Genomic DNA, 230686 nt, shown 5'->3' with positions numbered 1-230686 from the left:
AGCTCCGGTGCTGGTGATGCCGTGGGGCCGGCGTCGGGGTCGGAGTCAACCGGCGTCGGGGAGACCGCCGCGGGCGTTTCGGCTGGTGCGGTCGACACGCGGCGACCGCATTCCCCACAAAAGATCGCGCCACGCGGCAGGGACGTGCCGCAGTGCTTGCAGATCATGTGAGGCGTCTCTCTCGCGAAAACAACTCCCTGAGACTATAGCCAGCGAGTGAGCGCAGAGACACCGTGGCCTTGACGCGCTCCCACCGCGTGCGCGACGACGCGATGTTCTCTTCGAGTTCCCGCACTGCTGCCCACACCTGCCGCGCCTCGTCGTCGTCGACCTGCTCTGGCGCGAACACCGCGCGGTCGGCGACGGAGGCGAGCACGAGCGGGCGGATGCCGCCAACCACCTCTGCGACCTCGCTCCGGGTCGCAGACGGCGGTGTGGCGTAGCCGTAGTCGGTCACGATGTCTTCGAATTCACGCCACCCACCGCTCACCCGCGCCGACGCTGAGACGGCGCGATGCCGCAGATGTCGGCGGCGGAGCTTCGCAATAAGAATTGCCAGGAAGGGCGAGAGCACCACGAGGGCGACCAGGGCGATGACGGCGATGACCATGAGCGCGGCGAGAATGACGGCGAGGAAGGGGTCCTCGGGCACCTCGTCTTCTTGACTGCTGTCGAGCGGAATCTGGTCGCGCCGGGTGTCTGGCTCGACGGCTGGCGGGGGCACGGGGCTCTGTGGCCGTGCCACCTGCGCAGGGTCTTCTGGTTGCTCTTCTGGGATGTCTCGATCCGGGGGCGTCGGGTCGATCGTCACCCAGCCGAACTGGGCCGTGTGCACCTCGATCCACGCTGACACATCGGAGCCGCGCACGCTGACCGAGGCATCGGATGTCGCAGCCGACGTGTCAGCATCCGCGCCCTCCGCCTCTTCTGCTTCCTCTGGCGCGAATCCGAACACGACGCGCGAGGGAAAGCCGATCGCGCGAGCCATGAGCGCGGCCGTCACGGCGTATTGCTCCTCATCGCCGATCATGAGCGGATCGGTGAGCAGCTGCTGGATGCGATCAACGCCATGACCGGATCGACTGAGCGGCTCATCGTCGCTCACGCCGTGACTCACATATCCTTCGGCGGCAAGGCTCGAGAGCATCGCGTCAAGACGCTCGCCCGGCGTATCCGCATCACGGATCCAGTCGTCGAGCACAACCGTCAGCTCCTCTGGCACAACCTCGGCCTGCGGCACGGTTGCGGCACCGGGAGTGAGACTCGAAAACGAGTCGAGATCAGAACCCGACGGCAGCACCGCATCGATCGTGTAGCGATCGCCGGCGTCGAGACCATCGAGAACGACGCCGGAGACACCGACATTATTGAAGTAGAACGAATCTTGCAGCTGCGCCGCATCAGCGCCCGCGAAGGTGATGGAGCTCAACAGGCCGACGGTCGGAACCCACTCACCCTCATAGCCTGCTATCTCGACCGACACCGCAAACTGCTCGCCCTCGACATCATCGCGCTCGATCGATGTCGGCACCCGCGTGAACGACCCCGACTCGCTCGTCACAAGGTCACTGCCGACCGTGAAGACGACACCGTCGTACGTGTCGAGGGTCGCGAGCCGGATGCGCGAGCCTTCTGGAAGCCCTGAGACCGTGAACATCACCGTGTCGGCGAGTGCCGGCTGGTGGTAGCGCCGGAAGCTGCTGAGTGGGCTGGAGTACTCCTGCGGGTCGAACGGCTGCTCGACAACATCGCGCAGCACGCCACGGTCGCGCTCTGGCGGGCTCGCCGTCGCCGAGAGGCCGCCGAGGGACACGGCAACGAGCAGGATGCCGACCGCCGCCGCCGCGGTGCGCAGTCCACCCACCCGCTCGAGGGTGACGGCCGATGCACTCGATGGCGCCGACAACGCCCGAATGGATTCCCGGCGGCGATGCCAGCGACGCCAGCTGAGCCACCCTAAGACGACGGCGACGAAGCACAGCGCGATGGGCACGGCGGCCGGAGCATCCCTCGGCCCGAAGGCGAACCCCAACACGATGACGAGGGTGGGGGCGAGCGCGGCGAACTCCCCCACCTCAAATCGCAGTGCGATCGAGAGGCCGAGAATGACGGTGACGAGGAGGAGGAGGTACGCCGGCACGAGAAGGTTCTGGTAGCTGCCGACGGGGAGGGCGATGGTGAGCAGCTGCCGCCACCCCAGCGCGGCACCCTGCACGAGATCAAGCAGCCCTTCGCCGCTCGGCAGCACGCCGGCCACGGCAGTGCCTGGGCTCGCGAGCGGCACCCCGAACGCGAAATAGGCGGCGAGGGTGACCGCGACCATGACCGGCCCTGGCCAGCGGAAGCGCGCGCCCAGGATCGCGAGGATGCTCGCGACCACAATCGTGACGGCCGCCATGAAAATGAACTCGACGGTCTGATAGACCGGCCAGAATGCCGCTGCCGCGATCGCCGTCGCCGTCGCGAAGAACGCCGTCGAGATGGCGACGAACGCTGGGGATCTCGGTGCCGGTGCCCTCATGCCGCCGCCGATCGCGCCAGGCTTTTCTTGAGGTCGTCGAGAAACCCGATCGTGAGCACGCGAAGCCCAGGGACACGACGCAACCCCGGCACCGCGTCGGGGTCGCACACGATCGCAACAACTTCGACGCCGGGAGGAAAGCGGGTTGAGGCGGCGCGGAGCGCACCCGGCGTCGGGGTCGAGCCGCAGATGAGGAACGCGACAGAGACTCCCGCCACCTGGTCAGCCGCGACGCGTGCCATGTCGGAGAGGGTGAGGGATGCCGCATCCCGTTCGACGATCGCTAGGTCATCGAGCAGCCGGCCGGGGTTGAGGGTGCTGAGTGCGCGCACGGCGTACACGGTGTGTTTTGCAAACTCCGGCGTGACGGCGCCGACGATGACAGAGATGTTGCGCACGTCGCGGATGGCGCGAATTCCGAGCGACCCGGCGACGCTCACCGCCATTTCGAACTCATCGTCGGTTGCGTAGTCAGATTCTGCGAGGCTCAGGGCGATGATGAGGTGGCTTCGGCGGGTTTCTTCAAACTGGCGCACCATGTAGGTGCCGGTCTTGGCGGTGCTCTTCCAGTGGATGTAGCGTCGCTCATCGCCGGGGGCGTATTCGCGGAGGGCGTGGAACGAGACGTCGCTGCTCGTGATGTCCTTGGTCGGGTTGCCCTCGAGGTCGCGGACGAGTCCTGTGCTTGTGCTCGGGATGGCCGTCGTGCGGGGGTGCACGAAGAGCTCGTGCACGTCGGTCCAGGCGATCTCTCGACGAACGAGCCCGATCGGGTCGGCGCGCACCGTGCGAACCGGGCCGACCGAGAGCATCCCGCGCCGTTCGGTCGGGATCGAGAAGGTGTGCTCGAAGGTGCCACCGGCGGCGAGCCCGGGCAGCGCAAATTCCGCGAGCCCGACACCGATCGGCACTTCGGCTTTGACTCCGAACACGCGGTGCCGGCTCGGGTTTTCGATGACGATGCGTGCCGTCGCGGGGTCGCCGACGACGACGCGACTGTGTGCGATGTTGAGGCCAATCGTGAACGCATTGCGGCCGACGAGGTAGAGCACGGCGACGAGCACGATCACGAAGCCCGTGTAGGCGACAGCAAGGAGTTCTGGCCAGCCGACGAGGTGGGCGAAGGCGAGCGAGAGGAGCACGACGGCGCCGATGCTCCAGCCGAGTGGGGTGACGACAGAACTGACGCGCGCCGCGAGCAAGGCCGCCCAGGTGGCGATGCCCCGGAGCATCCGCACAGCAGTGACGATGAGGTCGGCAAGCACACCGTCGCGGTTGCCGACGATGCGGGTGCGCGCATTCGTGATGCTGCGTGTCGTGGTGCCGAAGCCGTCGCTGTTGCGTGAGGCGGTTCCACCAGGGGTGCGCGTCCGCGATGCTCGCGCCGACGTCGATGTGCGCGTCGCGCCTGGCCGGAGAGCGCTCGGCCGTGTCGCCGGCTTCGGCTGCTCGTCGGCGGCGCGAGCGCGGTCCGGCGTCACACGGCCTGCCTGTCGCTCGGCGGCGCGGTCTCCATGAGGATCTGGCTCACAACGCTCGATGCGGTAACGCCGTCGAATTCGGCCTCAGGGTCGAGCACGAGGCGATGCGCGAGCACCGGCTCGGTGAGCGCCTTGATGTCGTCGGGGATGACATAGTGCCGTGCGGCCGCAGCCGCCAGCGTCTTGGCACCGCGAATGAGGGCGAGCGCGCCTCGCACGCTCGCCCCAAGGCGAATCTCGTCGGCCGAGCGGGTGGCATCGACAAGCCTCGCCACATAATCGTTGATCGATGGGTCGACGTGCACTGTGCGGGCGAGCGCCGCCATCTCGACGATGGTCTCTGCCGGCACGATCGAGGGAACGATCGTGTCGTGGGCGCGGACACCGGCGCCCTCGAGGATGCGCAGCGTCGATGCGTGGTCGGGGTATCCGATTGAGGTCTTCATGAGAAAGCGGTCGAGCTGTGCTTCTGGCAGCCGGTAGGTGCCGGCCTGCTCGATGGGGTTCTGCGTGGCGATCACCATGAATGGCACACCGACGGGGTGGGTGACACCGTCGACGGTCACTCGACCCTCTTCCATGACCTCGAGCAGGGCGGCCTGGGTCTTGGGGCTGGCCCGGTTGATTTCATCCGCCAGCACGATGTTGGCGAAGATCGGGCCGCGGTGAAACTCGAAGTCGCCGGAGCGCTGGTCGTAGATGCTCACACCCGTGATGTCACCCGGCAGGAGGTCTGGCGTGAACTGCACGCGATTGCTCGAACCCTGCACACTCTGCGCCATCGCCCGCGCGAGGGAGGTCTTGCCGGTGCCGGGAAAGTCTTCTAGCAGCAGGTGGCCTTCGCTCAGCAGGGCTGTGAACGACAGCTTGATGACGAAGGTCTTGCCGAGCAGCACCTGCTCGACGTTCGCAACGAGCCGGTTGAAGATGTCAGAGAACCAGGCGGCCTGCTCTGGGGTCATCGTCATGGTGTTGCCTCTCGTCGTGCCGCAGGGGGCATGGGGTTCTCCGTCAGCACGGGGGTGGTCAATCGCATGCGGTCTCCCCATATTCTGGGTCCTCGTAGCCCGCGACGGTCGCCTTGACGCGCACAGCGCTCCCCAGGAGCGGCGCGGTGTCGCCTTCCTCCCACTGGTTGAACCCGGTCCACAGGCCAGCGACCTGGTACGCGACCTGGTAGGTGACGACGTGCCCGCCGGCGTTGACGGGTGGCTGCGGCGAGAATGGCTGACCGGGAGTGCAGCTCGGGATGCTCGCGCGGGTGGCGATCGGCGTTGCCTGTTGGGCGACAGATGCCGCACCGCAGAGATCTTGCCTATCATCGCGACACGCGCGCACCTGCACCGTGACCGGTGCCCCGTAGGTGGTGCCACCGGCGGAGGTCACGAATTGGCCGTTCACGACGGGAGACCAGGTCCCGCCTCCGAGCGACACCTCGTAGCGCGCGGCGATCCCGTTGGCGACGGAGAGGCCGCTCACCCGGACATCGTAGTTTCCGTTGCTGGAGTGTTCGACGGTCACTGTCGCGGAGGCTTGGCCGGGTGCGCGTTTGCTCTCGACGGGGCTTGCAACGCTGACGGTGCAGAACATGCCGTTGTCGGAATACACGGCGTAGACGTAGGCGACACCGTCTGTGGCTGTGGTGTCGATCCAGCCGCTCGTCGCAGATGCTGCGACCCGGTTTGGGTACGGGCCGCCGCTTGCGCACGAGCTCGGCGGTGCCGTGCCCTCGAATCGGGCGACATGATACGTGCCGCCGGAGGCGCCGTTCCATCCCCCGCCAGACCAGGTCACTCGGATGTCCCCAGCAGTGCCCGTGACACCAGCAGTCACCGCGACCGGCTGTGGTGCTCCGACCGCCGTGACGCTGACGGCGGACGAGCGGTTCCATTCCTCCGAGGTTGCCTGCGCCGAGTTTCGTGCGAACACGACAACCTGATATGTCTGTCCCGGTTGCACGCTGCCACCCACCGTCGTCGTGAGCGTTCTCGCGGACGTCGCGAGGTCGACCTGCCCGACCCCTGGCCCGGTGATGCGCACGGTATACCCCGTGACCGGAGTTCCGGGCGATGGGTCTGGCACCGCAGGCCACGAGATCGTGAGTTCGCCTTCAGCGCCGGACGTGGCCGTCGCGCTCACCGAGGTCGGCGCTGCCGGGAGGTAATCGACGCGAAGCGAAACGCTCGACGGGCTTGGATCTGATTCACCGAGCGCATTCGTGGCAATGACCTGGAACTCGTACGACGCTCCGACCTGCAAGTCGTCGAGCGTGCACAGCTGCTGCAGCCCGCAGTCTTTGCGGTACCCGCCATTGTTGCTGCTCACGACCGTGTACGACGTGATGGGTGAATTGTTGAACGCCGGTGGCGTGATGCGCAGCGTCAGCGCCCCGTTCGTGTGACCGCCAGCGCGCGAGGGTGCGACAGGCGTGTCTGGAACATCCTGCACCGAAATGGTCACCGTGCCCCACACCCGGCGATCGGGGTCTCGCGTCGCGTCTTCGACCTGATACTGCAACTGCGTGTCGATCGGCGCGGCGTTGTCGGCGACGGTGACCGTCAAACGACTGCGGTCGGCGCTCGGCACAACCGAGAGTCCAGAGGGTAGCGCTCCACCGTCGAGGCCCCGGATGTCAACGACCGAGAGCGCTTGACCAGGGAACGGGTTCGCGGCCGCGTCATTCGCGAGCACATCGATTGTCGTGGTCTCTCCGCGCGGAGTGATGGCGGTGTCTGGTGCCGGGCGCGCGAGAGGCCGGGATGATGCGACAACACCAAGGGTGATGGTGCCGGCCCGACCGTCGCTCAGGTCATCGCGCACACCGAGCGTGATGGTGGTCTTCGACCCCTTCACCGCATCTGGGTTTGCTCGCACCGTCAGCGTGCTGCCGGTGAGGGTGTAGCTGAAGTCGGTGGGCAGCGGTTCGAGCACCCGATACGTGAGTTCATCGAGATCATCGGGATAGGGATAGTTGGTGAGCTTGAGAAGGTCGAGCACTTTCTCCTCGCCCGGTTCGAACTCGATGGAACCGCCAGCAAACTCGGGCGGTTGGTTCTCGCGCGGGGTCACCCTGATGGGCAACACGAGCGTTGCGGTGCGGGCACCGGCAGCCGACGCTGTCGCGCCGTCGGTCACCTCAAACGAGATCGAGGCTGGCCCGAAATACGTGTCGGCTGAGGTGAAGGCGAGCGTGTCATTGTCGACGACGAGCGGGTCGCCGTTCGAGTTCGTCGCACGCACGGTTGCACGGTCGGTGAGCCGCACCTGCGCACCGCCGACCGCGATCACATAGTCGTTGAGGTCGATCACCACTCGCGACTCGCTCGCGACCGTGATCGTCCCCGCCCGGCGATCGAGTTGTGGGAGCGCGTCGTCGAAGCCGGGAACCCGAATGAAGGCGTATGACACAACGCTCGGATCATCCGGATGCTCGACGGCAAACGGAATAATCTGGCTGCGCTCCGTGATTGTCACCTCCACACGTCCGTCTGATGCAACTTCTGCGTTCTCCCTATAGCGATCGAGCAATCGCACCGTCAGGGTGTCGACGGGGCCATCGGCGAAGAAGACATTCTGGAGCACGTCGACCGTGACGGTCTCGCGGTCGAGGATGTCCGACAGCGTGAGTACAGCGTCGGCGACGTCGGGATAGGCAAGTGGGGCGTCGTCATCGACGGTCACGGTCACGAAGTTGGAGCTTGAGCCCCCGAAGTCGTTCTCGATTGTGTAAACGAGCCCGTACTGCCCCGGCTCATCTGGGGGCGTGACGACCACGACGTCGCCCACGATCTCCGCCTCAATATCTGGTGAGTTCGGTTCGATCTCGACAATCGTGAGCGCACCACCGTCGGGATCGCTGTCGTTTGCGAGCACCTGCACCGAGACCGAGCCTCCCGGTCTCGTGGTGACCTCGTCGGCTGTCGCCACCGGGTTGCGTGCTTCCTGCTGCGGAGGGCTGATGCCGACGCGCACCCGACCGGTTGCCTGCGAGCCGAGATTGTCCATGACCGTGTAGGTGAACGTGTCGGTGCCGGCCGAGTATTCGCCGGCCTCGTACTCGATGAAATCGGTGCCCACCTCGGTGACGGCGCCCTTCTCTGGGGCGCTCTCCTGGCCGAGCAACTGCACGGAGTCGCCATCCGCGTCGATGCCGGTGAGTGGCACTCGGATGCTGACGGTGCCACCAGCGGTAACCCTCGCCGTGACGGTGGTGGGCGTCGGCGCGGAGTTCGTATCCTCGTTGACCTCACGCACGGCGATGCGCACCTGCGCCTGTGCGGTCTGCCCGTCGGGACCGGCAATTTCGTAGACCGCGGTGAAGTCACCTGGTTGATCCGGCGCGAGGTAGCGCAGCCGATCGCCGGAGGCGAAGAGCAGCCCCGAGTCGGCTTCACGCTCGACGAGCTCCGGGTTCAGTTCGAGTACCTCGCCATCCGGATGCAGGTCGTTGGCGAGCACCGCGATATCGATCGTGTCGCCGACGCGCACTGTCGCCGTGTCATCGCCCGCAACTGGTGCTTGCAGCTGTGACGGCGGTGGAATCTCAATCACTGTGATCGTGCCGACCGCCTCGGCGAGCCCATTCGTGATGCGATACGTCACCGTGACCGGCCCATTGTCGAGCGGTGCGATGAGCGTGAGGCGGATCGATCGACGCTCGAGGATCTCGGCACTCACCCCGGGCGCTTGCTCGGTCGAGACCGAGGTCACCATGAGCACGCCGCCGGCCGGATCGGTGTCAAGCGAGGCGACATCGATCGTCTCGTCACTCAGCGTCTTGATGAATACCGTCTTGGGGATCGTGATGGGGGGTGAGTTGACATCCGGTGGCGCCTCGACGTCGATGCGCACGAGCCCTGTCACCGTCTGGCTCCCGTCGGTGACGACGTATTCGACGTAGAAGGTGCGGACCTCGTCGCTCGAGAATCGGAATGTCCCGTTCTCAAAGTTCGGGGTGATGGTTGCCCCGGTGCGCGCGGGGACAGCGCTCAACCGCACCGTGCCGGTGCCACCCCGGACGTGTTCGAGCGGCGTGACACGCACTTCGCTGCCGGCATAGCTCCGCACGGCGAACGGGTCCGCGATGATGGGGACCTCGCCAGGAGGGCTCACCGTCACTGAGAGCGAACCGGAGCCCTGCGCTGTCCCGTCAGTCATGGTCAGGGAGACCGAGCGGAGCGTTGCCGCCCCGCCACCCTCCTGAAATACGACCGTGCCCTCCGGCTTATAGCTCGCGGCATCCGGTTCGGCGGCTGTTGCTGCGACCAAATAGAACGCGTCACCGTCGGGGTCCACCCAGTCGCCGAGCACATTCGTGGTCACACGCTCGCCCTGCGCGACACTGCTGCGGGACTGGCGGACCTGGGCCGGCGCCCCGTTCTCTTCTGGTGATCTCACGGTGACCGTAACGGTCGCGGTGGCGGCGCCACCTCGGCCATCGGTGATCGTGTAGGGGAACGTCACGGAACCCTGTGCCGTTGGCTCCAGCGTGAGCTGCACCTGCTGGCTGTCGCGGACGAGGTCGAGGCGACCCATCGATTCATCGATCGCACCGACCTCTGACACCACGAGCACATCGCCATTCGCGTCATAGTCGTTGAGCAGCACCGGCAGCACGGTGGCGCGACCTGGACGCGCGCCAAACGCATCGTCGACCGCGACGGGTGGCACCTGGGTCGTCTCATACTCTGGCGGCGAATCGGTGTTGTTTTGCTCTACCTCTTCTTCGTTCTGCTCCACCGTGATGAGTTCATCCCAGTTGTCAATCAGCTCGCCCCCCTGCTGAACCGCCCAGGTGCGGCCGGAACGCGGGTCGTTCAGCACGACACGATCCCCGTTGACCACGAAGTCGAGCACCGACGCGGCCGCGCTCGAAGCCTCGAGGTCGAGCTCGATGACCTCGCCCTGACAGTCGCGCAAGGCAAGCCCGTCGGCCCACGCCGCGAAGGAGCATGTCTCAGTCACGATCGGTGCTGCCGCGGTTGCCGCCCGTCCCTCGACGAGCTGCTCGATCTCCCCATCGAAGCCGATCGAGAGCAGGCCGTTGTCCCACGCGAGCAGCACAGCGTCAGCGTCGCCCCCCGGCTGCTGCAGGAGCGGCCGCTCGCCCGCCGAGATGAACGCATCGAGCTCGACGATCGTGGCATCGAGCCAGAGCGTGCGCGACGAATAGTCGAGAATGGCGACACGATCACCGACGGCCGTGAGCGCGACATCCTGGCCCTCATTCGCGAACTCGACGACGCGGCTCTCGGCGCCAGAGGTGAGGGCCGCAGCGCCCCTCGCGGGGTCGACCAGATAGAGCTGGGCAGTGTCGGCCGAGTAGGCGTGCAGCATTCCGCTTGGCGAGACGATCACCGCCGAGTTGGGGCCGAGGCTCAGCGTTGGTGCCGTCGCCGCGTCAAACGACCCGAGTTCGGACTGCGCAAGCAGCCACACCTCGCCCGTATCTTGCGCGTGCACGATCGCCGAATCGCCAGCAAGGTAGACCTCGGGGCCCTCGCTCGGCAGGGCGACACTCTCAACCACCTCGGAGGTCGCGGGGTCGACGATGTCCAGCCGGGTATTCGCGCGGTCGACGAGCAGCACAGTGCGCCCCTGCTGCACGACATCGAGGTCGCTTCCCGCACTTTCGACGACCGTATTGAGCTGGAGGATCTCAGTGTTTGCACGGCCGATCACCTGCTGCTCGCCGTTGGCGACCCACACAGAACCGTCGCTCAGGTCCAGCCGCTGCGCCGTGTAGCCCTGAGAGACGAACGCGACGATCGCCACGAGCACTGCAATGAGTGCCACGCTCGTTCCGGTGACGACCGAGGAGGCGTGCCGTCGCACCCAGGCCACGATCATGTCGTGACCAGCTCCGCGGACTGCTTGCGCTCAATCATTGCTGAATGGTCGTGCATTTCTCGTTGCTCGCAGCGCCCGTTACGCCGGAGCGATTCACCGTCACGGTGATACAGACTTCTGTTCCCGGAGTGCCCGCGACGACGAACGCCGCGGCGCTCTGCACGCTGGTGGCACCGTCAGACGTCTCAATCTGATAGCTGTCCCCATCGCGGATGCCGGGGTCAGTCCAGGTAAAGACGACGTCACCGGCTCGCTCACGCGCCTCAATATCTGAGACGACCGGAATCGCGGCGTTCGATCGCACGATTACCAGGATTGCCGTCGCCGCGAGAGCGATCACGAGTGCGGCGGTCACCACGATCGTCCAGGTCAGGGCCTTCGCGCTTCTGCTTGCCGGTGCCGAGACCGAGCCGCTGCGGCTCGGCTGGGCATGCTCGAGCGGGCTGCTTTCGGCGGCCACGACCGCTTTGCGGCGGCGGCGATGCGTCCCCTTCGACGAACTCGAGGATCCGAGGGCCCGAACGCGAGTTTGGTCGTCGAGGTCAGAGACCGCGCCGAGTGCCCAGTCGTCGACCGCGACCTCGATCGCCGTCTGCGGCAGACCAAGTTCGGATTCCATCGCCTGCAGGCGGTGCACGAGCTCAAGCACGCTCTGCGGTCGCTGTGCCGGGTTTCGTGCCATTGCCCTGGCGAGGGCGTGTTCGAGGGCCGGTGGAACGTCAGGTCGACCAATGGGTTGGGGCCGGCCGCGACCGATTCTCGCGATGAGGTCTGCACTCTTGTTGGATTTCGCCGGGTCTTCGAACGGCGATCTGCCCGCGAGCAGCGAATAGACCGTTGCTGCGAACGACCACACTTCGGCGGCGATAGAGCCGGAGTTCTCGCCGAGAAGCACCTCGGGCGCAGACCACGGAATCGACATGCCGACGGCCTCTTCGGCATCAGCACCGACGAGCGTCGCGGCGATACCGAAATCGGAGAGCACAGGATGTCCATAGGCCGTCAAAAGGATGTTTGACGGCTTGATGTCGCGGTGGAGCACGCCCGCGCGATGTGCCGTCTCGATGGCGCTGCCGATCTTCACGGCGATGCGCAAGACCTCGGCAACCGGGATCGCCTCGCGCCGATAGCGCTCGCTCAGCGCTGAGGAGCACATCTCCATCACGAGATACGGCCTGCCATCGGCCGAGACGCTCGCCTGATAGACCGTGAGAATCGAAGGGTGCGAACTCAGTTGGGCCATGAGGTTCGCCTCGGCCTGGAACATCTGTCGCACATGGTCGTTGACGACCTCGCTCAGGAGCACCTTAATTGCGACCTGTCGGCGCGGCATGTTCTGTTCGTAGAGAAACACGTCGGCGAAGCCGCCAGAACCGAGGATGTGGAGATAGCTGAACCCGGGCAGCACGGGAGGTTGAGACGGCAGGCGTCGAGCCACTGTGCCACCCCCTCGGCGGTAGAGATGTACGAGATCTGATCGTCGTGCTGGCACGCCGAGGCGCAGGCGGCCAGGGCGAGATCTCAGTCTAGGTCAGCGCTTCGAGTGAGCCGATGGGCAAAACCGCAGTTGAGGAGAACATTTCTCCCCCCGTTCGGGGGTCAGTTGTCGTCGTCCCGCGTCGCCGTCGGAGTGGTGTCATCGTCGACTGCGGCACCCTCTGCAACGGCATCGTTGACGGGCGCCGGGGCGCTCAGCACATCGATAACGACAGCGGTCACGTTGTCTCGTCCACCCGCCTCGAGCGCAAGCGTGACGAGTCTCGACACAGCTTCATCTGCCTGCGACACGGTCGCGAGAACGTGGGCGATGCCGTCGGCCGCGACCTCTTTTGTGAGCCCGTCGGAGCAAAGCAACACGCGCATGCCGGTGCGCACAGGAAGCTGCCAAAAGTCAGGGATCGGGTCGGCATTGAAGCCGACGGCCCTCGTGATGATGTTGGCATCGGGGTGCGATTCGGCGTCCCCCGCCGCAATCATCCCCGCGTCGACGAGCTCTTGCACGACGGAGTGATCAACCGTGACCTGCACGAGCCTGTCGTTGTCAAAAATGTAGACGCGCGAATCGCCGACGTTGAAGATGATCCAGCTGGGCTCATCGTCGTCGAGGGCGAGCAATGCGCCCGTCACGGTCGTGCCGACACCGAGGCTCGCCTCGTCGGCGACCTCCGCAATGTCGAGTGTCGCGAGGTGGAGCGCCTCGCCGATCACGGGTGCTGTGCCGAACGTGCCGAGATCCGCCGCCGAGAGCCGCGTGACGACGGCGGCGCTCGCGAGATCGCCGGCCGAGTGGCCGCCCATCCCGTCGGCGACGGCGAAGAGTGGCGGCTGGGCGACGAAGCTGTCCTCGTTGTGTTGACGACGGTGCCCTGTGTCGGACGCCACGCCCCAGGCGAGCTCGACGGTGCCGCCATTGGGGAGCTCGATTCGGTGCCGGGCCGTATTCGTGCCGATCTCAGTCATTGTTGTGCTCCTGCACGTCGTGTGGGGTGTGGATCGCAGCGGGAAGAATCTCGATGCGATTGCCATCGCCGAGATCGATGATCGTGCCAGGGGTCACCACGAGCGATTCCCCCGGTCGAAGTGTGCGCGCGCCCGCGGCTGGCAACGTCACGATGGTCCCGTTGGTCGATCGAAGATCTGTCGCAACGACGGATGCTCCCTGCTGGCGGAGTTCGAGATGTGTCGATGAGACCTCGTGGAGCGGCGACGGCACACGCACGAGCCGGGGTCTCACCAGCTGCGGTACCCGCGGATGGCGCGGGCGGCGGCCGATGTGCGCCGGGCGGTCGAGCGCGATCGGCTCATGGCTATTGATCTGGAAGCGATAGTGACGCGCCGGGGCCGGCGACGCAGTCGAACCGGCGAGTGAGAGTGCCCGAATCGGGGTGACAAGCAGCGTGTCGGCATCATCGAGCGCGACGGGAGGGTGACCGCGGCGCGGCGGCCGGATCACGGTGTCCTCGTCGTCGTGTTCCACGCGCTCAGCCTATTCGGCGAAGAGCTTCGAAATCTGTGCGGTCTGTTCCCGTGTCGGCGACCACGCCGTCGCGGCGGCTGCGTTCTGCCGAACCTGCTCCGGCGTCGTGGCTCCGGCAATCACGCTCGTGAGCGACGGTTGGGCGAGCAGCCAGCCGAATGTGCCCTCGAGCATGCTGACGCCCCAGCTCTCGAGCATCCGTTCGTACTGCTCGATGACATCCCAGGGTGCATTCTCGAGGAGGTGCGGCCGCTGACGCATGATCCGGCTGTCGGCTGGGCCGCCGTCGCGGCTGAACTTTCCGGTGAAGAGACCGTTGTAGAGGGGAAAGTACGGCAAGAATCCGAGCCCGAACGCACGGACAGCCGGCAGCACTTCACGCTCCGCCTCGCGCGCGAGCAAGCTGTATTCGTTCTGCGCGGAGATGAAGTGCGGATGCCCTGCAAGCGTCGCGGTGAACTCCGCCTCCGCGATCTGCCATCCAGCAAGATTCGAGTGCCCGATGTAGCGCACCTTGCCCTCCCGGATGAGATCGTCGAGCACACTCAGCGTCTCTTCGATCGGCGTGTGGGGGTCGGGCGTGTGGAGCTGGTAGAGGTCGATCCAGTCGGTGCCGAGCCGGGTGAGCGAGCCCTCGACCGCAAGCCGCACCGCTCGACGAGACGCCTTCGCCCCCCAGCTTTGGATGGGCGACTCGTAGTCGGCGTGGCCGAACTTTGTTGCGAGCACCACGCCGTCGCGCCGGCCCTTCAGCGCGTGCCCCATCATGGTCTCGCTCCGGCCGTAGGAGTAGCCGTAGATGTCGGCGGTGTCGAACAGCGTGATGCCGGCATCGATCGCCGCATGGATGAGCGCTGTCGTGCCGTCTTGCCCTTCTGTCGCCGTGCCCGGACGGCCGAAATTGTTGCATCCAAGCCCGATAGTGCTCACGCGGAGCCCGGAACTGCCAAGGGTGCGGTATTCGATGCTCATGCCTCCCATCCTCCCCCGACTCGCCTCGCTCGCGCGCGGCATCTCACGGGTTTTGCCCGTATGACGCTGATACTCTTCACCCGAGGCACAGCAGGGAGTCAGTGGGTGGAGATCGTCGACGATGGTGCTGCCGCCGCGCCGAAACGACCGCGCCGGCGCTCGCGCAAGAATGTCGCGCCGGCGGTCATCGGAATCCTCATCATCGGCAGCATCACAGCCGGTGGCATCTGGGTTGCGAACAACCCCCAGCCCATCGTCGATCAGATCACCGTGTGGCAGTTCGAACCCGATGCGGTGATCGAGGGGCATGTCGAACGCCTTCAGCTCACCGATCACGGGCGGTTCTTGTATTACGCCAGCCGGCCAGAGGTGAGCGATGGCGAGCAGTTTGCCAGTGACTGCCCCATCGATACCAACGAGCAGAACTTCGGCGTGCTCGGGTGCTACGTGTACGCCGACAAGTCAATCTTCGTGTTCGATGTCACCGATTCGAGACTCGACGGCGCAGAAGAGGTTGTTGCGGCCCACGAGATGCTGCACGCCGCGTGGGATCGCATGGGCTCTGGCGAGCGCGATCGACTCACCGATCTGCTTGAGGCCGAGTTTGCTCGCCTCGTCGACGACCCAGACTTCGCGGAGCGCATGGAGTTTTATGCGCGCAACGAACCGGGTCAGCGCGCCAATGAGTTGCACTCCATCATCGGCACCGAGGTTGCCACGGTGTCGGAGGAGCTTGAGGAGTACTACGCCCAGTATTTTGTTGATCGCGAAGTTGTGACGAGTCTCCACTCCTCGTCGTATGCCGTCTTTGTCGACTTGCAGGCCCAGGCCGATGCCCTCGTTTCGCAGATGGAGAGCATCCGAATCGCTGTTGAAACCGACTACGCGTCGTACACGAGCGGCTACGACGAACTCAACGGCGACATCGAGACCTTCAACGCACGCGCGCAGAGTGGGTTCTACACCTCGCAGTCGGCGTTCGACCTCGCGCGCAACCGCCTCGTCACCCGAGGTGAGGAGCTCGACGCCCTCTACGCCTCGATCACGGCGCGCCAGGCCGAGTATGAGGCACTCGCGGCCGAGCTCGAAACGGTCAACGAAACCTCGGTCGAACTGCAGCGCGGCCTCAATATTGGCGGCGAAGTGGAATCGGATCTGTAGCCTGCGCCGCTAGCCAGACACCACGAATCGCGACACCGGCGCCGTGCGCTCCAACTCCGCGTGAATTGCGGCGACCGCTCCACCGAGCGGCGCCTCCGCCAGCGAGCGAAAGCACTCGAGATCGCCGCTGCTCACGTGTGACGAGACATTCACTGCGGCGATGGTTCTGCCTCGCGCGTCGGTGAGCGGCATCGCCATTGAGCGCAGGCCGCGTTCGAGCTCCTGATCGGTGAGTGACCACCCCTGCGCCCTCGTCCGCTCAAGCTCAGACAGCAACCCTGCCACGGTCGTGATGGTCCGATCGGTGAGCTTCGGCATTGGCGCATCCGCGTAGCGCCGCTCCACCTCACCTGGCGGCAGGGCGGCGAGGAGCACACGTCCCATCGAGGTCGCATAGGCGGGGAGCCGCGTTCCGATGTTGATTCCGATGCTCATGATGCGCCGCGTTGGCACCCGGGCGATGTAGACGATGTCGGTGCCGTCGAGCACCGAGGCCGAGGTCGACTCGTCGACTTCAGCCGCGAGTCGCTCAAGGTGCGGCAGCAGGAGCTCTGGCAGCCCGAGCCCAGAAAGGTAGCTGTAGCCGAGCTCCAGCACGCGCACCGTGAGCCCAAACGCTCGTCCGTCGGTGCGAACATAGCCAAGCTCGCGAAGCGTGAGGAGAAAGCGCCGCGCCGTTGCCCTCGTGAGGCCCGTCACCTTTGCGACCTCGGTGAGCGTCATTTCGGGGTGCTCGGCGTCAAACGCGCGGATGACCGCGAGGCCTCGCACGAGCGACTGCACAGCAACGGATGCGGCGGGGCCGTCGAGCGGCGAGGCCACCGCGTCGTGCGTCACCTCGCTTCGCATCCCCGTGGTTCCGCTCGATCGCTCCGCGCTTAGCGTTTCGCCGACGCCGCGTCGGCCTTTGCTTTCTGGATCTGCTCGTAGACGTGGCCGCGGAGCTCAGTGAAGCGGGCCATCGACCGCGTCGTGAGCTGGTCGCGGTCGGCCGGCAGGTCGATCGTGAGGTCCTCCTGCACGACGGTCGGCGAACTCGAGAGCACGACGACACGCTCCCCCAGGTACACCGATTCGTCGATGTCGTGGGTCACGAACAGCACCGTGATGCCGAGCTTCTTCCAGACGCTTCGCACGAGATCCTCAAGGTCGGCACGCGTCTGCGCATCGACGGCGGCGAATGGCTCGTCCATGAGCAGCACCTTGGGCTGGTATGCGACGGCGCGCGCGATCGCGACCCGCTGCTGCATGCCGCCGGAGAGCTGCCACGGGTAGCTCTTGGGGACGTCGCCGAGCCCGACGGCCTCGAGGGCGTCGTCGACGAGGCGATCGCGCTCCTCCTTGGGCATGCCCTGATTCTTCAGCGGCAGCTCGACGTTGTCGCGGATGTTCATCCACGGAAAGAGGCTGCGGCCGTATTCCTGGAACACGACGGCGAGGCCCTTCGGCGGCCCGGTGACGATCTTGCCATCGAGGGCGACGAGACCGGATGTCGGGCCGAGAAGTCCAGCGATGCACTTCAGCAGCGTGGTCTTGCCCGCGCCGGAGGGCCCGACGAGACACACGAATTCGCCAGCCTTGATGTCGAAGTGCAGGTCGCGGACCGCCTCGATCTCACCCCCATCGGTCTGGTACACCTTCTTGAGGTGCTGCACCGACAGGGCGACATCATCCGGCACCTCGATGGTGCCCGTCTTGCCGCTTCGGCCGCCCTTGGTCACGCTGGTGTCATTGCTCATCGATCTACCTCTCTCAAGCCGTAGTACCACCGGAGCACTCGCTTCTCGGTGAACTGGAAAATCAGTGACAGGACCACGCCCAGCAGGCCCAACAACACGATGCCCGTCCACATCTCGGGCACCGAGAACGTGCGCTGGAACTGCACGATCGCGTAGCCGAGGCCGGAGGACGAGCCGAACATCTCGGAGATCACCATGAGGATGAGGCCGATCGAGAGCGACTGGCGCACCCCCGTCATGATCTGCGGGCTCGCGGAGCGGAGCACGAGATACCGCAGTCTCGCACCGCCGGAGATGCCGTAGACGGCACACGTGTCACTGAGCACGTCGTCGACCGCGCGGACACCCTCGATCGTGTTGAGCAGCACGGGCCAGATGCAGCCGAACACGATGACGGCGATCTTCATCTGGTCGTTGATGCCGATGACGAGCATGAGCACCGGCACGAGCACGGGCGGCGGGATTGCGCGCAGAAACTCGAGCGCTGGCTCGGTGAGCTGCCGCAGGAGGCGGATCGAACCGATCAATATTCCGAACACGATGCCAAGCACAATCGAGATCCCGACGCCGGCCAGAAGCCGGCCGATGCTCGGCAACACATCGCGCGTGAGCCGCTCACCGAACCACACGTCACCGAAGATCTCGACGAGTTCGAGCGGTTTCGGCACAAAGAAGTTCGTGTTGCCGAGCGTGAGTGCCCACCAGAGCACCACGAGGATGATCGGCAGGCCAACGAAGTAGGCGAATCGCTTGGCGATGGTCATACGATCACGTCCCCTCTGACTGATGAGTGCCAGCGCAGGGCGCGGCGCTCGACGAGGCGCATGCCGATGTTGATGATGACGCCGATGAGGCCAGTCGCGACGACGAGCGAATACATCGGCACGATGCTGCCGCCCGACTGGTTGAGGGCGATCTGCTTGCCGAGGCCGGGCGTGCCGATCACGAGCTCCGCCGTGATGGCGAGCACGAGGGCGACCGCGGCGGCAAGCCGGAGGCCGGTGATGAGATACGGGAGGGTTGTTGGCCACACCACGTGACGCACTCGAGCCCACCACCCGAGCCCGTAGCTCTTGGCCGTGTCCATGGCGACGCTGTCAACATCCGCGGTGCCGTAGAGCACCTGAATGAGGATCTGCCAGAACGACGCGTACACGATGAGGAGCAGCGCCGACTCAATGCGGATGCCGAAGAGCAGCACGGCGAGCGGGATCAGGGCGACCGAGGGGATTGGCCGGAGAAACTCGATCGTCGTGTGCGTTGCCCGTCGGAGGACCGTGCTTCCACCGATGATGAAGCCGATGACTGTCGCAGCGACGGCGGCAATCGCGAGGCCGATCGCCCAGCTCGTCATGGTCTGGCCGACGGCCGACCAGAACTCGGTTGACGCGAGATCACGAAGCAACTGCGCGAGCACGTCACTCGCCGCAGGAAAGAAGCGCGGGTTGACAAGCCCGGTGCGCGACGACAACTCCCAGAACGCGAGGAACAGGATGATGCCGCCAACGCCGAGCGCTGGGCCTGCGAGCGGATGCTGGTTCCAAGGAACCTTTCGCTTCTCGCCGGTGGACGGCTGGACAGCTGTGGTCACGTCACATCTCTCTCATCATTGAGGTGCCGCTCGCGCGGCTGGACCAGGGTACGACACCCGCCGGCGGCCATGCGGCCCCCGGCGGGCATCCGCTATTCGAGTACGAAAAGGCTGTCGAGGTCTGGCGCGGTCGAGAGTCCACTGAACTCGACTGAGGCATCGGCGAGACGCTGTGCGGCATCACGATCCACCTCGACGCGGAACCTCGGCAGGGCAATCGTTTCGATCAGCTCAGCGTCGATGGTCGTGTAGCTCGGGAGGATGCCACGCACCTCGTCGGGGTTCGCCTCCGCATACTCAAGGGAGGCGTTCATTGCCGTGCGAAACGCGTCAACAGTCTCGGGGTTCTCGGCGATCATCTGCTCGCTCGTGAAATACCCGGCAACATCGAGCTCCGGGTCGAAGCCGTTGAAGTTGTAGGTGACGACGCGTGCGCCCGCCTCGACCGCCTGTGTGAGGAACGGCTCGACAATCCATGCGGCGTCGACCTGTCCGCCCTCAAGCGCGGCCGGAGCGTCAGGGAACCCGACCTCGACGAACTCGATCGTCGAGGCGTCGCCGCCATCGTCGTTCACAATCTGGCTCACGGTCGCATCACCGATGTTCGCGAGCGTGTTGACCGAGACCGTCTTGCCCTCGAGATCGGCCGGCGTTTCGATATCGGAGTCGGCGTTGACGACGACACCCCCGAAGTCCCGATCGAGGTCGGCACCCGCCGTGACGGCGTTCGCAATAACGGAGAGCCCGAGGCCCTGATCCATCGCGAAGTAGAGCGAAACATAGTTGCTGAAGCCGAACTCGAAGTCGCCGCTCACGACCCCTGGCACGATCGCGGCGCCGCCAGCGGCCGTATCGATTTGCACGTCGAGGCCCTCGTCCTCGAAGAAGCCCTGCTCGACGCCGAGCCACAGCGCCGCGGTATCGACGATCGGCACGACGGCGACGTTCACGGTCGTGAGGCCGTCTTCGTTTGTTTCGGTGCCACCGCCGCCGCTGCACGAGGCGAGCACGAGGATTGCTGCTGCAGAAAGGCCAATGGTGCTGAGCATTCTGGATTTCATTCGTCACTCCGTTGTGTCGGCCGGATGTTCGCTCTGCGAACAATCGTTCACCTAGCAAACTTCCGTAGTGCGGTGAACGTATCCCCAGTCGCGTGCTTCCACAACCCCATACCGCTCGGTGAATCAGTCGCGCGGGGGCTCCTCCTCGAACACTCGCTTGACTACGCCGAAGGCCGAATTAGCCGATGGCACACCGCAGTAGATTGCCGACTGCAGCACGATCTCGACAATCTCCTCCCGCGAAAGGCCGTTTCGTTGGGCGGCCCGCAAATGCATCGCGAGCTCATCGAGGTGGCCGTGCGCGATGAGCGCCGTGAGCGTGACCGCGCTGCGCATACGGCGGTCGATGCCGGGGCGCGTCCAGATCTCACCCCAGGCGTAGCGCGTGATCAGATCTTGGAACTCCGAGGTCGCCGGAGTGATGCCGGCCGTGGCGCGGTCGACATGCTCGGCGCCGAGCACCTCGCGGCGCACCACCATTCCCTCGTCGTATTGCTGCTGCGCCGAGCGCGCCCGATCGCGGTGATCATCCGTCATGCTGAGCCTCCAAGGAACGTGCTGATGAGGGCCGTTGCAACGGCCTGCGGGTCTTCTACCGGCGCGAGGTGCGCAACGCCGGCGATCTCAACACCGGTGCCGTGCGGCGCGGCCGCAGCGACCGAGCGAGCCTCGTCCGGGGTGATCACGGGGTCGAGGTCGCCCCACAGCGCGAGCACGGGCACCGTGATCTCGGCAAGCCGTGGACGGATGTCGCTCGTGGCAAGTGCCTCGCAGCACAGCGCGTAGCTTTCGCCGTCGGCGAAGGCGAGCGCGCGAAGCAGGGCACCCGCCGCCTCGGGTTGCGCGTCGATGAATCCGGGCGCGAACCAGCGTTCGGCAGACGCCGCCACGAGCACGGCTGGCCCCTGCGCACGGACCTTCGCGGCACGCTCCCGCCAGGCCTCCTCGGTTCCGATCTTCGCGGCAGAGCAGATGATTGACACGGCCTCCACGCGGTCCGGATGCCGCAGCGCAAGCTCCAACGCGACCTGGCCGCCGAGCGACACCCCCGCATACGAGAAGCGCTCGATGCCGGCATCCGTCGCCGTCGCGACGATCGCGTCAGCGAGTTCTGCCATCGTGAACGGCTCGGTAGCCGCCGGGGATTCGCCGTGACCAGGCAGGTCAACGCTCAACACGGTGAAGTGCGGGGTGAGGAGCGGGGTCGCTCGATCCCACAGGATGGTCGAGGTGCCGAGCGACTGCCCGAGCACGAGGGCCGGGCCGGAACCGCCGACGGCGACACCGGTGAGGCGGGGAACCGTCATCGGGCACCCCCAAAGGCTACGGCCAAGATCGTTGCCGCGTCGGCGATCGCGCGGTCGATGATGCGGTCGTTGTCACCGAGATAGGCAGCGGGGTCGAGTGAGAGCGCGAGGGTGCCGTCATCGACCTCGGCGAGCGCTGGTTCGGCTCGGAGCAGTGCAGCGAGGTCGACGCCGGGCTCCATGGCGCGGGTCACCAGCCCCTGCAGGCGGTCACGGCCGAGCAGTCGACCGTAGTCGAGCATGAGCCGCTCGCTCACGACGAGCGCACCGCTGAGGGCGAGATTCGCGCGCATCGCCTCGGGAAAGACGCGAAGCCCGCTCGTGAGCTCGGCGGCGAGACCTGTCGCCCCGCCAACGAGCCGAAGGAGCTCACGCAGCGCCTGCCATTCGGCATGCCAGGCACCGTCTGGCCGCTCGTCGACCGCGAGTGCGCTGCGGTGTAGCTCCCCCGCGAGCGAGCCGCACTGCCGCGCAGCCGAGTGGATGAGCACAGCGAGCACGGGGTTCTGCTTCTGCGGCATGGCCGAGGAACCGCCGCGGCCGGTCGCCGTCGGTTCACCGAGCTCGCCGAACTCTGGGCGTGCGAGCAGAAGCACATCGACCGCGATCTTGCCGAGGGCGCCTCCGAGCTGCGCGAGCGCGGATCCGAGTTCGACCACAACGGAGCGCTGTGTCTGCCACGGAACAGCGGGGCTGAGTCCGAGCCGTTCGGCGACAATCTCGCCGATTGCCGAGCCCGTGCCGACCTCACCGATGACCGAATACGAGGCGAGCGTGCCACCGGCACCACCCCACTGCACCGGCAGTGCCCCGGCGACAGCTGCGAAGCGTCCGGCCGCGCCGGCGACTCCCCCGAGCCATCCGGCAGCCTTGAGTCCGAAGGTGCTCGGCACACCGTGCTGGGTGAGCGTGCGCGACACCGTGAGCGTCGCGCGATGCTCGTCGGCAAGGCGGGAGAGGGAGTCGACGGTCACGCGCAACTCGTCCCGCATGATCGCGGCGGCCCTCGACGCCACGAGCATGAGCGCCGTGTCGAGAATGTCTTGGCTGGTCGCGCCACGATGCACCCATTCGGATGCCGCGGCATCCGTCTCGGCAACGGCGGCACGCAGATCCTTCACGAGTGGAATGACCGGGTTGCCCCCAGACCGGGATCGCACGGCGAGCGCCGCCACATCAAGCTCAAGCGCGGCGGCGACCGCCTGCACGGCCTCGCCGGTGCCGTCGGGGGCGAAGCCGAGCTGCTCCCAGGCGTGCGCGAGGGCAACCTCGACCTCGACCATGGCGCGGACGATCGCGGCGTCAGACGTCGCTGCGGCGACCTCGGTGCCGGCCCATTGGGGTGAGAGGAGGCCGTGGTCCGCGTCATCCGTCACGCGGTCAGTCCTTTGTCGCGTAGTCGAGGAAGACGGTCTCGTGCTCACCCTGCATGGCAATGTCGAAGCGCAGGTCGCCGCGCTCGTCACGCCGGGCGAAGAGGGTCGAGGCCCGGTCGCCGAGGGTCGAAAGGAACCGGTCTTCGGCGGCACGCGCCGCGTGCTCCGGCAGGTACACCCGCGTGTACACGCGGTCGGGAAGCCCGCGGGCAAAGATCGTGAGCACGAAGAACGGCAGCGCGCCCTCCTCGGTTGCACCTGGTTCCACCGTCGTGAACGAGAACACGCCGTTGTCGTCGACTGCTGCGCGACCGAAACCCGTGAAGGTGTAGCCGTCGCGCTTCAGTGAGCCCTCGGCCGACGACACGGTGCCGTGTTCGTCGGCCTGCCACACCTCGATGAGGGCGTCGGGAATGGGGGTGCCGTCGCCATCGACGAGGGCACCATAGAGGCGCACGGCCGCGGGGTGCGTGCGATCGACGAGGCGATCACCGCCCTCATAGGGCAGCGCGTAGCCGAAGAACGGGCCGACCGTCTGGCCGGGGGTCGCAGCGAGTTTCGCCATCAGTGGTCACCCTCCTCGGGCTCAGTCCAGGTCTTGTTTGGCCCATTGAGCACGATGTCCCAACGGTAGCCCAAGGCCCACTCCGGCGAGGTCTGCGAGTGGTCATAGGTGGCAACAAGGCGGTCCCTCGCATCCTGGTCGACGATCGACTGGTAGATGGGGTCGAGGGCGAAGAGCGGGTCGTTCGGAAAGTACATCTGCGTGACGATCCGCTGCGTAATCGCGGTGCCGAACACCGAGAAGTGGATGTGGGCTGGGCGCCACGCGTTGGTGTGGTTGCGCCACGGGTACGGCCCCGGCTTGATCGTCAAGAACCGGTACCAGCCGTTCTCATCCGTGAGCATGCGGCCGGTCCCCGTGAAGTTCGGGTCGAGCGGTGCCGGATGCTGGTCGCGCTTGTGCACATAGCGACCGGCCGAATTCGCCTGCCACACCTCGATGAGCTGACCCGCGACGGGGCGCCCGTCGGAGTCGAGCAACCGGCCGGTGACGACCGTGCGCTCCCCGATGGGGTCGCCGTTGTGCTGGATCGTGAGGTCGGATTCGACCCACGATACGTCGCGATGCCCGAACGCGGGCGAGTGCAGCTCGATCGTCTCGGGGTCGGCGAGCGCCAGGCTCTTGGTCGGATGACGCAGGAGGCTGCTGCGGTAGGGCGCGTAGTCGAGCCGAGTGCGCTCCTCGATCGGTGCACCACCGGCGACGCCGTTGCGGTACTCCTGCTCGATGGCCTGCATTTCGCTGTCGATTTGCGCCTGCGTTGCGGTCGTCGCGAGCGGATCCGTCGCGCTGATCGGGCCCGGGGCGTCGTCGTTGATGTCGTCGTCGTTGGTCACGGGCCAAGACTCGCAGCCGCGGCATCCGGCAACAAGGCATTCTTCTCACTCAGTGGAAAAATATTTTGGCGACTACCGGCGCACCGCCGTGTTGAACACGTCGCGCCACCGACGGCGCCCACCATCGAGACTCACCCCGAGGGCCTCAGAGATTCCGGATGCCGCCTCCTTGAGCAGCGGCACCACTCGCCGTGTATCGGCCCGGTTGAGGTGTGACACAAGCCCCAGGGCGGCGTACGGCGGGCCGTCAGCGACAAAGATCGGCACGGCAATCGACGCGGCACCGATCGTCTGCTCCTGGTGCGCCATGCTGAAGCCGTGCTCGCGCACCGATGCGAGTTCCGAGCGCAGCGCGGTTTCGTCGGCGCGGGAATGCACGGTCGCGCGCCGAAGCGGGCGCGAAAAAAAGTCCTCAAGGTAGGCCTCGTCCTGGAACGCGAGCAAGGCCTTGCCGACACCTGTCGTGTGCAGCGGGAGCCGGCCCCCCATGCGGCTTACGGTCGGCACCGATCGGTGACCGACGAGCCGCATCACATAGAGCGCCTCCCCCTCATCGAGGATCGCGAGATGCACGTTCTCGCCCGAGGCCTCATAGAGCGTCAACAAGAACGGCAGCGCGATCTCACGAAAGCGCAGGCTCACCGCGGCGAGCTCACCCTGCTCCCAGAGGCCGGTGCCGATCGAATAGCTCGTGCCATCACGGTCGAGCAAACGTTCCCGCACCATGTCGGCGGCGATGCGGTGCGCCGTGCCGACCGGCAGGCCGGCGCGACCAGCGAGCTCCGAAATCGTGAGGCTGTCGTGATCCTCGTCGAAGGCCCGCAGCATGCGCGCCACCCGTGCCACCATCGACACACCCGCGGCTTCGACCATGCCGCAATGCTACCGAGGCGCCACTGCTACCGAGGCCGCAATGCTACCGAGCGGTGGCCGACGCGATCACTCGAGCACCGGCACCGGGACGGCCCCATCCCACTCGAGCGGGAGCGTGTACATGGCGCGATAGCTATAGGCCGCGTCCCAGCTGTGAAAGACGAGCACATCGCCGTCCGGCCCGGCTACGACATCCTGCCCACCGGGACCGAGGAGTGCCGAATCGGTGCCCTCGGTGCTGAGGATAGGCTCCTCGAGCTTTGTCCACGGCCCCTCCAGGCCTGGCGCCGTCGCCGCCCCGATCGCGTAGCTGTCGTCGCCATAGTTGTTTGCCGAATACAGCATCACGAGTTGGCCATCGCGCTCAAGCACCGTCGGCGCCTCGACCAGATGACCCTCCCAGTCGAGGTCCTGCATAAAGAGCCGCAGCGGTTCGCCCGCAAGCGCCAGCCCGTCCGACGTCAACGGCGCGGCATACAACCAGGTGTCAACACCACGGGCGTTACCGTCGTTCTTCCAGGCAAGGTGCGGAACGCCATCGAGCACGAAGGTCGAAGCATCAATCGCCCCACCCTCCTCCTCTGGACACACCAGCATGGCGTCGCCGACGACCTCGAACGGCCCGGCCGGGTCATCCGACGTCGCGATGCCGATGCACTGCGCGGCCGGAGAGAAGTTGCTCGCGGTGAAATACATGACGAACCCATCCCCGAACGCCGATACCTCCGGCGCCCACGTCTTGCCAGGGATGATCCACGACGGCAGCTCCGGCAGCGCATCGTCCGGCTGCACCTCCCACTCGACAAGGTCTGTCGAGGTCGCGAACTGCACATTCTTCGCGTTCTCGTTCGTCGCGTACGCGTAGTACGTGCCGTCCGACTCAAGCACGTCAGGGTCAGGAAAGTTCGCTCGAATCACCGGTTGCAGCCCCTCTGGCTGCGCCGGCCCCTCGGGCGACTCGCCTGCCGACGCGCACCCGCTCACGAGCAGGCCCAACACTGCGAGAGCTACCCCACCCCGCAGCATCCGTCCGCCCGTCATCCCTTGACTCCGGAGCGGGCAACACCCTCGATGATGAAGCGCTGCATGAAGACGAAGACGATGAGCACTGGCACACTCGCGATCACCGCGCCGGCCATGAGCAGGTCGTAGCGCACAGCGTTCGCCGACTGCAGGGTCGAAAGCCCTGCTGGCAGCGTCTGCATCTCGGGGCTGAAGAGCACGTAGACGGGCCAGAGGAAGTCGTTCCAGTTGGTCAAGAACGCCAGGAGCGCGAGCGTCGCAAGGGCAGGGCGAGCGAGCGGCAACACCACGCGGGTGAAGATCACGAAGCGATTGGCACCGTCGAGCAGGGCCGCCTCCTCGAGCTCGATCGGCAGGCTCAAAAAGAACTGCCGCATGAAGAAGACCCCGAAAGCGGATGCAGCGGTCGGCACGATCACGGCAATGAGCGAGTTGAGCCAGCCCAGCTCGCTCACGATGAGGTAGTTGGGAATGATGAGGATGACGGGCGGCACGAGGAGTGTGCCGATCACGAGCGCGAGCACGACGCTCTTGCCCCTGAACTGCATCCGGGCGAGCGGATACGCCGCGAGCGAGGCCGTGACAACGACGATCGCCGCGTTCGAGGCGGCCGCGACCATGCTGTTGCCGAACCACACGAGCACGGGGGTCGCGTTTGCGGCGAAGATCGTCTCGTACGCCTGCAGCGAGAAGGGGTTCGGTATCCACGTCGGTGGGATGCCCGTGGCATCCGCTCGGGTTTTGAACGAGGTGACGATCATGAAGACGAGTGGGCTCGCAAAGATCAGCGCGATCACGGAGAGCACAGCGAGGCGCACAAGGCTCCGGATGCGCTGCGCCCGGGTCTGCGGCCGACTCGACGGCACGGGGTTGGCCCCAGTCACCGGGGTCTCGACGGCGGTCATCGCTGCGCCTCCCCTGCGCGAATGGACTTCGGGTCGATTGACTTCTCTTTTCGTTCCCTGAACAGCCAGAACACGATGACGCTGAGCACGATGAGGAAGAGGGTGAGCACGTAGCTCATGGCGGCGGCCGATCCCATCTGGAAGTTGCGGAGTCCCGTCTCAGCGATCTGGTAGATCGCGGTGCGCGTCTCGCGGCCCGGGCCACCCTCTGTCATGAGGTACGACTGGCCGAACATATTTGCTGAGGCGATGAGGGTGATGATCGTCACGAACGACAGGATGGGTCGGAGCCCCGGCAGCGTGACGTGCACGAGTTGCTGCCAGGGAGTCGCGCCGTCGACCTTTGCCGCTTCATACAGCTCAGCGGGGATGTCTTGCAGGGCGGCGAGGTAGATGACGGAGTTATAGCCGAGCGTCCACCACACCGTGACGCCGACGAGCGCGACCCACGCGGCCGGCACGGAGGTCGTCCAGGCCGTGTCATCGGGCAGGCCCACGGCGCCGAGCATGTAGTTGACGAGCCCGATGTTGTTGTCGAGGAGGTAGCGCCACATAACGCCGATGACGGCGACGCCCAGCACGTACGGGGCGAAATACACGGCCCTGAAGAAGTTGCGGCCGGGGAACTTGCGGTTCATGAGCAGCGCCACCGCGAGTGGGATGACGAGGAGGAGCGGCACGCTGAAGAGTGTGAAGATGCCGGTCGCGCGCATGGAGTTCCAAAAGAGACTCGACACTCGCGACGCCGGGTCGAAGAGCGCGATGTAGTTCTCCAGGCCGACGAAGGGCTGCAGAGGGAGCGTGTAATCCCACCGGTGGAGGCTGATCCAGATGCCGAGAACGGCGGGGAACACCACGAAGCCCACGAAGAGCACGAGGTACGGCAGCAAGAACAGCCACGGTGTGAACCTGGACTGCGCGCGCCCGCCGCGGCGAGACCGGGGCGCCCGGGCTGATGCCCGGACACCCCTTCCGATCGTCATGGCCATGATCGACTACTCGCCGAACGCAGCTTCGTTTTCTTCCATGAGCTGGGCCGCTTCATCCGCGGCGCCGCTGAGGGCCTCCTCGGGTGTCTGCTGCCCGAGAATGGCCGAGCTCACGGCGATTTCCAGCGTCTCGGTCTGCACGCTGCCGATACCCGGGATGGCCGGGATGAATCGCATGGTGTCGATCTGCTCGGCGATCGGCTGCTGCACCGTGCCCTCGAGCACGCCGCTGTCGCGCACCGAAACTCGCGCCGGGATGAGGCCGGAACCAGCCCAGTCGGCGGAGTGCTCACTCATCCAGGCGATGAACACCTGGGCGGCCGCGAGCTTGTCAGCGTCGTCTTGCCGCGGCAAGAAGAACTGGTGAGAGTTTGCCCAGACGGCCTCCTCATCCCCAATCGTGGGGACCGGCGCCGCAGCGTATGGGAGCCCAGATTCGGTGAGGTCGTTGATCTGCCAGATCCCGTCCCAGGTGATGGATGTCTCGCCGTTCTTGAATGCGACGTACTGCGAGTCGGCGGCGACATCGCTCGGGCTATAGCCATCGTCGACCACTGAGCGCATCCAGGTGAGCGCCTCGACGCCTGCCTCGGAGTCGAAGGTCGCCTCGGGCGAGTCGAGCGAGTAGGGCTCGCCACCAAACTGCCAGAGCAGCGAGAGGTCCATGAGGTGCGCCGGCCAGACGCTGGGCATCCAGAACGGCTGATCATAGCCAGCGGCTTCGAGCTTGGTGAGTGCGTCGGCGAATGACGCAGCGTCGGTGAGCGCCTCGGTGATGCCCGCCGCCGCGAAGTGGTCGGTGTTGTAGTACATCGCGAGCGAGTGCACGTCGAGCGGGATACCGTAGCGCTGTTCCGCATAGATGCCCGCGTCCCACACCTCTTCGGTGAAGTCGTCGGCGGTGAGTTCGAGCCCGTCGGCGAGGTCATCGAGCGGCAGGATCACGTTGCGGGCGGCGTTCGTCGCGAGCTGGTCGACGTGCATGACCCCGACGTCGGGGCCTTCACCCGCTGTGACGGCCGCAGGAAGGCGCTGGTAGAAGTCTGCCCACTGCATGGTGTTCGACTCGACCGTGATGTTGTCGTGCTCGGCGTTGAACTGGTCCACCATCTGCTGCATGAACGGGCCGTCACCGCCGGTGAAGCCGTTCCAGTACGACAGGGTGACGTCTGGGCCGGTGTACTCGCCGCTGAATTCGGGCGCATCGCTTTGCCCGCCACCGCTGCCCGAGCATCCGGTGATCACGAGCATTGCGGCGGCACCGACCGCGACAGCGAGCCTGCACGGTGTGGCCTGGGGATTCGACATCGTTGTCCTCCTCGATGAGACGGTGCCCTCGTGAGCGCTTGACACTCAGTGGACGCAACCGTGGTGTGCCGCCAACGTACAGCGCTGTAAACTGCTTGTCCAGCATTCACGGCGAATCGTGATGTCCCCGATCTGGGAGGGCGTCACCCCTAGGATCGTGATGACCTCATGGAGAGAATCGAATGACGCGAGTACGACTGACCGACGTGGCGAAGGCGGCCGGCGTGTCAATGAAGACCGTCTCCAACGTCGTGCACGACTATCCCCACGTGAGCCCGGAGATGCGCCGGCGGGTGCAGGCGGCGATCGAAGACCTCGGCTACCGCCCGAACCTTGCTGCTCGCCGCCTCGTCACCGGCCGCACGGGCATGATCGCCCTCGCCATCCCAGAGATCGACCACCCGTACTTCTCCGAGCTGTCGCGTCGCATCGCCGAAGAAGCCGACCGACTCGGCTACCGCGTCATCATTGAGCAGACCCTGAGCGACACGACGGCCGAGCATGCCGTGCTGCGCGACCGCGAGGAGGGCCTGGTCGACGGCGTCATCTTTCACCCCGTGAGCATGGGAGCCATCGAGATCGGGAGACTCCACCGCGACACGCCGCTCGTGCTGCTCGGCGAGGCCGCGATCCCGCTCACGACCGACCACGTCATGATCGACAACGTCGTCGCCGCGCGCGAAAGTGTCGAACACCTCATCGCGCTGGGCCGGCGACGCATTGCCTTCCTTGGCACGGTCGAAGGCGACATCACGGTGTCGACCCGTCGCCGACTTCTCGGCTACCAGGAGGCGCTCGTCGCGGCCGGAATCGACGCCGACCCACGGCTCGTGCTCCCCGTCTCGGGATTCTCCCCCGAAGCGAGCGCAGCGGCGGTGTGCACCGCGATCGCCGACGGCATCGACTTCGACGCGATCCTCTGTCGCGACGACAAATTCGCGGTCGGCGCGATGCGCGAGTTGCACGACGCCGGGCTCAGCGTGCCCGGCGATGTCGCCCTGATCGGCTGGGACGACACCGCCCTCGCCGCCTACACTCTGCCGTCGCTCACCTCGGTTGCTCCAGACAAACTCGGCCTCGCTCGCGTCGCACTCGAGCTGCTCATCGAGCGCATGCACGGCCACGTCGGCGTGGGTCGACACCAGATCGTGCCCCATTCAATCGCCTTCAGGGCGAGCGCCCCAGCACTCCCCTGACGCACCGCGCGGTCGAACGCTCTTTACAGCGCTGCAAACATGAGTCAGGATGTGCTCATGCCTGCCAGCCCCGCCACGACCGCACCCTCGCCCTCGCCCTCGCACCTCGAAGCCATCCACCCACGACCGCAACTCACCCGCCCGCAGTGGGCCAGCCTCGACGGCGAATGGGAGTTTGCCCATGACGACAGCGACATCGGCGCTCGCGAAGGCTGGTATGAGCGCGGCGCCGAATTCCCGCAGCGCATCCGAGTGCCCTACCCTCCCGAATCCGAGCTCTCGGGCATCGGCGCGACCGGGTTCCACCCCGTCGTGTGGTACCGCCGCAGCCTCACGGTCGAGCTCCTCCACGAGGCAGGACACACCACCGCAAGCGATCGGGTGCTCCTGCATTTCGGCGCAATCGACTACCACGCGACCGTCTGGCTGAACGGGCGGATGCTCGGCACTCACGAGGGCGGCCAGACGCCGTTCAGCTTCGAGCTGCCGCACGCCGAGGTGACAAGCATCTTCGAGGGACGCGCCGCAAGCCTCGTCGTGCGAGCGGAGGACGACCCCCACGACGTCGGCCAGCCACGGGGCAAGCAGGACTGGCTGCTCGAACCACACGTGATCTGGTACCACCGCACCACCGGCATCTGGCAGCCCGTCTGGCTCGAGGCCGTTCCTGCCAGCAGCGTGCGGGCGCTGCACTGGCGCACCGACGTGGCGGCCGCCACCGTGCGCCTTGAGCTCGAACTCGATGCACGCCCTCGCGAACAGCACCGCGTGCGCGTTGAGCTCAGCCACGAGGGCGAGCACCTCACCTCGCTCGAGTACGACACGGCCGAGCCTCGCAGCACCGCCACCTGCACGATCCCCCGCCAGGTGAATGGACAGGCCCATGAGCACCTGCTGTGGTCGCCGGAGCATCCGCGTCTCATTGACGCCCGCGTCACACTGCTCACCGCCGACGGCTCGATCGTCGACACGGTCGATTCGTATCTCGGCATCCGCAGTCTCGCCGAGGCAGACGGACGCTTTATGCTCAACGACCGGCCGTACTACGTTCGTTCAGTGCTCGCGCAGGGCTACTGGCGCGAATCGCACCTCGCCGCGCCGAGCGCGGATGCCCTCCGCGCCGAGGTGCAGCTCATCAAGGATCTCGGCTTCAATGCCACCCGGTTACACGAGAAGGCGGAGGACCCCCGCATGCTGTACTGGGCCGATCGGCTTGGGCTGCTCGTCTGGGGCGAGCTCGGCAGCCCATTCGAGTTCTCGGCGCGCAGCGTGGAGCGCACCACCAAGGAGTGGATGGAGGTCGTTCAGCGGGATCGTTCGCACCCCTGCATCGTCACCTGGGTGCCAACGAATGAGAGCTGGGGCGTGCAGCACATCGCCACCGATCCGGCGCAGCGGCACTTCGCCGAGGCCCTCTACCACCTCAGCAAAGCCCTCGATCCCGAGCGACTCGTCGTGAGCAATGACGGCTGGGAACACGTTGGTTCAGACATCCTCACGGTGCATGACTACTCGGTCACTGGTGAAGAACTTCGACGGCGCTACCTCGACGACGTCGCCGTCGCCGGGCTGGCGCAGCGGGTTGGTCCGGCCGGGCGCCGCATGTCTGTCGCACCGCAGCGCACGGACGTGCCGATCATGGTGACAGAGTTTGGCGGCGTCTCGTTCGCTCCCGGCAGTGAGATCGAGACTTGGGGCTACAGCACCGCGAGCGACGAACCCGATTTCGAGCGTCGCCTGCGCGACCTCTTCTCGGGGCTGCACGCCAGCCGTGTGTTGGCGGGCTTCTGCTACACGCAGCTCACCGACACGCTGCAGGAGGCGAACGGACTGACGGATGCCGACAGGAACCCCAAACTCTCGGTCGAAACGATCGCCGCCATCGTGCGGGGTGACGCGAAGAAGTGACGGCGTCGCCGTTGGCGGCGCTTACGCAGCTGCGAGCGTGTTCCGCACGACGAGTTCGAGCTCGCCGTCGCGCCCTGGGGCAAGAGGGAAGCCCACCGACTGCGACCAGGCCATGAGCGCTGCGAGTTCGCTGAACTCGCGCCCCGATGACAGGAGCGCCCGCACGAACTCGCCCTTGCCCTTCTTGTTGAAGTGGTTGAGCGCCCGCCGGCGACCATCACCGTCGTCGGCGACGACGCGCACAAACCACGAGTCGGGCCTGCGCGGCGCTGGGCCGAGGGCCGAGTAGGCCTCAGAGCGCAGGTCGAGAATGATGCCCTCCCGAGCGGAGAGCGACCCCGCGATGGGGTTCGACCATGTCTTCTTCAGGCTGAGCCCCGGCAGCCGCGAGTCATGCGAGAGCCGGTACGCGGGGATGGGGTCCAGGGCGCCGAGCAGCCCGAACAGGGCCGAGTGCACGACAACGCTGCGCCGCGCCAGTTCGCGCGCCTCCTCGCTCAGCGTCGGGGCATCGAGTGCGTCGTAGAGCACGCCCGTAAAACGGTCGAGTGCGGGCATGACGGCGGATGTCGCGAGCTCCCGATTGCGCTCAAGCTCATGTCGCAGTCCAGCCCCGACCTTGAGGGCCGCAGCACTCGCATCGAGATCGCGTGCGAGTTCGGAGGTCGCCGCCAGCACGGACTCCCGCATCGGCGTCAGTTCTGGAAACTGCAAACGCCCCAGGTCGAGTGCTGTGCCCTGCACCCCTCCGGTCTGTTTCGACTCGGAGGGGGGCAGGATCAGCAGCATCGACGCCGGGGCGTTGGTACAGCGTGGGTCAGGCGTTGGTGAGCGCCGCGTGGCGCGCAACAATTGTGACGGTGTCGTGCTCGACCGAAAGGAAGCCCTCGGCAGCGTCGGCCGTAATCGAGCCGCCATCGGTGAGCGTGATGCGCACGGCACCCGCCCCGAGGATCGCGAGCATCGGCTCGTGACCCGGCAGCAGACCGATCTCGCCCTCGGTGGTGCGGGCGATGACCATCTTCGCCTCGCCCGACCACACCTCGCTGTCGGCGGAGACGAGACTGACCTTGAGTGCGGCCATGACTAGCCGTTCTCCTTCTGGATCTTCGCCCACTGCTCCTCGACGTCGCTGATCGCGCCGACGTTGAAGAACGCCTGCTCGGCGACGTGGTCGAACTCGCCCTTGGCGATGGCATCGAACGACTCGATCGTGTCCTTGAGCGGCACGGTTGAGCCCTCAACACCGGTGAACTTCTTCGCCATGTAGGTGTTCTGCGAGAGGAACTGCTGGATGCGCCGTGCACGCGACACGGTGATCTTGTCTTCTTCGGAGAGCTCGTCGACACCGAGGATCGCGATGATCTCCTGGAGCTCCTTGTTCTTCTGAAGGATCTGCTTCACCGTCGTCGCAACGCGGTAGTGGTCCTCGCCCAAGTAACGGGGGTCGAGGATGCGCGAGGTCGAGGTCAGCGGGTCGACGGCCGGGTAGAGGCCCTTCGACGCGATCTCACGGCTGAGTTCGGTCGTGGCGTCGAGGTGGGCGAACGTGGTGGCCGGCGCGGGGTCGGTGTAGTCGTCGGCGGGCACGTAGATCGCCTGAAGCGAGGTAATGGAGTGACCACGCGTCGAGGTGATGCGCTCCTGCAGGATGCCCATCTCGTCGGCGAGGTTCGGCTGGTACCCAACCGCAGACGGCATGCGGCCGAGCAGCGTCGAGACCTCAGAACCCGCCTGCGTGAAGCGGAAGATGTTGTCGATGAAGAGCAGCACATCCTGCTTCTGCACGTCACGGAAGTACTCCGCCATCGTGAGCGCGGAGAGCGCAACACGAAGACGTGTTCCCGGTGGCTCGTCCATCTGGCCGAAGACTAGGGCGGTCTTGTCGAAGACGCCAGCTTCTTCCATCTCGTGGATCAGGTCGTTGCCCTCACGGGTACGCTCGCCGACACCGGCGAACACCGACACACCACCGTGGTCGGATGCGACGCGCTGAATCATCTCCTGGATGAGCACGGTCTTGCCGACACCGGCACCGCCGAAGAGGCCGATCTTTCCGCCGAGCACGTAGGGAGTGAGGAGGTCGATGACCTTGATGCCGGTCTCGAAAAGCTCCGTCTTCGACTCGAGCTGGTCGAAGGGCGGGGGCGTGCGGTGGATGGGCCAGCGCTCTGTGATCTCGATCGTCTCGCCCGGCTCACCGTTGAGGATGTCACCGATGACGTTGAAGACCTTGCCCTTGGTGACGTCGCCGACGGGAACCGTGATCTGCTCGCCGGTGTCCCGAACTTCCTGGCCGCGGACGACGCCGTCGGTGGGGTTCAGGGCGATGGCACGGATGAGGTCGTCACCGAGGTGCTGCGCGACCTCAAGCGTGATCACGCTCGTCTCGCCGCCGATCGTGATGGTCGTCTTCAGCGCGTTGTACACGGCCGGGATGGCATCGTGCGGAAACTCGATGTCGACGACGGGGCCGGTAACGCGGGCAACGCGTCCGATGCCGGCGGAGGCGACGGGGGGTGGTGTCGCCGGTGCGGCCTTCGTGGCGGCAGGCTTGCGCGATGCAGGCTTCTTTGACGCGGGGGCTGTTGTAGTCATGGCTTCCCTGTTCTCCTATTACTTCGAGCCTGAGAGGGCGTCGGCGCCGCCGACAATCTCAGAAATCTGCTGGGTGATCTCGGACTGGCGCGCGTTGTTCGCCAACCGGGTGTAGTCAGTGATGAGGGTGTCGGCATTGTCACTGGCCGACTTCATCGCCTTTTGCGTGGCCGCGTGCTTCGACGTGGCCGACTGCAGCATTGCGTTGAAAATACGGCTCTCGATGTAGACCGGCAGCAGGCCATCGAGAACGTCGCCGACCTCCGGCTCGAATTCGTAGAGCGGGAACACCTCGTTGCTGTCCGGCTCTTCGACGCCCTCCACGACCTCGAGCGGCAAGAGTCGCACCACCTCGGGCGTCTGCGTGAGCATGCTCACGAAACGGTTGTAAACGATGTGGATCTCATCGACACCACCCTCGGCCGCCGGGGTGACGAACGCCTCGACGAGCTTGGATCCGATCGACTGGGCCGTGTCAAAGACGGGGTTGTCGGTCTCGCCGACCCAGCTCTCGATGAAGTCGCGCTTGCGGAACGCGAAGTACCCGACGGACTTGCGGCCGACCAGGTAGTACACGACCTCTTTGCCTTGACTGCGGAGCAGCGAGGAGAGCTCCTCAGCTTCACGGAGCACGTTCGAGTTGAACGCGCCAGCGAGTCCACGGTCCGACGAGAAGATAACGACCGCAGCGCGCTCGACCTTCTCCGGTTCCGTGGTCAGGATGTGGTCGACATTCGAGAACGTGGCCACGGCCGACACCGCACGGGTGATGGCGCGTGAGTACGGGGTCGATGCCGCCATGCGGGCCTGGGCCTTGGCGATGCGTGACGCCGCGATCAGCTCCATGGCACGAGTGATCTTCTTGGTCGTCTGGGCAGAACGAATCTTCTGCCGGTAGACCCGAAGTTGCGCTCCCATGTTTCTCTCAGTCCTCAGTCAGTGGTTCGATGCGTGTCAGTCGGATGATCGTCAGCGCTTCTGCCGAACGATCTTCTCCTGGTTCACGTCTTCGGCCTCGAGCTCCTCGAACTGCTCGTTGCCAGCGGAGATGAGGGGCTTGCCCTCGCCGGTCTGGAACTCGAGCTTGAACTTGTCGACGGCCGCCTCAAGCTGCGAGACGGTGTCGTCGTCGAGCACGTTGGTGTCGCGCAGGGTGTCGAGCACCTTGGTGTTGCGACCCAGGTAGTCGAGCAGCTCGCGCTCGAAGCGCAGGATGTCTTCGACCGGGACCTCGTCGAGCTTGCCATTCGTGCCGGTCCAGATCGAGACGACCTGATCTTCGACGGGGTATGGCGAGTACTGCGGCTGGCGCAGCAGCTCCGTGAGGCGCTCGCCACGGGCGAGCTGGCGACGGCTCGCCGAGTCGAGGTCCGACGCGAAGAGCGCGAAGGCCTGCAGCGAACGGTACTGAGCAAGCTCAAGCTTCAGGGTTCCCGAAACCTTCTTGATCGACTTCACCTGAGCGTCGCCACCGACTCGCGACACCGAGATTCCGACGTCCACGGCGGGGCGCTGGTTCGAGTTGAAGAGGTCGGACTGGAGGAAGATCTGACCGTCGGTGATCGAGATCACGTTGGTCGGGATGTACGCCGAGACGTCGTTCGCCTTCGTTTCGATGAGCGGGAGGCCCGTCATCGACCCGGCACCGAGCTCGTCGGAGAGCTTCGCACAACGCTCCAGCAGACGGGAGTGTAGGTAGAAGACGTCGCCGGGGTAGGCCTCGCGTCCCGGCGGACGACGGAGGAGCAGCGACACGGCACGGTAGGCCTCGGCCTGCTTCGACAGGTCATCGAACACGATGAGCACGTGCTTGCCGCCATACATCCAGTGCTGGCCGATGGCCGAGCCCGTGTACGGCGCGAGGTACTTGAAGCCGGCAGGGTCGGAGGCGGGGGACGCGACGATGGTCGTGTACTCCATGGCGCCGGCCTCTTCGAGCGCGCCCTTGACGGCGGCGATCGTGGAGCCCTTCTGGCCGATGGCAACGTAGATGCAGCGAACCTGCTTGTTGACGTCGCCCGACTCCCAGTTCGCCTTCTGGTTGATGATCGTGTCGATCGCAATCGCGGTCTTGCCGGTCTGGCGGTCACCGATGATGAGCTGGCGCTGGCCACGACCGATCGGGATCATCGCGTCAATTGCCTTGATGCCGGTCTGCATCGGCTCGTGGACCGACTTGCGGGCCATAACGCCGGGAGCCTGGAGCTCGAGCGCACGACGACCTTCGGAAGCGATCTCGCCGAGCCCGTCGATGGGGGTGCCGAGCGGGTCAACGACGCGACCGAGGTACGCGTCACCAACAGGAACGGAAAGCACCTCGCCGGTGCGGGTCACCTCCTGCCCCGCTTCGATGCCGCTGAACTCACCGAGCACGACGACACCGATCTCGCTCTCGTCGAGGTTGAGCGCAAGGCCCAGAGTGCCATCAGCGAACTTGATGAGCTCGTTCGCCATCACGCCAGGGAGACCCTCAACGTGCGCGATGCCGTCGGCCGCGTCGACAACGTGGCCGACCTCGGTGGTCGTGGCCTGCGACGGGTCGTAGGACTTCACAAAGTCCTTGAGCGCGTCGCGAATCTGATCGGGGCTGATCGTTACGTCTGCCATGTGCGTTTCCTTGTCTTCGCGGCACCTCTCGGCGCCGAGGCGTTGGTGCCGGGGTCAGCCGGCGAGTTGCAGTCGGAGGTCGGCGATGCGGGTTGCCACGCTGCCGTCGATGATGTCGTCGCCGATGGCGATGCGAACGCCGCCGATCAGCGCTGGGTCGACCAGCAGGTTGAGCTTCACAGTGCGCTCGTACTTGGCGGCGAGGGCGGTCTGCAGATTGCGCTGCTGAGCTTCGTCGAGTGGCGCTGCCGTGCTGACCGTCGCGATGACGGCGCCCGACTGGTCTGCGATCGTGGTGGTCGCATCCTTCACAAGGCCGCCAATCCGGCGACCGCGAGGCTGCTGCACGAGGTGCCGGAGCACGACGAGCGTCGCGGCAGAGAATGACGCGCCGAAGAGCGAGTCGATGAGCGTGGCCTTGGCCGCTGGCTGGCCGAGCTTGCTGCCGATCGCGAGCTCAAGCTCGGGGTTCGACGTCACGGTGGCCTCGAAGGCGAATAGCTCGCCGACGAGATCTGCCGACGGTGCCGAGATGGCAGTGGCACGAAGACCGAGCTCCTCGATTCCGCCGAGGAGGTCATCCATGGACGACCAGCGACTCGACACCACGGTCTGCAGCAGCGCGAGGGCCGTCGGGCTCAGTCGCGAGCCAAGGACAGCTTCGAGCGCCGCCCGCTTCGTCGCGACATCGCCGGCCGGCTCGCCCAGCAGCGTGCGCAGCTGGAGCGACGAACCAATCGTGCGTCCCGCGAAGAAGAGTTGCTCCGCGGCTGCGCCATCGACCGATGCGCCCGCCGTGGCGAGTGCCGATCGTGCGGCCGCGGTGGCCCCTCGTGTCGCTGATCCCATGGTCTACTTGCTCGCGTTCTTCTCGGATGCCTCGAGCTCGGCGAGGAAGGAGTCAACGATCGACGTTGCTTTGGCATCGTCGCTCAGACTCTGCTTGATAACGCCGGAGGCGAGGTCAAGCGCGAGCGTGCCCACCTCGGTGCGAAGTGAGACGAGAGCCGACTGGCGCTCCGCCTCAATCTGCGCCGAAGCGTTCGCCGTGATGCGCGCGGCCTCTGCGGAGGCCTGCTCCTTGAGCTCGCTCAGGATCTTCGTGCCATCGAGACGTGCCTGTTCGCGGATCTTGCCGGCCTCGGCACGTGCCTCTGCGAGCAACTCGTTGTACTTCTCGAGCTGCGCACTGGCTTCAGCCTGTGCAGCCTCTGCCTTGGCGATGCCGCCCTCGATCACCGCGGCGCGCTCGTCGAGCATCGTGGTCACCTTCGGAATAACAAGCTTCCAGAAGACGAACAGAATGACGGCGAAGCAGACGAGCGACCAGATGATGTCGTAGTCGGCCGGGATCAGCGGGTTCGGGGTTTCCCCCTCCTCAGCTGCGAGAACCAGTGCGTCAAGCATTGAGAAATTCCTTACTGGAAGATGAAGTACGTGGCGATGCCGATGAAGGCGAGGGCCTCGGTGAAGGCGATACCGATGTACATGAGCACCTGGAGCTTGCCCTGGAGCTCAGGCTGGCGAGCAACGGACTCGATCGTCTTGCCGACGACGATGCCCACGCCGATGGCCGGGCCGATGGCCGCGAGGCCATATCCGACGGTCGCGATGTTGCCACTGAGTTCAGCAACGGTTGTAACGTCCACGTTGTGTTTCCTTCCGTAGGTGAGGCGAGCGGTTGCTCGTCCCCTTGGGTGCGTAGCTAAGGGTGGATCTAGTGTTCCTCTGCCAGCGCGAGCTGGAGATAGACCGCAGTCAGGATCGTGAAGACATACGCCTGCAGCACTGCGACCAGGATCTCGAAGAACGAGAATGCGAGACCGAAGAACAGCGTTCCGACTCCGAAGAGCGGGAAGAGGCCGTCGGTCGAGAAGAAGAAGAAGTGCGTCGCACCGAAGAAGAGCACGAGGAGCAGGTGGCCGACCACCATGTTCATCATGAGTCGCAGCGTGTGTGTGACCGGGCGGACGATGAACGTCGAGACGAGCTCGATCGGCGTCACGATGATGTAGAGGATGGGGGGAACACCGGGAGGAAACAGCGAGTTCTTGAGGAACGTGCCCGGGTGCTTCTTGAGCCCCGCGTAGATCCAGGTGACGTACGCGATGAGCGCCAGCACCAGCGGCAGGCCAATAACGCTCGTACTTGCGATGTTGAAGCCGGGGATGATGCCAGTGATATTGCTCGCGAGCACCAGGAAGAAGAAGGTCATGAGGATCGGCAGGAACCGCCGCCCATCCTTCTTGCCCAGCAGGTCTTCGGCGATGCCCACTCGGACGAAGTCGTAGCCGTATTCGATGAGACCCTGACCGCGTCCTGGGACGAGCCGGAGGTTGCGGGTACCGAGCCAGAACACCAGGACGATCACAAGCGTCACGAAGACGCGGATCATCATGATGCGGTTCATGGCGAACGGCGTGCCCTCGAAGAGGACGATGTCGGGGAAGAACTCCATGATCGACGGACCGTGGAATCCCCCATCATCACCGGTGGCGAGGGGGACAAACCGTGTCAGAGCGTTGAGTAGCAGCTCTATCTCCAGAATTCGGGCGTCAGCAAACGCGGCGTCGAAAAGGGGGGGGGGTTGTTCGGAATTCACTCTATCAATAGATAGAGGCCGAGGAGTACACTCAGCGCGCTTCGGGCTCGATCTGCTCGTCTCCTGGAAGCTTCACGTCGCTGACATATGGCATGCGCGACTTTGCGATCACAACAACGTCGACCACGAGCGTGCCGAGGACAGCGACGACAAGGCTCAAGAACAGCACCTGGGTCTGCACCCACGGCTGATCCTTGAGCAGGAACACGATCACGAGAAAAATCACAAACTTCAGCAGCCAGGCACCCATCACGATCGCGAAAAACACTCCGAGGTCGTAGCGGGACGCGATGATGATGCTGAGCGAGGTCACCCCGAGGAACACCATTGCGATCGCAGTGCCGACGAGCGCGCTCGCAACGCCGTTCATGCCATCAACTGCGAAACCGATGAGCGACCCGACAACGGCGATCACCAGCGCGAGCAGCGAGCCGAACAGCAGGACTCGTTTCAGGACGGGGACAGCACTCATGTCACTTCTCTCTCGGTGTGGTCGGGCTCGAGGCAGGACTCGTGCCAGTCTCAAGCGGGTCAAAGTCGATGTCGGCGGCGTTGGATGCCTCATCGAGTGGGTCGAGCCTCGCGTCAACCTCGGCGCCAGCTCGGGACCGTTGCGCGTCGGCCTCGATGATCTTGCGGCGCGTCAGCGGGGCGAGCGTGAACCAGGCGCTCGCGATGAACCCGACGGCGACGAATGCCGTCGCCCACCAGGCCGGGAGGAGCATGAAGAGCAGCGTGCCAACCGCGACGACGGCGGTCCATGCATAGAAGATGAGCACGGCGTGGAAGTGCGAGTGCCCCATGTCAAGGAGACGGTGGTGGAGGTGCTGGCGGTCTGCCGAGAACGGTGACTTGCCGGCACGAAGCCGTCGGAACACCGCGAGCGCAAAATCGAGCAAGGGCACGATGAGGATCGCGAACGGCAGCAGGATCGGGATAAACGCCGGGAGCAGTTGCCGCCCAGACACGAGCGATCCTGGGTCGACCTGGCCCGTCACCGAGATGGCGGAGGCCGCCATGAGCAACCCGACGAGGAGGGCGCCAGCATCACCCATGAAGAGCTTCGCCGGATGCCAGTTCAGCGGCAGAAAGCCGATGCAGGCCCCCGCGAGCACCACCGTGATGAGCGACGCGAAATTGAAGTACTCGGACTCGCCGATCCCATTCGAAAGGATGTAGGTGTAGATGAAGAACACGCCGTTGGCGATGATGGCAACACCGGCGACGAGCCCATCGAGACCGTCGATGAAGTTCACAGCGTTCATGACGAGCACGACCGCGATGACCGTGACGACAAGTCCCGTGACCGGGGGCACGATCGTGACGCCGCCAATCGGCACGGTCACGAGCTGCACCCCCTGCCACACAAGGAGGCCAGCCGCCAGGATCTGCCCCGTGAGCTTCGTCATCCAGTCGAGGTCCCAGATGTCGTCGGCGACACCGATGAGCACGATCATGAGGGCGGCGCCGAGCAGCGCAAGCACCGGCGCTGGATCGGCAAAAATAAGGCTGAAGCGATCGAGCTGCGACGCGACAGCAAACGAGACAAGCACACCGATGAACATCGCCACCCCGCCGAGTCGCGGAGTCGGACGCGTATGCACGTCGCGCTCCCGGATCTTTGGATAGAGGCGATAGCGAAGACTGAGCTTCAGGATGACCCATGCAAATGCAAACGTGACGACGGCGGAGAGCCCGCCGACGAGCACGTAGAAGACAATTCTCATGTGGTGTCGTCGCCGCTCGCGACACGCTCCAGGACCGACCTGATCGCTGCCTCCGGGATCGTGCCGTGCCTGACGATGCGGATGCCGTCGGTGTCGATACGGGTCGCGTCGATAATCGTCGATCCCTCGACCCCACCCACGCCTCCGTCGAGATAGACGGCGACCGAATCACCCAAGAGCACCCGAGCCGTCGCCGCCGTCTTGGCGGGCGGCTGACCCGTGATGTTGGCCGAAGAGACGGCGAGCGGGCCCGTCTCTGCGAGGAGCGCGAGCGCGACAGGATTCGCCGGCATGCGCAAGGCAACAGTGCCAGCAGTGTCACCGAGATCCCAGTCGAGCGACTCGCGCGCTGGGAGGATTACGGTGAGCCCGCCCGGCCAAAACTCGTCAACGAGCGCGCGAACCTCGGCGGGCACTTCGGCAGCGAGGGCGTCGAGCGCCGCGAGACTCGGAATGAGGACCGGTGGCGGCGATGCGCGCCCGCGAACCTTCGCATCGAGCAGGCGCTGCACGGCCGCGGGGTTGAAGGCATCGGCCGCAAGCCCGTACACGGTGTCAGTGGGCAAGACAACGAGTTCGCCGCGCGCGAGAGCGGCACGCGCGAGACGCATGCCGGTGAGCAATGCGCCCTGGTCTGCGCAGTCATAAACAGTTGCCATGTCGCCGCCAATCCTAGCGCGGGGCACCATGGCGCTTACCGCAGCGCCGTGGTGGCGCGGTCGCGGCCAAGCAGATCGCGGTGACTCGAGAGTGCCGACCAACCATCGGCCCGGAGCAGAGCCGCAATCGAGGCCGCCTGTTCTTCACCGTGCTCAATGACGAGAAGCCCGCCAGGGTGCAGCAGACGCAGTGCCGTCTGCGACACCTGTCGCACAACGACGAGGCCATCCTCACCCCCGTAGAGCGCGTGCGCGGGATCAAAGAGGCGCACCTCGGGATCGCGCGGGATTGCCGCCGCCGGGACATACGGCGGATTCGAGACGACGACATCGACGAGGCCATCGAGCTCTGGGAAGGCGAACGCGAGATCGGCAAACTCGAGGACCGCATTGGTGGCACCCGACTCGGCGAAGTTGCGCTGCGTCCACGGAAACGCCTCGGGCGAGTTCTCGACCGCAAACACGCGAGCGCGCGGCACCTCGGTCGCCATTGCGAGGGCGATCGCCCCTGAGCCGGAGCCGAGGTCGATCCCGATGGGAGACTCAACCGGGCTCGCGTCAAGCGCATCAATCGCGAACTGCACGACCTGCTCCGTCTCGGGGCGAGGCACGAACACTCCGGGGCCCACCGCGAGCTCGAGCGAGCGGAACGGCGCGCGGCCCGTGATGTGCTGCAGCGGCTCGCGAGCCGAGCGACGACGCACGAGCTCGGCGATCGCCGCAGCATCCGTTTCGGACACTGCCGAACCGACCACGGCACTCGCCTGTACCTGCCCCCGGCTCAGGCCGAGAACGTGGCCGATGAGCAGTTCTGCATCAGCGCCAGGCGAGTCGATGCCCGCTGCGGTGAGTGCGGTAGTCGCCGCTGCACGCAGCGCCGCGACAGTGGCCGAGCTCATGTCACGACTGGTCGCCGAGATCGGCGAGCCGCGCCTCCTCGTCAAACTGGATGCAGGAATCGATGACGGGGCCGAGGGCGCCATTCATCACGGTGTCGAGGTTGTACGCCTTGTAGCCAGTGCGGTGATCCGCGATGCGGTTCTCGGGGAAGTTGTAGGTGCGGATGCGCTCTGAGCGGTCCATCGTGCGAATCTGCGTCTTGCGAGCGGCACTGTCGAGGGCAGCCTGTTCCTCCTGCTGGCGCGCGAGGATGCGGGCACGGAGCACACGCATTCCCGCCTCGCGGTTCTGCAGCTGGCTCTTCTCGTTCTGCATCGCCACCGTGATCCCGGTCGGGAGGTGCGTGATGCGCACGGCGGAGTCGGTCGTGTTCACCGACTGACCGCCTGGGCCGCTCGAACGGTAGACGTCGATCTTGAGGTCGTTCTGGCTGATCTGCACCTCTTCAGGCTCATCAACCTCTGGAAACACAAGCACCCCGGTCGTCGAGGTATGGATGCGCCCCTGCGTCTCGGTCTGAGGCACCCGCTGCACGCGATGCACCCCGCCCTCGTACTTGAGGTGCGCCCACACGCCCTGCGAAGGGTCGGTCGCGTTGGACTTGATCGCGACCTGCACGTTCTTGTAGCCGCCGAGATCGCTCTCGTCGCTCTCGAGCATCTCCGTCTTCCAACCCATCTGGTTGGAGTACTGGAGATACATGCGGAGCAGGTCGGCCGCGAAGAGGGCGCTCTCAGCGCCACCCTCACCACCCTTGATCTCCATGATCACGTCGCGCCCGTCATCCGGGTCGCGCGGGATGAGCAGGCGACGGAGCTTCTCCTGCATCGTCGCAAGCGACGCCTCAAGGCTTGGGACCTCTTCGGCGAACGCGTCGTCCTCTTTGGCAAGCTCCCGAGCGGCAGCAAGGTCGTCTTGCGCCTCGATCCAGTGCTCGTGCGCAGCCTTGATCTGGCTGAGCTGCGCATAGCGCCGGTTGATCTTCTTGGCTCTGGCCGCATCCGCGTGCACGGCGGGATCAGACAGCTCCTTCTGCAGATCCTCGTGCTCGGCCAGCAGCACGGCTACTGACTCGAACACGCCTAGTCCTCCTTGGTCGCCGCGGCGCCCGGGAGTGACTTCTGGATCTGCATGAGGAACTCGACGTTGGACTGCGTCTCGCGCAGCTTGCCGAGCACGATCTCGAGCGCCTGCTGCGTGTCGAGACCCGCGAGGGCACGACGCAGCTTCCACGTCACCTTGACCTCATCGGTGCCCATGAGCATCTCTTCGCGGCGGGTGCCCGATGCATTCACATCGACGGCCGGGAAGATGCGCTTGTCGGCGAGCTGACGCGAGAGGCGAAGCTCCATGTTGCCGGTGCCCTTGAACTCCTCGAAGATGACCTCGTCCATCTTGGACCCGGTCTCGACGAGCGCGGTCGCGAGGATGGTGAGCGAGCCGCCGTCCTCGATGTTGCGCGCGGCCCCGAAGAAGCGCTTCGGCGGGTAGAGCGCCGACGAGTCGACACCACCGGAAAGAATGCGACCGGATGCTGGCGCCGCAAGGTTGTAAGCGCGGCCGAGTCGGGTAATCGAGTCGAGGAGCACGACGACATCGTGACCGAGCTCGACGAGGCGCTTTGCACGCTCGATCGCGAGCTCCGCGACGGTCGTGTGGTCTTCGGCAGGGCGGTCGAAGGTCGAGGCGATGACCTCACCCTTGACCGTGCGCTGCATGTCGGTAACCTCTTCGGGCCGCTCGTCGACAAGCACAACCATGAGGTGCACCTCTGGGTTGTTCTTTGCGATCGCGTTGGCGATGGCCTGCAGCACGAGAGTCTTGCCCGCCTTGGGTGGCGAGACGATGAGGCCGCGCTGGCCCTTGCCGATCGGCGACACGAGGTCGATGATGCGCGTCGTGAGCTTCTGCGGCTCGGTCTCGAGGCGCAAGCGCTCCGAGGGGTAGAGCGGCGTGAGCTTGCCGAACTCGACGCGCTCCCCCGCCTGCTCGATGGGGAGGCCGTTGATCGAGTCGATCTTGACGATCGCGTTGTACTTCTGGCGGCCGCCCTGGTTGTCACCATCGCGCGGCTGGCGGATAGCGCCAACGACCGCGTCGCCCTTGCGGAGGTGGTACTTCTTTACCTGACCGAGCGAAACATACACATCGTTGTTGCCCGGCAGGTAGCCCGTCGTGCGCACGAACGCGTAGTTGTCGAGGACGTCGAGGATGCCGGCAACCGGGATGAGCACGTCATCCTCAGTGATTTCGGGCTCGAAGTCTTCGCCGCCCCCGCGACGCTTGCGGTCACGGTAGCGCCCACGACCGCTGCGCTCATCATCCGCCTGCTGTTGCTGCTGCTGGCGGTTGCGGTTGCTGCCGTTGTTGTTGCGGTTGTCGTCATCGCGGTCGTCGCGCTGGCCGTCAGCCTTCTGGCTGTCGCCACCCTTCTGGGCGTCACGCTGGCCATCACGCTGACCATCGCGCTGGCCATCGCGCTGACCCTCGCCGCCCTTCTGGCGGTTGCGGCGGTTGCGGCTGCGCTGCGGGCGGTCGCCCGAATCGTCATCGGAGTCGGCGCTATCGTCTGCCGCTCCCGAGTCGTTCGAAGACGTGCGAGCCTCTGATTCAGTGGCGCCGTCGGCGTCGGCAGCATCGGGCTGAGTGCGGCCGCGCTGATTGCGCGCGCGCTTCGGTGCCGACGTCGTGCCCTCGGCCGAGGCATCCGTCGCGTCGCTGCTGTCTGCAGGAGCGTCGGTCTTCTCGACGGTCTCGGTGCTGGCCGAATTCTCAGAGGGCTTCTCGGCACTCGCGTCGACTCCGGACTCGCCGCCATTGGCGTGCTCGGTTGCCGACTTCGGGGCCGCACGCTTGCGGGCCGGCGCCTTGCGGGCCGGCTTGTCGCCCTCGCTCGGAGCATCCGCAGCAGTGGATTCTGCCGTGGGGGCGTCTGCTGGTGCGACGCCGGTTGTCGTGATGACACCGTCGGCGGCGGCGGTTGCGCGACGTGAGGCGCGCTTTTTCGGTGCCGCCGGAGCGTCGCTCACGGTGGCATCCGTCGCACTGTTCTCAGCGGCGGTGGTGGATTCGGTGTTCTGGGTCTCGTTGATTGCGTCCACGAGGGCTCCTTTGCGAAGTTTGGTCACGCCGATGACACCGAGGGACGCCGCGAGAGCTTGGAGCTCAGCAAGACGCATCGAGGTCAGATCGACGCTGGAGTCCGGCCGTTCGGCACGGACTGTCGGATCAGTCACTAAGAGGGTTCCTTTCCCCTGCCGGGAGCCACATCAGGGATGACGTGGTGATGACCTGGCGGAGAGCTTGTCGCACGCCACGATCCGAGCCCCGAACGGTGCGCAGGGAGGAACGGTTGAGCGATGCTAGTGATAGTGCAACCCGCGACACTGAAGAAAAATGTGTCTCGCTAGGCCGAAGACCTGGCCGGGTGCAGGTTCACTGTAGCACCTTTGAAGTCGACGGCGAGCATGAGGGCGTGCCACGGCGCGCCCTCATGCGCGGCCACAAGATCGGCCGCGACAAGACGCTCGGCAGGGTCGCTGCAGAGCACGAGGACTGATGGACCGGCGCCCGAGACGACCGCCGCATGCCCGTGCGCGCGCAGGGCCTCGACGAGGCCAACAGTCTCGGGCATGGCGCTCGCGCGGTAGTTCTGGTGCAGCCGATCCTCGGTTGCATCGTGCAGCAGCTCAGGGCTCTGAATGAGTGCCGCGATCAGCAGCGCTGACCGCGAGACATTGAAGATGGCGTCTTCGTGGGGCACCGAGACGGGGCGCAAACTCCGTGCGAGCTCGGTTGAAAGCGTGTGCTCTGGAACGCACACGAGCGGCGAAACTCCCCGGTGCACCATGAGCTTCTTATGTTGCGGGCCGTGCTCCGCCGTCCACGCAATCGTGAGCCCTCCGAAGAGTGCCGGCGCCACATTGTCGGGGTGCCCTTCGAGCTCGGAGGCGAGCGACAGCAGCGCATTCGAATCGAGGTCGACGATGCCGTCGAGAAGACCCTTCGCCGCCATGATGCCGGCCACAATCGCCGCGCCAGACGAACCGAGACCGCGACCGTGAGGAATGTGGTTGTCGGCGACAAGGTCGAGCCCCGGCATCGCAACGCCGTAGCGATCGAACGTGAACCGGATGGAGCGCACCACGAGGTTGGACTCGTCTGTTGGCACCTCTCCCTCGCCGACGCCCCGCACGACGACCGTCGCGCCGGGCTCTGAGCGGACCGTCACCTCGAGGTCGTCATACAGCGAAAGCGCAAGACCAAGCGTGTCGAATCCCGGTCCGAGGTTCGCCGAGGTGGCGGGAACCTTGACCGTCACCGATCTGCCGATCGGCGGAACGGGCATGGCGATCATGCCGTCGCTTTCTCCAAACCGAGGACGCTCGCGACCTCGGCCGTATCGACGGGCACAATGGTGGGCTGCACATCGGCGCCATCGGCACCGCGAAGCGCCCACTGGGGATCTTTGAGGCCATGACCAGTGACGGTGAGCACGACGGTAGCGCCAGCCGGCACCACCCCTGCAGCCGAACGCTCAAGGAGACCCGCGACGCTGATGGCCGACGCAGGCTCGACAAAAATGCCGACCTCGGCCGAGAGGATGCGGTGAGCTTCGAGGATCTTCTCGTCGCTGATCGCACCGAAGTAGCCATCGCTCGTCTCGCGTGCACCGATGGCGAGCTCCCACGAGGCCGGGTTGCCGATGCGAATAGCGCTCGCGATCGTGTCGGGGTTTTTCACGATGTGACCCTCGACGATCGGGGCACTGCCGGCCGCCTGGAAGCCGAACATCCGCGGCAGCCTGGTGGTGATGCCGCGCTCAAGCTCTTCGCTGTAGCCACGGAAGTACGCCGTGTAGTTGCCAGCGTTGCCGACGGGGATGAAGTGAAAGTCCGGGGCATCCTCAAGCACCTCGACGACCTCGAAGGCGGCCGTCTTCTGCCCCTCGATGCGGTCGTTGTTGACCGAGTTCACGAGGTGCACTGGGTAGTTCGCGGCGAGGTCACGGGCAATGTCGAGGCAGTCATCGAAGTTGCCCTGCACCTGGAGCAGCTGCGCATTGTGGGCGATCGCCTGCGCGAGCTTGCCCATCGCGATCTTGCCCTCAGGCACGAGCACGGCGGCCGTGATGCCCGCGTGGGTGGCATACGCCGCCGCAGACGCGGAGGTGTTGCCCGTGGAGGCACAGATGACAGCCTTCGCCCCGTGCTCGACCGCCTTCGAGACGGCCATCGTCATGCCGCGATCTTTGAACGATCCGGTCGGGTTCATGCCCTCGAACTTCACCCACACGTTCGCGCCGGTCCTGGCGGAGAGGGCGGGGGCGGGGATGAGCGGGGTGCCACCCTCGCCGAGCGTGACGACGGGGGTCGCATCCGAAACGTCGAGGCGGTCTGCGTATTCGCGGATGACTCCGCGCCATTGGTGATGGGCCATGATGAACCTTCTACTCTGAGCCCTCTACTCGCAGGACTGACGTGACGGACCGCACGGTGTCGTTGGCCGCGAGGGCCTCGACCGTATCGGCAAGGGATGCTTCGGATGCCTCGTGCGTGCCAATGACAAGGGTAGCGGTGGCGGCGGTGCCGTCAGCGCCGGGCGAGCTCACCGACTGGTGCACCGTCTCGACAGAGACGCCGTGCTCGTTGAATACGGCGGCGACCGCCGCGAGCACACCAGGACGGTCGTTGACGAGCAGGCTGATCTGGTAGCGCGTCGTGACGCTCTCGATTGGCAGAAGCGGCAGGTCGGCGTGAGTCGACTCGGCGAGACCTGGGCCGCCAATGACATGGCGTCGCGCGGCAGAGACAAGGTCGCCGAGCACCGCCGAAGCGGTTTCACGACCGCCAGCACCGGCACCGTAGAACATCAGATCACCCGCCGCCTCGGCCTCAACGAAGACGGCGTTCTTGGCGCCGTGCACCGCGGCAAGGGGGTGCGTTCTTGGCACGAGTGCCGGGTAGACCCTGGCGCTGACGCCCTCGTCGCCATCGACATCGACGAGTCGTTCGCAGATCGCGAGCAGCTTGATGACATAGCCAGCGCGGCGTGCCGCGTCGACCTGCTCCGCGGTGATCGCCGTGATGCCTTCGCGGTAGACGGCCTCGATGGGCACCGAGGTGTGGAACGCGAGGCTCGCGAGAATCGCCGCCTTCTGCGCGGCGTCGTAACCCTCAATGTCGGCCGTGGGGTCGGCCTCTGCATAGCCGAGCTCCGTGGCATCCGCCAACGCATCTTCGAGACTCTGGCCATCGACGTCCATGCGGTCGAGGATGTAGTTGGTCGTGCCGTTGACGATGCCGAGGATGCGGTGAACCTGGTCGCCAGCAAGGCTGTCGCGCAGCGGTCGGATGATGGGGATCGCCCCAGCGACGGCCGCCTCATAGTAGAGCTGCGCACCGACCTGCTCGGCGGCGGCGAAGAGTTCTGGGCCGTGGGTTGCGATGAGCGCCTTGTTGGCGGTCACAACATCCGAACCCGAGTTGAGCGCCTGAAGAATATAGGTGCGCGCCGGCTCGATGCCGCCGATGAGCTCAACAACAATGTCGGCCCCGACAATGAGCGACTCGGCATCGGTCGTGAGGAGCTCCCGAGGCACCTCGGCGGTGCGCGGCGCATCGAGATCCCGCACCGCAATACCGACGAGCTCGATGCCGGCGCCGGCACGGTTCGCGAGCTCGTCGCCGTGCTGCTGCAGCTGCGCCACCACCTGGGCGCCGACAGAGCCGGCGCCCAGGAGGGCGACGCGGAGGTTGCGGTAGTCGATCATCAGGTTCCGTTCTTCGCTGGTGTCTGTGCGAGCCCTGCGTCTCGCGACAGGAGGTCGTCTTCGGTCTCGCCGCGCACAATGATGCGCGACTGTCCGTCGCGCACTGCGACGACTGCCGGGCGGGCGAGATAGTTGTAGTTGCTCGAGAGCGACCAGCAGTAGGCGCCGGTCGCCGGCACCGCCACGAGGTCGCCAGGCTCCACGTCGCCGGGGAGGTAATCGGAGCGCACAACGATGTCACCACTCTCGCAGTGCTTGCCTGCGACCCGCACGAGGGCTGGGTCAGCGGCAGAGGTGCGCGCGGCGAGCCGCACGGCATAATCGGCGCCATAGAGGGCTGGGCGAGCGTTGTCGCTCATGCCGCCATCGACGCTCACGTACTTGCGCACAGCGGTTGATGCCGCAGCGCTTGAGTCGGTGTGCGCTTCGTCGGGCGCCTCGACCGCAACGAGCACGTCTTTGACCGTGCCGACCTCGTAGAGCGTGAAGGTCGAAGGGCCGACAATCGCCCGGCCTGGCTCCACCGCGACGAGCGGAACCGGGATGCCGAGCCTCGACGCCTCGGCCGCAACGATGGTGGCGAGCGACGAGGCGATCTCTGCGACGGGCATTGCCCGATCGGCGCTCGTGTAGGCGATGCCGAACCCGCCGCCGAGGTTGAGCTCAGGCACCGGCCCGCCCACGAGGAGCTGCGCCTGCAGCGTCATGAGCCGCCGTGCAGACTCGCCGAAGCCGTCGGCTTCAAAAATCTGCGAGCCAATGTGGGCGTGCAAGCCGAGGAACTCGAGCGAGGCGTGCGCACGGATCTCGGCGACAAACGCGGGAGCATCCGCAAGCGTGATGCCGAACTTCTGATCCTCCCGGGCCGTCGCGAGGTATTCGTGCGTGCTCGCGTGCACACCGCTATTGACTCGGAGCCGCACCTTCTGGCGCACACCGTGCTTCGCGGCGATCTCTGCGATCCGCCCGATCTCGACGAGGCTGTCGATCACGATGACCCCGATGCCGGATGCGACGGCCCGCTCGATCTCGCGAAGTGACTTGTTGTTGCCGTGCAGCCCCAAGCGTGCGGGGTCGATGCCGGCGGCAAGCGCGACCGCGAGCTCTCCCCCGCTGGCGACGTCGATGTAGAGGCCCTCTTCGGTGACCCAGCGGGCGATCTCGCTCGAGAGGAACGCTTTGCCCGCGTAATACACTTTTGCCGCACTGCCGATCGCCCCGAACTCACGGTCGAACGACGCTCGCGCGTCGCGAGCACGAGCCCTGACATCCGCCTCGTCCATGACATAAAGGGGGGTGCCGTACTCAGCGGCGAGGGTTGTGACGGGCACGCCGGCGACCTCGATCACACCGTCTGCGCGGCGCCGTGTGCTGTGCGACCAGACCGCGGCATCCAGTGCATTGGCGTCGCCGGGGAGGGCGAGCCAGCCTGGGGCGAGCGGATTGACAGTCACAGAAACCTCACGACGACGGCGGGCATGGCACCGCACGGGGCGCGCCGGGCCTCAAGAAGTCTACCGGCACCGCGCAGCGGTCACCCCTCGGCCGGTGCGGGCTCGACCGCTTCGTCGTCGGCGACCGCGTCTGGGTCGACACATTCGCCGCGGGCGGACAGGGCATCGAAGTTCGTCGGCACTGCGCTGCCGTGGGCAGTGAAGGTGAGGTGGTCGTCGTCGATCTCGACACTCGTGAGCTCGATGGATTCGGGGAGCAGCGACGCCGAGCAGACGCGGATACCGAGCGTCGCGAGGTCGACGAACGGCGTGAGATCGATTGTGACCCCTTCGCCGGCCTGGAACGCTGTCGCGGTGAGGATGAGGTAGCCAGCATCGTCGAGACTCGGCTCGAGGGCGACCGAGAACGGCACGACGACGCCGAGCGCATCGACCTCCGTGGCGAGCTCGATCGCACCGCCGACGACATCCACCGAACCCGTATACCCGGCGTTGTCTGCGAGCCGGTCAAGGCCCTCGCCCCCGAGCGTGAATGTCGCATCGACATCAACGAGTTCACCCTGCACCACCTGCTGCAGCATCGAGAACCCGCCGATATCGACCTGCGCCGACACTGAGGAGCCGGGCACCCTGCTCTTGATCTCGCTCTCAGCACGCGACTCGGCGAAATCCCGCAAGCCCATGTCGACAAGCACGAGCGCACCACCGAGCATCAGCGCAGTGATGACAAGACCGATCACGATCTTCGCGACCCGCCGCCCGACACTCGGCTTCGAACCTGGATAGACGGGCGTGCGAGCCATGGCTACATCCTCTCGGGGGCGGTCACGCCGAGCAGGCCGAGCGCATTGCGCAACACCTGCCCGGTCGCGTCATTGAGCCACAGTCGCGACGAGTGTACGGCGGTGACCGGGTCATCGCCGAGCGGCGTCACGCGGCAATTGTCGTACCAGCGGTGGTAGGCGCCGGCAAGCTGTTCCGCATAGCGGGCGACACGGTGCGGTTCGCGCAACTCGGCCGACTGCTGCACGATGCGCGGAAACTCCGCGAGCACACCGAGCAACACGCTCTCGGTCTCGTGCGCGAGCGTCGACGCGTCGAATCCGTCGTGACCGATGCCAGCGGCATCTGCGTTCCTCGCCACCTGATTGGTGCGGGCGTGCGCGTACTGCACGTAGAAAACGGGATTGTCGTTGGTGCGCCGCTGCAGCACCTCGGGGTCGAGGGTGAGGGGCGAATCGGCCGGGTACCGTGCGAGCGAGTAGCGGAGGGCATCCGTGCCGAGCCAGGCCTGCAGGTCGTTGAGCTCGATGATGTTGCCTGCCCGCTTCGAAAGCTTGGCGCCGTTGATCGAGACGAGCTGGCCGATGAGCACCTCAACATCGCGCGCGGGGTCGTCACCGGATGCCCCGGCGATCGCCTTGATGCGGTGCACATAGCCGTGGTGGTCGGCGCCGAGGAGATAAATCTTGTGACCGAAGCCGCGGTCGGTCTTGGAGAGGTAGTAGGCGGCGTCGGCGGCGAAGTAGGTGTACACGCCATTGCCGCGCTTGATGACCCGGTCTTTATCGTCGCCGAAGTCGGTGGTTCGCACCCAGATCGCATCGTCTTCGTCGTAGACGTGACCCTGCGCCCGAAGCCGGTCAACGGCCGAGTCGATCGCGCTCGGCACACCCGCGTGCAGCTGACGCTCCGAGAACCACACGTCGAAGTGCACATTGAAGCGTTCAAGCGACTCGCGAAGCTCGGTGAGCTGCAGCTCGTAGCCGGTCTCGCGCGCGACCGCGAGCGCCTCGTCTGCCGGCAACTCAAGCAGTCCAGGCTCCCGCTGCAGCACCGCCTGTGCGAGATCGCTCACGTACTGGCCCGGATAGCCGTTCTCGGGGGTCGGCTCACCCTTTGCGGCGGCGAGCACGCTCGCGCCGAAGTTGTCCATCTGGTTGCCCGCGTCGTTGATATAGAACTCGTTCGCGACCGTCGCCCCCGCCGCGCGGAGCACACGGCCGAGCGCATCGCCGAGCGCCGCCCAGCGGGTGTGCCCGATGTGCAGCGGACCGGTCGGGTTCGCCGAGACGAACTCCAGGTTGATGTTCTGGCCGGCGAGGCTGTCGCTGTGGCCGTAGCGATCCCCCTGCTCCACGATCGACTTGGCGAGCGCACCGGCCGCCGCCGCGTCGAGCGTGACATTGATAAAACCCGGGCCGGCGATGTCGACGGATGCCACACCCTCAACCTTGGCGAGCGCCGCCGCCAACTCGGCGGCAACCTCACGGGGGCTCACGCCGAGCGGCTTCGCCAGCTTCATTGCGACACTCGATGCCCAGTCGCCGTGGTCGCGATTCTTGGGCCGGTCGAGGCGGACATCGTCGATCGTGACCGGGACGGTTGCCCCGCGAGCCGCGACGGTGGCGTTGACGATGTCGAGCAGAGCGGCGGAGAGTTCGGCGGGGGTCACAATTCGAATTCTATCGGGTGAGGCATCCTGAGCCCGGGCGGGCGAGCCTGCATGATGGGAACGTGAGCCTCAACGAACTGCACCCCGTGTTTCCCCGCCGCACCCCGAGCATCCGCCGCCTCGGCGTCGTCGCGCTCGCCGTCGCGGCCGCCCTCACCTTCGCTGGATGCGCGAGCGAAGACCCCCAGCCCTCCCCCGGCGCCTCCGACGGGTCGGAGCGGCCGAGCAGCGCGAGCCCCTCCCCGAGTGCGGAACCAGATGCGACGCCCACGGCAGAAGCACCCGAAGAGGCGACACCGATCGGCGTGACCTGTGAGCAGCTCCTCACCGCCGACGATATCTACGCCTACAACCCAAATCTCGCCCTCGTCGCGGGCACGGCGCACGGCACTGCCGGCAACCGAGCGGTCGCCGCCGAAGGCATCGCGTGCCACTACCAAAACCTCACGAGTGGCGAAACGATCATCGTGTCGGCCGCCAACCCCGGCCCCACCATGCTCGCCCAGGTGCGCTCGGAGCTCAGCGGCAGCGCGACCTCCGCCGACGGTCTCGGCGGCGAAGGCTGGTTTGGTGAAGGCACCGCGACCGTCATCGCGGGCGAGTACCTCGTGACCGCGGCATCCGACTTCTTCACAGCCGCCGCCGACGCACAACAGCTCACGACGACGGCGCTCTCGAGACTGCCGTAGCGCACACACGCCTGCACGAAGGCCGTGCGGCAGGCTGCTAACCTTAGATCCGCGCTCCGGGCCTCCACGCCCGGAGCGTTCCGCCCTCGTAGCTCAGGGGATAGAGCGCCGGTTTCCGGTACCGAAGGTCGGGGGTTCGAATCCCTCCGAGGGCACCGATTGCGACATGAGGCAGGCCATCTGCCGGTCATTCAGGGCGCAGACTGCCGCCGCACAATCTCGGTGATCCAGATGGGGGCGAATGGCGACGTGCATCCCGGTGGGGTCGGATAGTCCTTCAGCACCTCGAGTCGCTCGCCGATGTCGAGCGCACGGGCGCGGAACCCCTCGTGGTGGATGCCGATCGCGGCGAGGCAGTCGTTCATGGCCCACTGCAGGCGAGCCGGTGCCGACTTCATTGCTGCCTCGATGAGGTCGAGCAGCCCGGGCAGGTCGAGCCCCGCTGGTGCCGTGTTGACGCGGTCGCTCGTGAGCGCCCATCCGGCACTCGCCACGACGGGATCGGCATCATCGAACCACAGCACGCGAAGCTGCTCCACATGCGGGTTCGTCTTCACGATGTAGTTGACGAGCCAGTCGTGCACCTTTGGCACCCGCGCCTCGCGGAGCATCACATCAAGCTCCGAGGCGCTGTACTCCTTGGGGCGGCAGATGAGCAGGGCGACAAGCCTGGCGGCCGTGTTGCCCGTCTTCCAGAGTTCGCCGGCGAGTTCGTGCTGCGTTTTGAGCCGCTTGGCTACCGCCCGCAATTTGGTGAGATTGACCGCATGGTCGTCGCCGTGGCGTTCATTCACCGCCAAAATCCTGGGGTCCTCAAGCGCCTTGAGCTCCGCAAGGACCCCACTCACCGAATCCTCCGCCGCTCTCTGCGTCACCATTTCTCTCCTTCACTTTGTGCTACGGCTGCAGGATGAGCTTGCCAGTCGTGCCGCGGCTCTCGAGCGCCGCGTGGGCGTCAGCCGCATCCTCGAGCGCGAAACGGCCGCCAATGCGCACCGAAAGCGAACCGTCGTCGAGCGCGGCGAACAGCTCGCTCCAGCGCCAGTGGCGCTCCTCCTCGTCGCGCAGGTAGTGCCACAGGCTGGGGCGGATGACCGACAGTGAACCGCCCGAATTGAGCCGTTGCAGATCGAACGGAGGCACCTGCCCGCTCGATCCTCCGAAGAGGGCGAGCGTGCCTCGCATGCGAAGCGACGCAAGCGAATCGTCGAAGGTCGTGCGGCCAACACCGTCGTACACCACCGCGACGCCCTCACCGCCCGTCGCCGCCACGGCGCGGTCTCTAAAGTCGTCATAGCCGAAGACTTCGGACGCCCCGGCCGCGCGACTCAGCTCCGCCTTCTCCGGCGTCGACACCGTCGTGAAGACCCGCACTCCGCGAGCGACAAGCAGCTGCGTCAGCAACAGGCCAACACCGCCGGCCCCAGCGTGCACGATCGCGGTCTCGCCTGCCGAAGGCGGTGCCACCGATGTCGCGAGGTAGTGCGCCGTGAGCCCCTGGAGCGGCAGGGCTGCCGCGACATCCAGATCGACCGACGGCGGCACCGCCGTGACGGCAGATGCCTTCACGGCAAAAAACTCCGCGTAGGCCCCGGGAGCCTCCGCCGACGCGACGCGATCACCGGGCTCGAAACCGGCCACACCCTCCCCCACCCGCTCGACAACGCCCGAAGCCTCACGGCCGGGCACGAACGGCAGCTCCACCGAATAGACGCCGGAGCGCTGATAGATGTCGAAAAAGTTCACGCCCGCCGCATGCGTGCGCACCAGGAGTTCCCCGGCGGCCGGTTCGGGCACGGGCCGCTCCCGCAGCTCAAGACGCTCTGGGCCGCCCTGTTCGGTGACAACAATGCAGCGCATCCATTCACTCCTTCGACTCGAACCCAGCAATCCCAGCGTAGGCCTCCATGCGCCGGCGAATCGGGACTACCGTGTCGAATCATGTCCCCTTCATCGAACGCACGGTCGCTCGCTTCGTCGGTGCAGAACAACACCGCCTTCCGCGTCGCCGCCCGCAGCGGCTACGTCGTCAACGGCCTGCTCCACATGCTGATTGGGGCGATCGCGGTGACGATCGCGTTCGGGGGCAGCGGCAGCGCCGACGCGGGAGGGGCACTGGAACAGGTGGCCTCGGCCCCAGCGGGCGAAGCCATCCTCTGGTTCATCGCTGCTGGGCTCTGGGCTCTTGCCCTCTTCCAGCTTCTCGAGGCCGCCCTTGTGCGCGGCTCCGACCGTGATGCGTGGATGCAGCGCCTGAAAGAACTCGGCAAGGCCATCGCCTACGCTGCCGTCGGCTTCACGGCCTTCGGCGCCGCGACAAGGTCATCGTCCGGGTCGGGAGACGGCGACGCCAAGGCGCTCAGCGCGACCCTCCTCGGCTCCCCCTTCGGCATCGCTTTGCTGCTCGTCGTCGCGAGCGGCGTCATTGCGATCGGCGCCTACTTCGCGGTAAAGGGCGCGCGCCAGAAGTTCGTTGAAGATCTTCGGGTGCCAGCAGGCATGCTCGGGCGTGCCACCGTCGCGAGCGGCACCATCGGGTACATCGCCAAGGGTGTCGCGATCGCCGTTGTCGGCGTGCTCTTCGCGGTCGCCGCGCTGACCGTCGATGCCGAAGCATCCGCCGGTCTCGATGGTGCGCTCAAGTCGCTCGTCGAGCTGCCCTTCGGCCCTCTCGTGCTCGGGGCCGTCGCCCTCGGCCTCATTCTCTATGGTGCCTACTGCTTCGTGCGGGCGCGCTACGCGCGACTCTGACACCCGGAGCGCAGACCCACGGAGCGCGCCGACTCAGTCGGTGTCGCCAGAGTGCGCCTCGAGGAAGTCATAGAGTTCGCTGTCGTCAACCCCAGGGAACGTGCCAGACGGCAACGGCGACAGGATGTGGGCGTGCAGTTTGGCACTCGCCCAGGCCCGCCCCGACCACCGCTGTGCCTTGTCGCCCGACGGCCGGCGGCAGCAGTTCACGTCGGGGCACCGCGACGCCTCCCGGTTGCGGGTATCGCGACCGCGGAACCACTTCGCGTCGTTGAACGGCACCCCGAACGTGATGGAAAACTCCTCCTGCGTGCCGGTGCCGGTCTGCGTCGAGTTCCAAAACGTTCCGCTCGGGGTGTCGATGTATTGGTAGAACTCGGTCGTGCGATTCGTGCGGGTAAACGCGACGCGCGCGCTCCAGTGGCGACACACGAGCTGCCCCTCAGTCGAACCCGTGACATCCGTCGGCAGCAGCAATCCGTCGTTTTCGTAGCCCTTGTACAGCGCGCCGTCGTCGCCCACGCGAAGAAAGTGCACGGTCATGTCGAGGTGCGACGTTGCAAGGTTCGTGAAGCGCAGAGCCGCGGCCTCATGCGTCACGCCGAACGCGTCGCGGAAGTCCTCGATCGCAAGGTTTCGCTCGTCTTTCGCGGCACTGAGAAAGTCGACCGAGGGCTTCAACGGCATAAGGCAGGCGGCCGCGAAGTAGTTGATCTCGAGCCGCTGACGCAAAAACTCGACATAGCTATCAGGCTCGTGGTGGTCAAGCAGGCGGTGCGCCATTGCCTGCAAAGCCATCGACCGAAGGCCGTGGCCACCAGGGATTGACGCCGGCGGAAGGTAAATTCGCCCGTTCTCAAGATCAGTGACAGAGCGCGTCGAGTGGGGCAGATCATCCACGTGAATGAGGTCGAACCCGAGCTTCTTTGCCATGAGGGCCACCGAGCGGTGCGTGAGCGCGCCGGAGGTGTGCCCGACGCTGCGAAGCGTCTCTTCGGCAAGGGTCTCGAGCTCGGGCAAATAGTTGTTCTTTCGCCGCATCTGATGCCGCAGCTCAGTATTGCCTCGACGCGCCTCTTCGGGCGTCGCAATCGCCTCGCGAGCCCGCCTCGCGAGTTCGCGGTGCAACCCAACGAGCGCTTCCAGCGTCTCATCGGACATCGAGCGCGACGCACGGATAGGCGGAAGGCCGAGCCCTGCATACAGCGCGCCCTGTTGCATCCGTTCGAGGTCGATTTCGAGGGCCGCCCGATGCGTCGGCGGCTCAGCGCTGAGCAGCTCTGCGACCTGGATGCCGAGCGCTTCGGCGATCGACTGAAGGAGAGAGAGCCGTGGCTCGCGACGGCCGTTCTCCATGAGGGAGAGCTGACTGCCGGCGATGCCGACGGCGATGCCGAGTTGGTCGAGCGTGAGTCCTGCCCCGTTGCGGAAGTGGCGGATGCGCTGTCCCAGCGTCGCAAGATCGGTCACGTCTTGAGCATATCGAAAGATCGGCCCTTCTTGCACCAAAAATCTGACACGAGTCCCAGAAACGTAGCGTCACAATGGAATCACTTGAGATTTTTGCACGCAGCGCGTGCCGAGCGGACGGATACCCCATGACCCTGACGACACAGAGCATCACCGCCCCGGCATCGTCGAGCCCGACGGGAGCGCCGTCTGGCGCCAACGCCAAGGTCATCGAATGGGTTGAATCCATCGCCGAGCTGACGAAGCCCGAGAACATCGTGTGGTGCGACGGCTCTCCCCAGGAATGGGATCGCCTGACGCGGGCGATGGTGGCCGCGGGCACCCTCACCAAGCTCAACCCTGAGCACCGCCCCTACAGCTTTCTCGCGCGGAGCAACCCGTCCGACGTCGCTCGCGTCGAATCGCGCACCTACATCTGCTCAGAGCGCGAAGAGGATGCAGGCCCCACCAACAACTGGATCGCGCCCGACGCTATGCGCGCCACGTTCGCCGAACTCTTCGACGGCGCGATGCGCGGCCGCACGATGTACGTCATGCCGTTCTCGATGGGCCCCATCGGCAGCCCCCTCGCCAAGCTCGGCGTGCAGGTGACCGACTCCCCATACGTCGTCGCGAGCATGGCGGTCATGACTCGCATGGGTACGGCGGCACTGAACCTCATCGACGATGACACCGAGTGGGTTCCAGCGGTGCACAGCGTCGGCGCGCCCCTCGCCCCAGGTGAGGCGGATGTTGCCTGGCCGTGCAACGAGACCAAATACATCAGCCACTTTCCCGAGACCCGCGAAATCTGGTCGTTCGGCTCCGCCTACGGCGGCAATGCGATCCTGGCGAAGAAGTCGTTCGCGCTCCGCATCGCCTCCGTGCTCGCCCGCGATGAGGGATGGCTTGCCGAGCACATGCTCCTGCTCAAGGTGACGAACCCGAGGGGCCGCGTGTTCCACGTCGCCGCCGCGTTCCCGTCCGCGTGTGGCAAGACCAACCTCGCGATGCTCAAGCCGAGCATCCCTGGATGGAAGGTCGAGACCATCGGCGATGACATCGCCTGGCTGCGCCCTGGCCCCGACGGGCGCCTGCGCGCCATCAATCCAGAGGCCGGCTTCTTCGGGGTTGCCCCCGGCACAAGCCGCAAGACCAATGCCACCGCAATCGACACGCTGTGGGGCAACACGATCTTCACCAACGTTGCGCTCCGCGAAGACGGTGACGTGTGGTGGGAAGGTCTCACCGACAAGGCACCCGCGAATCTCACCGACTGGCAGGGCAAGCCGTGGACTCCGGATTCTCCGACCCCGGCCGCCCACCCGAACTCGCGTTTCACGGTCGCAGCTCACCAGGCGCCTTCGATCGCTGAGTCGTGGGATGACCCGCAGGGCGTTGTGATCGACGCGATCATCTTTGGTGGCCGCCGCGCGACCAATGTGCCACTCGTCGTTGAGGCACGCGACTGGGAGCACGGCGTGTACATCGGTGCCACCATCTCCTCCGAGCGCACCGCTGCAGCCGAGGGCACTGTTGGCGAGCTCCGTCGTGACCCGTTCGCGATGATGCCGTTCTGTGGCTACAACATGGCCGACCACTGGTCGCACTGGCTCAAGGTGGGCAACAGTCTCCGTGCCGCGGGCAACATGCCGCGAATCTTCCAGGTCAACTGGTTCCGCAAAGACGACGAGGGCAACTTCATCTGGCCCGGGTTCGCCGAAAACTCGCGCGTGCTTGAGTGGATCCTCGACCGTGTTGACGGGCAGGCGACGGCGAGCGACACTCCGCTCGGCTACACGCCGTCGCCCGGCGCGCTCAACGTCGATGGGCTCGAGCTCAGCGACGCGCAGCTCGAACAGCTGTTTGCTGCCGACCCGGCATCGTGGCTCGCCGAACTCGACGACACCGAGCAGTTCTTCTCGCAGTTCGGCGAAAAGCTCCCAGCGGCGCTCACGGCACAACTCACCGAGCTCCGCGAGCGCTTCTCGGCCAGTTAGGCACGCTCCCCAACGTTTTCGCTCCCCCGCGCGTCTCATAATGTGAAGGCGTGCACGCCGTGCACCGGGGAGGGACAACGTGGCGACCGCAGCCTGGGAGGGCGTAATCAGCGACCTCGTCGCTGAGCGCGGTGACGCCCTCCTTCGCTATGCGACCCTCATTTCGGGCCGACCGGATGACGCGGCCGACCTTGTGCAGGATGCGCTCGTCAAGACGTTCGGCCGGCTGAAGAACGGGCTGAGCCTGCAGAGCGCCGAAGCCTACGTGCGCCGCGCCATCCTCAACGCGCACCTCGACGGTGGCCGGCGCGTGACCCGTTGGCGACGCATCTCCCACCTCGCGGCAGTGCCGGAGGCGCAAGAGTCGCCGACGCCGGCGAGCGATGAACGCCTCGATGTGTTTGGCGAGCTTCGCAAGCTTGCGCCGCGCGAACGCGCCTGCATTGTGCTGCGGTTTTATGACGATCTCAAGGTCGACGACATCGCCTCCGCCCTCGGCATCAGTTCCGGCGCCGTCAAGCGATACCTCAGCGACGGTCTCGGGCGCATGTCCGTCGCGCTGCGGAGCGATGCTCGCGACGAAGAAGCGCTCACCACACCCTCACGCACTGCAGGAGGACCCAATGTCCGCTGACTCTCGCCCCAGGGCATCCGAAGACGAACTCCGCCGTGCCATTGCCGAGGCCCCCGTCTCGGGCGCGCTTGACACCGGGGCGGTGATTCGTCGCAGTCGGCGGCGACGGCGAATTTCCGCGGTGGCAACGACCGGCGTTGCCACCCTCGCAGTGTTCGTTGTCGTCGGGATCGGCGCGACCGCGAGCACCATGCTGCTGCCGGTCAGCACTTCGACAAGTGAGCGATCCGACCCAGCCAGTGGCGGAGTCGACCAGTTCAGCACCGAATCGGATGACAGCGCGGCAGACAGCAGCGCGCCCGTCGACTCCGGAACCCTCGACCAGTGCGGGCAGGCACCCGTCGAGGTCGGGACAACAGCGAGCGGTCTTGCGGTGACCTCGCGATTCGCCGAGAGCGCTGCCGCGGACGGCGACGAGTACAGGGGCATCATCACCGTGACCAACACGAGCGCCGCTGCGCTCAGCGTGACCCTTTCGGCGCCCACGATCACGCTCTCGCGCGATGGGGTCGCTGTTGCGCTCAGCGCCGAGGCGTCGACCGCCGAGACGATCGACGTCGTGCTGTTGCCGGGCGAATCGGTCGAGCTCGACGCCGCTGTCGCGCTTGTCAGCTGCGAGACGGGTGCAGCGCTCTCCCCCGGCACGTATGACCTCAGCGCGGTCGTTCAGGTGCGCACCCAGGGCAGTGCTGTGGCTCACGCCGTCGGTGCGGCTGGGTCGTCGGTCACGCTGGAGTAGTTCCACGCCACCCGGCGAGCCGCGCTCTCTGTCTCCTCTGAGATGGTTCCGATACAGTCGCTCCTGAGGGCGCAGGTGCCCGTGACGAAAGGACGCCGCATGGCCAAGCAATCGATCTTCGGACGCATCGCGCAACTGGCAAAAGCCAACATCAATGCGCTGCTCGACGCCGCAGAAGACCCCGCGAAAATGCTCGACCAGATGGTGCGTGACTACTCCAACAGCATCGCCGAGGCCGAAGCCGCCATCGCTGAGACGATCGGCAATCTTCGGATGCTTGAGCAAGATCATGCAGAGGATGTCGCGAACGCCGAAGACTGGGGCCGCAAGGCGATTGCGGCGAGCCGCAAGGCCGATGAGCTCCGCGCCGGCGGCAACGGCGTCGATGCAGACAAGTTCGACAACCTCGCCAAGGTCGCCCTCGGACGCCAGATGGCCGCGGAGAAGGAGGCTCGCGACGCCGAGCCGATCATCGCAAACCAGACGTCGGTCGTCGACCAGCTCAAGCGCGGACTCGACGCCATGCGCGGCAAGCTTGGCGAACTCTCGTCGAAGCGTGACCAGCTCATTGCCCGCGCGAAGACCGCGCAGGCGCAGACGCAGGTCATGGATGCCATGAAGAGCATCGACCTTCTCGACCCCACGAGCGAGATCAGCCGCTTCGAAGAGAAGGTGCGCCGCGAAGAATCCCGCGTGCTCGGCTCTCAGGAGCTCGCCGCGTCGAGCCTCGATGCCCAGTTCGAACAGCTTGAGACTTCGGACCAGGCGATCGAACTTGATGCACGGCTGGCCGCGCTCAAAGCCGGCAGCAGCCCTAAGGCCGTCACCTCCGGCGAGTGACAGTGTCGGCAGGCGGCTACGGCGTGGCAGACTGACGCCGTGGCCGCCTCCTTCTTCGTCGTTCCCCAGTGGCAGGGTTCCGCGTCGTCACGTGCGCTGCGGCTCGCCGACGGTGCGCTCGCGCTGAGCCGTGACCTGCCGTCGTCATCGACGACGGTGATCGACATCCCGGCCGAGGCTGGCGATGATCAGGGCTGCGGGGTGGCACGTTGCACCTCGGTCGCGACCGTCCGCGACCGACTCGCAGACGCCCTCACGACACGGCCGGCTCCAGCGATCACGATCGGCGGAGACTGCGGCGTCGAGCTCGCCGCAGTGGGCCACGTGCTCGACGATGACATCGCCCTCGTCTGGTTCGACGCGCATCCCGACCTCAATACTCCGGAGTCGTCGCCATCGGGAGCCTTCACCGGCATGGTGCTGCGCACGCTGCTCGGCGACGGTGCCGAGGTGCTCGTGCCGCAGCATCCGCTCGACCCCGCCCGCGTGGTCATCGTGGGGGCTCGCGACATCGATCCGGGCGAGAGCGACTACGTGCGTGAGTCCGGCATCCGGATGCTCGGGGCTGAAGCAACCGCACAGGCGGTGGTCGACGCGGTCACCGCGACGGGCGCAAGCTCGGTCTACGTGCATGTGGATCTTGACGTGCTCGACCCCGGCGAGATCACGGGTCTCAGCAATCCGGTGCCCTTCGGCTTTGGCGCTGCGACGCTGGTCTCGATCATCCGTGCACTCGTCACGGCCGTGCCGCTCGCGGGTGCCGGCATCACCGCGTTCGCTCCCGCGTCGCTCGCAGACGCCGACGACGACCTGCCGACCGTGCTTCGCATCATCGCGGCCCTAACCGCGCGGCCCTAACCTCGCGGCCCTAACCTCGCGGCCCTAACCTCGCGGCCCTGACACCGCAACCCTGGCGTCGCCGACCGTAGCGTCGGCCTAGCGTCGCGCCTCGACGAGGCTCGCATAGAGGCCGAGGAGCGCGGCACCGGTCGAGCCCCAGGTGTAGCCGAGCGCGTGCTCCCTGGCGCTCTGTGAGAGCCGCTCGCGCTCGATCGGGTCGTCGAGCATGCGGTTGATGGTCGCGGCCCAGGCGCGCGGGTCTCGCGTTTCGAGCAGCACGCCCGAGGCGCCGTCGACGACAGACTCGGTGAGCCCTGTGCTGCGATAGCCGACGACCGGGGTGCCGCTCGCGGCCGACTCGAGGGCGACGAGCCCGAACGTTTCAGAGTGCGAGGGCACGAGCGTGATCGTTGCCACCGTGAGCAGATCGGCGAGCGCGTCGCGATCGAGCGCCCCGACGAAGCGGATGTCCTCACCAACACCAAGCCGTTCGGCCAGCATGTGCAGCGAGATGAGGTAGCGCTCATCACCGGGTGTCGGTTCGCCGGCGACGACGAGCACGGGGGTCCATCCGCGAAGCCCCTGGAGTGCGGCGAGCGTGCGCACGGCGAGTTCCTGGTCTTTCAGTGGTTGCACGCGACCGACAACCGCGAGCACGGGGCGGCCTTCCTCAATCTCGTACGCTTCGCGCACCCGGGCGGCGGCGCCGGCGCGGTCGGGCCGAAACTGGGTGACGTCGACGCCGGGTGGGATGACCCACAGTCGCTCGGCCGGTGCCTTGAGGTCGTCGATAAGACTCTCGACTTCGGCGGCGGAGCCAGCAACCACCGCATTTGCCTGCGCGGCAAGAAAGCCCTCCGAGCGCACGCGACGCTCCGGCTCAAGCGCATCGCCGTCACCGCGATGCCGATTCTTCATTGCCGCGAGGGTGTGGAAGCTCTGCACGAACGGCACGTGCAGTTCGAGCGCGACTGGAAGCGTCGCGATGCCACTCAACCAGTAGTGGGCATGGATGATGTCGTACCGGGGCTCCATGCGACCGGCAAGCTGCGCGACCGCCTCACCGAATTCATCCGTGAGCTCTGGCAGGCGGGCCTTGTCGACGGGAGCCGCAGGGCCGGCGGGGAGCGTGTGCATGCTGACGCCCGGCTCGACGATGGTGACACTGGGCTGACCTTCGGCTCGGGTGAGCAACTCGACCTCGACGCCGTGCGAGGCCAGCTCGTGCGCGGTCGCGAGCAGCGAGACATTGAGCCCGCCGGCATCGCCCGTGCCGGCCTGCTGCGCTGGCGGCGTGTGCATCGACACGAGTGCGACCCGCTTCACCGTGCCCGTCATCTTCACACTGTATCCCCGACGCACGGTCTCTGAGTGCTGCTACAAAGGGCTCATGTCCCCTCCCGCCCCCCGCACGAGACTTGAGCGCGCGTGCGCACGGATTGTGCGGTTCGGATCGGAGCGAGCGTGGCTGCGGCGCTGTGCCACGAGCCCACTGGTGGCGCGGCCAGGGTATTGGTTCGCCACCGCGGTGGGGCTGCTCTGGGGCGGCGTGCTGAGCCTCGGCCGCCTCCGTCGTCGCGGCGGAGTTATTGTCGCGCGCCGCTGCCCCCGATGGGCGTTCGGTCGGGGCGGCACCACGATCGGGGCCGTCTATCTCACGCACGACAGCGACAGCGCCGACGTCCTTGCACACGAGGCAGTGCACCGCGCGCAGTGGCGCCGCTACGGTCTCGCCTTCATCCCGCTGTACTTCGCCGCCGGCCTCAATGCCGCCGAGAATCGCTTCGAAATCGAGGCCGGTCTTGAGCGGGGCGGGTATCGCTGAGGCGCAGATCGGGCGAGACCATTGATCGGATGTCGGGAGACTGCAGTATTCTCAGCAGTGACCGCGGGATCGCCCGATCGCCGTTTCGAGTGCATCCTGGAGGATCATGAAGCTTCGCGTCGCTCTCGCCAGCGCGGCCATCGCGGCCCTCACCCTTGTCGGCTGCGCCGGCGCCGAAGAGCCGAACGAGCCGACCGCCTCCCCCAGCGCGAGCACCCCGCAGGCCGAACCGAGCGCAACGCCAGAACCTTCCGGCCCGCCGCCGCTGTCGTGCAACACGATCATCACCCAGGAGACAATCGACGGCTTCGACTCCGCCGGCTACGTGCATGAGGTTGACTACGAGTCCGACATCCGCTCCGATGGCAGCGTCCAGGCGCTCTTCTTCGACTACGGGGGGCTCGTCTGCATGTGGTACCTGCCCAACAGCGACGGATGGTTCACGGCCGGCTATTCACCCATCACCGAGGCCGACGCCGTCAATGCGCAGGCGCGCCTCGAAGCCGAAGGCTTCATCCGCACTGAAGAGGGCACCGACGTGACGTACACGATCGACCCGGCCGCCGACCTCCTCGGCCACAACGACACCTATCTCTTCGAGGCCGGCGCTTGGTTCCACTCGAGCGACCCCAACGGCATCGCGGAGATCCGCGCCGTCATCGCCGAACAGGGCTGACGCTCAGCGCTGCGTCACCACTGCACCGCCCTCTGCCACTGCACCGCCACTACCGCTGCACCGCCACTACCAGCACTTCGGGTGTCGGCGCTGCCACTGAATGCGGCGCTCGAGCTGCGCGCCGATTGCGAGCAGGGTCGCCTCTCCACCGGGCCGTCCGATGAGCTGCAGGCCCATTGGCAGGCCGTCGCTCGTTTCGTATACCGGGAGCGTGATGGCTGGCAAGCCGCACACGTTCACGAATGAGGTGAACGGCGTGTACTGCACCTGCTGAGCGAAATTGCGTTCGGCATCCTCGTGGTCATACCAGCCGACCGGCCGCGGGGTCAGGGCGAGCGTCGGCGTTACGACGGCGTCGACGTGCGAGAACTGCCGGATGACGGAGCGCTCGTAGCCCGAAAGCCACGCGAGCGCCTCGGCCAGCTGCCGCGCCCCGAGTGCCCTGCCGCGCTCGACAAGCCAACGGGTGAGGGGTTCGAGGAGGTCGAGCTGTGCGCCCTCCGCGGGGATAGTGGCCGCGCCGGCCTGCCAGATCGTCCTGAAGTGTGTCGCATAGTCGGGCGCCGCCTCGAGCTCAAGCGTCTCGATGCCATGCCCGATCGCGGCAAGGTGCTCGATGCCGGCGTCGAGCCCGGCACGCGCCTCCGGGGCGATCGTGATCTCGTACGCGTCGTCCCACGGGGACGTCGTCATGACAGCGAGCTGGAATCGCCCCTCCCCCCTGACGGCGCTCCCGAGCAGCGCGCCCTCAGCAGATCTTGGTGCCCGCAGCGTGTACGGGAACTCCCCGTCGCCGATCATGGCGTCGAGCAGCATCGCCGCATCGGCGACCGTGCGGGCGATCGGGCCTGCGACGGGCAGTCCTGCGAGCGACGCGACCCCGGATGCCGCTGGCACGAGTCCTCTCGTTGGCTTGAGCCCGACGAGGCCCGTCGCGGCGGCGGGAATCCTGATCGACCCGCCCCCATCCGAGCCGGGCGCGAAGGGGAGCAGCCCTGCGGCGACGGCGACGGCCGCGCCCCCGCTCGACCCGCCGGCGCCGAGGCTCGTGTTCCATGGCGTGCGCGCCGGCGGCGCGACGAGTGATTCGGTGTAGGAGGGCATGCCAAACTCTGGTGTGTTCGTCTTGCCGAGGCTGATGCCGCCGGCGGCATCGAGCACCTGCGGGAGTTCATCGCTCTCATCCGGGATGTGGCCCGCCATGAGGCGCGAGCCGAATCCGGTCGCGACACCGGCGCGTCTGCTGAGGTCTTTGTCGGCGAATGGCAGCCCCCAGAGCGCGCCCGTCGGGGCATCCGTGTCGCCGAGGTGGTCTGCCCGGTGCTGCGCGGCCTCGGCCGTCACGGTGACAAAGGCGCCGAGCTCCCCATCGAGCCGTGCGATGCGGTCCAGGTAGTGGTCGACAAGTTCACGGGGGGTGATCTCGCGTCGGTGCAGCCAGTCCCACTGCTCCTGGGCGGTCAGATGGTGGAGTTCGAACATTGTTGAAGCCTAGGTGTTGACACGAGCTACGGTTACATGGTTACTTAGTCAAGTAACTAACCCATGAAGCGGAGGCGAAATGGATGACGGCAGACCGATCTTTGTGCAACTCGCAGAACAGATCGAAAACGACATCCTCAGCGGCGCGCTGCCCGAGGAGTCGCAGGTGCCGTCCACCAACGAGTTCGCCGCGTTCCACCGCATCAACCCCGCCACCGCCGGCAAGGGCGTCAACCTGCTCGTCGACACCGGCATCCTCTACAAGAAGCGAGGCATCGGAATGTTTGTCGCCACCGGATCCCGCGACCGCATCGTCGAACAGCGCCGCGAACGCTTCGAGACCGACTTTGTGCAGCCCCTCCTCGTCGAGGCATCAAAGCTCGGCATGACGCGTGACGACGTCGCCGCCATCATCAGTACGACCATCACGGAAGGTACCCCAACATGAGCACTGTTGTGCAGGTCTCTGGCCTGAGCAAGACGTTCGGCAGCGTCCGTGCTGTCGACGACGTGACCTTCAGCCTCGAAGAGCACCAGATCACCGGGCTTCTCGGCCGCAACGGGGCAGGCAAAAGCACCCTGATGAGTCTGCTCACCGGTCAGGAATTCGCGAGCCGCGGCGACATCCGCGTCTTCGGCGCCTCCCCCGTCGAGAATGCGAGCGTGCTGCAGAACGTCTGCTTCATCAAAGAGAGCCAGCGTTACCCCGAAGACTTTCTCGTCAAGCACGTCTTCAAGAGCGCTCCCTGGTTCTTCACGAACTGGGATGCGGACTTCGCGGCCCAACTCGTCGAGGAGTTTCGTCTGCCCGCCGATCGACGCATCAAGAAACTCTCACGGGGCCAGCTCTCCGCCGTCGGCATCATCGTTGGCCTCGCCTCCAGGGCGCCGCTCACCTTCTTCGACGAGCCCTACCTGGGCCTCGACGCCGTCGCGAGGCAACTCTTCTACGACCGGCTCCTCGAGGATTACGCGGCGCATCCGCGCACCGTCGTGCTCTCGACACACCTCATCGACGAGGTCAGCATGCTGCTCGAGCATGTGCTCCTCATCGACGACGGCCGCATCATCATCGACGAGGGCGCCGAAGCGCTCCGCAATTCGGCGACGACCGTCGTCGGCACCCGAAGTGCGGTTGACGCGTTCGTCGCCGACCGCGAGGTGCTCCACCGCGACGGGCTGGGCGGGCTCGCCTCCGTCACCGTCGGCCGTCTCAATCACGAGGATCGCGCGGCCGCTACTGCCGCAGGGCTCGAGCTTTCGCCGGTGTCGCTGCAGCAGCTCATCATCAGAAAGACCGGAACCACGACACGAGAGTTCGAGCAGAGCGCATGACCACGACAACCGCACTCCAAAACCGTGACGCCGGCAGCGACGAGCTGCGGCGCATCCTCAACGTCACGAAACTTCACCTGACGAACACGTTCCCCATCCTCGTGCTGCCGTGGATCATTCTTGGCATCATCTTCGTCGCGAACGTCGCCATCTGGCTCCTCATCCGCACCGCAGCCGGCGACGCCGCCATGAACGACGCCGGTGAAGGCATGCAGTTCTCCGGGGCGTCATCGTTCATCTTCGTGTACATGATGGTCGTCGCCGTGCAGGCCGTGAACGCGACCTTCCCCTTCGCCCTCGGCTACGGCGTGACGCGCCGCGACTTCTACCTCGGCTCAGGGCTCGTGTTCATCGCGCTCAGCGTGTATTACGCCGCGGGGCTCACGATCCTCAATGTTGTCGAGCGGGCGACCAGCGGATGGGGTCTCGGTGGCCGCATGTTCGACGTCGTGTACTTCTCGACCGACAACGTGCCGACCCAGTTCCTCCAGTACTTCCTCGTCCTTGTCTTCTTCTTCTTTGTGGGGGCGGCGACCGCATCGGTGTATGTGCGGTGGAAGAGCTTCGGGATGATCGTGTTCTTCGCCATCCTCGGATTCGTCATCCTCGGGGCCGCCGCCGTCATCACCCTCAGCGAACGCTGGGGTGCCGTCGGAGCATGGTTCGTCGACAACGGCCCGCTCGGCGTTGCGCTGTGGTTGCTCGTGCCGACAGTCGCCTGCGCGCTCGCTGGCTTCGTGCTTCTCAGACGGGCGACACCCCGCACGTAGCTGCCGAACTATTCGAGTTCGAGACGCAACTGCCGCAGCATCCGCTCGAACTCCGCCGGCGCCCGCTCAATCACGGCTCTCCCCGAGAACCGGCCGAGTGGGCGCTGGCTCCGTGAGATGTCGAGAATGGTGTGGATGATGTGCGAGCCGTGATCGTCTGCCACCACTCGATACTCTCCGCGATACCAGCGACCCCCCTGCGTCACAATGAGCTGCGCCCTCGGGTCGGCAAAGAAGTCGCTGCGCGCGTGCGGGCCGGGATCGCTCCGCCGCGCGATGGCCTCATAGACAGCCGGGGGCCTGGCCCGCAGGTGCCCGTGCAGGGTCTCGAGCACGCGATGTGGCTCGGGGCGCCTGCGGATGTCATCGGTCATCGCTCGTCGGTGCCGCGCTACTTGAGAGACTTCTGCATGAGGATTGTGCCGAGCCAACGCTCGAACTTGAAGCCGACCCGGCCCATGCGACCGATCTCCTTGAAGCCGAACTGCTCGTGAAGGCGGATGGAGCCTTCCGCGCCTCTATCGGCGATCACCGCAACGATCTCTTTGATGCCCGCCGCCTTGGACTGGTCGACGAGCTCGCCCATCAGAGCCTTGCCGAGCCCCTTGCCGGTGGCGGCCGGGCCGAGGTAGATCGAGTTCTCGACCGTGTACCGATAGGCCGCCTTCTCCTTCCAGGGATACACATACGCGAAGCCGAGGATGTCGCCGGAGGGGCTCTCGGCGACGATGAAGGGAAAGCCGAGCTTCTGCATGTGCCCGAACTTCGAGCGCAGAGACCGCAGCGTCATGGGTTTTTCGTCGAACGTCACCGTCGTGTTTGCGACGTAGTGGTTGTAGATTGCGCGAACAGAGGGCAGGTCTTCAAGCGTCGCCGCTCGCAGCTCGTAGGCGAACTTTGGCGGCTCCGGCGCTGGCGTCCGAAGGTGTGCCGGCAGTGTTCGCCGCTCAAGATATTCCTCTTCAAGCATCAGGTCACGTCCTTGCGCCAGGTGGTGATCGAGCCGAGAAGTGCCACGAGGGCCGCGAGCGCCAACAGCACCAGGCCCCCCTGCCACCACTCGAGAAGGTCTCCAGAGCCCCCGCTCATCGCGGTGAATACGCTTGACCCGACGAGCGCATCACCGGCTGCCCCTGGGAGGAACCGGCCGGCGTTCGCGAGGCCCTCCACGAGCATCCCGGCCGTGCGCAAGATCGGTTCGATGAACTGCGTGAAGGCGAGCAACACGACAATCGCCGCAATCTGATTGGGGATTATGGTGCCGATGCCGACACCGATGACGGCCCACAGCCCCATCGCAACGACGGCGCGGGCAAACATGAGCCAGGTGTCGGCGCTGTCGAGGCCGGTTGCGACATCGCCCGCAGCGAGGAGCGGCGCGCCAGCCGCGACCGACGCGGCGAGCGCCACAACGCCGTAGATGAGGCCGACGAGAAACAGCACGACAAGTTTTGCCGCGAGCACGACGCCGCGCCGCGGGGTGGCGAGAAACGTCGGCGTGAGCGTTTGGTGTCGCACCTCGCCCGTCACCGAGAGTGTGCCAAGGATGACAGGAAAGACGTAGCCCACCGTGACGGCGACGCTGTAGACGAGCGCGTCGAGACCCTCGATGGCACCGGTCGTGCCGGTCGCATCAGAGAGCAGGCCTCCGAAGGCCGCAGCGAGGATGCCGGCGGTGAAGGCGACGTAGACGGCGAGGATGAGGGCGAGCACCCACCACATGCGGGTGGTGAACAGTTTCATGAACTCTGAGCGGAGCGCTCCGGCGAATCTCACTGCGCGCCTCCTTCGCCAACGATGTCGAGGAACGACTGCTCGAGCCCGCCGTGTCGCGGAGTGAGCAGCGTCAACGGGATCCCCGCTGCATGCGCCACCGACCCGACAGCAGCCGCGTCGAGGCCTGTGACGACAAGCCCGTCATCACCCTGCTCGGCTGTGCCGCCGGCTGCTGAGATCGCCCGCACGAGCGCCGCGTGGTCAAGCGCATCAACCACGACGGCAGCCGACGATTCGAGCCCCTCGAGCGAGCCCTCGTAGACGAGCTTGCCGCCCGCGATGATGACCAACCGGTCGACACTCTGCTGCACCTCACTGAGGAGGTGCGAAGAAACCAGCACGGTGCGACCCTCTGCCGCGAGTTCACGCAAGAAGGTTCGGATCCAGCGGATGCCCTCCGGGTCAAGCCCATTGACCGGCTCGTCGAGCACGAGCACACCCGGATCGCCGAGCAGCGCGCCGGCGAGACCGAGACGCTGCCGCATGCCGAGCGAGTACCCCCCGACCCTGCGATTCGCATAGTCGGCGAGGCCGACGAGGGAGAGCACGGTATCGACCCGAGAAATCGGCACCATGCCAGCGGCCGCCATCACCCGGAGGTGGTTGCGGGCCGTGCGCCCTGGGTGAAAGCTCGCCGCCTCAAGTGCGGTCCCGACTGTCGCGAGCGGGCGAGCCAGGTCTCGGTAGCGCTCGCCGCCGATCGTCGCGCTGCCCGAGGTTGGTTCAACAAGCCCGAGGAGCATGCGGAGCGTCGTCGTTTTGCCGGCACCATTCGGCCCCAAAAACCCCGTCACCGTGCCGGGGGCAACGGCGAAACTCAGGTCGGAGACGGCCGCGACCGGCCCGAACCGTTTCGTGATGCCGCGGACCTCGATCGTTCGCGCACCATCGCGTTCCGTCACCACTCCGGCACCCCTCGTCGTTGACTCACGGAAGACGCCAGTCGATCGCCGCGGCGCCCTGCTCCCCAAGAAGCCTATTCGTCTCACTGAACGGCTTCGACCCGAAGAAGCCGCGCGAGGCAGACAGCGGGCTCGGATGCGCCGACTCGATGACCGGCACCCCGCCGAGCAGCGGTCGCACCGACGCCGCCTGCCTGCCCCACAGCACGGCCACGAGGGGGCCGCCCCGCGCTGCCAGCGCGCGGATCGCGGCATCCGTCACTCGTTCCCAGCCGAGCCCACGGTGCGACCCCGCCTCGCCCGGGCGCACCGTGAGCACCCGGTTGAGCAGCATGACCCCCCGCTCGCTCCACGCCGTGAGGTCACCGTGTTCTGCTGGCGGGATGCCGAGGTCGTCGGCGAGTTCGCGATAGATGTTCGAGAGGCTCCGCGGCAGCGGGCGCACATGTCGTTCAACCGCGAACGAGAGCCCAATCGGATGCCCGGGCGTCGGGTACGGGTCTTGCCCCACGATGATCACCCGCACGTCGTCGAAGGGGGTCGTGAACGCCCGCAGCACGTGCTCACCCGCGGGGAGGTATCCCCGCCCCGAGGCGACCTCGGCCCGAAGCCGGTCACCGAGCGCCGCAATGTCATCAGCGACGGGGGCGAGTGCCCGGGCCCAGCCCGCATCGACGAGCTCCGTGAGCGGCCTCGCTGCGGAGTTCATCGGCGCCTCACTCGAAAAGGGGGAATACGGTCCTCCCATTCTGACCGCTACGCTCCCTCCATGCGCACTCTCATGGCGGGACGCTCGGGCGCCATCACAGCGAGCCTTATCGGCTTTCTTTTCTTCGTCGAGTTCGTCAGCGGCATCCTGCAGGGCTTCTACGTGCCGCTCATTCCCGATCTCGTCGACTACCTCGACATTCTCGACGCAGACTTCAACATCTTCGAGGGCGCGCAGCTTTTGCTCTCAGCGCTCGTTGTGCCCATCCTCGCCAAACTCGGCGACATGTACGGGCACAAGCGCATTCTGCTCGTGTCGACCGTGCTCACCGCAGGCGCGACCTGGTGGCTTGCCTTCGCGGGGGACTTCACCAGCTTTCTCATCGCCTGGACGCTCCAGGGCTTCTATGTCGTGTGGTTGCCGCTCGAGGTCGCACTCATCTTTGACAAGGGGCGCAGAAGCGGGCATGCCGCATCGGTCACGCGGCGGGCCGCTGCGATGCTCATCGTCGGCCTCGAGGCCGGTGCCATCGCGGGTGCCCTCGGCGGCAGTGCTGTGTTCGGTGCCTTCGGTGGCGAAGCGCTGCTCCACTCGGCCATGCCGCCAACCCTCATGGTGCCGGCCATCGCGGTCACGCTCGTCTTCTTCGTCATCCTGTTGTGGGTGCCAGAATCCGAGCCCCTCCCCGGTCGCACGCTCGACTGGGCAGGATTCTCGATCCTCACAATCGGCCTGCTGCTCATCACCTCGGGGCTCACCTTCCTCAAGTTCAACGGGCCGGTGTGGTGGGTGTGGGTCATCATCCTGCTCGGCGTGCTCACGTTTGTGCCCTTCACGAAGTTCGAGCTCAAGCAGAAGGATCCGGCGATCGACATCCGCGTGCTCGCCCAGCCGAACATGTGGCCCGTGCAGCTCACGGCCTTCCTCGTCGGCATTAGCCTGCTCGGCGCACAGGCGCCCCTCTCAACGTATGCGGGCACTGAGCCGAGCGAGGTCGGCTACGGTCTGGGGCTCGCCTCTGGCAGCATCTCGATCCTCATCGGCGTGTACCTGCTCTCGATGATCGCTGGAGCCCTCCTCTTCCCGGTCCTGTCGCGCGTGTTCACGCCGCGCATCGCCCTGATCATCGCTGCGTTCCTCGTCGCCGCTGGCTACCTCCTGTTTCTGCCGTTCCACCTCGAAACCTGGCAGGTCTTCACGAACATGTCGATCGCGGGCATCGGCAGCGGCATCCTCATGGGTGCCATGCCTGCCGCGGCGGCGGCCGCTGCACCACGAGGGCAGACCGGCATTGCCTCGGCACTCACCAACACGACGAAGACGATCGGTGGCTCGTTTGCCTCATCGGTCTTTGCCATCGTGCTCACGATCGGCGCCGTGCAGGTGGCTGGCTCGACGGCGAGCAGCCTCTTCGGCTACATGGTGGTGTGGGCGATCTGCGGGCTCGGTGCCCTCATCGCGGCCGGGCTGCTCTTTTTCGTGCCGAAGCTCGCATTCGCCGATGCTGACGACGACGAGGTTGCCGAGGCGGTTGCAGCGTCGGTCTAGCCTTGAGCCCGCGGCTCGAGCGAGCCTCGCACGAGTTTGTGCTGCGCGGCCTGGGCGACGGGTCGCACGACCGTGAGATCAACATTGACGTGGCCTGGCAAGGCGATGACGCCGGCAATGACATCGGCCACATCGCTGGCAAGAAGCGGATGCTCGACCCCCGCATAGAGCTGTTCGGCACGATCCTGATCACCGTTCAAACGCTTGAGCGTGAACTCTTCCGTGCGCACCATGCCCGGCGCAACCTCGAGCACGCGGATGGGTTCACCCGCCAGCTCAAGCCGGAGTGCGCCCATGAGGGCGTGCGCACCGAATTTGGCAGCGTTGTACCCGCCGCCGCCCTCGTACGCGATGAGGCCGGCCGTCGAGGTGACGGTGAGGATGTCGGCGTGGGGCACATCGCCGTCGACAGGGTCGAGCGACCCGCGGCGAAGCAGGGGAAGGAGTGCCTCGGTGATGCGCTTTACGGCGATGACGTTGACGTCGAACATGCGAGACCAGTCGTCGGCCGAGCTCTCCTCGACCGTGTCCGCTCCGAATGCGCCGCCGGCAACGTTGATGAGGGCATGGATCGCACCTTCGCCCTCGAGTCGCGCACGCAGCGCATCGACATCCGACTGCACGGTGAGATCGGCAACGATGGTGTCGATGCCGGTCTCGGCGGCGAGCGCCTCGAGACGATCGGCGCGACGCGCGACACCGGTGACCTGCCACCCACGGGCGCTGAATGCCCTCGCGGTCGCCGCCCCGATGCCCGAACTCGCTCCACTGATAATTACACGTCTCGCGCTCACTGGACTACCGTATCGCCGGGCGAGAAAAGTTTATGTGCGAGGAGGCACCGTGACGAATGCTGATAGCGGCGCAGCGACGCGCCAGCGCGTTCGGGTTCCACTGTGGGACAACGCTCGCTTCATCGCGGTGGCACTCGTCGTCATCGGCCACGGCATCCAGCGCCTGGCGATCGAGAACGATGTCGCGCTCACCGTCTACCTCTTTATCTACGCCTTCCACATGCCGGCGTTCGCCATCATCAGCGGCTATTTCTCGAAGCCGGGGGCGCCAAATACGCGTCAGATGCAGAAGGTCATCACCGATATCGTCGTGCCGTATCTCATCATGGAGACCATCTGGACGGTGGTGAAGGCGCTCGTTGAAGGCCCAAGGGGGTTTAATCCGTCGCAGCCGTCCTGGACCCTGTGGTTCTTGCTCGCCCTCGGCTTCTTCCGGCTCGTCCTCCCCTATCTCGCCATTCTTCGATGGCCGCTCGTGTGGGCGGTGGTGCTCTCGGTCGGCGTCGGCTACCTCCCCAATGTCGACAGCACCTTCTCGCTCTCTCGGGCGATCGGCATCCTGCCGTTCTTCGTGCTCGGCTGGAAGATTCATGAGTGGAATCTGATCGAACGCTGGCGCGTCGCCGGCCGAAGCCTGTGGTGGGCACGCGGTGGCGCCCTCGCGATTTTCGCTGTGTCGGCCGTCGTACTGTGGAACTCCATCGACGGATGGCGGGAGATGAACCTGCGACTGTGGTTCTTTTACGACGACTCGTATGTGCAGCTCGGAGGGCACATGTGGTGGGCAGGGTTGCTGCGCCTCAACCTCATCGTGATCGCGGTGGTGCTGTCGGCCGCGTTCTTCGTGCTCATCCCCCGCAGGGCCACCTGGTTCACCAAGTACGGTCAGGCGACCATGTACATCTACCTGCTCCACAGTTTTGTGCTCTACCCGTTCAGGCAAACGACGTTCCTCCGCGAGAACGCGACAACCCCGTGGCTCATTGCCATGATCGTGTTCTGCGTTCTCCTCTGTGTCGTGCTCGCATCGCAGCCGGTGCGCCGAGTGTTCCGCGTGTTTATCGAACCGAAGCCGGCGTGGCTCTTCCTCAGTGGTGACGACCGTGCACCTGGCCCATCGAAGGTTGATCCGACAGGGTCGCTCCGCGCTTCGGGGCCCCCGCAGGCCCCACCGCAAACACCACCGGTCAAGGGCGAGGATCGGCCCCCAAACTAGCCCGGCCCGGACATTACCGAGTGTGTCAGGCCCTTTGACCCAGGCCTCCCGCATTCCTAAGCTCGACACTGTCCCCGCTCGATCCTGTACCGAGGCTCGAACCTCTACCGAGTTATGAGCGACCTACCTCCGCGAAGGCGGAACCGCACAAAAGGAGCACCGCTGTGAGCGACGACTGGAACTTCGAGACCAAGCAAATCCACGCGGGATCTGCACCAGACCCGGTCACGAACGCGCGCGCCACCCCCATCTATCGCACGACGGCCTACGTTTTCAATGATGCTGACCACGCGCAGAACCTCTTCGCGCTCGCCGAGTTCGGCAACATCTACACGCGCATCCAGAACCCGACGCAGGATGTCGCGGAGAAGCGCGTCGCGGCCCTCGAGGGTGGCACCGCCGCCCTCGCCGTAGCCTCAGGTCAGTCGGCTACCTCGCTCGCGATTCTCAACCTCGCGCAGGCTGGCGACCACATCGTCTCGTCGTCGTCGATCTACGGCGGCACGTACAACCTGTTCAAGTACACGCTCGCGAAGCTCGGCATCGAGACGACCTTCGTCGAGAACCAGGATGACCCGAACGAGTGGGCTGCCGCCGTGCGTCCCAACACCAAGCTCTTCTTTGGCGAGACGATCGGCAACCCCAAGATCAACATTCTCGACATTGCGTCGGTCGCTGGTGTCGCCCACGAGCACGGCCTTCCGCTCATTGTCGACAACACGATCGCGACCCCATACCTCATCCGCCCCTTCGAGCACGGTGCCGACATCGTCGTGCACTCGGCGACGAAGTTCCTCGGCGGGCACGGCACGGTGCTCGGCGGCATCATCGTCGACGGCGGTCGCTTCGAGTGGTCGAAGAATGTCGAGAAGTTTCCGGGGCTCACCGAGCCAGACCCGAGCTACCACGGCGCGAGCTACACGGCCGCCGTTGGCGACGCGATCGCCTACATCATCAAGGCCCGCGTGCAGCTCCTGCGCGACCTCGGCCCTGCGATCTCCCCCGACAACGCGTGGGCGCTCATCCAGGGCATCGAGACCCTGAGCCTGCGCATCGAGCGCCACGTGAAGAACGCCCAGGAGGTGGCCGAGTGGCTCGACAACCACCCCGATGTCGACACCGTCTACTACGCGGGATTGCCGACGAGCCCATGGTATGCCCAGGCAAACAAGTACGCTCCGAAGGGTGTCGGCGCAGTGCTCTCGTTCGAGCTCAAGGGCGGCGTCGATGCCGGTCGCGCCTTCGTCAACGGCCTGTCGCTGTTCAGCCACGTCGCCAATATCGGTGATGTGCGCAGCCTCGTCATCCACCCCGCTTCGACGACGCACTCGCAGCTCACGCCTGAGCAGCAGCTCACGGCCGGTGTGACTCCTGGCCTTGTGCGGCTCTCGGTAGGGCTCGAGAGCATCGAGGACATCACCTCAGATCTGTCAGCGGGCCTCGAAGCTGCCCGCGTCGTCGTCGACGCGGCACGCCAGAGCTGAACCACTGAGAGAGGGCCGGCGTAACACGACGCCGGCCCTCTCTCATTTTCGGGGATACTGGGCGGTGACATGGACTGGCAGACACCCGAAGACAGCGTTCCGTCGAGCTTCGTCACGGAGGCCAACAGCCGTGCACTCCTCGGCAAGCCACCCGCAAGCGGCGCCTGGCGGGAGGGCGACCCCGCTGGTCGTCGCCGCTTCGTGAACCTCGGCCCGATGCGGCTTGAGCGCGGTGGACACATCCCGCACGTGCGAATGGCCTTCGAAACGTGGGGCGAGCTCGATGCCGACGGTGGCAACGCGATCCTCGTGCTCCATGCCCTCACCGGCGACAGCCACCTTGTCGGCCCTCCCGGTGTTGGGCATCCGACGGCCGGCTGGTGGTCTGGCATTGTCGGCCCGGGCAAGTACCTCGACACCGACCGCTGGTTCATCGTGGCACCCAATATGCTCGGCGGCTGCCAGGGCACGACGGGGCCGTCCTCGAACACGACCGAGGGCGTCGAATGGGGCGCTCGGTTCCCATATCTCACCATCCGCGATCAGGTCGCAGCGCAGGTGCTCTTCAGTGATTCCCTCGACATCAGCACATGGGCGGCCGTGCTGGGTGGCTCGATGGGCGGGATGCACGCGGTCGAGTGGGCTGTCGGGCACCCCGATCGAATCGAGCGGGTCGCCGTGCTCGCCGCCCCCGCGCTGAGCTCCGCCGACCAAATTGCCTTGAACTCGGTGCAGATCGAGGCGATCAGGATGGACCCGCTGTTCCGGGGTGGTGATTACTACGATGCCGCCGATGGTGGTGGTCCTTCTCGGGGGCTTGCGCTCGCGCGACGGATGGCCCTGCTCAACTACCGCTCGCCGGATGAGCTCAATGCGCGATTCCAACGCAGCTGGCAGAGCGATATCAGCCCCCTCGGCGACGAGGGTCGATTCGCCGTCGAGAGCTACCTCGACTTCCATGGCAACAAGTTCACGCGACGCTTCGATGCGAACTCGTACATCACGCTCGTCGAGGCGATGAACTCCCACGACATCGGTCGCGACCGGGGCGGTGTCGAGGCTGCCCTCGCGCGCGCAACTGCGACCGCCCTTGTCATCGGGATCGACAGCGATCGACTGTTCCCTGTCGCCGACCAGCAGATCATCGCGCAGGGGCTCGCCGGCAATATCGATGGCGATGACGCGGTCATCATCTCCTCGAGCTTCGGGCACGACGGATTCCTCATCGAAGACGACTTGGTCGGCCCCCACCTGCAGCGGCTTCTGGCGTCGTGATCTCAACCTCGACAGCACCAGGGCACGGCACCCCCGCACCCGTCATCCGGGTTGGAATTGTCGATGACCATCGACTCGTGCTCGATGGCATCGCGGCGCACCTGCGGTTCAAGCATCCCGACCTGCGGGTGGTCGCGACCGAAACCACCTGGGTCGGTCTGCTCTCGCACCGCGAGTTTCCCGTCGATGTTGCCGTGCTTGATCTTGGTCTCGGTGATGACATCCCTGTCGAAGTGAAAGTGCGCACCCTCGCAACCGCGGCCACCCGCACGGTCGTCATGAGTCGCCACGCCGACGCGATTTCGGTGCAGTCGGCCCTCCAGGCCGGTGCGCTCGCCTTTGTGCCCAAGACGGATGATGCCTCAGAACTCGTCCAGGCAATCCGGGCGGCGGCGGCCGGGCAGCGCTACCGACCCGGTTCGACGGCCGCCTCAGAACTCGACGCCGTCGGCAGCTCGACGCCCGGCCTCGGCCAGAGGGAGCTCCGCGCGCTCATGCTCTTCTCGAGCGGGCGCACGGTCAAAGAGGTCGCAGCCCACATGGACACGACGCAAGAGACCGTCAAGTCATATCTCAAACGAGCGCGCCGCAAATATCGCGCCGCAGGGGTCGATCTCGGCACCCGCGTGCTGCTGCGCCGCCATGCCGTGCGGCAGGGCTGGGTCGGCCCGGAATAGCGCGAATCGCGGCGCAACGCCGACGAATGCTCCCCCGTTCGGGTGACGATGTGTGACTATGACTCTCGTGGACCCTCTAGCGCGAGAACGCGACCGGCTGCTGCAGCGGTCCGCCCGCATGATCGGGGGCATCGCCACTGTCATCTCGCTTGTCTGCTTTCTCGTGCCCGGCGTCCTTGACGGCGACATCCTCATCGCGGTCATCCCGCTCTTCATCATGCTTCTCACCGTGCTTATCCTCGTCGGCACGTCGAAATCGATCCTGCTCGTCATCGCCGGCCTCGTCGCGGGGCTCGCAATCCTCGCCGTCGTGCAGGTTCCGACCTCGACAGAGATGAGCGCGAGCGTGCTCAGCGCGATGGCGCCACTCGCCGCGGGCGGGCTCTCGTCATTCGCAATGGTGCTCGTGACGAAGCGCTCGCGCGCTATCGTGATCGTTCTCGGGTTCGCCGCGACCCTCGCGCTCATGCTGCTGGCCGCGCCGACCGCCGACTCTGCGGCGAGAGCGGCCATCCTCGTCACGTTCGGCTGGGGCATCCTCACGGTGTTCGCATACTGGCTCAATGCGAGTGTGCCGCGCGCTGCGCGCCGCATCAACAGCATCGGACGCGCGCATCGCGCCGAACGGCGGGCGAGCGAAACAGAAGCCCAGCGACGGCAGGGTGCACGCCTGCTCCACGACACCGTGCTCGCAACACTCACGCTCCTCGCCCACGCCGGGGTCGGCGTCGCCGCCGACTCCATGCGCGAGCAGGCCGCCGACGATGCCAGGCTGCTGCGACAGCTGCGCCTTGGCGTCGGCAGTGGTCAGGCAACACCCGTTGTGCACACCATGGAACCGGTGTCAGAAACCCCGCTCGGCACGACGCTCGAATCGGTCAAGCAGCGCTTCAGCCGGATGGGACTCGAGGTTGCCTGGCACGGAACCGGTCACGTGCTGTTGCCAAGCGAAGTGCTCGACGCCTTTCTCCTCGCCCTCTCCGAGTGCCTCGAAAACGTGCGCCGGCACTCGGGTGTCGCCAATGCGCACGTCACAATCACAGAGGACGAGACCACCATCCGCGCCATGGTCACCGATCAGGGTGTTGGATTCGCCCTCGACGATGTCGATGAAAGCAGCCTCGGATTCAAAGAGTCGATCGTGGGACGGCTCCGCGAAGTCGGTGGCAACGCCCGGCTGTTCTCTGCCCCCGGCTCTGGCACCACCGTCGTGCTGGAGGTGCCACGGGCATGAGTTACAGCGATCTGGGCGAGAACACCCTCGGCGTTATCTTCGCCAAACGACGGAGCCCTGACGGATCCCCCACCCGAGCGGTGCGGCAGGCGCGAGCGCTCGGGGCAAGCCTCGGCACGGGGTATCTCGGTGTCGGCGCGGGAGTCATCGCCGGGCTCATGGTCATCTACGGCCTCACCCTGCTGGTGTGGAACTGGGACCTCTACCCCGACCGGATGCCCGTGAGCATCGCATGGCTGACACTGATTGTGATGCTCGGGGGTGTCGCACTCTCCATCGCCACGCGGGGCGAGAACATGCCCGACTGGCTGTTCGCACTCGTGCTCATTGCAACATTCGGCATCATCGCGCTCGACTTCATTGCAGTCTGGCCCCTCGCCAACACCGCGTCACTCGGCACCGCCTCCCTCTGTGCCTCGACGGGACTCCTCGTCTCGGTCACGCTCCGACGCGCGTGGGAGGTGGTCGCTGCCACACTCCTCGTCGCGGTGGTCCTCACGTGGGGCATCATTGCGAGTTCGCCCGTGACGCCGACGACGCTCCCGGCGCAACTCACCTTTGTCGCGCTTGCGACACTCCCTCCGCTCTTCGGTGTCTACATCGTGCGGAGGTTCCGCCGCCTCGTGCAGATGGAACTCGACCGCGTTCTCGTGCAGAGCACCGTCTCCGCTCCACGATTCGCGGTCGGCATGCTCGCATCCGAAGAGCTCGCGCGTCTCGACCTCGCGGCCGAAGAACTGCTCGACTCCGTCGCGACCGGCAAGCTCGCGCTGCCGCTCGACAAACGCATGGCCTCACGCGCGGCCTCGCTCGCGACCGAGCTCCGCCTGCACCTCATCGAAGGGCGCCGCGAGACCTGGCTCTATCACGCGATCACCGAATCCGAGACGCTCGGGCGATCGGTCACGCTGAGTGACCGCAGCAGCCTCGCCGGGCTGCTCGATCGACGACAGCGCGACGGCCTGCTCTCGGCCGCATGGCTCCTCGTGAGTGATCGCGAGACCCGACCGGTGACTGTGACCATCACGATCGGCCCTGCCGGCGGAGCCTCCGTGGCACGAGACGACGGCAAGGTCGCCGTGCCGATCTCGCTCGCGACGACAGGAATCCCCCGCAATCGGGTCGATCCGGCGACGTGGGAGGCCATCGGCAAAGTTGGCAGCTACACCGACTCGACGCGGGACTCCAGTCTGCGTGTCGAAATCGAATGCCTCGTAGATAATCCAGCAGACCACTAGCATTCAAGGGCGAAGAGAAACTAAGGGGACACAGTGTCTATAGCTCCAGAGCCACTCCGTCTGGCGATCGTCGATGATCACAAGATGCTCCTCGGGGCCCTGACCGAGTGGGTCAGATCGGCAGCTCCCGACATCAACCTCGTCGCTGCCGTCTCGAGCTGGCCCGAATTGTTGACGCATCCGCAGTTTCCTGTCGATGTCGTGCTGCTCGACCTCGACCTCAAAGACAACCTCCCGATCTCTCTCAAGATCTCAACCCTCAAGACCACCGGCGTCAAGACCGTGCTCATGAGCACCTACTCCGAACCGAATGTCGTGCGCGAGGCGCTCGCGGCCGGCGCCCTCGGCTACCTCGTCAAGACCGAAGATGCGTCGATGATCGTCGAAGCGATCCGCGCTGCGGCAAACAATGAGTCGTTCATCTCGGCAGAGCTCGACCTCGCCCTGAACCAGCCGGAGGTCGGCGGCGCTCCCAAGCTCAGCGCGCAGGAGCGCCGTGTCATGGCCCTCTACGGAGGCGGCGAGCCCGTCAAGGCTGTCGCCTACCAGCTCGGCATTTCTGAAGAAACAGCGAAGTCATATCTCAAGCGCATTCGCGAGAAGTACCGCATCGCGGGCATCGATGTCGGCACCAAGGTGGCGCTCCGCAAGCGGGCCATCAGCGACGGCATCCTGCTGCGGGGCGACGGGCCGCGCGAGTTCTGACGTCGGGTCGCTAGTGTCGGGTCGCCGACTTCGAGTCAGCGCCTGCTGCGACTCCGTGGTGTCTTCGCCATCATGCGCACCGCGACGACGAGCAGTGCGATGAGCAGGATGTTGCGTGCCGCGAGCACACTCACCATGGCGGGTTCAAGCGCCAGCAGGTAGCCGTAGAGCACCGGGTAGACGATCTGGGTGAGCAGGGCGATCGCGAGCACCAGAATCGCGGGCAGACGGAATGACGGGCCGCCCGCCCGTGACGCGATGAGCCCGAACACGACGACGGGCGCGAGCCAGGTGATGAACTGCGGCGAGCCAACCTTGTTCACCACGATGAGTGCGGTGACGAGCGCGAGTGCGAGCGGCGGCAACAGCGCCGCCTGCCGCACGCCACGACCGAGCAGCCACACGGCGAAGACTGCAATCGCCACGACAACGACGACGAGCAGCGGCGTCATCACCCGCGCGACAACGTCGGCTCCAGGGCCGTACACCTGATAGGTGAGGATGTCATCGTCGTAGTAGATCCCGGAATGCTCGTCGCCGAACACGGCGAGCCAGCGCCAGGGTGCGCTCGCCGGCGCCTCGATCTGCAGGCCTCGATCACTCTGCGTTGTGATGAAGCTCAGGATCGAGCCACCGCCACCGAGGAGGACGGCCGTGCCGACGACGACCGCTGTCGTCGCAACCCCGCCGAGCACGACACTCCAGCGGCCTTTTGATGCCAACACAATGGCGGCGATGATTGCGGCCGGCCACACCTTCATCCAGGTCGCCGCGGCGAGCAGCACCCCGGCGAGAATGGGGCGGCGTGCAAGAACGCCCAGTGCGATGATGACGAGCGGCACCGTGATGGAGTCGATGCGTCCGACCGCGATGGGGCCGAGGGCGATCAAAAAGCAGGTCCACCACCAGCCCGCCACGAGTGAGCGACTCGGTCCACGGACCCCGACTGTGGCGATCAGGGCGAGCACATTGAGCACCACGACGAGCACGAGCCAGCTGACGACATACCCGTCCGACCCGCCGAGCGCCGCAAGGAGCATCGGCACGAGGGCGAGCACCGGGTACACCCACGAGGTGTCGATGCCGACCCACGGCCCGCCGTCGAGGCCGAGCTCGACCCACCACTGATAGAGCGTGACATCCCCGAGGGCAAACCCTGGCCCTGCGAAGGCAAGCCAGCAGATCCAGACGTTGGCCGCCAAAAACGCGCACCACAACCAGAGCCTGCGCACCCCAGGGTGCGTCGCCCGCATCACGCGAGCAGTCCGGCGATGGTCGCTGGGATGGCCGTGACGAGCGCCCGCACCGTGAACGGCCCGCCGGCAGAGGCCTGTGCCGCTGCGCTCGCGTGGATGGTCGATGCCGACGCCGCGAGACGGGCGAGCACACGGTGCTCGTCATCGAGGTCGTGCGCGTGGGTCGCGACGAGAGCGCCGAGAATGCCGGCGAGCACGTCGCCGGTGCCGGCCGTTGCAAGCCACGGCGTCGCCGGCTCGCAGAGGATGAGTGCGCCGTCAGGGCTCGCGATGACGGTGGCGCTCCCCTTGAGCAGCACCACGACGCCGAGGGATGCCGCAGCCTCCGCCGCGGCGCGCTGCGGCTCAGCCGCCACCTCGCCCGGGTCGAGGTTCACGAGGCGCGCGAGCTCGCGCGCGTGGGGCGTGATGACGGTCGGCCCCGTCGTGCGGCGCGCAAGCGACAGCGCCCCCGCGTCGAGCACGGTCGGCAGCGCATCGTCTACGAGGTGCTGGAGCTTCGTGGTGGCCGGCGCCGTGGTGGCCGGCGCCGTGGTGGCCGGCGCCGCGGCATCCATACCGGATCCTGCGAGCCAGGCCTGTACCCGACCGGGCTCGACGACCGCCTCAGGGCAGGCGGCGAGCACGAGCGACGTCGGACGGTCTGGGCCCAGATAGCGCACCATGCCGACGCCGGTCGCGAGGGCCGCGCCAACACCGAGCACAGCGGCGCCCGGGTATCGCTCCGACCCGGTCACAACGCCGAGCACGCCCCGCGAATATTTGTCGTCTGCGGCAGACGGGATCGCGATCATTCCGGCGGCGTCGCGCGCTGACCAGAGGACGGGCTCTTGCATGCCTCCACGATAGTTTGGAGCGATGCGCACCACCGACACTCCAACGCTGTTCACACCACTGCGGGTCCGCTCCATCGAGATTCGCAACCGCCTGTGGGTCGCCCCCATGTGCCAGTACTCGGTCGACACAGAAGACGGCGTGCCGAGCGATTGGCATCTTGTGCACCTCGGCGCGCTCGCACGGGGTGGCGCTGGCCTCGTCATGACGGAGGCAACCGCGGTGAGCCCCGAAGGGCGCATCTCCGCAGAAGACACCGGCCTGTACTCCGACGAGCAGCAGGCCGCATGGTCGCGCATCGTCGACTTCATCCATTCGCAGGGCGCGACCGCGGGCATCCAGCTCGCCCACTCCGGCCGCAAAGGCTCGATGTTTCGGGAGTGGGGTCCCCGCGGCGGCATTACCAGGCCGCAGGATGCCGGCGGGTGGCAGACCGTCGCACCCTCCACCATCCCGTTCGAGGGCTATGCACCCCCGGTCGCGCTCGATGAGGCTGGCATCCAGCGTGTTATCGACGACTTTGCGGCATCCGCGGCCCGAGCGGTCGAAGCGGGCTTCGACGTCGTCGAGGTCCATGCCGCTCACGGGCATCTGCTGCACGAGTTTCTCTCGCCGCTTTCGAACACAAGAACGGATGCCTGGGGCGGCAGTCTCGAGGGTCGTGCCGCGATCGTCGTGCGCATTGTCGAGGCGGTGCGTCGTGTCATAGGCGGGGAACGCGCACTCTTCGTCCGCTTCTCGGCGACCGACTGGGCACCCGCCGACGCCGGCCCGTCCTGGTAGCCGACGCAGATGGCGACGGTCGCGCGGTGGCTCGTCGAGGCGGGGGCCGACCTGTTCGATGTGTCGAGCGGGGGAACGCTCGCCCACGCGGAGATTCCGGCGGAGCCCGGCTACCAGGTGCGCTTCGCGGAGGAACTGCGCACTGCGACCGGCATGCCGGTGAGCGCGGTCGGGCTCATCACGACGGCGCAGCAGGCGACGGCCGTCATCGAGGAGGGTCGCGCCGACGCGGTCATGATGGGCCGCAAACTCATGCGCGACCCGCACTACCCCCGGCTCGCCGCGCTCGAGCTCGGGGTTGACACGACGGCGTGGCCGCCAGCGTACGAACGCTCACTCGCCCCACTCGCGCGCTGGTAGCGCCGAGAAGGGGCTAGCTCAGAGGCGCCGTGTCGCGTCTTGCACTTCGCCGACGAGCTCTTCGATGATGTCTTCAAGAAACAGCACACCCTTGGTGGCACCCTCGGTGTCGAAGACGCGGGCGATGTGCACGCCGGAGCGACGCATCGTCGCAAGGGCGTCTTCGAGATCGGTGTCTTCGAAGATCGAGATGAGATGCCGGATGCGCTTCGGTGGCACCGGCTCCAAGAACTCGCCTTCGTCTTCGAGGTCGATGACGTCTTTGAGATGCAGGTAACCCGTCGGCTCCCCATAGTCGTCGACGAGCACATACCGCGAGAAGCCGTGTTGCGCGACCGCGCGTTCAACCTCGGCCGGGGTTGCCGCCTCAGAGACAGCGACGAGTTTATCGAGGCCGACCCCGATGTTGCGCACCTTCTTCTCGGTGAACTCGAAGGCATTCGAGAGGGCGCCCGTCGTGTCCATCAGCACGCCCTCACGGGTCGAGTGCGCCACGATATTCGCCACCTCGTCGAAGGTGAACGAACTCGTCGCCTCATTCTTCGGCTCGACACCGAAGAGCCGAAGCACACCGTTTGCCACCGCGTTGAGCGACCAGATGAGGTGCCTGAAGATGCGGGACACGACCACGAGCGGCGGGGCAAGGATGAGGGCCATGCGATCGGGCAGCGAGAACGAGAGGTTCTTTGGCACCATCTCGCCGAGCACGACGTGGAGGAACGAGACGATGAGCAGCGCGATCACGAAGGCGATCGTGCTGATGACCTCCGGTGGGAGCCCCGTCAGCGCGAGCGGGATCTCGAGCAGATGATGGATCGCCGGCTCGGACACGTTGAGGATGAGCAGCGAGCACACGGTGATGCCGAGCTGACTCGTCGCGAGCATGAGCGTCGCATGTTCCATCGCGTAGAGCGTGGTCTTCGCCGCGCGCGACCCCGCCTCGGCTTTCGGCTCGATCTGCGAGCGGCGGGCCGAGATGACGGCGAACTCTGCGCCGACGAAGAACGCGTTGGCACCAAGCAACACCACGAGCCAGACAATGCCCCAGACGTCGTTCATCGTTCGACCTCCGAGAGGGCGTCATGGCTGGGGGTGAAGCGCACGCGGTCGATGCGGCGACCATCCATGCGCTCGACCCTGAACTCGCCGGCATCGATCGTGACAGTGTCGCCCGTCTTGGCGAGACGACCCAGCTCGCTCATGATGAACCCCGCGACTGTTTCGTATGGGCCATCGTCTAGCACCGTGACATCCGCCCGTTCGCGCAGTTCGTCTGGCCGCAGCATGCCGGGAAAGGTGAGCCAGTTGCGTGACCGGACAACGCCGGCCCGCGTGCGGTCGTGCTCGTCGGCGACCTCACCGATGAGCTCTTCGACCAGGTCTTCGAGGGTCGCGACGCCCGCCGTGCCGCCGTACTCGTCGAGCACGATCGCCATCTGGTAGCCGCGTTGCCGCAGCTCACCGAGGAGCGAGTCGAGTCGCATCGTCTCAGGCACACGGAGTGCGTCGCTTTGCAGGGCAGAAACCGGCACGTCGGCGCGTTTCTCTCGCGGCACCGCGACGGCCTGCTTGACGTGCACGATGCCGACAACGTCGTCGATGCCGTCATCAACGACAGGAAAGCGTGAAAACCCGGTCTGCTTCGCGAGGTCGATGACGACCTGGGCGGAGTCGGTGCGCTCGACACTGGAGACCCGCGGGCGCGGCGTCATGACATCGGCGGCGACGTGCTCGTTGAAGGCGAGCGTGCGCGCGAGCAGCGTCGCGGTGTCGAGCTCGAGCGTGCCGGCAAGCGCAGAGCGCCGCAGCAGCGAGGTGAGCTCTTCGGCCGTGCGCGCCGACGAGAGCTCCTCCTTGGGCTCGATTCCCATCCTGCGGAGGATGACGTTGGCCGAGTTATTGAGCAGCGTCACGGCGGGCTTGAACACCCAGGTGAATGCGAGCTGAAATGGCACGACCACCTTGGCTGTCGCGAGCGGTGCCGCGAGCGCGAAGTTCTTGGGCACGAGCTCGCCGATGATCATCGACAGGAGCGTCGCGATCGTCACGGCGATGATCGAGGCGACGATGCGCTGCACGCCCTCCGGCATTCCGAGCGTCGAAAGCGGGCCCGCGAGGAAGGAGCTGAACGCCGGTTCAAGTGTGTACCCGGTGAGCAGCGTCGTGAGGGTAATGCCGAGCTGCGCACTCGAGAGATGTGTCGAGGTGCGGCGGAGCGCGGCGATCGTCATGGTGAGACGGGTTTCGCCGCGTGCCTGCCGCGCTTCGAGCTCTTGCCGGTCGAGATTGACGAGCGCGAACTCCGACGCCACGAAGAGGCCAGTGCCGATCGTGAGGAGGATGCCGATGGCGAGGAGTATCAACTCGTACACGGGCCACCGGCGGAAGATCTAGAGGGAGGGTCGTCCATTTGCGCCAACTATAGCCGAAGGAATCGGCGGCATCGCCGCGAGAAATGTGATGGAAACCTACCAGCTCACGGGCAGCGCCTTGCCCTCCTCGTAGCCGGCGGCCGACTGGATGCCGACGAGCGCGCGGTCGTGAAATTCCGCGAGCGAGCGAGCGCCCGCATAGGTGAACGAGCTCCGCACGCCCGAGGTGATCATGTCGAGCAGATCCTCGACCGATGGGCGAAGCGGGTCGAGGTAGATGCGGGAGCTCGAGATGCCTTCGGCGAAGAGTTCGCGCCGCGCGAGCTCATAGGGGTCGAGCCGCCCGAAGCGCTCATGCACGGCCTTCGTGGACGCCATGCCCCAGCTCTCTTTGTAGAGACGGCCCTCAGCATCCGTCTGCAGGCGACCCGGTGCCTCGATCGTGCCGGCAAACCAGGAGCCGATCATGACGGATGCCGCACCGGCAGCGAGCGCGAGGGCGACATCGCGGGGGTACCGCACGCCGCCATCGGCCCATACGTGGGCGCCGAGTTCGCGAGCAACCTCTGCCGTTTCGAGCACCGCCGAGAACTGAGGCCGACCGACGGCGGTCATCATGCGCGTCGTGCACATGGCGCCGGGGCCGACGCCGACCTTGATGATGCTCGCGCCGGCAGCGGCGAGGTCGCGGACGGCCGGAGCCGTGACGACATTGCCGGCCGCGATAGGGATGCCGAGGTCGAGTGCAGCGACCCGCTCGACCGCCGCGATCATGCCCTCCTGGTGACCGTGTGCCGTGTCGATCACGAGCACATCGACGCCGACCTCCGCGAGAGCGCGCGCCTTCGAGACGATGTCGCCGTTGATGCCAAGCGCCGCCGCGACCCGCAGCCTGCCGTCATCGTCGCGTGCGGGTTGGTAGAGCGTTCCGCGAAGCGCGCTTCGACGGCTGAGCGTGCCGATGACCTTGCCGTGGTGCATGACGGGCGCAAAATCGAGGCCTGCCGCAACCATGAGGTCGAATGCCGCGCGTGGCTCATCGACATCGTCGACATCGATTGATGCAAGGTCACCGTGGAGCAGGTCACCGAGGCGCGCGTCAGGGAGGGCCGTGGCGAGCCGAACGGCAGGGAGGCAGCCGGCATAGTCGCCGTGATCGTCGCGCACGATGATGCCGTGTCCGGCAACCGGCGGCACAAGGGCGAGTGCCTGCTCGACAGAGTCGCCCACCCCGAGTTCGATTGGGGTGTCGTAGCCGGGGGCCTGCTCCTTCACCCATCGGATCGCCGCATCGAGCTCCTGCAGGGGCAGGTCTTGCGGCAGCACGCCGAGACCGCCGCGCCGCGCGAGCGTCGCCGCGAGCCGTGGCCCTGTGACCGAGTTCATGTTGGCGGAGACGATGGGGATGGTCGCGCCGGTGCCATCGCTTGGCGCGAGTGACACGTCGAGACGGCTGGAGACCCCCGACCGGCTCGGCACCAGGAACACATCCGAGTAGGTGAGGTCGTGCGTCGGCGCAGTCTCATAAAACTTCATGTTCTTAAAGGTAATCCCCGCCCGTGCTCGACGGCAGGGTTCAGCCAGAGCGATTACGCTTGACCCTTGTATGTTGGCCGTCGGCGGCCAGATCTGCGCCGGATCGACCATCACCATCGACAATTAGTGACAACGGAGAGTGGGCGGCTGTGTCTAGCCAAGTAACCGGCATCGCACCGGAAGAGGGATCTTCAGGCGAATTCGGAGCCAACGAGTGGCTCGTTGACGAGATGTACGAACAGTTCAAGGTTGACAAGAATTCGGTGGACCAGTCGTGGTGGCCGATCCTTGAGCACTACCAGCAGACCAAGGGTGCCGTGGCAAATCCGACACCCTCCGGGGACGCCCCCGCGCAGGAGCCGCAGATTCCGGTCGAGGTGACCAATGAGGCACCCGCGCCGAGCAGCCAGGCTCCAGCACCGAGCAGCCAGGCCCCCGCGTCGTCCCTGCCGGAGGCGAAGGCTTCCCCCGCCGCCCTCACGCACGCCAAAGAGCCAGCCACGGCCACCGGCAGCCAGCCCGTCGCCCGCACGACGTCGGTGCAAGCAAAGCCGCAGCCGATCCCCGCTGAGGCGCCAGCACCCGCCACCTCCTCCGATGAGCCAAGCGAACCCCACGATGTCGTGACGCCGCTCAAAGGAATGGCGAAGTCGCTCGCGACCAACATGGATCAGAGCCTTACGGTGCCGACCGCGACAAGCGTGCGCACGATCCCGGCCAAGCTCATGATCGACAACCGGATCGTCATCAACAACCACCTCAAGCGCGCCCGTGGCGGCAAGGTGTCGTTCACCCACCTCATCGCCTGGGCGATGGTGAAGTCGCTGCGCGATTTCCCCAGCCAGAACGTCTTCTACGACGAGATTGACGGCAAGCCAGCGGTTGTCGCACCAGCACACATCAACCTCGGCATCGCGATCGACGTGCCCAAGCCCGATGGCACGCGAAGCCTCGTCGTTCCCGGCATCAAGCGCACCGAGTCGATGGGCTTCAACCAGTTCCTCACCGCATACGAAGATGTCGTCAAGCGCGGTCGTGACAACAAGCTCACGATGACCGACTACCAGAACAACACCATCTCGCTCACAAACCCGGGTGGCATCGGCACGGTGCATTCTGTGCCGCGTCTCATGAAGGGTGCTGGCTGCATCATCGGTGCCGGAGCGCTGGAGTTCCCGGCCGAGTTTCAGGGGATGTCGTCCGAGACGGTCTCGGACCTCGGCATCGGCAAGACAGTCACCCTCACGTCGACCTATGATCACCGCGTCATCCAGGGCGCCGGTTCTGGCGAGTTCCTCAAGCTCATCCACGAGCGGCTCATCGGCAAGCATGAGTTCTACGAAGAGATCTTCTCCGATCTGCGCATCCCCTACGAGCCCATCCGCTGGGGCTCCGATGTGCACGTCGACACCGCGAGCGCGATCGACAAGACCGCCCGCGTGCAAGAGCTCATCAACTCGTTCCGCGTGCGCGGACACCTCATGGCCGATGTCGACCCGCTCGAATATGTGCAGCGCTCGCATCCTGACCTCGACATCGCGAGCCACGGCCTCAGCTTCTGGGATCTCGACCGCGAGTTCGTGACGGGTGGCCTCGGCGGCAAGCGCACCGCGAAGCTCCGCGACATCCTCGGCATTCTCCGCGACGCATACTGCCGCAAGGTTGGCGTCGAGTACATGCACATCCAGAACCCCGAAGAGCGGCAGTGGATGCAGGAGCGCCTTGAAGCGCCCTACGAGAAGCCGACGCACGACCACCAGATGCGCATTCTCGCAAAGCTCAACGAGGCCGAGGCCTTCGAGACCTTCCTGCAGACGAAGTATGTCGGCCAGAAGCGCTTCAGCCTTGAGGGTGGCGAGTCCGTCATCGCACTGCTCGATGCCGTCTTGCAGCGCTCAGCAGAGGAGGGCCTCGAAGAGGTCGCCATCGGCATGGCGCACCGCGGTCGCCTCAACGTGCTCACGAACATCGCCGGCAAGACCTACGGCCAGATCTTCCGCGAGTTCGAGGGCACGCAAGACCCCCGCACCGTGCAGGGCTCCGGCGATGTGAAGTATCACCTCGGCACCGAGGGCACCTTCACGGCGCTCGGCGGCGAGCAGATTCCTGTCTACCTCGCGGCGAACCCCTCGCACCTCGAGGCCGTCGACGGCGTGCTTGAAGGCATCGTCCGCGCGAAGCAGGATCGCAAGCCGATCGGCACCTTCCAGGTTGTGCCGATCATGGTGCACGGTGACGCCGCCATGGCGGGCCAGGGCATCGTCGTCGAGGTCTTGCAGATGTCGCAGCTGCGCGGCTACCGCACCGGTGGCACCATTCACGTTGTCGTCAACAACCAGGTCGGCTTCACGACTCCTCCCGGCGAGGCACGCACCTCGGTGTACTCGACGGATGTCGCCAAGACGATCCAGTCGCCGATCTTCCACGTCAACGGCGATGACCCCGAGGCCGTCGTCCGCGTGGCCGAACTCGCGCTCGAGTTCCGCCAGCGCTTCCACAAAGACGTCATCGTTGACCTCGTGTGCTACCGCCGTCGCGGGCACAACGAGGGCGACGACCCGTCGATGACCCAGCCGCTCATGTACAACCTGATCGAGGCGAAGCGCAGCGTTCGCACGCTGTACGGTGAGGCACTCGTCGGTCGCGGTGACATCACGCAGGATGAGTATGCTGCGGCCCAGGCCGACTTCCAAGACCGACTGGAGCGCGCCTTCGCCGAGACACATGCGGCGCAGACAAACTCGATGCCCATCCCGACGCAGGATGCGAACCCGCAGCACGACCTCGAACGACCGGAATCGCAGCAGGACGATCGTTCGGGCGAGCTTGAGTCGACCGCCGTTGCCGAATCGGTCATCACGGCGATTGGTGACGCGCACGGCAACAAGCCGGCCGGCTTCACGGTGCATCCGAAGCTCGATGCCCTGCTCAAGAAGCGCGTCGAGATGAGCCGGAACGGGCTCATCGACTGGGGCTTCGGCGAGCTTCTCGCGCTCGGCTCGCTTTTGCTCGAAGGCACCCCGGTGCGCTTCGCCGGCCAGGATGCTCGCCGCGGCACCTTCGTGCAGCGCCACGCCGTGCTCCACGACCGTGAGAACGGCCAGGAGTGGCTGCCGTTGCTCAACCTCAGCGACAACCAGGCGAAGTTCTGGATCTACGATTCACTGCTCAGCGAGTACGCGGCGATGGGCTTCGAATACGGCTACTCGGTCGAACGGGCCGACGCCCTCGTGCTGTGGGAGGCCCAGTTCGGCGACTTCGCCAACGGTGCCCAGACGGTCATCGACGAGTTCATCTCGAGCGCGGAGCAGAAGTGGGCACAGCGTTCGAGCGTCGTGCTCCTCCTCCCGCACGGCTACGAGGGACAGGGCCCAGACCACTCGTCCGCCCGTATCGAGCGCTTCCTCCAGCTGTGTGCTGAAAACAACATGACGGTCGCGCGGCCATCGACGCCGGCGTCGTACTTCCACCTGCTGCGCCGTCAGGCGTATGCACGACCGCGGCGCCCCCTCGTCGTCTTCACCCCGAAGGCAATGCTGCGGCTCCGTGGCGCGACGAGCGATGTCGCCGACTTCACCAACGGGCGCTTCGAGCCTGTGATCGACGACACGAGCGTCGACAAGGCTGCCGTCAAGCGGGTCGTACTCCACGCCGGCAAGCTGCACTACGACCTCAAGGCCGAAGTGGCGAAGCGGGACATCAAGGATGTCGCGCTTGTGCGGGTCGAGCAGTACTACCCGCTCCCCCTCCGTGAGCTCTCGTCGGTGCTCTCGCAGTACCCCAACGCCGAGCTGATGTGGGCGCAGGAAGAACCGGAAAACCAGGGCGCCTGGCCGTTCATCTACATGGAGCTCATGCGCAATCTGCCGAACCGCGACATGAAGGTGTCGTGCCGCGCAGCGTCGGCGTCACCCGCGACCGGTTCGACCAAGCGCAGCGCCAAGGAGCAGGCCGACCTGATTGACCGGGCGCTCACCGTTTAGGCGTCCAATGCACAAGGGCGGGCATCCTATCGGATGCCCGCCCTTTGCGTTAGCGCTGCTTGGGGAGGCCGGCGAGTGGAGAGATCAGTGGGTGGACTGGATCTCGCGCAGGCGAGCGAGCACCTGATGCTTGAGATCTTCCGGCGCCGTCTCGTTGCACGCGCGCTTCACCGCGAGGGTGAGCACTTCGCCGACGTGTGCTTCGTCGGCGCAGTCGGGGCAGTTAGCGATGTGGTCGCAGATGTCGGCCGCTTCTTCTGCCCGGAGTTCATGGTGAAGGTACTCTTCAAGTTCTGCCTTCGCTTTGTCGCATCCGCAGTCGGTCATTCCGTGCTCCCGGTCGTCGGCGCGGTCTCAAAACCGCGTGCCTGTGCGTAGTCCGCGAGCAGGCCGCGCAGGAGGCGGCGTCCGCGGTGCAGTCGGCTCATTACCGTGCCGACTGGGGTTTTCATGATGTCGGCGATCTCCTGATAGGCAAAGCCCTCGACGTCCGCGAAATACACGGCCAGTCTGAAGTCTTCGGGGATCGCCTGCAGAGCATCCTTCACGGCGCTGTCGGGAAGGTGGTCGATCGCTTCGGCCTCGGCCGAACGCGAGGCCGACGCCGTCGTCGATTCCGCTCCCCCGAGCTGCCAGTCTTCGAGGTCGTCGATCGTGCCCTGATATGGCTCGCGCTGCTTCTTGCGATACGTGTTGATGAAGGTGTTCGTGAGAATGCGATACAGCCACGCCTTGAGGTTGCTGCCCTGCTCGAAGCGGGCGTAGGCAGCGAACGCCTTGACGAAGGTCTCTTGCACGAGGTCGGCCGCATCCGCCGGGTTGCGGGTCATCCGCATGGCTGCCGCGTACAGCTGGTCCATGAACGGCATCGCCTGCGCCTCGAAGAGATCCCTCAGCTCGTCGGCGGTGGGGGCCGCAACGACGGGTGCCTCGACGGTGGCCGGTGCATTCACGACGGCGGATGCATCCACGGCAATACCGCCGTCACCCTGGTCGGCGGCGTGCTGGTCGTGGGTCGCTGGAGTCTCGGTTGCCATCGCCGCCAAGTGTAGTTCTCTGCGCTCGCCAGCGCCTGTGCGCGGGCGCTCCAAGGTCAAGCTCACCAGTTCTCCCGTCACGATCATGCGTCGGATCAGCGTCAGCCGATACCCTTAGGAACAATGCTGATCTCGAAATATTCCAACCCCGAGTTCGACCCATACCAGGGCGAATCCCTCGTCGAGCCCGATGATGTGCACTGGCCGGCGCCCACCGCGACCGGTCTTCTCGACGCGACCGTGTCGATTCCCGGTTCGAAGTCACTGACAAACCGCGAGCTCGTGCTCGCGGCTCTGGCCGACGCGCCATCAACGCTGCGCCGGCCACTGCACTCGCGCGACAGCGGCCTCATGATCGAGGCGTTGCGCTCGCTCGGCACCGGCATCGATGAGGTCGGCTCCGGCGCGTTCGGACCCGACCTCCTCATCACGCCGGCCGAGCTCGCTGGCGGGACCTCGATCGACTGCGGGCTCGCCGGCACTGTCATGCGGTTCCTTCCCCCCGTCGCGGCGCTCGCCCTCGGACCAGTCTCTTTCGATGGGGATGCTTCGGCACGGCGCCGCCCGATGCGCACGACAATCGATTCGCTGCGCCGCCTCGGCGTCGAAGTGAACGATGACGGGCGCGGTACGCTCCCGTTCAGCCTCTACGCCACCGGCAGTGTCGAGGGGGGTGACCTCGAGATCGACGCATCGGCATCGAGCCAGTTCGTCTCAGGGCTCCTGCTCGCGGCACCGCGATTCACCCGAGGCCTGCACCTTCGCCACACCGGCGAACAGCTGCCGAGTATGCCCCACATCGAGATGACCATCGCGGCACTCCGCGCCCGCGGCGTCGCCGTCACGTCGCCGAGCGTGGGCGAATGGATCGTCGAGCCCGGCCCCATCGCCGCCCTCGATATCGCCATCGAGCCAGACCTCTCGAACGCCGCACCGTTCCTCGCGGCGGCCCTCATCGCCGGCGGCAGCGTCACGATCGACGGATGGCCGAGCACCACGACCCAGGTCGGGTCACATCTCGCGCACCTGCTGCCCCGGTTCGGGGCATCCGTCGATGTCACGGGCGATCGCATCCGCATCGACGGTGGCGCCGGAATCATCGGCGGGGTCGAGCTGGCCGGCGTCGACATGGACCTCAGCGAGGGCGGCGAACTCGCCCCCGCTATCGTCGCCATCGCCGCACTCGCGTCTAGCCCGAGCCGCATCACTGGAATCGGGCATCTCCGCGGGCACGAAACCGACCGTCTCGCCGCGCTCGCGGCCGAGATCAACCGGCTCGGCGGTGCCGTCACCGAACTCGACGACGGGCTTGCGATCGAGCCGCGACCGCTCAGCGGTGGCGTATGGCACACGTATGAGGATCACCGCATGGCGACCGCAGGCGCGATCATCGGCCTCGCCGTCGAGGGGATCGAGATCGACGACATCACGACGACCTCGAAAACCTTGCCCCAGTTCGCAGACCTCTGGCTTGGTCCACTCCTCGGCCGCGTGCGCCCGAGTCTCGACCCGCTCGCCCTGCTCTAGATGCTGCGGCGAAACGCGTCATGAGCTGGCTCACCGACCTCGACGACGAAGACGATCGCTACGCCGACTATGAGGCGAAGTCGCGCCCAAACCCGAAGGCGAACAAACCGCGCACCAAGATCAGGCCGGAGCACGACGACGCCGTCGCCGCGCGGGTCGTCACGGTCGACCGCGGCCGCTACAGCGTGCTCATTGACGAGGATGGTGCGGGCGAGCATCCGGTGACCGCGACGAGGGCACGGGAGCTCCGCCGTCAAGCGATCGTCACCGGCGACCGCGTCGATGTCGTCGGCGACTCGACGGGCGACGAGGGCACGCTCGCCCGCATCGTGCGCATCCAGCCGCGCGACACCGTGCTGCGACGCAGTGCCGACGACTCCGACGAGGTCGAGCGCATCATCGTCGCGAATGCCGACCAGATGCTCATCGTCGTCGCGGTCGCCAATCCGGAGCCACGGCCGCGGCTCGTGCATCGCTACCTTGTCGCGGCGTTCGATGCCGGCATCCACCCCATTCTCTGCATCACCAAGACTGACCTCGCCGACCCGACCGAGTTTCTCGCCGAGTTCACCGGGCTCGATCTCACGATCGTGACGAGCGGCGTTGGCGCGACGCCGACGGCCGAGCTCCTCGAGTTGCTCGCAGGCCATTCGACCGTCGCCGTCGGGCACTCGGGCGTCGGCAAATCGACCCTCGTCAACGCGCTCGTCCCCGACGCACACCGGGCGATCGGCCACGTCAATGCGGTGACGGGGCGCGGCCGGCACACCTCGTCGTCGACCATCTCCTATCGCGTCGGCGGTGGCTGGATTATCGACACCCCCGGCGTGCGGTCATTCGGCCTTGGGCATGTGAACGCCGACAATGTGCTTCGCGCGTTCACGGACCTCGCCGAGATCGCGGAGGACTGCCCGCGCGGCTGCACGCACCTGCCAGACGCGCCAGACTGCGAACTCGTCGACCGCGCGCAGGCGGGTGAACTCGGGGAATTCGGGCGGCAGCGGCTCGACTCGTTCCAACGCATGCTCGCCTCGCTCGGCTGAGATGATCGGGCCTGAGAACGCCGATACTCTGGGGGCGTGACTGCACACACCCTGGCCGACGATCTCGAGCTCGCCCACCGACTAGCGGATGCCGCTGATGCCATCGCTTCGGAGCGGTTCAGGTCGGGCGACCTTGTCGTGACGACGAAGCCCGACATGACCCCCGTCTCGGATGCCGACCGCGCCGCCGAGGAGGCCATCCGGGCGTTGCTCGCAACCGATCGCCCAACAGATTCGATTCTCGGCGAGGAGTTTGGCTCGGCAGGGCACTCCTCACGGCAGTGGATCATCGACCCCATCGACGGCACCGCGAACTATGTGCGGGGCGTGCCCGTCTGGGCCACGCTCATCGCGCTCGCGATCGACGGCGTGCCTGTGCTCGGCGTCGTGAGTGCCCCGGCACTCGGCCGCCGCTGGTGGGCCGCGACGGGCGGTGGCGCGTGGATGCGTGACGCCGAGACGGGGCCGACGGGGGCGCGGCGTCTGCACGTGTCGCGCGTCACCGGGCTGACGGATGCCTCGCTCAGCTACAACAGCATCCAGCAGTGGGACATCCACGGGCGGCTCGACGAGCTCATCGCCCTGTCGCGCACGGTGTGGAGAACGAGGGCATATGGCGACATGTGGTCGTACATGATGGTCGCGGAGGGGCTCATCGACATCGCGGGTGAGTTCGATCTGCAGCCCTACGATATGGCGGCGCTGGTGCCGATCATCGAGGAGGCCGGCGGCACGTTCACCTCAGCCGATGGGGAGGCGGGCCCGTGGCACGGCTCCGCGCTTGCGACGAACGGCCTGCTGCACGAGGCCGTGCTCGCGGTCATCGCGAAGCGGTAGTGTTCGGCCATGCGGTCGCTTTCGGCCAGAGGTCGGTGAGCGCGAACACGATCGCGATGACGACGATGCCGAGCGCGACCGCCATGCCGAGCGCATAGGCGTCACTGAACGCGACGACGACACCCTCAACAGCTTCTTCGCGATAGACCGTCGCATAGAAGGTGGACGTGGCTGCGGCGACGCCAACGGCGGTGCCGACGCGCTGCCCGACCTGGCCGACCGAGCCTGCGACGCCGCCGTGCGCGACGGGCACATCGGAGAGTGTGAGCGTCTGGTTGGGTGAGATGACGAAGCCACCACCCGCGCCCGCGATGCCCATGAGGCCCGCGAGCACCCACGGCACGGCGTCTGGCGGGGTGAAGACCGCGGCGGGGATTGACAGCCCGAAGCCGACGGCGACGAGCACAAGGCCAAAGAGCACGAGGCGACGGCCGTGGCGTTCGACGAGTCGTCCGCCGATGTACGAGGTGTAGGCCGAGATGAGGGCGAACGGGATGCTCACCATTCCCGCATAGACGGCGGCGAGCCCTAGCCCAGTCTGCAGGTAGAGGGTGGTGATGAGAAAGACCGCGGGGGTCGCCGCGAAGTACGCCGTGGAGATAAGTACGCCGTTGCGATACGAGGAGAGTTTGAAGAGCCCGAAATGCACGACGGGAGACTTGCCCGCGGCGAGAAAGCGGCGCTCCCACGCGACGAAGGCCCACCCTGCAGCGACAAAGCCGGCAAGCCACCACCAGCGGGCGGGGTCGTCGCCGGGGCCGCCCGTTGTGAGCACGAACGGCAGCATGAGGCTGAACACCGCGGCGCCGAGCAAGAGGATGCCGACGATGTCGAGTTCGGTGCGCTCACGGGAGTGCCCTTGGCGCCCCGGCAGCCGGTAGAGCGCAAAGGCGAGGGCAAGCACCCCGAGTGGCACGTTCATCCAGAACAGCAACCGCCACCCGTTTTCTTCTCCGCCGAGAGCGATGAGGAGTCCGCCGAGTGTCGGCCCGAACGCCGTCGACAGACCGATGATGGCGCCAAAGAGCCCGAACGCTTTGCCCCGTTCGCGGCCGTGGAACAACTGCTGGATGAGGCCGAGCACCTGGGGCATATGGATTCCGGCGGCGACGCCCTGCAGCATCCGCCCGATGACGAGCACCTCGATGGTGGGGGCGATGGCACACATGATGCTGGCGGCGATGAAGGCGCTGAGGCCGATCGTGAAGAACACTTTGCGCGAGTGGATGTCGCCGAGCCTGCCCGCTGGCACAAGCACGAGGCCGAATGCGAGCGCGTAGCCGGCAACGATGAGCTGCAGTTCGGTCGGCCCGCCCCCGAGCGAAGTCTCGATTGTCGGGAGTCCGACGTTGATCTTGGAGAGGTCGAGGATGGTGAGGGCTGCGACCGCGGCACACACCGCGAACGCTTGCCACCGCGTGCTTTCGGCGGATGGTGGATGCATCTCGCAAGTCTATTCCTGCACGAGTGCAAATATTTCGTGCAGCACTGTATAATTGCAGATCGTGCAAGAAAGTATTGTGATCGCGCCCCCCAGCCAGCAGCGTGAGGCGGAGCGCCCCACCCGCATCGGACTCGTCGTGTTCGGGCTCATGCTCGCCATGTTGCTCTCCGCACTCAGCCAGACCGTGCTGAGCGCCGCCATGCCGACCATGGTCGGCGAGCTCGGCGGTGTCGATCACATGCTCTGGATCATGACGGCCTTCATGCTCGCCGCGACCGTCGCCATGCCCATCTATGGCAAGCTCGGCGACCTTATCGGCCGAAAAGGCCTCCTCATTGCCGCGATCGTGCTCTTCATGGCGGGCTCCGTGCTCGGCGCCCTCGCCGCCGACATGCCGATGCTCATCACCGCCCGCGCCGTGCAGGGTCTCGGCGGCGGCGGACTCATGATCCTGTCGCAGGCGATCATCGCCGACATCGTGCCGGCCCGCGAGCGAGGCCGATACATGGGCGCGATGGGTGCCGTGTTCGCCGTCGCATCCGTTGCCGGGCCGCTGCTTGGCGGCTGGTTCACCGAGGGGCCCGGCTGGCGCTGGACCTTCTGGATGAACCTCCCGGTCGGCCTCGTCGCCCTCGCCGCCGCTGTCTTCTTGCTGCGGCTGCCGAAGCGTGAACTCGTCAAGCCCCGCATCGATGTGTGGGGCATGGTGCTGCTCACCGCCGCGACCACGTGCATCGTGCTCGTCGGCTCCTGGGGTGGCAAAGACTATGCGTGGGACTCGGCCACGATCATCGCCCTCATCGTCGGTGCCGTCGTCGCGACGATCGCGTTCGTGCTGGTCGAACGCAGGACAGCAGAGCCGATCATGCCGCTGCATCTGTTTCGCGAGGCGAACTTCAACCTGACGACAATCGCCGGACTGCTCATGAGCGTGACCATGATGGGCACCCTCGCGTACCTCCCCACCTATCTGCAGATGACGTTCGGCGCGAGCGCCACCGAGGCCGGCCTCCTCATGATCCCCATGATGGCGAGCCTGCTCCTCACCTCGGTGCTCGCCGGCCAATTCGTGAGTGCGACCGGGCGCTACAAGTGGCTTCCCGTCATCGGGGCCGTCGTGCTCGCCGTCGGGCTTGCCTTGCTCGGCACCATCACTCCGGAGACACCGCGATGGGCATTCTGCACCTACATCGCCATCATGGGCGCCGGACTCGGCACGACCCTGCAACTCCTCGTGCTCATCGTGCAGAACACGTTCCACTCCCGTGAGGTCGGCACCGCCACCGCCTCAAACAACTACTTTCGCCAGATCGGGGGCTCCCTCGGCGGCGCCGTCATCGGCAGCCTCTTCACCACGCGACTCGCAAGCGAACTCGTCGTCAGGATGCCACAGCTCTCCGGTGCGGGCACCGACATGAACTCGCTCACTCCCGAGCTCGTGCGCGAACTCTCACCGGCCGTCCGCGAGCAGGTCGTTTGGGCATACAACGATGCGCTTGCGCCCCTCTTTCTCTACATCGTTCCGCTCGCCCTGGTCGCCGCCGTGCTGCTCGCCTTCGTCAAGGAGAAACCACTCGCGACCACAATCGAGCGCGACATCGTGCCGACCGCAGTCATCGACTCGGTGCAGGAGGCGTACCCGGCGTCGACCGGATCGATCGAGGTACCTGAGCGGCAGCGGCGATAGTCGCGGAGCGGCAGCGGCCGGTGGTCGCCGAGCGACATCGCCGGTGGTCGCCGAGCGGCAGCCTCAACAGCGCGCGATAGTGACCGGTGCAGATGCACCCATGGTGGAGATGCGGGGAATTGAACCCCGGTCCACTGCTGTGGTCATGTGCCTTCTACGGGTGTAGCCAGTGCAGGCGTTCTACTCGGCTCCGGAATGTGTCACTGGCACCTAATCCGACGAGCCCAGCCCTGGTGAAAGTCCCTCCATGCCCCAGGACGGAACATGAAAGCAATCCCTCTAAATTACGCCAGGACCCGGGTAGAGAGCATCCCCGGACTGACGGACTTCTTTAGTGCGCTCGCTTATGCAGCGAGGGCGAAGTCAGTGCGCTTGGAATCGGCACTTATAGTTTGCCGACATCGTTTACGAGATAAGTCGGCATCCTCGACCCGCTTCTCACAATTGCGCAGGCAATGTCGAAACCGATCATCCCCATGCGAAGTCATCGTGAAATGACGTGTCACTATCGCGCGCTGTTGAGTTGTCAATCTGCGTCGAGAACGACGCAGCCCCCAATCATACCTCGCGTGATGGTGGGAGCAACCTGCTCGCCCGGATTGGGGGCAGCTACAACCGTGAGGAATTCGCTACTATCCGTGAGGGCGAATACGCCTTCACCCCGTGCACGCACCGCACCCCACAGAATCGAGTCTCATGGCCCGTCGCTTCGCCCTCGCTACCCTCGGCCTCACCGGCATCCTCACCCTCTCGCTCACGGGGTGCAGCGTCGAGAGCATCATGGACCTCGTCGATGATGGCAAAGAGGATGTCTTCTCGATCGCGGTCGGCGATTGCTTCAACGACGACACCACCGCCGCTGAAGAGATCGAGAGCGTTGAGATGCCAGCGTGCACAGAAGAGCACGACAACGAGGCGTACTTGATCTACGACCTCAGCGAGGCCGACATTCCCACCTATGACGAGGAGGCGATCCAGGCTGACGCTGAAGCAGGATGCTTCGCAGAGTTCGAATCGTTCATCGGTACATCGGTCGACTCAACGAGCCTGTACTACACGTACTACTACCCGAGCGCCGCAAGCTGGGAGCAGGACGATCGCGAGATTCTCTGCTTCGCGTATGACGTCAACGGTCCGATCTCCGAATCGCTCGCAGGCAAGGGCCCCGAGTACCCCTACGAGGCGGAATAACGCCGGCTCAGTCGCCGAGGTGACGGCGCGCTGACATCGCGCGCTGCGCCTCGCGATTGTCCTGACGCTCGCGCAGGGCCTGGCGTTTGTCGTACTCGCGCTTGCCCTTCGCGACCGCGAGTTCGACCTTCGCCTTGCCGTCGCTGAAGTAGAGCGAGAGCGGCACGAGGGTGTAGCCACCCTCCTTGACCTTGTTGTGAATCTTGAGAATCTGGGCCTTGTGCAGAAGGAGCTTGCGCTTGCGCCTGGGCGGGTGATTCGTCCACGAACCGCCCGTGTATTCGGGGATATGCACGGCATCGAGCCAGGCTTCGCCGTGATCGTCGACGAAGGCATAGCCATCGACCAGGCTCGCGCGACCCGCACGCAGCGACTTCACCTCGGTGCCCGACAAGACCAAACCGGCCTCATACGTGTCCTCGATGGTGTAGTCGTGGCGCGCCTTGCGATTGGTCGCGACGACCTTCTGGCCACTCTCCCTTGGCACGATCTCTTCCTCACTCGAACGCGCACCGAATGTGCGCAGCCCACCATACTAACGGTCAGGGCGGTGAAGAGGGAGCCAATGTGGGCCGAGCGGCGGCCACAGCGCGCTCAACGGCCTCGACCGTCGCGCGAACATCGGCCTCCCCCGTCCTCCACGAGCTCACCGAGAAGCGGATGACGACCCTCCCGCGCCACGCGCTGAGCGACGGCATGATTGCCCCCTCCTCGAGAATCGAGGCGAACACCGCCCGCGTCATTTCGTCGTCATCGCACGCCGCGCAGACCTGCGTATACACAACATCGTTGAGCACACTGACGCCGGAGATCACATCGAGTCCGCGCGCGATGCCCTGTGCCGCCGTGACGAGCCCCTCGATGAGCTCCGCAACCCCGAGCCGTCCCAGCGAGGCGATCGCCGCCCACACCGGCACGCCTCTCGCGCGGCGCGAGAGTTCTGGCACCGCCTCGTAGGGGTCACTCGTTGCCGCATGAAGGAGGTAGCTCGCGTGGATGCCGAGCGATGCGCGCATCCGACCGGCATCCGCGACGACCGCGATGCCGCAGTCGTAGGGGGTGTTCAACGTCTTGTGGGCGTCGGTCGCCCAGGAATCGGCACCGGCGAGTCCGGCGACGAGCGAGGTGAGCTCCGGGGATGCTGCGGCCCAGAGACCGAACGCCCCATCGACGTGCACCCATGCCGCAGCCCGCTTCGCGATGTCAATGAGCTCCGCGAACGGGTCGAAGGCGCCGGAATGGATGTTCCCCGCCTGCAGGCAGACAATCACCGGTCGTGCGGACGGGTCAGCCTCGAGCGCCGCCTCGAGACTCGTCGGCAGCATCCGCCCCTCCTCGTCGACGTCGACACGCTCCGCGACGCCGAGCCCGAGGTAGCGAAGGGCGAGGTCGACTGAGCCGTGCGATTCCGCCCCGACGAGCACCCGCACACCAGGGGAACCGGCGAGACCGTGCGCCGTGACATCCCAGCCGGCCGCGGCGAGCACCGCATCACGGGCCGCGGCAAGGCAACTGAAGTTCGCCATGGTCGCGCCCGTGGTGAAGCCGACGCCGGATGCGGGCGGCAGCGCGAGCAGGTCGAGAATCCATGCTGCGGCCACCTCTTCGACGGCGACGACCCCCGGGGTGGAGTCACGCATCCCGGCGTTCTGATCCCACGCCGACACGAGCCAGTCCGCTGCGAGGGCTGCCGGCAGCGTCCCGCCCATGACCCACCCGTAGAAGCGCCCAGAGCCACTCGCCATGAGCCCAGGCTCGACGGCGGCCGCGAGCAGGTCAACGACCTGCGTCGCGCCCATGCCCATCTCCGGCATCCGGAGTCCGAGCCGGGTCGCCGCAGCGTCAGCATCGCCGGCGGCCGGCACGGTGCGCTCGGGATAGGCCTCGAGCCAACGTCGGGCGTGACTCAGCGCTGCCGCAAGGGCATCATCGGCGGAGTGCTGCCGCTCGTCCACACCGACATCGTCGTCTTCTCTGCCGCAGAAGGCAAGAGTGACGGGCGATCAGACCTTGAGATAGCGGCTGATCGCGACGTTCGCCGAAAGTGCGGCGAGCACGATTCCAACCGCAAGCAAAATGGGCACCACGACGAGCGCCTCGGTGAGCCCGACGAAGGAGGTCGAGGACATGAGTGGCGCGAGGTAGCCCTGCACGAAGAAGTGCACGACGGCGATTGTCGCAGCGCCGGCGAGCGCAGCGCCGATCACCGCCGCAATGACGCCCTCAAGGATGAACGGGGTCTGGATGAAGCGATTGGATGCGCCGACGAGCCGCATGATGCCGAGCTCGCGACGACGACTGAACGCGCTGAGACGGATGGTCGTGGCAATGAGCAGCACGGCGGCCACCAGCATGAGGGCGGCGATGCCGATTGCGGTGTAGCTTGCCGCGTTGAGGGCATCGAAGATGGGGTCGAGGTATTGGCGCTGGTCGACGACTTCATCGACGCCCGGCGTGCCCGAGAATGTCTCGATGAGCACACCTGACTGCGTGGGGTCGACCAGGTTGACCCAGAACGTCTCCGGCATAAACTCCGGGGTGATGTAGTCGGCTTCGGCGCTGTCGGTGAACTCGATGTACTTGGCGTAGGCCTCGTCGTGGTTCTCGAACTCGTAGTCGTTGACGAGCGGACCGAGCTGCTCGGATTCAAGCTGTTCGGCGACGGCGGCCTTCTGCTCCTCGGTCGCCTCAGTCAAGTTGCAGTTTGCGGTCGCCGTGGTGGCCGTGCACATGTAGACCGCGACCTGGGCCCGGTCATACCAGTAGCCCTTCATCTCGGTGATCTGCATCTGCAGGAGGATTGCGGTGCCAACAAAGGTGAGCGAGATGAATGTCACGAGCACAACCGAGACGACCATCGAGAAGTTGCGACGGAGGCCCTGGCCGACCTCGGACATGATGAGTCCGAACCTCACTGCGCCACCTCCGAGCCGGGGCCCTTCTGCACGGGAATCGCCTGCGTGAGGTAGCCGCCCTGCCGTTCGTCGCGCACGATCTGGCCGGAGACGAGCTCGATCACGCGACGCTTCATCTGGTCGACGATGCCTGCGTCGTGGGTGGCCATGATCACCGTGGTGCCGCTCTGGCTGATGCGCTCGAGGAGCGTCATGATGCCGGCGGAGGTCGAAGGGTCGAGGTTTCCGGTCGGCTCGTCCGCGAGTAGCAGGGCGGGTTTATTCACGATGGCCCGCGCGATCGCGACACGCTGCTGTTCACCGCCGGAGAGCTCGTGCGGAAAGCGGCTCGCCTTGCCGGCGAGGCCCACCATCTTCAGCACGTCGGGCACGGCTTCTTGAATGAAGCCCTTCGACTTGCCAATGACCTGGAGTGAGAATGCGACGTTGTCGAAGACCGACTTCTGCGGCAGCAGTCTGAAGTCCTGAAACACGACGCCGAGGTTGCGACGGAAGTACGGCACCTTGCGGCTCGAAAGCCGGCCGACGTTCTGGCCGAGCACGTGAATCTCGCCCTTCGTGGGGTTCTCCTCTTTGAGGATGAGCCGCAAGAAGCTGGACTTGCCACTACCGGATGCACCGACGAGGAACACGAACTCGCCTCGAAGGATCTCGAGGTTCACCGAGTTGAGCGCTGGTCTGGTGGTGCCGGCGTAGAGCTTGGTCACCTGGTCAAAACGAATCATTTCGGATCGAGCTTAAACAGACCTCGGCCATTCGGCAGGAGCGACAGGCCGACGTGTCTCACAAACCCACACTCGTGTGCACCTGGTCTCAGTCGTTGCTGTCGCGCTTGCGCCAACGGATGCCGGCCGTGATGAACCCGTCAAGGTCACCGTCGAATACGTTCGACGGGTTGTTGACCTCGTATTCGGTGCGGAGGTCCTTCACCATTTGGTACGGCGCGAGCACGTAGCTCCGCATCTGATCGCCCCAGCTCGCGGTGATGTTGCCCGCAAGCTCCTTCTTCTGGGCGGCTTCTTGCTCGCGCTGCAGGATGAGCAGCCGCGACTGGAGCACCCGCATGGCGGCGGCACGGTTCTGGATCTGGCTTTTCTCGTTCTGCATCGACACGACGAGCCCGGTCGGGAGATGGGTGAGGCGCACGGCCGAGTCGGTCGTGTTGACCGACTGCCCACCGGGGCCGCTCGAACGGAACACATCGACGCGGATGTCGTTCTCGGGGATTTCGATCGCCGCCGCCTCTTCGATGAGCGGGATGACCTCGACCGCGGCGAAACTCGTCTGACGTTTGCCGGCCGAGTTGAACGGGCTCATGCGCACGAGCCGGTGCGTGCCGGCCTCAACACTGAGCGTGCCGAAGGCGTAGTCGGCATCGAACTCAATGGTCGTCGACTTGATGCCCGCCTCCTCGGCGTAGCTCGTGTCGAGCACGCGGGTGGGGATCTTGTGCTGCTCGGCATACCGCAGGTACATGCGCTGCAGCATCTCCGCGAAGTCGGCAGCATCGACCCCACCGGCACCGGCGCGGATCGTCATGACGGCCGGGTGGGAGTCCCACTCGCCGTCGAGCAACGTCTGCACTTCGAGGTCGCCGAGCACGCGCTGGATGTCGGCGAGTTCTTTGTGGACCTCGGCCGCAGCATCCGCATCGCCCTCTTCATTGGCGAGCTCGACCATGATCTCGATGTCGTCGAGGCGCTGCTGCAGGCTCCTGATTTTGGCAAGTTCGGCCTGACGATGGCTCAGGGTGCTCGTGACCTTCTGCGCCTTGTCGGTGTCATCCCAGAGGTCGGGCGCGCCAGCGTGCTCGCTCAGTTCTGCGACCTCGAATTCGAGACGCGACACGTCGACGACCGCCAGGATTTCGGTGAATGTGGCGCGAAGCGTCGCAACCTGGCCGGTGATATCGAGCTCATCCATTGTGCAGACCAGCCTACCGGCCCCGCTTAGGCTGGCGTGATGTCGAGTGCCGAGCAACCCTTCCGCTGGCGCTCGATTGCACTCCCCGCCCTGCTACCGACGCTGCTGTTTGCGATCGGGAGCGGCGCCATCATCCCGATCATTCCCGTCGTCGCGAGCCGTCTCGGCGAGGACCTCTACGACGATCTGCCGACAGTGCTTGCGGTTGCCGGCGTCGTCTCGGCGCTCATCATGATCGGTGAACTCATCGGCAACATCCCGAGCGGCTGGCTGGTGAGCCGTGTGGGCGAGCGACCGGCCATGATCGGTGCGTCGCTCTTCTCCATCGTTGGCCTCGTCATCTGCCTGCTGTCGACGACACCGTGGATGCTCGGGGTCGGCGTCTTCATCGTGGGCCTCGCAACCGCCGTCTTCGCGCTCGCGCGCCACGCCTACATGACGACGGCAGTGCCGCGGAGCCACCGGGCGAGGGCACTCTCGACGCTCGGCGGGCTTTTCAGGCTCGGGTACTTCATCGGGCCGTTCCTCACCGCGGGGGCGCTGACCATCTTCGGCGGCTTTGAGGCCGCGTTCTCCATCCACATCGTCATGTGCCTCGCGACCGCCGGCCTGCTCTTCCTCGTCGGCGACCCTCCAGGCTCAGACCACAGCCCCACGAAGGGTGAAGCATTCGTCGAACGGGAGGCGACGGGGCTCTTCCGCACCATGGTTTCGCGGCGCGACGTGCTCGTGCGCCTGGGCACGGGGGCGGCGATCATCAGCGGGCTCAGGACCGCGCGCGTGGTCGTGTTGCCGCTCTGGGCGGTGAGCATCGGCCTCGACGACGTCACGACGGCACTCATCATCGGCATCGCGGCGGGCGTCGATTTTGCCCTGTTCTATGCGGGCGGCTGGATTATGGATCGCTTCGGCCGACTGTGGAGCGCGCTCCCCTCAACCCTCGGGCTCGCGGCCGGCTTCATCGCACTGTCGTTGACCCACGAAGCGGATGCCCGTGTGACCTGGTTCGTCGCGCTCGCGATGGTCATGGCGGTCGCGAATGGCATCGGCAGCGGCATCCTCATGACCCTTGCCGCTGACCTGGCCGATCCGGTCGATCCGGCGCCGTTCTTGGGGGCGTTTCGCTTCACGAGCGGGCTCGGCAATGCCGCCGCCCCCGTGCTCGTCGCCGGAATCACGGCGGTGGCATCGCTGTCGATCGCCGCCGCCACAGTGGGCGGGCTCGGCGTGGTCGGTGCCCTGATTCTGTTGCGTTACGTTCCCCGCTACGCCTCGCGGACTCCCGTGCCCTGACCGATTTGCGCTGCGTCAGGTCGCGAGCGGCCAGACGAGCTCGGTGATCATCGACTCCGGGTCGGCGTCGGGGCTCGGCTCGGTCACATAAATCTCCCACATGACCATGCCGGGGGCGTGTCCATGCTCGGTCATCCATCCGAGGAGCCGCTCGTAGGCCTGCGGGAGCCGATCGTAGGCACCGGCGTGCGTGTAGCGGGCCGCGAGGCCACCCGGCAGTGTGTACGGCACGACCTCGCCCGCCTGCTCGATGAGTCGGTCGGTGGGGAACCCGGCGCCGACATCGACCGTCTCCCCTGGCGGCGCAAAGTAGTAGGCGAGCGCGGGAGCCGTGATCGCGACGCCTTGGCTGCCGATCTCGGCCGCGACGATGCCGTAGGCCCGGTCGAAGAATGGTGCCATCGAGTCCATGCGCACCTCCTCGCGCACGATCGCGGTCGGCTGCGGCTCAAGGGTGACGATGCTCGGGCCCGCGGATGCTGCGGTGCTGGTGTTGCTCATAACTGCTCCCGTCGTGGCGTGGCCACCCTGATCCTCTCGCGCTCACTCGCGCTCGGCAATACCCGACCCGCCTCAGCCGAAGACCGAGCGTGCCGACGCCTCCACCTCGATGCGGAGCCCCTCCGGCACGAGCAGGCTCACGACGGGCGGCCGCCACACCGCTGAGAGCCCCACGACGACTCCGGCCCCGTCATTGCTCACCGCGCGCTCCACCACGAGGCCCTCGAAGTTGTGCGGAATGACGGCGACATAGTCGGTGACCGCGGATGCGACGGCGTCGTCATCGAGCAGCACGCCGGGGGCGCCGGCGACGGCCGTGACATCCGACAGTTCGAAGGCTTCGGCGCCGACGAGCGCGGCGCCATCGGCGAGCGCGAACAGCCGCTTGCGCTCAAGGTAGAGCGAGGTCGCCGCCGTGACAAGGAGGATGAGCACGAGGCTGAGGGCCGCGTAGAAGATGGTGAGGATGAGGGTCGATCCGTCGTCGTCGGTGCGCAGGCGGCGAGCGAGTGCCCGCACGGGCAGTGTGGGCTTGGCGCTCATCGCAGCTCCGCGAATCGGGAAACCTGCTGGGTGGCGGTGGCTTGCAATGGCACGGAGAGCGGAGTCTCCCCGCCGATGGCGGCCGGCATGAGGGGCAGGGCAACCTGAGTGTGCACCGTCACCGTGACAAGGCTGAGGCGCTGCAGACAGTCGTTGGGGTTCGGCGAACAGGTGATCTCGATGCTCGTCGTCTCCGGGTCGAGACCGTGGTCGGCGAGCGCAAACGACACGGCCCGTTCGGCCCTTCCCTGCGCCTCAGCGCGTGTCTCCGCCTCGACAAACATGCGGGTTGCGTGGCGCGCGGCTGCCTCGACCGCGAGCGAACCAGACTGCAGGCTCGACAGCGCCACAATGAGATAGACGAGGGGCACGAGCAACAGGGTGCCTGCGGTGATGAACTCCAGCGATGCCGAACCGCGGTCGTCGGCCCGAAGCCGGGTTAGGAGCCTGCTAGTCCAGCGTCTCGAGCGGGGCATGGCCGCTCACCTCCAGGGCTCCGTCGATGCCGAGGAGTCCGATCAGCGGCAGTGGGGCGCGCACCGTGACGACGGCAGCCGGATGACCGAGATACGTGCCGCTTGCGACCGTGACATCCTCGGCGTAGCTCGGCCCGATCGCGGTCTCGATGAGCTCGCGGGTGCGTTCTGCCCCATCGGCGAGCGTGTTGTCGGCGAGCGCCGCGAACCGTGCGCCCTCCCCCGCCGCGTCGAGGACCGTGTTGCGGACGTGCAGCGCGAGCCCCAACTGCATAACCGAGAGCGTGAGAATCGTGAGGAGCGCCCCCACCATCACAAACTCGGCGGGCGCCGAACCGCGGTCGTGCGCGGCCAGCCGGATGTCCATGGCTCGCGCCCTAGAAGCCGGACACCCGCTCGATGGCCTGCTCAAAGACGCTGCTGAGCGCGGGCCCCGCGAGCGACCAAATGATGATGACCAGACCGGCCGTCATCAACGTGATGAGCACCCAGCCGGGAACATCGCCGCGGTCGTCGGCGACGCGGTCTGAGAAGAGACGGAGACGGTGTCGGATCGAGGGCATGCTGGGATGCTAGCGACGGCTGCGCAGAATCCGTCAGCGTTGTCCACAGGCCGCCGGTCGGTCACAGGCTGGTCGAGCTCAGCCCGGGAGAGCCTCACGCCGAGTCGCGGCCGTAGGTCTCGAGCAGCCGCAATCAGATTTCGCTCACGGTGGGGTAGGTCGCCTACTTGGCCAACGTCGAAATTTCGAGCGCGTCCTCTTCGTTCTCGGCCGTGGCGGCATTCATCAGAATGCTGACGCTGAACGCGACGAGCGCGGCGGCGGCGACGATCCAGAGCACTACTCCGTGCACGTCGCTGAATCCGCCCACTTGCACCCCGAGCACAGAAAACGCGAGTCCGACAAGACACGTCGTTAGGGTCATAGTGAACATCCCCCGGTAAAGCTTCGTTCGACGAAGTCGGGCGTGGATTAACCGCCGGTCGGCGACGACCGCCACCAAGACCAAGGGATACGCACTGGCCAAAACGGTGCAAGTCTCGACGTTCATTCTCTCGATGGTATCTGGCGGTCAAAGCTATGAGTGCACAACCTTCGGGGCGCAGCTTCATCGATCCGAGTCAGCGCAAGCTCACTGCGTGCGGGAGCGCGAGCAATGTGTCTCTGCCGAGTTCGAATCGCGCCTAGGGTGTGTTGCTAAACGTGCTTCGGTGGGTTACGGGTAAGTCTTGTGGGGTGTCGCGAGATGTGATTTCTGATGAAGCCTGGGCCGTGATCGGGCCGTTATTCCCGCGGGTGAAGTTGACCGGGAGGCCGCCAGTAGATCGTCGAACGGTAGTCGAGGCGACGGCATGGCGGTTCCGCACGGGAGCGCCGTGGCGTGACCTTCCGGAGCGTTTCGGGAACTGGAACACCGTCTACAAGAACTTCAACAGGTGGGCAAACCAGGGCGTGTGGGCGCAGGTGCTGGAGAGTGTGCAGTCACTTGCGCAGCAGTCCGCTGACCTGGACTGGGTCGCGTCGATCGACTCCACGATCGTGCGCGTGCACCAGCACGGCGCGACCCTTTCCCGCAGCTCGGGGGGCTCTATCGAACTACAAGAAGTTCGGCGAAGAACCGTCTGATCATGCGATCGGTCGCTCTCGCGGCGGGCTGACGACCAAGAATCATCTGGTCTGCGACGGGAAAGGCCGTGCGCTTGCGTTCATCCTCACTCCCGGCCAGGCGGCGGACACGAGCATGCTGACGGCGACACTGGGCGAGATCCGCGTCGCTGGGGCCAGAGGTAGGCCCCGATCGCGGCCTGACCGAGTACTCGCAGACAAGGGATATCCGTCGAAAGCAAACCGGGCGTGGCTGCGCAAGCACGGCATCGCAGCAACGATCCCGGAGCGCGAGGACCAGATCGCGCACCGTCGAAAGCGACGTGGCCGCCCGATCGACTTCGGCGACGAGCAGCGCGCCCGCTACCGTGATCGCAACGTTGTCGAGAGGTGCTTCAACAAGCTCAAGCAGTGGCGCGGGATCGCGATGCGCTCAGATAAGACTGCCCGCAACTATCATGCAGGGGTCTGCCTGGCCGCCATTCTGCAGTGGGTGGGTAGCGCACCCACCCCGCACTCCGTGCGGCCGATCGAGTCACCGCCGCAGTAGACTCATGTAGATGATGACCAGCCAGGCCCCTGTCGGCCGCTCCCGGAATGGCGATCTGGTCGTTCCCTGATCCGCGCTCCTCCTCGTGTGAGTGACTTCAACTCACCCACACGACACAAGGAGAATCATGACAGCACGCTTCAACCACACGATCATCGCCTCGACCGACCCAGCTGAGATGGCTGAGTTCTACCGCGACCTGCTCGAAGCCGACGAGGCCCCCTCATGGGGCCCATTCGTCAACCTTCAGATCGCAGACGGCGTCCTGCTGCAATTCGCGGCCCCGCCGATGGAATTCCCACCGCAGCACTATGCCTATCTCCTCGACGACGCGCACTTCGACCGCGCCTACACTGAGATCAACGATCGCGGCCTAGAACACTGGGCAGACCCCCAGCGAACCAGGCCCGGCGAGATCAACAACGAGCACGGCGGCCGCGGCGTCTATCTTCTTGATCCCTCAGGCCACTATCTCGAGCTGATAACGCGGCCCTACCTCTGAACCGAGCTACCGACGGGCGTCGTCCTCGGCATGCTCCGGGCCGGACCGGGGTGGGGTCACCATGACCTCACCCCGGTTTAGCAACACGGCCTAGCGGTCTCTCCGCCCTGCCCGTCGTGCAGCGCTGCCGGTCTCTGCAACGCCGTCGGGCATGCCCTCATGGAATCGAGCCTGATACGGCGCGATGAAGGCAGCACGCAAAGCTTCGGCGTACTCGGCATCCGTGAGCTCGTAGTCAGCACAATAGTGACGGTGTGACCGAATTCTCGCGAAATCCGCTGTTCGCCTTGCGGGCGAGGCTAAGTTCGGGCGTCCGCGGGGCGTACCGAGTCGGAAATGACAGTGGCGCGTGTCACCATCGGTCCATGATCGAGATTCCCAACGAGAAAGTCAACGGCGAAGACGGCTACGCAGGCAATGACCTCACCGACGTATACACCAACTTGACGGCTGGATTGAAGAGCGGGGTCGATTTGTCCGGTGTCGCCGAGGGATTCTCCAAGGCCATCTTCAGCAGTCCCGGGATCGGATTCAAGGGCCTGTCCCCGAAGATAACTGTGCCGGAGCTAGCCGCTGAAAAAGCACCCCCGTTTGACCACAGTTGGTTCGACGAGGTGGACTTCACACCCGCCCCGACTCGAACTGACGAGAACACGGACAAGATGGTGGCCACGCTCGAGGCTCAGCACGCCGCGATTGCCGAGATCGTCAGCCTCACAGCTGCCAGCCTCGCCCTGTCGAAGGATCAGCGCGAGGATGCGAAGAATTGGGAGAGGTTCGCCAGGCGTACAACGTGGGCGGCAGTTTGCATTGCTGGACTGTCGCTGCTCGCTTCGATCGGAGCCATCGTCATCTCCGCTACGAAATTCTGACACGCCGCCTCTTCAAGCGTGCAAATCTTGTCAACCCGCACGCGGGTGAGTCCTACAGGGCACAAACCGCTCACTATGAGGCCATGCTTCCCCAGCGGGGCTTCCATCATTCCCTAGATGGCTCACTCCGCCATGATGGACTCATGCTCTCTCATCGATGCGCGTTCTGTGGTAACCAGACCCACTTCACGGCTAGATCCGGGCGAACCTACGACTCGGAACGCCGTGGTGCCCTCAACGACTCGGAGCGCCAATATTCAAACTGGTACCACAGAGCAAAGCTGGCTGTCGCTGCAACATGTGACGCCTGCCATGCATATAACGTCGCAACGGGTTTGACCACCTGGCGCACATCAACTGTGACTATCACGAACCTCGGCCCCAGTGAAACCCTCACGGTGGAGGCAGAGAGCATGACCAACGTGACTTGGTCTCCACCCTCAATGGTCAAAGCCGACACTGAGTTTCTCCCGGAAGGTGTCGCCGGGTTTCTCCAGGAAGCTCACGACGCGCACAGCATCGGAGCACATCGAGCAGTCCTTCTGCTGGTCCGCAGCGTGATCGAGGCTACCGCGCGAGATAAGGGGATCGAGTCAGGCTCCCTCGTGCAGAAGATCAACAATCTTCACACAGGAGGCCACATCCGCACCGGCACTAAAGACATGGCCCACACTCTGCGCATCCTCGGAAACGATATGGCCCACGGAGAGATCGATGCCTTACCGAGCGTAGAAGACGCAACCGACGCCCTCACAGTCGTGAAGTTCGTCCTCGACGATGTCTACGTCGCAGACGCTCGACGCGCAGACATGATGGCACGACGATCCGTCCCGCCCACCGAATAGCCGTCTCAAGAGAACACCCGACACCCCGAGTGCTGCCAGGGGAAGAACTTTCGCGCTGTTGTCGGTCACATGCTGCCGGTCAAACTCAAGCGGAGTCGCGGCCGTACGTCTCGAGCAGCCGCAACCAGATCTCGCTCACGGTGGGGTGGGCAGGCACGGCGTGCCAGAGCCTGCTCACGGGGACCTCGGCCGTGACGGCGATTGTGGCCGCCTGCAGGAGTTCACTGACATCCGAGCCCACGAAGGTCGCACCGAGCCTGACGGGCGCGGTCGATCACGAGCGGGCTTTGCCCGTGTAGGCGTCTTCGCGCACGCCAGTCCACGCAAGCGGCCGACCTTCTGCGCGACTAAGCGGAACCTGCGCTTAGGCCCATCGCGGGTCCTCATCAACTGGAGACATTCCGAGAATCTCCCGCGCGGCATTTAGCGAAGCAACTGCTTCGCCGAACGCCAGCACATCAAGGTGTACAACATCGACGCTCAGACTCTTCTCGTCGCCCCGACGCCCAAGGCGCACCGCGGCAGCCGACCCGAGGGGCTCGACCTCGGCGACGAGGCGGGCGATGAAATCTACTTCATCCATCACTAGCGGCTCTGCTTCGTGCATGAACGCTGCGAGGACCGTTTCGCAGGCTTCGTAAGCGTTCAGGAACACGGCTCGAATATCGTGCAGACCAGGCGCATCTTGCCAGAGCGCAGCGCACTCATTCCACTGCCGCTGATTCTTCGCGTTCGTGGAGTCGGCGGCGCCGCGTGCGCAAATTGCCAGAACATCGACCATTGGGCGAGCGCGACTCGCACCGCTGGCCGGGTCACGGTCAACCGAGATGGTGATGGCGGCGGAAGCCGGGGGACTGTGCTGATCCAGATTGCGAAGCATCCAAATGAAACGGTAGGTGGGGAGACCCCGGTATAGCGTTTCAAAATTCGCAGGCGCACTGCTCGCTGTCGGCATCTCGAGCGTTCGAGAGATAGATTCGATCGACGCGCGGAGACCCGTAAACGCAGTGAGGGCGGTGCTTAGTCGTCCGTTTAGACGTGAGCGGAACTCCCCTCGCTGGTAGTCGAGGTGACTCACCGACGGGAGTTCCTCGAGAACTTCATCGAGCGCGTTGAGCGCGTCCACCAAGGGGCCGAACAGCGCATGGCTACTGAACTCTCTGAGCCGGGCGAGCGCGGCAGGAATGCGAGCTCGCTCGTGATCAGTGAGAGGACGATCCTGCCTGATTTCGTGTTCCCCCTTGGTGCCGGCCATTGACCCAAGCATCCATCCGTCGCCGTCAAGCATTGCCACCGGCTGCCTCACGCCGAGTCGCGGCCGTAGGTCTCGAGCAGCCGCAACCAGATTTCGCTCACGGTCGGGTAGGCGGGCACGGCGTGCCAGAGCCTGCTCACGGGGACCTCGGCCGTGACGGCGATTGTGGCCGCCTGCAGGAGTTCACTGACATCCGCGCCGACGAAAGTCGCCCCCACGACGACATCGCGGGCACGGTCAATCACGAGGCGGGCGGTGCCCGTGTAGCCGTCTTCGCGCACGCTCGCCCCGGCGACGGAACCGATCTCGTAGTCGACAACGGCGGTGTCGAACCCGGCGTCGTTCGCTTGCACGGCGGTGAGCCCGACCGACGCGACCTCCGGATCGGTGAACGTCACCTGCGGCACCGCGCGGTGGTCGGCCGTCGCAAGGTGGCGGCCCCAGTCGGCGTCATCGACCGGCTCGCCCTTCGCGCGCGCGACGATCACATCGCCGGCCGCACGAGCCTGATATTTGCCCTGGTGCGTGAGCAGCACGCGGCCGTTGACATCCCCCGTCGCGTAGAGCCAGTCGACGCCGAGCACCCGCATGGTGTCGTCGACCTCAAGCGACCTGCCGGCGACCAGCTCCGCGCCGTGCACCGTCTCAAGGCCGAGATCGTCGGTGCGGGCCGTGCGGCCGGTCGCAACCAGCACCTCGCTGGCCCGGATGCTGCGGCCATCGCTCGTTTCGAGCACCACCCCGTCGTCGTCCCGGTGCACGCTCACGGTGCCCGTGTGCTCGAGCACGGTCGCCCCGCGGTGCCGCAGCGACGCGGCGACACGCTCCCCCGCGAACGGTTCGAGGTTCGCGAGCAGCGCCCCGCGCGACACGACCGTCACGTCGGTGCCGAACTCGACAAACGCGGTCGCCATTTCGAGGGCGACCACACCGCCGCCGATGATCACGAGACTTTCGGGCACCTGCTGCACGCTTGTTGCCTCGCGGCTCGTCCACGGGTTGGCGGCGCGGAGTCCGTCGATGTCGGGCACCGCAGCATCCGAACCGGTGGCGACGACCACCGCGTGGGTGGCGGTGAGCACCGTCGTCGAGCCGTCGTCTGCGGTCACGGTGACCTCGCGTTCACCGCTGAGGCGTCCGTGGCCTCGCACCAGGTCGATGCCGGCGCCCTCGAGCCACGACACCTGGCCGGCGTCGGACCAGTCGCCCGCGAAGGAGTCGCGGCGGGCAAGCACGGCGGCGACGTCGAGTCTGCCGGTGACGGCCTGCGCTGCGCCAGCGACCCGCTGGGCCGAGCGCAACGCTTGCGCGGGCCGCAGGAGCGCCTTCGAGGGCATGCACGCCCAGTACGAGCATTCGCCGCCGACGAGTTCGCTTTCGACGATCACCGCCGAGAGGCCGCCCTGCACGACCCGGTCGGCGACATTCTCGCCAACAGCGCCGGCACCCAACACGATCACGTCATACGCATGATGCTTCATCGCACGAGTATCGCACCGCGATCATGGCGACGGCAGGGCGGATGCTCGCTGCCGCCGGGTCACGCGAAGCCGAAGATCGGCGGCACGAGCAGCACCACGACGGTCACCCAGCTGGCGAAGACGAAGAGGTATTCGGTCTGCCAGCGTTCGAGGTGCAGGGCGGATGACCGGCCGGCGAGCTGCCGCGCCGTGAACCACACGGTGCCGCCAAGGTTTACGAGCAGCAGCAGGTTGAGCCCGAGGGCCGCCACCCGGTTCGGAGTGAAGCCGAGCTCGCCGACGCGCGTGAACATGGCGAAGAGGATGAGCAGGTCGAGCACGATCGCGGCGACAACCGTGACGAGCCGGATGACGTCCATCACTCCAGCGCGGTTGCGGGAGTCTCGGGCGGAGATGCCGTAGACGACGAGGCCGAGCACGACGAGCAGCAGCACATCGAAGACCGTGAGGAGCTCGCGATCGAAGTCGCGCCCGACGCCCGCGACCGTGTAGGCGACCGCCGCGACGACAAGCATGATGCCGAAGAGCGGCGTGAAGATCGCGGTGAGCACTGGGGCGAGATTCTCGATGACGCTCTTCTTCGCCTCGACGAGCCACGCCGCAACAACCACCGCGCCGGCCGCGCCCGAGGGGACGACCCAGTCGATGACCTCTTCGATGGCATCCGGGGCGATGGGGCTGAGCACGGCCGCCGTGAGCACCATGAGCACGCCGCCGCCGAGCGCGATGAGCGCGTAATAGATTGCCCACTCCCCCGTGAAGCGCACAAAGTCCATCCGCTTCGCCGACGAGCGGATGTCACCATCGACGTAGGCGACACCGACCGCGAACCACAGGGCCACGGGCAGGTGGATGGCGACGAGGATGTCGGTGCTCGAGGCATCCGGAAACGGGAACAGGTTCACGGCGAGCGTGACCGCGGCGACCACCCCGCCGAGCAGCGCGGTGCGACGCCACGGCATGCGACGCACGACGACGAAGTATGCCGCGAGCACGGGCAGCACGAAGAGGCCGAGGTTGCGGAGGAACCAGGCGTCGGGGCCCGGGAGCTCGGCGACGAGCCGCGCCACCTGGATGAGCACGGCCGCGAGGGCGGTGAACGCGAGCATGGTCACGATCGGGCGGCGGCGGTCTTCGACTTCGGGGGTCGCAATCGCGAGGTGCTTCCAGAGCCGGTCGCCGTGCTCGCGCGCGAATTCGGCTGTGATCGCGTCGACCTCGCCGAGGCGTCGCACCGCGATGAGGAACGCCTCATTGCTCGTGAGCCCGGCCGATGTGAGGTCGGCGATCTGGTCGCGGAGGTGGCTTTCGAGTTCGTCGGCGTCGGTGTCGTTGACCGTGCGCCCGCGGAGGATCGCGGTGCGCCATTCTGCGATGTTCGGCTCAAGGCCGGTCATGTTGTCGCTCATGTCAGGCCCCCGCCGCGTGAAAGTTCGGACCCCAGAGCCCGCCGAGCGTGCGGTTCGCGGTGGCCCACTGGCGGCGCTGCTCGGCGAGCTGTGCGCGGCCGGAGTCGGTGATGTCGTAGTTGCGTCGGCGCCGGCCCTCTGGTGAGGTGCCCCACGTCGCGGTGATGTAGCCGGTGCGCTCAAGGCGGTGCAGCAGCGGGTAGAGCATGCCGTCGGTCCACTCCACCTCACCGCCCGAGAGTTCGCGCACGCGCTTGAGAATGGCGTAACCGTAGCTCGTGCCCTCGACGAGAATCGCGAGCACGAGGGGCGTCGCCATGGCGGCGACGAGGTCCTTGTCGATATTCATGATGCCTCCTGGTGCAACAGCTTATACCTAGAACTGCAAGGTACATGGGAGTTCTAGGTATGCATGTGCTCAGAACCCGACCTGCAACACGAAAATCCCGGGGTAAATCGCGAGCGCGGGAGGTTAGGTTGATAGGCACTCGGGGCAGGGCCATACCACCCCGCCGGCTACCTCCCAGGCCGTCTCGAAACCGTAACAACGTGGGCAGATCGGGTCGTTCTCTATATGCGCCTACTCTGACATTGGCGAAGGCGACGGGCACCTCAGAGAGCGCGCTGATCGCGACCTGAGGTCCTTCTTCGGGGACCAGACTCGACCATCATCAGTGGGTCGGGCAGGATGGGACTGTGGAAGACACTGTCGCCCTCTGGATTCAAGCCGTAGCTGTCGTCGTAGCAATCGCGACGGGCGTGGTCGCGATCGTCCTGGGTGCGGTCGATCGACGTAATTCTCGGATCATCGCCGAGCAGGACCGAGTGTTCACGCGGCTGATGGTGGAGCGCGAGCTCCTCTCACGCCTGCTCGAGAACTACAACAAGGGCGGCTCGACCGATCGAGAAGAGGTGTCCCGGATGGGAGCCGAAGCCCTGACCCTGATCGGACTGGTTGGAGAACGCAGACTTCCCGAACTTTGGGCAAGTCACATCGAGAGCGAATCAGCTCTGCTTTCGCTGCTGGATGACCCCGAAATGCCGGATTGGAAGAAGGAGGCGATCCGTGTGCAGATCGCTGTTATCCGAAACCAAAACAACCTGGAGACCGTCGCTCCCGAGCGCGACTAGCTCGTTGCGGTAGTCAGGCCGCGGAAATGTCGATGTCGAGCTCACCGTCTTTTCGGGGCTCGCGAGTGGGTATCTCTTTGCGCTTCATCGCTGCTGCCCATAGTTCGGCGCGCAGCTCTTTGAGTGCCAGGCGATCGAGGTCGCGGGCGTCGACGTAGCAGTGACCCGGCGACCGCTTCTCTCCCTCCCCCAGACGAGTTGTGGAGTCGTCGATCACGCGGGACCGGGCGACGATCACCTCCGCTGGTGTCAGCGCCCAGACGCCGAGCGACGGACTCTTGGCGTTCGCGGTGTGCCAATCGCGGCTGTCCTGCGCAGTGACGACGTCGGAGCGGGCGTAGGAGGGCTTGCCTGCATCGGCGGTCGCCCCTGTGAATGCGTGGGTTGCGATGTTGCTCCCGTGCATGAGGTGCACTGTGATCTGTCGATAGATCAAGTCCTCCCCCACCATTAGGCTCTCGCCTTCGGCGAGTTCCAGATCCACGGCGGTCACGCTTCCTCACCGACTGCGAAGTTGACCGCCTCCTGCAGGTTGGTCGTAGCCTGGAGAGATGCTCCGCCAGTCGCCGGCCGGGCGAAGAGTTCGAACTCGGCATTGCCCGTCACCTCGATGCTGCGCACCATCGTGAGGGTTGCCCACTCGAGGATGATGCCGCCCTCTTCCGTCGGGAAGAAGCTCGGAAGGTCCCGTCCCGCGTCCGCGAGCGCCTGCATGATGGAGTTGGCCGCCTCGAGCGCGACGACTGCGACCGGTGCGGCGTCGCTCGAGTCGCCCCAGCCAGTTGAGAGCTGAGCGAACTCGATCAGCCGTGCCGCCCAGGGCCCGGTTCCCGGCACGAATTCCTCGACGGCATAGGTCTCAGTAAATCGCCAGGGGCTGCCGTCTCTCTTGTGCTGCAGCAGCCCTTCGACGCGGAGGATGGGGCCTTGGTCCGGCGAGTCGAGCAGTTTACGGATGTCGTCGATCAAGGCACCGTCAGTGTCGTAGTGACCGATCAGCCGACCGTGCTGAAGGCTCTCAAAACGATATGTAGCCTTCTCGGCATCAACCTCGGTGATGCGGCCCACGACCGTCTCAGGGTGCGCCGACAGCTCGCCCGCGACAGATGATGGGGGCTCCGCTAGGAAGTCCTCCAGCGTGAATGTCTCGACGACCTCTCGTCGAGTCGACGCCGTTATCTCAGTGGGAGGGCTCGAGCGTCCGGCCGTGTAGACCTGGATCGACTGCCCCTCCTCGAGGGTTGTTCCGAGAAGCACGATGCGTTCGCGCACTTCGGCCGCAAGCGCTGCCGGCATTTTTGGGAGTTCGCGCGCCTCGTACGCGGCCGCGATGGACTCGTTAATCGTGTCGTCGGCCCGTCGCTGATACTCCTGGAACATCGCGTGCTGTTCGAAAGCCAGCAACACATCGGCGCTGCCGTCTTCTATCGACTCGATCGTGAGGCTGACCTCGTCGTCAAAGTCGACCGGGAGCGTTTCACCAGGATGATCCTGCCGCCAGGACGATCGCGCCACGATTCGCAGCAGCTCCTGATACCGCTCAAGCTCGATGAGAGAGTCGATCGGGAGCCTTCCGCCTGTAAAGCGTGCCCCGGTCAGCTTGATCCGCCGAACGGAACTTTCAGGCTGTGTCACACCCAAAGACTAGTGCTCACCCCGATAAGCAACTAGGTCGGGGCCGACCTATGACTAAGTGTCAGTGGCGCGATGTGTCATCGGTCGACGCCGGACGTGTTGCCCTCGCAAGCGGCGCGACGACTTGCGTAGTGCCGAAATACCTCGTGCCGACCAGGTAACTGCGCCTGCAGGCGCAACACGTCATCTGACTCGAGGAACGACGTGTCGCGCTGCGCTGGCGCGCTAGTTGTCGGCGGGGAGGTCCATCGTGCCGTCAAGCTTGACCATCGCGAGCGCAGGGTTGGCTACTCCGAACGCGGCGCTCATCTCGACGCGGGCGACGAAGAGGTTGCGTTCGAAATCTTCCTCGTTCCCGATGAGGATCGTGATTGGCAGGATCATTAAGACGAGTGCGCAGGGTGCAATCTCCCCGGAATAGTGGCGACCGCCTGTGCCTCAACGAAGCAAGCTCTCGTCATTGCAATCTGAGAAATGTGCATGCACACTCGAAAACCGAGCAGTACCTCGTCTAGCGCTGACGAACGGGTCGATTCGTGTTCCCGTCCGGAAGCTGAGAAAGCCGCGGGAACTGCCCGGTCGCGGCCTGACCGAAACGCTCCGCCCAAAAATCTACGAACCGGTCTAGATCCCCGATGTCGAGAGGGACAATTCCGTACCCGAGTTGGCCGCCGCCAAACCCACCTCGGAGCGCCCCGAGTCCTTCGGCCGGGGGAGCCGCACGAGGTTCGTTTTCGAAGTCAGCACCCATGCCCTGCATGAAACCCAACTCGAACCATGAGTATGAGCGCTCGGCTTCGAAGTCGGCGAAGTAGAGCGAGTGGGAGCGGGAACGCGTGCGACCACTATTCTCGAGCCGGATATGGCCGTACGCGATGACATCGAACGGCGACGAATCGCTGCCTGAAAAGTCAGATAGACCGGAGATGATCAGCCGGGCTTGCCCCAGCGCGAGCGTCGCGGCGCCGTCGCGTGAGCGAGATACCGCCGTCGCCGGAGCGCTATCGGAGATGAACTCGATGACCTCTTCAATCAATGCCGAGTAGCCTCCGCGGCAGCTCATCGCAAGAGCTTCTCTTCGCTCGCGTTCTGTGCGGATGGCCTCCGCGGCGGCTTGCTCCGCGGCACGAGTTTGCAGGACTGCCGACTGGGCAGCAGCGAGGGCGCTGCCACCACGTGTCGCAGCTTCCGCCCCTGCCCGTCGGAGCCGGTCGATGAGATTCCCCGCCGCGGGACGCGCCCCGGGCGCTTTGCTCAGAGACTCGCCCACAATCCAGGACAGCTTGCGACTGCCGGGCAGGAGGTCCGGCACGGCGTTCAGGTGTTGGTCGCGAAGAACGTCATTCGAGCCAGTGAATGGACGCTGACCAGCGAGCAGTTCGTATGCGATGACACCGAACGCATATACATCTGTCGCTGCAGTCGCGTGCTCGTACCGCCACTGCTCGGGCGCGGCATACTCGGCAGTGAAGGAAAATTTCCGAGTGTCGCCAGCGGTCGCCGCGTCAGCGTATCGCGCGATTCCGAAGTCGCATAGCGCCCAAGCTCCATTGAGATAGAGGACGTTCTCGGGCTTAATGTCGCGATGAACGACTACGGGGGCAATGACGTTCAGGGCCTCGGCCAGATCCGTGAGTATGGCAATCGCCTCGCCTGCACTGACGCCGGCGTTGATCTTCTGCCGAAGCGAATAGTCCGCACGCGGCATGTAAAGCACGAACGAGTCGGGCGTCTCTTCCACGTGCAAGATTGGAACGACGTGGGGCGAGCTAGGTGCGTCCTGCGCGATGAGTTGCTCGCGCGTCGCACCTTCTGCTTTGGGCACGACCTTGGCCGCGAGTTGATCCGCACCCGGCCCATAGGCCAGGTATACCTTGCCGAATCCGCCGCTGCCGAGCGATTTACTCGAGTCCCATCCCCATGTGGTCACGAGACGAACATAGCGGACAAATCTCGGGCACCCGAAGGGAACCGTGGTGCGCGTACGCGGCACTGGTCAGACATAGACGCGGCACGGACACGCAGCACTTCAGCGATGGGCGAACCGCGGCGGAACTGTGATCGCTCAGAACCCAACCTGCAGCACAAAAATGCCGGGGTAGATCGCGAAAATGATCGTGATCGGCAGGATGAGGAACACCAGCGGCACGAGCATCGCCACCTCCTTCTTGCCAGCGAGCTCGAGCAGGCCGCGCTTCGTATCCTCACGGGCATCCTGGGCTTGAGCGCGGAGCACCTCGGCGAGGGGCGAACCGCGCTCAAGCGCGATCGTCATCTGGTCGACGCAGCGGGTGAACGCTGGCAACTGCAGGGCATCAGCGCAGCGGCGGAGCGAATCGGCGAGCGGCAACCCCGTCGTCACCTCGGTGAGCACGCCACCGAGTTCTCGCGAGAGCTCGCCGCTGCTCGTGCGCGAAACCCTGCGCAGCGCATCGACGACTCCCTCCCCCGCGGAGAGGCTCAGCGTGAGGAACTCGAGCACCATCGGCAGCTCGGCCGAGAGGCGTGCCATCCTGCGGGCGGCGCTGCGCTGCAGCATCCAGTCGCGAAGCACGAGTCCCGTCGCACCACCGATCACCGCAGAGCCAACTCCGAAGACGATGGGTGACGTCTGCTGCGACGCGGTGATGATCGCGATCGCGCCGCCGAGGGCCACCCCGCCGAGCACCGCGAGAAGCTGTTGCGAGCGGTACCCCTCAAGGTCGAGCCGCGACGCGGACTGCCGCAGGCGGAGCTGCTGCACCGCGGCACCACCGAGCACGCCGGCGAGCGCCCGACGCAGCGACCCGAACACCGGACCAAACAGCACGCCAATGACGGGAAGCGGGTCGGATGTTTCGCGGTGCAGATGCGCGCGAGCTCCGGCCGAGATGTCGGCGACATATGGTGCAACTCGGCCGGCGAGCCGCGGCGCACCGAACCTCGGAATCTGCGTCGCGAGCACCCACAGCCCGAGCCCCAGTCCGCAGCCGCACACGATCGCCCAGGCGACGCTCACCGAAACCATCGCTGCTCCTCGGGCAGGCGACCGATCGAGAGCATGATGCGATAGGCGACGACTGTGACGACGAGCCCGGCGACGATGAGCGCTGCGCCACTGGGCGTGTTGTAGGCGGCAGCGCCCTCAGGTCGCGCAGCGAGAAGCAACAACACGATCCACGGTGCCGCAGCCCCGAGCCTCGCGGCGTTCACCACCCACGACTGCCTCGCCTCGACCTCCGAACGAATGGCAGCCTCCTGGCGAAGATACGACGACAGACTGCGCAACACGGTCGTGAGCTCTGTGCCACCCACCTCACGTGACATCCGGAGGGTTTCGAGGATGCGGTCGGCGACCGGGTCGGCAAGGCGCTGCTTGAGCCGGTCAAGACAGTAGGCGAAGTTCGCCGTCGACTGGTAGTCGCGGTCGAAGTCGGCGAAGGCGGCTCGTGTCGATGCAGGGCCGACCGCGGCGAGCGCCGCAAGCCCGTCTGGAAGCGACAGCCCGGACCGCACCGCGGACACGAGATGGTCGACCACATCGGGCCAGAGCGCCCGGTTCTGGCGGCGCTTCGCTCGCGAACGCCACGAGATGACGACGTACGGCGCAGCCCCCGCCGCGAGGCCGGCCGCGACGGCAAGCGCCAGGACCGGCACGAACGCGAGCGTGATGGCGGCGGCGAGCACCGCGACGAGCACCGTGACGGCGGCGAAGGTTGCCGGCGTCACCGTGGGGACGCCCGCGAGAATGAGGTGCTCTCGCAGGCGCACGGTCGACGGAGAGCTCGCTCGTTGCGGAGGCGTCGCGGGCCGCGGCCAGAGCGTCGGTGCCGCAACGAGGAGCAGACCGGCGCCGAGCAGACACCCGAGGAGCGCTGGCACCACGGGAATCGCGGGGCTCACATCGACTCCACGAGGCTCGCGAGCTCTGTTGCGTCGAACTTCGCGATGCGCGGTGGCACGGCGCCCGTCGGAGCCAGCACACCGGCCGTCGTGGCAAACAGCTCCACAGATTCGACCTGGCCGGCTGCCACTGCCCCTGTCGGCGCGGCGATCGTCGCGACGCGGCGGTGTCCGTCGCGACGCTGCTCGCAGTGCACCACGAGGTCGACGACGCTCGCCACGGTGGGGAGCACGAATGAGGAGTCGATGTTGCGCCCGGCGAGGAGCGGCAACACCGACAGTTTTGTCAGCGCGTCACCGGCCCCATTCGCGTGCACGCTGCAGGCCCCTGGCACACCTGAGTTGAGCGCGATGAGCAGGTCGAGTGCCTCCGCCTCGCGGACCTCGCCGACCACGAGCCGGCTCGGGCGCATGCGAAGCGCTTCTTTGATCAAGCGGCGCAGCGTGACCTCGCCGGTGCCCTCGAGGCTCGGCTGTCGACACTGCATCGCGACGACATCACGGCCTCGCAGATCCAACTCGAAGGTCTCCTCCACCGTGATGACCCTGTCGGTGGGTTCGGCCTCAGCCAGCAGCGCCCCCAGCATGGTCGTCTTGCCCGCATGGGTGGCCCCCGAGACGATGATGTTGAGGCCGGATCGCACGGCAACACGAAGGAACGCGGCGGCGCCCACCGGAAGCGATCCTCGCGCCACGAGATCGTCGAGCGTCGCGATGCGCCGTGAAAACTTGCGGATGTTCACCGCCCACTCGCGGCGCGTGACATCCGGAATCGCAACATGCAGTCGTGAGCCGTCGGGCAGCGACGCATCGACGAAGGGTGAACTCAGATCGACGCGGCGCCCCGTGGATTGCAGCATCCGCTCGACGAGGTCGCGCACCTGGCCGGAGGTGAGGGTCAGCGATGTGCGCTCGGATGTTCCGCCACGGGCGACATAGACCTTGTCAGGCGCGTTGATCCAGATCTCCTCGATGTTCGGGTCATCGAGGAACTGCTGGAGCGGGCCGAGCCCGACAAGGTCGGCGACGATGTGTCGCGCCGTCTCACGCTCATCGGCGAGCATTGGAACACTGCCACCGAGCGCACGCTCGCTGTAGCGCTGCACCTCGTCCAACACGTACCGGTCGGCAAGCGCCCGGTCGGCGGAAAGGTCAACGCCCTCACGTCGCACCCGTTCTCGCACGCGCTCGGTGATGAGTGCGACGGGGTGGTGCGGCATGCCCGCTATGGTGGCGCACATCGCTCGCGCGACTCGAGAGTTTTCCACAGCTCTAGCGCGTGACTCCCGTGGTCACGCGGTGCCGGTCTCGCTACTTCGCGGTGCTACTTCGCGCTGCCGCGCCCTCGAATGCCGCCAAAGACCGCGGTGACGACAAAGAGGATGAGACCGATGACGGCAAGCCAGAAGAGGCCCTCCACGACAAACCCAATGATGGAGAGAACGACCCAAATGGCGAGCAGGAGGAGAATGATCTTCAACATGCGATCAACGGTAGGCGCGGTGCCTGGGTACATTCCCAGACTCGGCGAGGTGGGCATGCTCCCGTAGACTGGCGGCTCCGCGCGGGAGTGGTGAAATTGGTATACACGCCAGATTTAGGTTCTGGTGCCGAAAGGCGTGAGGGTTCAAGTCCCTTCTCCCGTACTCAATACAGAACGTCAAATGACCCGCATCATCCGGTCGACGGACGCACAACACAGGCTCTGCCGGTTACGCTGAGAACGCGCGAAATCGTGCCACCCGCCCGTCCGTTGGAGTCCCGCGCTTGATGCCCACAGCCCTCATCCCCTGGCTCGACCCCGAGACGCTCATCCTCGGGTTCGGCGCCTTCGCCCTGGTCGGCGTGTGCTTCATCGTGTTCGCCGAGACCGGGCTGCTCGTCGGGTTTTTGCTGCCGGGCGACACCCTCCTCATTATCACGGGGGTGCTCACGTTTGCAGGCGTCATCGACGTCGATATCTGGTGGGTGTGCCTCGCCATTGCTTTCGCCGCCTTCCTCGGCGGAGAGGTGGGCTATCTCATCGGCCACAAGTTTGGGCCGAGCATCTTTGAGCGCAAAGACAGCGGCGTCTTCAGCCGAGAGAATGTCGAACGCACCAACGCGTTCTTTGTCCGCTTCGGCGGCATCTCCGTCATCCTCGCCCGGTTCGTGCCAATTCTCCGCACCTTCGTGCCGGTGGCGGCCGGCATCGGCCACATGGACTACCGCAAGTACTCGCTCTATAACGCAATCGGCGCCATGATCTGGGGGGCTGGGCTCACGTTCGTGGGGTTCGTGCTCGGCTACATTCCCCCGGTTGAGCGCTTCGTGCGCGACTACATCGACCTCATCCTGCTCGTCGCGGTCGCGGCGACCCTCATCCCCACCGTTTACCACTACGTGCAATCGAGCCGCAAAGCGAAGAAGGCCCGGCTGGCGGGCGAGCCGCCGCTCACCGATGAGGAGGTCGTGCTCGACGCGGCCTACTTCGACCAGGACCCGAGCAACGACCCCGACAAGCAATAACGCGTCAGTCGATCGACACCCAGATCGCTTCGGCAGCCTCATCGCCAATGTCGAGCTCGGCGCCACCGAGACGCACGGCAAGCGCCCCACCGAAGGGTTTGCGGCCCACCACGGTGACCGGCGCATCGAGCACAAAGCCCTCCGCGGCAAAGTAGCGCAACAGCTTCGGGTCACGATCGCGGATGCGCACGATGCGCCCCGTGTGGCCGTCGTTGGCCTGCGCGAGCAGCACCGCCGAGGGCATGTCCACCTCGCCCCGATCGGTGGGGATCGGGTCGCCGTGCGGGTCTCGCGTTGGCCGGCCGAGCTGCTCAAAAATGGCCTCGAGCATGCGATCAGAGACGGCGTGCTCGAGCACCTCGGCCTCGTCGTGCACCTCGTCCCAGCGGTAGCCGAACGACTCCACCAGCCACGTTTCGATGAGTCGATGGCGTCGGACCATGCGGAGGGCAAGCGTGCGCCCCTCGGTCGTGAGCGTGATGGCGCCGTATGGCACATGATCGACGAGGCCGGATGCGGCAAGCTTCTTCACCATCTCGGTCACCGTCGAGGCGGCCAGACCGAGGCGTGCAGCGAGTGCCGACGGCGTCGCCGGCGTGTTCTTCCATTCGCCGAAAGAGTAGATCGCCTTGAGATAGTCCTCGACCACACTGTTGCTCGCGCTGCCGCTTGCACCACTGCCGCCGGGGCTCATGCGGTTGCCGCCCTTCGCCGCCGCAGCGCCGCCGTCACAACGCCGCCCCGCGAACCGAAGAGGTAGGCCAGCACGAATGCGGCGGCCTGCGCGAGCACGACCGCGCCACCCGTCGACACGTCGAGGTAGAAACTCGCATACACACCGGCGACGCTCGCGACGACCGTGACGAGCACGGAGAGGACGAGCATCCGGCTGAAGCGCTTCGTGAGGAGCGACGCGGTCGCGCCGGGGGTGATGAGCATGGCCACGACGAGGATGATACCCACCGCCTGCAACGCCACGACCACCGTGAGTGCAAGCAGCCCGAGCATGAGCGCCGAAAGCATGCGCGTGTTGATGCCGATCGCGTTGGCGTGGCTGCGGTCGAAGGCGAAGAGCGTGAAATCGCGGCGCTTCACCAGCAGGATGGCACACGTGACGGCGGCGATCACGACGACCTGCACGATGTCGCTGTCGCTCACCCCGAGCACGTTGCCGAAGAGGATGTGGCCGAGATCGGTCTGGCTCGGGGTCGCCGAGATGATGACGATGCCGAGGGCGAACAGCGAGGTGAAGACGACGCCGATCGCGGCATCCGACTTTATTTTGGTCGTCGCGCGCACGCCACCGATGAGGGCGACCGCGCCGACCCCGAAAATGAAGGCGCCGACCGCGAACGGCCAACCGAGCAGGTAGCTGATGGCGACACCCGGCAGCACGGCGTGCGAGACGGCATCGCCCATGAGCGACCAGCCGATCTGCACGAGCCACGTCGACAGGAGGGCGCACGTTACGCCGGCAACGATGGTCACAAGCAGGGCGCGCGTCATGAAGTCGAACTGCAGCGGCGCCAAAAGCCACTCGATCATGTCGCCCCCAACCCGAACGCCATCGCCAGCCGCTCTGGCGTGAGCGCCTCGGCCGGCGGCCCATGGAACAGCACGCGGTTTTGCAGCAGCACCACCTCATCGCAGAGCTCCGGCACCCCCGCGAGATCATGCGTCGAGATGAGGATGCCGCGACCCTCCGTCGCAAGCGATCGAAGCAGCGCCACGATGGTGTGCTCCGAACCCTTATCGACGCCCGCAAACGGCTCATCGAGCAGCAGCAGGCTCGCCTCCTGCGCGATACCGCGCGCCACAAACACGCGCTTGCGCTGCCCACCGCTGAGCTCGCCGATCTGACGGTCGGCGAGCTCCGTGAGCCCCACCCGCTCGATCGCGTCGGCCACCGCGGTGCGGTCAACAGCGCGGATGCGACGGGTGAACCCCTGCCGACCGAACCGCCCCATCATCACCACGTCGGCCACCGACAGCGGAAAATCCCAGTCAACCGCCTCCGACTGGGGCACATACGACACCAAATTCGAGCGCCGGGCACGAGCAGGGTCGCCACCGAAAAGACGGATGCTGCCCGCGAGCGGCTTCACCGATCCCATAAGCGAACCGAACAGGGTCGACTTGCCCGAGCCGTTCATGCCGAGCAGGCCGATCACGCGGCCAGGCTCGAGCGTGAGATCCACCGCGTCGAGGGCCCGCACGGCGCCGTAGTGCACGGTGAGACCCGTCACATCGATCATGGGGGCGGCGGGCATCCGGTCGCTCGCGGTGTCAGTCATCGGCGCTGACTCCATCCTCGCTAAGCCCATTGCTGAGCCCCGCGGCGATGACCTCGACATCGTGGCGAAGCAGGTCGAGATAGGTCGGCACGGGCCCGTCAGCCTCGCTCAGGGAGTCGACGTAGAGCGCACCGCCATATTCGGCACCGGATTCGCGGGCGACCTGCCGCATGGCGCCATCGTCGACCGTCGTTTCGCAGAATACGGCGGGTACATCGTTGTCACGGACCAGCTCGATCGTGCGCGACACCTGCTGCGGGGTGCCCTGGCTGTCACTGTTGACCGGCCAGAGGTAGCCCTCCGTGAGGCCGAGGTCCCTCGCGAGATAGCTGAAGGCACCCTCGCAGGTGACGAGCACCCGACGCTCCTCTGGCAGGCCCTCCACAACGGTTTCGAGTTCGAGCGCGATCGCCTCAAGCTCGGCGGTGTAGTCGGCCGCGGCCGCCTCGAAATCGGCCGCGCTCTCCGGCACGAGATCGCTTAGGCCGGCGGTGATCGCCGCAACATATTCCTGCCCAGCGATGGGCGACATCCACGCGTGGGGGTTCGGCCGCCCCTCGTAGTCACCCCCGCCGATATCGATCGGTTCGATGCCGTCGGTGAGCACGACGTGCGGCACGTCGATTCGCTCCACGAACGCCTCGAACCAGCGCTCCAGCCCGAGACCATTGTCGAGAATGAGATCGGCGGATGCCGCGCGCGTGAGATCGGACGGCGTCGGCTCGTAGCCGTGAATCTCTGCGCCCACCTTCGTGATCGACTCAACCTCGACGGCGTCCCCCGCGATGACACGGACCATGTCGGCGATCACGGTGAAGGTCGTGAGCACGAGCGGGCGGTCACGCTGCTCGGGCTCGGCGGTCGAGCATCCGGCGAGCACAGCGACCATGGCCGTGACGAGGGCCGCGCCGAGAAGTGAGCGCGCTCGAACGACACGCTTCGTCCTCGAAGATTTCGGCATACCGAAATATTAGACCCAGGTCTGCCGCAATGCACGCCAAAGGTCAATATTCGCGCCAACGGGGGCGAGGAAGCGCGAGAATCGACCTCTCACGGGGCGCGCGAGGGCGAGCAAGGGCGCGAGGGCGTGTGAGCGCAGGCCCGGCTCGCTAGCCGAGGAGGTGGGCGCGCACCTTCGGGATGAGCGCTCCGAACGCACGCGAGCGGTGGCTGATCGCATTCTTCTCGTCGGGGCTGAGCTCGGCCGAGGCGACGTCGAGACCCTCCGGGCGGAAGATGGGGTCATACCCGAACCCACCAACGCCGACAGGGGCCGGAAGGATCGTGCCAGGCCACACCCCGAGCACCGCGAACTCCGTCTCGCCATCCGCGAACGCCGCGGCACACATGAACTCGGCCGCACGGTCCGCGCTGTCACCGAGGTTCTCGAGCAGCAGACGGTAATTGTCGGCGTCGTCGCGCGTGCCGGCATAGCGTGCCGAACGGATGCCCGGCTCACCGCCAAGCGCCGCGACACAGATCCCCGAATCATCCGCGATCGCCGGAAGCCCCGTGTGTTCGGCCGCCGCCCTCGCCTTGATGAGCGCATTCGCCTCGAACGTGTCGCCGTCTTCGACCGGCTCCGGGCCGTCATAGCCGATGAGCTCGATGCCCTCGAGCTGGTCGCCGAGAATGCGGCGCAGTTCGCCGACCTTGTGCTGGTTGTGCGTTGCGAGGACGAGCGTTCGTGTCATTCGTCGAGGCTAGCGCGCCCGCGACGGTCGACGTCGATGGGCGAGCAGCGCAAGCACCGCGCCTGCGAGGGCAAGGCCACCCGCCGCGAGTGCAATCGTGCCCGACTCCTGGCCGCCATACGCAAGCTCTCCGGCAGGCGCATCGGAAGATACCGCCGTCTCTGGTGCGGGCGTCTCCGGGACAGGCGTCACCGGTGGCTCCGGGGCCGCGGCGACAAACCTCGCGAAGGTGCCGAGCGTCGCCTGGTCTATGGGGCCGTCGACGAAGGGTGAAAGCTGGTTGAAGATGAACGAAGTGATATGCCCATCGACCACGGGTGAGACGCCCCCGGAGTACGGCTCGGAGTAGGTGTTGGTGCCGTCAGAGATGCAGACCTGGCCGGCGGCGATCCCCGACCCCGCGGGATCTTCTACGGAGAAAGCGAGGTAGACCGGCTGGGGCGCGACGACGATGTCGTAGCGCCACTCTTCACCGTCAATCACCTGGCTCGCCGTGATCGTGCGAGATTCATAGGACACCCGGTAGGCGACGTCGTAGGCGTTGCTCGCGGTGTCGCACCCGGCCGGGAGTTCGGACACCCCGACTGCGGCGACCCCTGCGATGTCGGCGGTGACGACGCCCTCATACTCGCGCTCCTGCGGAGTCGGCGCACCGGTCTCGACAACGTCTTGGAGCCCGGCGGCGAGCCCATACGCAGCAACCGCTTCAGAATCGGCGCTCGACATCGTCGCCGACGCGAGGTCGAACTCGGCCGGGAAGTCGATGTCGGATTCGAGCGTGAACTCCACCTTGCCCGCGCCATATTGCGGAATGCAGTCCATGTACCAGTTGTCACCGACCGTGTCGTTGGTGATCGTGTGCTGCGAAGCGCTGGTGCAGTCTGTGGTCACGGGTGCTGCGCTGGCGGGCGCAGGGATGCCGACAGCGGCTGTTCCGACCCCGAGCGCAGTAGCGCCGATGGCCGCGAGAGTCTTCTTCAATGGGGTATACCTTTCGGGTAGGCAATCGAGAGGATAACAGAATTACCGTGCGCAATATATCCGCCCCGCTCCCGCCGAGCGTCTACACCCGGGAGCGGCGGCTCGACACGGGACTGTGGTCTGTCACCTGTCGACTCGACGAACGCCATGCCGATGGAACCGTGACCGACGAACCTGACCTCACAGCGACCGTGCTCTGGCGCACCACCGAGGCCGAAAAGGGGCTCCTTCGCTTCGAGCTCGCGACATTCGCAGTAGGCGAGGCGCCCCCGACGTGGTTTGTTCACGTCGACGAACCTCGCGCCACTCCCGCAGCCACCAATCTCGTTGCGTTCGTCGACGATCGTGTGCCAGCCGGCACGATCATCTCGAAGTACCAGTTCGCCACCCTCGGTCTGCCTAGCGACCGGCAGGCCGCCGCTGTGCGGTGGTATCCATCGAGTGGGCTGGTGCACCAGATTTTCGTCACCCCCGAGTGGCGCCGCCAGCACCTCGCGACGCAGGTGCTCTATGCGGCAGGGGCCTTTCACCAGTCGAACGGATGGCCGGGCAAGCTGCACGGCGACGGGCGGCGCACCGAACTCGGCGAACGACTCGTGGCCGGGCTTCGGCATCCGGATCGGTTCCAGCCTCTCAGCGACACCATGCCGCCGATGGACGCGGAGCCCTAGGCCTGAAGCGCCGCCTGCTGCAGCGCGGTGAGCTGGGTCGTGCCCGCGAGGGCGAGGTCGAGCAGCTGGTCGAGCTCGGCGCGGTCAAACGGAACACCCTCCGCCGTGCCCTGCACCTCGATGAACTTGCCCGAACCCGTCGCGACAACATTCATGTCGGTGCCGGCGCGAACATCTTCCGTATAGGCGAGGTCGAGCATGGGCACGCCGCCGACGATGCCGACCGAAACGGCCGCAAGACTGTCGGTGAAGGGAGTCGCCTTTTGGGCGATGAACTTGTTGTCTTTGCCCCAGGCGAGGGCGTCGGCGAGCGCCACGTACGCGCCCGTGATCGCGGCGGTGCGGGTGCCGCCGTCGGCCTGCAACACGTCGCAGTCGATCACGATGGTGTTCTCGCCGAGGGCCTTCATGTCGACGACGGCGCGCAGGCTGCGGCCGATGAGGCGGGAGATCTCGTGCGTGCGTCCGCCGATCTTGCCCTTGACCGACTCGCGCTGCGAGCGGTCGTTCGTCGCACGCGGCAGCATCGAGTATTCGGCGGTGACCCAGCCCTTGCCCTTGCCGGTCATCCAGCGGGGCACGCCGTTCGTGAACGACGCCGTGCAGAGCACCCTGGTGTCGCCGAAGCTTACGAGGCAGCTGCCCTCAGCCTGCTTGCTCCATCCGCGCTCGAAGGTCACGGGGCGAAGCTGGTCATCGGTGCGGCCGTCGATACGCAAGTCAGTCATCCCGCAATCCTCCCACGGTCTCGAGACGCAATCGCAGCGGGCCTCCTAGGATGTGAAGGTCTCTCTCCACTGACCGAAGGTTGCCGTTGCTGTCAATCGCGTATGTGAGCGCCGCTCTGACCGACTTCTCCGAGGCGGACATCTCGGCCCTGTTGACACGGTCACGTGCCAACAATGAGCGCGACGGGCTGACCGGAGCGCTGCTCTACCATCGCGGCCGATTCGTCCAGATTCTTGAAGGGCCGGACGAGATGGTGCGGGCGCGATTCGAAACCATCGCCGCCGACCCGCGGCATCGCAACGTTCAGACGATGCGTGAGCAGAGCATCGTGGCACGCCAGTTTCCCGAATGGACGATGGGGTTCCGTCCCGTGTCCGACGAGTCAGTGCGAACACTGGAAGGGTTCGAAGACTTCTTCGGCCGCCGCGGCGAATCTCGTCTCATCCACGCGGAGAACGAAGCCCAGCAGCTGTTGGAATGGCTCGGCACGTTCTGGTTGCCGAAGGCCTGAACGGCGCGGTCGAGAGGCCGACGCGGAGCCCGCCTACGTCGCCGCGATCGCCTCACGGAACGCCGCCGCCCGCTCGGCGTAGTTGCGGTACTGCCCGTAGCTCGGTGCCGCAGGTGAGAGCAACACGACCCCGCCCTCGGGGGTGAGCGCGCGGGCCTGTCGCACCGCGTCGACCATGTCGCTCGCGATGACGGAAGGCTGCGATGTCGGCAGCAGGCCCGTGAGACGCTCCCCGCTCCCCGGCAGGCCGATGACGGCGGCGATCGGATGCTCCGCGAGAAACTCGACGAGCGGTGCGTAGTCGACCCCGCGGTCGGCGCCGCCGATGAGGAGCGTGAGGGGCGCCGGCGCGAAGGCGCGCATCGCCTCGATCGCCGCGTAGGGGCTCGTCGAGAGGGAGTCGTCGACAAAGGTGAGGCCGGAGGCATCCGGAATCTCCTCAAGACGGTGCTCAAGCGGTGCGAACGACCGCAGAGCTGCCTCGACCCTGGTCGATTCGGCAACGAGATCGACGGTGTCGGCGAGCACCGTGAGTGCGAGGCACGCGTTGAGGGCGTTGTGCTCACCGCGGAGGGCGAGCGCCTCACGCGGGGCGAGCCGAGCATCACCGAGGAGGAACCAGCCGTCGGCACCATGCACGCCCAAAGGGTCGCCCACCCACTCGATCGTGAGTGCCGGAAAGCGCTGCGTGACCTCGGCGACCAGCCGGGGGTCGAGTCCATTCGCGATGACCCTGCGCGGGCCGTTCGCCACAAGGTTGAGCTTGTCGGAATAGTATTCGGCCTCGCTGCCGTGCCAGTCGAGGTGCTCGGGAAAGAGCGAGGTGAGCACCGCCGTGTCGGGCGACACCGTGAGCCCCGCACACTGGTAGCTCGACAGTTCGACGACGTAGCGCGGCGACTCCGGCATCGCGAGCAGCGGCAGCCCGATATTGCCGCCGAGCACGGATGGGCCGAGCAGCGCATTCTGCAGGTGGTTGATGAGACTGCTCGTCGTGCTCTTGCCCTTGCTGCCCGTCACCGCGACCGTGTCGGCGGCGTGCGCGGCAAGCCACAGGCTCGTGCCCGATGTCACCTCGACGCCCGAGGAGCGCAGACGCACGAGCAGCGGATGATGGCGGCTCACCCCCGGCGACGCGACTACGAGGTCGACAGCGGTGTCATCGAGATGACCCACCAGCACCGGGATTCGCTCGCCCCACGCTGCCACCCAGGCGTCGACTCCGGCCGCGTCATCCGCATAGGCGACGACGGATGCCGCAGCCGCAGCCGCGAGCTGGGCGACGGCGTGCCCCTCCCGCCCGATGCCGACGATGAGCACGCGGCTTCCGCGGAACGCCTCGGCAAGCGACGCCGTCATCGCGCTGCGTGCCCGGCGCTCGTGATGGCACCGTCGAGGATGTCGCGGGCCGCGGCATACGCGTCGGGCATCGTCGGCGCGTACCGGTCGGCAAAGAGTGAAGTCTCCATCGCGGCGTCGCCGCGCAGCAGTTCCGGGGCGCGGGCGATGAGTGCCTGCACGACGGCGCTGTCGCGCCACTCGGGTGAGCGCGCCGCGAGACTCATCGCGACGGTCGACTCGGCCTCCTCGCCGACACACTCGAACGGTTTGTGGGCGTCGAGCCCGAGGAGCGAAGCGAAGCCGTCAACGAGCTCGGCGTTCTCAAACATGTCAGTGCCGACGATGCCGACGAGCCGCTCGCGCGACATGAAGGGCGAGAGGGCGAGGAACACGAACTGGCATTTCGCGCACACCCCGCACCAGCCGGGCTCGGCGCCCGAGATGCGGAACGCCCGGTTGCAGCTCACGATCGCCCGGTCGTAGCGATCCGTCTGCGCGAACTTCGCGGCGATGCGGAGCTCTGTGAAGGGGCGAAGCAGCGAGAAGTACGCCCCGCGCTCCCCCGTCTGCGCCTCGATCGCGCTCGCGAGCAGCAGCTCTGCGTCGAGCCCCTTCGACCACTGGTGGTTCACCGGCTGGCCATCCCACACGAGCGTCGCCTCGGCAGCGGAATTCTCGTTCGACATGACGACAGGTCCGAGGCCGAGGAGGCGCGCCTGGGCGATGGCGATGAGCGAGTTCATGGCGGTGACGGGCACGTGGCCGTTGCGCGCCCCGCGAGCATTGAGATCGAACAGCGCTGGGTCGAGCGTGCGGCGGGCCGCGAGGAACGGCAGCTCGGCCGCCTCGGCGACGCGGCGCATGATCGCGTTGGGGTTCACCGAGAACTGGGTGACGTCGAAGCCGGCGCGGCGAAGCGACTCCACCGTGACGACCGAGTCCTTGCCGCCGCCAACGGGCGCGAGCGGACGAGCGAGACGCTCTGCGGGCATCTCGGTGGCTGTGGCGACGTCGGCGAGCGCTCGCGTCAGAACCACCTCGGTGTCGAGCAGGCCGGGCAGCCCGGCACGGTAGGCGAACTCTGCGAGGCCATGGCGCAGCGACTCCGCGACGAACGCCCGCGCCGGCTCAGTCACACCGTCGACATCGAGCTCGTAGCGCGACGGGGCGGCCACCTTGAAATAGCTGAAGCCGAGCACGGCGCCGAGCAGCGGGAGGATCGGGGCGGCGGCGGCCCAGTCGGGCGTGGGGCCAACGTCGGGCAGCGCGAAACCGATGCGCTCCGTGAACGTGATGGTGGCGGCATCCGCGCCCTCGAGCGGCACGAGGGCATACGAGAAGTCGACCGCGCCGGATGCCTCGTCCACGGCGACGCCCGTAAACCGGAAGATGCCATAGGCGCCGGGGTCGAATGCGCCGAGAATGCTCACCGGGGAATTCTAGTCGAGCACCCCCGCGCGCACCTGAGCCGCGGAGGCCGCGCGGCTAGGCTGGCGAGGTGAGCGACGCCTCGACTGCCCTCCTGACTGACCAATACGAACTGACGATGGTGGATGCCGCGATCCGCGCCGGCACCCACGACCGGCCGAGCGTCTTCGAGGCGTTCGCGCGACGACTCCCAGGGGCGCGGCGCTACGGGGTGCTCGCCGGCACCGGCCGCCTGCTCGAGCTCATCGAACGGTTCCGCTTCGAGGAGGCCGAGCTCGGCTGGCTGCGCGAACACCGCATCGTCTCAGACGGCACCCTCGACTGGCTCGCCGACTACCGCTTTGGCGGCAGCATCCACGGCTATCGCGAGGGTGAGGTCTACTTTCCCGGCTCGCCCCTGCTCGTCGTCGAGGGCGGCTTCGCCGAAGCGGTCGTGCTCGAGACCCTCATTCTCAGCGTGCTGAACTACGACTCGGCCGTTGCGACGGCCGCCGCTCGCATGGTCGGCGCAGCAGGGGGCCGCCCACTCGCCGAGATGGGGTCACGCCGCACGGGTGAGCGCAGTGCCGTCGCCGCCGCGCGCGCCGCCTACATCGCGGGCTTCTCGGCGACAAGCAATCTCGAGGCCGGCCGCACCTGGGGTGTGCCGACCATGGGCACCGCGGCGCACTCCTTCACCCTGCTGCACGACACCGAGGAGCAGGCCTTCCGGGCGCAGGTCGAAGCGCTCGGGCCACAGACCACCCTGCTCGTCGATACGTATGACGTGCACGCGGCCGTCGAGACCGCCGTGCGTGTCGCCGGCACCGAGCTCGGGGCCGTGCGCATCGACAGTGGTGATCTGCCGCAGCAGGTCGCGGCCGTGCGCGCGCAGCTCGACGCGCTCGGTGCGACGAAGACCCGCATCACGGTGACGAGTGACCTCGACGAGTACACGATCGCGGGCATGGCCGCGACACCCGTCGACGCCTTCGGTGTCGGCACCTCGGTCGTGACCGGTTCCGGCTCCCCCGCCTCGGGCATGGTCTACAAGCTCGTCGCGAGACAGGAGCCATCAGGCGACTGGATCTCGGTGGCAAAGAAATCGGCCGACAAACTCAGCATTGGCGGCCGCAAGTTTCCCGTGCGACAGCTCGAAGACGGTGTTGCAATCGCCGAGGTCATCGGGGTCGAGCACGCCGCGCCCGAGGGTCGCGCGCTGCACACACCCCTCGTGGTCGATGGGGTCGTCGACCCCGCCTTCATTGGCGCGGAGGGCACACAACTGGCGCGCGACCACAGGGCCGCCGCCGTCGCAGAGCTGCCCCCTGAGGCCTTGCGCCTGAGCCGGGGCGAGCCCGCGCTGCCGACCGTATACGCGTAGCAGTCGCCGGTTGAGTAGCGCCCGCCGCGCTCAGTCCTGCGGGGCGTGCGCCTCGAGAAACGCGTACACCTCGCTCTGCTCGATACCCGTGAGCGAACCACTCGGCACCGCCGCAAGCAGTGACGAGTTGAGGCTCGCGCTTGGCAGTGCATGGTCGGCCCATTTCGCGGCAAGCTCTTTCGGTGGGCGCCGGCAGCAGGCCGGGTCTGGGCACGACGACACCTGGCGGTGGCGGGTGTCGCGCCCGCGAAACCACTTCACGTTGGCGAACGGCGTACCGACGCTCACCGAGAATGCGCCCTGCTCGGTCGTTTGGATGCTCGAGGTGCACCAGTAGGTGCCCGCGGGCTTGTCGGTGTACTGGTGGTAGGGGCTGAAGCGGTCGTCGACGTCGAACACTTGTCGCGCACTCCAGCGCCGACACACGACCTGGCCCTCGACGGCACCGAGCGCATCCGTCGGAAAGGCCGCATTGTCGTTCTCGTACGCCTTGGAGATGGTGCCCGACTCGTGCACTTTGAGAAAGTGGACGGGGATGCCGAGGTGCTGGGTTGAAAGGTTGGTGAAGCGGTGCGCTGCCGTTTCGTAGTGCACCGCGAAGGCGTCGCGCAGGTCTTCGACCGAGAGCTCTTTGGCCTGCTTCGCCTTCGTAAGAAACTCGACGGCCCCCGACTCCGGCACCATGAGCGCCGCCGCGAGGTAGTTCGTCTCGACCCGTTGGCGCAGAAAATCCGCATAATCTTTGGGGTCGGTGCTGCCGAGCACATGGCCGGCGAGCGCCTGCAGCAGCGATGTGCGGGGGTCGCCGCCCGCATTCATTTTGAGGTAGATGCGGCCGTGCTTGCGGTCGGTGACCGAGCGCGTTGATGCCGGCAGTGCTTTCACGTAGTGCAGCGAGAATCCGAGGTGCGAGGCGAGGTCGGATGCGACGCGCTGCGACAGCGGACCACCCGAGTGCCCGACAGCCGCGAGCAGCCCGGCGGCGGTCGCCTCGAGTTCGGGAAAGTAGTTGTTTTGGGTGCGCATCTGCTGCCGCAGCGCAGTGTTGGCGCGGCGGGCCTCTTCTGGGGTCGCCGCCCGCTGGCGGTGGAGCCGCTCGAGCTCGGCGTGCAGGCCCAGGATGGTTTCGATCGCGTCATCGCTGAGGGTTTTGCGCACGGGGAGTGGCGGCAGCCCGAGTGAGGAGTAGAGCGGCCCGCGCTGGGCACGTTCGAGGGCGATCTCGAGGGCGGCGCGGCGCGAGGGCGCCTCTGTCGCGAGCAGCACGTCGAGGCCAACGCCGAGCGCCCGCGCGAGAGTTTGCAGGTCGCTGAGCCGCGGTTCACGTTTGCCGTTTTCGAGCACGCTCACCTGCGAGGGTGCACGCCCGATCGCTGCGCCCAGGGCGTCGAGGGTCATGCCCCGTTCGGTGCGGAGCTGCCGGATGCGCTTGCCGATCGTGAGCGCATCGAGGGTGTCGTCTGGTGGCGCGAGCGTGTCGGTCATGCATTCAGGGTCGCAGACCTTCTTCTTCTGCGCAACAGAAGAATTCAGAAACTTCTGGCGCGAATTGGCGAGAAGAGCGTCATTTCTTGCCGCAGAGTGGGATCACCACCGAGAAAGGCGACACCATGAACCCACGCATCGAAATCACCGGACCACGCGGCGACCGCTTCGACGAGATCCTCACCGATGAGGCGCTCCAGTTCGTCGCAGAGCTCCACGCACGCTTCAGCGGGCAGCGCCACGACCGACTCGCCGACCGGATGCAGCGCCGATTCGATCTCGGCAACGGCCGCGACCTCCGCTTCCTCGCCGAAACCGAGGGGGTGCGCAGCGACACCTCCTGGAAGGTTGCTGGCGCCGGCCCCGGCCTCGAGGATCGCCGCGTCGAGATCACTGGCCCCACCGACCGCAAGATGGCGATCAACGCCCTCAACTCGGGCGCCAACGTGTGGCTCGCCGACCAAGAAGACGCCACAAGCCCCACCTGGGGCAACGTCATCGGCGGCCAGCTCAGCCTCTTCGACTTCATGCGGGGCCAGCTCGAATTCACGAGTCCCGAAGGCAAGACCTACTCCGTCACGGCAGAGACGACCCCGACAATCGTGTTCCGCCCGCGCGGCTGGCACCTGGTCGAAAAACACCTTCGCTACATCGACCGCACCGGCATCAGCATGGCCACGTCCGCCAGCCTCGTCGACTTTGGGCTCTACTTCTTCCACAACGCGAAGCAGCTGATCGAGCAGGGGCGCGGGCCGTACTTTTACCTGCCGAAGCTCGAATCACACCTTGAGGCACGCCTCTGGAACGACGTCTTTTCGTTCTCGGAGGAGTACCTCGGGCTCGAGCACGGCACGATCCGCGCGACCGTGCTCATCGAGACCATCCCAGCCGCGTTTGAGATGGACGAGATCCTCTACGAGCTCCGCGAGCACTGCGCTGGCCTCAACGCCGGTCGCTGGGACTACATCTTCTCGATCATCAAGAACTACCGCAGCCGCGGTCAGTGGTTTGTGATGCCAGACCGCAAGCAGATCACCATGACGGTGCCGTTCATGCGGGCCTACACCGAGCTGCTCGTGAGCACGTGCCACAAGCGCGGCGCCTTCGCGATCGGCGGTATGAGCGCCTTCATCCCGAACCGACGCGACCCCGAGGTCACTGCGCAAGCCCTTGAGCAGGTCGCTGCCGACAAACGCCGCGAAGCGTCTGACGGTTTCGATGGCACCTGGGTTGCCCACCCCGACCTCATCCCGACCGCGCGCGCCGAATTCGACGCCGTGCTCGGCGAGAAGCCAAACCAGGTCGACCGACTGCGCCCCGACGTGCACGTCACTCGGGACCAGCTGCTCGACATCCGCTCCATCGGCGGCACCGTGACGGATGCTGGGCTCCGCGACAACGTCTCGATCGGCATCCGCTATATCGAGTCGTGGCTGCGAGGTGTCGGGGCTGCCGCGATCGACAACCTTATGGAGGATGCGGCGACCGCCGAGATCAGCCGCTCGCAGATCTGGCAGTGGATTCACCAGAACACCGTGACCGAGGAGGGCACCGTGATCTCGGCCGAGGTCGTGGAGGGCATCATCGAGCGCCTCGAGCTTGAGCGCCATGAGGGTGATCGCTTCGACGACGCGATCGACGTGTTCCGCGAGGTCGCCCTCCGCGAGGAGTACCCGACCTTCCTCACGATCACGGCGTACACGCGCTACCTCGTCGAAGAGACGCAGCCGGCGATCCCCGCCTGACGCGCTGCCCCTCTCCCCATCAACCGTAAGGAACCAAGAATCATGAGCACCTACAGCGACGACATCGCGTCGATCGAAGACCTCAAGCAGCAGTTCGGCAGCAGCTGGGATGCCATCCAGCCAGAGTCCGTGGCGAGGATGCGCGCGCAGAACCGGTTTCGAACCGGCCTTGAGATCGCCCAGTACACGGCCGACATCATGCGCAAGGACATGGCGGAGTACGACGCCGATTCGTCGGTCTACACGCAGTCCCTCGGCGTGTGGCACGGTTTTATTGGCCAGCAGAAGCTGATCTCCATCAAGAAGCACCTCAAGACGACGAACAAGCGCTATCTCTATCTCTCCGGATGGATGATCGCAGCGCTGCGTTCGGAGTTCGGCCCGCTGCCCGACCAGTCCATGCACGAGAAGACGGCGGTGCCGGCCCTCATCGCCGAGCTCTACACGTTCTTGCGTCAGGCCGACGCTCGCGAACTAGATCTGCTCTTCACCCAGCTCGACAACGCCCGCTCCGCGGGGGACGACACTGCGGTCGAGTTCATCCAGCACCAGATCGACACCTACGAGACCCATGTCGTGCCGATCATCGCCGACATCGACGCGGGCTTCGGCAACCCTGAAGCGACCTATCTTCTTGCCAAGAAGATGATCGAGGCCGGTGCGTGCGCAATTCAGATCGAGAATCAGGTCTCCGACGAGAAGCAGTGTGGCCACCAAGACGGCAAGGTCACGGTGCCGCACGAGGACTTCCTCGCCAAGGTGAACGCGGTGCGCTACGCGTTTCTCGAGCTCGGCATTCACAACGGTGTCATCGTCGCTCGCACTGACTCGCTCGGTGCTGGCCTCACGCAGAAGCTTGCGGTGACCCGTGCCCCGGGCGACCTCGGCGATCAGTACAACTCCTTCCTCGATGTGGAGGAGATCACGGATGCTGAGCTCGGCAATGGCGACGTCGTCATCAAGCGAGATGGCAAGCTGCTGCGCCCCAAGCGACTCAGCAGCAATCTGTTCCAGTTCCGCCAGGGCACCGGCGAGGAGCGCTGTGTGCTCGACAGCATCACGTCGCTGCAACACGGCGCGGACCTGCTGTGGATTGAGACGGAGAAGCCGCACGTCGGACAGATCGCCGGAATGATGAACGAAATCCGCAAGGTTGTCCCCAACGCGAAGCTGGTCTACAACAACAGCCCGTCGTTCAACTGGACGCTGAACTTTCGCCAGCAGGCCTTCGACGCGCTGCAGGCTGAGGGCGCGGATGTCTCGGCCTACGATCGCGACAAACTCATGAGCATCGACTTCGACGAGACGGAGCTGGCTCGCCGTGCAGATGACATGATCCGCAACTTCCAGCGCGAGGGCTCAGCACAGGCTGGCATCTTCCACCACCTCATCACGCTGCCGACGTATCACACGGCCGCACTGTCGACGGATGACCTCGCGAAGGGGTACTTCGCCGAAGAGGGCATGCTCGCCTACGTCAAGGGCGTGCAGCGTCGTGAGATCCGGGAAGGGGTTGCGACCGTGAAGCACCAGAACATGGCTGGCTCGGATATCGGAGACAACCACAAGGAGTACTTTGCCGGTGAGGCCGCGCTCAAGGCCGGCGGCCAGCACAACACGATGAACCAGTTCTGAGCAGCGACGCCGGTTGAGGAGCGTGACTCCTCGACCGGCGTCCTGCGCGCTACTCCTTGAGCGCCGCCGCAACCCAGCCGAGCGCGACATCGCGGTCGACGCCGAGGTGGGCCACATCAGCGGCGAACGCTCGTGCCAGGTTTTGCACCCGGCGCTCGGCAGCGTCACCGTGTGCCGAGACGAAGGAACCCGCACGGCCGCGCGTCTCGATGATGCCGTCGGCCTCAAGCTCGCGGTAGGCACGGGCCACCGTGTTGGTGGCGAGCCCGAGGTCGGCGGCGAGTCCTCGCACGGTCGGGAGTTTGGCGCCGGAGGCGAGCCGTCCGGCCCGAACCTGCTCGACCACTTGCGCCCGCAGTTGCTCGAACGGTGGGGTCACGGCGCTGTGATCAATCCTGAACATCTGTGGCTCCGACGCCTCGGTTCACGTCACCGTGAACCAGAGGCTACTTCTTCATCGTCTCGTAGATCTCTTTGCACGTTGGGCACACGGGAAACTTCTGTGGGTCGCGCCCTGGAGTCCACACTTTGCCGCACAGGGCGATCACGGGTCGGCCACTCAGTGCCGACTTCATGATCTTGTCTTTGTTGACATAGTGCGAAAAGCGCTCGTGATCGCCGTCTTCGACCTGCTCCTGGTTGAGAAGCTCCTCGAGTTCGCGATCGAGGGTGTCGGTGCCGCCGCCCGTGTGTTCCGTGTCGCTCATGGCATCAATGGTAGGCGCTCCCGCGGGTTCTGACAGGGTCAGTTCCGCAGTGTGAAGGCGAGCAGCTCAGGCGCCTGTCGCGAGAAGGTTCTCGCGCCGAGGAATATACCGAGCGCCAACACTGCCAGGCCGAGCAGGACGCCGACACCGAGCGAGAGCATGCCCCAGTCGCCGCCCTCGGCGAGCTCAAGGCCGGCGAGTCCAATCGCCGGCAGCGCGGCGATGATGATGAGCACGAACGAGAAGGCCTGGCCTGCGGAGCTTGCCGATGACTGCGGCTGCGCGAAGGGGCTCGCCCCAGGACGCACGGCCGCATACGGGAATCGAGCAGAGAAGTAGCTCGAGATTCCGACCCCCGAGAAGAGGAGCGAGAAACACACCCCGAGCATCGAGGGCAGCACAGACCAGTCGCCGTAGCTCGACACCGAGAGCGGGGTGAAGATCGCGATCACGACAGTGCCGAGCGCAAGCACGGGCAGCGCACGACCGAGCCTGTCGGCCAGCCCTGAAACGTTGGAGGCGACGTGCAGCCACAGCGCAGTGTTGTCGTGCGCGAGGTCGTTGTGGAGAAACCAGCCGAGAAAGAGACAGGCGACCGGCAGCGGCACGAGAGCGAGGTTTTGCCACCACACGCCGACGACGAAGAAAGGAATGACGACAATAATCGAGACGACCGGGATGACGGCGAGCGCAAGCTTGTAGCGCCCGTCACGAACCCAATAGGTCACGCTGCGGGCGGCGATCGCACCCACCTCGGACCGCGGAAACACGTCGAACCAGCCCAAGCCGCGGCTCCCGACCTCAAGGGCCGGATCGACTGCGGCGCGAGACCGCAGCATGCGCCACACGAGGGCAAGCCACAGCGCCCACAGCACGGCGAAGAATGCCACGGCCAGGCCGAGCTTGGCCCAGGCTCCCTCGACGTCGCCCGCTGCAGCATCCGCCGGCGCAGCCCACGCAAGCCCGAGCGGCGATGCTCCGAGCGCTTGCGCGATCTCGACGACACGGTCGGCGACCCCTGTCGCGCGACCGCCGAGCCACAGGCCGAGGACAAACGGCACGGCCGTGACGAGGGCGAGCACACCGAGGAGCCCCGCCATCTCTCGAGTGCGTCGCGTCGCGAACACGAGGGCACCGAGCGACCTGGTGAGCCGCGCACCGAGCACACCCGTTGCAACAATGAGCACTGCCGAAAACGCGGAGATCAGCGTTGTGCCGGGCCACGCCGACCAGGCGGAGTAGTGCGCGAAGGCGACGACAGCGAGCAGCAGTGACGGCACGCTCAGCAGTCCACTGAGCGCAAGACCACGAGCCACAACACCCGGCGTGAGGCCAAGGGGGCCGAACACCCGCGGGTCGGCAACGTCGTCGGCGGAGGCGAGGAACGGCACAGCAACAAACGCGAACGTGAGCACCGAACCCGTGAGCACCCCGCGCGTCGCGGCGTCGGTGAGCGCCTGATCGGGGAGCCCCGTGAACGCATCGATCACGTACGACGTGAGGGCGAGTCCGACGGCAAGCAGGAGCACAAACCCGAAGAGCTGCTCGGGCCGGCGACGCAGCGCGTGCGAGAACTGGGTGAGCCTCAGTCGGAGAAAGAGCGCAACCACTCCATGTCCTCCCCGCGCTGGAGGTCGCCGATAAGGCTCACGAAGCGATCCTCAAGCGAAATGTTGCCACGCACACTCTCGGTGGTGCCGCTGGTGAGAATGCGGCCCTCAGCCACCACAGCGACCGAGTCACAGAAGCTCTCGACGAGGTCCATGCTGTGACTTGAGAGCACCACGGTGCCACCGGCTCGGGCGTAGCTGCGCAGAATGCCGAGCACCGTCGCGACTGAGACCGCGTCGACCGATTCGAACGGCTCATCAAGGATGAGCAGTCGCGGGGAATGGATCATGGCTGCGGCGAGCGCGACCTTGCGCGTCATGCCCGCGGAATAGTCGGTGACGAGACGATCCTGCGCATCGGAGAGGTCGAATGCGGTGATGAGGTCGGCGGTACGGGAGATGACGGTCGCACGGTCGAGGCCCCGCAGCATGCCGGAGTAGTAGAGCAGCTGGCGACCGGTGAGGCGATCGAAGAGCAACAGTCGGTCGGGCAGGATGCCGACTTCGCGCTTCACTGCGGCGGGGTCGGTCCAGACGTTCCGCCCATTGACGAGCACTTCACCCTGGTCGGGACGCAGCACGCCCGTCACGATCGAAAGGGTCGTGGTCTTGCCCGCACCGTTTGGTCCGACAATGCCGAAAATCTGCCCCGCGTGCACCTGCAGGTCGACGCCGTCGACCGCGACCGTGCTGCCGAATCGCTTGACGAGGCCAGAGACCGAGAGCACGACAGGTGCATCAGTGGCATACGGCACGGCACGAGACGGCGCCGGGGCGAGCCGAGCTTCGACCGGGTGAGCCTCGACCGGTTCAGCCTCGACGGGTTCAGCTTCGACGAACTCAGCCTCAACGGGCCGGGTTTCGACGACCGGAGCAGGTTCGGCTTCGACGACGGGCTCCGACTCAACAAAAGCCTGCGCTTCGGCGACGACGGGCTCCGGCTCAACAAGAGTCTCCGCTTCGGCCGCGTCTGATGGCGCGGGGACAGGGGCGGTGAGCTGATTGATGAGCTCGTCAAACCGCGACAGCACCTGGTCGATCGCTGAGGGTGTCGACTTCGCGCCGGGGTCTTGAGTCACTGGTCAACCGTACCAATCCCTGCCGCGCAGGAGCAGCCGGATGTCCCGGTTGTGTCACGAAATGACCACAGACCGCTGAGAACCAGTGCCGATTGGCACAGACCTCGCTACCGTAGAGACCAGCACAACGAGGTGTCACGCCGTTCACCGCGTCCTGAACAGCACATGAACATCTGCTTTCGAAATGCACGGGAGTTGTTCAGAAGCCTGTCAGGGGTTCCCAAATCCGCGGTCGTACCCTTCACTCTTCACTAAGGAGATCAATTCGTGAGCACCCAGATCGTCATTCTCGCCGCAGGCATGGGCAGCCGGCTCGGCCGCAGCCTGCCCAAGTCGCTTACCGAATTGAGTGACGGCCGCACGATCATGCAGCAGCAGTTCGACAACATCCACCAGGCATTCGGTCGCAACGCCAAGGTGAGCATTGTCGTCGGCTACAAGCTCGAGCACATCATCGAGGCGTTCCCCGAAGCATCCTTCGTCTACAACGAGCAGTACGACGTCACCAACACCTCGAAGAGCCTCATGCGTGCCCTTCGCGCCTCAACCCCCGGTGGCGTGCTGTGGATGAACGGTGACGTTGTATTCGACCCCGAAGCTCTTGAGCGCGCCGCCAAGCTGGTCACGCGCGACCAGTCGTTCGTCACCGTCAACACCTCGAGCGTTTCTGACGAAGAGGTCAAGTACACGACCGACGCGCACGGCTACATCAATGAGCTTTCGAAGACAGTCGTCGGTGGTCTCGGCGAAGCGGTCGGCATCAACTATGTCGCTCGCGACGACAAGGCTGCGCTCCTGCGCCAGCTCGCTCGTGTCGGCGACCAGGACTATTTCGAGCGCGGCATCGAGCTTGCTATCGAGCAAGACAAGCTCACCTTTGAGCCGGTCGACATCTCTGACCTCTACGCCGTCGAGGTTGACTTCGCCGAAGACCTTGAGCGCGCGAACCTGCTCTTCAGCTAATCGAGCGGCGTTTCGCCTGCACCGGTAATCGCCCGCACGTCAGCACCTGACAGGGAGCGCCTGACAGGGTTGGTTCCGCGCGACCCAATACGATAGCTCCGTGTCCGAACGCAATCTTCCGCGCCCGCAGTGGACGCCCATCGAACGCTATCGGCGCTCCCTGTGGCTGCTTACGGTGCGCGACCTGCGGGTGCGGTACTCGACTTCGGCCCTTGGCTATGTCTGGTCGATTCTCGACCCGCTCGTCATGGCATCGATCTACTGGTTTGTCTTCACCCAGGTCTTCGATCGCTCGGTCGGCGAGCAGCCATACATTGTCTTTCTGCTCGTCGCGCTGCTGCCTTGGATGTGGTTCAACGGCGCGGTCAGTGACAGCACCCGCGCATTCATCCGCGAGGCGAAGCTCGTGCGCTCGACCAAACTGCCCCGCACCATCTGGGTCAATCGCATCGTGCTCTCGAAGGGCATCGAGTTCGTCGCCAGCCTCCCCGTGCTCGCCGTCTTCGCGATCGCGACAAGCGCCGAGCTGCACTGGCAGGTCGTGTTCTTCCCGCTCGCGATCCTGCTGCAGGGGATGCTGATCATGGGCATCGGTCTCATGGTCGCGCCACTCGTCGTCTTCTTCAGGGATCTCGAACGCGCGACCAAACTCGCACTTCGCTTTCTCTTCTACGCCTCGCCCATCATCTACGGCGTCACCGATCTGCCAGAGGAGCTGCACTTCTGGGCGTCGTTCAATCCGCTCGCCGGCATCTTCTCGCTCTACCGGGCGGCGTTCTTTCCAGACCAGCTCGACTGGCTCACGATCGGCATCGGTGCCGCCATGAGCGTCGCCTTCCTCGCGGTCGGGCTTCTCGTGTTCCGCCGCACCGAGCGTGCCGTGCTGAAGGAGATCTGATGGATGCCACCGCAGCTCGCGCCGACACGCCGGTCATCGAGGTCGCCGGTGCAGGCATCCGGTTCAAGCGCAATCGGCGTGCCAGGCGCAGCTTCAAGGACCTTTTTGCCGGACGCAAGCGGCGAGGCCGCCCCGATGAATTCTGGGCCTTGCGCAGCGTCGACTTCACCGTGACCGCCGGCGAGGCGATCGGGGTTGTCGGCCGCAACGGTCAGGGCAAGTCGACCCTCCTCAAGCTCGTCGCCGAGGTCATCCTCCCCGACGAGGGGAGCGTCGGGGTGCACGGCGGTGTCGCACCCCTCATCGAAATCACGGGAGGGTTCGTCGACGACCTCACAGTGCGTGAGAACGTGTTCCTCACGGCCGGGCTGCACGGCATGTCGCGCGCCGAGATCAACGAACGCTTCGACGAGATCGTCGAGTTCGCCGAAATCGGCGACTTTCTCGACACCCCCTACAAGCACCTCTCGAGTGGCATGCGCGTGCGCATCGCCTTCGCCGTGATTTCGCGCCTAGAAGAACCCATCATGCTCGTCGATGAGGTGCTCGCGGTCGGCGACAAGGCATTCCGCGAGAAGTGCTATCGCCGCATCGAAGAGCTGCTCGACGGCGGGCGCACGCTCTTCTTCGTCTCGCACAACGAGCGCGACCTCAAGCGTTTCTGCACGCGGGGGCTCTACCTCGATAAGGGCCGACTCGTGCTCGACGCACCGATCGGCGAAGTGCTCGACCGCTACAACGCCGACTACAACGCCTAGCCCCACGCCGTCGCGGGGCTACACCACCCTGGCGATGGCCGCCACCGCGGAGCATCCAGACGACCAGCCTAAGATTGCCGCGTCGGCACTCAAAGTCGGCACAGCACCGGCAGCATCGACCCGAGGGGCAGACTGTGACACCTGAGACGACCACCGACACGATGGCCGTGCGAGGGTTTGACCGGTTGCTCACGACGCAGCGGCCGGCGGTGCTCGCACACGTGCGAAACGTGCGCCGCAAGCATCCGAATGCGAGCCCAGAGCAGATCATTCGCATCCTCGAACGGCACTACCTCACCACCGTCACCGCCGGCGGAGCCAGCGTCGGTGCTGCCGCCGTCATCCCCGGCGTCGGCACGGGCGTGAGCCTCGCGCTGACGGGGGTCGAGACGGGGGTGTTTCTCGAAGTCAGCGCGCTCTTCGCGCAGTCGGTGACCGAGATTCACGGCATCGCCGTCACCGACCCCGACCGCGCGCGCACCATCGTCATGGCAATGATGCTCGGCACAACAGGCGCGGAGCTCGTCAAGAGCCTCGCCGCACAGGCCACCGGCAGTGGCATTCCCCGCACCGCGTTCTGGGGCGATGTGATCGGACGCTCCGTGCCACAAGCGTTCATGGGACAAATCGCCGACCGCGTCAAGCGTGCATTCCTCGCCCGCTTCGCCCGCAACACCACGACGGGCGCAGTCGGCCGCCTCATGCCGTTCGGCATCGGCGCCGTGATCGGCGGCACCGCGAGCCACCTGCTCGGCCGCAAGATTGTCGACTCCTCGCGTGAGGCGTTCGGGCCGGCCCCAGCCTTCTTTCCGCCCAACCTCGAGCAGCTGAAGCCGCCGCGGGTGCCGCTCGTCAAACGCCTGCCCAAGGTCGTTCCCCTTCGGCGCCAACTCACGGCCGGGCCGACACGCGGATCGTCCGACAGCACTGTAACTCCAGACGAGTACGGGTCGCAGGCCCGCACCGAATAAAGGCACTCACCGCTGCCGTCTAGCTCAGCGCTGCCACCCCACTCAGCGCTGGCGTCTACTCGGTGCCAGGACCCGCTTCATCGTCTTCATCGCCCGTAAACGGGTCCGCCCCACGCTCGACCCGATCGCCACGGTGCAGTGTGGCGTGGCGCTCCCACTCCCCCATAAGCCGCTCGATCGCCGCATGGAACCGTGCTGTCGCCGCGCCCTTCGAGGTATCGCCGAAATGGCGATGCACCCAGAACTTCAGGGTTTCGAGCGCGTCAGCGTCGTCGCGGACCCGCTCGACGTGCGCCACGACCTGCGAAGCATCCTCCGCCGTGAGCCATTCCGCGCCACCGAGGTAGCCTTCCGCATCAACCTCCGCCTCAGCCGCGGCAGGACGCGTGACGAGCAACGGTCTGCCCGTCGCGAGCCGGTCGTAGATCATGGCCGAAATGTCGGTGATCGCGACATCCGAGGTGGCCAACTGCCAGCCAAGTGTCGGACCGTCATCGAACACATGCTGCGCCGCCGGATCGAGTGCATTCGCTCGCGCAATCGCCGCAATGATTGCCTCGTTTGCACTCCGGCTGGCGGGGTCGAGCACGCCCGTGCGCGGATGCGGGCGGTAGATGAGCCTGAAGCGAGAGTCGGCGAGCAGCGCGGACGTCAGCGCGACACCGTGCGACGCAACCGAACCGTAGGCGGCGGCGGCCCGGTCGCCCTCCCACGTCGGCGAGTACAGCACCACCGTGCGCTCGTCGGGCGTGTAGGGCAGCTCACCATCGACATGATCGGCCTGTGGTCGCCCGATCTGAATCGTGCGCTGATCGACGTCGAACCCCCACAGCTTGCGGCTGAGCCGCTCGTGCGCAGCCTCGCCCGCGATGAGGCTGTAGTCGTAGGCCTTGAACTGGTTGGTCGTCATGTACATCTTGTCGGACTCGCCGTGGTTGATGAACACGTGCCACATGCGGCCATACCGGAACATCTGAAAGTTGCGGGCGTTCTGGTTGACATAGAACACGATGCGCACATCCTGCTCGGCCACAAACTGCTCGAGATCGACGACCTTGCGCGCGTACACCACCGGCACCGGCGACTCCTCCATGAGCCGCAGCATGGCGCTGGGCGAGCGCGAGATGATGGCGACCGGCCAGCGCTTCGAGAGCGCAGCGAGCGGCGCAAACCACTGGCGCACCTGATAGAGATTCACGGCCGTGTCTGCAAAGTACACCGCGATCTGGATGCTGCGAGGCTCGGGTGTTTCGGCGGCCTCGAGTCGCGTAGCGAGCGCGCCGCGGGTGCGCCGATTTCGCAACAGGTTGGTGACCAGACGACGAGCCGTCTTGAGGTCGTGGATCGGGCGCACCACGCTATTAAACCAACGGTGGACGGCCAGCACGGGTCATCCGCCAAACCGTTACCCACCTGATGCTGCGGCGCTCACCCGCGGGTTCTCGCCAGCCGGCCCACCATCCACCAAACCACGCGCGCAAGGCGGCGGGGTTCCGCGCCCACCGCAGCACCTGGATGCCCGTCCAGGTCGCCACATAGATGGGCGCGAGCACCCACGGAAGGTTCCGCTTTGCGAGCCACACACGATTGCGGGCGTTGAGGCGGTAGTAGTACGAGTGCCGGGTCGGCTCGATCGCGGGGTGGTGCGCAACGAGATTGCCCGCGTACCAGGTGCGCAAGCCCTGATCCCACACCCGCCACGCCAGCTCGATGCCCTCGTGGGCATAAAAGAACGGCTCGGCCCAGCCGCCGGTCGCGTCGAACACCGCACGCGGCATGACGAGCGCACCCTCCCACACCGAAAACACGTTGCTCGAGGCATCCGCTTCACCCTTGCGGATGCGCGGAACCCACCGTCGAGGGTTTGTGACGCCAGAAGGGTCGACGACGCGTGGCTGGACGAGCCCAATGTCGGGTTCGCGCATCATGAGCGCGATGGCGTCGGCAATGAACGTGTTCGATGGCACGCTCGCGTCGTCGTCGAGAAAGAACAGCCATTCGCCAGAAACGTGATCGACCCCGCGATTACGGCCGGCCGGGATGCCGAGATTCTCGGCAAGCCCGACGCCGCGCACCCCCGCGGGCAGGCCACTCGGCTGCCAGCCGTTGCCGACGACAACAATGTCGAGCTCAACGCCCTCCTGCGCGATCACGCTCGCAAGCCCGGCGGCAAGATCGTCGGGTCGGGTGCCCTGCGTGAGCACGACAACCCCCACCGTCGGGTGTGCTGGACTGCTCATGTCACGCTCGAACGCGGCGGGAGGCCATGATCGCCACAAAGTGCCCGGCAAGGGCGAGCGCCGCGAGCGGCACGAGGGCGATGAGCAGCGCACGGTCGGCGAGCTCTGGGCCGATGAAGAGCCCAACGATGGCAGCGGCAAACGCCAGAATGGTGAGCTCGACCGAGTGATACAGGCGGTGGAACGGCACGAACCGCGCAGCCCGGCGCAGCTTCGCGACAATGCGCTGGTCTGGCTCGGACTCGCCGCGGCGGTCTGCAAGCTTCGGCAGGCCGGCGTTCGCCCGCGCGACGTGCACCATGTCGTTGAGCGCCTTGTTGAGGATGATGAAGACGGCGAGCAAGAGACCGAGCGTGGTCCAGAAGAAGTCCTCGGGTGCGTCGAAGGGGAAGCCGGCGGCGCGGATACCGAGCACGATGGGGATGAGCGCCTCGGTTGTGTAGTGCCCGACCTTGTCGAGGAACACGCCGGCGGGCGAGCTCGTGCCGCGCCACCTCGCGACCTCGCCATCGCAGCAGTCCACCAGCATCTGGAGTTGCCCCATTGCCAGCGCAAGCACCGCCCCGCCGATGCCTGGGATGAGCAGCGAGAGAGCGGTGCCCCACCCGACCAAAATCATGACACCCGTGACCCCGTTCGCTGAGATCGACGTGCGCAGCAGCATCCAGGTGAGATACGGCGAAAGGTCTCGCAGGTAGAGCGACGCTGTCCAGTGCTCGGCGTTTGCGCGGAGGCGCACCTCCGGCGGCTGGGCCACAGCACGCAACTGCGCGATCGACTCTGGGCGACCCCGTGGTGTTCCGGCGTTCATGTCACCTTCCCGTCTGCGTCGTGATGTTGCGGCTGAGCTTCAAGAAGCCGAGCACAAAGCCCGTGCCCCAGCCGAAGTGGATGCACGGCAACACCAGGAGGTACCACAGCGCCGACCCGACACCTTCTGCGCGCAAGACCGACACTGCCGCGGCGATCACGAAGAGGGCGTAGAGCGCGGGAACAGCGAATGCGGCGACGAGCCACGATCCGGTCGCGAGCCCGATGAATCCGAGCGCGATGCCGAGCACGATGCCGATCACGGCGACGGGCGGCACAAAGTATCGAAGTCCGTTCTCGCGTGGGAATCGCCGAGCGAGCTCACCACGCCAGATCCCGGTCGCGACGAACTGACGGACGAGCCGATTGAGACTCGAGCGGGGCCGGTAGACGACCTTGAGCGCCGGCGTGAACCACACGGTGCCGCCGCTCCCCCGAAGTCGACGATTGAGCTCCCAGTCCTGGCCCCGCTTGATCCCCTCATCGAAGAGACCGACCTCAAGCAAGCGGTGGCGCTGGAAGGTACCAAGATACGCCGTCTCGGCCGGACCCTCTGTGCCACCAATGTGGTGCGGGGTGCCACCGAGACCAGCCTTGGAGCCGTAGGCGTGAGCGACGGCCCGCTCGAACGGGGTCACGCCCTCCGCGAGCATGATGCCCCCGACATTGTCGGCGCCCGTGCGGAGGAGCGTCTCGACCGCAATCCGTGTGTAGTCGGGTGGCAGCACCGAGTGGGCGTCGACACGAACGACGATGGGATGGCTTGAGGCCCTAATCGCCGCGTTCAGTCCACCGGGAGTGCTCCCGAGTTCGTTCGGGATGCTGCGGATGCGAGGATCTTCTTGCGCAAGCTGCTCGATCACCCGGTTGGTGCCATCGACGCTCGGGCCGAGAGCGAGCACGATCTCGCACTCCCCCGCGTAGTCCTGGCCGGTGAGGCTCAGCACCGCCGCCTCGATGTGCTCCACCTCGTTGAGGACCGGCATCACATACGAGACACCGGGGTGCTCAGTGGTCTCTCGCGGCATGCTTTCCAGTCGTTGCAGGGATCGGAACAACCCGCGACAGAAGTGTCGCGGGCTGCGCCGAGCCTACCAGCAGCGTGCTGCGTGCCCCGGTTAGCTGAGCTCCCCGAGCGTGACCGTCGCGGTGCGACGCTCACCATCGCGCACATACACGATCTCTGCTTCTTCGCCACCGGCGAGCACACGAACCTGCGCCGTGAGGTCGGTCTTGCCGGTGATGGGGAGGCCGTTGAACTCGACCACAACATCGCCAGACTGCAGACCGGCCTCCTCGGCCGCGCCACCCTCCGTCACATCCTGGATGGATGCGCCGACGGTCGACGACTCGACGTTCGTGTCGTCCGTGACATCCGCCACTGTGGCACCGAGCAGACCGTGACTCGCGGTTCCTGTCTCCATGAGCTCGTCGGCCACGCGCTGCGCGTAGTTCGAGGGGATCGCGAAGCCGACGCCGATGCTGCCGGCCGTCTCTGAATCAGTGCTGCCGGTGCTCGCGATTGCGACGTTGATGCCGATGACCTTGCCGTCTTCATCAAGCAGTGCACCGCCGGAGTTGCCGGGGTTGATCGCCGCGTCGGTCTGGATGACGGGAAGCGCGATGGTCGAGGAGGTCTGCGTGTTGCCCTGCCCCTCGCCCTGGCCGTTGTCGAACTCCCAGAAGTCGAAGGGACCGAACTCATCGGGTGCCTGTTCTGAGTCATCGGGCACCTCTTCTGACTCCGGAGCCTCTGACGAGGCGACCGTGATGCTGCGGTTGAGGGCACTCACGACACCGGTGGTCACGGTGTTGGCGAGCCCGAGAGGGGCGCCGATCGCGATGGCCGTGTCGCCGACATTGAGCTCATCGGAGTCGGCGAACTCTGCGGGCTGGAATGTCACATCCGCATCGACCTTGATCACCGCGAGATCGGCAATCGAGTCGGTGCCGACGAGCGTGGCCTCGAAGAGTTGGCCGTCGGAAGTCTGCACCTCGATCGTCGGCTCGGAGGTTGCTCCACTCAGCGTCGCGACGTGCGCGTTCGTGAGGATGTACCCGTCCTCGGTGAGCACGACTCCGGACCCGCTGCCAGACGACGACGCTCCCGTCACCGTGAGGGTCACGATCGAGGGAGAAACGGTCGCGGCAACGCCGCTAATGACGGTCGCGTCGGCGACGTCGTTCACGGTGATGTTCGTGCCGACCGTGCCCTGCTGGCTGGCGGTCTCGCTGCTGCGACCGGAGATCGCTGCGAAGGTGCCAGCACCGACGACTCCGCCGACGAGCGCGGCGATGGTCGCGACCGCAACCACACTCGCGCTGACGGTGCGCTTGGGCTTGTCTGCCTTGACCTTGTCTGCCGCGGGCTTGTCTGCCGCGGGCGGGATGACGGCGGTCGGCGATGCGGATGCCGCGTGCTCCGACCCTGGCGATGGTTCGTCGGAGGATGCCGGCGTCGCGTCGGATGACGCGGGTGCGGCTGACGCGGCCGGCGTCGCGTCGGCTGACGCGGGTGCTGCTGACGCGGGCGCTGCTGACGCGGGCGCTGACTCAGCGACAGGCTCGACCGGGGTGGTCTCGGTGGCTGGCTGCGCCGCGGCCTCAGCTTCGTTGCCGCTCGTCTCTTCGGGGGTGTCGTGCCGTTCAGTCATGAGGGGTTCCTTTCGAATGATGCAAGCCTCCACGCCGAACCTTTGCGTCGCCTATGGACGCGCTCGGAGCCTGCCGACCCTTGCATGTGCAACGCATTTGACCCGAGAGGATTCCCGATCGGCACCCACGCTAGCCTGTGATCAACGATGGGAGCACCACCATGACCGTTGCAGGATCTTGGTCGCTGGCCGCAAAAGCGGCGCTGCTCCTTGCCCCGGATGGCACGCTGAGCCAAACAATTTTTGCCGAGATGACGGCGCTCGCAACCCGCACGGGGGCGATCAACCTGGGTCAAGGGTTTCCCGACGAGGACGGCCCGGTCGAAGTGCTGGATGCCGCGCGGCAGGCCATCAGCGACGGCATCAACCAGTACCCGCCCGGCATCGGGTTCCCGGTGCTCCGACAGGCGATCGCCACTCACCAGCGCCGCTTCTATGGGCTCGATGTCGACCCAGACACGGAGGTGATGGTGACGGCGGGCGCGACGGAAGCCCTCGCTGCGACGATCCTCGCGCTCACCGAGCCAGGCGATGAGGTCGTCACGTTCTCGCCGTTCTATGACTCCTACGGGGCGATTATCGGGCTCGGCCGCGCGATCCATCGCACCGTGTCGTTGCGCGCACCAGGGTTCCAGCCCGATCACGACGAGCTTCGCGCAGCCGTGACCGACGCGACCCGCATCATCCTCGTGAACGACCCGCACAATCCCACCGGCACGGTGTTCAGCGCCGAGACCCTCGCCCTCATCGTCGAGCTCGCGCATCGCCACGACGCCATCATCGTCACCGACGAGGTCTACGAGCACCTCATCTTCGACACCCCGCACACTCCGATCGCGACCATCGAGGGTGCAGCCGAGCGCACCGTGACAATCTCGAGTGGCGGCAAGACTTTCAACACGACGGGGTGGAAGCTCGGGTGGCTCACTGCCCCAGCCCCGCTTCTGCAGGCAATCCTCGCCGTCAAGCAGTACCTCACCTATGCGAATGCTGCCCCGCTGCAACCCGCGATTGCGGTGGGTCTCGGCCTGCCGGATCGGTTCTTTGTCGACGCCGCCGACACGTTGCGCCGCCGACGTGATTTGCTCGCGGCTGGCCTCACTGCCGCTGGCCTTACCGTGCATCTGCCGAGCGCCGGATATTTCATCGTCGCCGACGCGGCCCCTGTCGGCGTGACCGACGCGCACGACTTCTGCCGCGAACTCCCGGAACGGGTGGGGGTCGCGGCGGTCCCGCTCACGGCGTTCGTGCATCCGGATGCTCGGAGCGAGGTCGCGACGCTCGTGCGCTTCGCCTTCTGCAAACAGGATGCCATCATCGAGGAAGCATCAGCACGCTTGCTCGACCTGCGCGGCCGAAGGTAGCACCGCGCTCTCCCGACTACGTGTCGATTTCCTTGTCGATGCGGAGCAGCGGCAGGGTGAACATGAAGACCGTGCCGACACCAACTTCGCTCTCGGCCGAAAGTGAGCCACCGTGCGCCGTGACGATGGCCTTCGTGATCGACAGGCCGAGCCCGACCCCCTGCACGGCAGCCCTCGTGGCAGTCGACGCACGAAAGAAGCGCGTCGACAGCATCGCGATCTCGTCGGGCGGGATGCCAATCCCCGTATCGCGCACGGCAATGCGCACAACCGATCCGAGCGTTTCGACCGCGACCGTCACGGTGCCACCGCGCGGGGTGAATTTGATCGCATTCGAGAGCAGGTTGTCGCAGGCTTGGGCGATGCGCGTCGCGTCGCCATCGACAATGGGCCGGCCCTCGGCCGAGGGTTTGGAGAGGAGCAGCACATTCATCGCCTGCGACGACGGCCTGGCAGACTCTACGGATGCCGCAACAACCGCATTGACATCCGTTTCTGCCCTCTCGATCGGGAACTTATGCGCCGCGACCTGTGCGGTGAAGAGGAGGTCGCCGACGAGCCGGAGCAGACGGTGGGCGTTGCGCTCGGCGACCCCGAGGTACTGGAGCTGCTCGTCTGAGAGCGGGTCGCTCGAGTCGCGCATGAGTTCGAGGTACCCGAGGATTGAGCTCACGGGCGTGCGGAGCTCGTGCGAGACGAGGCCAACGAACTCGTCTTGGAGTTTCGCGAGCTCTTTCACATCGGTGACATCCGCGCCGACGAAAATATAGCCGACGGTCCGGCCATTTTCGTCGATGCGTGGGGTGACGGCGACGTGCGCCGAGATCGTCTCGCCGTTGCCGCGAATATAGGTCCAGTCGCGATCTTCGGAGCCCCCGAGTCGCGCAACTTCGACGAGTGCCGAAAACCCCGGATTGAGCACGGTCGCGCCGGCCGGATAGCCGAGCTCCTGCGCGCGCTGTTCGAGCTCGGAGTCGAGATGGAACTCGTGGATGTACCGCTTGCCGATCACATCGTGCGCCGACTGTCCGAGGATCGACTCCGCACCCGTGTTCCACACGTCGATGAGCCCTGAAAGGTCGGTGCCGATCACCGACTGACGCGTCACCGAGTCGAGCACGGAACGGAACAGGTGACCGGCCGACTCAAGCTGCGCCTCGTTTTCACGCAACCGCCGCACGAGGTCAACGGCATCATTCAGCGCCGCCTCGCGCTCTTCGACGAGCTTTTCGTTCGCCTCAATCTTGTTGCGATTGTCGGCCATGACAGTGTTGAGCACGATCGCAACGGTCACGACCACGCAGATGATCACGATCACTTCGAGCGCCATCGGGAGGACCGGAGCGCCGAAAGACGGTGGCCACACGGCGGGGAGCGCGAACACGGCGAGCGTCGCGAGCGCCGAGGCGATGACGCCACGAATGCCGCGGCCGAGCGCAAGCAGCAGCACGGGAAGCACGATAGCGGGGGTGATTACTGGCCCGATTGCGATCCTCGCGAATGCTATCGCGAGCATCGAAAGGAGCGGTATCACGATCCAGAAGCGCTCAGATCTCGGGAGCAGGATCGAGACGCCGATCGAGACGCCGATCGCGACGACGAGGGTTGCTATCGACAGCGAGAGCGCCACCGAGTCAAGCACGGCTGTGTCGCTGAGGACCACCCAGGCGATCGCAACGAACACCGTCGCGGTAATTGGCACCTGGAGCAAGAACGGCGAACTGATTCTGTTGCGGTCCGGTGGCGAAGCAGCACGCGCAGCCTGACGCTCGGCCCTATCGTCGGCTGGAGCCGCCATCATTGCGGCAGTTGGCGAGCTCGAGCGTTGCGCTGCGCTTTCAGCGCCTGGGCTACGTCGCCTGGGCTCGACGAAAGATCGCCGGAATCCCGCACGATTTCGAGCGGCTCACACGCGGAGCCCTCACCGAAGCGCGACCAGTAGCGTGCGGTCGCCGCAAGAATTTCTGAGGAGTGATAGCGACTCACCTGCACCTGCGAGCGGTGCGCTTGCACGAGTTGGATCTTGTGCTCGAGCCAGCCATCGATATTCACGAAGCGGTTTGGGCGAAAATCTACGGTCGCCGACGCGGCTTGATAGCACGAGACACTCCGCACGTCGCGAGTGGCGAGCAAGGCCGCCTTGTGCACCGCTCGGTGGTCCTGGTGCATGTCATGGTTGCTGTGCACGTAGACGACTGTTGGCTTCACCTCGTCAACCACCCGCTGGATCATGCTGATGGTCGGTTCGTTCTCGCTGATCTCGGTGTCGGTCAAGTCCTCAAGGTGCAGTCGCGCTCCGAGCATCTCGGCGGCGACAAACGCCTCTGACTGCCGATCGCTCACATGACCGCCGCGGCCGCCACGCGACAAGGTCAGGATGTGCACGGCGTCGCCAGCAGCACGGTGCGTCAGCAGGATTCCACCGACCCCGACCTCCACATCGTCGGGGTGCGCCCCGATCGCAAGCACGACTTCGGGGTCTGGAATGCTCTCTTTCGCAGAACGGAACTCCTCAGCGAGCCGAGTCACGACGGCGATGAGGTCGCTCGAGGAGATCGGCTTGGTGAGGAACTCATCGGCGTTTGCCCGCAGCGCCTCGACCGCATAGTCAACCGAAACATGCGCCGTCATGACGACAACGGGCGTGCCCGGCCGCACGGCCCGCACCTTCTCGATGAGCTCGATTCCGGTGATGCCAGGCATCTCGATGTCGGTGATGACGACATCGGGCTCGTACAGGCGCATCGCCTGCTGAGCGAACGATGGATCGGTGAAGGTCTGGACGATGCATCCCTGCTTCGTCAGCACGGTCTTCACATAGAAGGCGACGTCTGGATCGTCTTCGACCACGATCACCCGATATGGCTCTGTCATTTGATGCTCCCCCCGAACAGCGCTGCAGGGCTACTCTATTGGGCGCTCGGTCGCTGAGCTAGCGTTCGTGTACCCCAAATCTGCGCAATTTCAACGCGGGGTTGACGCTGCGTACGTGGGCGATGCGGTCGCTTGTCACCCAAGTGAGGGCAACGTCGCTCGTCTCACCGATTGTCACAACTTCGACGCCCATGGGGTCAACAATCATGCTGTTGCCCGCGCCGATCGGCGGGGCATGGTCGGCAGCCGCCACATAGAGCGTGTTCTCAAGCGCTCGCGCGGTGACGAGCGTGCGCCAGTGCTGCTCTTTGAGCGGTCCGCGCACCCACTCGCTCGGGCAGGCGACGAGGTCGACGCCGGCGTCAGCGAGTCGACGAGTGACCTCGGGAAATCGCAGGTCATAGCAGGTCTGCAGACCCACGCGCATGCCGTCAACCTCGAACGTCTCTGGCGGTTCAATACCCCCAGGGGCGACCCACTCCGACTCGCGTTGACCGAAGGCGTCGTAGAGGTGCAGCTTGCGGTACGACGCAACGCGGCGCCCGCCAGGGTCGATCGCGATCACCGTGTTGTAGACACGGTCACCGCCCATCGTCTCTTCGACAAGTCCCGCGACGATGTGGATGCCGAGCACTTTTGCGATGACGGCGAGGCCTGAAGCGAATGGCCCATCGAGCGGTTCTGCCGCCTGCACCGTCTGTTCGTCGAGCGTCGGGGTGAAGTACGACGAGTATTCGGGAAAGATCACGAGTCCGGCCCCGCGCGACGCCGCAGTCGTCGCGAGATCACGGATGCTTGCAAGGTTCTGTTCCTTGTCGGCACCGGGGGCGAACTGGCCGACGGCGACCGCGACGGTATACGCCGATTGATCGGCACTGCGTACCTTGCTCATGACCCAACGCTACCGCGCTGACGCGGCGACGCCCCAGTCCTCGTTAGTGCCCCAGACCTCGTTAGTTGAGACGTTCGACGACGATCGCCATCCCCTGACCGCCACCAACGCACAGGGTTGCCATGCCGAGCGCCTGGTCCCGCGTGCGCAGGCCGTTGAGCAGCGTGCCGATGAGGCGAACGCCGGTCGCGCCAAATGGGTGGCCAATGGCGATCGAGCCGCCGAAGGGGTTGAGCTGCTGCTCTTCGTCGATGCCCAGTTCTCTGGCACTTGGCAGCACCTGCGCCGCGAAGGCCTCGTTGATCTCGACGATATCGAGATCCGCGATTGTGAGCCCCGCCCGGGTGAGCGCTCGACGCGATGACTCAACCGGCCCAAGCCCCATGATCTCTGGGGATACGCCGCTCACGCCGGTCGACACGATCTTTGCGAGCGGCGTGAGGCCCTTCTTCTTGGCGTAGGCACCCGAGACCACCATGGCGGCTGAAGCGCCGTCGTTGAGTGGACACGCGTTCCCCGCCGTGACGGTTCCCACGGGCGAGAACACCGGGTCGAGCTCGGCGAGGGTCTCTGCGGTCGTTGCTGGTCGCAGACTGTCGTCTGCCGAGAAGATGGACCCGTCTGGGCGCACAACTGGGACGATCTCACGAGCGAAGAATCCGTTCGTTGCGGACTCGGCCGCGAGGCGCTGCGATCGGGCCGCGAACGCATCTTGATCTTCGCGCGAGGTTCCGGTGATCCGGGCGACATGCTCTGCCGTGTGGCCCATCTGGATGTAGGCGTCAGGCACGAGACCAGCCTGCCGAGGGTCGGTCCAGGGCGTGCCGTTCGCCATCATCTCCTGGGTCTTCGCCGCAGGGGCGTCGAACTCCGGGTTGCCGGCCGGGGGAATGAGTCCAAAGCGTGAGGTCGATTCGACGCCACCGACGAGGAAGGCATCTCCCTCCCCCGCACGGATCGCATGGAACGCCATCCTCGTGGTCTGGATCGACGATGCGCAGAAGCGGTTCACCGTCGTGCCTGGCAGCGAGTCGTGTCCGAGCAGCACTGCAACCATGCGGGCGAGGTTGTAGCCCTGCTCTCCGCTCGGCTCGGCCGAGCCCAGCATGAGGTCGTCGATATCGGTGATCTCTACGTCGGGCACGTTCGCGATCACTGCGGCGAACACCTGACGGGCGAGTTCATCACCGCGAACATTGACGAGGCCACCCTTGCGGGCGCGACCGATCGGGGTGCGTGCAATTGAGACGATGACGGCGTCGTTGTCTTCGAAACCCATGGGGTCTCCTTTCGATCATGCGGCGGCGTTGGCCGCCGGTGTGAGATGTGCAACGAGCCGGACCGCGTCTTCGACGGTTCGGGCGCTGCCAAACGCATGGAAGTCGGGTCGGAACACCACCGCGACCGCACCGGCGGCCTCGAGGTACGGCAGGTATCGATTGTCCACATCGGCAACGGTGCCCTCCGCGGGGAGACCATCCGTCGGAGCGACAACGACGAGCAGGTGGCTGTCGACGCGTGATGGGAGTGCGGCACGAACAGCGGCCACCTCGTCAGGCGCGAACGCCCGTCCATCGAGCACGACGAGCGATGAGCCGAACGTGAACTCGTCTGGCAGCGAGATGCTGCCATCTGCCTGCTGCACGCGCCCCTGCACGCCGATGCGACCGGCGATAGGGTCGTCGCCGGGTGCGCCGTGAGGGAAGTAGCCAGCTCCGAGTACCTCCGGCGGCACTGGTGGCATTGCGTTCCAGGGCAACGGGCCCTTTTCCAAGAAGTGAAGGTTGCGGGCGAGCACCTTCTCGGGCTCGGTTTCGCAGATGATGCGACCAAGCTCGACCGACATTCCGAGCGAATACTGCACATTCACGTATCGCTCGGTCTGGTAGGTGTCGAGGAACTCATCAGGAGCGTCGCCGCGAAGCACGAGATCAAGCTTCCACCACAGGTTCGCGGCGTCGCGAATACCGCTCACCATGCCGACGCCGAAGAACGGTGGCATCTGGTGGGCAGCATCACCCGCGATAAACACGCGTCCCCGGCGCCACTCTTCGGCGCAGCGCGCCTTGAAGGTGTAAACGGCGAGGCGCTCGAGTTCGCAATTGTCTGGAGTGAGCTCCCACGGGGATGCAAGGCTCCACGCAAGCTCGTGCGATACCTCGCGGGGCTCCCCCGGCATCAGCATGAACTCGAAGCGTCTGCGGCCTGGACCGCCCGACACAGCGGAGGTGGGCCGCATCGGATCGCAAATCTGACCGTCGGTCGGTGACCACTCCCGAAGCCCGTCTGGCACAAGGAGGTCCATGACGAGGAAGTCTGAAGTGAAGTCGAGGTCGGTGATCTCCATTCCGAGAAGGTCACGCACTGTGCTGTTCGCGCCGTCGCATCCGACGACGTAGCGTGAGCGCAGCTCCTCAATGCCGTCGACCGTGCGAACCTGCAGCGTGACCACGTCGTCAGCCTGGTCAACGCCGACAACCTCGGTGCCTCGACGCCTCGTCAGCGTGGTGAGGCGCTCCTGCCGCTCGCCGAGCGCCGCTTCAAGACCGGGCTGGTTGAACATGGTTGCTTCAGGCCATCCCTGAGGCCCATCGATCGGGCTCGGGAAGGTGAGCATGAGATCGCCATCGGCGGTGAGCCAGTCATAGCTCTCACTCCAGACGCCGAACTCGGCCTGACGGTCTTTGGTAATGCCGACACCCGCGAGGGTGCGGCTCACGTCTGCCGTGTAGTGCACCGCGCGAGGGAGCGAATATGCCGCCTCATGCCGCTCGAGTGTGAGCACGCTGTGGCCCGCCTGCGCGAGCAGCACCGACATCAATTGACCGACGACCCCCTGGCCGACGATCGTGACATCCCAGACCTTGTCGTTCATTCATTCACTCCTTTGTGATCTGCAATGAATTCTGCTGCGCGGCCCACGAACCAATCGACTGATTCTGGGTTTGTGAGCGATCCGCGATTCACCGCCTCGGCGTCGGACCTGCCGAGGAACAGTTTTTTGAGAGGAATCTCGATGCGCTTGCCCGCATGGGTCATCGGGATTCCGGGCACCTGCTCAATTGCGTCAGGAACATGCCGGGCGCTCGCCCGACTCCGAATCGCGAGGCGAATCGTATTCCGCAGCTCGTCGTCAAGTTCTACGCCATCGACGAGCTCAACAAACAGCGGCATCCAGTACTTTGCACCGGGAAGCTCGATGCCGAGCACGACCGCGTTGCGCACCTCGGCTACCGCCTGGAGGGCGGCATAGACATCGGCGCTGCCCATACGAACGCCATCCCGGTTGAGGGTGGCGTCTGAGCGGCCGTGCACGACGAAGCCGCCGCGCGGGGTCCGACTGATCCAGTCGCCGTGGGTCCAGACGGAGGGGTCGGAGTCGAAATACGCTGCGCGGTAGAGTGCGCCGTCGACATCGTTCCAGAAGCAGACCGGCATCGATGGCATCGGCTTCGTGATGACCATCTCACCGATCTCATCGAGGTCGGCCTCAGAGCCGTCTTCGCGGCGCACCTGAATGGCCACGCCCAGCGTTGGGCCCTGCAGTTCGCCGAGATGCACCGGCTGCCACGGGTTGCCCCCGATGAAGCCACTACAGATGTCGGTGCCGCCCGAGTCGCTGCTGAGATGCACGTCTGACTTCACGGCATCGTGAACCCACCGCCAGGTCGATGGCGAGAGCACCGATCCCGTCGACATGAGCGTGTGGAGCGGGGTCAGATCCCAGTCTTCAGACGGGCGAAGGCCCGACTTTTCGACCAGGGAGAGGTAGGCGGCTCCCGTGGAGAACATTGTCACTCGCGCGAGCGATGCGACCTCGAACTGACGGTCGGCCCGAGGCCACGTTGGCGCACCCGAATAGGTGACGACCGCCGCCCCGACAGAGAGCGTGTTGACGAGCGTGTTCCACACCATCCATGCGGTGTTGGCGGCGGTGAAGTATCGGTCTCCCGGGCCGAGCCCAAACTGGAGGCCGATGCCTTTCGCCGCCTCCAGGAGGATTCCGCCGTGAGAGTGCACGATGCCTTTGGGGGCACCGCTTGTGCCGGAGGAGAAGAGCACCCACAGCGGCTCGGAGAATCCGACTCGCTCGAACTCGAGTTCGGCAGAGGGCTGCACCGTGAGGTCAATCGCTTCCGCACCAGCGAAGGGCTCTGCGCCTCGCGCTGAGCCCACCAGGAACACCGAGCGCACGCTCGGCAGCTCTGCGGCGATCCCCTCAAGGGCTGCAGCGGTGTCGACCCAGCGGCCCTTGAAGAAGTACCCGAAGGTGCCGAGGAGCACGACGGGCTCCAGCGGGCGCAGCCGGTCGAGTGTTGCACCCGGCGCGAGGTCGGGTGAACTTACGGTCCAGATCGCGCCAACACTCGCTGTTGCGAGCATGGCGACGATGGTCTCTGGGATGTTTGGCAAGACAGCGCCGACACGGTCTCCCGGTGAGACACCGGCCTGCTTGAGCCGCTCAGCGAGCACCGCAACCCTGGTGGTCAGGTCGAGCCACGACCACTCCTGCAGCGAGCCATCCTCTGAGACGTCGATGACCGCCGGCTCGGATTCACGCCCGAGCGCATGCCGCAACACATTCTCGGCAAAGTTCAGACGCGCGTTCGGATACCAGACGGCACCCGGCATCCGCTCTTCGACGAGGGCCGGTGTGTCAAAGCCCTCGCCAACCATGCCGAAGAACTCGCGCACCGCTCCCCAAAAACCAGCGATGTCGGTCGTCGACCAGAGCCACATCTGCTCATAGTCGGCGATCTCGATACCCCGGTGGGTCTGGACCCAGTCGCGGAATTGCGTCAGTCGTGTTGCAGCGAGCTGTTCGGGCGTTGGCGCCCAGCTGACTTCAGGCGCTGTCGAGTGCGCACTCATCCCTCGATGAATGTGTTTCGAATGGAGCCGATGCCGACCAACTCAGTCGTCATGACGTGACCGGGGCGCATGAGCACGCCGCGAGACAGCCCAACACCGGCCGGCGTGCCGGTGAAGATGATGTCGCCGGGCAGGAGCGTCAGGATCTTTGACAGGCGGTGGATGCTTTCAGCGACTCCGAAAAACATGTCAGAGGTGTTTGCCTCTTGCACGACAAGTTCGCCGTCGATGCCAGGGCCCGTGAGGACGGCGCGGAACTCGATGGCGTCACGGTCGGCGAACTCATCCGGGGTGGCGACAACGGGGCCGAACGGGCCGAAGCCGGGGAACGACTTGCCCATGCTGAACTGCGGGACCGGCGGGCGCCGCTGCACGGTGCGCTCCGAGTAATCCTGACCGATCGAGACACCAGCGACATGGTCCCAGGCATCCTCAAGCGCGATGCGATGACCCTCAACGCCGATCACGACGACAACCTCTGTCTCGTAGTCGACGTCGTCGCTTGGCAGCGCAACGGTCGCGTTCGGCGCGGCAAGGCTCGAACGGAACTTCGTGAAGACGATGAGCTCTTCAGGGTCCGGGATGCCCGCCTCTTCAGCGTGAGCCTTGTAGTTCACGCCAATGGCGATGATCTGCGGCGGGCGGGGCACGGGAATGTCGAGATCGGCCTCGTCATACGGCGCACCCTCAGTCGGCGCGGTGCTCGCCCACGTGCGGAACTCCGCCCAGCGCTCGTAAACATCCATTGGGTCTGGGCCGAATGCTCCATCGCTCGCGGTGGCGATGTCGACCGCGCCGGACTCAGTGATGAGTGCGGCGCGGCCCTTGAGGTTCGCAATGCGCATGGCTTAGTTCTCCTGGGGAGCGCCCGGCAGCGGCACTCCGTTTGCGAGCGAGGGGTCAGCGGCAAGCTTGGCCGCCCACACGTCTGGGAACGCCGGGTTCGGCACCTCGACGGCGGGGCGGAACTCGCCCGCGTAGGTACGCACGTGAATCTCGTCCGCCGTGGCGCCCTGCGCGCGCGCCTCAACGAGGAGGTCGGGGTCGAACTGCGGGCCGAGCTGATCTTCAGCGAACTCGCGCGACGCCCACATCCACTCCTTCGACTTGCCCCAGTCGCGGAAGTTGTCGATCTGGATCTCGATGCCATTGCCATCGGGGTCGTTGTAGTAGATCGACATGGTCATGCCGTGGTCCATGCAGAATGCCGGGTGGATTCCCATGTCGCGCAGGCGCACGTAGTTGTCGAGCCATGCGTCGAAGTCTTCGTACTCAAACGCCGTGTGGTGCAGGCCGGCGGAGTGCGGCTTGTCGATGGGGGGCTTGGTGCCGGGAATGCGCAGGAGCGCGATGCGGTGGTTCGCTTCGTCGTTGGTCAGCCAGGCGGCGTGCTCCGAGTAGAAGACGGGCTGCAGTCCGCATACGGCTTCGTAGAAGCGGACCATGGGGTCGATCTCCATCGTCATGAACGTCGCGTGGTGCAGCTTTGGCACCGTGATCGGACGGGGACGCGGAGTGTTCTTGTACACGGATGACTCAGTCACTTGTTGATTCTTCTTCCTGTGATCGGATGCTACGGCTCAGGCCGCGGGGGTAAGGATGTCGAGACGCGGAGCGACATGCGCTCCACGATAGAAGATCATGGGCTCGCGCTCGGCCACGGGCCCATCATTGAGAAGACGTGCAATCACAACTTCGTGGTCGCCTCCCGCGATAGTGGATTCGATGGATGCTTCGAATTGCAGCTCCTGTTCACTGCCAGACAGCGGGGCGCTGGCGTGTGACCACTCACTCATGATTCCTCCTCTTTGACGCATTCATGAGATGGACTGTACCGTACAGTTTATAGTATTCCAGGTCAACATGTGCAGCCGTCGAGCGACGACTTGCAACCCTGAATTCACAGGGCTTCAGCACGCACTTGCTCGGGTGGTGGCGTCACGCCCAGCACAGGCAAAAGGATGACATCCACGAAGCCTTCAAGGTAGGCCCGGTCGGGTTGCGTGCCTTCGACAAGGTGGCGCGCAACAGGGATAGACATCATGACGTGGTGCACATAGCGCCGAGTCTGCGCCGACACGGTGATCTCACCGCGTGCGGCGGCACGATCGAGGACAAGGTCGAGCGGGAGTCGCGCCGGGTCGGCAAGTTGGTGGCGAATCGTCAAGGCGAGTTGCTCGTCGTGCAGCGAAGCATGGGTCAGTGCGGCGATGAGGGCCACCTCAGACGCCGCCATGGTCGCGAGTGTCGCAACCAATGCGAGAAGGTCACCCCTCACCGAACCCGTGGTCTCAACCGAAGGGGGAACGGGGCGACGCGCCTGCAGCGCTGCCGTCACGAGCCCCGGCTTGCCGTTCCACTGCCGATAGAGGGTGGCCGTGCTGCACCGTGCGATCGCCGCGACAGCGGGCATTGTGAGCCCGCGGTAGCCGTCCTTTTCTAGGACGCTCAGCGTCGCGTCGAGGATCTCTGCCTCACGTTCGGCGGAGAGCCGGCGTCGACTATTGTCTGTGAGCACCGTTCATCCTCCTCGCGACGACGATGCAGACTCTATCGGCACTGAACGACTGCGCCAAATCCCCGCGCAGGCCACAAATTGGAACCACGTCGCACGCCACAACGAAGAAAGGACCGGGATGGTTTTTCAATCATCCCGGTCCTTTTTTCGCTCACTCCCTGGACGATCTTGCGATCAATCCCGGCATGAGATTTTGGTTACGGGGGCAGGATTTGAACCTACGACCTCTGGGTTATGAGCCGACCACTTCACCGCAAAGATGACTCGCGGGAATTCGCGGCTCTACGGTTGCGCTTCGAGACGCAGTGGCCCGGAGTTGCGCTGTGAGATCCCGCAGTTAGAACGGAGTTTAGACCGGAGCCGCTTCCTCGCCAGTTGCGCAATCTCGAAGACCTGGAGATGAAGAATGCAGATCTGGCCTCAGTTGTTGAAGGGTTCTCGATAGTCTTCGCGCATGGAAGCGAAAGATCTGAACTACGGCCCGCTCAAAATCCTTCTCAAGCCGATCGAGGATCGGACGGGATTGGGGGAATCTGCGGCGTTCCTTAACTGGTTCCTGAGGAACGTATACCGGCTTGACGAGACTGAAGCGCGTGACGCGATTTGCGACCATCAGAACGACAAGGGCATCGACGGCATCTACGTCGATCACAACAACGAAGAGATCCACTTCTTCCAGTCCAAGATCAGGCAAGCCGACACTGGAAAGGTTGGCGACGTTGGCCCAAAGAACTTCATGGCGTCCGTCCAGCAGTTCGATCACCCAGACAAGGTCACGGCCATCCTTGCGGGGAACGCCGACGCTGACCTCAAGCGGTTGATAGTCCGTGCTGACGTCAGCGAAATGGTCAGCAACAATTACGCGCTCGTCGGGGTTTATGTCACCAACGAATCGCACAATGCAGACTCGCTTCAGTACGCCCTAATCACTCCATCCATCACCGTCTACGACAAGGCGGCGATCGCTGCGAAAGTCATCGACCTCGACGCGAGCGAGGGCCAGAAGGATTCGTTCACATTCGACACGTCGTACGTCCCACCGATGTCGATGCAGTCTGGCTCCGGCGAGAGCGCAGCCCAAATGTATGTCTTTCCGGCACGGGCACTGCAGCTAGTTCACATGGACGGGATCTCCGACGGATCCCTCTTCAAGGCAAACGTTAGGTACACGCTCGGGAACACGACTGTTAACCGTTCAATTCGAAAGTCGATCGCTGAGAAGTCGTCGCACGGCGAGTTCGTTCTCTTCCACAACGGCATCATCATTCTGTGCACCGAGGTAGACAATTCCGTGGCCGACGAGCTCACGATAAAGAACTACTCCGTCGTAAATGGGGCGCAGAGCCTGACTAGCTTCTTCGCGGGCAAGGCCAAGTTGTCGGACGACCTGCGTGTAATCGTCAGGGTGATCCAGGTTCAAGACGAAGAGCTAGCGAAAACTATCACCCACAACAGCAACAACCAGAACGCTATTCGGCCACGCGATCTTCGGTCGAATCACGCGATCATGGTTCGCCTTCAGAAAGAGATGGAATCGGAGCCCGGCAACTACTTCTTCGAAGTCAAGCGAGGCGAGGTTGCGCCGACCGGGTCAACGGTAATAACGAATGACGAAATCGGACGAGCGTTCTTGGCCTTCGACCTTCAGGAACCATGGGGCGCTCACCAGATTTACCGAGTTTTCGACGAGAAGTATGCAGATATATTTGGTCGTCGTGAAGTAACGGCTTACCGCGTGATCTTCATGCACCGACTGTTAAGGATCGTCGACAAAGCACTGCCCAAGTTGAAGAATAAGCAGATGGGTTCGTATACCCTGACGCGCTACTTTGCCCTTTTCGTATTGGCTCGAATCCTGCGCAGCGACGACGCTTCCAAGCCCTTCGTGGCAGATCCCTCGCTGTTGACGGACTCTCAGCTGACCGAGTTTCTCGATAAGTGCGAGCAAATCCTTACGACGGTGGTCGTCGACTTGAGCTACGAAGCGAAGGACGACTTCGACTACAAGTCCATCCTCAAGAGCCCGAACCAGTCTGCTGATCTGGCTGATCGCGTCCTCGCGAGCTATGAGAAAGATGTGGCTCGAGGGAAGGCGGAGTCCTTTGATGGATGGGCTCCCGGCCCCTAGCCCCAACCCGCGTAGCGCGAGCCGCCAGTCCGCCCGAAACTGCGGGCAGATCTCGACTAGACAGCGCGCAGCCTGCGCGCTGCCGTGATCATGCCGGATGTATCCGCGAGGTCTGTATAAGCGGCGCGATTCACTGCCGTGTCGTGCCCGAAGAAGGCTGCACGGATTACCTCCGGCACCTGATCGAGGAGCAGCGAGTTCAGCGTCGCCCGCCAGACATGTGTCCTCGCCGTTTCGAGGAGCTGGATACGGATATGGAGCGTCTCGCTCATCTCGACGTAAAGCTGCGTGGCTGCCTCCTGGCAATTGTCGCGATCCCAGATGGTCATCTGGTCCGCCGGCGAGCTATGACATGCGCTGAAGGTTCAGGAGCCGCGTTCTGGCGAGCTAGCAGCCTTTCCGCGACCCGGCCCCCGTCGAGTACAGGTACACGCCGCGCCCTGTGGGTCTTGGAAGATGTACCAGCGACCTCGAGTCTTGACAGGCACTCAACGCATCGCGGCGAAGTTAAGCCGTCATCGTCCACACGAGCAGGGTAGTCCAGGACCGAAATAGACGACTTGGAGCATCCCTCCCAAGACAAGAGAGTGAAGGGGCGAGCTAAACCGGAGTCTAAAGCGGAGCTAGGTGAAGTCCGGGGCAAGAGAAAGGCCCTCTGGCCAGAGAATCCCTGGTCAGAGGGCCTTTACTTGTTGCGGGGGCAGGATTTGAACCTACGACCTCTGGGTTATGAGCCCAGCGAGCTACCGAACTGCTCCACCCCGCGCTACAAGGATCAACTTTAGCACAGGCCCGACAAGCCTCTGACGACTCTGCCACCTCGACCGGACCAGCGACTCGCGCCGCTGATCCGGTCGATGACGATTACTCTGAGGCTGCGAAAAGCCGCTCGAGAGCATCCTGCAGGCGCTCGTCGGCCTCGGCTGCTGCCACAAGGTCGTTCTCGGCATAGGCAGCCTCGCGGTCGGTCAAAGCCTCCTGCGCATCAGAGAGTGCCTGCTCGTAATCAGAACCGGCGGGCGTCTCAGGATCTGCCGGGTCTGCCGGGTCAGCGGGATCTACGGGGTCGGCAGGATCGATCGGCTCGATCGGCACACCCTCGTCACCGGCATCCGCCCCGGAATCGCCGCCGAAGATCTCGTCGAGCGCGGCATCCAGACTGTCCTCGAAGGCAATCCTGTCACCGAACGACACGAGCACCTTCTGCAGCACCGGGTAGCTCGTTTCACCCGTCGACTGCACGTACACCGGCTGCACGTAGAGCAGACCGCCACCGACAGGGAGCGTGAGCAGGTTGCCTCGCTCCACCGTCGTCGAACCCTGGTTGAGGATGTTGAGTTCAGACGACACAACCGGGTCTGAGTTGAAGTTGTTCTGCACCTGACCCGGACCCGCAACCGTGTCTTGCTTCGGCAGCGTCAGGAGCGTGAATTTGCCGTAATCCTCACCCGGATCGGAGTTCACCGCCAAATAGCCCGTGAGCACGTTTCGCGTGCCTTCACCCTCAGAGCGCGGGATGTAGGTGCTGTAGAGGCTGAACGCCGGCTCGTCCATGCCAGGAAGCTGCATCGACAGGTAGTACGGCGGCTGTGCCTGTGCCGTCGCGGCGGGTGACGTTGGGTCGTTCGGCGTCACCCAGGCGTCATCACCGGAGTAGAACGAGTTCGCGTCGGTGACGTGGTAGGTGCCGAGAATGGCCCGCTGCACCTTGAAGAGGTCGGCCGGGTAGCGCACGTGGGAAAGGAGGTCTTCGCTCATCTCACTCGCAGGCTTGACCGTCGACGGGAAGATCTTCTGCCAGGTCTCAAGGATCGGGTCCTCTTCATCCCAGGCGTAGAGCGTGACCTCGCCGGAATACGCGTCGACCGTCGCCTTCACCGAGTTGCGGATGTAGTTGATCTGGTCGAGCGCGACAAGGGGCTCTTCGGTGTAGGTGTCGACAATCGCGGTGCTCAGCGACTGCACGTCGGAGTAGGGGTACTCCGCGCTCGTCGTGTACCCGTCGACAATCCAGACGACCTTCTCGTCGACGACCGCCGGGTAGGCATCGCTATCGAGGGTGAGGTACGGCGCGACCTTCTGCACACGCTCGCGCGGATCGCGGTCGTACAGGATCTGCGACTCAGAATTGACGGCATCCGACAGCACGATCTGCTCCGACTGGAACTTGATCGCGTAGATGAGCTGCTTGAAAATGCTGTCGAGCTTCGGTCCGCCATCGCCCTGATAGGTCGTGGTCGCGTTGCTCTCGCTGTCTTCGCCACCCGATGGGTAGTCGAGCTCAACCTCGGGAGCGCCCTCCGGCGCCCCCACGATCGAATACTCAGGCGAATTCTCACCGAAGTAGATTCGCGGCTCATAGTCTCCAAGCACACCGGTGCTCGGAATGCCGGACTCGATGAACTCGGGCATGCCTTCAGACGTGCGCTGGTTGCCAGCCGCGGCGACGACACCGTAGCCGTGCGTGTACACGAACGTCTCGTTGTACTGACTGTTGGTGCCACCGGTGTTCGAAGCGTTGACCTCGCGGACGGCGATGACCGTGTCTTGCACTTCGCCGTCGATCGTGTAGCGGTCGACATCGAGGTGGTCGGCAAACGAGTAGTACTGGCGGATCTGCTCGAGCTGTGCAAACGAGTCGGAGACGAGCGCAGGGTCGAGAATGCGGATGCTCGCGGTTGTCTCAGCGTCATCACGCAGCTGGCCTGGCTCGGCAGTCGAGGTGGCCGCATACGGGGTCTCGACCACATCGCTGACGCCATAGGCGGCTCGCGTGGCCTCAATGTTGCGCTCGATGTACGGAGATTCGAGGGTACGAACACTCGGCTCAACCTGGAAGCGCTGAATCACCCACGGCACGGCCGAACCGGCGATGATCGACACCACAATCAGCAGCGCCGTGCCGACAATGGGCAGGCGCCAACGGCCGATAATGGCGGTGATGATGAAGAGAATGGCGACAACCACCGCGACCCCCGCGATGATCTGCTTGCCAGGAATCACGGCGTTGACGTCGGCGTACGAAGCACCGTACAGCAGGCCGCTGCTCGACTCGGAGAGCGTCGCGTACTGGTCGAGCCAGAGGGCCGCCGCCTGAATCAGCAGGTAGACGGCACCCGTCATGGCGAGCTGCACGCGTGCGGTCTTCGAGATTCGCACCTCGCGACCGTTGACCCGCAGCGCACCGTAGAGATAGCTCGTCGCGAGGGCCGCGAGGGCGGAGATAATAACGACGGCCGAGGCAAAGGTGACGACGCTCTGGTAGAACGGCAACTCGAAAAGATAGAAGGAAAGGTCGAGACCGAACTGCGCGTCGGTCTCGCCCGTCGGGGTGCTGTTGAGCCACATGAGCGCGACCTGCCAACGCGTTGCAGCGGCGATCCCGGCAAAGAAACCGAAGGCGACCGGGATGCCGAGCGTCGCAAGGCGGCGGAGGGGTTCGATGACCTGCTGGTAGCGGTCGAGCTGCGCGTTGAGCTTGGCGTAGACCGGCCGACGACGGAAGGCAATCTCGATGCTCGCCCACACGGGCAGGGCCATGCCGAAGAAGCCGATGAGGAACATCGCCCCGGTCGCGAGCCACTGGGTGGTGAGCACCGACTCGAAGCCCAGCTGCTCGAACCAGAGCCAGTCGGCGTAGAGTCCGGCGAAAATGAAGAACAGCAGCACGACGGCCGCGATGATCACCGCGGTGATCACGAGAGTCCCTCGCTTGCGTGTGTCTGGCGTCTGTGCAGTGGCGGGGGAAGTCAAGGGGTACTCCTGGCTCGGTGCGCGGGCGGGGTACGAACCAGCTTAACCGCTTGAGGAGTCGATCCGCTGCGGGGAGGTCACGAGCAGGTCTCCAATTCGTCGGCCTGATCATTCGCGATCAGCTCGAGCGACGCGGTCGCCTCCTCCAACGTGTCGACCGGAATCACCGTGAGCCCCGCTGGCTCATTGCCGACAACCTCGGAGCAGTTGCCGCTCGGCACCAGCATCCAGCTGGCACCACCGCTGACCGCGCCGTACATTTTCTGCCGCACGCCACCGATCGCGCCGACCTCACCGGAGCCCGAAATGGTGCCGGTGCCAGCCACGTGCTCGCCGCCAGTGAGCTCCCCAGGAGTGAGTTTGTCGATGACGCCGAGCGCGAACATCATGCCGGCCGAGGGACCACCGACGCTGTCGAGTTCAATCTCGACGTCGATCGGCACGTCGTATTCGACCTGCACGCCAACGCCGATGACCGGCGCCGAATCCTCCCCGTCACTGAGCGCAGGGGTCACCTCGACCTCGATGACCTGATCGCCGCGCAGCAGGGAGAGCGCGACCGGGGTGCCCGCACCGTGCTCCGCGATCGCACCGCGGAGCGCCGTCACGTCGGAGTGGCGCTCGCCCTCGACCGAGAGCACGGTGTCGCCCACCTCAACGACACCCTCGGCCGGGTATCCCTCGACGACGCTCGCGATCGTGAGCGTGCCCTCGACGTCGTACCCGAGTTCGCGCAGCGCCGCGGCGACCGCTTCACTCTTGGAGTTCTCCATCTCCACACGGTTCGACTCCTCCGCATCTTCGAAGCTCGTGCCCTCCGGGTACACCGAATCGATCGGTATCACCGAACGACTCGAGTCGAACCATGCAGACACCACGGAGAACCACCCGACGGGCGTTGCGCGGCTGCCGACGACGCTCACCGTGAGGAGATCGAGCGCACCACTCGTCTCGAACGTCTCGGCGTCGATTGTGATGAGCTCCGCAGCATCCTCGCCCTCGCCGACCGTGCCGAGCGTGTCGTAGGTCGGGCCGGGCTGCTGCACGACATACGGCGACGGCACGAACGACACCACAAGCGTGCCGATGAGCGCGAACAGCAGCATGCTCCAGCCGACGCGAAGACGACGCGCTGAGGGGGCCACCCAAGGTGCAGGCGGGGAGAAAAGCGACACCGTGGTCCTTTCGCGGGGCTGTTCGCCACGGGCGCACAGGTGAGGCACCAGCCTCAGGGCAAAACTCAGGCATCGCATGGATGCAGCGGCTAGCGTAGTCGGCATGGCTGACGATTCCCAGCGAGACCCTGGCGACGAACTGCGAGACATGCTGCGGGAGCTCCTCTCTGGCAATTCGGAGATCGACCCGCGCAGGCTCGCCGGCGCCGCAGGGCTCCCAGACGACCCCGACCTCATCGCGCAGATGATCAGCCAACTTCAAGGCGCACTCCAGCACAGCGGCGACGGCATCAACTGGGAAATCGCCATCGACCAGGCCAAAGCGATCGCCGCGTCGACCAGCGCCGAGGTCACCCCCGCCGACCGAGACGCCCACCAACAAGTACTCAGCGTCGCGGCGCTCTGGCTCGGCGAAGTCACGTCGATCGCCGAGCTCACCGCTGAGCCGCACATCCTCACCCGTGGGGACTGGGTCGAAGCCACCATGCCGGTCTGGACCCAGCTCGCGGAGCCCGTCGCCACCAGCATCGCCGATGCCCTCACCGAGGTCATCCGCGAGCAGGCGCCAGAAGAGCTCTCCGGGATGCTCGCCAACGCCGGACAACTCATGCGGAATGTCGGTGGCACCCTCTTCGCTATGCAGCTCGGCCATGTCGTCGGCCAGCTCTCGACCGAGGTCGTCTCTGGCGGTGACATCGGCATCCCGCTGCTCACCGCAACCGGATCGAGCGATCACCAGGCGGCCATCGTGCCGCAGAACGTTGCCGCGTTCGGCGAGGGTCTCGACATTCCGGCCGACCAGGTGCAGCTCTACCTCGCGGTGCGGGAGCTCGCCCACGCCCGCCTGTTTCGGCACGCAAAGTGGCTGCGCCTGCAGCTCATCACGTCGATCACCGAATATGCCAAGGGCATCCACATCGACACCGCCCCGCTCGAGAGTTTTGCCGCGGACTTCGACCCCGAAAACCCTGAGGCGCTGCGCGAAGCGCTCGCGAGCGGCGCCCTCATCCCGCCAAAGACCGACGCACAGCTGGCCGCCCTTGAACGTCTCGAGAGCATCCTCGCCCTCATCGAGGGCTGGGTGGATGTCGTCACCGCCCGCGCGACGACGAGGCTCCCATCGAGCGGGGCCATCGCCGAAATGGTGCGCCGTCGCCGTGCCGCTGGCGGGCCAGCCGAATCGGCGTTCGCAACGCTCGTTGGTCTTGAGCTGCGCCCCCGCCGCCTGCGCGAGGCCGCGGCAATGTGGCTTGCCGTGACCGATGCCGTTGGGGCCGATGCGAGGGATTCGCTCTGGTCGCATCCCGATCTCGTGCCAACCTCCGACGACATCGACAACCCCGAGCAGCTCACCGCGCGGCTCACCGACACGGCTTCGGAGCCTGACGACATCGACCGCGCTATCGAAGACCTACTGGGCGACGACACGGGCGACCGACCCCGCGAAAAGTAGCGCCCCGTCGACTCGGTCGACGTGCCTGTGGATAGTTCCACCCCGCAACGTCGCGCGTGCCGCATCATCGCGGTGTGCCCCTCCGACTCAATCCCCGACTCCCCCTCGTGTGGCGAAACCCACAAAGCCTCCAGCTCGGCGTCGACCGTCCGGCCGTCGTGCTTGAGACCGTAAGCAACGCCGAAGAACGGATGCTCGCCGCGCTCGTCGGCGGCACCACCAGGGCCGGGCTCGCCCTCGTCGCCGAGACCGCCGGCGCCAGCATCGACGACGTCGATGCTCTGTTGCTGCGGGTGGCCCCGGCCCTCGTGCCAGCACCTCCCCCGCATCAGCTTGGCAATGTTGTCGTCAGCGGCCTCGGCGCGACGGCCGAGCGCATCCGCTATGCCCTCGACGAGCGTGGGCTGCTCCAGCGCGAGGTTGTTGCCAGCAGCAGGCCAGACTTTGCCGTGCTCGTGGCCCACTTTGTGGTTGACCCGGCCGACCGAGCGCGCTGGCTGAGCCTCGATGTGCCCCACGCAACCGTGCTGCTCGGCGACAGCGAGGCACGTATTGGGCCGATCGTCGAGCCGGGCGTCACCCCGTGCCTGCACTGCCTCGAGCTCGAACGACGCGATGCGGATGCCGCGTGGCCCGCCATCGCATCGCAGCTGTGGGGGCGTGCCTCGAGTGTCGACACCCCCCTTTTCGCGGGCGAGCTCACAAGTCATGTCGTGCGGCTCGTCGAGGCGCGCCTCGCGTCCGGCCGCTCAACGGTCGCGGAGTCGCTCACGATCGACGGCGCGACGGGCGCCCACACTATGCGCGCGTGGGAGTTCCATTCGGAGTGCGGCTGCGCAGCTCAGCCAGGAAGCGACTCGGCTGCCGCTCCCCTCCCCGCTGCTGCCCCCGAGACCACGACAGGCTCAGCCGCTCCCGCGCTCGCGTGATGCCGACATAGAGCAGTCGGCGCTCCTCATCGACCGCCGCCTCGTCGCGCGCATAGCTGATCGGAATGAGGCCTTCGCCGAGCCCAATGATGTGCACGCTCGCCCATTCGAGGCCCTTGGCGGCGTGGATCGTCGCGAGGGTCACGGCGCGCTGTGTCGGCTCGTTCTGTGTCGCCGCACGCTGGCTGAGGTCGTCGACAAACGATCGAAGGGTCGTGGCTGGCCCCGACTCTTCGGCGAGCGCCATGATCGTGTTGAGTGATTCCCAGCGGTCACGGACCGCACCGCGCACCTCCGGCGCCTCCTGCGTCCAGCCGAGCGAACGCAGCACATCGCTCACGGTTTTGAACAGCGGCTCCGGCACGCCGCCCACCGCCGCGCCCTTCAGCATCATGACGGCCTGCTTCACCTCTGGCAGCTCGAAGAATCGCGCCGCCCCCGTCACCCGCGTGCTGATGCCGAGGTCGCCGAGCGCCGTATCGATCGCGACCGCCTGCGAGTTCATGCGGTAGAGCACAGCCACGTCTTGCGGCCGCGTTCCGGCGTCGATCTCGGCCTGAATGCTGCGGGCCACCGCCCTCGCCTCAGCCATGTCGTTGTCGTAGGCGGTCACGCTGGGCTGCGGTGCGGCATCCGAAGCCTTCGTCGCCGGGGCGGGATGAAGCATGAGTGCGCCTGGCCGGTCACGCATGAGCCGGTTCGCCGTCTCGATGATGGGCGGATGCGAGCGGTAGTTGCGCTCGAGCCGCACGACGGTCGCCTCCGGGTAGTCGGACGGGAACCGCAGGAGGAACCGCGAGGATGCCCCGGCAAACGAATAGATGGTCTGGCTTGCATCGCCGACCACACAGACATCGCGACGGTCGCCGAGCCACAGCTGCAACAGGTAGTGCTGCAGGGGCGAGACATCCTGGTATTCGTCGACGACGAAGAAGCGGTACTGCTCGCGCACCTGGTCGGCAACGCGCGGCTCAGACTCGATCATGCCGGCGGTCGCCAGCAACACGTCTTCGAAGTCGAGTTGCCGGCGCTCATCTTTGAGGTCTTCGTAGGCCTGGTGCAGTTCGAGCACCCGCTCGAGGTCGAGCTGCTGCGGGACGGTGCGGCCGGCCGTCGCATATTCGGCGAGACTCAGCCGCGACACTTTGCGCCACTCGATCTCGGCAGCAAGGTCGCGCAGCGTCGCGGTGTCGAGTCGAAACCGCAGCTTCTCGGCGGCCTGCGCGAGGAGACGGCCTTTGCTCTCGAGGATTCGAGGCATGGTGCCACCGATGACCTGCGGCCAGAAGAACCCGAGTTGCGAGAGTGCCGACGCGTGGAAGGTCCGCGCCGAGACGCCGCCAGCACCGAGCCGCGCCAAGCGGGCGCGGAGCTCGCCAGCAGACTTTGCCGTGAAGGTGAGCGCCATGACGCGATTGGGTGGATACACCCCCGTCGCAACCCCGTACGCGATGCGATGCGTGATCGCGGTGGTCTTGCCCGTGCCAGCACCAGCGAGCATACAGACGGGGCCGTGCGTTGCCTGCGCGGCCTCGCGCTGCTCATCGTCGAGTTTTGCGAGCAGGGCGTCGGCGTCTGGAGGCTGGGTCATCGCGGTCTCCCGACCGCGCTCCCGTCGACGATCTCACCGCCGTACCAGAGCTCAATGATGGCGCGGGCGATCGAAGCGCGACCTGGCAGAACGATCTCATCGAGCGCACCGGCGAGCTCGTCACGACCAAACCAGCGCAGCTCCATGATTTCTTCACCATCGGGGCGGAGCACGGATTCTCGAGCGGAATCGACCCGTGCCGTGAAGCCAAGCATGAGCGACGCGGGAAACGGCCACGGCTGCGACCCGACATAGTGGGTGTCGGTGACGCGGATGCCGCTCTCCTCAAAAATCTCGCGCTCGACGGCGCCCTCAAGCGACTCCCCCGGCTCAACAAACCCGGCGAGCAGCGAAAAGCGATTCTCATCCCACGCCGCATTCGAGCCGAGCAGAATGCGGTCGTCATCATCGAGCACCGCCACAATGACCGAAGGGTCAATGCGCGGATAGATATCGTGCTCGGGGTCGACACCGCGGCGCACCCAGCCAGCCTGCTCCGACAGGGTTAGCGCCCCAGTCCGCGGAGAAAAGCCGTGCGAGGCGTGCCAGTTGATGAGCGCGACCGCCTGAGCGAGCACCTCAGTGTCGCGGCGGCTCGCGGTCGCCCCGAACGCCCGCAGGTTGCCCCAGTGCACGGAACCGCCAGATGATCCTTGCCCGCCGGATGCCGCGGCCACCGCATCGGCCACCTCCCGCGTAACAGCGACAGCGAGCAGCGGTGTGCCCGCCGGCTCGCGGGCGTCGAGCGCGAGGGTGCGGCCGAGGTAGACGGTGGCATCCGCTGTTTCTATCGTGTCGGAGGGAAGCTCGGCGATGGGAAGGAGCGCGAGGGTGCCGCCGCTGACCAACGCCGAGCCGCGGCGCACCACCAGCACTCGTGTCGCCGGATCGGCGAGCAGCGATGGCACGGCATCGGGGAGCATGCGCGTCGGCACGTCGCGATCGAGCTCGGATCGCCACACCGGCAGGCGCGCCGAAGAACGATTGAGCATGCGACACCAATCTCGTGAATGGTCTGGACGGGCATCCGCCACAGGCGTGGCGTTCTGCCCCGGGCGGCCCATGTCGACCTAGCCTGTCGGTATGGCCAGATCGCATCTCACTTTAGCCGCGTTGGCTGCCGCCGCCGTCGAAGGGCTCGACGCTCGCGAGGTCGGCAGATTCGACGCCGGCGATGCGGACGACTTCGATTCCGCCGTCGTCACTGGGAGCGACGGCCGTCACTGGATCGTGCGCGTGCCACGCTCGGAACGCGCCGAGGCTGAACAGTCGGCAGACCTGCTCGCACTCCGCGCGCTGAGTGTCGGCATCCGGGGCCGCCTGCCGTTCGAGGTGACCCGCTTCGCTGGCCAGACCCCAGTCGGCACGACGAGAGCGGTCGTCACCGAGTTCGTCTACGGCGACCGCGTGCGACTCGACGCCATCCCGGCCGGCGAAGGCCTCGCGACCTCCATTGGGCGAGCGATTGCTGCCATCCACACCCTGCCGACGAGCTTCATCGTCGATGCTGGTCTTGCCGTGCATTCGCCCCACGAGATCCTCCGCTCGATTGTCACCGTGCTCGACCGCGCCTCGGCGACCAACCTCGTGCCGGTGGCGCTGCTCAGCCGCTGGGAGCGCGCGACCGAAGATGCCGCCCTCTGGCAGTTCGTGCCGACCGTCATCAACGGTGCGCTCACCGCCGACTCCTTCGTGCGGGCTGGCGACGAGGTTTCGGGCGTGCGGGGCTGGCACGCGCTCTCGGTCGATGACCCGGCGCGCGACCTTGCCTGGCTGCTGGGGGCGAAGAATCCGGATGTCGCGGAGTCAGCGCTCGACGCCTACCAGCTGGCACGCGGCTCAAGTGATCGCCAGATTGCGCAGCGGGTGCGCCTCTACTCCGAGCTCGAACTCGCGAAGTGGCTGCTGCACGGCAGCCAAGCGCGCGACTCCGCGATCGTTGATGATGCTGTTGCGCTGCTGCACAATCTCGTCGATCGCGTCGAGCATGACATGGGCCAGAACATCGCGCACGACACCATCCCGGTCATGGCGGTGGACGAGGTCGAGGCGATGCTCGATGAACGCGACCGCCGGGGCGAAAGCCCAGCCTGAGCGCTAGCTCGGCCGCACGCCGCGCTCCGCGCCCCCGCCCGCGCCCTGCGATTCGAGCCAGAGCCGTGCAAGTTCGTCGCGGTCGAAAATGCGGGCAGGTCGGATAAGGGCGTCGTCGGAGACGTAGTAGAAGACCGCATCGATGCTCGCGGGGTCGATGCCCTTCCACTCCGCATAGGCCTGCCGGTAGAGGGCCAACTGGAGCTGCTTGTCTTCGAGATCGCTCGCGCTTTTCGGGGCCGCACCGGTCTTCCAGTCGACCACCTCAAACCGCGGGGTGCCGTCGGGGGCCGGCGCCGCAGCGTACACGGCGTCGATCTTGCAGATGATGATGCGCCCGGCGAGCGGCAGGTGAATCTCCCGCTCAACCTCGACCGGGCTGAGGGCGGCCCACGGCGATGACTCGAAGGTGCGACGCAATTCGGCAAGGCGACGCTCCTGGGATTCGTGAGGGTTGTCGCCGCGGGCATCATGACCGCGGGCATCGTCACCGCGAGCATTCTCATCGAGCGGATCGTCATCGAGCTCATCATCGAAGGCGTCCATCGCCTCAAGCGAACCATGCACGCCGTAGCGCCGCTCCACCCACTCGTGGAAGAGGGTGCCGAGCCGCGTCGCGCGGTACGGGCGCTCCGGCATCGGACGGCGAAGCTCGGCTGCGACAGCGGCAGGGTCGGTCACATAATCCTTGAATCGTGACGCCGGCACGCGCACCGGCGCATCTGTTGCGCCGGCTGCTGCGCCCCGCCGTCGGCGTTCCTCAAGCAAGAGATCGAGGTCACCGCCCCAGCGCCCCTCCGAGGCGGAGATTCCGGATGCTCTGCTCGCCCGAGCATCCGTGACCCTTCTGGCGGCATCGACGACGATCGTGCGTCGACCGCCGAGCGGGTCTTCTGGCCACACGAATGCGAGATCGCTTGTGGTGCCGGGATCGGTGTCTGACTGCGGGGCCACGGGCGGAGGCGGCACGATGCCCCGCTCGGCGAGCGCGAGAAGGTAGGGGCTTGGCCGCCGCGCCTTCACCTGCCCTGACCAGAACGACCCCGTGAGGAGGAGTCGGTGTCGAGCGCGCGTCACGGCAACATAGGCGAGCCGTCGCTCCTCCCGCTCCTGATGCTCGGCGACGGCGGTCTTGAACTCCCTGACCGCGTCAACGAACTCTTTGCGGGTCTCGGCGCGCTGCCATTCGAGCGTCGGCAGCTCGGCCGTGTCGCCGCGAAACTCCCACGGCAATCGCCCGAAGCCCAGCCATGCCCCAGTGCCTTCGAGCGGCGCGCCGGGCAGCTCCCCTTCGACCATCCGTGGGACGACAATGATGTCGCGCTCGAGGCCTTTTGACCCGTGAATGGTCATGAGCTGCACAACCCCGGGCTCCGGCTCTTCAGGCCGAGGGGCGAGATTGTCGCGCCACTCCGCCTCGCGCAACCACGAGAGAAAACTCCGAAGGCTTGGCACATCATCAACCGAGAGGTAGCTCGCGAGGGCGTCGAAGAACGCATCGAGCGGCGCCCGCCCCAACACCCGATCAGGATTGGCCGCCACCTCAATGTCAATCATGAGCTCTTGCTCGCACATCGTGACGAAGTCGAGCAGGTCGAGCCCTGTGCGGCTACGAAGACGGCCGAGCAGTTGGCCCGCATCGCGAAGACGTTCACGCCCAACCTCGCTGAACCCCTCCAGCAGGCTGTGGCCCGGCTTCGCCGTCGCAACGAAATCGATCGCATCGACGAGCGACGCGCCCTCGTCGTCGGCCACAGAGTCGCGGAGGCGCTGCACTACTTCGTCGTCGAGTCTGCGCTGAGCGAAATCTCGCCGTGCAAGCGTCGATGCGAGCACGCGCAACGCTTGAAGATCTTTCGCCCCGATGCGCCACCGGGGGCCGGCGAGCAGCCGCACGAGCTCAGAACCCGCCGTCGGATCAGTGAGCACCGTGAGCGCACTCACGAGGTCGGCGATCTCCGGCTCTTCCATGAGCCCACCCACCCCGAGTATGTGGAACGGCACACCCCGCTGGCGCAGTGCCTCGATAAATGCCCGCTGCGTGCGTCGCGTGCGAAACAGCATGGCGGCCGTGGCCTGACGGGTGCCCTCACCGGCGGGCACCGGCTCGGCGAGCCGCTCCTCAAGCCACGCCGCGACCGTCGCGGCTTCACCCGCGAGATCTTCTTGGAATGCCGACTCGACCTCGAGGTGGGTCGCGAGTGGCGACGCCGCGAGCGCCTCGACACGAACCCTGGTCGCCGCCGTCAGGGGTTCGACAATCGCGTTGGCCGCATCGAGGATGCGGGTGCCGTTGCGCCAACTCGTGCTGAGAGAGAACTGCCGCACCGGGGTGGCATCGCCGCGCGAATCGGGGGCGAACTGTCGCGCAAAATCTTCGAGGTTCGCCGAGCTTGCGCCGCGCCATCCGTAGATCGACTGGTGCGGATCGCCGACCGCCATGACGGCGTGGTCGGCGAACAGCCCAGCGAGCAACCAGGTCTGCACGACGCTCGTGTCTTGATATTCGTCGAGCAGCACCACCCGGTGCCGGCTGCGGAGCTCGTCACGGATGCGCGGCACCCGTCGCACGAGCTGCAAGGCGAGCGCCACCTGATCGGAATACTCGACGAAACCGCGTGCGGCCTTGGCCCGCTCGAACTCCTGGGCCAGTTCGATGATGACGGGGAGCGCGCCAACCGCCCGGACCTGAGCCATGACATCGCGGAACTCTCCACGGCCACCGAGCGGCAGCTCTTCGAGCTGCGCGAATCGCTCGGCCATTGCGGCAACCGCGTGGGCCTCGGCGAGGTTCTCGGCGAGGCCGTGACTCACCTCGAGCACCGCTTTCGTGATCGTGTCGACACTCTTGCCGAGCCGACCGAGACGCTCATCTGTGCTGCGAGTGACGATGCCCCGCGCGAGCTGCCACGCGGATGCCTCGCCCAACACGTCACCGTCGGACTCCCGCCCGAGCAGCAGCGCGTTGTCTCGGTAGATCGAGTTCGCGAAGGCGTTGTAGGTCGCGACCGTCGGCACATCGAACGGGTCGAGTTCGCCGGGGATGAGCCCCTTCTTCGCGAGCTCATCGAGCCGCACCCGGATGCGCTCGGCGAGCTCTCCGGCGGCCTTGCGGGTGAAGGTGAGGCCGAGGATCTCGCCGGGGGCGACGAAGCCGTTTGCGACGAGCCACAGCACGCGCGCGGCCATCGTCTCGGTCTTGCCGCTGCCGGCACCAGCGACCACGAGGGCGGGTTCGAGCCCGGACTCGATGACGGCCCGCTGTTGTACCGTCGGGAGGTGGTGGCCAAGCGCTCTGGCGATGTCGTCGGCGCTGTACCGTGCGACGGCGTGCGGCAGGGGCCCGTGCTCGGTGAGGTCAGTCACTCGTCACCGCCCTCACCCGGTGCAGCCGGCGCGCAGCGGCACCCGGCCTGCGGTCATCGACGTCGCGGAGTGCCTCAAACCCGGCTGCCGCCATGCCGCGTGCCGCGATGGCGATGCGCTCCCGAAACCCCTGGAGCTGTTCCGGCGTCAGCGGCGGCTGCACGCCCTCGCGATAGGTTTTGCCGCGCACCCCCTCTTTGACGAACAGGAGCTTTGCCCCTCCCGGCCGGTGCTCACCATGCTCCTCGAGGGCCTCGTCGAGAAGCCCTTCGGCATAGGCGAGCTGATATGCAGCGAGCTGCGGATGCGCGTCGATGGCCGCCTGCCGAGTCTCTGGGCGCCCCGTCTTGAGGTCGACAATGACCACACTGCCGTCGCTCGCGCGCTCCACCCGGTCGATCGAGCCGCGCACCCGCGCCCGCTCGACATCGAGCTCGAAACGGCTCTCGGCACCGACGAGTCGCTTGCCGTCGCGCGAAAAATCGCCAAGGTATTCGGCGACGCCGGCCGCCAGCATCCGGGTTGCCATGCGCTCTTTCTCCGCGAGCCAGGGCGCCTCGAACACGAGCTCGTTCCATCGCGATTCGATGGCACTCCAGATGCCGTCGACGCTCTCATCGTCTGATGTCTCCATGGCCCAGTGCACGATCGTGCCGATGCTCATGGCGGTGCTCGATGGCGAGCCCGAGATGGAGTCGATGAACCAGTCGAGCGGGGACTCCTCGAACGCGCTGAGCCGCGAGGGCGAAATGGGCACCTGCTCGTCGTCGGCGAAGAGCGGTTCGGTCGTCGATGGCTCGAGCAGCCCGTGCCACTCGTCAGGACTCGCCCCTGGCACATGTTCGTCGGCGAGTCGCGCGAGGGCCGTCGCCGCCGCATCGCGCGCTGCAGTCGGAACATCCCGTCGGGTGGCCTCGTGCCGCAGTCGACCTGTGAGGCCGCGCAACGACAGCGGCACCGGGGAGGTCGCGTCGATGCGGACCGCGCCATCCGGCACCAGCGCGAAGAGCATGCTCGGCGCTTCGTCATCATTCGCCACCGCGGTGAGGATGACCTCGTGCCTGGCCCGCGAGACGGCGAGCGCGAACATCCGCAGCTCGTCGTCGCGAACGAGCCGTCGTTCGTCGAGCGTGCCGTCGTCGCCAGCGAGCGCCCGCGCGAGGTCTTGCGCACCCAGCAGCGTGCCGCGGATGCGGAGGTTCGGCCAGATTCCTTCTTGCACTCCCGCGGCAGCGACGGTGTCGAACTCGAGCCCGACCACCCCGGACGGTGTCGTCACCAGCACCGCGTCGCCCCTCGCTTGCGGCGAGAGCGAGTCCTCCGGCACGTCGGCATCGAGCACGTCGTCAAGAAAGACGCGCGCCGGCGCCCCAGGGTCGCGCTCGACGAACCGCTTCGCGGCCGAAAAGAGCGCGACGATGCCGTCGAGATTTCGGTTCGCCTCAGCCGCCACGATGCCGGTGCCCGTTGCGTCGTCATACCAGGCTCGGTGCAGCCCGCTGCGCTCCCAGGCGAGCCAGAGCAGCTCTTCGATCGTGGCATCGTCGCGGTGTGCCTGCGCAATGGCGGCGAGCGTCGCGGCAAGACGCTCGGCCCGGCGGCCGGCGCGATGGTCGATCGTCGCGAAACGCCCGGGCCCCTGGAGCGCCTCAAGGAGGAGCGCGTCGGCCCCGCGGGTGCCGCCCCCAGCGAGCTCCTCGGCGCGCAGCGCGAGGCGGAGACGGCGGAGGTCGAGACGGTCGAGACCGCCAAACGGCCCGAGCAGCAGGGCAGTCGCAGCCTCGGCCGTGAGCGCGGTGCGCCCCATACCGACATCGATGATCGCGAGCAGGCTGCGTGCAGCACCGTCGTCGCGCAGCGGCCGCGATGCGAGGGTCGTGCGCGTCGGCACTTCGGCGAGCGCGAGCGCCCGCGCAATCGCGGGCACCTGGGCCCCGCTTCGCACGACGACAGCCATGTCGGCCCAGGCGACGCCATCGATGAGATGGCGTTCGCGCAGACGCCGGGCCAGTGCCATCCGCTCGCGCGACGGCGACGGCGCCTCGATCAGGGTGATGGTGCCATCGCCCTCGACGCCGGATGCTGCCCCGCGCTGTGCGGTCATTCCGGCCGTGCCGATGTGCTCCGTCACGGCCGAGACGAAGCGGGTGAGGATGCGGCCCTGGCGGTGCACGGTCGGCAGCCGAACCTGGGCCGCATCGATGCCGAGCACGGCGCCGAGACGGCCGAGGGCATCCGCCTCGCCACCGCGGAACGCATTCGCGGCGGTGTCGGGGGTTCCGAACGCAAGCACTGCGGTGCCCCTGGCCGCCAGCGCGGCGAGGAGCGACAGCGTCGACCGCGTCGCCTCCTGCGCGTCATCGACGATCACAAGTCGGAGGGGTGCCGCAATGTCACCCGGTCTGTCACGTCGCAGCTGCGCCACAGCGAGCTCCACCAGCTCGGTCGAGTCGAACTGGTGTGGCCGCTGCAGGCCGAGCACATTGCGGTATTCCTCAATGAAGTCGGCGGCGGCCATCCACTCGTCTCGGCCGAGTTGCCGCCCGAGGGCCCGAAGCGCGGCAGGGTCAACCCCGTGCTCTGTGCACCGCATCATGAGCTCACGAAGCTCGGTGCGAAACCCGCGCACCCGCCGCACCTCCGGCGAAAGATGCTCGGGCCACGAGGGCCCCGCGTTGTCGTCGATGTGCCCGCCGAGCAGGCCAGCGAGGTCAGCATCCTGCTCGCCACCGGTGATGAGGGTTGGCCTCGGCCTCGCATCGTCGCGGGCCGCCGCACCCACAATGTCGAAGGCGAGCGAGTTCACAGTGCGAGCGAGCGGACCCGTCGTCGGCCGAGCGATGCGGAGCGCGAGCCGGTCGCGAAGCCGGGTCGCCGCCACGCGACTTGAGGTGAGCACGAGCACCTCATCGCTCGACCAGCCGAGGTCAAGCACCCGGTGTGCGACGACCTCAACGAGCGTCGTGGTCTTGCCGGTGCCTGGTGCCCCGATGACGGCGGCGGATGCTGCGGGCGGGAGGTCGAGGACCGCGCGTTGCGCAGCATCGAGTTCGAAACCCCCCTCACCCGTCATGCTCCCAAGCTACCGCCAGACACTGACATCGGGCCGTCGGCGGGAGCGGGGTTGCGCCCTCGACGAACGCGGCACCCGAGGCATCCGTGATGTCGTACTCTGGGCTCGTGGACATTCGAATCGGCATCACCAACAGCGCCCGCGAGATCAGCTTCGAGACGAGCCAGTCGGCGGCAGAGATCCAGTCGGTCGTGGCAAAAGCCCTCGATTCTGACGCGAAGTACTTCACGCTGCAAGACGACAAGGGCAGTGTCTTTGTCGTGCCGGTCGCCTCGTTCGGCTACATCGAGGTCGGCGCAGAGAACCCGCGTCGGGTGGGCTTCGTCGCGTGAGCATGGAGATGATGTTCGCCGTGCTCGGCGGACTCTTTCTCGCCCTCGGCGTGCACTTCGCGCTGCCCCACCGTGACACTCGCGGTGTGGCCATGCTGGCGGCCATCGGCACTGCCGTGACCGCGGTCGTGTGGAGCGCCCTTACCTGGCTCGGCTGGCCGTTCGACGGCGCGTGGATCTGGGTTGTGTCGATCATCATGGCACCGCTCGTCGCACTCGCCATCGGACTTGCCCTGCCCAAGCGGCGCAACGCTGCGGATGCGCGGCTCTTCGAAACCCTCGCAAAGGGCTGACACCCTCAACACCGCCGGCACGCTCTTGACCCTCGACGCGACGGCAGGAATCGAACCTGCAGCTGACGGGCTATGAGACCGTTCCCTTGACCACTTGGGTACGCCGCGATGGATGCAACGCTAGGCGGCGAGCCGTTCTCGGTCGAGCGTGTTACGTCGCCTTACCTCGGAGCGCCGGAGCGCCCGGGCCTTCGGCCACGTAACGATGAGCGCCGCAAACACACCGGCAACGGCACCGATCGTGTTCGACGCGAGGTCGCGCGGGTCTGACACTCGCCCATCGAGAAACAGCTGCGCAGTTTCGATGCCGACGGTGAGCGCGATCGAGAAGACAATAGCGAGCCACCACTGCCTCCGGCCGAGCAGCAGCACAAACATGAGCCCGATCGGCACAAACATGGCGATGTTTGCCGCGAACTCCACGCTGGAGAGCGTCACCCATTCGAAGCCGTCAATCTGGCGCACGCGCCGGATGATCCGCACCAGGATGCCCCAGCCCGCATCATCGAGCGGTTGCGGCCCGAGCGTGATCCAGGCGACGACGGCGAGATAGCCGAACGTCGTGAGGCTCAGGACAGGGTGGCGGCGAAGCATCCGTCAATCATGAAGCACCGTGCCTGTGCGCTGGCCACACCCCGCGACAGCGCCCGCCTAGAACTCCTCGTGAGTCTCGGGGTCGCCACCCCAGAGCCGCCCGTGCTCGAGCGTGCCGATCGCATCGAGGTGGGCGCCGCTGAGCTCGAAGCCGAACACGTCGAGATTCTCGCGCTGCCGCCCAGGGTCTGCCGACTTTGGCAGTGGGATCGCCCCGAGCTGCACATGCCACCGCACCACAACCATTGTGGGCGTCACGCGGAGCTCCTCGGCGATCTCGCGAATGATGGGGCTCGCAGCAATATCGGCGTGACGCGAGCCGAGCGGGCTCCAGCTCTGCGTGACGATGCCGTGGTCAGCATGGAAGCTGCGCAGCTCGGCCTGCGCGAAGAGCGGATGCAACTCCACCTGGTTCACCGCGGGGGTCACCCCCGTCTCGGCGATGAGTCGCTCAAGGTGCTCACGTGTGAAGTTGCTCACACCGATCGAGCGAGCAAGGCCACGCTCGCGGAGCTCGATCATGGCGCGCCAACTGTCGACGAAGCGGTCAACCTTGGGCAGCGGCCAGTGAATGAGGTAGAGGTCGACCGCATCGAGACCGAGATTCCCGAGTGACTCTGCCGCGCTCGCGAGGGTCTCGTCATAGCCGTGGTGCCGGCCAGGAAGTTTGGTCGTGATGAACAGCTCGTCGCGGGAAACAGGCGTGCTGAGATTCGCGGCAGCCCGGACGGCGGCGCCGACCTCCCGTTCGTTGCCGTAGTTGAGGGCGGTGTCGAGCAGACGGTATCCGGACTCGATCGCCGTCGTCATGGCCGCCGTGCCCGCCTCACCCTCGAGCTTGTAGGTGCCGAGGCCGATGGTGGGGATCGTCGCGCCGTCGTTGAGCGTCGTCGTTGGAGCAGTCATGACCCCAGTGTGCATCACCTGGCTCAGTGTCGTCAGGGAGTAAGCGACTCCGGAGTGAACGAGGAACTACGCGGTGAGCCCGAGCACGTCCATGCGGCGGGTGTGCGCCGCGATGAGCTCGGTGAAGACGGGTTCGAGTCGCGCCTCGTCGGGCTCGGTGCGGCCGGGCACCGAGAGCGAGGAACGGGCGATCAGCAGGGTGTCGCCGACGAGGCGGCGCCCCCAGAGGGCGAGTCGTGATGCGAGCGCGGGTTCAGCGGCGATCGCGGCGCTGAGCTGCTCGACGATGATCGGGCTTGGATCCTGCGCCGTGAGCAGCGCCTGGATGCGCTCGCGTGGCGCCTGCGGCAGGCCGTCGGCGAGCGAGGCGAAGAAGTCGGTGAGCATGCTCGCGGTGATGTAGCTCGTGACGACCGTCTCATACCAGTCGCTCCCCCGCGTCGATGCCCGGAAGGCATCGATGGGCGCCGCGAAATGCTCCATGAGTTCGTCTGGCCGGTCGCCGCCCCGCTCAATCTCCTCGAGGAGGCCTTCGAGCTTCGTGAGCGAGACCCGCGCGACGCGCGTCAGCGCCACCTTGTCGCTCGTGCTCGGCGAGGTCACGATCGCGCCTGAGATGTTCTCGAAGTTCGAGAGTTGAAGATAGGCCGCCTGGCCGAGGTAGCGCGGCAGGTCGGGGGTGAGCTCGGCAAGATTGACGCGATTCACCGGCTGCTGCTTGACCGACGCCCTGGGCCGCAGCCGCGGCGCTGCGGCGGGAAGTCGACGTCCGAAGGGGGAGATCACGGCTCAAGACTACCGGCGGCTGGCCCGCCTGCGACGCACCGGGCTGGCACGATCACGGGGCATCCGGATCGTCTTCCCCTAAACTGGCCCGTAATGCCTCCCGCTTCTGGTGGAGGTTCTCTACGCCTCAGGTGAAAAGCGGGCGTACACGCTTTGGAACAGGGCACATTTATCGTGACTACAGAACAGATTATTCCCGAGGTCGAATCGATCGAGGTCGAGGGGGCGCCGGAGCCCATCGTGGAGCAGAGCTTCGCGGATCTCGGCATCGAGCAGGACATGGTCGACGCACTCGCATCGAAGGGCATCACCTCGCCCTTCCCGATCCAAACCCAGACGATCCCCATGGGGCTCAACCGTCAGGACATCATCGGCCAAGCCAAGACCGGCACCGGCAAGACCCTCGGCTTCGGCCTCCCCCTCCTTCAGGCCCTCGGCACCGACCCGGAACCCGGCGTCAAGGCGCTCGTCGTGGTGCCCACCCGCGAGCTCTGCGTGCAGGTCGCTGAAGACCTCACGCTCGCATCGTCGAACCGCGGCACCCAGGTCGCGGCGATCTACGGCGGCAAGGCCTACGAGGGTCAGGTGGAGCAGATCAAGGCGGGCGCACAGGTGATCGTCGGCACGCCCGGCCGCCTCCTCGACCTCGCAAGCCAGCGCCTGCTGTCGCTCAAAGACGTCAAGGTCATGGTGCTTGATGAGGCCGACAAGATGCTCGACCTCGGCTTCCTCGCCGACATCGAGAAGCTCTTCTCGCAGACGAGCCCCACGCGTCACACCATGCTTTTCTCGGCCACCATGCCGGGCCCGATCGTCGCGCTCGCGCGTCGCTTCATGAACAAGCCCATCCACATCCGCGCGACCGACCCCGATGAGGGCCTCACGCAGGCGAACATCAAGCACGTGGTCTACCGCGCCCACTCGCTCGACAAAGACGAGGTCATCGCCCGCATCCTGCAGTCGGAGGGTCGCGGCAAGACGGTGGTCTTCACGCGCACCAAGCGTGCCGCGGCAAAGCTCGTCGAAGAGCTCAACGACCGTGGCTTCAACGCCGCCGCCGTGCACGGTGACCTCAATCAGGAGCAGCGCGAGCGCGCCATGGCGGCGTTCAAGGCGGGCAAGAAAGACATCCTCATCGCTACGGATGTCGCGGCGCGAGGCATCGACGTCAATGACGTCACCCACGTGATCAACCACACGGTGCCAGACGACCACGACACCTACCTGCACCGCGCCGGACGCACCGGCCGCGCCGGCAAGACCGGCATCGCCGTCACCTTCGTCGACTGGGACGACCTGCACAAGTGGGCGCTCATCAACCGCGCGCTTGAGATGGGGATCCCCGAGCCCGTCGAAACCTATTCCTCCTCGCCGCACCTCTTCAGCGACCTCGACATCCCCGAGGGCACGAAGGGCCGACTCGCAAGCGCCGGGCCGGTGCGCGCCCGCGAACCCCGCTCCGCAACGGCGGCCCCCTCCGGCCGCGGCCAGCGCGAGCGCGGCGCCAGCAGTGGCAGTGGCGGTGGCGGTGGCGGTGGCGAGCGCAGCGGCTCGGGCGATGGCGGCCAGCGCCGCCAGCGCACACGCACCTTCGGTGGCGAGGGCGATTCGGCCCCCAAGCTGGAGGGTGCTGGCACCCACGATGGTTCGGAGCCCCGCCGTCGGCGTCGTCGCACGCGTCGGCCGAGCACCGGGAGCACCCCGCCACCCGCGGCGTAGCCAGTTGACGGCCTAACTTCTCGCGGCCTGGCCCTCTCGGGCCATTCCTCGTTACGGCTCGAACGGCGTCGAGCCGCTGCCAGCGGCAATGATGCGCTCGAGCACCGCCTCATCGGTTGTGTTCTCGGCGAGCCGGTTGGGCTTGCCGTCACCGTGGTAGTCGCTCGAACCCGTCATGACGAGGTCGTAGCGTTCTGCCCAGCCGCGCAAGCGCGCCTTGCCCCTCTCAGTGTTTTCGCGATGGCCGACCTCAAGACCGAAGAGGCCGGCGTCGACGAAGCGCGCCAGCGTTGACTCATCGACGATCGTTTCGCGCCCGCTCGTCGCCGGGTGCGCGAGCACGGGCACCCCACCGGCGGCGCGCACGAGCCTGATGGCCTCTTCCGGCTCCGGCGCGTAGTGCGGCATGGTGTAGCCGTGCCGCGGGTGCAGGATCGACTCGAAGGCCTCGCTCCGCGTCGTCGCGTGGCCTCGCGTCACGAGCGCGTCGGCGATGTGCGGGCGGCCAACGGTCGCACCCTCGCTCGTGTGCGCGAGCACGTCATCCCACGTGACGGTGTAGTCAAGGGCGAGGCGCGCGACGATGCTCTCGGCCCTGGTGAGCCTGGATGCCCGGATGCGCGCCGTCTCGACGATGAGATCGGCATCCGTCGGGTCGAAGAGGTAGGCGAGCAGGTGCACGGAGCGCCACCCGTGCCGGGTGCTGAGTTCCATGCCGGGGATGACGGTGAGGCGGGTGCCCGCTGCCGCGAGGCGCGCCTCTTCCCACCCCGCGGTCGAATCGTGGTCGGTGATCGCGATGGTGTCGAGGCGGGCATCGACCGCGGCGGCAACGAGAAGACCGGGGGTGTCGGTGCCGTCGGAGACACTGCTGTGCGTGTGCAGGTCGATGACACGGCTCATGCTGCCACTCTATGCGCGCGAAACCATTACAGTTGCTAGGCCATGTTCCGTCGACTCTTCGCAGCCGCCATCATCGTCCTCGTGGCGGCCGTGCTTCTCGTTGCGGCATGGCCACAGCTCGTTGATCTGCAGCGCGCCGACGGCGTCGCTCAGGTGGTTTCACTCCGTGCCATCGCGATCACCGGAGCGGCCGCGGTCATCGTTGTGCTGCTCATTCTCGCGCTCGTCCTGCGCCCATTCCGTGCGCTCGGCGCATCGCTGGGTGTGCTGCTGACCGCGTTCATGCTCGTGAGCGGTGTTGTGCTGGCGTCGCGAGGCTTCGGCCCTGGCGACTTGATCGATTCGGCTGAACGATCAGACGGTGACGTGACGGTGGTGGCGTGGAACACGCTCGGGCCGGCGACCGAGCCATCCGAGATCGCCGACCTCGCCCTTGAGGCCGCCGCCGACGTCGTCGTGTTGCCCGAGACCCGGCAAGAAGACGCGGTGGAGGCCGCCGTGCTGCTGCGCGAGGCCGGTCGTCCCATGTGGGTGCTCACGGCGGCGTACGACACCATCTCGCCTGCCCGTTCGACCTCGATGCTCGTGAGCGTCGATCTCGGCGAGTACACCTTTGATGCGTCGGAGCGCACCACCTCGGTCTTGCCGACCGTCGTGGCGACGCCCGTGTCGGGCGACGGGCCAACGCTCATCGCCGTCCACGCCGTCGCGCCGACCCTCGAACAGATGGACAACTGGCGCAGCGACCTCGAGCTGCTCGCCGACCTGTGCACCGGCGACAACGTCATCATGGCCGGGGATTTCAACGCGACGATCGACCATTTCTCCGGTCTCGGCTCGTGGGAGTCGACAACGCGCGAGGTCGACCCTGTCGCATCGGCCGCGAGGCTCGGCGAGTGCACGGATGCCGCGGCCACCGCCGGCGCGGGCGCGGTGGGCACGTGGCCGACCTCGATTCCCGCCCTCCTCGGCACGCCGATCGATCACGTGCTGGCGACGGACGAGTGGAGCGTCGTCGGCTTTCGCGTGCTCGATGATCGGGATACGACGGGCAGCGATCACCGCCCCATCGTCGCGGTGCTGCGCCCCGCCGACTAGCTTCAGTTCGGCCGTCACCAAATCGTTGCCAAACGGTACTTGCGAGAGAGAGCGTTCTCTGCTGTTATGAAGCTACGCGTTCATGAGAGCGCACGTTCTACTAGATCGGAAGGAGCTCGCATGTTCAGCACATCATCCAGCACTCCGCAGGTCGCCGAACGCCCCCAGACCGAGGCGCCAATCGCACCGGCACCGGTCTCCTCCGAGTCGCACCTCGGGCTCTCGATCGTCGCAGCCCTCGGCGCTTCCCTCATTCCCGCAGATGCGCGGCGTGGCCCGCATCGCGCCCGCGCAACCTACCGCGCCGTCGCCTAAGCACCTTCTCCCCAGCGCGCCTCGGGCGACAGGTGGGAGAATGGCGTCCATGGACACGACTGGGCCCGCCGAGACAACCACCGCCCCACCCAGGGCAACCTCCAATCGGTCAACGACGCCCGTGTCGTCGACCTTCAGCGACTACATTTCGTCGCACTGGGCGCACCGCGACGAGGTCGTGCCAGAGCCTCGAGTGTCGGCCGTGCCTGCCGCTGAGCGTCGCGGCCGCATCTCCGCGCTGCACCCGACGAAACGTCTCATCGTGCCGGCCGGTGCCGCAAAGGTGCGCTCGAACGACACCGACTACCCCTACCGTGCCCACTCCGCCTTCGCCCACCTCACCGGGTGGGGATCCGACAGCGAACCGGGCGCGGTGCTCGTTTTCGAACCGAGCACGACCGGTCACGACGTCACCCTCTACTTTCGTGAGCGCGCTGGCCGCGACTCCGACGAGTTCTACGCCAACCCCGAGATCGGCGAATTTTGGATTGGCCCGCGCCCCTCGCTGGCGCAGGTTGCTGGCGACCTGGCAATCGCCACAGCAGACCTCGCAGCGTTCGACGCTGTGCTCGACGCGAGCGACGCCGACACGCTCGTCGTGCGCGACGTCGATCGTGATGTCACGGTGAGAGCCGACCACCAGCGCGCAGCCCTCGCCCCAAGCACCGACGATGCGGGGTGGATCGCTGGCGATGAGATGCTCGCCCGCGACCTCTCCGAGCTGCGACTCGTCAAAGACGCCTGGGAGATCGAGCAGATGCGGCTTGCGGTCGCCGCGACGGGTGATGGTTTCGACGACGTGGTCGCCGATCGCGCTGCGATCACGGCACACCCGAGAGGTGAGCGGCTGGTCGAGGGCACCTTCAATCGACGCGCCCGAGCCGACGGCAACACGGTCGGCTACGACACCATCGCCGCGAGCGGACCGCACGCCTGCATACTCCACTGGACCCGCAATGACGGGCCGGTGCGCGCAGGCGACCTCATCCTCCTCGACGCCGGTATCGAGCTCGAGAGCTACTACACTGCCGACATCACCCGAACGCTGCCGATCAGCGGCACCTTCACCCCCGTGCAACGGCGCGTCTATGAGGCGGTGCTCGAGGCTGCGGATGCCGCCTTCGCGATCGTGCGCCCCGGCATTCGGTTCAGAGAGATCCACGCCGAGGCGATGCGGGTCATCGCAGAACGCACGGCCGAGTGGGGCCTGCTCCCGGTGAGCGCCGAAGAATCGATGGAGCCCGAGAAGCAGTACCACCGGCGCTACATGGTGCACGGCACCAGCCACCACCTCGGCCTCGACGTGCATGACTGCGCGAAGGCGCGTCGCGAGCTCTACCTCGATGGCGTGATCGAGGCTGGCATGGTGTTCACGATCGAGCCCGGCCTCTACTTTCAGCCAGATGACCTCACCGTGCCAGAGGAATTTCGTGGCATCGGGGTTCGCATCGAAGACGACATCCTCGTGACGGCCGATGGTGCCGAAAACCTCAGCATCGGAATCCCGCGCACAGCAGACGATGTCGAACGATGGATGCAGCGGGGCTGACCCCGGCCCAAAATGAAGCTCGCGCTGCGTGAAGCCGGCGCTGCGCGTGAATCGGGCTGCTGCCCTGCTAGCTGTCGCTCGGCTCCGGCCGCTCCAGCAGCTGCTGCGCGCGCAGCGACGCTCCCGAATCGACGATGATCTGATAGCTGCTCGCCAGCACCTGGTGGGTTGAGGTGAAATCGCGGCGCCCACGATTGAACGTGTACGACACGATGCCGAAGATCATGCCGAAGCCCGCGCCGATGAGCAGCGACGCCCCGACGAACGCGATTGCGCCAGCATTGTCGGAGAAGAGCCAGAGGAGCACCCCGAAGAAGAGGCCGAACCATGCACCGCTTGCCGCCCCGGCACCCGCGACCCGGCCGTAGGTGAGCTTGCCGGTCACACGCTCGACCGTCTTCAGGTCATTGCCGATGATCGAGAGCTGGGCGACCGGAAACTCCCGCTTGGCGAGGGTCTCGACGGTCGACAGGGCCTCGGCGTAGGTGTCATACGTGCCGAGCACGTCACCCCTCGGGAGCGTGGGCTGAGGCTGGGCGCGACGCGAAAACGGAGATGAGGTGCTCACCCGAGCATTCTCCCACGCGGCGGCTAGGGTTAAGCCGTGAGCACCACACGAGTCTTTGTCGCGCGCCTGGCGGGGTGTTCCGTCTTCGACCCCGCTGGAGACCGCGTCGGTCGGGTGCGGGATGTGCTCGTCGTGTATCGCGCAACCCAGTCCCCCCGGGTCGTCGGCTTTATCGTCGAGGTGCCGGGCCGCCGACGCGTCTTTCTCTCGATCGGCCGCATCACAAGCATCGGGTCTGGGCAGATCATCACGACGGGCCTCATCAACCTTCGTCGCTTCGAACAGCGCGGCGGCGAAGTGCGGGTCATCGCCGAAATGCTGGGGCGCCGAGTGACACTCGTGAGCGATCGCGGAGAGGCGACGATCGAGGATGTCGCGATCGAAGAGACCGGGCCTGGCGAATGGCAGGTCAGCGAACTCTTCGTGCGTCACCCCAAGACGAGCTCATCACCGTTTGCGAAGGGTCACACCCGGTTCGCCGCCTGGTCGGAGGTGCGCGAAGACATCGATGACGGAGAGGCGCAGTCGGCGACACAGCTGCTCGCAACCTATGGGGACATGCTGCCGGCCGACCTCGCGAGCGCCCTCCTCGACCTGCCTGAGCAGCGCATGCTCGAGGTCGCCGGTGAGCTCAGTGACGACCGTCTCGCGGATGTGCTCGAGGAGATGCCCGAGACCGAGCAGGTCGAGATTCTCAACAAGCTCGAAGATCGCCGGGCCGCCGACGTGCTCGACCACATGCAGCCGGATGACGCGGCCGACCTTATCGCTCAACTCAGCGACGAGCGCAGTGAGGTGCTGCTCGATCTGATGCAGCCCGATGGCGCCGACGACGTGCGCATGCTGCTGTCGTATGAGCCAGACACGGCCGGCGGGCTCATGACGACCGATCCGATCATCGTCTCCTCTGAGGCCACCGTCGCCGAGGGCCTCGCGCTCATCCGCCGTCATGAGCTTGCGCCAGCACTCGGCGCCGCAATCTGCGTCACGCTGCCGCCCTACGAGGCGCCCACGGGCCGGTTCCTCGGCATGGTGCACTTCCAGCGGATGCTTCGCTACCCTCCCGGCGAGCGCCTCGGCACCCTGATCGACCAGAAGCTCGACCCCGTGCATGTCGATGCGAGCGCGGCGGAGGTCGCGCGCATCCTTGCGAGCTACGACCTCGTCTCGGTGCCGATCGTCGATGACACCCGGCGCCTTGTTGGCATCGTCACGATCGACGACGTGCTCGACTACCTGCTGCCTGACGACTGGCGCAGTCACGACGACGACGACCGCCCACGCCCGCGCACCACCGACACGAGGCCCCAGCCGGTGATCACCCCGGTGGTCGCGCCGCCAGGACGGAGGCGCCAGCATGGCTCGACACGATGACGGCGACCTCAGCAACCCCAAAGACCTGCGACTGAACCGTCGGCAGCGCTCTGGCGGGCGCGACCGCATGGGCCGATTCTCGGAGTCGTTCGCGCGCGCCATGGGCACCCCGTGGTTCCTCGTGGGAATGTCGATCTTCGTGCTGCTCTGGCTCGCCTACAACACCTGGGCGCCCGTGGAGGCACAGTTCGACCCGCGCGCGCTCAACTACACGCTCCTCACCCTCATCCTCTCGCTGCAGGCGAGCTATGCGGCCCCCATGATCCTGCTCGCGCAAAACCGACAGGATGACCGCGACCGCGTGCAGATCGAGCAGGACCGGCAGCGCGCCGAGCGCAACCTCAACGACACCGAGTACCTCGCGCGCGAAGTCGTGGCCCTCCGCCTCGCCATGAAAGACGTGGCGACGAAGGATTTCATCCGGGCCGAGCTTCGCCTCATGCTCGATGAGCTCGACCGCGACAGGGAACCGCCGGGTGAATAGCGAGGGACGAGCGCAACACTCCTGTCCCGCAGAGCAGCAGGTGCGTGACGCGCTCGCCCGCGTGATCGACCCCGAGATTCGCAGGCCCATCACCGAGCTCGACATGGTCGGTGACGTGCGCGTCGACGGCGGGCGGGCATCCGTTGTCATCAAGCTGACGATTGTCGGATGCCCCGCAGCAGACCGCATCGAACGTGACGTCATTGCTGCTGTCGCCTCGGTTGAGGGTCTCGAGCCCGATGTCACGATCACCGTCATGACGCCAGCGGAGCGCCGGGCCCTCACGGAGCGACTGCAGGGCGGGCGGGCGCGCGTCATGCCGTTCACGCCCGAGAGCCTCACCAGGGTGATCGCTGTCACGAGCGGCAAGGGGGGCGTCGGCAAGTCGACTGTCACGGCAAACCTCGCGGTCGCTCTCGCCGCGCGCGGCCTCAAGGTGGGTCTCATCGATGCCGACGTGTTCGGCTTTTCGATCCCGGCGATCCTCGGCATCGCGACGGCGAAACCCACGAGGGTGGGCGAGATGATCTTGCCGCCCGTCGCCCACGGGGTGAAGGCGATCTCGATCGGCATGTTTGTGGATGGTTCGACCGCAGTGTCGTGGCGCGGCCCCATGCTGCACCGCACCATCCAGCAGTTCTTGGTCGATGTCTATTTCGGGGATCTCGATGTGCTGCTGCTCGACCTGCCGCCAGGCACCGGCGACATCGCGATCTCGGTCGGCCAGCTGCTCCCCCACGCCGAGGTGCTCGTCGTCACGACCCCCCAGTCCGCCGCCGCAGATGTCGCGGAACGCAGCGGTCTCGCCGCCCGCCAGACCGGCCAAACCGTCATCGGCATTGTCGAGAACATGGCCGGTCTCGTGCAGCCGGACGGCAGCATCCTTGACCTCTTCGGCACGGGGGGCGGCGACGAACTCGCACGCCGTCTTGACGTGCCAGTGCTCGCACGTGTGCCCCTCAGCGTGCCACTGCGAGAGGGCGGCGACACTGGCCTGCCTGTCGTGCTTTCGACCCCGTCGGATGCCGCGGCGACCGCCATTTCGGGCCTCGCCGATCATCTGCTCGGGCGGGGGCGCGGGCTCGCGGGACGCAGCCTTGGCCTCAGCCCGAACTGAGCCCGCGCGAACCACGCACGGGCGCTTCACCCGCGGATGCTCGCGGCACGGCGGCGACCATAGGATCGAGCTATGCCTGGCTCCCTCCTCAGCCCCGATGTCGCCGCCGATCTCACGCGCGACATCGCTTCGTCGTCTGGCGAGGTCGCCGACATCTCGGCGCCGTTTACGCTCGAACATCTCCACTCCCTGCCGCTGAGCTCGGTCGACGACGTGCAGCGCGCGGCCGAGCGAGCGCGATTCGCACAGGTGGCCTGGCAGCGTGCGGGCTTCGCGCATCGCCGCCGCGTGCTGCTGCGCGCCCACGACCTGCTGCTCGAGCGCCGCCAGTTGCTGCTCGATGCGGTGCAGTCTGAGACCGGCAAGACCCGTGGGCAGGCGTTCGAGGAGGTGTTCCAGAGCGCGTCGGTGACGCGATACTGCGCCCTCAGCGCTGAGCGGGTGCTGCGCGAGCAGGGCAGGCGGTCTGGCATCCCCGTCGTGCTGCGCACGCGCGTCGACCTCAGACCGAAGGGGCTCATCGGAGTCATCACCCCGTGGAACTTTCCCCTAAGCCTCTCAACCATGGACGTCATCCCGGCACTCGCCGCTGGCAACGCTGTCCTCCAGAAGGCCGACCATCAGGGGGCGCTGAGCATCCTCGCCTCCCGTCGCGCCTTCATCGACGCTGGTCTCCCTGCCGATCTCTGGCAGGTCGTGACGGGGCCGGGGTCGATCATCGGCACCGCCGTCACCGATGTCGTTGACCACGTGTGCTTCACTGGCTCGACCGCGACGGGTCGCGTTGTCGCCGAGCGGGCAGCATCAAGGCTCATCGGAGCGTCGCTCGAACTCGGCGGCAAGAACCCGCTCCTTGTGCTCGACGACGTGGAACCCGAGCGCGCTGCCCGCGATGCCGTCTACGCCTGCTTCGCCTCGATGGGGCAGCTCTGTGTCAGCATCGAGCGCATCATCGTGCACCGCGCGGTCGCCGATGCCTTCATCGCCTCCTTTGTGCACCACGTCGAGGCGCTCTCGATCGGACCCTCGTTTGACTACACGACGGATGCCGGGTCCCTCACGCTTCCCTCCCAACTCGAGCACACCCAGCGGCACGTCGCGGATGCCCTCGCAAAGGGCGCGACCCTGCTCACCGGGGGTCGCGCCCTGCCACACCTCGGGCCGCTCTTCTACGCGCCGACCGTGCTCACTGGCGTCACCCCCGAGATGGAGTGCTTCGCGGGCGAGACGTTTGGCCCTGTCGTCAGCGTGAGCATCGTCGATTCCGAAGAGGAGGCCATCGTTGCCGCTAACGACTCCGAATACGGGCTCAATGCGGCGATCTTCAGCAGCAACCTGCGGCGGGCCCGGCGCATCGCATCAGCGCTCGACGTTGGCAGCGTCAACATCAATGAGGGCTACCGTGCCACGTTCTCGGCGGTCGACGCGCCGATGGGCGGCGCGAAGCATTCGGGGCTCGGGCGGCGCAATGGCCCTGAAGGGCTCTTGCGATTCGCGCAGTCCCGCACCGTGTCGTCGACGACGGGGATCATGGACCTTCCCACGAGGGGGATCGAATTCTCCCCCCTTTCTGGGGTGATGGTGGGCCTCCTTGTCGCACTCAGGACCCTTCATCTCCGCTGACCATCCCCCTAAAATTGGCAGCCATGATGCCTCGACGCACTAGAGCGGTCATCAACGCGAGCTTCGCGGTGGTCATAGCGGCGATCATTCTGGCGGTCATCACGCTGTTCGCGTCGTCGGTATCGGCGATGCCGGCGATCGGCAGTCGCCCACTGTGGTTTCTCGGGTGGGGTGTCGCCGTCGTCGTCACCTCAGGCTTGCTCGCCAGATTCTCGATCGGCGTGCGGCACCTCGCATGCCTCGGGGTGAGCATCGTCATCACGATGCTGCATCTGCTGGCCCATGCCGCGGGAGTCATTGAGGCGGATGCGCCGACGCAGACCTTCATCCTCATCGACTTCGTGTTTCTTGGCACCGCGATCGCAGCGCTCACGCTCGTGAGCATCCGGCGCCGTGGCTTCTCTGAGATCGACGATCTCCGCAGGGGTGCCTAGGTCGCCGGTGGCCTAGGTCGCCTCGCTGTCGAACGGTGTGACACCGCCGCTGGCGAGCAGTTGTGCGCGTCGTGCGGCGGCCGATTCGATCGGCCGCGCGCGGCCCGGCGGCTTGATGATCCGCGCCTCGGCCGGATCGGGCTCATCGTCGATGAGGGCTTCGCGGATGATGCGGCGCGGGTCGTACTGCCGGGGGTCGAGCTTCTGCCAGTCGACCTCGTTGAACTCGGGGCCCATCTCGTCGCGGAGCCGGGTCTTGGCACCGTTCGCCATATCCCGCAGCGAGCGGACCAGTCGGGCGAGCTGGGCAGCGTAGTGGGGCAGCCGGTCGGGTCCGAGCACGAAGACGGCAAGGAGCCCGATGAGGAGCAGCTTGTCGAAGGTGAGGCCAAACACTCGTTCAGACTAGCCTGCTTGGGCGGGAGGGAGCCGTATCCTTGACCGAGCCCCAATTCGCGACCGGGCCAGGGAGCAAGCAGTGTCAGAGAAAGATTCCAACTGGCGTTTCGTCGACGAACTCGTGGTCGAACCGCCGGTCATCGCGCAGGCCAGACAGCACGCCCTCGAGCTTGGGGTCGAGCCCATCGCCGCAGCAATCGGCGCGCAGGTGGCGCTGCTCGCTGCGGCAACCCGCGCGAGCAACATCATCGAGATCGGCACGGGCGTCGGTGTGAGCGGTCTCTGGCTGCTCCGAGGCGCACCGGATGCCACGCTCACCTCGATCGACATCGAATCCGATCACCAGCAGGCCGCCAAGAAGGCCTTTGCCGAGGCTGGCATCCCGGCGAATCGGGCGCGCCTCATCACGGGACGGGCACGCGATGTCCTGCCGCGCATGAACGAGCAGTCCTATGACATCGTGCTGATCGACGCCGACCCGGGCTCCGTCATCGAATACGTCGAGCACGGTCTTCGTCTCGTGCGCCCCGGCGGCACGGTACTCGTGCCGCACGCGCTGTGGCGCGACCGAGTGGCCGACCCGGCGAAGCGGGATGACACCACCGCGGGGTTCCGCGCCCTTCTCAAAGAGACCGCAGACTCCACGGCGGTGCTCAGCGCCCTCTCCCCTGCGGGAGACGGGCTGCTGCAGCTGACGCGCGTCGAAGACTAACCAGCGACGACTAGCCCGCGACGACACCCGCGAGAGCGTCGTGCAACTCCTTGGCCTCCGCGTCGTTCACCGACACGACAAGGCGTCCACCGCCTTCTAGGGGCACGCGCACGATGATGAGTCGACCCTCCTTAACAGCCTCCATTGGTCCGTCGCCGGTCCTCGGTTTCATGGCCGCCATGAGTGGTCCCCTTTCGTGGATGTCTTCCTATTATTCCGTAGTTGAGCGGTATACGGAAAACGGGGTGGAATAGTTCGTCTTCTCGCGGCCCAGATTGGGGGCCGCAGCGTCACTCGCCAGCGAGCCAGCGGCGCAACCCGGCCTCGCACGACGTGATCTGCGTGAGCGGCACGCGTTCATCGTCTGCGTGGGCCTTGAGGGGGTCACCAGGGCCGTAATTCACGGCAGGCACTCCGAGGGCGGAGAAGCGCGCAACATCCGTCCAGCCGTACTTCGGATGCGCCGTCGTGCCCACTGAGGCGAGGAAGTCGCGTGAGAGCGGCGAGTCCAAGCCGGGACGGGCTCCTTCGGCCCGGTCGACCACCGTGACATCGAAACCGTGGAACAACTCGCGCAGGTGGGCCTCGGCCTCGTCGCCCGTGCGGCTCGGAGCGAATCGGTAGTTCACGTGGACCATGCACTCGTCGGGGATCACATTGCCAGCGATGCCGCCCGAGATGCCGACCGCGCTGAGCCCCTCGCGATAGACCAGGCCCTCAACCTCGATCTCCCGCGGCGTGTAGTCAACGAGCCGCTGCAAGATGGGCGCGGCGTGGTGGATCGCGTTGTCACCGACCCAGGAGCGTGCGGAGTGCGCCCGGAGACCGAACGTGCGCACCTCGACACGCATATTGCCGTTGCATCCGCCCTCGACCTCGGCACGCGTTGGTTCGCCCAGGATGGCGAAGTCGCCGACGAGCAACTCCGGTCGGGTGCGGGCAAGGCGCCCGAGCCCGTTCATGTCGTCGGAGACCTCTTCGTGGTCGTACCAGATCCACGTGACGTCGATCGCGGGGTCAACGAGTTCTGCGGCGAGCTTGAGCTGCACCGCGACGCCAGCCTTCATGTCGACCGTGCCTCGACCCCAGAGATACTCGACGCCGTCGATCGTCTCGAAGCGAGTGGGCACATTGCCGTTGATGGGCACGGTGTCGATGTGCCCCGCAATGACGACCCGCCGATCTCGGCCGAGCGAGGTCCGTGCGATCACGGCGTGGCCGTCGCGGATGATCTCCAGATGCGAGCACGAGGCGAGCGCGGCCTCGATGGCGTCGGCAACAGCGGCCTCGTCGCCCGACACGGAGGGGATGTCGCAGAGCCGCCTCGTGATGTCGATAGAACTCTCGGAGAGGTCGAGCACGGGCACGGTGGGGGCGTTGGTCGACATGGCCCAAGCCTAATCGCCACTACTCTGGAGGGCATGACTTCAGCTGCCTGGGGCTATGGCCTCGCCACGATTGCCGGCGACGGCACGGTGCTCGACACCTGGTTCCCCTCCCCCGAACTTGGCGCCCGACCGCCGCACATCGACCCCTACATCGCCCCGGCCGAGTTCGAAAAGCTCACTCGCGTCGACGAGCGCCGCAACGTGCGTCTCGAGTTCGTGACGGTCGACGCCGACCTCGATGCACCTCCCGTCTCAACCTCGGACGCCTACCTGCGGCTGCACCTGCTGAGCCACCTGCTCGTCACCCCCAACAGCATCAACATCGACGGCATTTTCGGCGTCCTGCCGACGGTCGCCTGGACGAATGCCGGCCCCGTGCACCTCGACGACTTCGAGCGGCTGCGTCCGACGCTGCAGCGTGATGGCATCGTCGCCCACAGCCTCGACAAATTCCCACGGCTCATTGACTACGTCTCGCCCGCCGGCGTGCGCATCGCCGACGCGAATCGCGTGCGCCTCGGTGCCCACCTCGCCAGCGGCACAACCGTGATGCACGAGGGCTTCGTGAACTTCAACGCCGGCACGCTCGGTGCCTCGATGGTCGAGGGGCGCATCTCGCAGGGCGTCGTCGTCGGCGACGGATCTGACATCGGTGGCGGGGCATCCATCATGGGCACCCTCAGCGGCGGCGGCAGCCAGCGGATCACGGTGGGCAAACGCGCGCTGCTCGGGGCGAACTCCGGCATCGGCATCTCGATCGGTGACGATTCCGTCGTCGAGGCGGGGCTCTACATCACGGCGGGTACGAAGGTCATTGTGATCGACGACGAAGCGGGCGAACAGCGTTCAACCAAGGCGGCAGAGCTCAGTGGCGTGCCGAACCTGCTGTTCCGCCGCAATTCCCTCTCGGGCGCCGTCGAGGTGCTCACCCGGCGCGGCTCAGGCATCGATCTCAACGCCGCGCTGCACGCATAGCCTCGTCGGCTGGGTGATACGGAGCACACGCCCGGTCGCGGGGGGCAGGACCGGGCGTGCGCTCCGAACATCACGGCGGCACCCCCGTCCGCCAGGTCTAGCTTGTATATTGGGGTACAGGAATTCTGCCAGTCGGGGGACATCTTCACCAGTCCTCGCCTCAAGATGTGCCCCCTTCTGGGGTGAGCGAGACTTCTTCGCGTTAACGATGTCACCGCCCCGGCAGTGCGGGGCGGTGACGTGTGACACGCTCGGTTCGAGCGCCGAAAGGCTTATCGCTCTGTCGGCCATTCCCTGGCGGGTTCACCGATGTAGAGCTGCTGCGGGCGCCCGATCTTAGTCTTCGGGTCATCATTCATTTCGCGCCAGTGAGCGATCCAGCCTGGCAGTCGGCCGATCGCGAACAGCACCGTGAACATGCGGGGCGGGAATCCCATGGCCTTGTAGATCACGCCGGTGTAGAAATCGACGTTCGGGTAGAGCCTGCGCTCGGCGAAATAGTCGTCCGCCAGCGCGACGCCCTCGAGCTCCATGGCGATGTCGAGCAGGTCATCTTTGATGCCGAGCGACCCGAGCACGTCGTGGGCGCTCTCCTTGACGAGGCGCGCGCGCGGGTCGAAGTTCTTGTAGACGCGGTGACCGAAGCCCATGAGACGAATGCCGTCTTCTTTGTTCTTCACCCGCTCAACGAACTTTTCGACGCTCTGCCCGGAATCCCGGATCTGCGTGAGCATCTTGAGCACCGCCTCGTTGGCGCCGCCGTGAAGCGGGCCGTACAGCGCGTTGATGCCGGCCGATACCGACGCGAAGAGATTCGCCTCGGTCGAGCCGACGAGCCGCACGGTCGAGGTCGATGCGTTCTGCTCGTGGTCTTCGTGCAGAATCAGCAGGCGGTCGAGCGCGTTCGCGAGCACGGGATCGACCTCATACGGCTCGGCCATGTTGCCGAAGTTCATCTTGAGGAAGTTCTCGACGAAGCTGAGGCTGTTGTCAGGGTAGAGGAACGCCTGGCCGATGCTCTTCTTGTGCGCGTAGGCCGCGATGGTCGGAAGCTTGGCAAGCAGACGGATGGTCGAGATCTCGACCTGCTCCGGGTCGTGCACGTCGAGCGAATCTTCGTAGTAGGTCGAGAGCGCAGAGACGGCCGATGAGAGCACCGACATGGGGTGCGCGCTGTGCGGCAGCGAGTCGAAGAAGCGCTTGAGATCCTCGTGAAGGAGCGTGTGCCTTCTGATCTTCTCTTCGAATTCCTCGAGCTCCGATGCACTCGGCAAGCTCCCGCGGATCAGGAGGAATGCCACCTCAAGGTACGTCGAGTGTTTCGCGACATCTTCGATCGCGTATCCGCGATACCGCAAGATGCCCTCATCGCCGTCGATGTAGGTGATGGCGCTCTTCGTCGAGGCGGTGTTGACAAACCCCTGGTCGATCGTCGTATACCCGGTCTGCTTTGTCAGTGTCGAGATATCGATGCTGTTCGCACCATCGACACTAGTCAGGATCGGGAAATCGGCGGAGCCTCCTGGGTAGTGGAGCGTGGCCTTGTCGGCGTTGTTGATAGCAGCGTCGTTCACACTTACAGCCTAGAGGTCAGTCTTGACTGCAGTCGCACCCACCAAAGGAATATGCCGGGACATGGCGGGAATCTCTAAAAACCGGGCGAAATTATCCGCGACGACGCGCTCAGGCTGCAGGTGGCTGGGGCGGAAGCGCCGCAACGATCGGATGGTCCTTCGGGATAACGCCGATCTTCGCTGCGCCACCAGGCGACCCAAGGTCGTCGAAGAACTCGACATTGGCCTTGTAGTAGTCGGCCCACACGTCGGGAGTGTCATCCTCGTAGTAGATCGCCTCGACGGGGCACACCGGCTCGCAGGCTCCGCAGTCGACGCACTCGTCGGGGTGGATGTAGAGCATCCGATCGCCCTCGTAAATGCAGTCGACAGGGCATTCGTCAACGCATGCGCGGTCTTTGACATCGACGCACGGAAGAGCGATGACATACGTCACGACGCGGGTCCCTCCTGTCTGGACTGAGCTTCTATCTTAGCCCGGCTCGACCGAGCGAACCGCGGCCACGCGAGCACGACGACCGCGATGAGCATGGGCGCATACGCCCAGATGAAGCCCGCTAGGTTGGCCGGGACGAGCACCGAACCGCCGGGGCCCTCCTGAGAGAGAAGCGTCGTTGCGCCGACCACTCCGACGGCCGACGCGAGCGCGACCGTGCGGCTCGAAAACACGAGACGCATGCCAATGAGGAGTGCCGTCACGATTGCGAGGCCAGCAATGAGCCCGAGCGGGATTGAGATGCCCGCGATCGAGACGTCGTTCTGGTGATTGATCGTGAGCAGCACGCCGACGAGGGCGCCGAGCACGAGCGCGACAGCAACCGAGGCGATCATGCTCGAACGGGTCTCGGCGTGCGGATTGCCAGTGTCGGCTGCCTCGAGCTCGTCGCTGTCGCTGTCGCTGTCGCTGTCGCTAGGAGCGTCAACGAGGCGGAACCCCTCCCGCGACGCGACGGCGCGCGCGGGGCCGCTCGATAGTGCGAACCTCACGCCATCCTCGGTGTCGCTCACCGTCACCTGGGTTGCATGCGCCCGCAGCGCCGCGACCTTGGCGGGAAGCACCGGCGTGACATCGAACAGGGTCACATCGGGTTCGTCGACCCCGGAGGCCTCGAGACGCTGAAGCTCGTCCGCGTCATCGATGATCGCGTGGAATGGCACACCCGCGAGCGCCGCGGCCTCACGCGCCGCGCGATGGGCCAGCACATGATCGGGGTGGCCATATCCTCCGCTCGCGTCGTAGCTCACCACGGTGGTCGACCCCATCGATTCGATGGCGGCGAGCACGTCAGCCACTACCTCGTCAAAAGGGGCAGCACAGAGCGAATCGGATGCCACGGCGGGCACGGGCCGCGGGCGACCGTCGTCACCCCACACCATGCCGGAGTCGAGATAGCGGCGCGGCGCGGCCCCGTGCGCTCGAGCGCCCTGGGAACCGAGAAAGAGGTGGTGGCGAACGCCGAGCGCAGCGAGGGCCGCCGCAAGCTCACCCTCGCGATGGGCCGCGAGCGCGGATCCGTCGCCTGCGAGGTGCGCGAGCGAGGCAGGGATGACCTCACCGAGCTCGCCACGAGTGCACGTGAGGACCGCGACATCCGTGCCGGCATCAGCCAGGAGGGCGAGCGTGCCGCCAGTCGCGATCGTCTCGTCGTCGGGGTGGGCGTGCACAAACAGGACGGGCCCCTGCGACACTGCGTGATCGGCTGAATGGTCCACCCCGACAGACTATGCGCTGCCGGGGTGGAGCATTCTGCTACGCGTTCTGCTTCTTGAGGCGCGACACCTTGCGGGCGCGGGCGTTGGCGTCGAGCTCGACCTTGCGGATGCGGACGAACTCGGGCGTCACCTCGACGCACTCGTCCTCACGAGCGAACTCGAGGCACTCCTCAAGTGTGAGCTTGCGCGACGGCGTCATGCGCTCGAACGAGTCCGAGGTCGACTGCCGCATGTTGGTGAGCTGCTTCTCTTTGGTGATGTTCACATCCATGTCGTCGGCGCGCGAGTTCTCGCCGACGACCATGCCCTCGTAGACCTCCTGGGTGGGCTCCACGAAGAACGACATGCGCTCCTGCAGGGCAACCATCGCGAATGGCGTCGCAACACCGGCACGGTCGGCAACGATCGAGCCGTTGACGCGGGTCGTGATCTCGCCCGCCCACGGCTCATACCCGTGCGACACCGCGTTGGCGATGCCCTCGCCGCGGGTCGTCGTCATGAACTCGGAGCGGAAACCAATGAGGCCACGCGACGGCACGATGAATTCCATGCGGACCCAGCCGGTGCCGTGATTGGACATGGCCTCCATGCGGCCCTTGCGCGAGGCGAGGAGTTGCGTGATGGCACCGAGGTGCTCCTCGGGGCTGTCGATCGTGAGGTGCTCGAACGGCTCGTGCACCTTGCCGTCGATCTGCTTGACGACCACCTGGGGCTTGCCGACCGTGAGCTCGAAGCCCTCGCGACGCATCTGCTCTACGAGGATGGCCAGTGCGAGCTCGCCGCGACCCTGGACCTCCCAGGCATCCGGGCGACCGATGTCGACGAGCTTGAGCGAGACATTGCCGACGAGCTCCTTGTCGAGACGATCCTTCACCATGCGAGCGGTGAGCTTGTGACCCTTGACCTTGCCGATGAGCGGCGACGTGTTCGTGCCGATCGTCATCGAGATGGCGGGGTCATCGACCGTGATGGTCGGCAGCGGGCGAACATCTTCGGGGTCGGCGAGGGTCTCACCGATGAAGATGTCGGCGAAACCGGCGACGGCGACGATGTCGCCGGGGCCCGCGCTCTCGGCGGGGTAGCGGTCAAGCGCCTTCGTGATGAGAAGCTCGGTGACGCGCACGTTGGAGACTGAGCCGTCTTTCTTAACCCAGGCGACCGTCTGGCCCTTCTTGATCGTGCCGTTGAACACGCGCAACAGCGCGAGACGGCCGAGGAAGGGCGAGGAGTCGAGGTTGGTAACCCATGCCTGGAGCGGGTGCTCGTCATCGTAGGTGGGAGCGGGAACATGCTTCAGGATGGCGTCGAAGAGCGGCTCGAGGTCATCGTTGTCTGGCAGCGTGCCGTCGTCTGGCTTGTTCCAGCTCGCAGCACCGTTGCGGCCAGAGGCGTAGACCACGGGAACGTTGAGGATGGCGTCGAGATCAAGGTCGGGGTGCTCATCGGCCATATCGCTCGCGAGACCAAGGAGCAAGTCTTGCGATTCGCTGACGACGGCGTCGATGCGAGCATCCGGACGGTCGGTCTTGTTGACCAACAGGATGACGGGGTGCTTGGCCTCAAGCGCCTTGCGCAGCACGAAGCGGGTCTGCGGCAGCGGGCCCTCGCTCGCGTCGACGAGCAGGACAACACCATCGACCATGCTGAGGCCGCGCTCGACCTCACCACCGAAGTCGGCGTGGCCGGGAGTGTCGATGACGTTGATCGTGACGGGGCCGTCGGTGGCGTGCTTGCCCTTGTACGAGATCGCCGTGTTCTTGGCGAGGATCGTGATGCCCTTTTCGCGCTCGAGCTCGTTGGAATCCATCGCGCGCTCTTCGAGGTGCGCGTGATCGGCAAAGGAGTTGGTCTGTCGCAGCATGGCGTCAACGAGTGTGGTCTTACCGTGGTCGACGTGGGCGACGATCGCCACGTTGCGCAGGTCTGAGCGGGTGGCAATTGCCATAGAAATAGTGTCCTCAGGGAATGTGGGAAAGAAGAAGGGGGGCGCAGTCACCGCTGCCCTACACGGCAAGTGTACCCGCTGTCGCAACTAGGAGCCTGCGGAGGGCTCCTTCGGGCTCCAGCGCCACGGCTCCCAGAGCACCGTCGGGGCGAAGGGTGAGTGCTGCACTCCCCCGACGTCATCAGCCACGACCGTCACCTCCTGCAGTTGGAAGAGCGGGAGCCCCCACCCCTCCTCCCACAGCACCGTGTCGAGCTGCGCCCGGAGCTCGGCGCGGGCTGAAGCATCCTCTTCGAGCTCGAGTTCGTCGAGCAGCTCGTCGACATCGTCGCTCGCGAAGGCACCGTGGTTGAGGGCCGAACCGCTGCCGAACATCGCCGTCGCCGACTGCACCGACACCGTGCGCTCCCGCAGTCCGTAGAGCGCGACATCCCACGCACCGGGGGTGCCGAGCAAGTTGCGCCAGTCGGGACTCGAACAGTCCGTGACCGTGAACCCGACGGATGCCGCGGCGTCGCGAATCTCCGAAAACTGGGCCACCCGGCGGGGGTTTGCCGGGTCGAAGAGGATGCACACGGTCGGTGCGGAGAGTGTGGCGTCATCCTCAGCCGCCTCATCAAGCAACGATTTCGCCGTCGCCGGGTCGCGTTCGATGCGCACATCGGCCGATGCTTCGAGTGATTCGTCGTAGCCGTCGACCCCCGGCATCATCGTGAACGAGTCACGGGAGGTCACCTCAGCACCCGGCAGGCCCGCATCTTCGATGAGGGCGTCGCGCGGCACCGAGTGCAGAAACGCTTCGCGCACGCGGGCATCATCAATCGCACCGTTCGCGCTGCCTTCGAAGCGGACCTGGAGCAGCTCCCAGACCCCGTCATCGGCGATCATCACCGAGTCGAGGCCGCTCTCGTCGATCGCCGACATGACGTCGGCCGAGAGGCGTGGTGCGACGATATCGACCTCGCCGGCGTCGGCAGCAGCCACCGCCTGCAGAGGGTCGGCGATGTACCGCACGAGAATCGTCTCGTAGGTCGGCCGATGCTCACCCTCGTAGCGTTCGTTCGCCGTGAGCGTGAGCCCCTCATCACTGAGCTCGGTAATCGCGTACGGCCCCGAGCCGACAAGCACGGCCGGATCGATCGCGGCTTTTCCGTCGATCGTGAAGTCGCTGTTCCACGAACGCGAGAGGGCGGCGAGCTCAACACCGTCGCCCTCGGCTATGGCAGCGACGACTGCCGCCTTGGCGGCCGTTGCATCCGCATCCGCTCCTAGGTCGAGCGCCTGCGCGGCAACCACGTGGGCAGGCAGGCCGACCGTGAAGATCGACGCCCAGTCGGCGACGTGCTCGTCGAACTCGAGCGTCACGCCGCGGCCGTCATCACTCACCTCGGGCGTCTGCGTCACGAGATGCAGACCGTTCGCGGTGAAACCGTCGAAGAAGACCGGATCGAGTGGGAACTCATCAGTGAAGAGCCCCGTCTCTTCGTCGATGTAGTCGTCGGCATCGACGTCGGCATCATTCAGCACCCTGGAGTTCGCGGCCCACGAGAGCAGCAGGTCGACGGCATCGATCGGGGTGCCGTCTGACCACACCACGTCGTTTGCGATCGTGTAGCGCACCCTGAGCGGCTCGTCCGAGAGCTTCTCGACCGTGCCGAACGACTCATCGAACACGAGCTCGCCGTCGGCACCCCACGATGCAAACGTCGCATTCGTCGCAGCGACGACGCTCGCGTTCGTATCAACCGCGCTGCCGTGCCCCGTGTTGGGGTTGTACGACGTGAACGCCTCGGCGACGGCGACCGTGACGGTCGAGCCCTCAGCAACGAGCGACCCCGGGGTGCACGCGGTGAGGCCCAGCAGGATCGCTGCGGAGACGGCAAGACCCACACTGCGCAGTCGGTATGCGATCACGAACCCCATTCTCGCAAACGCACTGTTTACGACCTCCGCGCTGCATACGACCTTTGCGCTGCCTCTGACGCTACCGCCCGCTGCGGCGAATCTCCCTGCGAAGCCGCTGCTCCTCGGGATCTGGCACCGGCACCGCCTGGATAAGACGTTGCGTGTATGCCTCTTTTGGCGCGCGGAGAATTTGATCGCGGTTGCCCTCCTCCACGAGCTTTCCCCTGTGGAGCACGGCAATGCGGTCTGCCATCCCATCGACGACCGCGAGATCATGGCTGATGAAGAGGCAGGCGAAGCCGTACTCGGCTTGCAACTGTCGCAGCAGGTCAAGCACCGTGGCCTGCACAGAAACATCGAGCGCAGACGTCGGCTCGTCGGCGACGAGCAGTTGAGGCTTCAGTGCGAGCGCTCGCGCGATTCCGACGCGCTGCTTCTGTCCGCCAGAGAGCTCGTGCGGAAACCGGTTGCGATAGGAGCGCGGAAGGTTCACATCATCGAGAAGCTGCTCCACGCGGCGATCGAGTTCAGCCCCCTTTGCCTGCTTTGCGAGAAACAGCGGTTCGCCGATCGACTCCCCAATCGGAAGGCGCGGATTGAGCGACGACGAGGGGTCTTGGAAGACGATGCCGACCTTCCGCCGCAAGGTAGTAATCAGCCTTCGGTTCGCATTGCTGATGTCGGTGCCCACGACGACCAGTTCACCGTCGGCGATGGGCTGGAGGCCGATCGCCGCCCGTCCGATTGTCGACTTGCCCGAACCAGATTCGCCCACGAGGCCGAGGATCTCACCCTCGGCGATCTCGAGCGAAACGCCGTCAACGGCACGGAATGCTCCCACCCGGCCCTGCTTGCCATAGACGATGCCGACATTCTTCATGCTCAAGACGAGGGGGCCGCGCTCGGGCTCCGGCTCCGTCGGCACATCGATGGTGACACCCGCGACGATGTCGGCCTCGACGTCGGCAACGTTGATGCGCTCATGATCGGGCGCGCCCTCACCGAGTCGCGGGACGGCATCAAGCAACGCTCGCGTATACGAATGCTTCGCTTCGCCGAAGATGTCCTCGACAGACCCCTGCTCCACGATCTCGCCAGCCTGCATTACGACGATCCAGTCCGCAAGATCGGCAACAACCCCCATGTCGTGCGTTATGAGCAGGATCGCCGAGTCGAGCTTGTCCCGCAGGTCACGCAGTAGGTCGAGAATCTCGGCCTGCACCGTGACATCCAGGGCCGTCGTCGGCTCATCGGCGATGAGCAACTTCGGGTCGCAGCTGAGGGCCTGCGCGATCATGGCGCGCTGACGCTGCCCGCCTGAGAGCTGATGCGGATACGACTTGAACGCCTTTTCTGGGTCTGGGAGGCCGACCAGGCTCAGGAGTTCACGAGCACGGGCAGCCGCCTCGCTTGGTGTCACACTGCGGTGAGCCCGAATTGCTTCTACGAGCTGGAAGCCGATCGTGTACACGGGGTTGAGCGCCGTCATGGGTTCTTGGAAGATCGCGGCGACGTCGTTGCCGCGAAGCGCCCGCATCTGCCCTGGCGACAGCGTCGTCAGCTCACGACCACTCAAGGTGATGCTGCCGCGGACTCGCGAGTTCTTCGGCAACAGATCGAGAATCGACATGGAGCTGACGCTCTTTCCGGAGCCCGACTCGCCGACAACAGCGACAACCTGACCGGGCCGGATCTCGTAATTGAGCTTCTTGGCTGCTGGCACCCAGAAGCCGTCGACCGCGAAGTCGACACTGAGGTCGGTCATCCGGAGGGTGGGAGCATCCATTTGGACTTGGTGATGAGTCACCTGGACAACCTTTCGTCGCGCCTGCGGGCGTCGCGCAGGTGCGCCGTCCGCGGGGAAACTGGGAACATGGGGGTATGGATTCCGCGCCCGCGCACACCTTCCGCCCCCGATTCAATACCGTGCTCGCTGGCGTGAGCTGGCTCGTAATCGGGGTGCTCGCGGTAGGTCTTGCTGCTGCGTCTGCGGTGGCCGGTGAGAATCCTTGGCTGCTGCCGCTGTGCGGCGCGGCAGCACTCGGCGTGTGGGTCTTGCTGTGGCGCCCGCACATCGCTGTCGACGATGAGGCGGTGACGATCGCCAACATCCTGCGCACCACGAGGGTTCCGTGGGGCGCCCTCATCCATCTCGATGTCGCGTACTCGCTCCGCGTCCACGTGCCCGGCCGGGCGATTTCGGTCGATGCAGCACCAGCACCCGGCCGCATCGGTGTGGCAGCGGCGCGCCGAGGTGCTGCGCCAAGAGGTGCTCGCATCGGCGAAAAGCTGAGCGTGGGCGAACTGCTCACGACCGACTCCGGCAAGGCCGCCGCAGTGATTCGGGAACGCTGGGACACCCTGAGGGAGGCCGATCGCATCGCGAGCGGTGAGGCGGAATCCATGCCAATTCCGACGCGGCTCGACCTGACCGCTGTCGGCGCCCTGCTGCTGGGAGGCGTGCTTGTGGCGGTGAGCTTCGCGCTCGTGAGTGCGGGCTGACTCAGCCAGCATCGGGCATCTCCTGCATCCGTCGCCGCGAGAATCGCTTCTGTCGCGGGTCGAACGCGTCGCGCAATCCATCTCCAACGAAGTTCACCAGGAGCGCCAGCAAGACGATGAAGGTCGCCGGCCACCAGTAGAGCCACGGCCGTGTCTGGAATGACGACTGGTTGTCGGAGATGAGGAGGCCGAGCGAGACGTCTGGCTGACGGATGCCGTAGCCGAGATAACTGAGAGCGGTCTCGAGCAAGACTGCTGCCGCGGCGAGCAGTGTCGCAGACACGATCACGACACCGATCGCATTGGGAAGGATGTGCTTGAAGATAATGCGCGCGTCGCTCGCGCCCGCCACTCGGGCGGCCTCGACAAACTCACGTTCACGCAGGCTCAAGAACTCTGCTCGGACAAGTCGGGCAATCACCATCCACGAGACGAGCGCGAGGAAGAAGGCGAGCAACCACACGCCGAGGCCACCGGTCGCACGACCGACGATCGCACCGACGACGATGGCCGGAATCACGATGAACACATCGGTGATGCGCATGAGCACCGAGTCAACCCAGCCCCGGTAATACCCGGCGATCGCCCCGACGACCGTGCCGAGCACCGTGCCGATGCCGGCGATGATCGCCATGACGACGATCGAGTTCTGAATGCCACGCATGGTCATCGCAAAGTAGTCGACACCGATCCGGCTCTGGCCGAATGGATGCTCCCCGAGCGAGATTCCGTCGCCGCCAAGCCACCGGGGCACAAGCGACAGCGTGGGTGCGCCGCCATTCAACTGCGGGTTCAGTGTCGTGTAGTTGTGCTTCCACCACCCTGGAATGGGGCCGAATCCGATCGCTGACATCGAGAACACTGCGACAAGAAGGAAGATGGCGATCGATACCAGCGCGATGCGATTCGAGACGAAACGGCGGAGAATGAGGCGGCCTTGACTCATACCCTTCGTCTCTTCACGAGGCGATGGCGCGACCTCGTGAGGCTCACTCGGTTCGGTCATTAGCTGGCTCATCGCGCAGTCCTCTCTGGCGTCGTTGCGCAGCCGCGCCGCTGCTGGGTTCGCCGCATCACGCCGCAACCCTCACTCTTGGATCGAGCGCCGCGTAGGCGAGATCGGCGAGGAAGTTGAACAAAATCGCGGTAATCGCAATGACGATGAAGTACCCCATGATCGGGTTCAGGTCGATGCGTTGGAGCGATGCATTGAACAGTGCTCCCATGCCGCTGATGGCGAACACGCGTTCGGTGATGATCGCACCGCCGAGGAGGGCACCGACGTCGGTCGCCACGAGCGTCGCGAGCGGAATCAGCATGTTGCGGAGCGCGTGCCGAGTGATGACAATGCGCTCCGGGAGCCCCTTCGCTCGCGCGGTGCGGATGTAGTCCTGATTCAAGACCTCAAGGAGGCCTGAGCGAGCGTAGCGGGTGTAGCTCGCGAACGAGATCAGGAGGAGCGAAATCGTGGGCAGGAGGAGGTGCGTGAACGTGTCGATGCCCTGGACCCAGAAATCGCCAGAAAAGCCAGGAGTTGATGCACCGACAGTGGCGATCGGTCGACCATTGATTCGCGGCGAGGAGATGTAGTCGGGCCATGACTGCATGAAGCGGTCGAGAATGACGACGCCCCCCGAGAGCACGGAGACGATAACCCCGACTCGTACCGTCTGCCCTCGGTCGTTACCACCCACCGCGAAGCCGATGATGAAGCCGACGGCGACTGTCGCGACGGCGAGAATAGCGATCGTGCCAGCGCTGGAAACATCAAAAAGCCCCTGTAGCGCGAAGTACGCGATGATCGCGATTGCGCCCGAGATGCCACCCGCAAGGAGGGCGCGACGGTTGGCGAACCCAGCAGCGACGCCGACGGTGCAGTAGACGATGCCGGCGACGAGCACGAGGATTCCGACAATTCCGAGTCCCGGCTCGGTGAACCAACTGGTAGCAGAGATGTAAGTGAGCACAACGGCCGTTGCTGCGCCAGAGACGAAGAACACCAAGAGTCGTCGGCGAAGCGGGCCACCGATGAGGACCTGCCAAATCAATCCCGCGACGAGCGCAATCACTGCAATCGCGGCGGGGGCGATCTGATTCGCTCCTTGCAAGAAGTCGTTGAACCCGATCGCGATGAATTCCTTCAGCAGCACGGCGACCAGGAACGACGGGAGCGAGTAGAGAAAGAAGCTCACAAAGGTGATGCTGAGGTCGAACCCGCTGTACTGCCGAAGCGCAGTCGCGATACCGACGACGACACCGAGGATGATGGCGAGCACGAGGGAGAGGCTGACGAGCTGGATAGTCGTCAACATCGCTGGCGGCAGGATGGTCGTCACTTCGGCGTTAGAGAGCGTCAGCCCCAGGTCACACGTGCCGAACGGCACGAGGCACTGCGCGGCACCTCCGAGCCAGAGGAACCAGCGCAGCGGGGGCGGCACATCGAGGTCGAGCGCCTCAACCCTGGCGGCAATGAGCTGATTCTTATTAGAAGCGTTGGAGCCGAGGAGATCCTGCAGCGGGTCTCCAGCGTTGGCCGCGAGCACGTACATGACGAATGATGCTGCGACGAGGACGAGGACCGACACTGCGATCCGTCTCAGAATGAAGCCAAGCAAAGTGGTGCCTATCTCGTAGAGCTGCGCGACTCAAGCGACCGTGAAGAGATCGGGTACGAATTCGACCAGCGTAGCCACGCCCGCGTAGCAGGGTGCCGAAGACTGCAGTCTCCGGCACCCTGCCGAGTGGGACTATCGCGACGTGTTAGTCGGCGAGTGTCCACTCATGTGCGTTCCACACGATTCCGGTCTGGCCCCCGAAGTACTCGAGGCCCTCGATCGTGCCGTTGTCCGCGAAGAGACCCGGCAGCTGGAACAGCGGCAGGCCATAGGCGTCCTGCTTGGTCAACGCGTCGATCTCGATCTTGATCTCCTCGAGCTCGTCGGCATCGAGGCTCACGAGAGCCTGATCAACGAGGGCGTCGACCTCTGCGTTGGAGTAACCGTTGTAGTTGCCACCACCACCGGTCTTGAAGATCTGCGGAAGCGCCGTGTTGCCCGCTCCCGGAGAGATCCAGCCGAAGATCGAGGCATCGTATTCGCCACCGGAGAGGAGGCTCGACCAGTCGGGCGAACCGCCGTCAACGATCACGAAGCCAGCCTGCTCGGCCGACTGACGGATGGCGTTGAACGAGTCGACACGGTTCGGGTTGTTCGTGTTGTACAGGATGCGAACCGTGGGAGTCTGACCATCGAGGAGCTCGATGGCACCCTCAATGTCGGGCTCGTTGAACTCGTCGTAGCCACTCGCCTCGACAGCCTGCTCGTACCGGGAGTTCGCTGGCACGTAGATCTGCGAGTTGAGCACCTCGGCGGAGGGGTTGATCGGCGTGATGATCGACTCGAGAATCTGCTGACGAGGGATCGTCTTAAGGAAGGCCTCGCGCACCGACTGGTCTGCGAAGACGCCCGACTGCTTGAGGTCGATGTGGTCATACGAGAGCTGGTCGCCCTCGTAGGTGTTGGCGTTGGCGTTCGCAAGTGCGTCGAGCGTGTCAGCCGAAGCCTGCGGGTAGATCGCGTTGACCTCGCCGTTCTGGAGTGCGGTGACCTGAGCGTTGGCATCACCGATGAAGCGGATGATGAGCGTCTCGTAGTCGGGCGAAAGGTCGCCCTGGTACTCGGGGTTGCGCGTCAGAGTGATGTCGGACTCGGCAGTGAAGTCGGTCACGATGAACGGACCGGACGACACGAGGAGGGACTCATCCGTTGGCATCGACGTTACGTCGTAACCCGTGTTCCAGAACTCCGCTACCGCCTGGAGGGTGGGGTCGGGGTCGACGGGGCTCGCCGGGTCGCCCTCAGGGAGCTCACCGAGCAGCGAAACGAACTCTTCGAGCGAGACGCCGGCTTTCTCTGCCGCAACGTGGGCGGGCTTACCGATGAGGTTGACGAGCTCCCAGTCGACGTAGGGCTCGTCGTAGGTGATCGTGAGCGAGAGGTTGTCGTCGCTGATCTCAGGGAACGACGTGGTGTCGAGTCCGTCGGTAGCTCCAGCGATCGTGAAGTACTGCGTGCCCGAGATGACCTCGCCGGTCGCCTCGTCATAGCTCGCATCGTCGTAGTAGCCCGAGTTGATGGCCCACGCGAAGAGCATGTCGTCGGCCGTGATCGGCTCGCCGTCTGACCAGGTGAGGCCCTCGTTGAGGGTGTACTCGACCGTCAGCGGGTCTTCTGAGACCAACTCGTAGGTGCCGAAGCTGTCGTCGGTGACGACCTCAAAGGCAGTGTCAAGGCGGAGGAAGCCGCCGAGACCGAGACCGCCGCTGACGCCGGTGAGATAGCCCACCATGCCGTTGGTGTCGAGGTTGGCCTGCGGGGTGTCGCCGTTGAACGAGGTGAAGGCGTTGGTTGTGGCGACCGTGATGGTTCCATCGCCATCACCGCCACCATCGTCGCCGGTCGTGGTGCATCCGGCCAACACCATGGCCGAAGCCCCGGCGATCGCTCCTGCGGCTGCCAGCCGCCTGAAGCGGGGTCCTGTGATTTTCAATTTTCCTCCTGTGCAGTGGATTCACCATCGTCGGGCGAGGTAACGCATCGACGACGGAGTGAGACGCGGGGGCCTTCTTGGTCCGCCCGCGCGTTGCGTAATTTGTCACCCTAAGCGGGTCCATTCGCAAGTCCAACCGAGAAAGCCGAAACGTTACATACCGGCAACACATGCACAAGAATCTGGCATCTGACGCAAGATTCTTGCGTAAGACCGCGCATATGAGCGATGTTTGTGGCCGCGACACGCTTGTCTGCGAAAACCTGCGTGTGCTAGGCCAAGTAGCATCGTGAGCGTGAATGCCCCCCGTTTGTCGAGTCTTACCAAAATGCCCGAGTGGCGCGGCGCAGCCGAAAACACCTCACGCGGGAGGCTCGGATTCGAGATCGCCATCGTGCTCGGGCTCTCGCTCGGAGCATCCGCCCTGTACTCGGTCGTCTCTATCGTCAACCGGCTCACTCGCGAAGAGTCGCTCTCACAGCAGACCGCAACGCTGAACACCTCGCTCAGCCCGCGCCCGCTGTTCGACCTCGTCTACCAGGTCATGGGGGTCTTCTTCGACCTCATGCCCGTCGCCCTCGTGGCCTATCTCCTGTGGAGTGTCGCCCGACCGCACCTCGGGCGGCTCGGCATCGACTTCACGAGGCCTGGCAAAGACACCCTGTGGGGCATCGGGCTCGCGCTCACGATCGGCATCCCGGGCCTCGCGCTCTATCTCGGCGGCAAGGCCATCGGCGTTACCGTCACCGTCGTGCCGACAGCGCTCGATGAGCACTGGTGGACGATTCCGGTGCTCATTCTCTCTGCCCTCCGCGCGGGCATCGTCGAAGAGGTCATCGCTGTGGGATATCTCGGCGAGCGCCTTCGCAGGCTCGGCTGGGGGCCCTGGGGATTCATCATCGCGAGCGCCCTGCTCCGGGGCACGTACCACCTCTACCAGGGCTTCGGCGCGTTCGTTGGCAACATTGCGATGGGACTGCTCTTCGGCTGGCTGTACGCAAAGACCGGCAGGCTGCTCCCCCTCGTGATCGCCCACGTGCTGATCGACGCCGCAGTATTCATCGGATATCCGTGGGCAGTAATCGCATTTCCCGGCCTTTTCGGGCCTGCCTGATTTGTTCTGATTCGCCACATACCACGGTTATGCGTTTACATCCAGTCCCTTGACACCCGTTCGGGGGGAGTGTTGAGTGTCTACGGCGCGCAACGATGTGCGCTGTGACTCGACTGCGCATCACCGGTGCGCCGACGCAGGCAAGGGGATCACATGAGCGACGAAGCTCGACGGACCACCACCGATTTTGAGGAGGTCGAGACCTCCGAACCATTCTCAAGACTCAAGAAACGGCATCGCGGCTTCGTCTGGCCGCTCACCATCGCGTTCCTCATCTGGTATTTCGCCTACGTGCTCCTCGCGTCATACGCGCCAGAGTTCATGTCGATCAAGGTGTTGGGCAACATCAATGTCGGCCTGCTTCTCGGGCTCGGCCAGTTCGTCACCACCTTCGCGATCACGACGTGGTACGTGTCGTTCGCCAATCGGCAGCTCGACCCGCTCGCCGCTGAGATCCGCGCCGACCTTGAGGCACGAGAAGGAGCCACCCGATGACCGCCATGAGCACCCTCATTACCGCGGCTGAAGCGACCGAAGTCGGCAGCCCCATCCTCAACATCTCGATCTTCGGCGCATTCGTCGCCGTAACCCTCGTGATCGTGCTGCGCGCGAGCCGCAACAACAAGACGGCGGCAGACTATTACGCCGCCGGACGCTCGTTCACAGGCCCCCAAAACGGCACGGCGATCGCGGGAGACTACCTCTCGGCAGCCTCGTTCCTCGGCATCTGTGGTGCGATCGCAGTCAATGGATACGACGGCTTCTTGTACTCCATCGGGTTCCTCGTGGCGTGGCTCGTCGCGCTGCTCCTCGTCGCCGAACTCATGCGCAACACGGGCAAGTTCACGATGGCCGACGTGCTCTCGTTCCGACTCAAGCAGCGCCCGGTGCGTCTCGCCGCCGCGACGACCACCCTCGCTGTCTGCTTCTTCTACCTGCTCGCACAGATGGCCGGTGCGGGCGGGCTCGTCGCGCTGCTCCTCGGCATCGGCGACCAGCTCGGACAGTCGATCATCGTCGCCGTCGTCGGCGGACTCATGATCATGTACGTGCTCATCGGCGGCATGAAAGGCACGACCTGGGTGCAGATCATCAAGGCTGTGCTCCTCATCGCTGGCGCGTTCGTCATGACCGTGTGGGTGCTCGCGCTGCACGGCTTCAACCTCTCCGAACTGCTCGGCGCTGCGGCATCCGTCGGCGGCGAAGCGGTGCTCAACCCCGGCATGCAGTACGGCATCAGTGATATTTCGCGGCTCGACTTCGTGTCGCTCGCGCTCGCACTCGTGCTCGGCACCGCGGGACTCCCCCACGTGTTGATGCGCTTCTACACCGTGCCGACCGCTCGCGAGGCGCGCCGCTCGGTCGTGTGGGCCATCTGGCTCATCGGGGCGTTCTACCTCTTCACGCTCGTGCTCGGCTACGGCGCCGGCGCCCTCATCGGCGCCGACGAGATCCTGGCAGCGCCGGGTGGCGTGAACTCCGCGGCACCGCTGCTCGCCTTCGAGCTCGGCGGGTCACTCCTGCTCGGCTTCATCGCGGCGGTGGCCTTCGCGACCATCCTCGCGGTTGTCGCAGGGCTCACCATCACAGCGGCCGCGTCGTTCTCGCACGACGTCTATGCGAGCGTCATCAAGAAGGGCAACCCCGGCCCAGGCGGCGAGGTCAAGGTCGCGCGCATCACCGTCGTCGTGATCGGCATCCTCGCAATCATCGGTGGCATCGCAGTCCAGGGGCAGAACATCGCCTTCTTGGTCGCCCTCGCGTTTGCCGTCGCGGCATCGGCAAACCTGCCAACGATCATCTACTCGCTCTTCTGGCGCAAGTTCTCGACCAGGGGTGCGCTGTGGAGCATGTACGGCGGGCTCGGCTCGGCGATCATCCTCATCGCGTTCTCCGGAGTCGTTTCCGGCAGCGAGACGTCGATGCTGCCGAACGTGGACTTCTCCTGGTTCCCGCTCAACAACCCTGGCATCGTCTCGATTCCGCTCGGGTTCTTGCTCGGCTGGCTCGGCACGGTGACGAGCAGCAGGGTTGAAGACCCCGCGGTCGCCGCCGAGATGGAGGTTCGCTCGCTCACCGGCCACGGTGCCGAGAAGGCGACAGACCACTAAGGCACGAAACAACGCCGGTTGAGTAGGCCCGCCAGGGCCTTCTCAACCGGCGTTTCTGCGTCTACTCGAACGCCTCGGGCGGCGGGCACGCACACACCAGGTTGCGGTCGCCGAACGCGTTGTCGATGCGACGCACAGGTGGCCAGTACTTGCCGTGGATCGCCCGCACGCGGCCGGCACCCGTGAGCGACGCTGCCGCCGGGTAGACGGCCTCCTCGCGCGAATACGGATGCGTCCACTCCCCCACGAGCGCCGTCTCGGCGGTGTGCGGCGCACCCCTGAGTGGGTTGTCGTCGGCCGGCCACTCGCCGCGAGCCACCGCATCCGCTTCGGCCCTAATCGCGATCATGGCGTCAATGAATCGATCGATCTCGGCGAGATCTTCACTCTCGGTCGGCTCGACCATGAGCGTGCCCGGCACCGGGAAGCTCATCGTCGGGGCGTGGAAGCCATAGTCGATGAGTCGCTTCGCGATGTCGTCGACCGTCACACCCGTCGCCGCCGTGAGCGGGCGCACGTCGAGGATGCACTCGTGCGCGACGAGACCGTTGTCGCCCGCGTAGAGCACCGGATAGTGCTCGCGGAGCCGCGCCGCCACATAGTTCGCCGCGAGCACCGCCGCACCGGTCGCCTGCTTGAGGCCCTCAGAGCCCATCATGCGCACGTATGCCCAGCTGATCGGCAGGATGCTCGGGCTGCCATACGGTGCCGCACTCACTGGCCCACCACCGTGCACAGAGGTGCCGACACTGTCGGTCGCGAGATCGAACGCCGGATGCTGCGCCGACTGCGCCATCGGATGCCCCGGCAGATACGGCGCGAGGTGCGCCTTCGCCGCGACAGGCCCAACCCCTGGGCCGCCCCCGCCGTGCGGGATGCAGAACGTCTTGTGCAGATTGAGGTGCGACACGTCGCCGCCGAAGTCCCCAAACCGGGCGTAGCCGAGCAGCGCATTGAGGTTGGCGCCGTCAACATAGACCTGCCCGCCCGCCTCATGCACGGCATCCGTGATGGCGCGGATCTCGTGCTCGTAGACGCCGTGCGTCGACGGGTAGGTGACCATGAGCGCGGCGAGTTCGTTCCGGTGCGCGTCGACTTTGGCGTGCAGGTTGTCGAGGTCGACGTTGCCCTGCTCATCGCACGCGACGACGACGACGCTCATACCCGCGAGCACGGCGCTCGCGGCGTTCGTGCCGTGCGCGCTCGACGGGATGAGGCACACGGTGCGCTGCACGTCACCGTTTGCGCGGTGATAGCCGCGGATCGCGAGCAGGCCCGCGAGCTCACCCTGGCTGCCGGCATTCGGCTGCAGCGAGACGGTGTCGTAGCCCGTGACCTCTGCGAGCCACGACTCGAGATGCCCCGTGAGCACGAGGTAGCCGGTGACGTCGCCGAGCGGGGCGAACGGATGCAACTCCGCAAACTCTGGCCAGGTGATGGCCTCCATTTCGGTGGCCGCGTTGAGCTTCATGGTGCACGAACCGAGTGGGATCATGCCGCGGTCGAGCGCGTAGTCCTTGTCGGCGAGGTACTTGAGATACCGCATCATGCTCGTCTCCGAGCGGTGCGTGTCGAACACGGGATGCGTGAGGTATTCGGTCTCGCGGTGGAGGTCCTGCGGCAGGTGCTCGAGCCGTGTGCGGGCGACAAACGCGAAATCGCGAGATGCCGGCCCGCCGAAGGCCTGCGCGACCCGGTGAAGCTCCGCGAAGGTCGTGGTCTCGTCGACCGAAAGACTCACGGTGTCATCATCGATGCGCCACAGCGTGAAGTCCTGCTCGAGGGCGGCCGCGACGACCTCGCGCGCCCGCCCAGGGACGCGCACGAGGAGGGTGTCGAAGAAGTCGGAGTGCGCGACATCCACCCCCGCCTCGGTGAGGTAGTCGTGGAGGATCGCCGTGTGGGTGGCGACCCGCTCCGCGATGCGCTTGAGCCCTTGGGGCCCGTGATACACCGCGTACATCCCGGCCATGACGGCGAGGAGCACCTGCGCCGTGCAGATGTTCGACGTGGCCTTCTCTCGGCGGATGTGCTGCTCGCGCGCCTGCAGGGTGAGCCGGTATGCGGCGTTGCCGTCGGCATCCTTCGAGACGCCGACGAGACGCCCGGGAAGCTGGCGCTCGAGCCCCTTGCGCACCGCCATGTAGCCCGCGTGCGGCCCGCCGAACCCCATCGGCACGCCGAAGCGCTGCGTCGTGCCGACCGACACGTCGGCGCCGAGCTCTCCAGGGCTCTCGATCAGCGTGAGCGCGAGGAGGTCGGCGGCCGCGATCGTGATGGCACCGGCGGCATGCGCTGCGGCGAAGACGTCGCGGGGGTTCCAGACCCTTCCGGATGCTCCGGGGTACTGCACGAAAAGGCCGAAGTAGTCGTCGGGGACGGTTTCGGGCGCGTCCGCCCCGCTCAACCGGCGGAAGGCGAGCTCGATGCCCACCGCCTCGGCGCGGCTCTCGAGCAGCGCGCGGGTCTGCGGCAGGGCATCCGCATCGACCACGAACACGGTCGACGTCGACTTCGAGGCGCGTCGCGCGAGCAGCATCGCCTCAACGACCGCAGTGCCCTCGTCGAGCATCGAAGCGTTCGCCGTCTGCATGCCCGTGAGATCGCACACCATGGTCTGGAAGTTGATGAGCGCCTCAAGGCGGCCCTGCGAAATCTCAGGCTGATACGGCGTGTAGGCCGTGTACCAGCTCGGGTTCTCGAGCACATTGCGTTTGATCACCGCCGGCGTGATGGTGCCGTAGTAGCCGAGGCCGATCATCGAACGGCGCACCGTGTTGTGCCCCGCGATGGCCCGCAGCTCGGCGAGCGCCTCGCGTTCCGTTGCCGCGGCAGGGATTGTGGAGCGCTCAATCGCGCCCACGTGGATCGCAGCGGGCACGGCGGCATCCACGAGCGACTCGAGGGATTCGTAGCCGACGGCGTCGAGCATCCGCTGCTGCTCGCTCGCGCCCGTGCCGATGTGACGGGCGCCGAACGCGCCAAGAGTGTTGCGCCCCATGCCTATGCCTGCGTAATCGCCATGTAGGCGTCGAGGTCGAGCAGGCCAGCGGACTCGATCGCCTCGACGGATGCCACGCGAAGCGTGAACAGCCAACCATCGCCGAACGGGTCGTCGTTGATGAGCTCGGGGGTGTCGGCGACGGCGCCGTTCACCTCGACGATCGTGCCATCGAGTGGCGCGTAAACCTCGCCGACCGACTTCGTCGACTCGACCTCGGCGACGACCTTGCCCTTCGCCACGCTCGCGCCGACCTCAGGCACGTCCACAAAGACAACCTCGCCGAGTTTCTCTGCGGCATACGCCGTGATGCCGACGGTGAGCAGGTCGCCGTCGATGCGCACCCACTCGTGTGCTGGCGTGTACTTGAGGGCTGACTGCTCGCTCATTCGGCGGCCTTTTGTTGGGTGGCGGTTCGCTTGTAAAAGGGCAGGGGCGTGACGGATGCCGCGATCGACGTGCCGCGCACATCGATGTAGAGCTGGGTGCCTGGGGTGGTCAGTGCTGGGTCGACGTAGGCCATCGCAATGGGGTGCCCGAGCGTCGGGCTCAGCGCGCCACTCGTCACCTCACCGACGACACCGGCGCCCGCATCGAGCACGGAGTAGCCGGCGCGACCCGCCCTGCGGCCCTCGGAGGCGAGACCGACGAGCAGCCGGGCGTCGTCTGCGAGCGGCACCGAGACAGCGTCGCGCCCCACGAAGTCGCCCTTGCCCTCGAGCCGCACTGAACGGCCGAGCCCGGCCTGGGCCGGCGTGATATCTCGTGAAAGTTCATGACCATACAACGGCATCCCCGCCTCAAGCCGGAGGGTGTCGCGGCAGGCAAGACCGGCCGGCACCAATCCGTGGGGGGCGCCGACCTCGGTGAGCGCAACCCAGAGCTCGTTTGCAACCCGGTTGAGCACGTACAGCTCGAAGCCGTCCTCCCCCGTGTAGCCGGTGCGCGCGACCATGATCTCCTCGCCCCGCCACGTGCCCGTCGCCGAACGGTAGTTGCGGATGGCCTCGATCGGCACGGGAAGTTCGAGATCGTCGAGCTCGAGCATGATCGCCTGCGCCGCCGGCCCCTGCACCGCGATGAGGGCGATCTCGTCGCTCTCATCCACGACCGTCGTATCGAAACCGGCCGCGCGCACAGCGAGCGCCCCCGCCGCCTCGAAGCGATTGCCGGCATTCGCGACGACTCCGAAGCGGTGCTCGTGGGTGCGATACACGATGACATCGTCGATGACCCCGCCGTCGGGGGTGAGAAGCAGGCTGTATTTCGCCTGGCCCACGTCGATCGTGGAAACAACGCCAGAGAGAGCGAAATCGAGGGCCGCCCCAGAACCGGTTCCCGTGAAGATGATCTCGGCCATGTGCGAGAGGTCGAACAGCCCGGCCGCAGAGCGGACCGCCCGGTGCTCATCGAGCTCGCTCGAATACCTCACCGGCATCTGCCAGCCCGCGAAATCGGTGAAACTCGCGCCGAGGGCGAAGTGGACGTCGTGGAGCGGGCTCAACCGGCCACGGGCAGCGCCACCATCCGGGTCATGCTCAGGTTCGTTCTGATCGGTCACGGGAGTTCTCCAAATCTGCGTCGACGACGCGGGAACTCTCCCTCTGTCATGGAGCCTGAGAGCTTCGTCGACCGGTCGGTCGGCTTTCACCTTGGGCGGAATGCTTCGCGGGTTTCGATACGGCGCTAGCGCGCCTACTCAACCTGAATTGCTTCGCAATTCACTTTTCAGAGTTGCCTGTTCGATGCGGTACAAGTACCTGAGAGATTCTGGAGAGGATTGCTCCTTCGGTGCCCGTGTCTGGTGTGCACGGAGCTCTCCCGCATCGCCTGAGCGGCCGGATATTCGGTTATAGCGAAAGCATAGCAAGCGATGGTGACGCCCCCACCAGGAATCCGGCGGGGGGGGGTCACGTTACGCGAACGCGTCGGCGAGGGCCTGGCCGAGGTCGGCCGGCTCGTATGCCGAATACGCCGCACCGCCCGTCGCGGCAGCAATCTGCTGCATCGACGCCAAGTCGGTGTCTGGGCCGAACCCGACGAGGATGACCGGCACCGGTTTCAGTGGATCGTTCATCGCCGTGAGCTGCTGCAGCAGGGCTTCGAGCTCGATCGAATTGCTGTCGTCGTTCTTGCCATCGGTAACGACCACCATCGTGTTCACCTTGCCGGGCACAAAGCTCTCCCGCATGTGAGTGACGCCAGCAAGCACGGTGTCATAGAGCCCCGTGTCGCCGCGGATGTACTGTGGCAGCGATGCCGTGATGTTTGAGATGCTCTGGCGCTGAGAATCTTCGGTGAGCAAGCCGATTGGCGCGAGCTCCTCCCAATCTTGCTCACCAACGCGATTGGTCGAGAAGACCCACATGCCCATCTCGGTTCCGCCAGGAAACGGGTCAAGGAAGTCATCGGCCGCCGTCTGGTAGATGTCGATGCGGCGCAAACCATCACCGGCAGGCTCGAGCATCGAGCCCGAAACATCCACGGCCACCAGCATGCGGAACCCGAGCGTGAGCGAGTTCCACAGCTCCAGCGCTGACGCCTGGAGCTGCGGGTCTGCACGCGCAGGGACAACCGTCGCGACGGGGAGCACGCCGGTCGCGGTGAGCTCGCCACCGCCGCTGTGGTCACGGAAGCCCTCGTTCGTGTAGAACGCACCACCCATTTGCGCGGCCTCCGCGAAGGCGTCAAGCAACGCCTGCCGCTCGTCAGTTTGCTCGCCATTCGCGACCTCGATGAAGGGATAGTCGAGCGACGTCGTGCCCTCGCTTGGGTGCAATGCGAGGAGCGGCACCTCAGCTGTCGCGTTGTGGGCCGCGACCTCGCGCTCGGTCAGC

At 65.8% G+C, this 230686-nt stretch carries 210 protein-coding genes, 4 tRNA genes, 1 other RNA gene, 3 pseudogenes and 1 riboswitch (1 of these 219 cut by a window edge); of the genes and pseudogenes, 69 read left to right on the top strand and 149 right to left on the bottom strand.

The features are described 5' to 3' along the window. From ACY48M_RS08035 to ACY48M_RS07995, 10 genes and pseudogenes are all read right to left on the bottom strand, one after another. Positions 1-98, bottom strand: the 5' end (the start) of a protein-coding gene (locus ACY48M_RS08035) for an FHA domain-containing protein (protein WP_462819745.1). The gene continues 898 nt to the left of window position 1, outside the view; 98 of the gene's 996 nt are visible here — the first part of the coding sequence; its start codon is at positions 96-98; its stop codon lies off the left edge, out of view. 3 nt (positions 99-101) lie between these two features. Beyond that, a pseudogene (locus tag ACY48M_RS13135) lies at positions 102-167 on the bottom strand (zinc-ribbon domain-containing protein); the annotation flags it as partial. Further along, positions 164-2521, bottom strand: a complete 2358-nt coding sequence (locus ACY48M_RS08030) for a transglutaminase TgpA family protein (RefSeq protein ID WP_462819744.1) — start codon at positions 2519-2521, stop codon at positions 164-166. The pseudogene ACY48M_RS13135 and the gene ACY48M_RS08030, both read right to left, overlap by 4 nt. Next, complete coding sequence (locus ACY48M_RS08025; RefSeq protein WP_462819743.1) at positions 2518-4002, bottom strand: DUF58 domain-containing protein; 1485 nt, start codon at positions 4000-4002, stop codon at positions 2518-2520. The genes ACY48M_RS08030 and ACY48M_RS08025 overlap by 4 nt, the downstream gene beginning before the upstream one ends. Further along, positions 3999-4970: an AAA family ATPase gene (locus tag ACY48M_RS08020; protein WP_462819742.1), complete on the bottom strand. Its 972-nt coding sequence runs from the start codon at positions 4968-4970 to the stop codon at positions 3999-4001. The genes ACY48M_RS08025 and ACY48M_RS08020 overlap by 4 nt, the downstream gene beginning before the upstream one ends. A 58-nt stretch (positions 4971-5028) precedes the next feature. Next, the gene (locus tag ACY48M_RS08015; RefSeq protein WP_462819741.1) at positions 5029-10851 is read right to left on the bottom strand and encodes an Ig-like domain-containing protein; all 5823 of its coding nucleotides are present in this window, start codon (positions 10849-10851) and stop codon (positions 5029-5031) included. A gap of 34 nt (positions 10852-10885) precedes the next feature. Continuing rightward, positions 10886-12289 (bottom strand): serine/threonine-protein kinase, encoded by a 1404-nt coding sequence (locus ACY48M_RS08010; protein ID WP_462819740.1) that lies wholly within the window; start codon positions 12287-12289, stop codon positions 10886-10888. Between the two features lie 161 nt (positions 12290-12450). Next, the gene (locus ACY48M_RS08005) at positions 12451-13311 is read right to left on the bottom strand and encodes a PP2C family protein-serine/threonine phosphatase (protein WP_462819739.1); all 861 of its coding nucleotides are present in this window, start codon (positions 13309-13311) and stop codon (positions 12451-12453) included. Next, positions 13304-13828, bottom strand: a complete 525-nt coding sequence (locus ACY48M_RS08000) for an FHA domain-containing protein (RefSeq protein ID WP_462819738.1) — start codon at positions 13826-13828, stop codon at positions 13304-13306. Before ACY48M_RS08000 ends, ACY48M_RS08005 begins: the two co-directional genes overlap by 8 nt. Before the next feature lie 9 nt (positions 13829-13837). Further along, positions 13838-14800, bottom strand: a complete 963-nt coding sequence (locus ACY48M_RS07995; RefSeq protein WP_462819737.1) for an aldo/keto reductase — start codon at positions 14798-14800, stop codon at positions 13838-13840. A 105-nt stretch (positions 14801-14905) separates the two neighbouring features. Between ACY48M_RS07995 and ACY48M_RS07990 the strand changes: the two genes are divergently transcribed. After that, positions 14906-15961, top strand: a complete 1056-nt coding sequence (locus tag ACY48M_RS07990; protein ID WP_462819736.1) for a hypothetical protein — start codon at positions 14906-14908, stop codon at positions 15959-15961. Positions 15962-15970: 9 nt separating this feature from the next. Here ACY48M_RS07990 and ACY48M_RS07985 read toward each other — a convergent pair whose 3' ends face one another. From ACY48M_RS07985 to ACY48M_RS07915, 15 genes are all read right to left on the bottom strand, one after another. Continuing rightward, the gene (locus tag ACY48M_RS07985; protein ID WP_462819735.1) at positions 15971-16810 is read right to left on the bottom strand and encodes an IclR family transcriptional regulator domain-containing protein; all 840 of its coding nucleotides are present in this window, start codon (positions 16808-16810) and stop codon (positions 15971-15973) included. A 29-nt stretch (positions 16811-16839) separates the two neighbouring features. Next, positions 16840-17700, bottom strand: a complete 861-nt coding sequence (locus ACY48M_RS07980; protein ID WP_462819734.1) for an ABC transporter ATP-binding protein — start codon at positions 17698-17700, stop codon at positions 16840-16842. After that, positions 17697-18464 (bottom strand): ABC transporter permease, encoded by a 768-nt coding sequence (locus ACY48M_RS07975; RefSeq protein ID WP_462819733.1) that lies wholly within the window; start codon positions 18462-18464, stop codon positions 17697-17699. Before ACY48M_RS07975 ends, ACY48M_RS07980 begins: the two co-directional genes overlap by 4 nt. Next, a complete protein-coding gene (locus tag ACY48M_RS07970; protein ID WP_462819732.1) occupies positions 18461-19291 on the bottom strand; it encodes an ABC transporter permease in 831 nt (276 codons plus the stop codon). The genes ACY48M_RS07975 and ACY48M_RS07970 overlap by 4 nt, the downstream gene beginning before the upstream one ends. Positions 19292-19383: 92 nt before the next feature. Then, positions 19384-20340, bottom strand: coding sequence for an ABC transporter substrate-binding protein (locus ACY48M_RS07965; RefSeq protein ID WP_462819731.1), 957 nt, complete (start codon positions 20338-20340; stop codon positions 19384-19386). Positions 20341-20475: 135 nt separating this feature from the next. After that, on the bottom strand, positions 20476-20889 hold the full coding sequence (gene pcaC / locus ACY48M_RS07960; protein WP_462819730.1) for a 4-carboxymuconolactone decarboxylase: 414 nt from the start codon (positions 20887-20889) through the stop codon (positions 20476-20478). After that, a complete protein-coding gene (locus ACY48M_RS07955; RefSeq protein WP_462819729.1) occupies positions 20886-21659 on the bottom strand; it encodes an alpha/beta fold hydrolase in 774 nt (257 codons plus the stop codon). Before ACY48M_RS07955 ends, pcaC begins: the two co-directional genes overlap by 4 nt. Then, a complete protein-coding gene (locus ACY48M_RS07950) occupies positions 21656-23035 on the bottom strand; it encodes a lyase family protein (RefSeq protein ID WP_462819728.1) in 1380 nt (459 codons plus the stop codon). Before ACY48M_RS07950 ends, ACY48M_RS07955 begins: the two co-directional genes overlap by 4 nt. A gap of 4 nt (positions 23036-23039) precedes the next feature. After that, positions 23040-23600 (bottom strand): protocatechuate 3,4-dioxygenase subunit alpha, encoded by a 561-nt coding sequence (gene pcaG, locus ACY48M_RS07945; protein WP_462819727.1) that lies wholly within the window; start codon positions 23598-23600, stop codon positions 23040-23042. Then, complete coding sequence (gene pcaH, locus ACY48M_RS07940) at positions 23600-24436, bottom strand: protocatechuate 3,4-dioxygenase subunit beta (protein ID WP_462819726.1); 837 nt, start codon at positions 24434-24436, stop codon at positions 23600-23602. Before pcaH ends, pcaG begins: the two co-directional genes overlap by 1 nt. A gap of 72 nt (positions 24437-24508) precedes the next feature. Further along, the gene (locus ACY48M_RS07935; protein ID WP_462819725.1) at positions 24509-25309 is read right to left on the bottom strand and encodes an IclR family transcriptional regulator; all 801 of its coding nucleotides are present in this window, start codon (positions 25307-25309) and stop codon (positions 24509-24511) included. A gap of 66 nt (positions 25310-25375) precedes the next feature. After that, entirely contained in the window at positions 25376-26350 is a 975-nt protein-coding gene (locus ACY48M_RS07930; RefSeq protein ID WP_462819724.1) for a glycoside hydrolase family 43 protein, read from the bottom strand. Beyond that, complete coding sequence (locus tag ACY48M_RS07925) at positions 26347-27237, bottom strand: carbohydrate ABC transporter permease (protein WP_462819723.1); 891 nt, start codon at positions 27235-27237, stop codon at positions 26347-26349. Before ACY48M_RS07925 ends, ACY48M_RS07930 begins: the two co-directional genes overlap by 4 nt. After that, complete coding sequence (locus ACY48M_RS07920) at positions 27234-28226, bottom strand: carbohydrate ABC transporter permease (protein ID WP_462819722.1); 993 nt, start codon at positions 28224-28226, stop codon at positions 27234-27236. Before ACY48M_RS07920 ends, ACY48M_RS07925 begins: the two co-directional genes overlap by 4 nt. A 6-nt stretch (positions 28227-28232) precedes the next feature. Then, positions 28233-29534 carry an ABC transporter substrate-binding protein gene (locus ACY48M_RS07915; protein ID WP_462819721.1) on the bottom strand — a complete coding sequence of 434 codons (1302 nt, stop codon included), beginning with the start codon at positions 29532-29534 and terminating at the stop codon, positions 28233-28235. Positions 29535-29716: 182 nt separating this feature from the next. Here ACY48M_RS07915 and ACY48M_RS07910 point away from each other — a divergent pair, with 182 nt between their 5' ends. Both ACY48M_RS07910 and ACY48M_RS07905 read left to right on the top strand, forming a co-directional pair. Next, positions 29717-30730, top strand: a complete 1014-nt coding sequence (locus tag ACY48M_RS07910) for a LacI family DNA-binding transcriptional regulator (RefSeq protein WP_462819720.1) — start codon at positions 29717-29719, stop codon at positions 30728-30730. Positions 30731-30787: 57 nt separating this feature from the next. Then, positions 30788-32638: a glycoside hydrolase family 2 protein gene (locus ACY48M_RS07905; RefSeq protein ID WP_462819719.1), complete on the top strand. Its 1851-nt coding sequence runs from the start codon at positions 30788-30790 to the stop codon at positions 32636-32638. A 21-nt stretch (positions 32639-32659) separates the two neighbouring features. Here the strand turns inward: ACY48M_RS07905 and ACY48M_RS07900 are convergent, their stop codons facing one another. The 21 genes from ACY48M_RS07900 to argS form a co-directional block, all read right to left on the bottom strand. Next, positions 32660-33427 (bottom strand): YaaA family protein, encoded by a 768-nt coding sequence (locus ACY48M_RS07900; protein WP_462819718.1) that lies wholly within the window; start codon positions 33425-33427, stop codon positions 32660-32662. Positions 33428-33455: 28 nt separating this feature from the next. Beyond that, complete coding sequence (locus ACY48M_RS07895; protein WP_462819717.1) at positions 33456-33722, bottom strand: F0F1 ATP synthase subunit epsilon; 267 nt, start codon at positions 33720-33722, stop codon at positions 33456-33458. Positions 33723-33724: 2 nt separating this feature from the next. Continuing rightward, on the bottom strand, positions 33725-35236 hold the full coding sequence (atpD, locus tag ACY48M_RS07890; RefSeq protein WP_462819716.1) for a F0F1 ATP synthase subunit beta: 1512 nt from the start codon (positions 35234-35236) through the stop codon (positions 33725-33727). 18 nt (positions 35237-35254) lie between these two features. Continuing rightward, a complete protein-coding gene (locus ACY48M_RS07885; RefSeq protein WP_462819715.1) occupies positions 35255-36154 on the bottom strand; it encodes a F0F1 ATP synthase subunit gamma in 900 nt (299 codons plus the stop codon). Positions 36155-36205: 51 nt separating this feature from the next. Continuing rightward, positions 36206-37843, bottom strand: coding sequence for a F0F1 ATP synthase subunit alpha (gene atpA, locus ACY48M_RS07880; protein ID WP_462819714.1), 1638 nt, complete (start codon positions 37841-37843; stop codon positions 36206-36208). Positions 37844-37897: 54 nt separating this feature from the next. Beyond that, positions 37898-38692: a F0F1 ATP synthase subunit delta gene (locus ACY48M_RS07875; RefSeq protein ID WP_462819713.1), complete on the bottom strand. Its 795-nt coding sequence runs from the start codon at positions 38690-38692 to the stop codon at positions 37898-37900. Between the two features lie 3 nt (positions 38693-38695). Beyond that, entirely contained in the window at positions 38696-39250 is a 555-nt protein-coding gene (locus tag ACY48M_RS07870) for a F0F1 ATP synthase subunit B (RefSeq protein WP_462819712.1), read from the bottom strand. An 11-nt stretch (positions 39251-39261) separates the two neighbouring features. Further along, complete coding sequence (gene atpE / locus ACY48M_RS07865) at positions 39262-39492, bottom strand: ATP synthase F0 subunit C (protein WP_462819711.1); 231 nt, start codon at positions 39490-39492, stop codon at positions 39262-39264. 68 nt (positions 39493-39560) lie between these two features. After that, a complete protein-coding gene (gene atpB, locus ACY48M_RS07860; RefSeq protein ID WP_462819710.1) occupies positions 39561-40301 on the bottom strand; it encodes a F0F1 ATP synthase subunit A in 741 nt (246 codons plus the stop codon). Between the two features lie 175 nt (positions 40302-40476). Continuing rightward, positions 40477-40917, bottom strand: a complete 441-nt coding sequence (locus tag ACY48M_RS07855) for a hypothetical protein (RefSeq protein WP_462819709.1) — start codon at positions 40915-40917, stop codon at positions 40477-40479. A 1-nt stretch (position 40918) separates the two neighbouring features. Further along, positions 40919-42166 (bottom strand): MraY family glycosyltransferase, encoded by a 1248-nt coding sequence (locus ACY48M_RS07850; RefSeq protein WP_462819893.1) that lies wholly within the window; start codon positions 42164-42166, stop codon positions 40919-40921. Between the two features lie 2 nt (positions 42167-42168). Next, positions 42169-42831 carry an L-threonylcarbamoyladenylate synthase gene (locus tag ACY48M_RS07845; protein ID WP_462819708.1) on the bottom strand — a complete coding sequence of 221 codons (663 nt, stop codon included), beginning with the start codon at positions 42829-42831 and terminating at the stop codon, positions 42169-42171. A gap of 35 nt (positions 42832-42866) precedes the next feature. Then, entirely contained in the window at positions 42867-43730 is an 864-nt protein-coding gene (prmC, locus tag ACY48M_RS07840; RefSeq protein ID WP_462819707.1) for a peptide chain release factor N(5)-glutamine methyltransferase, read from the bottom strand. Position 43731: 1 nt separating this feature from the next. Continuing rightward, positions 43732-44811 carry a peptide chain release factor 1 gene (prfA, locus tag ACY48M_RS07835; protein WP_462819706.1) on the bottom strand — a complete coding sequence of 360 codons (1080 nt, stop codon included), beginning with the start codon at positions 44809-44811 and terminating at the stop codon, positions 43732-43734. A gap of 2 nt (positions 44812-44813) precedes the next feature. After that, the gene (gene rho, locus ACY48M_RS07830; RefSeq protein ID WP_462819892.1) at positions 44814-46910 is read right to left on the bottom strand and encodes a transcription termination factor Rho; all 2097 of its coding nucleotides are present in this window, start codon (positions 46908-46910) and stop codon (positions 44814-44816) included. Positions 46911-47137: 227 nt separating this feature from the next. Continuing rightward, positions 47138-48088, bottom strand: coding sequence for a homoserine kinase (gene thrB / locus ACY48M_RS07825; RefSeq protein ID WP_462819705.1), 951 nt, complete (start codon positions 48086-48088; stop codon positions 47138-47140). Further along, positions 48085-49170 carry a threonine synthase gene (gene thrC / locus ACY48M_RS07820; protein WP_462819704.1) on the bottom strand — a complete coding sequence of 362 codons (1086 nt, stop codon included), beginning with the start codon at positions 49168-49170 and terminating at the stop codon, positions 48085-48087. The genes thrB and thrC overlap by 4 nt, the downstream gene beginning before the upstream one ends. A gap of 10 nt (positions 49171-49180) precedes the next feature. Then, on the bottom strand, positions 49181-50503 hold the full coding sequence (locus tag ACY48M_RS07815) for a homoserine dehydrogenase (RefSeq protein ID WP_462819703.1): 1323 nt from the start codon (positions 50501-50503) through the stop codon (positions 49181-49183). After that, entirely contained in the window at positions 50503-51957 is a 1455-nt protein-coding gene (gene lysA / locus ACY48M_RS07810) for a diaminopimelate decarboxylase (protein WP_462819702.1), read from the bottom strand. The genes ACY48M_RS07815 and lysA overlap by 1 nt, the downstream gene beginning before the upstream one ends. An 80-nt stretch (positions 51958-52037) precedes the next feature. Then, positions 52038-52760 carry a hypothetical protein gene (locus ACY48M_RS07805; RefSeq protein WP_462819701.1) on the bottom strand — a complete coding sequence of 241 codons (723 nt, stop codon included), beginning with the start codon at positions 52758-52760 and terminating at the stop codon, positions 52038-52040. Positions 52761-52762: 2 nt separating this feature from the next. After that, complete coding sequence (gene argS / locus ACY48M_RS07800; RefSeq protein ID WP_462819700.1) at positions 52763-54412, bottom strand: arginine--tRNA ligase; 1650 nt, start codon at positions 54410-54412, stop codon at positions 52763-52765. Between the two features lie 62 nt (positions 54413-54474). On the opposite strand from argS, the gene ACY48M_RS07795 reads away from it, so the two are divergent. Together ACY48M_RS07795 and ACY48M_RS07790 are read left to right on the top strand one after the other, a co-directional pair. Next, the gene (locus ACY48M_RS07795; RefSeq protein ID WP_462819699.1) at positions 54475-55101 is read left to right on the top strand and encodes a hypothetical protein; all 627 of its coding nucleotides are present in this window, start codon (positions 54475-54477) and stop codon (positions 55099-55101) included. Between the two features lie 82 nt (positions 55102-55183). Then, a tRNA-Arg gene (locus ACY48M_RS07790) sits at positions 55184-55256 on the top strand. A gap of 36 nt (positions 55257-55292) precedes the next feature. Here ACY48M_RS07790 and ACY48M_RS07785 read toward each other — a convergent pair. Continuing rightward, positions 55293-55979 (bottom strand): DNA alkylation repair protein, encoded by a 687-nt coding sequence (locus tag ACY48M_RS07785; protein ID WP_462819698.1) that lies wholly within the window; start codon positions 55977-55979, stop codon positions 55293-55295. A gap of 19 nt (positions 55980-55998) precedes the next feature. Further along, positions 55999-56961 carry a quinone oxidoreductase family protein gene (locus ACY48M_RS07780; RefSeq protein ID WP_462819697.1) on the bottom strand — a complete coding sequence of 321 codons (963 nt, stop codon included), beginning with the start codon at positions 56959-56961 and terminating at the stop codon, positions 55999-56001. 81 nt (positions 56962-57042) lie between these two features. Here ACY48M_RS07780 and ACY48M_RS07775 point away from each other — a divergent pair, with 81 nt between their 5' ends. After that, positions 57043-57852 carry a DUF1206 domain-containing protein gene (locus ACY48M_RS07775; protein ID WP_462819696.1) on the top strand — a complete coding sequence of 270 codons (810 nt, stop codon included), beginning with the start codon at positions 57043-57045 and terminating at the stop codon, positions 57850-57852. 33 nt (positions 57853-57885) lie between these two features. On the opposite strand, the gene ACY48M_RS07770 is transcribed toward ACY48M_RS07775, so the two are convergent. Continuing rightward, positions 57886-59322 carry a helix-turn-helix domain-containing protein gene (locus ACY48M_RS07770; RefSeq protein ID WP_462819695.1) on the bottom strand — a complete coding sequence of 479 codons (1437 nt, stop codon included), beginning with the start codon at positions 59320-59322 and terminating at the stop codon, positions 57886-57888. 128 nt (positions 59323-59450) lie between these two features. On the opposite strand from ACY48M_RS07770, the gene ACY48M_RS07765 reads away from it, so the two are divergent. The 5 genes from ACY48M_RS07765 to ACY48M_RS07745 all read left to right on the top strand — a co-directional run bounded on the left by ACY48M_RS07765 (position 59451) and on the right by ACY48M_RS07745 (position 64372). Further along, positions 59451-61301 (top strand): phosphoenolpyruvate carboxykinase (GTP), encoded by a 1851-nt coding sequence (locus ACY48M_RS07765; protein WP_462819694.1) that lies wholly within the window; start codon positions 59451-59453, stop codon positions 61299-61301. Positions 61302-61380: 79 nt separating this feature from the next. Beyond that, complete coding sequence (locus ACY48M_RS07760) at positions 61381-61935, top strand: sigma-70 family RNA polymerase sigma factor (RefSeq protein ID WP_462819693.1); 555 nt, start codon at positions 61381-61383, stop codon at positions 61933-61935. Continuing rightward, the gene (locus ACY48M_RS07755) at positions 61925-62674 is read left to right on the top strand and encodes a hypothetical protein (protein WP_462819692.1); all 750 of its coding nucleotides are present in this window, start codon (positions 61925-61927) and stop codon (positions 62672-62674) included. The genes ACY48M_RS07760 and ACY48M_RS07755 overlap by 11 nt, the downstream gene beginning before the upstream one ends. Before the next feature lie 99 nt (positions 62675-62773). Continuing rightward, a complete protein-coding gene (locus ACY48M_RS07750) occupies positions 62774-63514 on the top strand; it encodes a PspA/IM30 family protein (protein WP_462819691.1) in 741 nt (246 codons plus the stop codon). A 39-nt stretch (positions 63515-63553) separates the two neighbouring features. Next, positions 63554-64372: an arginase family protein gene (locus ACY48M_RS07745; protein WP_462819690.1), complete on the top strand. Its 819-nt coding sequence runs from the start codon at positions 63554-63556 to the stop codon at positions 64370-64372. A gap of 78 nt (positions 64373-64450) precedes the next feature. On the opposite strand, the gene ACY48M_RS07740 is transcribed toward ACY48M_RS07745, so the two are convergent. Next, entirely contained in the window at positions 64451-65692 is a 1242-nt protein-coding gene (locus ACY48M_RS07740) for a glycosyltransferase (RefSeq protein WP_462819689.1), read from the bottom strand. Positions 65693-65744: 52 nt separating this feature from the next. Between ACY48M_RS07740 and ACY48M_RS07735 the strand changes: the two genes are divergently transcribed. Together ACY48M_RS07735 and ACY48M_RS07730 are read left to right on the top strand one after the other, a co-directional pair. Next, positions 65745-66179: a hypothetical protein gene (locus tag ACY48M_RS07735; RefSeq protein WP_462819688.1), complete on the top strand. Its 435-nt coding sequence runs from the start codon at positions 65745-65747 to the stop codon at positions 66177-66179. Between the two features lie 106 nt (positions 66180-66285). Beyond that, positions 66286-66855: a hypothetical protein gene (locus ACY48M_RS07730; RefSeq protein ID WP_462819687.1), complete on the top strand. Its 570-nt coding sequence runs from the start codon at positions 66286-66288 to the stop codon at positions 66853-66855. Positions 66856-66921: 66 nt separating this feature from the next. On the opposite strand, the gene ACY48M_RS07725 is transcribed toward ACY48M_RS07730, so the two are convergent. Further along, a complete protein-coding gene (locus ACY48M_RS07725) occupies positions 66922-68337 on the bottom strand; it encodes an amidase (RefSeq protein WP_462819686.1) in 1416 nt (471 codons plus the stop codon). Between the two features lie 79 nt (positions 68338-68416). Between ACY48M_RS07725 and ACY48M_RS07720 the strand changes: the two genes are divergently transcribed. Genes ACY48M_RS07720 through ACY48M_RS07710 form a run of 3 tightly spaced genes read left to right on the top strand, consistent with a single transcriptional unit; the run spans position 68417 to position 70442 of the window. Then, the gene (locus ACY48M_RS07720; RefSeq protein ID WP_462819685.1) at positions 68417-68785 is read left to right on the top strand and encodes a GntR family transcriptional regulator; all 369 of its coding nucleotides are present in this window, start codon (positions 68417-68419) and stop codon (positions 68783-68785) included. Further along, complete coding sequence (locus ACY48M_RS07715) at positions 68782-69672, top strand: ABC transporter ATP-binding protein (RefSeq protein ID WP_462819684.1); 891 nt, start codon at positions 68782-68784, stop codon at positions 69670-69672. Before ACY48M_RS07720 ends, ACY48M_RS07715 begins: the two co-directional genes overlap by 4 nt. Further along, the gene (locus tag ACY48M_RS07710) at positions 69669-70442 is read left to right on the top strand and encodes an ABC transporter permease (RefSeq protein ID WP_462819683.1); all 774 of its coding nucleotides are present in this window, start codon (positions 69669-69671) and stop codon (positions 70440-70442) included. Before ACY48M_RS07715 ends, ACY48M_RS07710 begins: the two co-directional genes overlap by 4 nt. An 8-nt stretch (positions 70443-70450) precedes the next feature. Here the strand turns inward: ACY48M_RS07710 and ACY48M_RS07705 are convergent, their stop codons facing one another. From ACY48M_RS07705 to ACY48M_RS07685, 5 genes are read right to left on the bottom strand one after another with little or no spacing between them, the layout of a single operon-like run. Then, a complete protein-coding gene (locus ACY48M_RS07705) occupies positions 70451-70816 on the bottom strand; it encodes a hypothetical protein (protein WP_462819682.1) in 366 nt (121 codons plus the stop codon). A 17-nt stretch (positions 70817-70833) separates the two neighbouring features. After that, positions 70834-71412, bottom strand: a complete 579-nt coding sequence (locus ACY48M_RS07700) for an N-acetyltransferase family protein (RefSeq protein ID WP_462819681.1) — start codon at positions 71410-71412, stop codon at positions 70834-70836. Next, a complete protein-coding gene (locus ACY48M_RS07695; protein ID WP_462819680.1) occupies positions 71412-72218 on the bottom strand; it encodes an ABC transporter permease in 807 nt (268 codons plus the stop codon). Before ACY48M_RS07695 ends, ACY48M_RS07700 begins: the two co-directional genes overlap by 1 nt. Beyond that, positions 72215-73123, bottom strand: coding sequence for an ABC transporter ATP-binding protein (locus tag ACY48M_RS07690; RefSeq protein WP_462819679.1), 909 nt, complete (start codon positions 73121-73123; stop codon positions 72215-72217). The genes ACY48M_RS07695 and ACY48M_RS07690 overlap by 4 nt, the downstream gene beginning before the upstream one ends. Positions 73124-73145: 22 nt before the next feature. Further along, the gene (locus ACY48M_RS07685; RefSeq protein WP_462819678.1) at positions 73146-73829 is read right to left on the bottom strand and encodes a uracil-DNA glycosylase; all 684 of its coding nucleotides are present in this window, start codon (positions 73827-73829) and stop codon (positions 73146-73148) included. A gap of 60 nt (positions 73830-73889) precedes the next feature. On the opposite strand from ACY48M_RS07685, the gene ACY48M_RS07680 reads away from it, so the two are divergent. Beyond that, entirely contained in the window at positions 73890-75377 is a 1488-nt protein-coding gene (locus ACY48M_RS07680) for an MFS transporter (RefSeq protein WP_462819677.1), read from the top strand. Here ACY48M_RS07680 and ACY48M_RS07675 read toward each other — a convergent pair. Beyond that, entirely contained in the window at positions 75374-76171 is a 798-nt protein-coding gene (locus tag ACY48M_RS07675) for an SDR family oxidoreductase (protein WP_462819676.1), read from the bottom strand. The two genes, ACY48M_RS07680 and ACY48M_RS07675, sit on opposite strands and share 4 nt — an antisense overlap. Before the next feature lie 49 nt (positions 76172-76220). Here ACY48M_RS07675 and ACY48M_RS07670 point away from each other — a divergent pair, with 49 nt between their 5' ends. From ACY48M_RS07670 to ACY48M_RS07640, 7 genes are all read left to right on the top strand, one after another. Beyond that, positions 76221-77387, top strand: a complete 1167-nt coding sequence (locus ACY48M_RS07670; protein WP_462819675.1) for an acyltransferase family protein — start codon at positions 76221-76223, stop codon at positions 77385-77387. Between the two features lie 68 nt (positions 77388-77455). Beyond that, on the top strand, positions 77456-78871 hold the full coding sequence (locus ACY48M_RS07665; RefSeq protein WP_462819891.1) for a bifunctional o-acetylhomoserine/o-acetylserine sulfhydrylase: 1416 nt from the start codon (positions 77456-77458) through the stop codon (positions 78869-78871). Positions 78872-78940: 69 nt separating this feature from the next. Further along, on the top strand, positions 78941-80146 hold the full coding sequence (gene metX, locus ACY48M_RS07660; protein WP_462819674.1) for a homoserine O-acetyltransferase MetX: 1206 nt from the start codon (positions 78941-78943) through the stop codon (positions 80144-80146). After that, on the top strand, positions 80143-80823 hold the full coding sequence (locus ACY48M_RS07655) for a response regulator transcription factor (protein WP_462819673.1): 681 nt from the start codon (positions 80143-80145) through the stop codon (positions 80821-80823). Before metX ends, ACY48M_RS07655 begins: the two co-directional genes overlap by 4 nt. 58 nt (positions 80824-80881) lie before the next feature. Beyond that, positions 80882-82057: a sensor histidine kinase gene (locus ACY48M_RS07650; RefSeq protein WP_462819672.1), complete on the top strand. Its 1176-nt coding sequence runs from the start codon at positions 80882-80884 to the stop codon at positions 82055-82057. Beyond that, entirely contained in the window at positions 82054-83295 is a 1242-nt protein-coding gene (locus ACY48M_RS07645; RefSeq protein WP_462819671.1) for a hypothetical protein, read from the top strand. The genes ACY48M_RS07650 and ACY48M_RS07645 overlap by 4 nt, the downstream gene beginning before the upstream one ends. A gap of 39 nt (positions 83296-83334) precedes the next feature. After that, positions 83335-84000, top strand: a complete 666-nt coding sequence (locus ACY48M_RS07640) for a response regulator (protein WP_462819890.1) — start codon at positions 83335-83337, stop codon at positions 83998-84000. A gap of 35 nt (positions 84001-84035) precedes the next feature. On the opposite strand, the gene ACY48M_RS07635 is transcribed toward ACY48M_RS07640, so the two are convergent. Continuing rightward, positions 84036-85253, bottom strand: a complete 1218-nt coding sequence (locus ACY48M_RS07635; RefSeq protein ID WP_462819889.1) for a glycosyltransferase 87 family protein — start codon at positions 85251-85253, stop codon at positions 84036-84038. Further along, positions 85253-86092, bottom strand: coding sequence for an ADP-dependent NAD(P)H-hydrate dehydratase (locus tag ACY48M_RS07630; RefSeq protein WP_462819670.1), 840 nt, complete (start codon positions 86090-86092; stop codon positions 85253-85255). Before ACY48M_RS07630 ends, ACY48M_RS07635 begins: the two co-directional genes overlap by 1 nt. A 22-nt stretch (positions 86093-86114) precedes the next feature. Here ACY48M_RS07630 and ACY48M_RS07625 point away from each other — a divergent pair. After that, positions 86115-87233 (top strand): annotated as a pseudogene (locus tag ACY48M_RS07625) (NADH:flavin oxidoreductase/NADH oxidase). Positions 87234-87251: 18 nt separating this feature from the next. Here the strand turns inward: ACY48M_RS07625 and ACY48M_RS07620 are convergent. The 3 genes from ACY48M_RS07620 to guaB1 all read right to left on the bottom strand — a co-directional run bounded on the left by ACY48M_RS07620 (position 87252) and on the right by guaB1 (position 91141). Further along, positions 87252-88292, bottom strand: coding sequence for a hemolysin family protein (locus tag ACY48M_RS07620; protein WP_462819669.1), 1041 nt, complete (start codon positions 88290-88292; stop codon positions 87252-87254). Continuing rightward, complete coding sequence (locus ACY48M_RS07615; protein WP_462819668.1) at positions 88289-89605, bottom strand: hemolysin family protein; 1317 nt, start codon at positions 89603-89605, stop codon at positions 88289-88291. The genes ACY48M_RS07620 and ACY48M_RS07615 overlap by 4 nt, the downstream gene beginning before the upstream one ends. 96 nt (positions 89606-89701) lie before the next feature. Next, entirely contained in the window at positions 89702-91141 is a 1440-nt protein-coding gene (guaB1, locus tag ACY48M_RS07610; protein ID WP_462819667.1) for a GMP reductase, read from the bottom strand. 149 nt (positions 91142-91290) lie between these two features. Here guaB1 and ACY48M_RS07605 point away from each other — a divergent pair, with 149 nt between their 5' ends. After that, positions 91291-95124, top strand: a complete 3834-nt coding sequence (locus ACY48M_RS07605; RefSeq protein WP_462819666.1) for a multifunctional oxoglutarate decarboxylase/oxoglutarate dehydrogenase thiamine pyrophosphate-binding subunit/dihydrolipoyllysine-residue succinyltransferase subunit — start codon at positions 91291-91293, stop codon at positions 95122-95124. An 84-nt stretch (positions 95125-95208) separates the two neighbouring features. Here ACY48M_RS07605 and ACY48M_RS07600 read toward each other — a convergent pair whose 3' ends face one another. Both ACY48M_RS07600 and ACY48M_RS07595 read right to left on the bottom strand, forming a co-directional pair. After that, entirely contained in the window at positions 95209-95451 is a 243-nt protein-coding gene (locus ACY48M_RS07600; protein WP_462819665.1) for a zf-HC2 domain-containing protein, read from the bottom strand. After that, a complete protein-coding gene (locus tag ACY48M_RS07595; RefSeq protein ID WP_462819664.1) occupies positions 95448-96161 on the bottom strand; it encodes a sigma-70 family RNA polymerase sigma factor in 714 nt (237 codons plus the stop codon). Before ACY48M_RS07595 ends, ACY48M_RS07600 begins: the two co-directional genes overlap by 4 nt. Before the next feature lie 123 nt (positions 96162-96284). On the opposite strand from ACY48M_RS07595, the gene aroA reads away from it, so the two are divergent. Genes aroA through hisN form a run of 3 tightly spaced genes read left to right on the top strand, consistent with a single transcriptional unit; the run spans position 96285 to position 99568 of the window. Next, positions 96285-97688, top strand: a complete 1404-nt coding sequence (gene aroA / locus ACY48M_RS07590; RefSeq protein WP_462819663.1) for a 3-phosphoshikimate 1-carboxyvinyltransferase — start codon at positions 96285-96287, stop codon at positions 97686-97688. Positions 97689-97708: 20 nt separating this feature from the next. Then, complete coding sequence (gene rsgA, locus ACY48M_RS07585) at positions 97709-98731, top strand: ribosome small subunit-dependent GTPase A (protein ID WP_462819662.1); 1023 nt, start codon at positions 97709-97711, stop codon at positions 98729-98731. A 36-nt stretch (positions 98732-98767) separates the two neighbouring features. Further along, positions 98768-99568 carry a histidinol-phosphatase gene (hisN, locus tag ACY48M_RS07580; protein ID WP_462819661.1) on the top strand — a complete coding sequence of 267 codons (801 nt, stop codon included), beginning with the start codon at positions 98768-98770 and terminating at the stop codon, positions 99566-99568. Here the strand turns inward: hisN and ACY48M_RS07575 are convergent. Next, complete coding sequence (locus ACY48M_RS07575; protein WP_462819660.1) at positions 99552-101012, bottom strand: MFS transporter; 1461 nt, start codon at positions 101010-101012, stop codon at positions 99552-99554. The two genes, hisN and ACY48M_RS07575, sit on opposite strands and share 17 nt — an antisense overlap. A gap of 61 nt (positions 101013-101073) precedes the next feature. Between ACY48M_RS07575 and ACY48M_RS07570 the strand changes: the two genes are divergently transcribed. Then, entirely contained in the window at positions 101074-102699 is a 1626-nt protein-coding gene (locus tag ACY48M_RS07570; protein ID WP_462819659.1) for an MDR family MFS transporter, read from the top strand. Between the two features lie 101 nt (positions 102700-102800). Here ACY48M_RS07570 and ssrA read toward each other — a convergent pair. Continuing rightward, positions 102801-103175, bottom strand: a transfer-messenger RNA (tmRNA) gene (gene ssrA / locus ACY48M_RS07565). Positions 103176-103395: 220 nt separating this feature from the next. Here ssrA and ACY48M_RS07560 point away from each other — a divergent pair. Beyond that, positions 103396-103890, top strand: coding sequence for a septum formation family protein (locus tag ACY48M_RS07560; protein WP_462819658.1), 495 nt, complete (start codon positions 103396-103398; stop codon positions 103888-103890). A 7-nt stretch (positions 103891-103897) separates the two neighbouring features. Here the strand turns inward: ACY48M_RS07560 and smpB are convergent, their stop codons facing one another. The 5 genes from smpB to prfB all read right to left on the bottom strand — a co-directional run bounded on the left by smpB (position 103898) and on the right by prfB (position 108728). Further along, entirely contained in the window at positions 103898-104377 is a 480-nt protein-coding gene (gene smpB / locus ACY48M_RS07555) for an SsrA-binding protein SmpB (protein WP_462819657.1), read from the bottom strand. 55 nt (positions 104378-104432) lie between these two features. Further along, positions 104433-105845, bottom strand: coding sequence for a pyridoxal phosphate-dependent decarboxylase family protein (locus ACY48M_RS07550; protein WP_462819656.1), 1413 nt, complete (start codon positions 105843-105845; stop codon positions 104433-104435). Positions 105846-105893: 48 nt separating this feature from the next. Then, positions 105894-106805 carry a permease-like cell division protein FtsX gene (gene ftsX, locus ACY48M_RS07545; RefSeq protein ID WP_462819655.1) on the bottom strand — a complete coding sequence of 304 codons (912 nt, stop codon included), beginning with the start codon at positions 106803-106805 and terminating at the stop codon, positions 105894-105896. After that, positions 106802-107530, bottom strand: coding sequence for a cell division ATP-binding protein FtsE (gene ftsE / locus ACY48M_RS07540; protein WP_462819654.1), 729 nt, complete (start codon positions 107528-107530; stop codon positions 106802-106804). The genes ftsX and ftsE overlap by 4 nt, the downstream gene beginning before the upstream one ends. A gap of 88 nt (positions 107531-107618) precedes the next feature. Continuing rightward, positions 107619-108728 carry a peptide chain release factor 2 gene (gene prfB, locus ACY48M_RS07535; RefSeq protein WP_462819653.1) on the bottom strand — a complete coding sequence of 370 codons (1110 nt, stop codon included), beginning with the start codon at positions 108726-108728 and terminating at the stop codon, positions 107619-107621. 39 nt (positions 108729-108767) lie between these two features. On the opposite strand from prfB, the gene ACY48M_RS07530 reads away from it, so the two are divergent. After that, the gene (locus ACY48M_RS07530) at positions 108768-110021 is read left to right on the top strand and encodes an MFS transporter (protein ID WP_462819652.1); all 1254 of its coding nucleotides are present in this window, start codon (positions 108768-108770) and stop codon (positions 110019-110021) included. Between the two features lie 15 nt (positions 110022-110036). Here ACY48M_RS07530 and ACY48M_RS07525 read toward each other — a convergent pair whose 3' ends face one another. The 6 genes from ACY48M_RS07525 to ACY48M_RS07500 form a co-directional block, all read right to left on the bottom strand. Beyond that, positions 110037-110522, bottom strand: a complete 486-nt coding sequence (locus ACY48M_RS07525) for a GyrI-like domain-containing protein (protein WP_462819651.1) — start codon at positions 110520-110522, stop codon at positions 110037-110039. A gap of 72 nt (positions 110523-110594) precedes the next feature. Then, the gene (locus ACY48M_RS07520) at positions 110595-111065 is read right to left on the bottom strand and encodes a pilus assembly protein TadG-related protein (protein WP_462819650.1); all 471 of its coding nucleotides are present in this window, start codon (positions 111063-111065) and stop codon (positions 110595-110597) included. Then, complete coding sequence (locus ACY48M_RS07515; protein WP_462819649.1) at positions 111062-111541, bottom strand: TadE/TadG family type IV pilus assembly protein; 480 nt, start codon at positions 111539-111541, stop codon at positions 111062-111064. Before ACY48M_RS07515 ends, ACY48M_RS07520 begins: the two co-directional genes overlap by 4 nt. Continuing rightward, the gene (locus tag ACY48M_RS07510; RefSeq protein ID WP_462819648.1) at positions 111516-111908 is read right to left on the bottom strand and encodes a TadE/TadG family type IV pilus assembly protein; all 393 of its coding nucleotides are present in this window, start codon (positions 111906-111908) and stop codon (positions 111516-111518) included. The genes ACY48M_RS07515 and ACY48M_RS07510 overlap by 26 nt, the downstream gene beginning before the upstream one ends. Before the next feature lie 10 nt (positions 111909-111918). Next, the gene (locus tag ACY48M_RS07505) at positions 111919-112104 is read right to left on the bottom strand and encodes a hypothetical protein (RefSeq protein ID WP_462819647.1); all 186 of its coding nucleotides are present in this window, start codon (positions 112102-112104) and stop codon (positions 111919-111921) included. A gap of 163 nt (positions 112105-112267) precedes the next feature. Next, positions 112268-112594, bottom strand: coding sequence for a hypothetical protein (locus tag ACY48M_RS07500; protein WP_462819646.1), 327 nt, complete (start codon positions 112592-112594; stop codon positions 112268-112270). A 185-nt stretch (positions 112595-112779) separates the two neighbouring features. Here ACY48M_RS07500 and ACY48M_RS07495 point away from each other — a divergent pair. The 4 genes from ACY48M_RS07495 to ACY48M_RS07480 all read left to right on the top strand — a co-directional run bounded on the left by ACY48M_RS07495 (position 112780) and on the right by ACY48M_RS07480 (position 115917). Further along, positions 112780-113698, top strand: a protein-coding gene (locus tag ACY48M_RS07495) for an IS5 family transposase (protein ID WP_462819888.1) whose coding sequence is annotated in 2 segments (ribosomal slippage) — positions 112780-113124 and positions 113126-113698 — 918 coding nt in all. Because the reading frame shifts where the segments join, the coding sequence is not laid out codon by codon here. Positions 113699-113825: 127 nt separating this feature from the next. Next, positions 113826-114200 carry a VOC family protein gene (locus tag ACY48M_RS07490; RefSeq protein ID WP_462819645.1) on the top strand — a complete coding sequence of 125 codons (375 nt, stop codon included), beginning with the start codon at positions 113826-113828 and terminating at the stop codon, positions 114198-114200. A gap of 365 nt (positions 114201-114565) precedes the next feature. After that, positions 114566-115072 (top strand): hypothetical protein, encoded by a 507-nt coding sequence (locus tag ACY48M_RS07485; protein ID WP_462819644.1) that lies wholly within the window; start codon positions 114566-114568, stop codon positions 115070-115072. Positions 115073-115431: 359 nt separating this feature from the next. Then, the gene (locus ACY48M_RS07480; RefSeq protein ID WP_462819643.1) at positions 115432-115917 is read left to right on the top strand and encodes a DUF4145 domain-containing protein; all 486 of its coding nucleotides are present in this window, start codon (positions 115432-115434) and stop codon (positions 115915-115917) included. 85 nt (positions 115918-116002) lie between these two features. Here the strand turns inward: ACY48M_RS07480 and ACY48M_RS07475 are convergent. From ACY48M_RS07475 to ACY48M_RS07455, 5 genes and pseudogenes are all read right to left on the bottom strand, one after another. Further along, a pseudogene (locus tag ACY48M_RS07475) lies at positions 116003-116179 on the bottom strand (pyridine nucleotide-disulfide oxidoreductase); the annotation flags it as partial. 102 nt (positions 116180-116281) lie between these two features. Next, entirely contained in the window at positions 116282-117172 is an 891-nt protein-coding gene (locus ACY48M_RS07470) for a hypothetical protein (RefSeq protein WP_462819642.1), read from the bottom strand. Positions 117173-117219: 47 nt separating this feature from the next. Continuing rightward, the gene (locus ACY48M_RS07465; RefSeq protein ID WP_462819641.1) at positions 117220-118653 is read right to left on the bottom strand and encodes a dihydrolipoyl dehydrogenase family protein; all 1434 of its coding nucleotides are present in this window, start codon (positions 118651-118653) and stop codon (positions 117220-117222) included. Between the two features lie 59 nt (positions 118654-118712). Beyond that, a complete protein-coding gene (locus ACY48M_RS07460) occupies positions 118713-120062 on the bottom strand; it encodes a permease prefix domain 1-containing protein (protein WP_462819640.1) in 1350 nt (449 codons plus the stop codon). A 1-nt stretch (position 120063) separates the two neighbouring features. Next, positions 120064-120411, bottom strand: coding sequence for a PadR family transcriptional regulator (locus tag ACY48M_RS07455; protein WP_462819639.1), 348 nt, complete (start codon positions 120409-120411; stop codon positions 120064-120066). Positions 120412-120758: 347 nt separating this feature from the next. Between ACY48M_RS07455 and ACY48M_RS07450 the strand changes: the two genes are divergently transcribed. Beyond that, the gene (locus ACY48M_RS07450) at positions 120759-121193 is read left to right on the top strand and encodes a hypothetical protein (protein WP_462819638.1); all 435 of its coding nucleotides are present in this window, start codon (positions 120759-120761) and stop codon (positions 121191-121193) included. A gap of 13 nt (positions 121194-121206) precedes the next feature. Here the strand turns inward: ACY48M_RS07450 and ACY48M_RS07445 are convergent, their stop codons facing one another. From ACY48M_RS07445 to ACY48M_RS07410, 8 genes are all read right to left on the bottom strand, one after another. After that, the gene (locus tag ACY48M_RS07445; RefSeq protein WP_462819637.1) at positions 121207-121686 is read right to left on the bottom strand and encodes a hypothetical protein; all 480 of its coding nucleotides are present in this window, start codon (positions 121684-121686) and stop codon (positions 121207-121209) included. After that, positions 121683-122828: a hypothetical protein gene (locus ACY48M_RS07440; protein WP_462819636.1), complete on the bottom strand. Its 1146-nt coding sequence runs from the start codon at positions 122826-122828 to the stop codon at positions 121683-121685. Before ACY48M_RS07440 ends, ACY48M_RS07445 begins: the two co-directional genes overlap by 4 nt. A 225-nt stretch (positions 122829-123053) precedes the next feature. After that, positions 123054-123212 carry a hypothetical protein gene (locus ACY48M_RS07435; protein ID WP_462819635.1) on the bottom strand — a complete coding sequence of 53 codons (159 nt, stop codon included), beginning with the start codon at positions 123210-123212 and terminating at the stop codon, positions 123054-123056. Between the two features lie 127 nt (positions 123213-123339). Then, positions 123340-124821, bottom strand: a complete 1482-nt coding sequence (locus ACY48M_RS07430; protein WP_462819634.1) for a serine/threonine-protein kinase — start codon at positions 124819-124821, stop codon at positions 123340-123342. 72 nt (positions 124822-124893) lie between these two features. Further along, positions 124894-125835, bottom strand: coding sequence for a type II secretion system F family protein (locus tag ACY48M_RS07425; protein WP_462819633.1), 942 nt, complete (start codon positions 125833-125835; stop codon positions 124894-124896). Then, positions 125823-126710 (bottom strand): type II secretion system F family protein, encoded by an 888-nt coding sequence (locus ACY48M_RS07420; RefSeq protein WP_462819632.1) that lies wholly within the window; start codon positions 126708-126710, stop codon positions 125823-125825. Before ACY48M_RS07420 ends, ACY48M_RS07425 begins: the two co-directional genes overlap by 13 nt. After that, positions 126707-127930 (bottom strand): CpaF family protein, encoded by a 1224-nt coding sequence (locus ACY48M_RS07415; RefSeq protein ID WP_462819631.1) that lies wholly within the window; start codon positions 127928-127930, stop codon positions 126707-126709. Before ACY48M_RS07415 ends, ACY48M_RS07420 begins: the two co-directional genes overlap by 4 nt. A 104-nt stretch (positions 127931-128034) precedes the next feature. After that, entirely contained in the window at positions 128035-128193 is a 159-nt protein-coding gene (locus ACY48M_RS07410; RefSeq protein ID WP_462819630.1) for a hypothetical protein, read from the bottom strand. An 81-nt stretch (positions 128194-128274) separates the two neighbouring features. On the opposite strand from ACY48M_RS07410, the gene ACY48M_RS07405 reads away from it, so the two are divergent. Beyond that, positions 128275-128356: transfer RNA gene (locus ACY48M_RS07405), tRNA-Leu, on the top strand. Between the two features lie 124 nt (positions 128357-128480). Then, positions 128481-129218 carry a DedA family protein gene (locus ACY48M_RS07400; RefSeq protein WP_462819629.1) on the top strand — a complete coding sequence of 246 codons (738 nt, stop codon included), beginning with the start codon at positions 128481-128483 and terminating at the stop codon, positions 129216-129218. 4 nt (positions 129219-129222) lie between these two features. On the opposite strand, the gene ACY48M_RS07395 is transcribed toward ACY48M_RS07400, so the two are convergent. From ACY48M_RS07395 to ACY48M_RS07370, 6 genes are all read right to left on the bottom strand, one after another. Continuing rightward, positions 129223-129912: a metal-dependent transcriptional regulator gene (locus ACY48M_RS07395; RefSeq protein WP_462819628.1), complete on the bottom strand. Its 690-nt coding sequence runs from the start codon at positions 129910-129912 to the stop codon at positions 129223-129225. Beyond that, a complete protein-coding gene (locus ACY48M_RS07390) occupies positions 129909-130763 on the bottom strand; it encodes a metal ABC transporter permease (RefSeq protein WP_462819627.1) in 855 nt (284 codons plus the stop codon). The genes ACY48M_RS07395 and ACY48M_RS07390 overlap by 4 nt, the downstream gene beginning before the upstream one ends. Further along, the gene (locus ACY48M_RS07385; RefSeq protein ID WP_462819626.1) at positions 130760-131512 is read right to left on the bottom strand and encodes a metal ABC transporter ATP-binding protein; all 753 of its coding nucleotides are present in this window, start codon (positions 131510-131512) and stop codon (positions 130760-130762) included. Before ACY48M_RS07385 ends, ACY48M_RS07390 begins: the two co-directional genes overlap by 4 nt. Beyond that, a complete protein-coding gene (locus tag ACY48M_RS07380; protein ID WP_462819625.1) occupies positions 131505-132473 on the bottom strand; it encodes a metal ABC transporter substrate-binding protein in 969 nt (322 codons plus the stop codon). Before ACY48M_RS07380 ends, ACY48M_RS07385 begins: the two co-directional genes overlap by 8 nt. 148 nt (positions 132474-132621) lie before the next feature. Continuing rightward, positions 132622-133206, bottom strand: a complete 585-nt coding sequence (gene rdgB, locus ACY48M_RS07375) for an RdgB/HAM1 family non-canonical purine NTP pyrophosphatase (RefSeq protein ID WP_462819624.1) — start codon at positions 133204-133206, stop codon at positions 132622-132624. Positions 133207-133215: 9 nt separating this feature from the next. Then, the gene (locus tag ACY48M_RS07370) at positions 133216-134187 is read right to left on the bottom strand and encodes a hypothetical protein (RefSeq protein ID WP_462819623.1); all 972 of its coding nucleotides are present in this window, start codon (positions 134185-134187) and stop codon (positions 133216-133218) included. A 47-nt stretch (positions 134188-134234) separates the two neighbouring features. Here ACY48M_RS07370 and ACY48M_RS07365 point away from each other — a divergent pair, with 47 nt between their 5' ends. Next, positions 134235-134858, top strand: coding sequence for a hypothetical protein (locus ACY48M_RS07365; protein ID WP_462819622.1), 624 nt, complete (start codon positions 134235-134237; stop codon positions 134856-134858). On the opposite strand, the gene rph is transcribed toward ACY48M_RS07365, so the two are convergent. Then, positions 134855-135586, bottom strand: a complete 732-nt coding sequence (gene rph / locus ACY48M_RS07360) for a ribonuclease PH (RefSeq protein WP_462819621.1) — start codon at positions 135584-135586, stop codon at positions 134855-134857. The genes ACY48M_RS07365 and rph overlap by 4 nt on opposite strands. Before the next feature lie 80 nt (positions 135587-135666). Between rph and ACY48M_RS07355 the strand changes: the two genes are divergently transcribed. Then, positions 135667-136098, top strand: coding sequence for a BLUF domain-containing protein (locus ACY48M_RS07355; protein WP_462819620.1), 432 nt, complete (start codon positions 135667-135669; stop codon positions 136096-136098). A gap of 33 nt (positions 136099-136131) precedes the next feature. Here ACY48M_RS07355 and murD read toward each other — a convergent pair whose 3' ends face one another. Together murD and ACY48M_RS07345 are read right to left on the bottom strand one after the other, a co-directional pair. Continuing rightward, on the bottom strand, positions 136132-137457 hold the full coding sequence (murD, locus tag ACY48M_RS07350; protein WP_462819619.1) for a UDP-N-acetylmuramoyl-L-alanine--D-glutamate ligase: 1326 nt from the start codon (positions 137455-137457) through the stop codon (positions 136132-136134). Continuing rightward, positions 137454-138869 (bottom strand): MurL-like N-terminal domain-containing, encoded by a 1416-nt coding sequence (locus ACY48M_RS07345; RefSeq protein ID WP_462819618.1) that lies wholly within the window; start codon positions 138867-138869, stop codon positions 137454-137456. The genes murD and ACY48M_RS07345 overlap by 4 nt, the downstream gene beginning before the upstream one ends. Positions 138870-138937: 68 nt before the next feature. Here ACY48M_RS07345 and ACY48M_RS07340 point away from each other — a divergent pair, with 68 nt between their 5' ends. Further along, positions 138938-140230, top strand: a complete 1293-nt coding sequence (locus ACY48M_RS07340; protein WP_462819617.1) for a nicotinate phosphoribosyltransferase — start codon at positions 138938-138940, stop codon at positions 140228-140230. A 30-nt stretch (positions 140231-140260) separates the two neighbouring features. Here the strand turns inward: ACY48M_RS07340 and ACY48M_RS07335 are convergent, their stop codons facing one another. Then, a complete protein-coding gene (locus tag ACY48M_RS07335) occupies positions 140261-141715 on the bottom strand; it encodes a helix-turn-helix domain-containing protein (protein WP_462819616.1) in 1455 nt (484 codons plus the stop codon). 125 nt (positions 141716-141840) lie between these two features. Here ACY48M_RS07335 and aceB point away from each other — a divergent pair, with 125 nt between their 5' ends. Both aceB and ACY48M_RS07325 read left to right on the top strand, forming a co-directional pair. Further along, on the top strand, positions 141841-143460 hold the full coding sequence (aceB, locus tag ACY48M_RS07330; protein WP_462819615.1) for a malate synthase A: 1620 nt from the start codon (positions 141841-141843) through the stop codon (positions 143458-143460). A gap of 42 nt (positions 143461-143502) precedes the next feature. Continuing rightward, a complete protein-coding gene (locus ACY48M_RS07325; RefSeq protein ID WP_462819614.1) occupies positions 143503-145095 on the top strand; it encodes an isocitrate lyase in 1593 nt (530 codons plus the stop codon). A 49-nt stretch (positions 145096-145144) separates the two neighbouring features. Here ACY48M_RS07325 and ACY48M_RS07320 read toward each other — a convergent pair whose 3' ends face one another. The 4 genes from ACY48M_RS07320 to ACY48M_RS07305 are packed head-to-tail and all read right to left on the bottom strand — an operon-like array spanning position 145145 to position 148491. After that, a complete protein-coding gene (locus ACY48M_RS07320; RefSeq protein WP_462819613.1) occupies positions 145145-145498 on the bottom strand; it encodes a GntR family transcriptional regulator in 354 nt (117 codons plus the stop codon). Between the two features lie 43 nt (positions 145499-145541). Continuing rightward, positions 145542-145802, bottom strand: a complete 261-nt coding sequence (locus ACY48M_RS07315) for a DUF3039 domain-containing protein (protein ID WP_462819612.1) — start codon at positions 145800-145802, stop codon at positions 145542-145544. A gap of 38 nt (positions 145803-145840) precedes the next feature. Next, entirely contained in the window at positions 145841-147412 is a 1572-nt protein-coding gene (locus ACY48M_RS07310; protein ID WP_462819611.1) for an ABC transporter permease, read from the bottom strand. Then, complete coding sequence (locus tag ACY48M_RS07305; protein WP_462819610.1) at positions 147388-148491, bottom strand: ABC transporter ATP-binding protein; 1104 nt, start codon at positions 148489-148491, stop codon at positions 147388-147390. Before ACY48M_RS07305 ends, ACY48M_RS07310 begins: the two co-directional genes overlap by 25 nt. 267 nt (positions 148492-148758) lie before the next feature. Here ACY48M_RS07305 and ACY48M_RS07300 point away from each other — a divergent pair, with 267 nt between their 5' ends. The 4 genes from ACY48M_RS07300 (at position 148759) to ACY48M_RS07285 (ending at position 152081) form a co-directional block, all read left to right on the top strand. After that, entirely contained in the window at positions 148759-149454 is a 696-nt protein-coding gene (locus ACY48M_RS07300) for a phosphocholine cytidylyltransferase family protein (protein WP_462819609.1), read from the top strand. 100 nt (positions 149455-149554) lie between these two features. Further along, positions 149555-150352, top strand: coding sequence for an ABC transporter permease (locus ACY48M_RS07295; RefSeq protein WP_462819608.1), 798 nt, complete (start codon positions 149555-149557; stop codon positions 150350-150352). Further along, on the top strand, positions 150352-151110 hold the full coding sequence (locus ACY48M_RS07290; RefSeq protein WP_462819607.1) for an ABC transporter ATP-binding protein: 759 nt from the start codon (positions 150352-150354) through the stop codon (positions 151108-151110). The genes ACY48M_RS07295 and ACY48M_RS07290 overlap by 1 nt, the downstream gene beginning before the upstream one ends. 134 nt (positions 151111-151244) lie before the next feature. After that, entirely contained in the window at positions 151245-152081 is an 837-nt protein-coding gene (locus ACY48M_RS07285; protein ID WP_462819606.1) for a hypothetical protein, read from the top strand. Positions 152082-152136: 55 nt separating this feature from the next. Here the strand turns inward: ACY48M_RS07285 and ACY48M_RS07280 are convergent, their stop codons facing one another. The 5 genes from ACY48M_RS07280 to ACY48M_RS07260 form a co-directional block, all read right to left on the bottom strand. Beyond that, positions 152137-153435, bottom strand: a complete 1299-nt coding sequence (locus ACY48M_RS07280; RefSeq protein WP_462819605.1) for a CDP-glycerol glycerophosphotransferase family protein — start codon at positions 153433-153435, stop codon at positions 152137-152139. A gap of 7 nt (positions 153436-153442) precedes the next feature. Continuing rightward, positions 153443-154321 (bottom strand): glycosyltransferase family 2 protein, encoded by an 879-nt coding sequence (locus tag ACY48M_RS07275; protein ID WP_462819604.1) that lies wholly within the window; start codon positions 154319-154321, stop codon positions 153443-153445. A 1-nt stretch (position 154322) separates the two neighbouring features. Next, positions 154323-155132 carry a CDP-alcohol phosphatidyltransferase family protein gene (locus tag ACY48M_RS07270; RefSeq protein WP_462819603.1) on the bottom strand — a complete coding sequence of 270 codons (810 nt, stop codon included), beginning with the start codon at positions 155130-155132 and terminating at the stop codon, positions 154323-154325. A gap of 1 nt (position 155133) precedes the next feature. After that, complete coding sequence (locus ACY48M_RS07265) at positions 155134-156159, bottom strand: glycosyltransferase family 2 protein (RefSeq protein WP_462819602.1); 1026 nt, start codon at positions 156157-156159, stop codon at positions 155134-155136. Between the two features lie 90 nt (positions 156160-156249). After that, positions 156250-157785 (bottom strand): S1C family serine protease, encoded by a 1536-nt coding sequence (locus ACY48M_RS07260; protein ID WP_462819601.1) that lies wholly within the window; start codon positions 157783-157785, stop codon positions 156250-156252. Between the two features lie 161 nt (positions 157786-157946). Here ACY48M_RS07260 and ACY48M_RS07255 point away from each other — a divergent pair, with 161 nt between their 5' ends. Further along, entirely contained in the window at positions 157947-159149 is a 1203-nt protein-coding gene (locus ACY48M_RS07255) for an aminotransferase class I/II-fold pyridoxal phosphate-dependent enzyme (RefSeq protein WP_462819600.1), read from the top strand. A 16-nt stretch (positions 159150-159165) separates the two neighbouring features. Here ACY48M_RS07255 and ACY48M_RS07250 read toward each other — a convergent pair whose 3' ends face one another. The 10 genes from ACY48M_RS07250 to ACY48M_RS07205 form a co-directional block, all read right to left on the bottom strand. Next, entirely contained in the window at positions 159166-160851 is a 1686-nt protein-coding gene (locus ACY48M_RS07250; RefSeq protein ID WP_462819887.1) for a sensor histidine kinase, read from the bottom strand. Between the two features lie 95 nt (positions 160852-160946). Further along, the gene (locus ACY48M_RS07245) at positions 160947-162023 is read right to left on the bottom strand and encodes a PIG-L deacetylase family protein (protein WP_462819599.1); all 1077 of its coding nucleotides are present in this window, start codon (positions 162021-162023) and stop codon (positions 160947-160949) included. 58 nt (positions 162024-162081) lie between these two features. Then, the gene (locus tag ACY48M_RS07240; RefSeq protein WP_462819598.1) at positions 162082-162915 is read right to left on the bottom strand and encodes a carbon-nitrogen hydrolase family protein; all 834 of its coding nucleotides are present in this window, start codon (positions 162913-162915) and stop codon (positions 162082-162084) included. A 61-nt stretch (positions 162916-162976) separates the two neighbouring features. After that, on the bottom strand, positions 162977-164194 hold the full coding sequence (locus ACY48M_RS07235; RefSeq protein WP_462819597.1) for an acetyl-CoA C-acetyltransferase: 1218 nt from the start codon (positions 164192-164194) through the stop codon (positions 162977-162979). Between the two features lie 15 nt (positions 164195-164209). Beyond that, positions 164210-165790: a bifunctional 3-(3-hydroxy-phenyl)propionate/3-hydroxycinnamic acid hydroxylase gene (locus tag ACY48M_RS07230; RefSeq protein WP_462819596.1), complete on the bottom strand. Its 1581-nt coding sequence runs from the start codon at positions 165788-165790 to the stop codon at positions 164210-164212. After that, entirely contained in the window at positions 165787-167787 is a 2001-nt protein-coding gene (locus ACY48M_RS07225; protein ID WP_462819595.1) for an acetoacetate--CoA ligase, read from the bottom strand. The genes ACY48M_RS07230 and ACY48M_RS07225 overlap by 4 nt, the downstream gene beginning before the upstream one ends. Next, positions 167784-168632 carry a fumarylacetoacetate hydrolase family protein gene (locus tag ACY48M_RS07220; protein WP_462819594.1) on the bottom strand — a complete coding sequence of 283 codons (849 nt, stop codon included), beginning with the start codon at positions 168630-168632 and terminating at the stop codon, positions 167784-167786. Before ACY48M_RS07220 ends, ACY48M_RS07225 begins: the two co-directional genes overlap by 4 nt. A 3-nt stretch (positions 168633-168635) precedes the next feature. Next, positions 168636-169331, bottom strand: coding sequence for a VOC family protein (locus ACY48M_RS07215; protein ID WP_462819593.1), 696 nt, complete (start codon positions 169329-169331; stop codon positions 168636-168638). Positions 169332-169367: 36 nt separating this feature from the next. Next, positions 169368-169583 (bottom strand): flavin reductase family protein, encoded by a 216-nt coding sequence (locus tag ACY48M_RS07210; protein WP_462819592.1) that lies wholly within the window; start codon positions 169581-169583, stop codon positions 169368-169370. A 104-nt stretch (positions 169584-169687) separates the two neighbouring features. After that, the gene (locus tag ACY48M_RS07205; protein ID WP_462819591.1) at positions 169688-170305 is read right to left on the bottom strand and encodes a TetR/AcrR family transcriptional regulator; all 618 of its coding nucleotides are present in this window, start codon (positions 170303-170305) and stop codon (positions 169688-169690) included. A gap of 454 nt (positions 170306-170759) precedes the next feature. On the opposite strand from ACY48M_RS07205, the gene ACY48M_RS07200 reads away from it, so the two are divergent. Then, positions 170760-172433, top strand: coding sequence for an AIPR family protein (locus ACY48M_RS07200; protein WP_462819590.1), 1674 nt, complete (start codon positions 170760-170762; stop codon positions 172431-172433). Between the two features lie 56 nt (positions 172434-172489). Here the strand turns inward: ACY48M_RS07200 and ACY48M_RS07195 are convergent, their stop codons facing one another. From ACY48M_RS07195 to ACY48M_RS07180, 4 genes are all read right to left on the bottom strand, one after another. Then, entirely contained in the window at positions 172490-172762 is a 273-nt protein-coding gene (locus ACY48M_RS07195) for a hypothetical protein (RefSeq protein ID WP_462819589.1), read from the bottom strand. A gap of 363 nt (positions 172763-173125) precedes the next feature. Further along, positions 173126-173199: transfer RNA gene (locus tag ACY48M_RS07190), tRNA-Met, on the bottom strand. Between the two features lie 98 nt (positions 173200-173297). Further along, positions 173298-176132 (bottom strand): UPF0182 family membrane protein, encoded by a 2835-nt coding sequence (locus ACY48M_RS07185; RefSeq protein ID WP_462819588.1) that lies wholly within the window; start codon positions 176130-176132, stop codon positions 173298-173300. A 131-nt stretch (positions 176133-176263) separates the two neighbouring features. Then, a complete protein-coding gene (locus ACY48M_RS07180) occupies positions 176264-177292 on the bottom strand; it encodes a YlbL family protein (RefSeq protein ID WP_462819587.1) in 1029 nt (342 codons plus the stop codon). A gap of 172 nt (positions 177293-177464) precedes the next feature. Here ACY48M_RS07180 and ACY48M_RS07175 point away from each other — a divergent pair, with 172 nt between their 5' ends. Then, positions 177465-178814 (top strand): zinc-dependent metalloprotease, encoded by a 1350-nt coding sequence (locus ACY48M_RS07175; RefSeq protein ID WP_462819586.1) that lies wholly within the window; start codon positions 177465-177467, stop codon positions 178812-178814. A 798-nt stretch (positions 178815-179612) separates the two neighbouring features. Here the strand turns inward: ACY48M_RS07175 and ACY48M_RS07170 are convergent. After that, a complete protein-coding gene (locus tag ACY48M_RS07170) occupies positions 179613-181334 on the bottom strand; it encodes an ATP-dependent helicase (RefSeq protein WP_462819585.1) in 1722 nt (573 codons plus the stop codon). Continuing rightward, on the bottom strand, positions 181331-182326 hold the full coding sequence (gene nudC / locus ACY48M_RS07165; protein WP_462819584.1) for an NAD(+) diphosphatase: 996 nt from the start codon (positions 182324-182326) through the stop codon (positions 181331-181333). The genes ACY48M_RS07170 and nudC overlap by 4 nt, the downstream gene beginning before the upstream one ends. Positions 182327-182417: 91 nt before the next feature. Here nudC and ACY48M_RS07160 point away from each other — a divergent pair, with 91 nt between their 5' ends. Next, positions 182418-183428, top strand: coding sequence for a phosphotransferase (locus tag ACY48M_RS07160; RefSeq protein ID WP_462819583.1), 1011 nt, complete (start codon positions 182418-182420; stop codon positions 183426-183428). 3 nt (positions 183429-183431) lie between these two features. Here the strand turns inward: ACY48M_RS07160 and ACY48M_RS07155 are convergent, their stop codons facing one another. Beyond that, a complete protein-coding gene (locus ACY48M_RS07155; RefSeq protein ID WP_462819582.1) occupies positions 183432-186794 on the bottom strand; it encodes a UvrD-helicase domain-containing protein in 3363 nt (1120 codons plus the stop codon). Then, entirely contained in the window at positions 186787-189867 is a 3081-nt protein-coding gene (locus tag ACY48M_RS07150; RefSeq protein ID WP_462819581.1) for a PD-(D/E)XK nuclease family protein, read from the bottom strand. Before ACY48M_RS07150 ends, ACY48M_RS07155 begins: the two co-directional genes overlap by 8 nt. A 107-nt stretch (positions 189868-189974) precedes the next feature. Between ACY48M_RS07150 and ACY48M_RS07145 the strand changes: the two genes are divergently transcribed. Next, positions 189975-190199: a DUF3107 domain-containing protein gene (locus tag ACY48M_RS07145; RefSeq protein WP_462819580.1), complete on the top strand. Its 225-nt coding sequence runs from the start codon at positions 189975-189977 to the stop codon at positions 190197-190199. Beyond that, the gene (locus ACY48M_RS07140) at positions 190196-190492 is read left to right on the top strand and encodes a hypothetical protein (protein WP_462819579.1); all 297 of its coding nucleotides are present in this window, start codon (positions 190196-190198) and stop codon (positions 190490-190492) included. The genes ACY48M_RS07145 and ACY48M_RS07140 overlap by 4 nt, the downstream gene beginning before the upstream one ends. A gap of 35 nt (positions 190493-190527) precedes the next feature. On the opposite strand, the gene ACY48M_RS07135 is transcribed toward ACY48M_RS07140, so the two are convergent. From ACY48M_RS07135 to ACY48M_RS07120, 4 genes are all read right to left on the bottom strand, one after another. Beyond that, positions 190528-190600, bottom strand: a tRNA-Met gene (locus ACY48M_RS07135). A 12-nt stretch (positions 190601-190612) separates the two neighbouring features. Beyond that, complete coding sequence (locus ACY48M_RS07130; RefSeq protein WP_462819578.1) at positions 190613-191086, bottom strand: VanZ family protein; 474 nt, start codon at positions 191084-191086, stop codon at positions 190613-190615. A gap of 57 nt (positions 191087-191143) precedes the next feature. Beyond that, positions 191144-191992: an aldo/keto reductase gene (locus ACY48M_RS07125; RefSeq protein WP_462819577.1), complete on the bottom strand. Its 849-nt coding sequence runs from the start codon at positions 191990-191992 to the stop codon at positions 191144-191146. A gap of 66 nt (positions 191993-192058) precedes the next feature. Beyond that, positions 192059-192778, bottom strand: a complete 720-nt coding sequence (locus tag ACY48M_RS07120) for a ferritin-like fold-containing protein (protein ID WP_462819576.1) — start codon at positions 192776-192778, stop codon at positions 192059-192061. 279 nt (positions 192779-193057) lie between these two features. Between ACY48M_RS07120 and ACY48M_RS07115 the strand changes: the two genes are divergently transcribed. After that, entirely contained in the window at positions 193058-194497 is a 1440-nt protein-coding gene (locus ACY48M_RS07115) for a DEAD/DEAH box helicase (RefSeq protein ID WP_462819886.1), read from the top strand. 51 nt (positions 194498-194548) lie between these two features. On the opposite strand, the gene ACY48M_RS07110 is transcribed toward ACY48M_RS07115, so the two are convergent. After that, on the bottom strand, positions 194549-195400 hold the full coding sequence (locus tag ACY48M_RS07110) for a PHP domain-containing protein (RefSeq protein WP_462819575.1): 852 nt from the start codon (positions 195398-195400) through the stop codon (positions 194549-194551). Positions 195401-195442: 42 nt separating this feature from the next. On the opposite strand from ACY48M_RS07110, the gene ACY48M_RS07105 reads away from it, so the two are divergent. From ACY48M_RS07105 to ACY48M_RS07095, 3 genes are all read left to right on the top strand, one after another. Beyond that, the gene (locus ACY48M_RS07105) at positions 195443-196498 is read left to right on the top strand and encodes an endonuclease/exonuclease/phosphatase family protein (protein ID WP_462819574.1); all 1056 of its coding nucleotides are present in this window, start codon (positions 195443-195445) and stop codon (positions 196496-196498) included. 120 nt (positions 196499-196618) lie between these two features. Next, positions 196619-196813, top strand: a complete 195-nt coding sequence (locus ACY48M_RS07100; protein ID WP_462819573.1) for a hypothetical protein — start codon at positions 196619-196621, stop codon at positions 196811-196813. A gap of 40 nt (positions 196814-196853) precedes the next feature. Continuing rightward, positions 196854-198362 carry an aminopeptidase P family protein gene (locus ACY48M_RS07095; RefSeq protein WP_462819572.1) on the top strand — a complete coding sequence of 503 codons (1509 nt, stop codon included), beginning with the start codon at positions 196854-196856 and terminating at the stop codon, positions 198360-198362. Between the two features lie 67 nt (positions 198363-198429). Here ACY48M_RS07095 and ACY48M_RS07090 read toward each other — a convergent pair whose 3' ends face one another. Further along, entirely contained in the window at positions 198430-198930 is a 501-nt protein-coding gene (locus ACY48M_RS07090) for a YflT domain-containing protein (RefSeq protein ID WP_462819571.1), read from the bottom strand. Positions 198931-198966: 36 nt separating this feature from the next. Here ACY48M_RS07090 and ACY48M_RS07085 point away from each other — a divergent pair, with 36 nt between their 5' ends. From ACY48M_RS07085 to ACY48M_RS07065, 5 genes are all read left to right on the top strand, one after another. Further along, positions 198967-200304 (top strand): magnesium transporter MgtE N-terminal domain-containing protein, encoded by a 1338-nt coding sequence (locus tag ACY48M_RS07085; RefSeq protein WP_462819570.1) that lies wholly within the window; start codon positions 198967-198969, stop codon positions 200302-200304. Beyond that, complete coding sequence (locus tag ACY48M_RS07080; protein ID WP_462819569.1) at positions 200288-200788, top strand: DUF1003 domain-containing protein; 501 nt, start codon at positions 200288-200290, stop codon at positions 200786-200788. Before ACY48M_RS07085 ends, ACY48M_RS07080 begins: the two co-directional genes overlap by 17 nt. Before the next feature lie 40 nt (positions 200789-200828). Next, entirely contained in the window at positions 200829-201905 is a 1077-nt protein-coding gene (locus ACY48M_RS07075) for an Mrp/NBP35 family ATP-binding protein (RefSeq protein WP_462819568.1), read from the top strand. Positions 201906-201977: 72 nt separating this feature from the next. After that, a complete protein-coding gene (locus ACY48M_RS07070) occupies positions 201978-203528 on the top strand; it encodes a succinic semialdehyde dehydrogenase (protein ID WP_462819567.1) in 1551 nt (516 codons plus the stop codon). Between the two features lie 23 nt (positions 203529-203551). Beyond that, complete coding sequence (locus ACY48M_RS07065) at positions 203552-203962, top strand: hypothetical protein (protein ID WP_462819566.1); 411 nt, start codon at positions 203552-203554, stop codon at positions 203960-203962. 12 nt (positions 203963-203974) lie between these two features. On the opposite strand, the gene ACY48M_RS07060 is transcribed toward ACY48M_RS07065, so the two are convergent. Next, positions 203975-204358 (bottom strand): sec-independent translocase, encoded by a 384-nt coding sequence (locus ACY48M_RS07060; RefSeq protein ID WP_462819565.1) that lies wholly within the window; start codon positions 204356-204358, stop codon positions 203975-203977. A gap of 82 nt (positions 204359-204440) precedes the next feature. On the opposite strand from ACY48M_RS07060, the gene ACY48M_RS07055 reads away from it, so the two are divergent. Further along, positions 204441-205073, top strand: a complete 633-nt coding sequence (locus ACY48M_RS07055; protein WP_462819564.1) for an O-methyltransferase — start codon at positions 204441-204443, stop codon at positions 205071-205073. Between the two features lie 10 nt (positions 205074-205083). Here ACY48M_RS07055 and ACY48M_RS07050 read toward each other — a convergent pair whose 3' ends face one another. Together ACY48M_RS07050 and dapE are read right to left on the bottom strand one after the other, a co-directional pair. Beyond that, entirely contained in the window at positions 205084-205254 is a 171-nt protein-coding gene (locus tag ACY48M_RS07050; RefSeq protein ID WP_462819563.1) for a DUF3117 domain-containing protein, read from the bottom strand. Between the two features lie 109 nt (positions 205255-205363). After that, positions 205364-206461, bottom strand: coding sequence for a succinyl-diaminopimelate desuccinylase (gene dapE / locus ACY48M_RS07045; protein ID WP_462819562.1), 1098 nt, complete (start codon positions 206459-206461; stop codon positions 205364-205366). A 33-nt stretch (positions 206462-206494) separates the two neighbouring features. On the opposite strand from dapE, the gene dapD reads away from it, so the two are divergent. Further along, positions 206495-207436, top strand: a complete 942-nt coding sequence (dapD, locus tag ACY48M_RS07040) for a 2,3,4,5-tetrahydropyridine-2,6-dicarboxylate N-succinyltransferase (protein WP_462819561.1) — start codon at positions 206495-206497, stop codon at positions 207434-207436. Between the two features lie 272 nt (positions 207437-207708). Here dapD and ACY48M_RS07035 read toward each other — a convergent pair whose 3' ends face one another. The 6 genes from ACY48M_RS07035 to ACY48M_RS07010 form a co-directional block, all read right to left on the bottom strand. Continuing rightward, positions 207709-209010, bottom strand: coding sequence for a citrate synthase (locus ACY48M_RS07035; RefSeq protein ID WP_462819560.1), 1302 nt, complete (start codon positions 209008-209010; stop codon positions 207709-207711). A 109-nt stretch (positions 209011-209119) separates the two neighbouring features. Further along, positions 209120-209446 (bottom strand): ferredoxin, encoded by a 327-nt coding sequence (fdxA, locus tag ACY48M_RS07030; protein WP_462819559.1) that lies wholly within the window; start codon positions 209444-209446, stop codon positions 209120-209122. Continuing rightward, entirely contained in the window at positions 209443-210723 is a 1281-nt protein-coding gene (locus tag ACY48M_RS07025) for a PIG-L family deacetylase (RefSeq protein WP_462819558.1), read from the bottom strand. Before ACY48M_RS07025 ends, fdxA begins: the two co-directional genes overlap by 4 nt. A gap of 37 nt (positions 210724-210760) precedes the next feature. Next, entirely contained in the window at positions 210761-212668 is a 1908-nt protein-coding gene (gene typA / locus ACY48M_RS07020; protein ID WP_462819557.1) for a translational GTPase TypA, read from the bottom strand. An 87-nt stretch (positions 212669-212755) separates the two neighbouring features. Continuing rightward, complete coding sequence (locus ACY48M_RS07015; protein ID WP_462819556.1) at positions 212756-214582, bottom strand: ABC transporter substrate-binding protein; 1827 nt, start codon at positions 214580-214582, stop codon at positions 212756-212758. Positions 214583-214652: 70 nt separating this feature from the next. Continuing rightward, entirely contained in the window at positions 214653-216359 is a 1707-nt protein-coding gene (locus ACY48M_RS07010; RefSeq protein ID WP_462819555.1) for an ABC transporter ATP-binding protein, read from the bottom strand. Positions 216360-216454: 95 nt separating this feature from the next. On the opposite strand from ACY48M_RS07010, the gene ACY48M_RS07005 reads away from it, so the two are divergent. Continuing rightward, a complete protein-coding gene (locus ACY48M_RS07005) occupies positions 216455-217075 on the top strand; it encodes a PH domain-containing protein (protein ID WP_462819554.1) in 621 nt (206 codons plus the stop codon). A 1-nt stretch (position 217076) separates the two neighbouring features. Here ACY48M_RS07005 and ACY48M_RS07000 read toward each other — a convergent pair whose 3' ends face one another. The 3 genes from ACY48M_RS07000 to ACY48M_RS06990 all read right to left on the bottom strand — a co-directional run bounded on the left by ACY48M_RS07000 (position 217077) and on the right by ACY48M_RS06990 (position 221623). Continuing rightward, positions 217077-218021, bottom strand: coding sequence for an ABC transporter permease (locus ACY48M_RS07000; protein WP_462819553.1), 945 nt, complete (start codon positions 218019-218021; stop codon positions 217077-217079). 127 nt (positions 218022-218148) lie between these two features. After that, positions 218149-219690 carry an ABC transporter permease gene (locus ACY48M_RS06995; protein ID WP_462819552.1) on the bottom strand — a complete coding sequence of 514 codons (1542 nt, stop codon included), beginning with the start codon at positions 219688-219690 and terminating at the stop codon, positions 218149-218151. Positions 219691-219835: 145 nt separating this feature from the next. Continuing rightward, entirely contained in the window at positions 219836-221623 is a 1788-nt protein-coding gene (locus tag ACY48M_RS06990; RefSeq protein ID WP_462819551.1) for an ABC transporter family substrate-binding protein, read from the bottom strand. 328 nt (positions 221624-221951) lie between these two features. Between ACY48M_RS06990 and ACY48M_RS06985 the strand changes: the two genes are divergently transcribed. The 3 genes from ACY48M_RS06985 (at position 221952) to ACY48M_RS06975 (ending at position 224848) form a co-directional block, all read left to right on the top strand. Then, a complete protein-coding gene (locus tag ACY48M_RS06985) occupies positions 221952-222737 on the top strand; it encodes a CPBP family intramembrane glutamic endopeptidase (RefSeq protein WP_462819550.1) in 786 nt (261 codons plus the stop codon). 153 nt (positions 222738-222890) lie between these two features. Next, on the top strand, positions 222891-223232 hold the full coding sequence (locus ACY48M_RS06980; protein WP_462819549.1) for a DUF485 domain-containing protein: 342 nt from the start codon (positions 222891-222893) through the stop codon (positions 223230-223232). Continuing rightward, positions 223229-224848 carry a solute symporter family protein gene (locus tag ACY48M_RS06975; protein ID WP_462819548.1) on the top strand — a complete coding sequence of 540 codons (1620 nt, stop codon included), beginning with the start codon at positions 223229-223231 and terminating at the stop codon, positions 224846-224848. The genes ACY48M_RS06980 and ACY48M_RS06975 overlap by 4 nt, the downstream gene beginning before the upstream one ends. Positions 224849-224909: 61 nt before the next feature. Here the strand turns inward: ACY48M_RS06975 and gcvP are convergent, their stop codons facing one another. The 4 genes from gcvP to ACY48M_RS06955 all read right to left on the bottom strand — a co-directional run. Then, positions 224910-227849 (bottom strand): aminomethyl-transferring glycine dehydrogenase, encoded by a 2940-nt coding sequence (gcvP, locus tag ACY48M_RS06970; RefSeq protein WP_462819547.1) that lies wholly within the window; start codon positions 227847-227849, stop codon positions 224910-224912. Positions 227850-227851: 2 nt separating this feature from the next. Beyond that, positions 227852-228238, bottom strand: a complete 387-nt coding sequence (gcvH, locus tag ACY48M_RS06965) for a glycine cleavage system protein GcvH (protein ID WP_462819546.1) — start codon at positions 228236-228238, stop codon at positions 227852-227854. Further along, complete coding sequence (gcvT, locus tag ACY48M_RS06960; RefSeq protein WP_462819545.1) at positions 228235-229410, bottom strand: glycine cleavage system aminomethyltransferase GcvT; 1176 nt, start codon at positions 229408-229410, stop codon at positions 228235-228237. Before gcvT ends, gcvH begins: the two co-directional genes overlap by 4 nt. 177 nt (positions 229411-229587) lie before the next feature. Continuing rightward, a riboswitch (glycine riboswitch) is annotated at positions 229588-229683 on the bottom strand. An 81-nt stretch (positions 229684-229764) separates the two neighbouring features. Next, the coding region (locus tag ACY48M_RS06955) for a VWA domain-containing protein (protein ID WP_462819544.1) at positions 229765-230686 on the bottom strand (922 nt) is incomplete at its 5' end.

It is taken from the genome of Homoserinimonas flava (assembly GCF_054969005.1).
Note: the sequence above shows the minus strand (reverse complement) of the source record. Positions and strands in the feature narration are given on the sequence as shown.

Excerpts from the sequence above, each read along its gene's own strand:
- ACY48M_RS07910 (WP_462819720.1), top strand. The coding sequence starts at position 29,717 with ATGACGCGAGTACGACTGACCGACGTGGCGAAGGCGGCCGGCGTGTCA.
- typA (WP_462819557.1), bottom strand. The coding sequence starts at position 212,668 with ATGGCAATTGCCACCCGCTCAGACCTGCGCAACGTGGCGATCGTCGCC.
- ACY48M_RS07710 (WP_462819683.1), top strand. The coding sequence starts at position 69,669 with ATGACCACGACAACCGCACTCCAAAACCGTGACGCCGGCAGCGACGAG.
- ACY48M_RS07335 (WP_462819616.1), bottom strand. The coding sequence starts at position 141,715 with ATGACCGACACGCTCGCGCCACCAGACGACACCCTCGATGCGCTCACG.
- ACY48M_RS07645 (WP_462819671.1), top strand. The coding sequence starts at position 82,054 with ATGAGTTACAGCGATCTGGGCGAGAACACCCTCGGCGTTATCTTCGCC.
- thrB (WP_462819705.1), bottom strand. The coding sequence starts at position 48,088 with ATGATCGCCATGCCCGTTCCGCCGATCGGCAGATCGGTGACGGTCAAG.
- ACY48M_RS07500 (WP_462819646.1), bottom strand. The coding sequence starts at position 112,594 with ATGAACGTCGAGACTTGCACCGTTTTGGCCAGTGCGTATCCCTTGGTC.
- ACY48M_RS07885 (WP_462819715.1), bottom strand. The coding sequence starts at position 36,154 with ATGGGAGCGCAACTTCGGGTCTACCGGCAGAAGATTCGTTCTGCCCAG.
- ACY48M_RS07210 (WP_462819592.1), bottom strand. The coding sequence starts at position 169,583 with ATGAGTGAGTGGTCACACGCCAGCGCCCCGCTGTCTGGCAGTGAACAG.
- ACY48M_RS07780 (WP_462819697.1), bottom strand. The coding sequence starts at position 56,961 with ATGCGCTGCATTGTTGTCACCGAACAGGGCGGCCCAGAGCGTCTTGAG.
- ACY48M_RS07935 (WP_462819725.1), bottom strand. The coding sequence starts at position 25,309 with ATGGTCGAAGCCGCGGGTGTGTCGATGGTGGCACGGGTGGCGCGCATG.
- ACY48M_RS07070 (WP_462819567.1), top strand. The coding sequence starts at position 201,978 with ATGCCTGGCTCCCTCCTCAGCCCCGATGTCGCCGCCGATCTCACGCGC.
- ACY48M_RS08015 (WP_462819741.1), bottom strand. The coding sequence starts at position 10,851 with ATGATCGTGGCCTGGGTGCGACGGCACGCCTCCTCGGTCGTCACCGGA.
- ACY48M_RS07715 (WP_462819684.1), top strand. The coding sequence starts at position 68,782 with ATGAGCACTGTTGTGCAGGTCTCTGGCCTGAGCAAGACGTTCGGCAGC.
- ACY48M_RS07160 (WP_462819583.1), top strand. The coding sequence starts at position 182,418 with ATGGCCAGATCGCATCTCACTTTAGCCGCGTTGGCTGCCGCCGCCGTC.
- ACY48M_RS07325 (WP_462819614.1), top strand. The coding sequence starts at position 143,503 with ATGAGCACCTACAGCGACGACATCGCGTCGATCGAAGACCTCAAGCAG.
- ACY48M_RS07720 (WP_462819685.1), top strand. The coding sequence starts at position 68,417 with ATGGATGACGGCAGACCGATCTTTGTGCAACTCGCAGAACAGATCGAA.
- ACY48M_RS07755 (WP_462819692.1), top strand. The coding sequence starts at position 61,925 with ATGTCCGCTGACTCTCGCCCCAGGGCATCCGAAGACGAACTCCGCCGT.
- ACY48M_RS07685 (WP_462819678.1), bottom strand. The coding sequence starts at position 73,829 with ATGAACTCCGCAGCGAGGCCGCTCACGGAGCTCGTCGATGCGGGCTGG.
- atpA (WP_462819714.1), bottom strand. The coding sequence starts at position 37,843 with ATGGCAGACGTAACGATCAGCCCCGATCAGATTCGCGACGCGCTCAAG.
- ACY48M_RS07100 (WP_462819573.1), top strand. The coding sequence starts at position 196,619 with ATGTTCAGCACATCATCCAGCACTCCGCAGGTCGCCGAACGCCCCCAG.
- ACY48M_RS07595 (WP_462819664.1), bottom strand. The coding sequence starts at position 96,161 with ATGGCAACCGAGACTCCAGCGACCCACGACCAGCACGCCGCCGACCAG.
- ACY48M_RS07270 (WP_462819603.1), bottom strand. The coding sequence starts at position 155,132 with ATGAACGCCGGAACACCACGGGGTCGCCCAGAGTCGATCGCGCAGTTG.
- rho (WP_462819892.1), bottom strand. The coding sequence starts at position 46,910 with ATGCGTCTTGCTGAGCTCCAAGCTCTCGCGGCGTCCCTCGGTGTCATC.
- ACY48M_RS07875 (WP_462819713.1), bottom strand. The coding sequence starts at position 38,692 with ATGGGATCAGCGACACGAGGGGCCACCGCGGCCGCACGATCGGCACTC.
- ACY48M_RS07225 (WP_462819595.1), bottom strand. The coding sequence starts at position 167,787 with ATGAGTGCGCACTCGACAGCGCCTGAAGTCAGCTGGGCGCCAACGCCC.
- ACY48M_RS07750 (WP_462819691.1), top strand. The coding sequence starts at position 62,774 with ATGGCCAAGCAATCGATCTTCGGACGCATCGCGCAACTGGCAAAAGCC.
- ACY48M_RS07995 (WP_462819737.1), bottom strand. The coding sequence starts at position 14,800 with ATGAGCATCGAATACCGCACCCTTGGCAGTTCCGGGCTCCGCGTGAGC.
- atpB (WP_462819710.1), bottom strand. The coding sequence starts at position 40,301 with ATGGAGTTCTTCCCCGACATCGTCCTCTTCGAGGGCACGCCGTTCGCC.
- ACY48M_RS07955 (WP_462819729.1), bottom strand. The coding sequence starts at position 21,659 with ATGACGGTTCCCCGCCTCACCGGTGTCGCCGTCGGCGGTTCCGGCCCG.
- ACY48M_RS07980 (WP_462819734.1), bottom strand. The coding sequence starts at position 17,700 with ATGAGCAATGACACCAGCGTGACCAAGGGCGGCCGAAGCGGCAAGACG.
- gcvH (WP_462819546.1), bottom strand. The coding sequence starts at position 228,238 with ATGAGCGAGCAGTCAGCCCTCAAGTACACGCCAGCACACGAGTGGGTG.
- ACY48M_RS07290 (WP_462819607.1), top strand. The coding sequence starts at position 150,352 with ATGGATGCCACCGCAGCTCGCGCCGACACGCCGGTCATCGAGGTCGCC.
- thrC (WP_462819704.1), bottom strand. The coding sequence starts at position 49,170 with ATGGCCCATCACCAATGGCGCGGAGTCATCCGCGAATACGCAGACCGC.
- ACY48M_RS07465 (WP_462819641.1), bottom strand. The coding sequence starts at position 118,653 with ATGAAGCATCATGCGTATGACGTGATCGTGTTGGGTGCCGGCGCTGTT.
- ACY48M_RS07505 (WP_462819647.1), bottom strand. The coding sequence starts at position 112,104 with ATGCCCTCGATCCGACACCGTCTCCGTCTCTTCTCAGACCGCGTCGCC.
- ACY48M_RS07410 (WP_462819630.1), bottom strand. The coding sequence starts at position 128,193 with ATGTTGAAGATCATTCTCCTCCTGCTCGCCATTTGGGTCGTTCTCTCC.
- murD (WP_462819619.1), bottom strand. The coding sequence starts at position 137,457 with ATGACGGCGTCGCTTGCCGAGGCGTTCCGCGGAAGCCGCGTGCTCATC.
- ACY48M_RS07870 (WP_462819712.1), bottom strand. The coding sequence starts at position 39,250 with ATGCTTGACGCACTGGTTCTCGCAGCTGAGGAGGGGGAAACCCCGAAC.
- ACY48M_RS07220 (WP_462819594.1), bottom strand. The coding sequence starts at position 168,632 with ATGCGCATTGCGAACCTCAAGGGCCGCGCCGCACTCATCACTGAGTCC.
- rph (WP_462819621.1), bottom strand. The coding sequence starts at position 135,586 with ATGACTGACTTGCGTATCGACGGCCGCACCGATGACCAGCTTCGCCCC.
- ACY48M_RS07855 (WP_462819709.1), bottom strand. The coding sequence starts at position 40,917 with ATGAGTGCTGTCCCCGTCCTGAAACGAGTCCTGCTGTTCGGCTCGCTG.
- ACY48M_RS07905 (WP_462819719.1), top strand. The coding sequence starts at position 30,788 with ATGCCTGCCAGCCCCGCCACGACCGCACCCTCGCCCTCGCCCTCGCAC.
- ftsE (WP_462819654.1), bottom strand. The coding sequence starts at position 107,530 with ATGATTCGTTTTGACCAGGTGACCAAGCTCTACGCCGGCACCACCAGA.
- ACY48M_RS07630 (WP_462819670.1), bottom strand. The coding sequence starts at position 86,092 with ATGCAAGAGCCCGTCCTCTGGTCAGCGCGCGACGCCGCCGGAATGATC.
- ACY48M_RS07895 (WP_462819717.1), bottom strand. The coding sequence starts at position 33,722 with ATGGCCGCACTCAAGGTCAGTCTCGTCTCCGCCGACAGCGAGGTGTGG.
- ACY48M_RS07765 (WP_462819694.1), top strand. The coding sequence starts at position 59,451 with ATGACCCTGACGACACAGAGCATCACCGCCCCGGCATCGTCGAGCCCG.
- ACY48M_RS07775 (WP_462819696.1), top strand. The coding sequence starts at position 57,043 with ATGTCCCCTTCATCGAACGCACGGTCGCTCGCTTCGTCGGTGCAGAAC.
- ACY48M_RS07130 (WP_462819578.1), bottom strand. The coding sequence starts at position 191,086 with ATGCTTCGCCGCCACCCTGTCCTGAGCCTCACGACGTTCGGCTATCTC.
- ACY48M_RS07275 (WP_462819604.1), bottom strand. The coding sequence starts at position 154,321 with ATGAGCAGTCCAGCACACCCGACGGTGGGGGTTGTCGTGCTCACGCAG.
- ACY48M_RS07000 (WP_462819553.1), bottom strand. The coding sequence starts at position 218,021 with ATGAGTCAAGGCCGCCTCATTCTCCGCCGTTTCGTCTCGAATCGCATC.
- ACY48M_RS07725 (WP_462819686.1), bottom strand. The coding sequence starts at position 68,337 with ATGTTCGAACTCCACCATCTGACCGCCCAGGAGCAGTGGGACTGGCTG.
- aceB (WP_462819615.1), top strand. The coding sequence starts at position 141,841 with ATGAACCCACGCATCGAAATCACCGGACCACGCGGCGACCGCTTCGAC.
- ACY48M_RS07380 (WP_462819625.1), bottom strand. The coding sequence starts at position 132,473 with ATGCCGAAATCTTCGAGGACGAAGCGTGTCGTTCGAGCGCGCTCACTT.
- ACY48M_RS07920 (WP_462819722.1), bottom strand. The coding sequence starts at position 28,226 with ATGGCCATGACGATCGGAAGGGGTGTCCGGGCATCAGCCCGGGCGCCC.
- ACY48M_RS07240 (WP_462819598.1), bottom strand. The coding sequence starts at position 162,915 with ATGAGCAAGGTACGCAGTGCCGATCAATCGGCGTATACCGTCGCGGTC.
- ACY48M_RS07730 (WP_462819687.1), top strand. The coding sequence starts at position 66,286 with ATGAAGCTTCGCGTCGCTCTCGCCAGCGCGGCCATCGCGGCCCTCACC.
- ACY48M_RS07170 (WP_462819585.1), bottom strand. The coding sequence starts at position 181,334 with ATGACCCAGCCTCCAGACGCCGACGCCCTGCTCGCAAAACTCGACGAT.
- ACY48M_RS07265 (WP_462819602.1), bottom strand. The coding sequence starts at position 156,159 with ATGCCGCGAGAGACCACTGAGCACCCCGGTGTCTCGTATGTGATGCCG.
- ACY48M_RS07620 (WP_462819669.1), bottom strand. The coding sequence starts at position 88,292 with ATGAACGACGTCTGGGGCATTGTCTGGCTCGTGGTGTTGCTTGGTGCC.
- ACY48M_RS06980 (WP_462819549.1), top strand. The coding sequence starts at position 222,891 with ATGAGCGACGAAGCTCGACGGACCACCACCGATTTTGAGGAGGTCGAG.
- ACY48M_RS07415 (WP_462819631.1), bottom strand. The coding sequence starts at position 127,930 with ATGCCGCACCACCCCGTCGCACTCATCACCGAGCGCGTGCGAGAACGG.
- ACY48M_RS07915 (WP_462819721.1), bottom strand. The coding sequence starts at position 29,534 with ATGTCGAATCCCCAGGCCACACCGTGCAGGCTCGCTGTCGCGGTCGGT.
- ACY48M_RS07110 (WP_462819575.1), bottom strand. The coding sequence starts at position 195,400 with ATGAGCCGTGTCATCGACCTGCACACGCACAGCAGTGTCTCCGACGGC.
- ACY48M_RS07705 (WP_462819682.1), bottom strand. The coding sequence starts at position 70,816 with ATGACCGATGACATCCGCAGGCGCCCCGAGCCACATCGCGTGCTCGAG.
- ACY48M_RS07395 (WP_462819628.1), bottom strand. The coding sequence starts at position 129,912 with ATGAGCCCCGGCGGCAGTGGTGCAAGCGGCAGCGCGAGCAACAGTGTG.
- ACY48M_RS08005 (WP_462819739.1), bottom strand. The coding sequence starts at position 13,311 with ATGACTGAGATCGGCACGAATACGGCCCGGCACCGAATCGAGCTCCCC.
- ACY48M_RS07425 (WP_462819633.1), bottom strand. The coding sequence starts at position 125,835 with ATGGTTTCGGTGAGCGTCGCCTGGGCGATCGTGTGCGGCTGCGGACTG.
- ACY48M_RS08030 (WP_462819744.1), bottom strand. The coding sequence starts at position 2,521 with ATGAGGGCACCGGCACCGAGATCCCCAGCGTTCGTCGCCATCTCGACG.
- ACY48M_RS07515 (WP_462819649.1), bottom strand. The coding sequence starts at position 111,541 with ATGCCCCGCTCGAGACGCTGGACTAGCAGGCTCCTAACCCGGCTTCGG.
- ACY48M_RS07245 (WP_462819599.1), bottom strand. The coding sequence starts at position 162,023 with ATGACAGAGCCATATCGGGTGATCGTGGTCGAAGACGATCCAGACGTC.
- ACY48M_RS07975 (WP_462819733.1), bottom strand. The coding sequence starts at position 18,464 with ATGACCATCGCCAAGCGATTCGCCTACTTCGTTGGCCTGCCGATCATC.
- ACY48M_RS07050 (WP_462819563.1), bottom strand. The coding sequence starts at position 205,254 with ATGGCGGCCATGAAACCGAGGACCGGCGACGGACCAATGGAGGCTGTT.
- ACY48M_RS07320 (WP_462819613.1), bottom strand. The coding sequence starts at position 145,498 with ATGTTCAGGATTGATCACAGCGCCGTGACCCCACCGTTCGAGCAACTG.
- ACY48M_RS07260 (WP_462819601.1), bottom strand. The coding sequence starts at position 157,785 with ATGACTGAACGGCACGACACCCCCGAAGAGACGAGCGGCAACGAAGCT.
- ACY48M_RS07510 (WP_462819648.1), bottom strand. The coding sequence starts at position 111,908 with ATGGACATCCGGCTGGCCGCGCACGACCGCGGTTCGGCGCCCGCCGAG.
- ACY48M_RS07455 (WP_462819639.1), bottom strand. The coding sequence starts at position 120,411 with ATGAATATCGACAAGGACCTCGTCGCCGCCATGGCGACGCCCCTCGTG.
- ACY48M_RS07390 (WP_462819627.1), bottom strand. The coding sequence starts at position 130,763 with ATGATCGAGTGGCTTTTGGCGCCGCTGCAGTTCGACTTCATGACGCGC.
- ACY48M_RS07315 (WP_462819612.1), bottom strand. The coding sequence starts at position 145,802 with ATGAGCGACACGGAACACACGGGCGGCGGCACCGACACCCTCGATCGC.
- ACY48M_RS07815 (WP_462819703.1), bottom strand. The coding sequence starts at position 50,503 with ATGATCGACTACCGCAACCTCCGCGTCGCCCTCCTGGGCGCCGGCTCT.
- ACY48M_RS07435 (WP_462819635.1), bottom strand. The coding sequence starts at position 123,212 with ATGATCCTGCCAATCACGATCCTCATCGGGAACGAGGAAGATTTCGAA.
- ACY48M_RS07485 (WP_462819644.1), top strand. The coding sequence starts at position 114,566 with ATGATCGAGATTCCCAACGAGAAAGTCAACGGCGAAGACGGCTACGCA.
- ACY48M_RS07600 (WP_462819665.1), bottom strand. The coding sequence starts at position 95,451 with ATGACCGACTGCGGATGCGACAAAGCGAAGGCAGAACTTGAAGAGTAC.
- ACY48M_RS07985 (WP_462819735.1), bottom strand. The coding sequence starts at position 16,810 with ATGCGAAGCGAGGTGACGCACGACGCGGTGGCCTCGCCGCTCGACGGC.
- ACY48M_RS07525 (WP_462819651.1), bottom strand. The coding sequence starts at position 110,522 with ATGAGCAACACCAGCACCGCAGCATCCGCGGGCCCGAGCATCGTCACC.
- ACY48M_RS07150 (WP_462819581.1), bottom strand. The coding sequence starts at position 189,867 with ATGACGGGTGAGGGGGGTTTCGAACTCGATGCTGCGCAACGCGCGGTC.
- ACY48M_RS07785 (WP_462819698.1), bottom strand. The coding sequence starts at position 55,979 with ATGGTGACGCAGAGAGCGGCGGAGGATTCGGTGAGTGGGGTCCTTGCG.
- ACY48M_RS07735 (WP_462819688.1), top strand. The coding sequence starts at position 65,745 with ATGTCCCCTCCCGCCCCCCGCACGAGACTTGAGCGCGCGTGCGCACGG.
- ACY48M_RS07650 (WP_462819672.1), top strand. The coding sequence starts at position 80,882 with ATGACTCTCGTGGACCCTCTAGCGCGAGAACGCGACCGGCTGCTGCAG.
- ACY48M_RS08020 (WP_462819742.1), bottom strand. The coding sequence starts at position 4,970 with ATGACGATGACCCCAGAGCAGGCCGCCTGGTTCTCTGACATCTTCAAC.
- ACY48M_RS07400 (WP_462819629.1), top strand. The coding sequence starts at position 128,481 with ATGCCCACAGCCCTCATCCCCTGGCTCGACCCCGAGACGCTCATCCTC.
- ACY48M_RS07490 (WP_462819645.1), top strand. The coding sequence starts at position 113,826 with ATGACAGCACGCTTCAACCACACGATCATCGCCTCGACCGACCCAGCT.
- ACY48M_RS07080 (WP_462819569.1), top strand. The coding sequence starts at position 200,288 with ATGGCTCGACACGATGACGGCGACCTCAGCAACCCCAAAGACCTGCGA.
- ACY48M_RS07700 (WP_462819681.1), bottom strand. The coding sequence starts at position 71,412 with ATGCTTGAAGAGGAATATCTTGAGCGGCGAACACTGCCGGCACACCTT.
- atpD (WP_462819716.1), bottom strand. The coding sequence starts at position 35,236 with ATGACTACAACAGCCCCCGCGTCAAAGAAGCCTGCATCGCGCAAGCCT.
- dapD (WP_462819561.1), top strand. The coding sequence starts at position 206,495 with ATGACTTCAGCTGCCTGGGGCTATGGCCTCGCCACGATTGCCGGCGAC.
- ACY48M_RS07065 (WP_462819566.1), top strand. The coding sequence starts at position 203,552 with ATGATGCCTCGACGCACTAGAGCGGTCATCAACGCGAGCTTCGCGGTG.
- ACY48M_RS07560 (WP_462819658.1), top strand. The coding sequence starts at position 103,396 with ATGGCCCGTCGCTTCGCCCTCGCTACCCTCGGCCTCACCGGCATCCTC.
- ACY48M_RS07235 (WP_462819597.1), bottom strand. The coding sequence starts at position 164,194 with ATGGGTTTCGAAGACAACGACGCCGTCATCGTCTCAATTGCACGCACC.
- ACY48M_RS07385 (WP_462819626.1), bottom strand. The coding sequence starts at position 131,512 with ATGACTGACACCGCGAGCGACCGGATGCCCGCCGCCCCCATGATCGAT.
- ACY48M_RS07965 (WP_462819731.1), bottom strand. The coding sequence starts at position 20,340 with ATGCTCAGCACCATTGGCCTTTCTGCAGCAGCAATCCTCGTGCTCGCC.
- nudC (WP_462819584.1), bottom strand. The coding sequence starts at position 182,326 with ATGCTCAATCGTTCTTCGGCGCGCCTGCCGGTGTGGCGATCCGAGCTC.
- prfB (WP_462819653.1), bottom strand. The coding sequence starts at position 108,728 with ATGGATGAGCTCGATATCACCGGCCAGGTTGCGACGCTTCGCGCCACA.
- rdgB (WP_462819624.1), bottom strand. The coding sequence starts at position 133,206 with ATGACACGAACGCTCGTCCTCGCAACGCACAACCAGCACAAGGTCGGC.
- ACY48M_RS07125 (WP_462819577.1), bottom strand. The coding sequence starts at position 191,992 with ATGACTGCTCCAACGACGACGCTCAACGACGGCGCGACGATCCCCACC.
- ACY48M_RS07925 (WP_462819723.1), bottom strand. The coding sequence starts at position 27,237 with ATGACCGCCGTCGAGACCCCGGTGACTGGGGCCAACCCCGTGCCGTCG.
- ACY48M_RS07230 (WP_462819596.1), bottom strand. The coding sequence starts at position 165,790 with ATGAACGACAAGGTCTGGGATGTCACGATCGTCGGCCAGGGGGTCGTC.
- ACY48M_RS07520 (WP_462819650.1), bottom strand. The coding sequence starts at position 111,065 with ATGAGCGCCAAGCCCACACTGCCCGTGCGGGCACTCGCTCGCCGCCTG.
- pcaG (WP_462819727.1), bottom strand. The coding sequence starts at position 23,600 with ATGGCGAAACTCGCTGCGACCCCCGGCCAGACGGTCGGCCCGTTCTTC.
- ACY48M_RS07845 (WP_462819708.1), bottom strand. The coding sequence starts at position 42,831 with ATGGCAACTGTTTATGACTGCGCAGACCAGGGCGCATTGCTCACCGGC.
- ACY48M_RS07635 (WP_462819889.1), bottom strand. The coding sequence starts at position 85,253 with ATGCGGGCGACGCACCCTGGGGTGCGCAGGCTCTGGTTGTGGTGCGCG.
- ACY48M_RS07105 (WP_462819574.1), top strand. The coding sequence starts at position 195,443 with ATGTTCCGTCGACTCTTCGCAGCCGCCATCATCGTCCTCGTGGCGGCC.
- ACY48M_RS07900 (WP_462819718.1), bottom strand. The coding sequence starts at position 33,427 with ATGCTGCTGATCCTGCCCCCCTCCGAGTCGAAACAGACCGGAGGGGTG.
- ACY48M_RS07255 (WP_462819600.1), top strand. The coding sequence starts at position 157,947 with ATGACCGTTGCAGGATCTTGGTCGCTGGCCGCAAAAGCGGCGCTGCTC.
- ACY48M_RS07930 (WP_462819724.1), bottom strand. The coding sequence starts at position 26,350 with ATGACGGGCGGACGGATGCTGCGGGGTGGGGTAGCTCTCGCAGTGTTG.
- ACY48M_RS07470 (WP_462819642.1), bottom strand. The coding sequence starts at position 117,172 with ATGGCCGGCACCAAGGGGGAACACGAAATCAGGCAGGATCGTCCTCTC.
- ACY48M_RS07180 (WP_462819587.1), bottom strand. The coding sequence starts at position 177,292 with ATGCTGCTGTTCGCGCTCATCGGCACGCTTGTGGTGTCGTTCGTGCCG.
- ACY48M_RS07115 (WP_462819886.1), top strand. The coding sequence starts at position 193,058 with ATGGTCGACGCACTCGCATCGAAGGGCATCACCTCGCCCTTCCCGATC.
- ACY48M_RS07575 (WP_462819660.1), bottom strand. The coding sequence starts at position 101,012 with ATGCATCCACCATCCGCCGAAAGCACGCGGTGGCAAGCGTTCGCGGTG.
- ACY48M_RS07805 (WP_462819701.1), bottom strand. The coding sequence starts at position 52,760 with ATGGCTCGCACGCCCGTCTATCCAGGTTCGAAGCCGAGTGTCGGGCGG.
- gcvP (WP_462819547.1), bottom strand. The coding sequence starts at position 227,849 with ATGGGGCGCAACACTCTTGGCGCGTTCGGCGCCCGTCACATCGGCACG.
- ACY48M_RS07460 (WP_462819640.1), bottom strand. The coding sequence starts at position 120,062 with ATGAGCGACAACATGACCGGCCTTGAGCCGAACATCGCAGAATGGCGC.
- ACY48M_RS06985 (WP_462819550.1), top strand. The coding sequence starts at position 221,952 with ATGCCCGAGTGGCGCGGCGCAGCCGAAAACACCTCACGCGGGAGGCTC.
- prmC (WP_462819707.1), bottom strand. The coding sequence starts at position 43,730 with ATGAGCTCGGCCACTGTCGCGGCGCTGCGTGCAGCGGCGACTACCGCA.
- ACY48M_RS07175 (WP_462819586.1), top strand. The coding sequence starts at position 177,465 with ATGGCTGACGATTCCCAGCGAGACCCTGGCGACGAACTGCGAGACATG.
- aroA (WP_462819663.1), top strand. The coding sequence starts at position 96,285 with ATGCTGATCTCGAAATATTCCAACCCCGAGTTCGACCCATACCAGGGC.
- ACY48M_RS07680 (WP_462819677.1), top strand. The coding sequence starts at position 73,890 with ATGCGCACTCTCATGGCGGGACGCTCGGGCGCCATCACAGCGAGCCTT.
- ACY48M_RS07200 (WP_462819590.1), top strand. The coding sequence starts at position 170,760 with ATGGAAGCGAAAGATCTGAACTACGGCCCGCTCAAAATCCTTCTCAAG.
- ACY48M_RS07010 (WP_462819555.1), bottom strand. The coding sequence starts at position 216,359 with ATGGATGCTCCCACCCTCCGGATGACCGACCTCAGTGTCGACTTCGCG.
- guaB1 (WP_462819667.1), bottom strand. The coding sequence starts at position 91,141 with ATGAAGTTTTATGAGACTGCGCCGACGCACGACCTCACCTACTCGGAT.
- dapE (WP_462819562.1), bottom strand. The coding sequence starts at position 206,461 with ATGTCGACCAACGCCCCCACCGTGCCCGTGCTCGACCTCTCCGAGAGT.
- pcaC (WP_462819730.1), bottom strand. The coding sequence starts at position 20,889 with ATGACGGATGATCACCGCGATCGGGCGCGCTCGGCGCAGCAGCAATAC.
- ACY48M_RS07095 (WP_462819572.1), top strand. The coding sequence starts at position 196,854 with ATGGCGTCCATGGACACGACTGGGCCCGCCGAGACAACCACCGCCCCA.
- metX (WP_462819674.1), top strand. The coding sequence starts at position 78,941 with ATGGACTGGCAGACACCCGAAGACAGCGTTCCGTCGAGCTTCGTCACG.
- ACY48M_RS07195 (WP_462819589.1), bottom strand. The coding sequence starts at position 172,762 with ATGACCATCTGGGATCGCGACAATTGCCAGGAGGCAGCCACGCAGCTT.
- rsgA (WP_462819662.1), top strand. The coding sequence starts at position 97,709 with ATGAGCTGGCTCACCGACCTCGACGACGAAGACGATCGCTACGCCGAC.
- ACY48M_RS06975 (WP_462819548.1), top strand. The coding sequence starts at position 223,229 with ATGACCGCCATGAGCACCCTCATTACCGCGGCTGAAGCGACCGAAGTC.
- ACY48M_RS07740 (WP_462819689.1), bottom strand. The coding sequence starts at position 65,692 with ATGACGGGCACGGTGAAGCGGGTCGCACTCGTGTCGATGCACACGCCG.
- ACY48M_RS07005 (WP_462819554.1), top strand. The coding sequence starts at position 216,455 with ATGGATTCCGCGCCCGCGCACACCTTCCGCCCCCGATTCAATACCGTG.
- ACY48M_RS07530 (WP_462819652.1), top strand. The coding sequence starts at position 108,768 with ATGTCGAGTGCCGAGCAACCCTTCCGCTGGCGCTCGATTGCACTCCCC.